Annotated in this window: 152 protein-coding genes and 1 pseudogene (1 of these 153 only partly in view); 85 read left to right on the plus strand and 68 right to left on the minus strand. The window is 69.0% G+C overall.

The features are described from left to right. The 4 genes and pseudogenes from F3H57_RS04880 to F3H57_RS04895 all read right to left on the minus strand — a co-directional run. On the minus strand, positions 1-989 hold the 5' portion of the coding sequence (locus F3H57_RS04880) for a carbohydrate-binding protein (protein ID WP_149754747.1). Its footprint begins 14,245 nt before the window's first position; the window shows 989 of its 15,234 coding nt (coding positions 1-989); it begins with the start codon at positions 987-989; its stop codon lies beyond the left edge, outside the window. A 574-nt stretch (positions 990-1,563) separates the two neighbouring features. After that, entirely contained in the window at positions 1,564-2,472 is a 909-nt protein-coding gene (gene ttcA / locus F3H57_RS04885; RefSeq protein WP_149754748.1) for a tRNA 2-thiocytidine(32) synthetase TtcA, read from the minus strand. Between the two features lie 292 nt (positions 2,473-2,764). Beyond that, a complete protein-coding gene (locus tag F3H57_RS22945; protein WP_394349815.1) occupies positions 2,765-3,241 on the minus strand; it encodes an IS5 family transposase in 477 nt (158 codons plus the stop codon). Between the two features lie 277 nt (positions 3,242-3,518). Beyond that, positions 3,519-3,680, minus strand: a pseudogene (locus tag F3H57_RS04895) (tRNA 2-thiocytidine(32) synthetase TtcA); the annotation flags it as partial. 96 nt (positions 3,681-3,776) lie between these two features. On the opposite strand from F3H57_RS04895, the gene F3H57_RS04900 reads away from it, so the two are divergent. Next, positions 3,777-4,301 (plus strand): superoxide dismutase family protein, encoded by a 525-nt coding sequence (locus F3H57_RS04900; RefSeq protein WP_223162955.1) that lies wholly within the window; start codon positions 3,777-3,779, stop codon positions 4,299-4,301. A 43-nt stretch (positions 4,302-4,344) separates the two neighbouring features. Here F3H57_RS04900 and F3H57_RS04905 read toward each other — a convergent pair whose 3' ends face one another. The 5 genes from F3H57_RS04905 to aspS all read right to left on the minus strand — a co-directional run bounded on the left by F3H57_RS04905 (position 4,345) and on the right by aspS (position 7,679). Then, positions 4,345-4,599, minus strand: coding sequence for a hypothetical protein (locus F3H57_RS04905; RefSeq protein ID WP_149754749.1), 255 nt, complete (start codon positions 4,597-4,599; stop codon positions 4,345-4,347). Between the two features lie 367 nt (positions 4,600-4,966). Then, entirely contained in the window at positions 4,967-5,188 is a 222-nt protein-coding gene (yidD, locus tag F3H57_RS04910; protein WP_149754750.1) for a membrane protein insertion efficiency factor YidD, read from the minus strand. A 1-nt stretch (position 5,189) separates the two neighbouring features. Then, a complete protein-coding gene (gene rnpA, locus F3H57_RS04915) occupies positions 5,190-5,591 on the minus strand; it encodes a ribonuclease P protein component (protein ID WP_223162956.1) in 402 nt (133 codons plus the stop codon). A gap of 17 nt (positions 5,592-5,608) precedes the next feature. Further along, positions 5,609-5,746 carry a 50S ribosomal protein L34 gene (gene rpmH, locus F3H57_RS04920; RefSeq protein WP_149754913.1) on the minus strand — a complete coding sequence of 46 codons (138 nt, stop codon included), beginning with the start codon at positions 5,744-5,746 and terminating at the stop codon, positions 5,609-5,611. A gap of 151 nt (positions 5,747-5,897) precedes the next feature. Further along, a complete protein-coding gene (gene aspS, locus F3H57_RS04925) occupies positions 5,898-7,679 on the minus strand; it encodes an aspartate--tRNA ligase (protein WP_149754751.1) in 1,782 nt (593 codons plus the stop codon). A gap of 167 nt (positions 7,680-7,846) precedes the next feature. On the opposite strand from aspS, the gene F3H57_RS04930 reads away from it, so the two are divergent. The 6 genes from F3H57_RS04930 to F3H57_RS04955 all read left to right on the plus strand — a co-directional run bounded on the left by F3H57_RS04930 (position 7,847) and on the right by F3H57_RS04955 (position 17,527). Continuing rightward, positions 7,847-9,085, plus strand: coding sequence for an SAM-dependent methyltransferase (locus tag F3H57_RS04930; RefSeq protein ID WP_149754752.1), 1,239 nt, complete (start codon positions 7,847-7,849; stop codon positions 9,083-9,085). A gap of 402 nt (positions 9,086-9,487) precedes the next feature. After that, complete coding sequence (carB, locus tag F3H57_RS04935; RefSeq protein WP_149754753.1) at positions 9,488-12,829, plus strand: carbamoyl-phosphate synthase large subunit; 3,342 nt, start codon at positions 9,488-9,490, stop codon at positions 12,827-12,829. A 131-nt stretch (positions 12,830-12,960) separates the two neighbouring features. Beyond that, positions 12,961-14,463: a 2,3-bisphosphoglycerate-independent phosphoglycerate mutase gene (gpmI, locus tag F3H57_RS04940; protein ID WP_149754754.1), complete on the plus strand. Its 1,503-nt coding sequence runs from the start codon at positions 12,961-12,963 to the stop codon at positions 14,461-14,463. Further along, entirely contained in the window at positions 14,460-15,563 is a 1,104-nt protein-coding gene (locus F3H57_RS04945) for a murein hydrolase activator EnvC family protein (protein WP_149754755.1), read from the plus strand. The genes gpmI and F3H57_RS04945 overlap by 4 nt, the downstream gene beginning before the upstream one ends. 7 nt (positions 15,564-15,570) lie before the next feature. Continuing rightward, on the plus strand, positions 15,571-16,989 hold the full coding sequence (locus tag F3H57_RS04950) for a S41 family peptidase (RefSeq protein WP_149754756.1): 1,419 nt from the start codon (positions 15,571-15,573) through the stop codon (positions 16,987-16,989). Positions 16,990-17,044: 55 nt separating this feature from the next. Beyond that, positions 17,045-17,527, plus strand: a complete 483-nt coding sequence (locus tag F3H57_RS04955) for an RNA pyrophosphohydrolase (protein WP_149754757.1) — start codon at positions 17,045-17,047, stop codon at positions 17,525-17,527. A gap of 102 nt (positions 17,528-17,629) precedes the next feature. Here the strand turns inward: F3H57_RS04955 and F3H57_RS04960 are convergent, their stop codons facing one another. Next, positions 17,630-18,448, minus strand: a complete 819-nt coding sequence (locus tag F3H57_RS04960) for an SDR family oxidoreductase (RefSeq protein ID WP_149754758.1) — start codon at positions 18,446-18,448, stop codon at positions 17,630-17,632. 97 nt (positions 18,449-18,545) lie between these two features. Between F3H57_RS04960 and F3H57_RS04965 the strand changes: the two genes are divergently transcribed. Next, positions 18,546-19,481: a LysR family transcriptional regulator gene (locus F3H57_RS04965; protein ID WP_149754759.1), complete on the plus strand. Its 936-nt coding sequence runs from the start codon at positions 18,546-18,548 to the stop codon at positions 19,479-19,481. Between the two features lie 78 nt (positions 19,482-19,559). Here F3H57_RS04965 and F3H57_RS04970 read toward each other — a convergent pair whose 3' ends face one another. Next, positions 19,560-20,495, minus strand: coding sequence for an NAD(P)-dependent oxidoreductase (locus tag F3H57_RS04970; protein WP_223162957.1), 936 nt, complete (start codon positions 20,493-20,495; stop codon positions 19,560-19,562). 210 nt (positions 20,496-20,705) lie between these two features. On the opposite strand from F3H57_RS04970, the gene F3H57_RS04975 reads away from it, so the two are divergent. After that, positions 20,706-21,314, plus strand: a complete 609-nt coding sequence (locus tag F3H57_RS04975; RefSeq protein WP_223162958.1) for a TetR/AcrR family transcriptional regulator — start codon at positions 20,706-20,708, stop codon at positions 21,312-21,314. 79 nt (positions 21,315-21,393) lie between these two features. Next, positions 21,394-22,428: a quinone oxidoreductase family protein gene (locus F3H57_RS04980; protein ID WP_223162959.1), complete on the plus strand. Its 1,035-nt coding sequence runs from the start codon at positions 21,394-21,396 to the stop codon at positions 22,426-22,428. 244 nt (positions 22,429-22,672) lie between these two features. Here the strand turns inward: F3H57_RS04980 and F3H57_RS04985 are convergent, their stop codons facing one another. Next, positions 22,673-23,086, minus strand: coding sequence for a winged helix-turn-helix transcriptional regulator (locus tag F3H57_RS04985; RefSeq protein WP_149754760.1), 414 nt, complete (start codon positions 23,084-23,086; stop codon positions 22,673-22,675). A gap of 97 nt (positions 23,087-23,183) precedes the next feature. On the opposite strand from F3H57_RS04985, the gene F3H57_RS04990 reads away from it, so the two are divergent. After that, positions 23,184-24,131: an NmrA/HSCARG family protein gene (locus F3H57_RS04990; RefSeq protein WP_223162960.1), complete on the plus strand. Its 948-nt coding sequence runs from the start codon at positions 23,184-23,186 to the stop codon at positions 24,129-24,131. 240 nt (positions 24,132-24,371) lie between these two features. Here the strand turns inward: F3H57_RS04990 and F3H57_RS04995 are convergent, their stop codons facing one another. The 9 genes from F3H57_RS04995 to dapD form a co-directional block, all read right to left on the minus strand. Beyond that, on the minus strand, positions 24,372-25,649 hold the full coding sequence (locus F3H57_RS04995) for a lytic murein transglycosylase (protein WP_149754761.1): 1,278 nt from the start codon (positions 25,647-25,649) through the stop codon (positions 24,372-24,374). A 125-nt stretch (positions 25,650-25,774) separates the two neighbouring features. Further along, positions 25,775-28,069 (minus strand): ribonuclease R, encoded by a 2,295-nt coding sequence (gene rnr / locus F3H57_RS05000; RefSeq protein WP_149754762.1) that lies wholly within the window; start codon positions 28,067-28,069, stop codon positions 25,775-25,777. Between the two features lie 32 nt (positions 28,070-28,101). Beyond that, positions 28,102-28,533: a GNAT family N-acetyltransferase gene (locus F3H57_RS05005; protein ID WP_149754763.1), complete on the minus strand. Its 432-nt coding sequence runs from the start codon at positions 28,531-28,533 to the stop codon at positions 28,102-28,104. Further along, positions 28,530-29,675, minus strand: coding sequence for a succinyl-diaminopimelate desuccinylase (gene dapE, locus F3H57_RS05010; protein WP_149754764.1), 1,146 nt, complete (start codon positions 29,673-29,675; stop codon positions 28,530-28,532). The genes F3H57_RS05005 and dapE overlap by 4 nt, the downstream gene beginning before the upstream one ends. Positions 29,676-29,786: 111 nt before the next feature. Further along, on the minus strand, positions 29,787-30,131 hold the full coding sequence (locus F3H57_RS05015; protein ID WP_223162961.1) for a hypothetical protein: 345 nt from the start codon (positions 30,129-30,131) through the stop codon (positions 29,787-29,789). Between the two features lie 95 nt (positions 30,132-30,226). Continuing rightward, complete coding sequence (locus F3H57_RS05020) at positions 30,227-30,469, minus strand: GlsB/YeaQ/YmgE family stress response membrane protein (protein ID WP_149754765.1); 243 nt, start codon at positions 30,467-30,469, stop codon at positions 30,227-30,229. Positions 30,470-30,547: 78 nt separating this feature from the next. Then, positions 30,548-31,576, minus strand: coding sequence for a sodium:calcium antiporter (locus F3H57_RS05025; RefSeq protein WP_149754766.1), 1,029 nt, complete (start codon positions 31,574-31,576; stop codon positions 30,548-30,550). 71 nt (positions 31,577-31,647) lie between these two features. Next, positions 31,648-32,514, minus strand: coding sequence for a hypothetical protein (locus F3H57_RS05030; protein WP_149754767.1), 867 nt, complete (start codon positions 32,512-32,514; stop codon positions 31,648-31,650). Between the two features lie 93 nt (positions 32,515-32,607). Further along, positions 32,608-33,435 carry a 2,3,4,5-tetrahydropyridine-2,6-dicarboxylate N-succinyltransferase gene (gene dapD, locus F3H57_RS05035; protein WP_149754768.1) on the minus strand — a complete coding sequence of 276 codons (828 nt, stop codon included), beginning with the start codon at positions 33,433-33,435 and terminating at the stop codon, positions 32,608-32,610. 121 nt (positions 33,436-33,556) lie between these two features. Here dapD and F3H57_RS05040 point away from each other — a divergent pair, with 121 nt between their 5' ends. Further along, positions 33,557-34,399: an LOG family protein gene (locus F3H57_RS05040; protein WP_149754769.1), complete on the plus strand. Its 843-nt coding sequence runs from the start codon at positions 33,557-33,559 to the stop codon at positions 34,397-34,399. 93 nt (positions 34,400-34,492) lie between these two features. Here the strand turns inward: F3H57_RS05040 and F3H57_RS05045 are convergent, their stop codons facing one another. After that, the gene (locus tag F3H57_RS05045) at positions 34,493-36,373 is read right to left on the minus strand and encodes a polysaccharide biosynthesis protein (protein WP_149754919.1); all 1,881 of its coding nucleotides are present in this window, start codon (positions 36,371-36,373) and stop codon (positions 34,493-34,495) included. A 385-nt stretch (positions 36,374-36,758) separates the two neighbouring features. Between F3H57_RS05045 and F3H57_RS05050 the strand changes: the two genes are divergently transcribed. Next, complete coding sequence (locus F3H57_RS05050; protein ID WP_149754770.1) at positions 36,759-37,781, plus strand: aspartate-semialdehyde dehydrogenase; 1,023 nt, start codon at positions 36,759-36,761, stop codon at positions 37,779-37,781. Between the two features lie 226 nt (positions 37,782-38,007). Further along, positions 38,008-38,169, plus strand: a complete 162-nt coding sequence (locus F3H57_RS22090) for a hypothetical protein (RefSeq protein ID WP_188129600.1) — start codon at positions 38,008-38,010, stop codon at positions 38,167-38,169. Position 38,170: 1 nt separating this feature from the next. Here the strand turns inward: F3H57_RS22090 and F3H57_RS05055 are convergent, their stop codons facing one another. Beyond that, positions 38,171-38,659 carry a hypothetical protein gene (locus tag F3H57_RS05055; RefSeq protein ID WP_188129601.1) on the minus strand — a complete coding sequence of 163 codons (489 nt, stop codon included), beginning with the start codon at positions 38,657-38,659 and terminating at the stop codon, positions 38,171-38,173. Between the two features lie 145 nt (positions 38,660-38,804). Between F3H57_RS05055 and F3H57_RS05060 the strand changes: the two genes are divergently transcribed. Next, positions 38,805-39,104, plus strand: a complete 300-nt coding sequence (locus tag F3H57_RS05060; protein WP_149754771.1) for a hypothetical protein — start codon at positions 38,805-38,807, stop codon at positions 39,102-39,104. A 10-nt stretch (positions 39,105-39,114) separates the two neighbouring features. Here the strand turns inward: F3H57_RS05060 and F3H57_RS05065 are convergent, their stop codons facing one another. Further along, positions 39,115-39,768, minus strand: coding sequence for a carbonic anhydrase (locus F3H57_RS05065; RefSeq protein ID WP_149754772.1), 654 nt, complete (start codon positions 39,766-39,768; stop codon positions 39,115-39,117). Positions 39,769-39,915: 147 nt separating this feature from the next. On the opposite strand from F3H57_RS05065, the gene F3H57_RS05070 reads away from it, so the two are divergent. The 3 genes from F3H57_RS05070 (at position 39,916) to F3H57_RS05080 (ending at position 42,614) form a co-directional block, all read left to right on the plus strand. Then, a complete protein-coding gene (locus F3H57_RS05070; RefSeq protein ID WP_149754773.1) occupies positions 39,916-40,296 on the plus strand; it encodes a hypothetical protein in 381 nt (126 codons plus the stop codon). Between the two features lie 90 nt (positions 40,297-40,386). Beyond that, the gene (locus tag F3H57_RS05075) at positions 40,387-41,769 is read left to right on the plus strand and encodes a leucyl aminopeptidase family protein (RefSeq protein WP_149754774.1); all 1,383 of its coding nucleotides are present in this window, start codon (positions 40,387-40,389) and stop codon (positions 41,767-41,769) included. Further along, the gene (locus tag F3H57_RS05080) at positions 41,766-42,614 is read left to right on the plus strand and encodes a C40 family peptidase (protein ID WP_149754775.1); all 849 of its coding nucleotides are present in this window, start codon (positions 41,766-41,768) and stop codon (positions 42,612-42,614) included. The genes F3H57_RS05075 and F3H57_RS05080 overlap by 4 nt, the downstream gene beginning before the upstream one ends. 213 nt (positions 42,615-42,827) lie before the next feature. Here the strand turns inward: F3H57_RS05080 and F3H57_RS05085 are convergent, their stop codons facing one another. Then, positions 42,828-44,207 carry an FAD-binding oxidoreductase gene (locus F3H57_RS05085; RefSeq protein WP_149754776.1) on the minus strand — a complete coding sequence of 460 codons (1,380 nt, stop codon included), beginning with the start codon at positions 44,205-44,207 and terminating at the stop codon, positions 42,828-42,830. 153 nt (positions 44,208-44,360) lie between these two features. On the opposite strand from F3H57_RS05085, the gene F3H57_RS05090 reads away from it, so the two are divergent. Together F3H57_RS05090 and F3H57_RS05095 are read left to right on the plus strand one after the other, a co-directional pair. Next, the gene (locus F3H57_RS05090; protein ID WP_149754777.1) at positions 44,361-47,387 is read left to right on the plus strand and encodes a calcium-binding protein; all 3,027 of its coding nucleotides are present in this window, start codon (positions 44,361-44,363) and stop codon (positions 47,385-47,387) included. Between the two features lie 307 nt (positions 47,388-47,694). After that, a complete protein-coding gene (locus F3H57_RS05095; RefSeq protein ID WP_149754778.1) occupies positions 47,695-48,366 on the plus strand; it encodes a ZinT family metal-binding protein in 672 nt (223 codons plus the stop codon). A gap of 124 nt (positions 48,367-48,490) precedes the next feature. Here the strand turns inward: F3H57_RS05095 and epsE are convergent, their stop codons facing one another. Further along, positions 48,491-49,705, minus strand: coding sequence for an exopolysaccharide biosynthesis GT4 family glycosyltransferase EpsE (gene epsE / locus F3H57_RS05100; RefSeq protein ID WP_223162962.1), 1,215 nt, complete (start codon positions 49,703-49,705; stop codon positions 48,491-48,493). Between the two features lie 132 nt (positions 49,706-49,837). Between epsE and F3H57_RS05105 the strand changes: the two genes are divergently transcribed. The 6 genes from F3H57_RS05105 to F3H57_RS05130 all read left to right on the plus strand — a co-directional run bounded on the left by F3H57_RS05105 (position 49,838) and on the right by F3H57_RS05130 (position 65,894). Next, positions 49,838-50,713, plus strand: coding sequence for a glycosyltransferase family 2 protein (locus F3H57_RS05105; protein WP_223162963.1), 876 nt, complete (start codon positions 49,838-49,840; stop codon positions 50,711-50,713). After that, positions 50,710-52,080, plus strand: a complete 1,371-nt coding sequence (locus tag F3H57_RS05110) for an oligosaccharide flippase family protein (protein ID WP_149754779.1) — start codon at positions 50,710-50,712, stop codon at positions 52,078-52,080. Before F3H57_RS05105 ends, F3H57_RS05110 begins: the two co-directional genes overlap by 4 nt. 191 nt (positions 52,081-52,271) lie before the next feature. Continuing rightward, positions 52,272-58,661: a type I polyketide synthase gene (locus F3H57_RS05115; RefSeq protein WP_149754780.1), complete on the plus strand. Its 6,390-nt coding sequence runs from the start codon at positions 52,272-52,274 to the stop codon at positions 58,659-58,661. Positions 58,662-58,666: 5 nt separating this feature from the next. Beyond that, positions 58,667-59,659 (plus strand): glycosyltransferase family 2 protein, encoded by a 993-nt coding sequence (locus F3H57_RS05120; RefSeq protein ID WP_149754922.1) that lies wholly within the window; start codon positions 58,667-58,669, stop codon positions 59,657-59,659. Between the two features lie 5 nt (positions 59,660-59,664). After that, positions 59,665-64,188 (plus strand): MupA/Atu3671 family FMN-dependent luciferase-like monooxygenase, encoded by a 4,524-nt coding sequence (locus F3H57_RS05125; protein WP_149754781.1) that lies wholly within the window; start codon positions 59,665-59,667, stop codon positions 64,186-64,188. Positions 64,189-64,580: 392 nt separating this feature from the next. Continuing rightward, positions 64,581-65,894 carry a GumC family protein gene (locus F3H57_RS05130; protein WP_149754782.1) on the plus strand — a complete coding sequence of 438 codons (1,314 nt, stop codon included), beginning with the start codon at positions 64,581-64,583 and terminating at the stop codon, positions 65,892-65,894. Between the two features lie 8 nt (positions 65,895-65,902). Here the strand turns inward: F3H57_RS05130 and F3H57_RS05135 are convergent, their stop codons facing one another. The 6 genes from F3H57_RS05135 to F3H57_RS05160 form a co-directional block, all read right to left on the minus strand. Further along, complete coding sequence (locus tag F3H57_RS05135) at positions 65,903-67,180, minus strand: CpsD/CapB family tyrosine-protein kinase (protein WP_149754783.1); 1,278 nt, start codon at positions 67,178-67,180, stop codon at positions 65,903-65,905. A 182-nt stretch (positions 67,181-67,362) separates the two neighbouring features. Further along, on the minus strand, positions 67,363-69,450 hold the full coding sequence (locus tag F3H57_RS05140; RefSeq protein WP_149754784.1) for an NAD-dependent epimerase/dehydratase family protein: 2,088 nt from the start codon (positions 69,448-69,450) through the stop codon (positions 67,363-67,365). 7 nt (positions 69,451-69,457) lie between these two features. Next, complete coding sequence (locus tag F3H57_RS05145) at positions 69,458-70,426, minus strand: glycosyltransferase (protein ID WP_149754785.1); 969 nt, start codon at positions 70,424-70,426, stop codon at positions 69,458-69,460. Continuing rightward, positions 70,423-71,670 (minus strand): glycosyltransferase family 4 protein, encoded by a 1,248-nt coding sequence (locus tag F3H57_RS05150; protein ID WP_149754786.1) that lies wholly within the window; start codon positions 71,668-71,670, stop codon positions 70,423-70,425. The genes F3H57_RS05145 and F3H57_RS05150 overlap by 4 nt, the downstream gene beginning before the upstream one ends. Next, positions 71,667-72,602: an NAD-dependent epimerase/dehydratase family protein gene (locus F3H57_RS05155; protein ID WP_223162964.1), complete on the minus strand. Its 936-nt coding sequence runs from the start codon at positions 72,600-72,602 to the stop codon at positions 71,667-71,669. Before F3H57_RS05155 ends, F3H57_RS05150 begins: the two co-directional genes overlap by 4 nt. Next, positions 72,590-73,720, minus strand: a complete 1,131-nt coding sequence (locus F3H57_RS05160) for a Gfo/Idh/MocA family protein (protein WP_149754788.1) — start codon at positions 73,718-73,720, stop codon at positions 72,590-72,592. Before F3H57_RS05160 ends, F3H57_RS05155 begins: the two co-directional genes overlap by 13 nt. 277 nt (positions 73,721-73,997) lie before the next feature. On the opposite strand from F3H57_RS05160, the gene F3H57_RS05165 reads away from it, so the two are divergent. Then, complete coding sequence (locus tag F3H57_RS05165; protein ID WP_149754789.1) at positions 73,998-74,762, plus strand: WecB/TagA/CpsF family glycosyltransferase; 765 nt, start codon at positions 73,998-74,000, stop codon at positions 74,760-74,762. Here F3H57_RS05165 and F3H57_RS05170 read toward each other — a convergent pair. Continuing rightward, complete coding sequence (locus F3H57_RS05170) at positions 74,759-75,724, minus strand: phosphotransferase (protein WP_223162965.1); 966 nt, start codon at positions 75,722-75,724, stop codon at positions 74,759-74,761. The two genes, F3H57_RS05165 and F3H57_RS05170, sit on opposite strands and share 4 nt — an antisense overlap. Before the next feature lie 106 nt (positions 75,725-75,830). On the opposite strand from F3H57_RS05170, the gene hslV reads away from it, so the two are divergent. Further along, positions 75,831-76,388, plus strand: coding sequence for an ATP-dependent protease subunit HslV (hslV, locus tag F3H57_RS05175; RefSeq protein WP_149754791.1), 558 nt, complete (start codon positions 75,831-75,833; stop codon positions 76,386-76,388). A gap of 81 nt (positions 76,389-76,469) precedes the next feature. Then, entirely contained in the window at positions 76,470-77,777 is a 1,308-nt protein-coding gene (hslU, locus tag F3H57_RS05180; protein WP_149754792.1) for an ATP-dependent protease ATPase subunit HslU, read from the plus strand. Between the two features lie 138 nt (positions 77,778-77,915). Here the strand turns inward: hslU and trhO are convergent, their stop codons facing one another. Further along, entirely contained in the window at positions 77,916-78,833 is a 918-nt protein-coding gene (trhO, locus tag F3H57_RS05185) for an oxygen-dependent tRNA uridine(34) hydroxylase TrhO (protein ID WP_149754793.1), read from the minus strand. A gap of 103 nt (positions 78,834-78,936) precedes the next feature. Here trhO and pncA point away from each other — a divergent pair, with 103 nt between their 5' ends. From pncA to mdoH, 3 genes are all read left to right on the plus strand, one after another. Beyond that, a complete protein-coding gene (gene pncA / locus F3H57_RS05190; RefSeq protein ID WP_149754794.1) occupies positions 78,937-79,533 on the plus strand; it encodes a bifunctional nicotinamidase/pyrazinamidase in 597 nt (198 codons plus the stop codon). Positions 79,534-79,593: 60 nt separating this feature from the next. Then, positions 79,594-80,883 (plus strand): nicotinate phosphoribosyltransferase, encoded by a 1,290-nt coding sequence (pncB, locus tag F3H57_RS05195; protein ID WP_149754795.1) that lies wholly within the window; start codon positions 79,594-79,596, stop codon positions 80,881-80,883. 100 nt (positions 80,884-80,983) lie between these two features. Continuing rightward, positions 80,984-82,753 carry a glucans biosynthesis glucosyltransferase MdoH gene (gene mdoH / locus F3H57_RS05200; RefSeq protein ID WP_223162966.1) on the plus strand — a complete coding sequence of 590 codons (1,770 nt, stop codon included), beginning with the start codon at positions 80,984-80,986 and terminating at the stop codon, positions 82,751-82,753. Position 82,754: 1 nt separating this feature from the next. On the opposite strand, the gene F3H57_RS05205 is transcribed toward mdoH, so the two are convergent. The 5 genes from F3H57_RS05205 to F3H57_RS05225 form a co-directional block, all read right to left on the minus strand. Further along, a complete protein-coding gene (locus tag F3H57_RS05205; protein WP_149754796.1) occupies positions 82,755-83,948 on the minus strand; it encodes a LysR family transcriptional regulator in 1,194 nt (397 codons plus the stop codon). Between the two features lie 170 nt (positions 83,949-84,118). Next, the gene (locus F3H57_RS05210) at positions 84,119-85,162 is read right to left on the minus strand and encodes a 4-oxalomesaconate tautomerase (RefSeq protein ID WP_149754797.1); all 1,044 of its coding nucleotides are present in this window, start codon (positions 85,160-85,162) and stop codon (positions 84,119-84,121) included. Further along, entirely contained in the window at positions 85,155-85,829 is a 675-nt protein-coding gene (locus F3H57_RS05215) for a 4-carboxy-4-hydroxy-2-oxoadipate aldolase/oxaloacetate decarboxylase (protein ID WP_149754798.1), read from the minus strand. Before F3H57_RS05215 ends, F3H57_RS05210 begins: the two co-directional genes overlap by 8 nt. Further along, on the minus strand, positions 85,829-86,560 hold the full coding sequence (locus tag F3H57_RS05220) for a PIG-L deacetylase family protein (RefSeq protein WP_149754799.1): 732 nt from the start codon (positions 86,558-86,560) through the stop codon (positions 85,829-85,831). The genes F3H57_RS05215 and F3H57_RS05220 overlap by 1 nt, the downstream gene beginning before the upstream one ends. A gap of 114 nt (positions 86,561-86,674) precedes the next feature. Next, positions 86,675-88,528 (minus strand): sigma 54-interacting transcriptional regulator, encoded by a 1,854-nt coding sequence (locus F3H57_RS05225; RefSeq protein ID WP_149754800.1) that lies wholly within the window; start codon positions 88,526-88,528, stop codon positions 86,675-86,677. 214 nt (positions 88,529-88,742) lie between these two features. Here F3H57_RS05225 and F3H57_RS05230 point away from each other — a divergent pair, with 214 nt between their 5' ends. The 5 genes from F3H57_RS05230 to F3H57_RS05250 are packed head-to-tail and all read left to right on the plus strand — an operon-like array spanning position 88,743 to position 92,894. Then, positions 88,743-90,128: a CmpA/NrtA family ABC transporter substrate-binding protein gene (locus F3H57_RS05230; RefSeq protein WP_149754801.1), complete on the plus strand. Its 1,386-nt coding sequence runs from the start codon at positions 88,743-88,745 to the stop codon at positions 90,126-90,128. Between the two features lie 4 nt (positions 90,129-90,132). Continuing rightward, the gene (gene ntrB, locus F3H57_RS05235; protein ID WP_149754802.1) at positions 90,133-90,969 is read left to right on the plus strand and encodes a nitrate ABC transporter permease; all 837 of its coding nucleotides are present in this window, start codon (positions 90,133-90,135) and stop codon (positions 90,967-90,969) included. A gap of 11 nt (positions 90,970-90,980) precedes the next feature. After that, entirely contained in the window at positions 90,981-91,892 is a 912-nt protein-coding gene (locus tag F3H57_RS05240; protein ID WP_149754803.1) for an ABC transporter ATP-binding protein, read from the plus strand. 17 nt (positions 91,893-91,909) lie between these two features. After that, positions 91,910-92,377 carry a cyanase gene (gene cynS, locus F3H57_RS05245; RefSeq protein ID WP_223162967.1) on the plus strand — a complete coding sequence of 156 codons (468 nt, stop codon included), beginning with the start codon at positions 91,910-91,912 and terminating at the stop codon, positions 92,375-92,377. Between the two features lie 52 nt (positions 92,378-92,429). Then, positions 92,430-92,894 carry a nuclear transport factor 2 family protein gene (locus F3H57_RS05250; RefSeq protein WP_149754804.1) on the plus strand — a complete coding sequence of 155 codons (465 nt, stop codon included), beginning with the start codon at positions 92,430-92,432 and terminating at the stop codon, positions 92,892-92,894. Positions 92,895-92,917: 23 nt separating this feature from the next. On the opposite strand, the gene F3H57_RS05255 is transcribed toward F3H57_RS05250, so the two are convergent. The 9 genes from F3H57_RS05255 to F3H57_RS05295 are packed head-to-tail and all read right to left on the minus strand — an operon-like array spanning position 92,918 to position 101,745. Next, positions 92,918-94,570 carry a hypothetical protein gene (locus F3H57_RS05255; protein WP_149754805.1) on the minus strand — a complete coding sequence of 551 codons (1,653 nt, stop codon included), beginning with the start codon at positions 94,568-94,570 and terminating at the stop codon, positions 92,918-92,920. Next, positions 94,567-95,676 (minus strand): protein-glutamate methylesterase/protein-glutamine glutaminase, encoded by a 1,110-nt coding sequence (locus tag F3H57_RS05260; protein ID WP_149754806.1) that lies wholly within the window; start codon positions 95,674-95,676, stop codon positions 94,567-94,569. The genes F3H57_RS05255 and F3H57_RS05260 overlap by 4 nt, the downstream gene beginning before the upstream one ends. Beyond that, complete coding sequence (locus F3H57_RS05265; protein WP_223162968.1) at positions 95,673-96,530, minus strand: CheR family methyltransferase; 858 nt, start codon at positions 96,528-96,530, stop codon at positions 95,673-95,675. Before F3H57_RS05265 ends, F3H57_RS05260 begins: the two co-directional genes overlap by 4 nt. After that, a complete protein-coding gene (locus tag F3H57_RS05270; RefSeq protein ID WP_149754807.1) occupies positions 96,527-97,012 on the minus strand; it encodes a chemotaxis protein CheW in 486 nt (161 codons plus the stop codon). Before F3H57_RS05270 ends, F3H57_RS05265 begins: the two co-directional genes overlap by 4 nt. Positions 97,013-97,049: 37 nt before the next feature. Continuing rightward, positions 97,050-98,690, minus strand: coding sequence for a methyl-accepting chemotaxis protein (locus tag F3H57_RS05275; protein ID WP_149754808.1), 1,641 nt, complete (start codon positions 98,688-98,690; stop codon positions 97,050-97,052). Then, positions 98,681-99,229, minus strand: a complete 549-nt coding sequence (locus F3H57_RS05280) for a chemotaxis protein CheW (RefSeq protein WP_149754809.1) — start codon at positions 99,227-99,229, stop codon at positions 98,681-98,683. Before F3H57_RS05280 ends, F3H57_RS05275 begins: the two co-directional genes overlap by 10 nt. Continuing rightward, entirely contained in the window at positions 99,226-101,124 is a 1,899-nt protein-coding gene (locus F3H57_RS05285; protein ID WP_149754810.1) for a chemotaxis protein CheA, read from the minus strand. The genes F3H57_RS05280 and F3H57_RS05285 overlap by 4 nt, the downstream gene beginning before the upstream one ends. Beyond that, positions 101,121-101,489 carry a response regulator gene (locus tag F3H57_RS05290; protein WP_149754811.1) on the minus strand — a complete coding sequence of 123 codons (369 nt, stop codon included), beginning with the start codon at positions 101,487-101,489 and terminating at the stop codon, positions 101,121-101,123. The genes F3H57_RS05285 and F3H57_RS05290 overlap by 4 nt, the downstream gene beginning before the upstream one ends. Positions 101,490-101,499: 10 nt before the next feature. After that, positions 101,500-101,745, minus strand: coding sequence for a hypothetical protein (locus F3H57_RS05295; RefSeq protein WP_149754812.1), 246 nt, complete (start codon positions 101,743-101,745; stop codon positions 101,500-101,502). Positions 101,746-101,993: 248 nt separating this feature from the next. On the opposite strand from F3H57_RS05295, the gene F3H57_RS05300 reads away from it, so the two are divergent. Genes F3H57_RS05300 through F3H57_RS05320 form a run of 5 tightly spaced genes read left to right on the plus strand, consistent with a single transcriptional unit; the run spans position 101,994 to position 109,989 of the window. After that, positions 101,994-103,211 carry an efflux RND transporter periplasmic adaptor subunit gene (locus F3H57_RS05300; protein ID WP_149754813.1) on the plus strand — a complete coding sequence of 406 codons (1,218 nt, stop codon included), beginning with the start codon at positions 101,994-101,996 and terminating at the stop codon, positions 103,209-103,211. Continuing rightward, positions 103,208-106,333 carry an efflux RND transporter permease subunit gene (locus F3H57_RS05305; protein ID WP_149754814.1) on the plus strand — a complete coding sequence of 1,042 codons (3,126 nt, stop codon included), beginning with the start codon at positions 103,208-103,210 and terminating at the stop codon, positions 106,331-106,333. Before F3H57_RS05300 ends, F3H57_RS05305 begins: the two co-directional genes overlap by 4 nt. 8 nt (positions 106,334-106,341) lie before the next feature. Next, positions 106,342-108,435, plus strand: coding sequence for an alpha-galactosidase (locus tag F3H57_RS05310; RefSeq protein ID WP_223162969.1), 2,094 nt, complete (start codon positions 106,342-106,344; stop codon positions 108,433-108,435). 37 nt (positions 108,436-108,472) lie between these two features. Continuing rightward, the gene (locus F3H57_RS05315; protein ID WP_149754815.1) at positions 108,473-109,387 is read left to right on the plus strand and encodes a 2-dehydro-3-deoxygalactonokinase; all 915 of its coding nucleotides are present in this window, start codon (positions 108,473-108,475) and stop codon (positions 109,385-109,387) included. Next, the gene (locus F3H57_RS05320) at positions 109,384-109,989 is read left to right on the plus strand and encodes a 2-dehydro-3-deoxy-6-phosphogalactonate aldolase (protein WP_149754816.1); all 606 of its coding nucleotides are present in this window, start codon (positions 109,384-109,386) and stop codon (positions 109,987-109,989) included. The genes F3H57_RS05315 and F3H57_RS05320 overlap by 4 nt, the downstream gene beginning before the upstream one ends. Positions 109,990-109,996: 7 nt before the next feature. On the opposite strand, the gene F3H57_RS05325 is transcribed toward F3H57_RS05320, so the two are convergent. The 5 genes from F3H57_RS05325 to rbfA all read right to left on the minus strand — a co-directional run bounded on the left by F3H57_RS05325 (position 109,997) and on the right by rbfA (position 114,769). Beyond that, entirely contained in the window at positions 109,997-110,749 is a 753-nt protein-coding gene (locus F3H57_RS05325; protein ID WP_149754817.1) for a metallophosphoesterase family protein, read from the minus strand. Between the two features lie 44 nt (positions 110,750-110,793). Next, positions 110,794-111,972 (minus strand): 23S rRNA (adenine(2503)-C(2))-methyltransferase RlmN, encoded by a 1,179-nt coding sequence (rlmN, locus tag F3H57_RS05330; protein ID WP_149754818.1) that lies wholly within the window; start codon positions 111,970-111,972, stop codon positions 110,794-110,796. A gap of 346 nt (positions 111,973-112,318) precedes the next feature. Next, positions 112,319-113,494, minus strand: a complete 1,176-nt coding sequence (locus tag F3H57_RS05335) for a hypothetical protein (protein ID WP_149754819.1) — start codon at positions 113,492-113,494, stop codon at positions 112,319-112,321. A 124-nt stretch (positions 113,495-113,618) separates the two neighbouring features. Continuing rightward, a complete protein-coding gene (locus F3H57_RS05340) occupies positions 113,619-114,368 on the minus strand; it encodes a phosphodiester glycosidase family protein (protein ID WP_149754820.1) in 750 nt (249 codons plus the stop codon). Between the two features lie 5 nt (positions 114,369-114,373). After that, positions 114,374-114,769 carry a 30S ribosome-binding factor RbfA gene (gene rbfA / locus F3H57_RS05345; RefSeq protein WP_149754821.1) on the minus strand — a complete coding sequence of 132 codons (396 nt, stop codon included), beginning with the start codon at positions 114,767-114,769 and terminating at the stop codon, positions 114,374-114,376. An 84-nt stretch (positions 114,770-114,853) separates the two neighbouring features. On the opposite strand from rbfA, the gene dapB reads away from it, so the two are divergent. After that, complete coding sequence (dapB, locus tag F3H57_RS05350) at positions 114,854-115,663, plus strand: 4-hydroxy-tetrahydrodipicolinate reductase (protein ID WP_149754822.1); 810 nt, start codon at positions 114,854-114,856, stop codon at positions 115,661-115,663. Between the two features lie 286 nt (positions 115,664-115,949). Further along, positions 115,950-116,306, plus strand: a complete 357-nt coding sequence (locus tag F3H57_RS05355) for a dihydrodipicolinate reductase (RefSeq protein ID WP_149754823.1) — start codon at positions 115,950-115,952, stop codon at positions 116,304-116,306. Between the two features lie 8 nt (positions 116,307-116,314). On the opposite strand, the gene F3H57_RS05360 is transcribed toward F3H57_RS05355, so the two are convergent. Beyond that, positions 116,315-116,500 (minus strand): DUF1674 domain-containing protein, encoded by a 186-nt coding sequence (locus tag F3H57_RS05360; protein WP_149754824.1) that lies wholly within the window; start codon positions 116,498-116,500, stop codon positions 116,315-116,317. Between the two features lie 88 nt (positions 116,501-116,588). Between F3H57_RS05360 and F3H57_RS05365 the strand changes: the two genes are divergently transcribed. After that, a complete protein-coding gene (locus F3H57_RS05365) occupies positions 116,589-117,854 on the plus strand; it encodes an RsmB/NOP family class I SAM-dependent RNA methyltransferase (protein ID WP_149754825.1) in 1,266 nt (421 codons plus the stop codon). Positions 117,855-117,919: 65 nt separating this feature from the next. Here the strand turns inward: F3H57_RS05365 and F3H57_RS05370 are convergent, their stop codons facing one another. Next, entirely contained in the window at positions 117,920-118,501 is a 582-nt protein-coding gene (locus F3H57_RS05370) for an FMN-dependent NADH-azoreductase (RefSeq protein ID WP_149754826.1), read from the minus strand. A 127-nt stretch (positions 118,502-118,628) separates the two neighbouring features. On the opposite strand from F3H57_RS05370, the gene F3H57_RS05375 reads away from it, so the two are divergent. Both F3H57_RS05375 and F3H57_RS05380 read left to right on the plus strand, forming a co-directional pair. After that, positions 118,629-119,510, plus strand: a complete 882-nt coding sequence (locus F3H57_RS05375; RefSeq protein ID WP_149754827.1) for a LysR family transcriptional regulator — start codon at positions 118,629-118,631, stop codon at positions 119,508-119,510. Further along, entirely contained in the window at positions 119,503-120,408 is a 906-nt protein-coding gene (locus F3H57_RS05380; RefSeq protein ID WP_223162970.1) for a DMT family transporter, read from the plus strand. Before F3H57_RS05375 ends, F3H57_RS05380 begins: the two co-directional genes overlap by 8 nt. Positions 120,409-120,453: 45 nt before the next feature. On the opposite strand, the gene F3H57_RS05385 is transcribed toward F3H57_RS05380, so the two are convergent. Beyond that, complete coding sequence (locus F3H57_RS05385) at positions 120,454-120,798, minus strand: ArsR/SmtB family transcription factor (protein WP_149754828.1); 345 nt, start codon at positions 120,796-120,798, stop codon at positions 120,454-120,456. A gap of 263 nt (positions 120,799-121,061) precedes the next feature. On the opposite strand from F3H57_RS05385, the gene F3H57_RS05390 reads away from it, so the two are divergent. The 12 genes from F3H57_RS05390 to thpR all read left to right on the plus strand — a co-directional run bounded on the left by F3H57_RS05390 (position 121,062) and on the right by thpR (position 129,387). Then, positions 121,062-121,595: an OmpA family protein gene (locus F3H57_RS05390; RefSeq protein WP_149754829.1), complete on the plus strand. Its 534-nt coding sequence runs from the start codon at positions 121,062-121,064 to the stop codon at positions 121,593-121,595. Positions 121,596-121,731: 136 nt separating this feature from the next. Continuing rightward, entirely contained in the window at positions 121,732-122,001 is a 270-nt protein-coding gene (locus tag F3H57_RS05395; RefSeq protein ID WP_149754830.1) for a hypothetical protein, read from the plus strand. Positions 122,002-122,292: 291 nt separating this feature from the next. Next, positions 122,293-122,643 (plus strand): AtpZ/AtpI family protein, encoded by a 351-nt coding sequence (locus F3H57_RS05400; protein ID WP_149754831.1) that lies wholly within the window; start codon positions 122,293-122,295, stop codon positions 122,641-122,643. Next, positions 122,636-123,424 carry a F0F1 ATP synthase subunit A gene (locus tag F3H57_RS05405; protein WP_149754832.1) on the plus strand — a complete coding sequence of 263 codons (789 nt, stop codon included), beginning with the start codon at positions 122,636-122,638 and terminating at the stop codon, positions 123,422-123,424. The genes F3H57_RS05400 and F3H57_RS05405 overlap by 8 nt, the downstream gene beginning before the upstream one ends. A 91-nt stretch (positions 123,425-123,515) precedes the next feature. Then, positions 123,516-123,740, plus strand: coding sequence for a F0F1 ATP synthase subunit C (locus F3H57_RS05410; RefSeq protein WP_072775827.1), 225 nt, complete (start codon positions 123,516-123,518; stop codon positions 123,738-123,740). Between the two features lie 80 nt (positions 123,741-123,820). Next, positions 123,821-124,372 (plus strand): F0F1 ATP synthase subunit B', encoded by a 552-nt coding sequence (locus F3H57_RS05415; RefSeq protein ID WP_149754833.1) that lies wholly within the window; start codon positions 123,821-123,823, stop codon positions 124,370-124,372. 5 nt (positions 124,373-124,377) lie between these two features. Next, on the plus strand, positions 124,378-124,935 hold the full coding sequence (locus F3H57_RS05420) for a F0F1 ATP synthase subunit B (RefSeq protein ID WP_149754834.1): 558 nt from the start codon (positions 124,378-124,380) through the stop codon (positions 124,933-124,935). Between the two features lie 206 nt (positions 124,936-125,141). Next, positions 125,142-126,086 (plus strand): ABC transporter ATP-binding protein, encoded by a 945-nt coding sequence (locus F3H57_RS05425; RefSeq protein ID WP_149754835.1) that lies wholly within the window; start codon positions 125,142-125,144, stop codon positions 126,084-126,086. Continuing rightward, positions 126,083-126,844, plus strand: a complete 762-nt coding sequence (locus F3H57_RS05430) for an ABC transporter permease (RefSeq protein WP_149754836.1) — start codon at positions 126,083-126,085, stop codon at positions 126,842-126,844. The genes F3H57_RS05425 and F3H57_RS05430 overlap by 4 nt, the downstream gene beginning before the upstream one ends. A gap of 137 nt (positions 126,845-126,981) precedes the next feature. Beyond that, positions 126,982-127,401, plus strand: a complete 420-nt coding sequence (locus F3H57_RS05435; RefSeq protein WP_223162971.1) for a cupin domain-containing protein — start codon at positions 126,982-126,984, stop codon at positions 127,399-127,401. Positions 127,402-127,507: 106 nt separating this feature from the next. Then, complete coding sequence (locus F3H57_RS05440; RefSeq protein WP_149754838.1) at positions 127,508-128,740, plus strand: MFS transporter; 1,233 nt, start codon at positions 127,508-127,510, stop codon at positions 128,738-128,740. A gap of 101 nt (positions 128,741-128,841) precedes the next feature. Beyond that, positions 128,842-129,387 carry an RNA 2',3'-cyclic phosphodiesterase gene (thpR, locus tag F3H57_RS05445; RefSeq protein WP_149754839.1) on the plus strand — a complete coding sequence of 182 codons (546 nt, stop codon included), beginning with the start codon at positions 128,842-128,844 and terminating at the stop codon, positions 129,385-129,387. 14 nt (positions 129,388-129,401) lie between these two features. On the opposite strand, the gene F3H57_RS05450 is transcribed toward thpR, so the two are convergent. Further along, positions 129,402-129,953 (minus strand): 2OG-Fe(II) oxygenase, encoded by a 552-nt coding sequence (locus tag F3H57_RS05450; protein ID WP_149754840.1) that lies wholly within the window; start codon positions 129,951-129,953, stop codon positions 129,402-129,404. A 105-nt stretch (positions 129,954-130,058) separates the two neighbouring features. After that, positions 130,059-130,652 (minus strand): NAD(P)H:quinone oxidoreductase, encoded by a 594-nt coding sequence (wrbA, locus tag F3H57_RS05455; RefSeq protein ID WP_149754841.1) that lies wholly within the window; start codon positions 130,650-130,652, stop codon positions 130,059-130,061. A 137-nt stretch (positions 130,653-130,789) separates the two neighbouring features. Here wrbA and F3H57_RS05460 point away from each other — a divergent pair, with 137 nt between their 5' ends. Beyond that, positions 130,790-131,179 carry a metallopeptidase family protein gene (locus F3H57_RS05460; RefSeq protein ID WP_149754842.1) on the plus strand — a complete coding sequence of 130 codons (390 nt, stop codon included), beginning with the start codon at positions 130,790-130,792 and terminating at the stop codon, positions 131,177-131,179. An 11-nt stretch (positions 131,180-131,190) separates the two neighbouring features. On the opposite strand, the gene F3H57_RS05465 is transcribed toward F3H57_RS05460, so the two are convergent. The 4 genes from F3H57_RS05465 to F3H57_RS05480 all read right to left on the minus strand — a co-directional run bounded on the left by F3H57_RS05465 (position 131,191) and on the right by F3H57_RS05480 (position 134,980). Then, positions 131,191-132,339, minus strand: a complete 1,149-nt coding sequence (locus F3H57_RS05465) for an alkane 1-monooxygenase (protein ID WP_149754843.1) — start codon at positions 132,337-132,339, stop codon at positions 131,191-131,193. A 143-nt stretch (positions 132,340-132,482) separates the two neighbouring features. Then, on the minus strand, positions 132,483-132,695 hold the full coding sequence (locus F3H57_RS05470) for a hypervirulence associated TUDOR domain-containing protein (protein WP_188129602.1): 213 nt from the start codon (positions 132,693-132,695) through the stop codon (positions 132,483-132,485). Between the two features lie 65 nt (positions 132,696-132,760). Next, entirely contained in the window at positions 132,761-133,459 is a 699-nt protein-coding gene (locus F3H57_RS05475) for a DUF4336 domain-containing protein (RefSeq protein ID WP_149754845.1), read from the minus strand. Between the two features lie 3 nt (positions 133,460-133,462). Then, complete coding sequence (locus F3H57_RS05480; protein ID WP_149754846.1) at positions 133,463-134,980, minus strand: MORN repeat-containing protein; 1,518 nt, start codon at positions 134,978-134,980, stop codon at positions 133,463-133,465. Between the two features lie 240 nt (positions 134,981-135,220). Here F3H57_RS05480 and F3H57_RS05485 point away from each other — a divergent pair, with 240 nt between their 5' ends. Next, positions 135,221-136,879 (plus strand): NAD+ synthase, encoded by a 1,659-nt coding sequence (locus F3H57_RS05485; RefSeq protein WP_149754847.1) that lies wholly within the window; start codon positions 135,221-135,223, stop codon positions 136,877-136,879. Positions 136,880-137,009: 130 nt separating this feature from the next. On the opposite strand, the gene F3H57_RS05490 is transcribed toward F3H57_RS05485, so the two are convergent. Further along, the gene (locus tag F3H57_RS05490) at positions 137,010-138,605 is read right to left on the minus strand and encodes a sodium:solute symporter (RefSeq protein WP_149754848.1); all 1,596 of its coding nucleotides are present in this window, start codon (positions 138,603-138,605) and stop codon (positions 137,010-137,012) included. Between the two features lie 172 nt (positions 138,606-138,777). On the opposite strand from F3H57_RS05490, the gene F3H57_RS05495 reads away from it, so the two are divergent. Continuing rightward, positions 138,778-139,650: a 50S ribosomal protein L11 methyltransferase gene (locus F3H57_RS05495; protein WP_149754849.1), complete on the plus strand. Its 873-nt coding sequence runs from the start codon at positions 138,778-138,780 to the stop codon at positions 139,648-139,650. A gap of 124 nt (positions 139,651-139,774) precedes the next feature. After that, positions 139,775-140,104: a hypothetical protein gene (locus F3H57_RS05500; RefSeq protein WP_149754850.1), complete on the plus strand. Its 330-nt coding sequence runs from the start codon at positions 139,775-139,777 to the stop codon at positions 140,102-140,104. Between the two features lie 93 nt (positions 140,105-140,197). Here the strand turns inward: F3H57_RS05500 and F3H57_RS05505 are convergent, their stop codons facing one another. Further along, on the minus strand, positions 140,198-140,398 hold the full coding sequence (locus F3H57_RS05505) for a DUF1127 domain-containing protein (protein ID WP_149754851.1): 201 nt from the start codon (positions 140,396-140,398) through the stop codon (positions 140,198-140,200). Positions 140,399-140,657: 259 nt separating this feature from the next. Between F3H57_RS05505 and ruvC the strand changes: the two genes are divergently transcribed. From ruvC to F3H57_RS05580, 15 genes are all read left to right on the plus strand, one after another. Next, the gene (gene ruvC / locus F3H57_RS05510; protein WP_149754852.1) at positions 140,658-141,203 is read left to right on the plus strand and encodes a crossover junction endodeoxyribonuclease RuvC; all 546 of its coding nucleotides are present in this window, start codon (positions 140,658-140,660) and stop codon (positions 141,201-141,203) included. After that, on the plus strand, positions 141,200-141,862 hold the full coding sequence (ruvA, locus tag F3H57_RS05515) for a Holliday junction branch migration protein RuvA (protein WP_149754853.1): 663 nt from the start codon (positions 141,200-141,202) through the stop codon (positions 141,860-141,862). The genes ruvC and ruvA overlap by 4 nt, the downstream gene beginning before the upstream one ends. Before the next feature lie 67 nt (positions 141,863-141,929). After that, positions 141,930-142,931 carry a Holliday junction branch migration DNA helicase RuvB gene (gene ruvB, locus F3H57_RS05520; protein WP_394349820.1) on the plus strand — a complete coding sequence of 334 codons (1,002 nt, stop codon included), beginning with the start codon at positions 141,930-141,932 and terminating at the stop codon, positions 142,929-142,931. Between the two features lie 159 nt (positions 142,932-143,090). Next, a complete protein-coding gene (locus tag F3H57_RS05525) occupies positions 143,091-143,735 on the plus strand; it encodes a hypothetical protein (protein WP_149754855.1) in 645 nt (214 codons plus the stop codon). Positions 143,736-143,851: 116 nt separating this feature from the next. After that, on the plus strand, positions 143,852-144,238 hold the full coding sequence (gene ybgC / locus F3H57_RS05530; RefSeq protein ID WP_149754856.1) for a tol-pal system-associated acyl-CoA thioesterase: 387 nt from the start codon (positions 143,852-143,854) through the stop codon (positions 144,236-144,238). A 118-nt stretch (positions 144,239-144,356) separates the two neighbouring features. Further along, entirely contained in the window at positions 144,357-145,052 is a 696-nt protein-coding gene (tolQ, locus tag F3H57_RS05535; protein ID WP_149754857.1) for a protein TolQ, read from the plus strand. Position 145,053: 1 nt separating this feature from the next. Beyond that, on the plus strand, positions 145,054-145,557 hold the full coding sequence (gene tolR, locus F3H57_RS05540; RefSeq protein ID WP_149754858.1) for a protein TolR: 504 nt from the start codon (positions 145,054-145,056) through the stop codon (positions 145,555-145,557). A gap of 10 nt (positions 145,558-145,567) precedes the next feature. Beyond that, on the plus strand, positions 145,568-146,740 hold the full coding sequence (locus tag F3H57_RS05545; protein WP_149754859.1) for a cell envelope biogenesis protein TolA: 1,173 nt from the start codon (positions 145,568-145,570) through the stop codon (positions 146,738-146,740). A 544-nt stretch (positions 146,741-147,284) separates the two neighbouring features. Continuing rightward, a complete protein-coding gene (gene tolB, locus F3H57_RS05550) occupies positions 147,285-148,607 on the plus strand; it encodes a Tol-Pal system beta propeller repeat protein TolB (protein WP_149754860.1) in 1,323 nt (440 codons plus the stop codon). A 327-nt stretch (positions 148,608-148,934) separates the two neighbouring features. Then, complete coding sequence (gene pal, locus F3H57_RS05555) at positions 148,935-149,474, plus strand: peptidoglycan-associated lipoprotein Pal (protein WP_149754861.1); 540 nt, start codon at positions 148,935-148,937, stop codon at positions 149,472-149,474. Positions 149,475-149,482: 8 nt separating this feature from the next. Further along, complete coding sequence (gene ybgF / locus F3H57_RS05560) at positions 149,483-150,400, plus strand: tol-pal system protein YbgF (RefSeq protein ID WP_149754862.1); 918 nt, start codon at positions 149,483-149,485, stop codon at positions 150,398-150,400. A gap of 38 nt (positions 150,401-150,438) precedes the next feature. After that, positions 150,439-151,734, plus strand: a complete 1,296-nt coding sequence (gene tilS / locus F3H57_RS05565; protein ID WP_149754928.1) for a tRNA lysidine(34) synthetase TilS — start codon at positions 150,439-150,441, stop codon at positions 151,732-151,734. 78 nt (positions 151,735-151,812) lie between these two features. Next, positions 151,813-153,738: an ATP-dependent zinc metalloprotease FtsH gene (gene ftsH / locus F3H57_RS05570; RefSeq protein WP_149754863.1), complete on the plus strand. Its 1,926-nt coding sequence runs from the start codon at positions 151,813-151,815 to the stop codon at positions 153,736-153,738. Beyond that, on the plus strand, positions 153,735-154,514 hold the full coding sequence (locus tag F3H57_RS05575; RefSeq protein WP_149754864.1) for a methyltransferase domain-containing protein: 780 nt from the start codon (positions 153,735-153,737) through the stop codon (positions 154,512-154,514). Before ftsH ends, F3H57_RS05575 begins: the two co-directional genes overlap by 4 nt. Positions 154,515-154,577: 63 nt before the next feature. Beyond that, complete coding sequence (locus tag F3H57_RS05580) at positions 154,578-155,180, plus strand: MOSC domain-containing protein (RefSeq protein WP_149754865.1); 603 nt, start codon at positions 154,578-154,580, stop codon at positions 155,178-155,180. Positions 155,181-155,272: 92 nt separating this feature from the next. Here the strand turns inward: F3H57_RS05580 and pdeM are convergent, their stop codons facing one another. After that, on the minus strand, positions 155,273-155,953 hold the full coding sequence (pdeM, locus tag F3H57_RS05585) for a ligase-associated DNA damage response endonuclease PdeM (protein ID WP_149754866.1): 681 nt from the start codon (positions 155,951-155,953) through the stop codon (positions 155,273-155,275). A gap of 41 nt (positions 155,954-155,994) precedes the next feature. Continuing rightward, positions 155,995-156,420, minus strand: coding sequence for a PACE efflux transporter (locus F3H57_RS05590; protein WP_149754867.1), 426 nt, complete (start codon positions 156,418-156,420; stop codon positions 155,995-155,997). Between the two features lie 346 nt (positions 156,421-156,766). On the opposite strand from F3H57_RS05590, the gene F3H57_RS05595 reads away from it, so the two are divergent. Then, the gene (locus F3H57_RS05595) at positions 156,767-157,237 is read left to right on the plus strand and encodes a hypothetical protein (RefSeq protein ID WP_149754868.1); all 471 of its coding nucleotides are present in this window, start codon (positions 156,767-156,769) and stop codon (positions 157,235-157,237) included. A 215-nt stretch (positions 157,238-157,452) separates the two neighbouring features. Here F3H57_RS05595 and F3H57_RS05600 read toward each other — a convergent pair whose 3' ends face one another. Further along, positions 157,453-159,897 carry a ligase-associated DNA damage response DEXH box helicase gene (locus tag F3H57_RS05600; RefSeq protein WP_149754869.1) on the minus strand — a complete coding sequence of 815 codons (2,445 nt, stop codon included), beginning with the start codon at positions 159,895-159,897 and terminating at the stop codon, positions 157,453-157,455. A 75-nt stretch (positions 159,898-159,972) separates the two neighbouring features. On the opposite strand from F3H57_RS05600, the gene F3H57_RS05605 reads away from it, so the two are divergent. The 5 genes from F3H57_RS05605 (at position 159,973) to pnp (ending at position 165,454) form a co-directional block, all read left to right on the plus strand. Then, positions 159,973-160,494 carry a DUF1643 domain-containing protein gene (locus F3H57_RS05605; RefSeq protein WP_149754870.1) on the plus strand — a complete coding sequence of 174 codons (522 nt, stop codon included), beginning with the start codon at positions 159,973-159,975 and terminating at the stop codon, positions 160,492-160,494. 90 nt (positions 160,495-160,584) lie between these two features. Beyond that, a complete protein-coding gene (locus F3H57_RS05610) occupies positions 160,585-161,745 on the plus strand; it encodes a calcium-binding protein (protein ID WP_149754871.1) in 1,161 nt (386 codons plus the stop codon). Positions 161,746-161,991: 246 nt separating this feature from the next. After that, positions 161,992-162,261 carry a 30S ribosomal protein S15 gene (gene rpsO, locus F3H57_RS05615; protein WP_149754872.1) on the plus strand — a complete coding sequence of 90 codons (270 nt, stop codon included), beginning with the start codon at positions 161,992-161,994 and terminating at the stop codon, positions 162,259-162,261. 164 nt (positions 162,262-162,425) lie between these two features. After that, positions 162,426-163,064, plus strand: coding sequence for a hypothetical protein (locus F3H57_RS05620; RefSeq protein WP_149754873.1), 639 nt, complete (start codon positions 162,426-162,428; stop codon positions 163,062-163,064). Between the two features lie 245 nt (positions 163,065-163,309). After that, complete coding sequence (gene pnp, locus F3H57_RS05625; protein WP_149754874.1) at positions 163,310-165,454, plus strand: polyribonucleotide nucleotidyltransferase; 2,145 nt, start codon at positions 163,310-163,312, stop codon at positions 165,452-165,454. Positions 165,455-165,697: 243 nt separating this feature from the next. Here pnp and F3H57_RS05630 read toward each other — a convergent pair whose 3' ends face one another. Then, positions 165,698-166,144: an Lrp/AsnC family transcriptional regulator gene (locus tag F3H57_RS05630; protein ID WP_149754875.1), complete on the minus strand. Its 447-nt coding sequence runs from the start codon at positions 166,142-166,144 to the stop codon at positions 165,698-165,700. Positions 166,145-166,335: 191 nt separating this feature from the next. Here F3H57_RS05630 and F3H57_RS05635 point away from each other — a divergent pair. Beyond that, a partial coding sequence (locus F3H57_RS05635; RefSeq protein WP_188129603.1) for a transposase occupies positions 166,336-166,601 on the plus strand: 266 nt, incomplete at its 3' end.

The following is a 166,601-nucleotide window of genomic DNA, read 5'->3' on the forward strand; positions in this document are numbered from 1 at the left end:
TATTCGTTTCCATCCTCCTGAGGACCGGTGTTGTCTCCCGCACCGCCCTCGACGGCGCCATCCTCGGCATTGGCCGTCGTGGTCCGCTTCAGCGAGAGGCCCCCGGTGTCGATGATCGTCAGATCGTCGATGGTCAGGTAGCTGGTGGCGAACGTGTCCGGTCCGTCGACCACGTCGACGGTCACGGACTGGGTCGTCAGGCTGCCCTCGGCGTCGGTCGCGCCGACGACCACCTCGTAGCTCTCCTGGGTCTCGAAATCCGCCGGCGACACGAGGCTCAGGACACCTGTTGCCGGATCGATGTCGAAAGCGGCGGCATCGGCGCCGCCTTCGATGGAATAGACGACCGCGGCGCGCGCCGGCGCGTCGGCCGACGTGTCATCGGCGATGTCGCTCGTCGATACCGTCCCGACGGCCGTGTCGTTCTCGTCGATCTCGAATGTGGCCGCGCTGGTGAAGATCGGCTGCGCGAAATCGGGCACGACACCGACATCGTGGATGGCGATCGCGTCGATGTTCGCCGCTCCGGCGGTGCCGGTCTGGTCGATGGTGAATGTATGCGGGCCGGCTCCGGTCACCGAAATGGTGATCGTCCGGGTTTCCCAGTCGTGAAACTCGCCGGTATTGGTATCGGAGATCGCGTAGCTCGTGCCGTCGATAGTGACCGCCATGGGCCGCGCGCCGCTGCCGTTGGCCAGGCGCAGGGTCAACTCGTAGGTGCCTTCCGGGGCATCGAAGGTTCCCTCTGCCTGTGCGCCGGTATCGCTGCCGTTGATGTCGAGATATCCCCAGCCGGAGGAGTCCCCGGTGCCGGTATAATCCGGGCGCAGACCGTATTCGTCGAAATCGGGCAGAACGTTTTCGGGATCTCCGATTTCATTTTCCTGATTCGAAGAGCGCGTTCTGGCGACATTCGGGGACGCGATCGTTTCGCCTTCGGTGTCGAGAATAAGGCTTTCACCCTGAATAAAGATTGTATCAATCGGCATATCAATCCCCTTTGGTCGCGGCGCACCGCACAATCAATTGCTCCGAGCGAAACAGCACTCGGATTCACCCCTATTAATTGAGGTGATAATTATTCTTCTCTTATCTGACCACTTGCCAGAATTTCAGCACTATGCTCGCGGCCACTCGCGTTGACCGGTCGGAAGCCAAGTAATGGCCAATATGTTCATGAGGCTCATCCTACTAAAAGCGAAGGATCACAGGATCTAAAATCACCCCTGATGCGGGATCATTGTTTTTATAATTTCACGCAAGACGGCCCAAGTGCTCCAGGCGCATCAATGCCATAGTTTGTATTACATTAACACTATTGCGCCTCATTTCTGACGCAACGATTCTGTGCTTACATTTATGCAACGGCGGCTTTTCAATTGTAAAAGTTTGGTGCCTTATCAACTTACGGCTGACTCTCAAAAGTTAGGCGCTTGCGATTTACTATGTTAACATACTGATTTATCAATATCATCTCGCTCGGCTCGCTTTGAACCAGACGAGGGCCGCGACGAGGGCGGCCTGGAGCAGGACATGTCACAGAGCGCGCCGTTCTCCGTAGTGTCAATCGACAACGGGTGGCGATGAGTTGGAGACACTGTGATCTGTGTTTCTGCTTGTCGATCGGCTTGGGCCACCCATCCCCTCATTCAGCGTGAGGCGCGCGAAGTCAAAGAGTTTGGGGTCGAGGAGATGCGAGGGCCGCGCGTTCATGAGCGCGCGGAACATCACCTGACGGCGGCCGGGGCTGTTCTTTTCCCAGCCGTCGAGGATCTGCTTGACCTGCTGGCGCTGAAGTCCGTCCTGCGATCCGCAGAGGTCGCAGGGGATGATCGGGTATTCCATCGCGCGAGCAAACCGCTCGCAATCGGCCTCGGCCACGTGGGCCAGTGGGCGGAAGACGAAGAGGTCTCCCTCCTCGTTCACGAGCTTCGGCGGCATCGTTGCCAGCCGCCCGCCGTGGAAGAGGTTCATGAAGAACGTCTCGAGGATGTCATCGCGATGATGGCCCAACACCACTGCCGAACAACCTTCCTCGCGCGCAATTCGGTAGAGATGCCCGCGCCGGAGTCGCGAGCATAGCGAGCAGAAGGTCCGGCCCGCGGGGATCTTGTCGACGACGACGGAATAGGTGTCCTGGTACTCGATCCTGTGCGGAACGCCGCGCTCCTCGAGGAACTGCGGCAGCACTGTCGCCGGGAAACCCGGCTGGCCCTGGTCGAGGTTGCAGGCCAGTAGGTCTACCGGCAAGAGGCCACGCCACTTCAACTCGATAAGCGCGGCCAAAAGCGTGTAGGAATCCTTGCCGCCGGACAAGCAAACGAGCCAGCGGGCATTGTTCCCCTCAACCATACCGTATTGCTCTACAGCTTCACGAACGTGTCGTATGATCCGTTTGCGTAGCTTGCGGAACTCTGTCGTTTGCGGAGCGCCTTGAAACATGGGGTGGATGTCAGACAGGTCATCGGTCATGTCCAACCGCATATGGCAAAGACTTCTCCACGGAAACCCGTTCAACAAAGGTTCAGGCTCAGGACTCATTGCCAATAGATGACGGTGGCGGGGAGCGCGATGGCCGGCAGGAAGACCTTCGGGCATCGGTCGAAGTGCATTGCGACACGGCGCCAGTCCTTGATTCGGCCAAACATGATCTCGATGCGGTGGCGGCGCTTGTCGTATTTGATCGGACCTGTGCGCGACTTGCGCGGCGGGATGCAGACCTGAATTTTGCTCTCTTACAAAGAGTTACGGAACCAGTCGGCGTCTAGCCGCGGTCGGCGATCAGCCAGTCCGCTTGCGGAAACCCGCTCTGGAGTGCGAGCGCGCCCCTGTAGCCGCTGACCTGGCCCGCGGTCACGAAGAGCCGGACAGGGCGGCCCTCCCGGTCGGTGACGGTATGAAGCTTGGTGTTCACACCGCCCCTGCTTCGGCCGATCAGGCGGCCACGCCCGCCTTTTGAAGGCGCAGGTTCGAGGCCGTGCGGTGCGCCTTGAGACAGGTCGCGTCCACTGCCCGGCAGTTGATTGCGAAGCAAGCAACGAGAGGGGATCATGATCGTCCGGCATTCGGCCTGCTCGGCGGCGAGCCCCTCCATGATCCGGGCGAACACGCCCATCCGGCTCCACCTGATCCACCGGTTGTAGAGTGTCTTGTGCGGACCGTATTCCCTCGGGGCATCACGCCACCACAAGCCGTTGTGATTGATGAAGATAATGCCACTGAGTACGCGCTTGTTGTCCACCCGCGGCTTGCCCGTTCGTCAGGAAATCGATCCCCCGGATCGATTTCTGATCTTCCTCACCTTCGGCAAGCAGGGCCGCAGCCGCTCCATCTGCGCGTCGCTCAGCCAGAAAAGATCGCTCATCTTCAGCCTCCTTCAAACGAGGGCTGAATCACGCGAAGCCGCGCTGATCAATCGGTCCTGAGCCTAATGACTAAGTTACGACGCGGACATCAACAATTACAATTATATCAGAGATTTACGGGCTATTCCCGTGCGTTTTCGCATCAGAGTAAGCATAACTGTCCTTGCCGCCCGACAGGCACACCAGCCAGCGGGCGCCGCGCTCGATCATGCCGTATTGCTCCACCGCGCGCGCTCTGCATGAGCGCTTGCGCAGCTTCTTGAATTCCGTGGTCTTGGGGACGCCGCGGACCAGCGAGTGGAACTCCTCGAGCATGGGCGGGGGATACGCGCGACACCGTGTTCGGGGAAGGGGGAACGGGGGGCCGGCGCGCCACGTTCCGGCCCTGTCCCACATGGAAGGAGACTTCAGATGTTCACCCGGACCCTTGCCGCATCGACCGCGGCGCTTTTTGTGGCCGGCGCGGCCTTTGCCCAGGACGGAGAGATGGAGCCCGCCGCGATGGCCACGCTGATGGATCAGAGCGGCACCGAGGTCGGCCAGGTCGAGATATTCGAGACCAACGACGGCCTGCTTTTCAGCCTCGAAGCCACCGGCATTCCCGAGGGCGGGCACGGCTTTCACGTCCACGAGACCGGGGAATGTTCCGGTGACTTCACCTCGGCGGGCGATCACTACGCCCCGGGCGGCAACAGTCACGGCCTGATGGCCGAGGGTGGTCCCCATGCGGGCGATCTGCCGAACGTCTATGCCGGAATGGAGGGCAACGTGCGTGCCGACGTGACGTCCTCGGTCCTCAGCCTCGAGGACGGCGACGCGCCGGTGATGGACGACGACGGGTCGGCCATCATCGTTCACGAAGGGCCGGACAGCTACGGCGCAGAGGCCGGCGCCGGCAGCCGGATTGCCTGCGGCGTGATCGAAACCGCGTCCTGATGACGTGCGCGGCCCCCGGAGACGCATCCGGGGGCCGGCGGTGTCAGAACCGCGGCGGCAAGGGCGGCAGCGCCTCCAGCCGCGCATGCGCCGCCTTGGGCGGCAGGCCGATATCGCGGCGCAGATGCGCCGGCAGATCGTCCGCAGCGGCGGGCGGCGGCCGCAATCGCGGCACGCGCATCAGCGCCCGGAGCGCGGCGATGAGTACTGCAGTCGCCCCGTGCCGCGCTATGGCGGCTTCGATGATTGCCTCGTGCGGTTCCGGACGAACGGGGCCGGTGTCTACGAGTCGGATCATTGGCTTTTCCCGGACGCGCGTCCGGGCCTCTGTCAGAAGTACGGAAAAAGACCGCAAAGCCGGGCGCATCGCGGAGACGCGCGTCGCAGACGGGCTCACGCGCTCAGGCGGTGTGCCGGGCTCTGACGGTCAGGGTTGCGGTACGGCGGGCGGCCGGCTTGGGCGGCGGCGAGCCGGACGATGCGAGATCCTAGCCTTGGCGGCGGGACGGTCGCATCCGGCGAAGCGCGCAGGGCGAGAGGACGGACAGATGGATCATGTATGCCCCTCCTTTTCGCTGCGATGGGCTTCCTGCGGATCGCTTACTTCAGGTCATCGCGAAAAGCGACGGAAATCTTGCGGACCGGCGTAATGCCGCCCGCAGGGGTCAGTCGGGGACGTTGTCGATGCCGCTGCCGCCGAGGGGATGGCACCGGCCGATCCGGCGTAGCGCCAGCCAGCTTCCGCGCAGGGCGCCGTGACGCTCCAGCGCCTCCAGCGCGTAGGCGGAACATGTGGGGGTGTAGCGGCAGTTGAACCCGACCCAGGGCGAGAACACCAGCCGGTAGGCGCGGACGGGGAGGGCGAAGAGGCGGGCCAGCGGCCCCATCTCAGGCGCGGGCGCGGCCATGGAGCCGCCGCAGCGCCTGCATCAGGTCCTGCATCAGCGCATCGAAGGGCCGGGCGGCGGTCGCGGCGGGCCGGCCGATGAGAACGTAATCGTAGCCGGGGCGCGCGTGATCGGGCAGCACGAGACGTGCCGCTTCGCGCAGGCGGCGCTTCGCCCGGTTGCGGGCGACGGCATTGCCGAGCTTCTTGGAACAGGTGAGCCCGACCCGCACCCGCGAATCGTCATCCCGCCGGGCCCGCGCCTGGACGAGCATCGAAGGCACGCCCTGCTTGTCGGCGCGCGCGGCGGCGAGGAAATCCGGCCGTTTGCGCAGCGTCTCGATTCGCGGCGTCGCGCTGTCCTGGCTCTCCGCTTTGCGGAGGCTGACCTCGGGCGGCGTCACGGTCGCGCGCGCTGCGATCAGGCGCTGAGCTTCTTGCGGCCGCGCAGGCGGCGGGCGTTCAGGATCTTGCGCCCGGCGCGGGTGGCCATGCGCGAGCGGAAGCCGTGGCGGGCTTTCCGCACGTAGTTCGAGGGCTGGTAGGTGCGCTTGGTCATGGCACTCTCTCCGTCTGGTAGGCCCCGGCACGCGGGCGGGCGTTCGGGGCGGAATCTCTCGTGAAGCCCGGCCTATAGGCAAAGCGGGGCGCTCTGTCAAACCTCGATGGCGGCGAATCGCGGCCCCTGCGGCGGCAGGGGCGCGCGCGGCTCACTCCTCGGGCATGACGCGCAGGCGCAGCTCCATCAGCTGGTCGGAGGCAGGCTCCGACGGGGCGCCCATCATCAGGTCCTCGGCGCGCTGGTTCATCGGGAACATGATGACCTGGCGGATGTTCTGCTCGTCCGCCAGCAGCATGACCATGCGGTCGATGCCCGCCGCGCAGCCGCCGTGCGGCGGGGCGCCGAAGCGGAACGCGTTGACCATCCCGCCGAAGCGCTTGCGCACCTCCTCCTCGCCGTAGCCGGCCAGTTCGAACGCCTTGAACATGGTGTCGAGCCGGTGATTCCGGATCGCGCCCGAGATCAGCTCGTAGCCATTGCAGGCCAGATCGTACTGGTAGCCCTTCACGGCCAGCGGATCGCCCGACAGCGCCTCATGCCCGCCCTGCGGCATCGAGAACGGGTTGTGCGAGAAATCGACGGTGCCGGTCTCCTCGTCCTTCTCGTACATCGGGAAATCGACGATCCAGGCGAAGGCGAAGCGGTCCTGATCGGTCAGACCCAGTTCGTCGCCGATGGTCGTGCGCGCCTTGGCGGCGACACGTTCGAACGACGCCGGCTTGCCGCCGAGGAAGAACGCCGCATCCCCGACGCCGAGGTTGAGCTGCTGGCGGATCGCCTCGGTGCGCTCGGGGCCGATGTTCTTGGCGAGCGGGCCCGCGGCCTCCGCCTCCCCGTCCTTGTCGCGCCAGAAGATATACCCCATCCCGGGCAGCCCTTCCTTCTGGGCGAAGGCGTTCATGCGGTCGCAGAACTTGCGCGACCCGCCGGTGGGGGCGGGAATGGCGCGGATCTCCGTGCCGTCCTGCTCCAGCAGCTTGGCGAAGATCGCGAAGCCCGAGCCGCGGAAATGCTCGGAGACGTCCTGCATCTCGATCGGGTTGCGCAGGTCCGGCTTGTCGGTGCCGTATTTCCGCAGCGCCTCGGCATAGGGGATCTGCGGCCAGCTTTCGGGCGCGTCGACCTTCCGGCCGCCGCCGAACTCCTCGAAGACGCCCGCCATCACCGGGGCGACGGCGTCGAAGACGTCCTGCTGCTCCACGAACGACATCTCCATGTCGAGCTGGTAGAAGTCCGTGGGCGAGCGGTCGGCGCGCGGATCCTCGTCGCGGAAGCAGGGCGCGATCTGGAAGTACTTGTCGAAGCCCGACACCATGATCAGCTGCTTGAACTGCTGCGGCGCCTGCGGCAGCGCGTAGAACTTGCCCGGATGCAGCCGCGACGGCACCAGGAAGTCGCGCGCGCCCTCGGGCGAGGACGCGGTGATGATCGGCGTCTGGTATTCGCGGAAATCCTGCGCCCACATCCGCTGCCGGATCGAGCGGACGACGTCCGAGCGCAGCGTCATGTTGCGCTGCATGACCTCGCGCCGCAGGTCGAGGTAGCGATAGCGCAGGCGCGTCTCCTCGGGATATTCCTGATCGCCGAAGACGATGAGCGGCAGCTCCTCGGCGGCGCCGAGCACCTCCACGTCGCGGATGTAGACCTCGATCTCGCCGGTGGGCAGCTTGGGGTTCACGAGGCTGTCGTCCCGCGCCTTCACCACGCCGTCGATTCGCACGCACCATTCGGAGCGCAGCTTCTCGACCTCCGCGAACACCCCGCTGTCGGGATCGCAGAGCACCTGCGTGATGCCGTAATGGTCGCGCAGGTCGACGAAGAGCACGCCGCCGTGGTCGCGGATGCGGTGAACCCAGCCCGCGAGCCGGACCTCCTGCCCGACATGATCGCGGCGGAGGTCGGCGCAGGTGTGGTCGCGATAGGCGTGCATGGCGTCAGAGCCCCTCGGAATTGCCGGAAATTCAGGCGCCGATACACAGGCGATGGCCGGCGAAGTCAAGCGAAGCCCTGCGCGATTTGTCGCACACGTCATCCTGCCCTAAGTAATCTGTCCGAACGGCGGGATTGACATTTGGCTTGAAAGCTACGGAGGCCAGGATGTGGGATAGTGTTGTTCATCGCATGTTGACGCGACTCGTCATAGACGGAGAGCTGCGGGTGGAATGGCCGGACGGGCACGTGACCGAGTATGGTCGGCCCGACGAATTCTCGGCCGAGGTGAAGTTCACCGATCGCGCGATCCTGCGCGAGCTATGCCTGCGCCCGGTGCTGGCGCTGGGCGAGGGATACATGGACCGGCGGATCGTCGTGGACGACGACAAGCTCTACGATCTGGTCGCGCTCCTGGTGCGCAACCGCGAACGGTCCGGCGACATGCCGGCCTGGGTCAACGCGATGCAATCCTTGCGCACCGCGGCGCGCAACCTCGTGTTGCGCAATTCGCCGGTGTCGGCGCGGCAGAACGTGGCGCATCACTACGATATCTCGGACGATCTCTACCGGCTCTTCCTCGATGACGACATGCAGTATTCCTGCGCCTATTTCGCCCGGCCCGACATGACGCTGGACGAGGCGCAGGCCGCCAAGAAGGCGCATATCGCCCGCAAGCTGCGGATCGAGCCGGGGATGCGCGTTCTGGACATCGGCTGCGGCTGGGGCGGCATGGCGCTGACGCTGGCGAAGGATTTCGGCGCGCATGTCACCGGCGTCACGCTCTCGTCGAACCAGCACCGCACGGCAGAGCAACGGGCGGCTGCCGCGGGGCTCTCGGGCAAGACGGAGTTCCGGCTGCAGGATTACCGCGACGTGACCGACCGCTTCGACCGGATCGTCAGCGTCGGCATGCTGGAGCATGTGGGCCCGCCGCAATTCGGCGTCTACTTCGAGAAGGTGGCGGAGCTGCTGGACCCGGAAGGCATCGCGCTCATCCACACGATCGGGCTGACGATGCCGCCGTCACCCACGTCGCCCTGGATCATGAAGTATATCTTCCCGGGCGGCTACGTGCCGGCCCTGTCCGAGGTGGCGCCGAGAATCGAGAAGGCCGGCCTCTGGACCGCCGACATCGAGGTGCTGCGCGGACATTACGGCCCGACGCTCAACCACTGGCGCGCACGCTTCGAGGCCAATCTCGACAAGGTGCGGCAGATGTACGACGAGCGCTTCGTGCGCATGTGGCGCTTCTACCTCGTCGCCTGCGAGACCGCCTTCGAAGAACAGCACCAGGGCGTCTACCAGTTCCAGCTGTCCAAGGCGCAATACGCCGTGCCGCGGACGCGTGACTACCTTTACGAGGACACGCAGCGGCCCGCGGTCTGGGCGCAGGCGGCGCAGTAGCCGCCGGGCGCCCGGCCGCGTGAAGAGTGGCCGGGCGGCATTCCGGCCGTTCGGTCCGCCGGGGGCCGGGGGCCGGGCGAGGAACGCCTTTGTCGCGCCCTCGGCGACAAGGTCCGTGAAACGCAAATCATCCCGGAGTCGCGACCTGTCCGGCACCGGCGCTGTTCGGAATCGAACGGAGCAGGTCGTGCGCTGCCGAATCCCGGAGGCACCCTCGGGACGCGCGGAAATCCTGTCCGGGAAAAGCCGCATTCAGGACTTTCATTCATTTTCGAGACCTTGTCGCCGGCCCGGCCGGACACATCGCATCTTGGGTCGTGAGGAGGGGTTGAACCGGCACCGGCCATCTCTATAACCCACGCCAATTTGCGCGGCCCCCAGGCGCGACAGAAAGGTCTTCCGATGCCCAAGAGAACCGACATCTCCTCCATCATGATCATCGGGGCGGGGCCGATCATCATCGGCCAGGCCTGCGAGTTCGACTATTCCGGCGCCCAGGCCTGCAAGGCCCTGCGCGAGGAAGGCTACCGGGTGATCCTGGTGAACTCCAACCCCGCGACGATCATGACCGATCCGGGTCTGGCCGACGCCACCTATATCGAGCCGATCACCCCCGACGTCGTCGCCCGCATCATCGAGACGGAGCGCCCGGACGCGCTTCTGCCGACGATGGGCGGCCAGACCGGCCTCAACACCGCGCTCAAGCTCGAGGAGATGGGCGTTCTCGACAAGCACGGCGTGGAGATGATCGGCGCCAACCGCGAGGCCATCGAGATGGCCGAGGACCGCGCGCTCTTCCGCGAGGCGATGGACCGGATCGGGCTGGAAAATCCCAAGGCGACCATCGTCACCGCGCCGAAGAAGCCCGAGGGCGGCGCCGACCTCAAGGCCGGGGTGCAGATCGCGCTGGCCGAGTTGGAGCATATCGGCCTGCCGGCGATCATCCGCCCGGCCTACACGCTCGGCGGCACCGGCGGCGGCGTCGCGTATAACCGCGAGGACTTCGAATATTACTGCCGGTCGGGCATGGACGCCTCGCCCACAGGGCAGATCCTGATCGACGAGTCGCTGCTCGGCTGGAAGGAATTCGAGATGGAGGTCGTGCGCGACCGCGCCGATAACGCCATCATCGTCTGCGCCATCGAGAACGTCGATCCGATGGGCGTGCACACCGGCGATTCGATCACCGTCGCGCCGGCGCTGACGCTGACCGACAAGGAATACCAGATCATGCGCAACGGCTCCATCGCCGTCCTGCGCGAGATCGGGGTGGAGACGGGCGGCTCGAATGTGCAGTGGGCGGTGAACCCCGACGACGGCCGCATGGTGGTGATCGAGATGAACCCGCGGGTGTCGCGCTCTTCCGCGCTGGCGTCCAAGGCGACGGGCTTTCCCATCGCCAAGATCGCCGCGAAGCTGGCGGTGGGCTACACGCTCGACGAGCTCGACAACGACATCACCAAGGTCACGCCGGCGTCGTTCGAGCCGACCATCGACTACGTCGTCACCAAGATCCCGCGCTTCGCCTTCGAGAAGTTTCCGGGCGCCGAGCCGGTCCTGACCACCGCGATGAAGTCGGTGGGCGAGGCGATGGCGATCGGCCGCACGATCCACGAATCGCTGCAGAAGGCTCTGGCCTCGATGGAGACGGGGCTCTGCGGCTTCGACGACATCGACATTCCCGGCATCGGCGAGGGCGCCGATCATGCCGCCGTGGTCAAGGCGCTGGCGACGCCGACCCCCGACCGGATGCGCCTGATCGCGCAGGCGATGCGGCACGGCCTGTCGGACGACGACATCTTCGGTGTGACCAAGTTCGACCCCTGGTTCCTCGCCCGCATCCGCGAGATCGTGGAGGCCGAGAATGCCGTCCGCACCGGCGGCCTGCCCGAGGACGAAGAAGGGATGCGCGCGCTCAAGGTCATGGGCTTCACCGACATGCGGCTCGCCGCGCTGACGGGCCTCGACGAACACGCGGTGCGCGACAAGCGCATCGCGGCGGGCGTCACCGCCGTCTTCAAGCGCATCGACACCTGCGCGGCGGAGTTTGAGGCGCAGACGCCCTACATGTATTCCACCTACGAGGCGCCCATGATGGGCGAGGTGGAATGCGAGGCGCGTCCCTCGGACGCCAAGAAGGTGGTGATCCTCGGCGGCGGTCCGAACCGGATCGGCCAGGGGATCGAGTTCGACTATTGCTGCTGCCACGCCTGTTTCGCGCTGACCGACGCGGGCTTCGAGACCATCATGGTCAACTGCAACCCCGAGACCGTCAGCACCGACTACGACACCTCCGACCGGCTCTATTTCGAGCCGCTGACCTTCGAGCACGTGATGGAGATCCTGCGCATCGAGCAGGAGCGCGGCACGCTGCACGGGGTGATCGTGCAGTTCGGCGGGCAGACGCCGCTGAAGCTGGCCAACGACCTCGAGGCAGCCGGCATCCCGATCCTCGGCACCACGCCCGACGCCATCGACCGGGCGGAGGACCGCGAGCGGTTCCAGGAGCTGGTGAACAAGCTGGGCCTCAAGCAGCCCAAGAACGGCATCGCCTCCTCCGAGGCGCAGGCCATCGCCATCGCCGAGGATATCGGCTTTCCGCTGGTGATCCGTCCGTCCTACGTCCTTGGCGGCCGCGCGATGGAGATCGTCCGCGACGCCGCGCATCTCGAACGCTACATCCGCGACGCGGTGGTGGTGTCGGGCAAGAATCCGGTCCTTCTCGACAGTTACCTGTCGGGGGCCGTGGAGCTCGACGTCGACGCGCTGTGCGACGGCACGTCCGTGCACGTCGCGGGGATCATGCAGCATATCGAGGAGGCGGGCGTGCATTCCGGCGACAGCGCCTGTTCGCTGCCACCCTATTCGCTGCCGCGCGAGATCGTCGAGGAGGTCAAGCGCCAGTCCGAGGCGCTGGCGCTGGAGCTTGGCGTCGTCGGGCTGATGAACGTGCAGTTCGCGGTCAAGGACGGCATCGTCTACCTGATCGAGGTGAACCCGCGCGCCTCGCGCACCGTGCCCTTCGTCGCCAAGGCCACCGACAGCGCCATCGCGTCGATCGCGGCGCGGGTGATGGCAGGCGACCGGCTGGCCTCCTTCCCGCTCCGCGCGGCCTACCCCCAGGACACCGATTACGACACCGTGCTGCCGCTGGCCGATCCGCTGACGCTGGCGGACCCCGACATGCCGTGGTTCTCGGTCAAGGAGGCGGTTCTGCCCTTCGCCCGCTTCCCCGGCGTCGACACCATCCTCGGCCCCGAGATGCGCTCGACCGGGGAGGTCATGGGCTGGGACCGCTCCTTCCCGCGCGCCTTCCTCAAGGCGCAGATGGGCGCGGGCACGCACCTGCCGGAGAAAGGGTCGGTCTTCCTGTCGATCAAGGACAGCGACAAGGGCCCGCTGCTGACCGAGGTGGCGGGGCTGCTGCACGAGCTTGGCTTCACCATCGTCGCCACCGCCGGCACCGCCGCCTTCGTGCAGGAGCAGGGCCTGCCCTGCGAGCTGGTCAAGAAGGTCTACGAGGGCCGGCCGAACATCGTCGACCTGATGAAGGACGGCGGCATCCAGCTGGTGCTCAACACCACCGAGGGCGCCGCGGCCCTGTCGGATTCGCGCGAGATCCGCTCCGTCGCGCTCTACGACAAGATCCCGTATTTCACCACGCTCGCCGGCGCCCACGCCGCGGCGCAGGCGATGAAGGCGCGCGGGGAAGGAGAACTGGTGGTGAAGGCGCTTCAGGGCTGAGGGCGCGCATCCCGGGGCTCCCGCCCCGGACCCCGGGAGTATTTGTGACGAGAAGAAGCAGGGGCCGGGTTCCTTTCCATGCCGCGCGCGACGCGTTAAGCCGAGGCGAAAGCTGAGGCGAGGCGCGTGACATGGCAAAACCCGTAGTTCTGACCATCCTCGACGGCTGGGGGCTTTCCGAGAACCGGGAGGCCAACGCCCCCGCGCTGGCGGACACGCCCAACATGGACCGGCTGATGCGGGACTGTCCGCACGCGACGCTGACCACGCACGGGCCGGATGTCGGGCTGCCGACCGGGCAGATGGGCAATTCCGAGGTGGGGCACACCAATATCGGCGCGGGCCGTGTGGTGGCGATGGATCTGGGGCAGATCGATCTGGCGATCGAGGAGGGCAGCTTCTTCGAGAACGAGGCGATCCTGCGCTTCGCGCGCGAGGTGACCGGGCGCGCGCATCTTTTCGGGGTGGTGTCGGATGGCGGGGTGCACGGGCATCTCGATCACATCGTCGCGGCGGCGCGGATGCTCGTCGATGCCGGGCGCGAGGTGATCGTGCACGCGATCACCGACGGGCGCGACGTGGCGCCGAAATCCGCCGATGGCTTCGTGACCGAATTGCAGGCCAAGCTGCCCGAGGGCGCGCGCATCGCAACGGTGATCGGACGCTACTTCGCCATGGACCGCGACAACCGCTGGGACCGGGTGAAGACCGCCTTCGACGCCATCGCGTGGGGCGAGGGGCAGAGGGCCGCCACGCCGAGCGAGGCGGTCGCGCAGGCCTGGGCGGCCGGGCAGACCGACGAGTTCATCCCGGCGACCGTAATCGGCGACTATGACGGCATCCAGGAGGGCGACGGGCTCTTCTGCCTCAACTTCCGGGCCGACCGCGCGCGCGAGATCCTCGCCGCGCTGGGCGCGCCCGATTTCGACGGCTTCGACCGGGAAAGGCCGCCGCTGTCGGCTCTGCTGGGGATGGTGGAATACTCGGAGGCGCACAACGACTACATGATCACCGCCTTCCCGAAGCGGAAGATCGTCAACACGCTCGGCGCCTGGGTGGCGCGGCACGGGCTGACGCAGTTCCGCCTCGCCGAGACCGAGAAGTATCCGCACGTGACCTTCTTCCTCAACGGCGGGCAGGAGACGCCTGAGGAGGGCGAGGACCGATTCATGCCGAAATCGCCCGACGTCGCCACCTACGATCTTCAGCCCGAGATGAGCGCGCCCGAGGTCACCGAGGCCTTCGTGGGCGCGATCCGCAAGGGCTACGATCTGATCGTGGTGAACTATGCCAACCCCGACATGGTCGGCCATACCGGCGATCTTGAGGCCGCAATCCGCGCCTGCGAGGCGGTGGACGCAGGCCTGGGACAGGCGCTCGCGGCGCTGGAAGAGGCGGGCGGCGCGATGATCGTCACCGCCGATCACGGCAATTGCGACGTGATGGTCGACCCCGAGACCGGCGGGCCGCATACCGCGCATACGCTGAACCCGGTGCCGGTGATCCTGTTCGGCGGTCCGCAGGGCGCGACGCTGGCGGATGGGCGGCTCGCGGACCTCGCGCCGACGCTCTTGGAGCTGATGGCACTGGAACAGCCCGCGGAGATGACGGGCGAGAGCCTCATCCGCCGATGATCCGGGCGGCGCTGATCCTGCTGTTCCTCGCGGTGCCGGCAGCGGCGCAGGATGCCGGCGCGTCGGCGCGCGCGGCGGGCGAACGGCTGGAGGCGGCGCAGCGCCGGCTCGACGCCGCCGAGGGCGGGCAGGACCGCGTGGAGGCGCTGACCGAGACGATCCGGGCGTTCGAGGCCGGGCTCGCGGCGATGCGGACCGGGCTGCGCGAGGCCTCGATCCGGGAGGCGGCGCTGTCGCGCCGATTGGATGCGCGACAGACCGAGGTGGCGCAGCTTCTCGGCGTCCTGCAGGCGCTGAGTACCGCCGAGGCGCCGCAGCAGCTTCTGCACCCGGAGGGCCCGCTCGGCGCGGCGCGGTCGGGGATGCTGGTGGCCGCGGTCACACCGGGCCTTGCGGCCGAGGCGGCGGAGCTGCGGCGCGATCTGGAGGAGGTCGCGACCGTCCGCGCGCTGCAGCAGGAAGCCGAAGAGACGCTGCAGGACGGCCTGACCGGCGTGCAGGAGGCGCGCGCGCGGCTGTCGCGGGCCATCGCCGACCGCACCGATCTGCCCAAGCGTTTCACCGCGGACCCGGTGCGCACGGCGATCCTGATCGCGGCGACCGAGACGCTGGACGCCTTCGCCAGCGGCCTTGCCGAGATCGCGGCCGGCGAAGAGGTCGCCAGCGACGGTGATATCGCGGATCGCAAGGGCGCGCTGCCGCTGCCGGTGCAGGGACAGGTCCTGCGGCAGGCGGGCGAAGCGGATGCCGCCGGGGTGGAGCGCCCCGGCATCGTCGTCGCCACCCGTCCGCAGGCGCTGGTGACCGCGCCGACGGCGGGGACGCTGCGCTATCGCGGGCCGCTTCTGGATTACGGGCAGGTGTCGATCCTGGAGCCGCAGCCGGACCTCCTGTTCGTCTTCGCCGGGCTCGGCACCGTCTACGGGGAGATCGGGGAGGTCCTGCCCGAGGGCGCCCCGGTCGGCCTCATGGGCGGGGCGCCGGCGTCACCATCCGGTGAAGGGGCTTTATCTCCGGCCTCCGAGACGCTTTACATGGAGGTCAGAGAAGGCCAAGGCCCCGTCGACCCGCTGACGTGGTTCGCAACCGACAAGGGATGACATCCGCATGAAACGTTTCCTCATGGCCGCGATCGGCGGCACGCTGGCCGGTGCGGTCGCGACGACGCAGTTCGTCGGACCCCTGCTGGCGCAGGAGAGCGCGAACAACAGTTCCGTGTACGAGCAGCTCGACCTCTTCGGGGACATCTTCGAGCGCATCCGCGCGCAATATGTCGAAGATGTCGACGAGAGCGAGCTGATCGAAGCGGCGATCAACGGGATGCTGACCTCTCTCGATCCGCATTCGTCGTATTTGTCGCCCGACGACGCGCAGGACATGCGGGTGCAGACGCGGGGCGAATTCGGCGGGCTCGGGATCGAGGTCACGCAGGAAGACGGCTTCGTGAAGGTCGTCTCGCCCATCGACGGCACCCCGGCGGCCGAGGCCGGGATCGAGGCGGGCGATTTCATCACCCACGTCGATGGCGAGTCGGTGCTGGGCCTCAACCTCGACGAGGCCGTGGACCTGATGCGCGGGCCGGTGGGGTCCGAGATCCTCATCACCGTGGTGCGCGAGGGCGAGGAAGAGCCGTTCGACGTCTCCATCGTGCGCGACACGATCACGCTCACCGCCGTGCGGGCGCGGACCGAGGGCGACACCGTGCTGCTGCGAGTGACCACCTTCAACGACCAGACCTTCCCCAACCTCGAGGAAGGGCTCGCCGAGCAGGTGGAGGCCGCCGGCGGCATGGACAGCATCAACGGCATCGTGCTCGACCTGCGTAACAACCCGGGCGGTCTGCTGACGCAGGCGATCAAGGTCGCCGACGCCTTCCTCGACGCCGGGGAGATCGTGTCGACGCGTTCGCGCGATCCCCAGGACGGGGAGCGGTTCAACGCCGAGGAGGGCGACCTGGCCGAGGGCAAGCCGATGGTCGTGCTGATCAACGGCGGCTCGGCCTCGGCGTCCGAGATCGTCGCCGGCGCGCTGCAGGACCACCGCCGCGCCATCGTGGTCGGCACCAAGAGCTTCGGCAAGGGATCGGTGCAGACCGTCATGCCGCTGCGCGGGGACGGCGCGATGCGGCTGACAACGGCGCGCTACTACACGCCGTCGGGCCGGTCGATCCAGGCGCTGGGCGTGTCGCCCGACATCATCGTCGCGCAGCCGCGCACGTCGCCCAACGACGAGGAGGAGGAAGAGGACGAGAACGCCAGCGGCCTGCCGACCCGCTCCGAGGCGGACCTGCGGGGCGCGCTCGACAACGATTCGCTGACCGAGGACGAGATCCGGCAGATCGAGGAAGACCGCGAGCGGGCCGAGCAATCCGCCGCGCTCCGCGAGCAGGACTATCAGCTGGCCTACGCGATCGACATCCTCAAGGGGCTGGCCGCCCTCGGCCCCGAAGCGGCCCGTGCCGCGATGGAGGCCCAGGCCGGCGATGAATCCGAGGCGGGCGAAGAGGCCGAGGCAGGCGGCAACTGAGACTGACTTGCGGCGGGACCATGCGTTCCGCCGCGCAGCCCGAAGAGGGATCCCCATGACCCCCGAAGAGATCGCGGCGCTGCCCTACCGCCCCTGCGTCGGCGTGATGCTCTGCAATGCCGGCGGCGAAGTCTTCGTCGGCCAGCGCAGCGACATGGCCGAGCATGCCTGGCAGATGCCGCAGGGGGGCATCGATCCCGGAGAGGCCCCGCGCGAGGCCGCTCTGCGCGAACTGCGCGAGGAAACCGGCGTCACGCCCGACCTTGTGACTGTGGAGGCGGAGACGGAGGGCTGGATCGCCTACGACCTGCCGCAGGACCTCGTTCCGCGAATCTGGAAGGGCCGTTTCCGCGGACAGGAGCAGAAGTGGTTCCTGATGCGGTTCCACGGCCGCGACGACCAGATCGATATCGCCGCCGAGCACGAGGAATTCTCTGCCTGGCGCTGGCTGCCGGTGGAGGAGCTCGAAGGCGCCATCGTGCCGTTCAAGCGCGCCGTCTACGCGGACGTGGTGGCCGCCTTCCGCGAACTGGTGTGAGCGCCGCCACCGGCACCGGGAAAGCACCACACGAGTCCGGCCTTCTCGGCCCGAGCGTTGCCTCTGCGCGGGCGGCTCGTGACGAAGCGCGCGTTGCCTTGCTCAGGCACGCGCGCTCGAGGCTTCGATATCCGCCGCGAGCTGCCTGCACTTGGCGCCGGCCCATTCGTGGGCATCGGCCCCGAACAACAGCCGTCGCGCCGGGTCGGTCGCCGCCGCTTCCGCGACGATCAGGGCCGCAAGGTCCTCGGGATCGTTCTGCTGTGCGCCGTTCGCCTGCGCGATGAAGCTTCGGAAACCCTCCACGGCCTTCGCATAATCGGCAATCTCGACGTTGCCCTGCCGCGCAGTGGACGGGTCGAGAAAGTTCGTCCGCATCATTCCCGGCTCCACGACGAGAGAGCGGATGCCGAGCGGCGCGATCTCTTCGGCGAGGCCCTCCATCCAGCCTTCCAGCGCGAACTTGGAGGCCGAATAGACCGAGCCGCCCTGGTTGGAGACGAGACCGTTGACCGACGAGATCGTCACCACGAGGCCCGAACGCTGCCGGCGCATCGTGGGCAGCACCGCCCGCGCCACGTTCATCGCGCCGAAGAGATTGATCTCGAACTGGCGGCGCACGTCATCGTCGGAGATCGTCTCGAACCATCCAAGCTGCGCGCGGCCCGCGTTGTTGACCAGAACGTCGATCCGGCCGAACGCGTCGATGGCGGCGTCATGCGCAGCCGATGTCGCCTCGGGATCGGTCACGTCGAGCGGCAGCACGAGCAGGCTGTCGTCGGAAGCCTCGAGGCTGTCCGCGATCCCGTCGACGGTCAGGCTGGTCGCGACGACCTTGTCGCCTGCCGCCAGCGCGTCGCGGGCGATCAGTTGCCCCAGGCCCCTGCCTGCACCGGTGATGAACCATACCTTGCCAGTCATCGTCAGCTCCTCTTGTTCGCTGACGATTGATTAATGCAGTCATGTTGTATTCGATTAGGCCGTTAAAGTTTGTAGAACCAAGTAGCAGGGCTACTGAATGGATCCGCGACGGTTCTCCGATCTCGTCATCTTCAACCGGGTTGCCGAACAGCGCAGTTTCACTGCCGCGGCGCGCAGCCTTGGCGTCACGCAGTCCGCCGTCAGCCAGACCGTCAAGCGTCTCGAGCGGGAGATGGGCATCAGGCTGTTGTCACGCTCGACGCGGAGCCTTGCGCCCACCGCCGCGGGCGAGCGTCTGCTCGCCACGCTCTCTCCGGTCATCGCGGAGCTCGGCGCGGAGATGGACGCTCTTGAACGGCTGCGCGAGGAACCGGGCGGGCGGTTGCGCGTGACCTGCGGAAAACATGCCGCCGAGACACTCGTCTGGCCAGCCTTCGCGCGGCTGTTGGCCGCTCATCCCGAGATCGAGGGCGAGCTGAGTGTGGAGAACGGCTATGTCGATATCGTCGCGGAGCGCTTCGACATCGGGATACGGATGCGCGACGATCTGGAGATGGACATGGTCGCCGTGCCAGTGGGGCCGCCCCTGAGGGCCGTCGTCGTGGCGGCGCCGGGGTATCTCGACACCCGCGACCGGCCGCGAGTGCCGCGCGAGCTGTCCGCGCATCGCTGCATCGGCTTCAGGAATGCCGGCGGCACCCTGTCGCCGTGGTCGTTCGAGAAGGACGGGCAGGCCGAGACGGTGAAGGTGTCCCCCTCCGTCACCGTCAACGACGGCGACGCGCTCGTGGGGGCGGCCCTTGCGGGGATGGGCCTGGCCTACATGCTCGAGGATCTTGCCGCGCCCTTCCTGGCCGACGGTCGGCTTGTCGAGGTCCTGTCCGACTGGTGTCCCCGGTTTCCGGGCTATCACGCCTTCTATTCCAGCCGGCGCCAACCGACCCGCGCCTTCACCCTGTTTCTGGAGAGCCTGCGGCAGGAGGCCAGAGAAAGAGCCGATGATCAGGCCGATGGTGCTCAATCGGGGCGCTGATGCCGTAGTCGCCCCCTCCAGAGATATCAAGCCTCGTGCAGAGCAACGGTCGGGAGGTCGCCTGCGCGGATTACGGTCTCATGCCGCGCGCCTCACATCGGTGACGATGTGCTCCATCGAAACCGTCTTGCTGCTCTTTTCCTCGGGTTCGAGGTCGACGATTGATCCGCCGATGTGCCGGAGCCGCGCAAAGTAGGTCCCGGCGTCCAGAAGCTGATAGGGAAAATAGAGACCCGCCTGTGTCGGTGCCTGACCACCAAGCCCTGTCAGGCTTTCGAGAACCATCGCCACCCCCAACCCGGTCAGCGGCATCTGGCCACCGGGATGCACGACGGCAAACCGCATGGCCAAGGGGCTTCCCTCCGGGTCCGTGCCGGAGAGTTCGATCAGGATCTCGGCAGAGAGCGGTTCGCCCGCACGGCGGCTGGAACTGACACCGATCGCCAGGTCGAACCGGACATTCGGCGCGCCCGTCGCCATGGACAGTCCGAGAAGATCGTTCGGCGAAAGGGCGGACGCCTGCATCTCGGTTCCATCCACGGCCCGGAAGCGGGAGGTCGTGGTGTCCCCGGTCCGCCAGGCAAAGGCACCCTCGCGGCGTTCCAACGCCGCCGCCATGGCTTGGGTCTGGCGCTCAAGGTCCGTCTCGGCGGCCGGGCCGAATGCATCTTCCGTGTCGAGCAGGGCGCCGATGCGGATATCCTCGACATGACTGAAGGCGGTCGCGGCGGCCATTGCCGGCACGCTGGTCGCGCCCACCAGCCATTCCGTCCCGAGGACCACTGCAGAGGCGTCGGGGCGCTGAATGTAGGCCGCAACCTCCGGCCCCAGCTCGATGATACCCGGCGAGATATTCACGTAAGGCATGCCGCGATCCTGGGCGAAGCTAAGGCCCGCGACCTTCTGGTCGGTGAACAGGACCGCGATGGCACCGACCGGGCGGTCGCCTATGCCCGGATCGCCGGCCGACAGGTCCATGGCGATGCCTTCCGCGTTTCCGATCTCGTCCGCCACGCGCTGCGCCCTGTCGAGGTCACGCCCTCCGATCAGGAGGGGCAGATCGGGGTGTGCGTCCCGAAGGTATCGGGCCGTGTGCCGGCCGACGACACCGGAGCCTCCCACCAGCAATATCGGGTTGATCGACATTGTCATGTCCTCCTTGTGCTACTACCTACTATTCGTAGGTATCACATAACCTACCAATGGTAGGTTGCAAGGGGGCGTATGGCAAAGATGTCGACGAAGCAGAAAACCGACGGACGACGGGCGGTAGCGCGGCTTTCCAAGGCGGAGCGCCGCGCTCAGCTGCTGACCACGGCTCTGGCGGTCGTCAGGGAGGAAGGCACTGACCGGCTCAGTCTCGGCCACCTCGCCGAACGTGCGGGCGTATCGAAGCCGGTTGCCTACGATCACTTCGGGGATCGATCCGGCCTGTTGATCGCGCTCTACAAGTGGATCGACACCGAGCGGATGAATACCTTCCGCAACGGCCTTCTCAGCCGGAACCCCGCCAGGGCAGACGCGATCGAAGAACTCGCCACCGCCTACATAGGCTGCGCCGTCGACACGTCCGGAGAGTTCCATGCGGTCGGCGCCGCGCTGGCGGGGAGCGATGAGAAGGCCGATGTCCTGCAGGAGCTTCTGGACCAGGCCGTCGCGATGTTCGTCGCCGTCCTGGGACCGCACAGCAAATTGCCCCCCGGGGAACTGGAGCGGCGATGCATCGGCCTCGTCGGCGCGGGCGAGGCGCTCTCGATGGCCGTCCTTCGCGGAACCCGCAGCAAGGCCGATGTTACAGGCACGTTCTCATCAATGATCGCGGGCTGCATCTAGGAAACGCCGGCCTCGGTTCCGTCGCGCGCGGCGTCGGGCATGACCGTCCGGTGGCGGGCAGGACTCCCCGGCCAGAACCATGAAGTCAGGACCGGCTTTTTTTTTGCATCGCCACCTGACTGCTCAAGCAAGAAGACCGATGAAAGGAAAGACCATGAAGGCTGCATATTACGATGTTCCAGGCGGACCGGAGGTCCTGAGCTACGCGGAGGTCGAGACACCGGCCTGTCCCGAGGATGGCGTGCTCCTCCGGGTCGAGGCGATTTCGATCGAGGGCGGCGACCTCATCAACCGTGCAACGGCGGCCCCTAGGGCGGCGGGCGACATTCTGGGTTACGCGGCTTCGGGCGAGATCGTCGAGGTTGGCGCGCAGGTTCATGACCGCTTCATCGGGCAGAAGGTGACGTCATTCGACATGGGCGGCTCCCATGCCGATTTGCGCGCCGTGAAGGCCACGCGGACATGGGTCGTGCCGGACGGTCTGGACATGGCGGCTGCGGCCGCCCTGCCCATCTCCTTCGGGACCGCCCATCACAGCCTGTTCGCGCGCGGAAAGCTAAACGAGGGCGAAACCCTGCTCGTGCAGGGCGGAGCCGGCAGCGTCGGGGTCGCGGCGATCCAGCTGGCCCATCGCGCCGGCGCGAAGGTGTTGGCGACCGTATCTGGCGCCGATCGCGCGGCCCGTTTGCGGGCGTATGGGCTGCACGCCGCAATCGACCATCGCACTGAGGATGTGACCGAGGCGGTCATGCGCCTGACCGACGGCCGCGGCGTGGATCTTGTCGTCGATCCCGTCGGCTCCACGCTCGCCGGATCGCTTGCCGCGCTGCGGCCCGAGGGCCGTCTGGTCTTCGTCGGCAATGCGGGGCGCGCATCGCTGGCGCTGGATCTCTGGCCCGCCTTGCAGGCCAACCAGACGCTTCTGGGGGTGTTCATGGGCAGCCAGCTCGAAAAACCCGAAGTTCACCGGACGGTTGACGACATGTTGCGCCTGGCCGCCACCGGAGAAATCGAGGTTCCCATCGAACGACGGTTTCCGCTTCGCGAGGCCGCGGCGGCACATGCCCATGCCGAGGAGAATTCCATCCTGGGACGGGTCGTCCTCGTCCCATGACCTGCGAGACCCGGGCCCGCCGCGATGGCATGGGCCCGGGTCGCTGCATCTGGGTTCGTGTCCGTGGATGAAACCTGCAACCCCGATCCGGCGCGGGCCATGCCCGCCCGTTCGCTGCCGTCTCCGGCGTTTCGGCAAGGGCCGTCATGCACGGGATCACGCGTCGAGAGGGCGGTGTTGCCCCCTGCAACGGTCAGCCCGCGGGCGACCCCGCCCCCGCGTTGCGCACCAATCTGCCCGAAGGTCAGGATTCTCCGCCCGACCTTGGCGGGTGGTTCCCGGCATCGGTGAACGGCCGGGCGGCATCCCCGTTCACGAAGGCGTCCCTCGCCTCTTCAACCTTCTGCCGATGATCAAGTGACCACTCCAGCAAGCCCTTCAGATGCGGCTCGAGGGATGCACCGAGATCGGACACCGCATAGACGACCGCAACCGGTGATGTGCTGACGACGGTGCGGGTGATCAGGCCATTCGCCTCGAGCCTGCGCAAGCACTCGGTGAGAGCTTTCTGGCTCACACCCTTGTTGATGCGCCTGAGCGCGTTGAAGCGCGCGGGTCCGTCGCACAAAGCGTTCAGAACCAGCAGGCTCCACTTGCCGGTCAAGACGTCGAGGACGGATCGGATGTGTTCCAGATCATCGGAGGACTGGACGGGCATGTGGGATACTCCGGGATACCTGGTCGCCTTCAGGTGCGGAATTGAGTTCAGGTATAGATTATATACCTTGAACTCTCCGCCACCAAGGAGAGTCAGGATGCGCAACGGGATGTACAGAGACGATCGGACACAGAGCAAGGGAACCGTGCTTGTATTCGGCGCAACCGGCAAACAGGGCGGAGCAGTCACGGCGGCCTTGCGAGCCAGGGGTTGGGCTGTTCGCGCCCTCGTCCGAAACACCGCGCGTGAAGAGGTCGGACGTCTCGCTGCAACCGGTGTCGAGATATTTGCGGGCGAGTTCGCGGACATGGCCTCGGTCGAGAACGCCATGGCCGGGGTCGACGGTGTCTTCAGCGTGCAGCCCAATTCGGGCAGCGCCGGATCGGGTATCGCCGATTCCGAAGAAGTGCGCATCGGAAAACGCGTTGCCGACATCGCAATGCAAAGCGGGGTCGGGCATCTCGTCTACAGCTCGGCCGGCATCATCAGCAGGGGCAAGACCGGCCTGCCCAACCTCGACACCAAGATCGAGATCGAAGAGCATATCCGCAGCCTGGACCTGGCGAGCACGATTCTGCGGCCCGCCACGTTCATGGACCTCTTCACGCTACCCGGTTTCGGGCTCGATCAGGGAACGTTCTCGTTCTTCGTGCATCCGGATCAGCCCTTTCAGGCCATAGCCGTCGAAGACATCGGCAAGATCGCTGCACAAGTCATCGAACATCCGGGCGTCCATGCCGGTCGAACCATCGAGATCGCAGGCGATGAACTGACCGGACTGCAGTTGGCAGAAGCCCTGAGCGATGCGGCAGACCGGTGTGTTGCCTACCACCGCTTCCCCGATGAGCTCCTGGAGGGGAATGAGTTCCTGCGTCGCAACGCAAAACTGTTCGAAGACGGCCGGGCGACCGGGAACGCGAACATCGCCGCTCTGGAAGACGAATTCGGGCTGCTTTGGCGCGTGTCGGATTGGCTGGCAGGTCCGGGAAAGCCTGCGCTCCAGGCCGCACTCACGAGCGATGAACGGCCTCTCGCGCTCAGATAACACCGGCGGCGATGTTCAGCGACAGGGTCGAAAGACGCGGGTGATCTTCGCTGCGCGCCGTTGGGACCGCGGTTTCGGGGCGGTGGAGAGCGCGACACGGCCCATGAGACGCAACGTTTCTGTACAAGAGGCAATCCCGGCTCTGCGCCGGGAGTTTCCGCTCAGTTGTGAGACAATGTTCATCGCAGCCGCGCGGCACGTCTTTGTGCCCCACGCCGGCTCCCGCCCCTGCCGCGGCGCTCAGCGCAGGCGCCGCAGAAGCTCCAGCGAGGCATACCCGTCCGGCGGCAGGCCCGCCGCCTTCTGGTAGTTGCGCAAAGCCGCCACCGTCATCGGACCGATGCGTCCGTCGACGCCTTGCGTGTCGAAGCCGCGCGCGGTCAGCCGCGATTGCAGCTCGCGCCGCTCGTCCGAGGTCAGGCCGCGCTCGTCGCCGGGCCACTCCGCCGCGATCGGGGCACCGCCCATGATCCTGTCGCCAAGATGCCCGACACCCATCGCGTAGGCATCCGAGGGGTTGTAGCGGCGGATCACGTCGAAGTTCTTGAAGGTCAGGAAGGCCGCGCCCCGCGCGCCCGCCGGGAGGAACAGCTTCGCTGCACCGTGATTGCGCACCGGGGCCCCGTCCGTACCGACGACGCCGAGCCGCGCCCAGTCCGACGGCATCCGCTTCGTTTCCCGGTCCGCGAGGCCGAAGTCGAAGCCGTCGGGCAGTTGCACCTCCACGCCCCAGGGCATGCCTTCGACCCAGCCGTGATGTGACAGGTATGCGGCGGTGGAGGCAAGCGCGTCGGTGGGATCGTCGGCCCAGATATCGCGTCGCCCGTCGCCGGTGAAATCCACCGCGAGCGCCTCGTAGGAGGTCGGCATGAACTGCGTGTGCCCCATCGCGCCGGCCCAGCTTCCGGTCATGTTATCGGGCGTCGTGTCGCCCGAGGCGAGGATGCGCAGCGCGGCGATCAGCTGATCCTCGAAGAAGGAGGCGCGGCGGCCGTCATGGGCGAGCGTGGCCAGCGCGCTGACGATCGGCGTGTCGCCGCGATAGCTGCCATAGGCCGTTTCCATACCCCAGACGGCGAGCACCGCGCGCGCATCGACGCCGTAATGCGCCTCGATCCGCTTGAGCGTGTCGCCATGCTCGGCCAGCGCCTGCCGGCCGTTGCGGATGCGCGCGTCAGAGACCGCCGTATCGAGGTACTGCCAGATCGTCTTGGTGAACTCCGCCTGGCTGCGGTCGCGTTTCACCACGTCGGGCAGGTAGTGCGCGGTGGCGAAGGCCGAATCAAAGGTGGCCGCCGGGATGCCCGCCGACAGCGCGCGCGGGCGGAACTCGCGCACCCAGCCGCGAAAGGCGGCCTGCGTCTCGGAGCCGGCCGGATCGACGAGCGAGACGGCGCTGCGCGTCACCGGCTCGTCCGGGCGGACCTGCGGGCGGAGCGAGCGCTCCACCGAGCCGGCGGATAGGGATGTGGCTAGGATTCCGGACGCCAGGGCGCCCGCTGCAAGTCGCGTCATCATGGGGTGGCCTGCTCTGCTCGTTTTGAGGCAGAGTAGCGCATTTCCCGCTATCCGGGAAGCATTCTCGGGCGTTGACAAGCAACCGCGCGAAAGGCGAACGCCCGAGTCTTGCGTTGGTTCCCGGATCAGCGCCGCGCGGTGCGCTGACGCTTGGTCGCGGTCTTGGCGTCCTTCTTCTTGGCGCGCACCAGCTTGCGTCGGGCTGGCGGTTTCCCCTTGGGCTTGCCGCCCGGCTTGCCCCGTCGCGGCCGATCAGAACCGCGCCCGGCGGGCATTTCCGCATCCTCGAGCGTGAGCAGCTCCAGCCCGATGCCGCCCGTGACCGGCGCGGCCTCCACCAGTTTCACCGTCGCGCGCTGGCCCGGCATGACGATGGTGCCGGTATCTGCGCCCATCAACGTGCCGGCGTCGCGGTCGAAGTGGAAGAACTCGTTGCCGAGATTGCGAATCGGGATGAGCCCGTCCGCCCCGGTCTCGTCGAGCTTCACGAAGACGCCGAACTTTGCCACGCCCGAGATCCGGCCGGTGAATTCCGCGCCGACGCGGTCCGACAGGTAGGCGGCGAGGTAGCGGTCGGTGGTGTCGCGCTCGGCCGTCATCGAGCGCCGCTCGGTGTCCGAGATGTGGGTGCCGGTGGCCTCGAGCTTCTCGATTTCCTCCTCGGTCAGCCCGTCGTCGCCCCAGCAATGCGCGGTGACCAGCGCGCGGTGCACGATGAGGTCCGCATAGCGCCGGATCGGGGAGGTGAAGTGCGCGTAGTTCTGCAGCGCAAGGCCGAAATGGCCGAAGTTCTTCGGGCTGTAATAGGCCTGCGTCATCGCGCGCAGGGTCGCGAGGTTGATGAGCTCGGATTCGTCGCGCCCCGCCGCCTCGTAGAGCAGGCGGTTGAGATGCTCGGTCTGCAGCACCCGGCCGCGCGCCAGCGTCAGGCCGGCGGCGTCGGCGGTGTCGCGCAGGCTCTCCAGCTTGTCCTCGGGCGGCTCTTCATGGACGCGGAACAGCAGAGGCATCTTCTTCTCGATCAGCTTCTCCGCCGCGGCGACGTTGGCGAGGATCATGAATTCCTCGATCAGCCGGTGCGCGTCGAGCCTGTCGGTGAAGTCGACGCTGGCGACCTCGCCCTTCTCGGACAGCACGATGCGCCGCTCGGGCAGGTCCAGATCGAGCGGCTGACGCGCCTCCCGCGCCTTTTTCAGCGCGGCATAGGCGGCGTAAAGCGGCGCGATGACCGTCTCGGCCAGCGGTTCGGTCTTGTCGTCCGGGCTGCCGTCCTGAGCCGCCTGCGCCTGCTGGTAGGTCAGCGAGGCCGGAGAGCGCATGAGCCCGCGCACGAAGCGCGCGCCGCGCTTGTTGCCGTTTGCGTCGATGATGATGCGCGCAGCGATGCAGGCGCGCGGCACGCCTTCGTGCAGCGAACAGAGGTCGCCCGACAGCCGATCCGGCAGCATCGGCACGACGCGGTCCGGGAAGTAGCTGGAATTGCCGCGCTTGCGCGCCTCGCGGTCGATGGCAGAGCCCGGCGTGACGTAGTGGGCGACGTCGGCGATGGCGATCCATATGACGTGCCCGCCTTCGTTCTTGGGGTCATCGTCGGGATGGGCGTATACGGCGTCGTCATGGTCGCGCGCGTCCGACGGGTCGATGGTGACGAGCGGCAGCTCGCGCAGATCCTCGCGGCCCTTGAGGCCGGCGGGCTTCATGTGATCGGCCTCGCGCAGCACGTCCTCGGGGAAATCGTCGGGTATGCCGTGCTGGTGGATCGCGATGAGCGACACCGCCCTCGGCTCGGACGGATCGCCGATGCGCGAGACGATGCGGGCGCGCGGGATGCCCATGCGGCCCTTGGGGCCGGCCTGCTCGGCCTCCACCAGCTCGCCTTCCTTCGCGCCGCCGGTGGCGTCGGGGGCCACCTGCCATTCGGTCGCCGCGCCCTTGTCGATGGGCACGATGCGCCCGCCCTCGGCGCCCTTGCGGAAGACGCCGACGACCTTGCGCGGGCTGGCGCCGATGCGGCGGATCACCCGCGCCTCGTAATTGTAGCCCTCTCCCGCGACGGCGGTCAGCCGTGCCAGCACCCGGTCGCCTTCGCCGAGCGCGGGGTCCGATGACCGGGTGACCATCAGCACCACGGGTTCGACCCCGTCGCCGTGCCATTCCAGCGGCTGCGCATAAAGATCGCCGTCGTCCGACGGCGCCTTGATCTGCAGCACCGACACCGGCGGCAGGCGGTCGGGGTCGCGGTAGGTCTTCTTGCGCTTCTCCAGATGGCCGTCTGCCTCGAGCTCCTTGAGGATGCGCTTGAGGTCGATCCGGTCCGCCCCCTTGACGTTGAACGCCTTCGCGATGTCGCGCTTGGCGGTCTGGGTGGGGTTCTCGGAGATCCAGTCGAGGATCTCGGACTTTGTGGGAAGCTGGCTCATGCGGGGCGAGGTAGCACGCGAATGCGGGGTCGTCACGGGGATTGCAGATCGAGCGTCATGGTGCGGTGCGGGATGCCGCCGTCGTCGTATCCCGGCCCCTCGGCGACGAAGCCGAAGCGGCCGTAGAATCCCAGCGCGTGGGTCTGCGCGCCGAGCGTCACGCGCGTCACGCCCGGCAGGGCGCGCAACCGCTCCAGCGCCTCGGCGATCAACCGCGCGCCAAGGCCTGTGCCGCGATAGGGGGAAAGCACGACGACGCGGCCGATCGCGGCAGTGGACCCGTTCAGCAGCAGCCGCGCGGTGCCGGCCGGAGCGCCGTCGACATAGGCGACGAGGTGGATGGCGCCCGCGTCGAGGTCGTCCCATTCCTCCGCCTCGGGGATGCGCTGCTCTTCGATGAAAACGGCGCGGCGCAGGGCGTGGGCGTCTGCGAGGTCCGATACCTCCTCGATCCGGACGCTCACGCGAAATAGTCCCGCAGGATCCGGCTGTAGACCGCTTTCAGCGCGTGGATATCCTCGACCGGCACGCGTTCGTCGACCTGGTGCATGGTGCGGCCGACGAGGCCGAACTCCACCACCGGGCAATGATCCTTCATGAAGCGCGCATCCGACGTGCCGCCCGTGGTGGACAGCGCCGGCGCGATGCCCGTCTCGGCCTCCACGGCGCGGGCGACAAGTTCGGACAGCGGGCCGGGGGGCGTCAGGAACGCCTCGCCCGAGATGCGGATATCGGCGGTCGTGGTGGTGCCGAAGACGGCGTCGACCTCGGCCGCGACCTCCTTGATCCACGCCGACAGAGAGGCGCCGGAATGGATGTCGTTGAAGCGGATGTTGACGGTGCCCCGTGTCGTCTCGGGGATCACGTTTGTTGCCGGATTGCCGGTGTCGATGGTCACCACGGCGAGCGTCGAGGGATCGAAATGATCCGTCCCGTCGTCCAGCCGGTAGGAGGAAAGCCGGTCCATCAGCCGCGCCATCGCCGGCAGCGGGTTCACCGCGCGGTGGGGATAGGCGGCATGTCCCTGCACCCCGGCCACGGTCAGGTGCGCGTTGAGCGACCCGCGCCGGCCGATCTTGATCATCTCGCCGAAGGTGTTGGGGCAGGTCGGCTCCCCCACCAGGCAGGCCGACAGGCGCTCGCCTTCCCGGACCATCCAGTCGAGCAGGGCGCGCGTGCCGTCGACCGACGGGCCTTCCTCGTCGCCGGTTATGGCGAGCACCACGGCGCCGTCCGGGGGCGTGTCCGCGACGAAGTCGATGGCGGCAGCGGCGAAGGCGGCGACGCCCGACTTCATGTCCGTCGCCCCGCGGCCCCAGATCCAGCCGCCCCGCAGCTCCGCCCCGAAGGGATCGGCGCTCCAGGCGGCGGGATCGCCAACCGGCACGACGTCGGTGTGACCGTTGAAGCCGAAGGTCTTGCCGTGCCCCTTGGCCCCCCAGCGGGCATAGAGGTTCGGCACGCCGGCGCGGTCGACGCGGGTGCAGGCAAAGCCTGCCTCCGTGAGACGCGCCTCCAGGAGTTGCAGCGCGCCGCCCTCCTCCGGCGTGACGGAGGGGCAGCGGATCAGCTCCCGCGTTAGCTCGACAGGGTCGGTCTGGGGCATGGCTCGCTCCGCTCCGCGTTCAACGGAATTGGCCTAGCCGGGCAGGCGCCCCAGTGCAAACGTCTCGGTGTATCCGGCGCGCCAGCGCGGCGCTCGGCGCGGTCCGTAGGGTCAGCCGTGCTTTTCGAAGAAGGGCGTGACCTGCGCCACGATCACCGAGTTCTCGTCGAGCGCGCGCGCCATGAGCGCGGCTTCCTCCTCGTCGATCTCGTGGCCCGCCTCGCGGCGCTCGTCCTCCGTGCCATAGCCGGTGACGTCGAGCGGGGCCATGTCCGCCTGCTTGAGGATCGCGACGGTTTCGCGCACCGCCTCCGCCTCGTCCACGCCGGAGGCGTAGCACATCAGCGCTGCGCCGGTGGCACCGTCGGGGAGGCCGTCGCCGTCCTTGCGGCCGACCTCGACCAGAAGCGTGAAGACCTGTTGTGTGCGCGGCGCTTTCGACATGCGGCGGGCCATGCCCGTCCGCGTGGCCCGTGTCAATCGCGCCGCGCGGGGCGGATGCCCGCGCGGCGCGTAGGTGTCGGCGGGCGCTTTGCCCGCCGGCAGGCGGATCAGCTCTTGATCGCGCGCCAGGCGCCGATCAGGCCGCAGGCGCCGATGATTGCCACGATGAGGTAGGCTATCCAGTTCGACGGCTCGTAGGCGCCGAACAGCACGCTGAGGATGAAGTTCAGGACGGCCGCGCCCAGAATCCCGAGGATGATGTTGGTCAGAAGACCGTGGTCGGCCCCCATGATCTTCTCGGCGATCCAGCCGGCGAGGCCGCCGAGAATGATGGTGATGATCCAGCCCATGAAAAGCTCCTGTTGGCTTTGAGAAATAGAGATCCGGTTGGCAACCCGTCGCAGGGCCCGGATGTTCCAGCGGCACCCTCAGCCGGTGACCTCCACCGTGAGCGCGGTGGCGTAGATGCCCATCATCAGCACGCTTTCGATGCCGATGCGGCCGGGTCCCTCGCGCTGGCGCAGGATCAGCCCGGCCAGCAGCACCGCCGTCATCAGTAGGCCGGTGCCCAGCCAGTAGACATCGTTCGCCTCGATCGCGTGGTAGATGGACCCGTCGCGGTAGGCGATGTCACCGGCCACGAGGAAGAGCGTGTCGAAAGTGTTGCCGCCGATGATCCCGCCGATGGCGAGCTGCAGCGCGCCGCGCCGCACCGCCACCAGCGTGGTGACGAATTCCGGCAGCGAGGTGACGATTGCGGTGATGAGCGAGCCGACGAGGCTCGAGCTCATCGAGAAGCGTTCGATGAACTGGCCGCCGGCAAGGCTGATGACGTAGCCGCCCGCGCCCATGATCGCCACGAGACCCGCGAATTGCAGCGCGGGCCCGCGCACGGACCGGTTGGGCTCCTCGTCGTCCTCGGGCGTGTCGTGCCGGGTCTCGGTGGTGCGGACCGGCCGCCACATCGGGTATTCTTTGACCGTGGAGGACAGGTGCACGCCGGCAAGATATGCCACGAAAAGCGCGATGGAGACCGGATGTACCCCCAGATAGGCTATATCCGGCCCCGATAGCGCGCAAAGGGGCAGGCTGAGAAGAATGATCAGCATCACCGCCTGGAAGAGGTTCGCAGGCTCCGCGGCGGCGTGTTCGAGGTTGGCGCGCCGGTGCAGAAGATCTGCAAGGGCGAGGAACAGCGTCTGCGCCGCGATCCCGCCCACGGCGTTGGAGAAGGCGTAGGAGGCATCGCCGCTCAGCGCCGCGCTGACAGACACGACGACCCCGGCGAGCGACGTGGCCCCGCCGAGGATAAGCCCGCCGGCCATCGCCTCGCCCAGCTTGGTGCGGTCGGCGATGACGTCGGCCAGAGCCGTGGCGCGAATGGAGGCGAGCACGACAGCCGCCGCGGCCAGGGCGAAGACGCCCAGTAGAACCGGTACCGAAAGATCTGAAAGCATGTCCCGCCTGCGCTTGTCCCATCTAGCCAACGGCCGGCCCGCGAATTGGTTTCACGCGGGCGTGACGGTTGTCAGTCAAGCGGCAGCGTCACCGCCCCTTCGGCCGTCCAGTCGGGATCGCTTTCGTAGAGCCATCGCAGGCCGCCGAGGATAGCCGCACGGTCGGACCGGTCCAGCGCCAGGATCGCCGCGGACCGGCCCGACCAGAGCTGCGCCGCGCCGGCCCGGGCGGCGGCGTTCACCGTCCCGCCCAGGATCAGCAATGCGACGCAGGGGGCGAACCCCGGCGCGTCCGGAGGCTCTGCCGACAGTCGGGCGGGATCGACCGGCAGATCCTCCCCGGGGTCCTCGAACCAGGCATCCGGCACGGCGAGCGCGGTTTCGATGGCTGCGCGCCCCGGGGCCGCGACCTCGTCTCGCAGGCCCGGCGGCATCCTCCGCGCGAGCGCGACGAGCGGCGGCATGACCGCGCTCCGCGGCCGGGTGAGGCGGTCTCGCGGGCCGGGGGCGCTGTCCAGGTCCAGCCCGCTTCCGGCCGCGAGTCTGTCGATCCCGTTGGCCAGCGCGGCGCGTTGCGCCGCCGGCGCGATGCGGTAATGGTCGGCCAGCGCGTCCCAGTACTCGGCGAGTTCGGGGCCCAAGCCGCTGCCGGCCAATGCGCCGCGGACAAGGATCGCGGAGGCCCAGATAAAGGCGCCGAAATCGTCGTCCGGCGTGGCGGCGGCAAGGCGCAGCGCGTCACCCGCCCCGGTCGGCACCGACACAGGATCGGCGCCGGTCCGGATGGCGTCGAGCGCGTCGGCAGCACCCGTCTCGACGGGGATGCGCGCGGCGATCCGGGCGGGCAGGTCGGGCCGGCCGGCGCGGATCAGCGCGTCCAGGTCGGCCATCGCCTGGCGGGTGCGGAATTCGGGGTGAGGCGTGCGTTCGGGTGACATGCCCCGGCCATGACGCCCGAATCGGGTTGTTTCAGGCCACGAATGCGGCGGTTCCTGCACGTGTCTGACGAGACACAGCCGACGGGCGCGGCCTCAGTCGCGCAGAAGCTCGTTGATGCCGACCTTGGACCGGGTCTGCGCATCCACCCGCTTCACGATCACCGCGCAATAGAGGTTGAGGCCCCCCTTCGTCGGCATGGAGCCCGACACCACGACCGAATAGGGCGGCACCTCGCCCATGAAGACCTCTCCGGTTTCGCGGTCGACGATCTTGGTGGACTTGCCGATATAGACCCCCATGCCGAGGACCGCGCCCTCGCGCACGATGCAGCCCTCGACCACCTCGGACCGGGCGCCGATGAAGCAGTTGTCCTCGATGATCGTCGGCTCGGCCTGCAGGGGCTCCAGCACGCCGCCGATGCCGACGCCGCCCGACAGGTGCACGCCCTTGCCGATCTGCGCGCAGGATCCGACGGTGGCCCAGGTGTCGACCATCGTGCCCTCGTCCACGTAGGCGCCGAGATTCACGAAGGAGGGCATCAGCACCACGCCCTTGGCGATGTGGGCCGAGCGGCGCACCACCGCGTTCGGCACCGCGCGGAAGCCGGCCTCGCGCCAGCGGTTCTCGCCCCAGCCGGCGAACTTGCTGTCGACCTTGTCGAACCAGCCGCCGCCCTGCGGGCCGCCCGGCTGCATCTCCATGTCCTTGATGCGAAAGCCCAGCAGCACGGCCTTCTTGGCCCACTGGTTCACCACCCAGTCGCCGCCCTCGGGCTTATCGGCAACGCGGATCTCGCCGCGGTCGAGCGCCTCGAGCGTGTCCTCGATGGCTTGCCGCGTCTCGCCCCCGGTGGCAGGCGTGATGTCGGCGCGCGCCTCCCAGGCGGTTTCGATGGCGGTCTCGAGGGCCTTGGTGTCCATGCTGTGTCTCTTTCGTGTCCCGGTGTCGCCGCGTCATAGCGAAGCCGCCGCGTCGAGGAAACCCCGCTGGCGCCGGCGGCGGTGACAGGCTAGCTCTGGTCGGATCCGAAGCGGAGTGACCATGACCAAAGACAACGACAGCCAGTTCCGCGATGCCGACCGCGACTGGGAAACCGCGCGACAGGTGCCCGACACGCCGCAGACCAGATCGCCGGCCTACCGGTTGGCCTTTGGCGACGAGGATTTCCTCCTCCGGCGGGAGCTGCGGCCGGTGCGGCTGCAGCTCGAGCTGATGAAGTTCGACCTGCTGCTCGACGAGGCCGGGGTGAAATCGACCGTCGTGCTGTTCGGCGGCGCGCGCATCAAACGCCCCGAGGAAAAGCACAGCGCCAAGACCCCCGCGCTGGCCGAGATGAGCCGCTTCTACGAGGAGGCGCGCATCTTCGCCCGCGCCATGACCGAGAAATCGCTGGAGACCGGCGGGCGCGAATTCGTGCTGGCGACCGGCGGCGGACCGGGCGTGATGGAGGCCGGCAACCGCGGCGCGCACGAGGCGGGCGGGCGGTCGCTTGGGCTCAATATCGTGCTGCCGCACGAACAGGCGCCGAACGAATACGTCACGCCGGACCTTGCCTTCAACTTCCACTACTTCGCGATCCGCAAGATGCATTTCCTGATGCGCGCGCGGGCGGTCTGCGCCTTCCCCGGCGGCTTCGGGACGATGGACGAGCTTTTCGAGACGCTGACGCTGATCCAGACTGGACGGATGAAGCAGATCCCGGTGCTGCTGTTCGGGCGGGAATTCTGGGAGAAGGTGGTGAACTGGCAGGCGCTGGTGGAGGCCGGTACGATCGCGGCGGCGGACCTCGACCTCTTCCGCTACGTGGAGAACGCGGACGAGGCGATCGACATCATCGAGAGCTGGGAGCCGAAGGGCGCTCGGGAGTCGATCCCCGACCGATGAGCGCGTGGCACCGGCGGGCGCGAGGGGCCGGCTCCTCGCGCTCTCCGGTGTATTTGAGACGGGAAGAAGGGGGGACGGCCCGCCGCTTCGGGCTCAGACGCTCGCGGACTCGCGCGGGTCATGTGCCTCGTCCTCGGCGCGTTCGACCCAACGCAGGATCACCTCGCGCGCGAGCTCTTCGTCAAGGGTGGAGATGGCGCGCCTGAGATCCTTCAGCGCGGTCGCCATCTCGATTTCCGAGAGGCAGCCTTCCTGTGCACGCAGGATCTTCGGGTGCGGCGTGGTCAGCATGTCCGAGGAGATCAGCAACTCCTCGTGCAGCTTTTCGCCGGGGCGCAGGCCGGTGATCCGGATCTCGATGTCGCCGTCGGGATTGGCATCGTCCTTGACGCTGTGGCCGGCTCCCTCGATCATCTGGCGGGCAAGCTTCTTGATCGGCACGGGCTTGCCCATGTCGAGCACGAAGACGTCCGAGCCGCGCGAGAACGATCCGGCGAGCAGCACCAGGCGCGCGGCCTCGGAAATGGTCATGAAGTAGCGCGTTACGTTTGGGTCGGTCAGGGTGACCGGGCCGCCGCGTTCGATCTGTTCCTCGAAGAGCGGGATGACCGAGCCCGAGGAGCCCAGAACGTTGCCGAAGCGCACCATCGAGAAGCGCGTATGTTCGCTGCGCGTCGCGAGATCCTGGATCACAAGTTCGGCCAGGCGCTTGGAGGCGCCCATGACGTTGGTCGGGCGCACCGCCTTGTCCGAGGAGACCAGAATGAAGCGTTCGACGCCGGCGTCGCGCGCAGCCTCCCCGATCATGCGGGTGCCGATGACGTTGTTCTTGAGGCCGGGCAGCGCGTTGCACTCGACCAGAGGGACGTGCTTGTAAGCCGCGGCGTGCAGGATCACGTCGATGCCGTTCTCGGCAATCACGCGGCGCACGGTCTCGTCGTCGAGGACGGAGCCAAGGACCGGCACGATTCCGAGGTCGCCGCCGATCTCGCGCAGCTCCTTTTCCACGGTGTAGAGCGCGTGTTCGGAATGGTCGAGCAGCACCACGCAATGTGGTTTGCAGGCGATGAGCTGGCGGCAGAGTTCGGAGCCGATCGAGCCGCCGGCGCCGGTCACCAGGATGCGGCGGCCGGAATAGGCGTGGGAGACGCCGGGCAGTTCGCTTTCGAGCCGGTTGCGGCCGAGGAGTTCGTCGAGCGAGACCGGCACCGCGCGCTTGCGCAGTTCGCCCTTGCCGACGAGTTCGGCGAAGGAGGGCAGGGCGTGCACTTCGCAGCCGACCTGGCGCAGGCCGTGGGCAATGCGCGCCAGTTTCGGCTGGCTGATCGACGGCATCGCGAGGATCACGCGGTCGATCTGCTTCTCGGCCACGAGGCCCTTGATCTTTGACGGCGCGTAGACCGGCAAGCCGGAGACGCGCAGCGATTGCAGCGTGGGATTGTCGTCGATGAAGGCGATCGGGTGGGCATCATAGTCGCTCTTCAGCGCGGCGACGAGTTGCTGGCCGGTGCGGCCGGCGCCGTAGATCAGCAGGCGGATGTGCTGGTGCCCCTTGCGGTAGATGTCGATCAGCCATTGGCGCAAGAGGATCCGCCAGGCGGCGCAGAACACCAGGAAGAGCGAGGAGAAGATCACGAAGACCTCGACCGGGACGGGCCGGCCGGCGACCATGTCGAGCGCCGCGCCGCTGGCGCCGACGAGGACGGCGAAGATCGCGGTCAGCACGATGCCGCGGGTCTCGTAGGCGTTCAGCTTGATCTTCGGCAGGCCCATCACCGTGGAGAGCCCGGCGCCGATCAGCAGGATCGCGCCGGCCAGCGGGGCGATGTCGAGGAGCGTATCGGCGTCGACGCGGGTCTGCCCATTGAGCGCCAGGGCGAGCAACAGCGCCACCGTGGCCACCGACAGATCGAGGAAAAGGAAGATCGCTTCCTTCTGGCGCCTCGTGAGGCTCGTGACGAACCGAAACAGCATGGGGTCGTTCACCGCCTTCAAAGCTTCGATATTCGCCATCAGATAAATTCGCACCCAAGTCTGTCCCAGGATCGCCGTTTTCCCGCCGATCCGGGCCGATCCACGCGAAAACCGGCGTGCAAGGACCCACATTTGTTGATCAAGCTATACGCCGGTGCCTAATTGGCGCACAAGTTCGTTGCGCTGCAACTGCGAAGATCGTGACATTTTGAGCAAAGACCCGCCGAGCAGGATGCGTCATTGTGCCTGTTTTTTGGGCGAGCGCAAGCCGGGCAGGGCGCCTATCCCCCCTTTTCCACGGGGATGCAGTGGGATACATGGCTCCGGATCGCGGAGATCGGCATCCCGCCGCGCTCCGCCGGATGCAGGACAGGAGAGACACGGCATGGGATACAAGGTCGTCGTCGCCGGCGCTACCGGCAATGTGGGCCGCGAGATGCTCAACATCCTCGCCGAACGCGAGTTTCCGATCGACGATATCGCCGCCCTGGCGTCGCGCCGGTCGCTCGGCACCGAGGTGAGCTTCGGCGACCGCACGCTCAAGACCCAGGACCTGGAAGCGTTCGACTTCACGGGCTGGGACATCGCGCTGTTTGCCATCGGGTCGGACGCGACCAAGGAATACGCGCCGAAGGCGGCGGCGGCGGGCTGCGTGGTGATCGACAACTCGTCGCTCTACCGCTACGACCCGGACGTGCCGCTGGTTGTCCCCGAGGTGAACGCCGCGGCGGTCGACGGGTATGCCAAGAAGAACATCATCGCCAACCCCAACTGCTCCACCGCGCAGATGGTGGTGGCGCTGAAGCCGCTGCACGACCGCGCGAAGATCAAGCGGGTGGTGGTGTCGACCTATCAGGCGACCTCGGGCGCCGGGAAAGAGGGCGTCGACGAGCTCTGGGACCAGACCAAGGCCATCTACAACCCCACCGACGAGGTGCCGCCGAAGAAGTTCCAGAAGCAGATCGCCTTCAATGTCATTCCGCATATCGACTCGTTCATGGAGGACGGGTCGACCAAGGAAGAGTGGAAAATGGTCGTGGAGACCAAGAAGATCGTGGATCCGGGCATCAAGGTCACGGCGACCTGCGTTCGAGTGCCGGTCTTCGTCGGGCACGCGGAATCGATCAACATCGAGTTCGAGGATCATCTCGACGAGGACGAGGCGCGCGACATCCTGCGCGAGGCGCCGGGGATCATGGTGATCGACAAGCGCGAGGACGGCGGCTACGTCACGCCGGTCGAATGCGTGGGCGATTTCGCCACCTTCATCAGCCGCATCCGGCAGGATTCGACGATCGACAACGGTCTGAACCTCTGGTGCGTGTCGGACAACCTGCGCAAGGGTGCGGCGCTGAACGCGGTGCAGATCGCGGAGACTCTCTGCAACCGGGTGCTCAAGAAGGGCTGAGGCCGGGACGCGATCCGGCCTAAACGATGTGACGGGGCGGACAATGGTCCGCCCCGTTCTGCATTGTTGCGCCGGAATGGCGCCCTGCCACGAAATCACCCGTCCAGTGCCGCTCCGCGGCGCGGCGCAGCCTGAATCCTGCCATCAGGCGGCATTAGGACGGTCGACGCGCCGCGAAGCGGCTGTCGCGGCCAGAAGGCGCCTCGCGGCACGAGAGGAGAGCGCCATGAACCACGATCTTGCCGACATCGCCCGCGCGCGACGCATGACCGCCGTTACGGCGGTCGAGCTTTCCCTGATCCCGCGGCGCCGGAGTCGGCCGCGGCGGGTGGTGCGCTGGTTCCGCGTCCTGCGACGGATCGCGTTGTGCTGGCGGCCTCGGCGCTAGCTCACTCCGGCTCGATCAGCACGATATCGTCCGGGTCGTCCCGGGGTCCGGGCCGCGGCGCGATATCCCGCACCGTGGACCGATGATGGCCGGCATGCCCGGGAAAGGGCGCGTGAAACCGGCGCATCAGGCTGCGGTAAGCGTGACCGAGCTCGGACGCCTTGCAGAGCCGTGCCCCGTCCGGCGCGGCGTGAAGCGCGAGGCCGCCGCCGGCCTCGCGCAGCGCGTAGCCCTTGGTGGCGAGGCGCGATTGCAGTTCGGACCAGGAGCGCGCTTCGCCGAAGTCCCGGGCGAGGAGGCTCCGCAAGGAGCCGAGGAGCTGCTCATCCGCCCTGACGGGCGTCTTCGCCGGCTCCGCGGCGCGGCGCAGTTCCGCGTCCAGCGCACTGCGGATCACCTGCCCGAGACTCACGTCGCGGCTGCGGGCGAGGGCCTCGGCCGCCTGCCGCATCGCGGCCGGCAGGCGGATCGTCAATTCGGTGCTTGCCATGTCCCGAACTTGCGGCGCCATCCCTAAGAACGCGTTAACCAAGCCACAATCGGGCAGAAAAACGGTCCGGTCCGGCCCTTGTTCTGTCCCGTTGCGCGGTCACGCTGCACACTGGATGGAAACAAATAAACGGTACGAGGCGAGCATGATCTTCGACCAGACACTTCCCGCCAAGCTCGACAGCGAAACGCGCGTGCAGCTCGTGCGCTTCCTGCGTCCCCTGCTCGACAGCGCCGCCGACTGGCCCGGCCTCGTGCGCAGCCTCGCGGCGCGCGGCTACGGGCTGGGCTTCCGCGACGGACGCCTGATCGTCGTCGACAAGATGACCGGGCAGGCGCTCTGTACCGGGCGCGACATCGACCGGCCGCTCGCGGCGCTCGCCCGCCGTCTCGGCCGACCGCGCCTGCGCGCGACCGCCGACGGCCACTCCGCCGCCCTGGCCTGAACCTGCCGGGTCAGACCGGCAGGAACCGGTTTTCCTCGGCGTCGTAATATTCGAGTCCGCCCTCTCCGATCTCGGTCCAGAGGCCGTGCAGACTGAGCGTGCGCGCCTCGACGGCGCTGCGCACGAAGGGGAAGGTCATCAGGTTCTCGAGGCTGACCAGCACGGCTTCCTGCTCCAGTGCGCGCGGCTGGTCTGCCGCCGGCAGATCGCGGGCCACCATCCGTTCGTAGCCCGGGCGCAGAAGGTCCATCCAGCGCCCCACGAAGCTCGTCTTCTCCTCGAGCTCGGGCGCCCGGCCCGCGCACATGTCGAGGCAGCCCTGCACGCCGCCGCAGCGCGAGTGCCCGACGATGATCAGGTGCGCCACCTTCAGGGCCGTGACCGCGAATTCCACCGCCGCCGAGGTGCCGTGCTGCGCGCCGTCCGGCTCGTAAGGCGGCACGAGGTTGGCGATGTTGCGGTGAATGAAGAACTCCCCGGTATCCGCTCCGAAGATCGACGTGACGTGCACGCGGCTGTCGCAGCACGAGATGACCATCGCCTTCGGGCGCTGGCCTTCGGTGGCGAGCCGGCGATACCATGCGGCGTTCTCCGCATGGGTCGTGGCCTTCCAGCCGTGGTAGCGCTGGGCGAGAAGCGCGGGCAGGGGCTTAGCGTGCTGCATGGCTGGTCTCCGCAGTGATCCGTCGGAGTGCGATACGACGGTTTTGCGTTGAATTCGAGAGGAAAGGCGCAACCCGGAAAACCAAACCGAAACCGTTCTCTGAGAAAAGGACCCCGGGGTGAACGGGGTTTGTGGAAGGAGAGCGAGATGAGCTGTCTCAACTTGCCTGTGACGCATGAAGCGGTCGCGCTCGACCTCGATCGGCTGACCGCCCTGTGTCAGGCGATGGAGCCGCAGCGGATCGAGGAATGCATCTCCCTCGCGCTCGAACGGATCGCGGTGGAACTGTCGGCGACCGAGCGCGCCTGGTGCGACCAGGACTGGGACCGGATGCTGGACGGGCTCGACCTCGTCGGCCGGACAGCCGGCCAGTTCGGCATGATCAAGCTCGCCGCCGTCGCCGGGACTGTGCGCGACGCCTGCGAGACGGGCGATCGCGTCGCCATCTCGGCGACGCTGGCGCGATTGCTGCGCGTGGGGGAGCGCTCGCTCATCGCGGTGTGGGACCGTCACGGCGTCGGCGGCTGACGCGGTGCCCCTTGCGGATCGCGGCGGCGGCAATAGGGTTGCGCCAACCGGCGTGCCCGCACGCCGAGGACCAGCAATCCGGAGATCCGCATGCCGCTTACCTTCGCCGCGCCCGGGGACTCATCGCGCCCGCTGCACGTGATCGAACAGGGGGAACTCGACGCCTGGCTCGAGGGCCAGCCCGACCATGTCCGCGCCTGGGTCGCGGGATCGTCCTTCACCGGCGCCCTCGGCTCCGTGCTGCGGATCCCGGGCAAGGACGGCGTGCCCGAGGCCGCGCTCGCCGGCTACGGCACCGCCGCCGCCCGCGCGCGTCAGCGCTTCCCGCTCGCCGCCGCCGCGACGCAGCTTGCCCCCGGCACCTATCACATCGCCTCCGGCCTGCCGGAGGGGGCGGCGGAGACCGAGGCGCTGGGCTGGCTGCTGGCCGGCTATGGCTTCTCGCGCTACCGCGACCAGACACCCAAGGTCGCGGGGCTCGTCGCGCCCGCCGGTGTCGACGCCGCGCGCATCGAGGTGCTCGCCGCGGCCGAGGCGTTGACCCGCGATCTGGTCAACACGCCTGCCGCCGACATGGGGCCCGTCGCGCTGGAGGCCGCCGCGCGGGATCTGGCGGATACCCACGGCGCGGAGATCGAGGTATTCACCGGGGGCGAGCTGCTGGAGCGGAATTTCCCGATGATCCACGCCGTCGGCCGCGCCGCGGCGGAGGCGCCGCGGCTCATCGACATGCGCTGGGGCACCGACGGCCCGGCGCTCACGCTCGTCGGCAAGGGCGTGTGTTTCGACACCGGGGGGCTCAACCTCAAGCCCGCGGGATCCATGGGCCTGATGAAGAAGGACATGGGCGGGTCGGCCAACGTTCTCGGTCTTGCGCACGCGATCATGGCGCTGGGGCTGAACGTGCGGCTGCGCGTGTTGATCCCGGCGGTCGAGAACTCCGTCGCGAGCGACGCCTTCCGCCCGCAGGACATCCTGAGCTCGCGCAAGGGCCTGACGGTGGAGATCAACAACACCGACGCCGAGGGGCGGCTGGTGCTGGCCGACGCGCTCGCCTATGCCGAGGAGGCCGCGCCGGACCTGATCGTATCGATGGCGACGCTGACCGGCGCGGCGCGGGTGGCGCTTGGCCCCGACCTCGCGCCGTTCTACGCCACCGAGGATCGCATCGCCGCCGCGCTCGAGGCCGCCGCCGGCCCGGCGGCCGATCCGGTCTGGCGGATGCCGTTCCACGCGCCCTACGAAGAGATGATCGAGCCCGGCATCGCCGATCTCGACAACGCGCCGAAGGGCGGCATGGCCGGGTCGATCACCGCCGCGCTGTTCCTGCGCCGCTTCGTGACCGAGACGCCCTATGCCCATTTCGACATCTATTCCTGGCAGCCCTCGGCGGCGCCGGGGCGCTCGAAGGGCGGGCTGGGGCAGGGACCGAGGGCGATCCTCGGCGCGCTCCCGGCGCTCCTGGACCTGTGATGGACCGCCGCCTGACACCTGCCAACGAGCGCATTGCCGCCGCGTACCTGCAAGGTCGGGTCACCGCGCCGCGCTTCGTCGAGGGGGAGCCGGCCCGCGTCGCGGTGCCGGTGGCGGACCTTCTGGACGCGCCCGGGGGGGCGCGCGACCGGCAGCTCCTCTACGGCGCCGAGGTCACGGTGTTCGAGCGGCTGCACGCCTTCGCCTTCGTGCAGTCTGTGGCGGACGGCTATGTCGGCTATGTCGCGGAGGCGAGGCTCGGCCCCACCGGACCAGCGGCGACGCATGTCGTCGCGGCGCGCGCGACGCATGCCTATCCGGAGCCCGATTTCAAGGCGCGCGAGATCATGGGGCTGAGCCTCGGGTCGCGGGTGGCGGTGACCGGCGGCGCCGAGGGCGCGCGCTTCGTGGAGACGGCGCTGGGCTTCGTGCCGGCGGTGCATCTCGCCCCGATCGGGGCGGCGCGCGATCCTGTCGCGGTCGCCGCACGCCTGATCGGCACGCCCTACCTCTGGGGCGGCAATTCGGCCTTCGGGATCGACTGTTCCGGCCTTGTTCAGATCGCGCTGGCGGCCTGCGGGATGAGCTGCCCCGGCGACAGTGACCTGCAGGAGGCCGCGCTGGGAGAGACGCTGGCCGAAGGGGCGGAGTTGCGGCGCGGCGATCTGCTGTTCTGGAAGGGCCATGTCGGCTGGGTCGCGGACCGCGAGACGCTGCTGCACGCCAACGCGCATCACATGTCCGTCGCCTACGAACCGCTTGGCGCCGCCATCGCGCGCATCGAGGCGCAGGGCGACGGGCCTGTGACACGCCGGGCGCGCTTGTCATTGCCGGAGACGCCCTGAGCAAAGCGCCACCCGCCCGAACAGCACCGAAGGTGCCGGGCGCGCGCCGGACCGGCCCGGCGGTCTGGCGCGATGTCACCCTAGTGCGACGTTCGTATTGCTGAGGGACTTGGCTGCCATAAAGCGCAGCCCTCGGGAATCGCCGCGCCAGACCCCGATCCGCCGCGCGCCCGGCCCCTTCGGCGGCTCCGTGGGGGAGCGCCGTGGCGCGTCTCAGTCCTGCGGCACGACCTTGCCGGGGTTAAGGATGCCCTTGGGGTCGAGCGCGTGCTTGATCGTGCCCATCACCGCCCAGGCGCTGCCGTGCTCCTCTTGCATGTAACCCAGCTTGCCCGTGCCGATGCCGTGCTCGCCCGTGACGGTACCCCCGAAGGACAGCGCGAGGCGATTGAGCCGGTGCGCCACGTCCTTGGCGCGTCCCAGCTCCTCGGAATCGTCCGGATCGATCAGAAGGAGCATGTGGAAGTTGCCGTCGCCGACATGCCCGACCAGCGGCGCGATCAGGCCGGCCGCGTCCGTCTCCGCCTTCGCCGCGGCGATGCAGTCGGCCAGCGCCGAGATCGGCACGCAGATATCCGTGACCAGCCCCGCGCAGCCCGGTTTCAGCGCCCGCGCGGCGTAATAGCCGTTGTGCCGTGCTTCCCAGAGGCGGGTGCGGTCTTCGGGCCGGTTTGCCCAGGCGAAGTCGCTCGCGCCGTACTCCTCGGCGATCTCCCTGAACTGGGCGACCTGCTCCGCGACGCCGGCGGGCGAGCCGTGGAATTCGAGGAAGAGGTGCGGCGCCTCCGGCAGGGAGAAATCGGGATTGTAGAGCGCCATGCCGCGCATCTGCACCTCGTCCAGAAGCTCCACCCGCGCCAGCGGGATGCCCGACTGGATCGCCAGGATCACCGTGTCGACCGCCGCCGCGACCGTGGGGAAGGCCGCCGTTGCCGCGGAAATCTCCTCGGGAATGCCGTGCAGGCGCACGGTCAGTTGGGTGATGATCCCCAGCGTGCCCTCGCTGCCCACGAACAGGTGGGTGAGATCGTAGCCCGAGGACGATTTCTTCGCCCGCGTGCCGGTCTCGATCACCGTGCCGTCGGCGAGAACGACCTCCAGCGCCAGCACCGTCTCGCGCATCGTGCCGTAGCGCACGGCGTTGGTGCCCGAGGCGCGCGTTGCCGCCATGCCGCCGAGCGTGGCATCCGCGCCGGGATCGACTGTGAACATCAGGCCCGAGGCGCGCAGGCTTTCGTTCAGCGCCTTGCGGGTCACGCCCGGCTGCACCACCGCGTCGAGGTCGGCCCCGTTGACCGCCAGCACCCGGTTCATCCGGCTCATGTCGAGGCTGACACCGCCCCGAACCGGGATCACGTGCCCCTCCAGCGAGGTGCCGACGCCGAAGGGGATCACCGGGCAGCCATCCTCGGCGCAGATCGCGACGATGCGCGACACCTCTTCGGTGCTTTCGGGGAAGGCGACGGCGTCGGGCAGGGCGGGCGCAGAATAGGCCTCGTCCCGGCCGTGTATGTCCCGGATCGACTCGCCCGTGGACAGCCGCTCGCCCAACAGATCGCGCAGGCGCTGGAGTGTGGCGGATCGGTCGGTCATGGCGGTCTTCCTTACCCGGTGAAACGTGCAAGCGGCGATAGCACCGGGGCACGCGGGGGGACAGGGGCCGCTCGCGCTTGCGTGAGCCGAAAAGGCGTTGATCGGCTCACGCGCCCCCCTATCCTGCGCGCGTCCGTGTGTTCGGGAGGTTTCATGCGCGCCGTCCTCGTCTGTCTGTTTCTGTTTCTTGCCGCGCCTGCCCTCGCGCAGGACCGGTCGGTCTATGTGTGGGGCAACAGCCTCGTGCATCACCCCGAGCAAGACCGCACCAACGTGCCCTACTGGCTCGGCCGGCTGGCGGCGGCGGAGGGGCGGGGCATCGCGCTCGACGGACAATGGACCTTCCTGCGCGAGGTCGCGGAGGCCGAGATGGCACCGCAATGGGGCTTCGACGGGGTGGAAAAGGTCGGCGCGGCCGATCCGGGCGCCTACGACGCCATTGTCATCACGCCGACGAACTTCATCCAGTACCAGTCGCCGGAGGCGGAGTACGACGGGGCGGAGGGCTCGCCGCTCTCCGTGACGCTGTCGCTTCTGGACCGGATGCGCGAGGTCGCGCCGGAGGCCGCCTACCTGATCTTCGAAGGCTGGGCGGACATGGGCGATTACGGCTACCCGCCCGGCTGGTGGGCGGAACGGCGCTATCACGGCTTCAACCGCGGGGATTACCACGACTGGTACGTGGATTACGTGGAAGCGCTGCGCGCCGCCCGGCCCGAGGCGCGCATCACGCTGATCCCCGTTGCGCCGATCCTGTCGGAGATCATCACCGGCCCCCTGTCGGACATGGAGGCCGAGGATTTCTACCTCGATGACGCGCCGCACGGCACGCAGGAGACCTATTTCCTCGCCGCGCTGGTGACCCATGCAGTCCTCAACGATGGGCCGCCGCCGGAGACGTTCGAGCTGCCCGAGACGCTCGCGCCCGAGCTGCGCGCGGCCTATCCGCAAATCCGTGCGCTGGTCTGGGACCGGGTGCAGGAGATGAGCGATCTCGCCGCGGCCGCCCGCAGCGCGGTGGTCGCCCCGGCCGGGTCAGCGACCGACACCGCCGCGGCGCCGATGCCGGACGGTGCGGCGGAAGCGCCGGGTGCAACCGATCCGGGGAGCGAGGCCGAAACGGCGGAGGCGGCCGAAACCGAAGGGCCGGACGTTCCCGAGGAGCGCACCGGCCCCGACCTCGCGGCCATCGCCCCCGACGACGCGCCCCTGCCGGAGCGGCGCGAAATCGACCTGCCCCCGCGCGGCGCCCGCCCCGCCGGGGCGCCGGCGCTGGCGATGGGCCTCAACGGGGTGACCGACTGGTCCTCGCAGCACCCGTTCGTGGACATCATGAAGACCTCCCGCGCATGGATCGGCCATCTGCCCGGCCAATGGGGCGGCGTCGGCGTGGAAGAGTTGCGCGCCGGCGGTCATCTTGACGATCACGGCTGGCCGGTGAGCATTCCCGCCAACGTGGAGCGGCTGGAGACCCTGATCCTCACCGACCAGCCCGAAGCGGCGGAGCATCTGCGCGGCCCCTACGTGCTGCGCTACGAGGGGCAGGGCAGCATCGAGCTCACCGGCCGGGCGCAGCGCGTGCACTACCGGGACGGCGAGATCCGTTTCCACTACCAGCCGGGCGAGGGGCCTGTGGGCATCTCCCTCTCCGCGCTCGATGAAGACGACCCGATCCGCGAAATCACCGTCGTGCAGGAGCAGCATCTGCCGCTCTTCGAGGTCGGCGCGCTGTTCAATCCAGACTGGATCGCGCGGGTGCAGGACATGCGCGTCCTGCGCTTCATGGACTGGATGATGACCAACGGCTCCACCGCGCAAGGCTGGGACGACCGGCCGCGCATGGAGGATGCGACATGGACCGAATGGGGCGTGCCGCTGCCGGCGATGATCGAGCTTGCCAACCACGTGGGCGCCGATCCGTGGTTCACCCTGCCGCACCGTGCGGACGACGCCTATGTCCGCGCCTTCGCCGAAGTGGTGCGGGACGGGCTCGCCCCCGATCTCAAGGCCTACGTCGAATATTCCAACGAAGTCTGGAATTTCATCTTCCCGCAGGCGCAATGGGCGCAGGCCCGCGCGGAGGAGCGCTGGGGCGAAAGCGGCACCGGCTGGATGCAGTTCTACGGGCTGCGCGCGGCGCAGATCATGGATATCTGGACAGAGGTCTTCGGCGGCGCGGCCAGCGACCGGCTGGTCCGGGTCGTGTCGGTGCATACCGGCTGGCCGGGCTTGGAGGAGCATGTCCTGACCGCACCGCTCGCGTTCCTCGAGCTTGGCCGCCCGCCGCAGGACAGTTTCGACGCCTACGCCGTGACCGGCTATTTCGGCCACGACGTGTCGGATGCCGCGACGCGGGCGCGCGTGCAGACCTGGCTCGACCGGTCCGAAGCCGCAGCTCGCGCCTCCGGCGAGGCTCAGGGCCTCAGCCGCGTCGCCTTGCGCGAGCACGTCAAGGCGCATCGCTTCGAGGGGGCCCTCGCGCCGATGGAGACGCTGCTGCGCCGGGGCGCCGTGGCGACGCTGACCGAGGATCTCTTTCCCTACCACGCCGCCGCGGCCGGGGCGGCGGGCCTCGACCTCATCATGTACGAGGGCGGATCGCACGTCACCGCGCGCGCCGAGGACGTGGAGGACGCGCGGCTCACCGCATTCTTCGAGGCGTTCAATTACACGCCCGAAATGGCCGGGCTCTACCGCGACGTGCTGGAGGGCTGGACCGCGGCGGGCGGGCGGCTCTTCAATGCCTTCGTCGACGTTTCGGTACCGTCGAAATGGGGCAGCTGGGGCGCGCTGCGGCATCTCGACGATGCCAATCCGCGCTGGGACATGCTGATGGCGCACAACGCCACCGCCCCGGTCGACTGGGAGTCGCGCGCCGCCGGCGCCTTCGACGGCGGGATGTACCGGCGGGGAACCGGCCGGATCGCGGGCGGCGGCGGGCCGGACGTCCTGATCGGCGGGCCGGGGGACGACGTTCTGGTGTCGAACGGCGGCTCGGACCGCCTCCACGGCGGCGCCGGCCGCGACCGGGCGGAGCTTCCGGGCGCGCGCGGCGACTACCGCTTCTCCAACGCGGGCGGACGGCTCGTCGCGGAGCGGGACGGCGCGGCGGTGATACTGGTCGCGGTGGAGGAGATGGTCTTTGCCGACGCGCCGGGCGAGGTCGTGCCGACGAACTGAAGGGGGCGGACGGGCTTGCTGCGCAGCCTTGCTGGTTGCGTCTGATCCAGCGGGCATCGGTGCGGTGGTGCGCCGAAGACGCAGCGCAACACCGGAAAGTTACCGAGACGCCCAGCGGTGGACGGGCCTGCGCTTGCATCCGTCCCTTCACGGGCAGCCCTTGCCAACAGGCACGCTTTCTCGACAGAGCCGGACCCGAGCCGCATGATCCGGTTGTCAAAGCAGACGGCGTCCGCTACCGGGTGAAGTGTGATGTAATCACATATTATATACCGGGTCGCAGACCACGCCAATACAGGAGTTCCTCATGCAACAGGCATTTGCCAAGCACGTCACCGCTCTCGCCGCCGGGGCAATGCTCGTTCTATCCGCACCGGCTTTCGCCCAAAGCGATAACGCGCACAGCCACGATCACGACCACTCCGAAGAGCATGACCACGGTTCCGACGATATCTACAACGGCTACTTCGACGACGATCAGATCGAGGCCCGAGACCTCTCGGACTGGGCGGGCGACTGGCAGTCGGTCTACCCGCTGTTGCAGGATGGAACGCTCGACCCGGTGATTGCGCATAAAGCCGAGAACGGAGAGAGGACCGAGGCGGAATACAAGGCGTATTACCAGACCGGCTACGCGACCGAGGTGGACCGTATCCTCATCGAGGGTGACAGCGTCACCTTTTTCGAGGACGGCACGCCGATCCAGGGCCGCTATGCCGACGACGGCCACGAGGTGTTGACCTACGAGGCCGGCAATCGCGGTGTCCGCTACATCTTCGAGAAGAGCGGTGGCGATGCCGAGGCGCCCGCATTCATCCAGTTCAGCGACCACGCCATCGCGCCAACCGATGCCGGCCACTACCACCTTTACTGGGGTGACGACCGGGCCGCTCTGCTCGAGGAAGTCACGAATTGGCCGACCTACTACCCCGCAGACCTCAGCGGCGAAGAGGTCGCTGAAGAAATGATGGCCCACTGACATTCGGGCACTGCGGGCGGCCAGGTGTGGCCGCCCGCACTTCCGGTCCATGTCGAAGGTGGAGGGCGGTCAACAGATCGGCGGCAGGATCGTCCGCAATGCCGCCCAAGCGGGGCGGCCCTTTCTATTCCGACTCCCGAACGCGGCAAATCTCCTCCGCGAGGAGTTCGGCGCCGAGGCTGGAGCGGAAATGCGCCTCCACGTGGGCGCGGGCGGCGGCGCTGAGCTGGCGCGCGTAGTCGGGTTTGCCGGCGAAATCGCGGATCGCGCGGGCGAGCACGCCGGGGTTCTGCGGCGGCACCAGGATGCCGGTATGGCCGTCGCGGATCAGCTCTCGCACGCCGCCCGAATCGGTGCCGAACACCGGCACGCCGCAGGCCATCGCCTCCATGTAGGCCACGCCGAGAGGTTCGTGCCAGCTTGCCAGCACGAAGGCGTCGGCGGCCATCAGCTTCGCCTTCACCTGGTCCGCGTCGATCGCCCCCAGCAGCTTCACGTGATCGCGCAGGTGCAGCTGCTTGAGATGCGCCTCGAGTTCCCTGCGGTAGCCGGTGCCGCCGGCGTCGTCCTCGCCGGCGATCTCGAGCCGGACGTCGACGCCCATGTCCAGAAGCTGGCGCATTGCGGTCATCAGGTCCTGGTGGCCCTTCACCACGTTGAGCCGCGCGCAGGAGAACAGACGCATCGGCCGGCCGTGGCTCACCGGCTCGTAGGGGGCGGCGCGCTTGAGAACCTCGGTGTCGACGCCCATCGGGCGGACGCGCACGCGCCCGGGCAGGTCGGGGCCGAGCGCCTCCGCGGCCTCGTCGCGCAGCTTCTCGGTGATCACCGTGGCGAAGGCCGCGCGCTGCCACTTGAAGCGCTGGCCGGATCCGTAATCGGACAAGGGCCCGTGCAGCGTCAGCGAATAGCTCGGCCCGCCCATGCGTTCGGCCAGCGCGGCGATGAGCGCGGCGCGCCCGCAGGAATGCACGTGAACATGCTCGATCCCGTCCTCCTGCGCGGTGCAGCGCAGTTGCCAGGCGGCGGCGAGCGTCAGCAGGACGTCCCGCGAGAAGGAAAAGCCGCCTTTGAGCATCCACATGTAGAGCCCGCGCGGCAGCAGCTCGCTCAGCGTGCCGATCGCGGCCACGGGATCGAGCCGGTCGAGATAGGTGGTGCGAGCCATCGCCGCATCCGACCAGCCATGCGCGATCAGCCCTTCGGGCGGCTTTCGGGTGGACAGAAGTCGCACCTCATGCCCCAGCCGCTCCAGCGCGTCGATCTCGCGCCAGAAAAAGATGTGGGTTTGCCCCGGAAACTGGGGCACTAGATATCCGATCCGCAAGGGTCGGGTCACGACAACCGCCTGTCTATGAGTGTTCTGGATGTGCAGCGTCCCAGGATGTGCCCGAGGGTCCCCGATTTTTCATCAATTGGCCACACTGGGCTGGCATGTCGCCGGGGCCGCTGTGGCTGAAAATCCGCGAGTGTGACCCGTTTGAACCACCTTCCCGAGTCCGTCCCGCCCGGGCGTCCCGCGCTTGCGGTGATCCTGCCCGCCTCGAACGAGGCGCGGCTGATCGGTGCCTGCCTCGATGCGCTGGTCGCCTCCTCCGCCGTGCCGGGCGGGGCGGAAATCGTGGTGATCGCCAATGGTTGCCGGGACGATACCGCCGGGCGCGCCCGGGCCTACGCGGGCGTCTTCGCGGCGCGGGGTTGGCGGCTCGAGGTGATCGAGCGGGCGGACGGCGGCAAGCTCGCGGCGCTCAACGCCGGCGATTCGGCGGCGACCGCGCCGATCCGGGTCTATCTCGATGCCGACGTGACGGTCGCGCCGGACCTTTTGCCGGCGCTGGCCGAGGCGCTGGACACGCCCGCGCCACGCTACGCGTCGGGCACGCTGGCCATCACTGCGCCGCGCAATTGGGCCAGCCGCGCCTATGCCCGCATCTGGGCGCAGGTGCCTTTCATGTCCACGGACGTGCCGGGATGTGGACTCTTTGCGGTGAACGCAGCGGGGCGGGCGCGCTGGGGCGCCTTTCCCGACATCATCTCCGACGACACCTTCGTGCGCCTCAACTTCGCCCCGGCCGAGCGCGAGGCGGTGCCGGCGCTCTATCGCTGGCCCATCGCGGAGGGGCTGGCGGCACTCGTCCGCGTGCGTCGGCGGCAGGATCGGGGCGTCACCGAGATCGCGGAGCGTTTTCCGGCACTTCTGGCCAACGACAACAAGCCGCCGTTCCCGCCGGCGCGCAAGTTGCGACTCGCGTTGCGGGACCCCGTGGGCTTCGCGATCTATTCCGGCGTGGCGCTCGCGGTTCGGCTGACGCCGTCGCGGGCACAGGGCTGGAGTCGCGGGCGATGATCGGCGCTGGACCCTTCGCGCGGCTGCGCGGCACGTCGCTGACCGCGCGGGCGGTCCGGTCCTCGCTATTATCGGTCGGCGGCTTCGGCACGGCGCAGATGCTGCGCCTTCTGTCCAACCTGGTGCTGACCCGGCTGCTCTTTCCCGAGGCGTTCGGCCTGATGGCGCTGGTCAGCGTGTTCATGACCGGGCTGCAGATGTTCTCGGACGTGGGCGTCACGCCCGCGATCATGCAGTCCAGGCGCGGCGACGACCGCGATTTCCTCGACACTGCGTGGACCATCCAGGTGATGCGCGGCGCGGCGCTGACGGCGGTGGCGGTCGGTCTCGCCTGGCCGATGGCCTGGGTCTACGACGAGCCGATGCTGGCGCAGCTTCTGCCGGTGGCGGGGCTCACGCTGCTGATCTCGGGCTTCAACCCGACGCGGCTCGACACCGCGGGACGGCATCTGCTGATCGGGCGGGTCACAGTGATCGAGGTGGTCTCGCAGGTCGCCGGGCTGATCGTGGCGATCGCGCTGGCCTGGGCGCTGCAATCGGTCTGGGCGCTGGTGATATCGGGCCTCGTGAGCGCGGCGGTCAAGCTGGTTCTGCTCGACCGGTTCCTGCCCGGTGCGCGCAACCGCTTCCGCTGGGAAGGCCCGGCGGCGACAGAACTCATCACCTTCGGAAAGTGGATCTTCCTGTCGACGGTCTGCGGGTTCCTGTCGCATCAGGGCGACAAGCTGATCATCGGGCGGTACCTGCCGCTGGACCTCTTCGGGGTCTACAATATCGGCTATTTCCTTGCCTCCTTCCCGATGCTGCTGGGCACGATGGCGGTGGCGAAGGTGCTGATCCCGATCTACCGCGAGGCGCCCCCGACCGAGAGCCGCGCGAACTTCCTCAAGCTGCGCAAGATGCGAGCGTCGGTAACCGTGTCGCTTCTGGGATTGCTGGCGGTAGCGGCGCTGCTGGGGGTGTGGGCGGTCGATCTGCTCTACGATCCGCGCTACGCGCAGGCCGGTGCGGTGGTGGTGATCCTCGCCCTTGCCGGTATCCCGCAGATCGTCGCGCTGACCTACGATCAGGCGGCGTTGGCGGTCGGGGATTCCCGGCGGTTCTTCGTGCTGGCGCTGGCCAAGGCGGTGATCACCATCGCCAGCCTCGTCATGGGTCTGGAACTCGCGGGGCTGCTGGGTGCGCTGGTGGCGCAGGGCGTCGCGCATCTGGCGGTCTATCCGGTCGTGACCTGGCTGGCGCGGCGGTCGGGCGCCTGGGATCCGCTGCACGACGTGCTGGGCTATGCCGCCGGGGTGGGAATCATCGCGCTGGCGCTCTGGCTGAACGGTCCGGAAATCCTGGCGCTCGCGGCCGATTCCGGCTGACTCGGGGCGCGTCGAGCGGGCGGCTTCGGAAACAATTCGCGCCGGGTTCGATATTGTGCGGGCGATGCGGACAGTCTCGCTGCGGTTCGGCTTGATTTCGTCCAGATCGGGATTTGATAACCAAAAATTGCCGCATTTCACGCGCATGTGCTGACGGCATTCGGACTCGAGCCGGTAGGATGATTTCGAGCATGAACGATCGACCTGAAGCCAGCGATACAGACATCGCCATCGTCGGCATGGCCGCGCATCTGCCGGGCGCCGAGAATATCGCCGCCTACTGGCGCAACCTGCGCGACGGCGTCTCCTCCATCCGCCGGATGTCCGAAGAAGAGCTGATCGCGGCCGGGGAGCAGCCGGGCCTGATCCGCCATCGCAACTACGTGCCCTATGCCGCGCCGCTGGACGGGTTCGAGATGTTCGATGCGGACTTCTTCGGCCTGTCGCCCAAGGACGCCGCGATCATGGACCCCCAGCACCGCCGGTTCCTCGAAACCGCGTGGGAGGCGCTGGAAACCGCCGGCCACGTGCCTGATGGCTTCGGCGGGCGCATCGGCGTCTTTGCCGGCTGCGGGATGGGGTCGTATTTCTACGTCAACGTCTGCTCCAACCCCGACCTGGTGGAGCAGACGGGCATGTTCCTGCTGCGCCATACCGGCAACGACAAGGACTTCATGACCACGCGGCTCAGCCACGTGCTGGACCTCACCGGGCCGTCGATCAACCTGCAGACGGCGTGCTCCACCTCTCTGGTGGCGACGCATTACGCGGCGCAGGCGCTGCTGAACGGCGAATGCGACATGGCGCTTGCCGGCGGTGTGACGATCGAGCTGCCGCAGGGCCGCGGCTACCTCTACAAGGAGAACGAGATCCTGTCGCCGGACGGCGCCTGTCACGCCTTCGACCACCGCGCACAAGGGACGGTGTTCGGCTCCGGCGCGGGGGTCGTGGTGCTGCGCCGGCTGGCGGACGCGATTGCCGACGGCGACTACGTCTGGGCGGTCATCAAGGGCAGCGCGGTCAACAACGACGGCGCGGCGAAGGCGGGGTACCTGGCCCCATCCGTGGACGGGCAGGCGGCGGCGGTGGCAGAGGCGCTCGCGGTCGCGAACGTCACCGCCGACACGGTGTCCTACGTCGAATGCCACGGCACAGGCACCTATCTGGGCGATCCGATCGAGGTGTCGGCCCTGACCCAGGCGTTCCGGGAGACGTCCGATGGCGTCGGCGCCACGCGGATCGGGTCGGTGAAGACCAATATCGGCCATCTCGACACCGCCGCCGGGGTCGCGTCGCTGATCAAGACGTCGCTGGCGCTGCACAACCGCCAGATGCCGCCGTCGCTCGGCTTCGAAAAACCGAACCCGGCCATCGACTTCACGTCCTCGCCGTTCCGCGTGAGCGACCGGCTGACCGACTGGCAAAGCGCCGGCCCCCGCCGTGCCGGCGTCAATTCGCTGGGCGTGGGCGGGACCAACGCGCACGTGGTGCTGGAAGAGGCGCCGGCGCGCGAGGCGTCGGCCGAGCCGGCGTTCCCGTTTCAGATCCTAACCCTGTCGGGTCGGTCGAAAGCCGCGCTGGATGCCAATGCCGCGCGGCTTGCCGGGCATCTTCGGGCCAGCCCCGAGCAGCCACTCGCGGACATCGCCTTCACGCTGAAAGAGGGCCGCCGGGCGTTCGAAAAGCGCCGCGTGATCGTCGCGGAGACCCACGAGGAGGCCGCGCGCCTGCTGGAGGCCGGCGATGCCCGCCGCGTCCACGACCACCAGGCGCTGGAGGCGCCCGACGTCGCCTTCCTCTTCCCCGGCGGCGGCGCGCAATATGCCGGCATGGCGCGCGATCTCTACGAGACCGAACCGGTCTTTGCCGAATGGATGGATCGCGGCCTCGATCGCCTCGCCACCCTGACCGGGGAGGACCCGCGGCCGGTGCTGTTTCCGGATGGTGACACGGACGCGGCGAACGCGCGCCTGCTGACGCCGTCGGTGCAATTGCCGCTGATCCTGATCGTGGAGGTCGCCCTCGCCGAGCTGTGGCAGAGCTGGGGGGTGATGCCCGCTGCGCTCGCCGGTCATTCGATGGGCGAGAACGCGGCGGCCTGCGTCGCGGGGGTGATGACCTTCGAGGATTGCATCGGCCTCGTGCACCTGCGCGGCACGCTCTTCGACAGCGTGCCAGAGGGCGGGATGCTGTCCGTCGCGCTGCCGGCCGACAAGCTGCGGGAGCGGCTGGGCGAGGATCTCGACCTCGGGGCCGAGAATGCGCCGGGTCTGTCGGTCGCGACCGGGCCGAAGGCGGCGCTGGACCGGCTGCAGGCGGAGCTTGACGCAGAGGACATCGAGAGCCGCCGCATCGCCATCGACATCGCCGCGCACAGCCGGATGCTCGATCCGATCCTCGATGAGTTTCGGGCGTATCTTCAAGGTATACAACTGAGCGCGCCGAAGATCCCGCTCACCTCCAACCGCACCGGCACATGGATGACCGAGGCGCAGGCGACCTCGCCCGATTATTGGGTCGAACACCTGCGCCATACCGTCCTATTCGCCGATTGCGTCGGCACGATCGCCGAGGAGGGCCGCATCCTTCTGGAGGTCGGGCCGGGCAAGGCGCTGTCCTCTCTCGCGCGCCAGCACGGGGAGGTCACCGCCAATGCCGTCCTGTCGAGCCTGCGCCACCCCGAGGAAGAGATCGCGGACGACCGCTATTTCCTCGAAGTGCTCGGCCGGCTCTGGGCGCTGGGATACGAGGCCGACTGGGCGCAGGTCTGGGGCGAGGGGCGGCGCAACCGCGTGCCGCTGCCGACCTATGCCTTCCAGCGCGCCGCCTATTTCATCGCGCCCGGAGAGGCGCGGGACGCGCCGCAGGAGACGTTCCTGACCCGCACCGACGACGTGGCGGGCTGGGGCTGGGCCCCGGTCTGGCGCCCCCGCGGCGCGGAGGTGGAGGTCGACGTCGAACACGCGCTGTCGGAGGCGGAGCCGCAGACCTGGCTGTTCTTCATGGACGAGGCGGGCGTCGCAGAGGCCGCCGCGACGCGCCTGCGCGGTGCCGGCCACACGGTGATCGAGCTGCGCGCCGGCGACATGTTCACGCGGATGAGTGACACCAGCTACCTCATCGCGCCGGAGCGGGGGCGCGAGGGCTATGACCTTCTGATTCAGGACCTCGTGCGGCAGGGCCACGTGCCCTCGCGCATCGGTCATTTCTGGCTGGTGACGGAGGGTGAGGGCCACCGCCCCGGATCGAGCTTCTTTCACCGCCTGCAGGAGCAGGGGTTCTACGCACTGATGTTCCTCGCGCAGGCCATCGCCGACGAGGCGCTGCCGCGTCCGCTGCAGGTCACCGCCTTCACCAACGGCGCCGCCCGCGTGCGCGACGAGGCGCTGCCCTATCCCGCGAAGGCGACGCTCGCCGGCCCCGCCCGCGTCATCCCGCGCGAGCTTCCGGGGGTCCATGTGACCACCTGCGACCTCGCGTTGCCCGCCCGGTCCCGCAAGCGGGGCATGGACGAGGCGCTCGTGACCGGCGTGCTGGAAGAACTGTTGTCGGAGCCCGGTGATCGGATCGCCGCCTTGCGCGCCGGGCGGCGCTTCGAACGCGCGGTGAAACCCCGCGCGCTGCCCGATGCGCCGCTGCCGGAGGCCAGGGTGGTCCTGCTTACGGGGGGCTTCGGCGGGATCGGCCTGACCCTCGCCCGGGCCTTCGCGGACCGGGGCGCGAAGATCGCGCTGATTGCGCGGGGCGGCCTGCCGGATCGCGCCGACTGGGATCTCTACCTCAAACGTCACGCGCCGCAGGACCGCACTGCGCGCCGGGTCCGCGCCGTGCAGGCGCTGGAAGAGGCCGGGGCGGAGGTGCTGTGCCTCGCCGCCGACGTCTGCAACGAGGACGAGATGCGCGCCGCCGTGGCCGAGGTGGAGGCCCGCTTCGGCCGGATCGACGGCGTGATCCACGGCGCTGGCGTGATCGCCGACGCCCCGCTTCTGGCCAAGACCCCTGCGAGCGTGGAGGACGTGTTCACGCCGAAGATCCACGGCACCGATGTGCTGGGCCGCATCTTCCCGGACGGCGCGCTCAAGTGGATGGCGCTGTTCTCGTCCTCCTCCACTGTCACCGCGCCGGCGGGGCAGGTCGATTACGTCGCCGCGAACGAATACCTCAACGCCTTCGCCCGCGCGTGGGCGGGCGGCGCAACGCGCGTCGTGGCGCTGAACTGGGGCATCTGGTCCGAGGTCGGCATGGCCGCCGAAGCGGTGGCCGAGCGCACCGGCGAGACGCGGGAGGCGCCGAGGACCGCGACGGGCCTGCCGCTGCTCGACACCGCCAGTTTCGATCGCGACGGGCGGCGGATCTTCGACACGCGCCTGTCCGAAGCCGACTGGATCATCGACGAGCATCGCACCGCCGCCGGGGAGGCGCTGCTTCCGGGCACCGGGTCGCTGACGCTCGCCGCGCATGCGCTGGCGGCGCAGGGCGAGGGCACGTCGTTCGAGATCCGCGACCTGACCTTCCTGCGCGCGGTCGCCGTGCCCGAAGGCGGTGCCCGCGACATCCGCGTGCGGCTGACGCGCGACGATGCGGGCTACGGGTTCGAGCTTCTCGCGGGCGCCGAGGCCAGCGGCAAGCGCGGCTACGCGCTCGCCGCGCAGGGCAGCCTCGCGCTGGCGCCGATGGCGCCGCCGCGTCCGCTGAACCTTGCGGCGCTCCGCGCCCGGCTCGGCGCGCCGCAGGAAAGCGCCGAGGGCCGCAAGCTGCGCACAGGGCAGGAGGTGCACTTGAACTTCGGCCCGCGCTGGCGCGTGCTCGACCGCCGCGCGCACAAGGACGGCGAAGGCCTGGCGGAGCTGTCGCTGCCGCTCGAGGCACAGGAAGACGGGTGCCTCCTGCATCCCGCGCTTCTCGACATCGCGACCGGCTGGGCGATGGAGCTGATCGAGGGCTACCGCCCGACGCATCTCTGGGTGCCGGTCTCCTACGGGCGCGTGCGCGTTCACGGCACGCTGCCGGCCCGGATCGTCAGCTGGGTGCGCAATGCCGGCGACAACCGCGGCGAGGGGGAAAGCGCCCGCTTCGACGTCACGGTCGCGGACCCGGACGGCACGGTGCTTATGGAGATCGAGGGCTTCACCCTCCGCAAGCTCGCCGATCCCGCGCGGCTCGCCGCGCCGCCGCGCCTGAGCGCGGCCGAGATCGAGACGGGTGCCGCCCCCGGCCCGCAGCCTCTGTCCCCGGCCGAGGAACGCCTCGCCCACAACCTCACGCAGGGTATCCGCCCCGAGGAAGGCGCGGGCGCCTTCGCGCGGGCCATGGCGCTCGGCGCGCCGCAGGTGGTGGTGTCGTCCATGGACCTCGCCGCGCTCACCCGGCAGGCCGCCGCGAGCACGGAGGCGAAGCCCGGCCAGAGCTTCGAGCGGCCCGAGCTCGACAGCGATTACGCCGCGCCGGAAACCGACGTGGAAAAAACGCTCGCCGGCTTCTGGGAAGAGCTTCTGGGCGTCTCCCGCGTCGGGGTGGAGGACAGCTTCTTCGATCTCGGGGGCCACAGCCTGATCGCGGTGCGGCTCTTTGCGATGATCCGCAAGGCCTACCGTGTCGACTTCCCGATCTCGATCCTCTTCGAGGCGCCCACCATCCGCGCCTGCGCCGCGCTCATCGCCGACCGCACCGGCGCCACCGACGCGCCCGCGCAAACGCGGCCCGAACGGCGGTTCAAACACCTCGTCGCCATGCATGACGGCGAGGGCGGGCCCAAGACGCCGTTCTTCCTTGTCGCCGGCATGTTCGGCAACGTGCTGAACCTGCGCCACCTCGCGCACCTTCTGGGCGCGGACCGGCCGTTCTACGGCCTCCAGGCCAAGGGGCTCTACGGGGACGAGGCGCCGCACGCCACGCTGGCCGAGGCTGCGAGCGACTACATCGCAGAGATGAAGCAGGTGCAGGCGCATGGCCCCTACCTCGTCGGCGGCTTTTCGGGCGGCGGCATCACCGCGTTCGAGATTGCGCGCCAACTCGAGGCGATGGGCGACGAGGTGGCGCAGGTCGTGCTGCTCGACACGCCCCTGCCGCAGCGCCGGCCGCTGTCGCGCCGCGACCGCGCGATCATCCAGTGGCACGAGTTGCGCCGGAAGGGTCCGGCCTACCCTGTCACCTGGGCGAAGAACCGCATCGCGTGGGAGATCGCCAAGCGCCGCGGCGGAGAGGCCGTGACCGAGGCGCCCGCCGCCTTCCACAATGCGGAGATCGAGGCCGCCTTCCTCTCTGCCGTCGCCGCCTACGAGGTCACGCCGTGGGACGGCCGGCTCGCGCTCTTCCGGCCGCCGCTGCGCGGGCACTGGAAGGTGTCGGGCGGCGCCTGGGTCGACAGCCAGCGCGCCTACCTCTTCGAGGACAACGACTGGGGCCAGTACGTGCCGGGGGTCGAGGTGCACGAGGTGCCGGGCGATCATGATTCCATGGTGCTGGAGCCCAACGTGCGCGTCCTCGCCCAGAAGCTGCGCGGCGCCATCGCACGGGCCGAAGCGGCGGCCGGGCAGAAGGGCGACGTCGTCTCCTTCCGCAAGGTGGAGGCGGCCGAGTGACCGCGATGACGCCGAAACTGATGACCGTCGTGCTGAACTGGCGCACGCCCGAGATGACGCTGAAGGCCGCGCGCGCGGCGGCGGCGGCGATGACCGGCCTCGACGGCGAGATTGTCATCGTCGACAACGCCTCGGGCGATGGCTCCGAAGAGGCGCTGAGGGCGGGCTCTGCCACCGGCGACTGGCCGGTGCCGGTGCGCGTGGTGCAGAGCGGGCACAACGGCGGCTTCGGCGCGGGCAACAATGTCGGCATCCGTGCCGGGCGCGCAGACGGGGCGGCGCCCGATTACGTCTACATCCTCAATTCCGACGCCTTCCCGGCCCCGGACGCGATCCGCACATTGATGGCGCACCTTGAGGCGCATCCCGAGGCGGGGTTCGCCGGAAGCTACATCCACGGGCCGGAGGGGGAGGCGCATGTCACCGCCTTCCGCTTCCCCTCCCTCCTCTCGGAATTCGAGGGCGCAGCGCGCACGGGGCCCGTGTCGCGCCTTCTGCGGCGCCACAGCATGCCGCTTGGTGTGCCGGAGGAGACGCGCTCCGTCGACTGGCTCGCGGGCGCGTCGATGATGATGCGGCGGCGCGTGCTCGACGAGATCGGCCTCTTCGACGAGGCGTTCTTCCTTTATTTCGAGGAAACCGACCTTTGCCGGCGTGCCGCGCGGGCCGGCCATCAGGTGCATTACGTGCGCGAAAGCCGTGTGGCGCATATCGGATCGGTCTCCACCGGTATGAAGGGCTGGCGCCGCGTGCCCGATTACTGGTTCGCGAGCCGCTGGCATTACTTCTCCAAGACCCACGGACGCGCCTATGCCGCCGCGGCGACGCTGGCGCATCTGGCCGGCGGGGCGCTGCACCGGCTGCGGCAGGCGATCCGTCGCCGCCCACCGGCGGACCCGCCGGGGTTCCTGCGCACGCTTGCCGCCCACGACCTGCGCCGCCTGACCGGGCGCCCGACCGATGCCCAGCGGGCTGCGCGCCCGCATCCAGCGGAGTGAAAGCCATGACCGCGTTTACCGCCCTCGTCTGGGGCCACGACACCCTGACCGCCGAATGCGGCCGCAAGCTTCTGGAGCGCGGCCACCGCATCGCCGCCGTGGTCACGCGGGCCGAGGCGGTCGCGGACTGGGCGCGCGGGGCCGGCCTGACGGTGCTGGCGCCGGGCGAAGCCGATGGCGCGCCGGATTGCGACTGGCTCTTCTCCATCGCCAATCTCGACATCATCCCCGAGGCCGTGCTGGCCCGGCCCGCGAAAGGCGCGATCAACTTCCACGACGGGCCGCTGCCGCGCCATGCCGGGCTTAACGCGCCGGTCTGGGCGCTGATCGCGGGCGAGGCGCGCCACGGCATCGCCTGGCACCTGATCGAGGGCGGCGTCGACGAGGGCGACATCCTCGCCGCCCGCGCGGTCGATATCGGTCCGCGCGACACCGCGCTCACGCTCAACATGAAGTGTTTCGAGGCGGCGCTGGCCTCCTTCGACGGGCTGGTCGCGGCGCTCGAACGCGGCGCGCCGGAGCGCGTGGCGCAGGACCTGTCGCGCCGGACGTGGCACGGCAAGGCCGAGCGGCCGGAGGGGCAGGGCGTGCTCGATCCCGCGCGCCTGGCGGCGGAACTGGAGCGGCTGGCGCGCGCGCTCGACTACGGCGGCTACTGGAACCCGCTCTGCGTGCCGAAACTGCGCGCGGGCGGGGAGGTCTACGCCGCCCCCTCGGCAGAGATCGCCGAAGGAACGGGCACGCCCGGCATCGTCCTGCGCCATGAGGGCGGTCGCGCGGTGATTGCCTGTGGCGAGGGGGCGCTTTCGGTGACGCTGACAACGCTGGAGGGCGGGGCGGTCGACCTCGCCGCCGCCCTGCCGGTGGGCGCGCAAGTGCAGCGACCGGAGGACGAGGCCGACGTCGCCCGCCACGACGGGTTCTGGCGAGAGGCGCTGACAACGATGCGGCCTGCGACGATCCCGGGGGCATCTGAAGGCGCCGGAGAGACGGTGGCCCTCCCCCTCCCCACGCTCGGGGCGGAGGCCGTCGCGGCGCTGGCGCTGCAGGTGACCGACGGCGAGAGCGTCGTGCTCGCATGGCGCGATGCAGCCATCGCCACGCTGGCCGAGGGCGGGCTGGTCGCCGGCTGGGTGCCTCTGACGGCGGAGCGGGGCGGCAGCCTATCCGACCTCGCGGGCCAAGTTGCGGGGGAGCGCGACAGGATCGCCAAACGCGGCGGCTTCGCCCGCGACCTGGTGCTGCGCGATCCGGCGCTGAACGGTCTGCGCGTGCCCGCGATCGCCCTGTCGGACGCCGCCGGCGCGGTCCCCGGCGCGGCCCTGACGGTGGAACTGCGGGACGGCGCGGCGCTCCTTCATGCCGATACCGGGCGTATCTCCCGAGACTACGCGCAGATCCTAGCGGACCGGCTGATCGCGCTCAACGCGGCCGAACGGGCCGCGCCGCTCGCCAGCCTGGCGGTGATGCCCGAGAGCGAACGCGCCTTCGTGCTCGACACCGTCAACGCTTCGGGCACCGATGTCGCGCCCGAAACCATGCACGCCCTCTTCGAGCGGCAGGTGCAGGCCACGCCGAACGTCCCCGCGCTGGTCTTCGAGAGCCAGGCGCTCACCTATGCGCAGCTCGACGCCCGCGCCAACGCCGCCGCGCACGTTCTGCGCGAGATGGGCGTCGGCCCCGGTACGGTCGTCGGCCTCTGCTGCCGCCGCTCGCCCGACCTCGTCGTCGCGGCCTACGCGATCCTGAAGGCGGGCGGGGCCTACCTGCCGCTCGATCCGGCCTATCCGGCGGACCGGCTGAGCCATTACCTGACCGACAGCGGCGCCGGCATCGTCGTCACGCAATCGGACTTGGCCGGCACGCTGCCCGGCACCGGCGCGGCGCTCTTGAACCTCGACACCGACCCGCGCCTCGCCGCCGCGCCGGTCACGGCGCCGGAGCCGCGCGCCACGCCCGAGGACCTCGCCTACCTCATCTACACCTCCGGCTCGACCGGCACGCCCAAGGGGGTGATGGTCGAACATCGCAACGTCGCGAATTTCTACGCCGGGATGGACGCGCATGTGCCCGAACCGGGCGGCACATGGCTGGCCGTGACCTCGCTCAGCTTCGATATCTCGGTGCTGGAGCTCTTCTATACGACCGCGCGCGGCTACAAGGTGGTGCTGAGCTCGGATTCCGACCGCGGCATGATCTCCAAGGGGCCGCTGGGGCGCGGCGGCATGGAGTTCTCGCTCTACTACTGGGGCAACGACGACGGCGTGGGGCCGGACAAGTACCGCACGCTCCTCGAAGGCGCACGCTTCGCCGACGAGAACGGCTTCGTCGCGGTCTGGACGCCGGAGCGGCACTTCCACGCCTTCGGCGGGCCCTATCCGAACCCCTCCGTCACCGGCGCGGCGGTGGCCGGCATGACGAAGAATATCGGCGTGCGCGCGGGGTCCTGCGTCGCGCCCTTGCACCATCCCGCGCGGATCGCGGAGGAATGGGCGGTCATCGACAACCTGACGAACGGGCGCGCGGGGCTGGCCATCGCCTCGGGCTGGCAGCCGGACGATTTCGTGCTGCGCCCGGAGAACACGCCGCCCGCCAACAAGCCGGCGATGATCGACACGATCCACACGCTGAGGAAGCTCTGGCGGGGGGAGCCGGTCGCCTTCCCTAAGCAGGACGGCACACCGCACGAGGTCGTCACCCAGCCGCGCCCGGTGTCGCAGGAATTGCCGGTCTGGGTGACCACCGCCGGGAACCCGGAGACCTGGAAGGAGGCGGGGCGCATCGGCGCGAACATCCTGACGCACCTGCTGGGCCAGTCGGTGGACGAGGTGCGCGAGAAAATCGGGCTCTATCACGCCGCCTTGCGCGAGGCGGGCCACGATCCGGCGGATTTCACCGTCACGCTGATGCTGCACACCTGCATCGCCGAGACGCGGGACGCCGCGCGGGAGGTCGCGCGGGAGCCGATGAAGGACTACCTGCGCTCCGCCGCCGGCCTCATCAAGCAATACGCCTGGGCCTTCCCGGCCTTCAAGAAGCCGCAAGGGGTGGAGACCCCGATGCAGCTCGACCTCGGCTCGCTCTCCGAGGAGGAGCTCGAGGGCATCCTCGACTTCGCGTTCGAGCGGTATTTCAACGATAGCGGCCTTTTCGGCACGGTCGAGGATGCCGTGGCCCGGACCGACCGGTTGCGCGAGATCGGCGTGACGGAAATCGCCTGCCTGATCGACTACGGCATCGCGCCGGACACCATCCTTGCGGGCCTGCGCCCGCTGGCCGAGGTCGTTGCGCGCGCCAATGCAGGGGCGGAGCCTGCGGAGGACGATTTCACCATCGCCGCGCAGGTCGTGCGGCACGGGGTGACACATCTGCAATGCACGCCGTCGATGGCGCGGATGATCGCGATGAACGACGAGGCGCGTTTCGCGCTGCGCGGCGTGAAGCACCTGTTTATCGGCGGGGAGCCCTTGCCGGGGGCGCTGGTGGACGATTTGGCCACGGCCACCGATGCGCGCGTGACCAATATGTACGGCCCGACGGAAACGACGATCTGGTCGTCGGTCGAACGCGCAACGGCCGGCGAAGGCGTGGTCAATATCGGCCGGCCCATCGCCAATACGCGGCTCTACGTCCTCGATGCGGCGCGCGCGCCGGTGCCGGTGGGCGTCTCGGGAGAGCTGTGGATCGGCGGCCACGGCGTGACGCGTGGCTACTGGAACCGGTCGGAACTGACGGCCGAGCGCTTCGTCGAGGATCCCTTCCATGGCGGGCGGATGTACCGCACCGGCGATCTGGTGCGGCGCCGCGCGGACGGGCGTATCGACTTCGTCGGCCGGGTGGACAACCAGGTGAAGATCCGCGGCCACCGTATCGAACTGGGCGAGATCGAGGCGGCGCTCGAGGCGCAGCCGGGGGTAAGACAGGCCGTCGTCGCTGCGCGCGAGGATCGACCCGGCGACGTGCGGCTCGTAGGTTACTACACCGGGTCCGAGACGGGCGAGGCGGCGCTGAAGGCCGCGCTGGCGGCGCGTTTGCCTGAGATCATGGTGCCGGGCCGCATTGTGCGGCTGGAGGCGTTTCCGCTCACCCCCAACAAGAAGGTCGATCGCGGCGCGCTGCCGGCGCCCTCCGCAGCCGCACCGGCGCAGGCGGCCCCGGCCCCGGTGCCGCGCGCCAAGGCGCGGCCGGCGGGAGGTGGTGCGGTGCAGACCCCCATCGCCGCGATCTGGAGCCGGATCCTCGGGGTCGCCGCGCCGGGCGGGCGCGACAATTTCTTCGACCTCGGGGGGCATTCGCTGCTGGCGGTGCAGGCCCATCGCGCGATACGCGAAGAGCTGTCGGTGCCAGATCTGTCGATCACCGACATCTTCCGCTTCCCCGTGCTGGGGCAACTGGCAGAGCGGGTGGCCGAATTGTCGGGCTCCCCGGCCGAACCGCAGACCTCCGGGCCAGCGAACGCCCGCGCACAATCACGCAGCGACGCGATGGCCCGCCGCGCCGCCATGCGCGCCCGCCGCAAGGCGGGGTAGCACGGGCGACCGCCTGCACCTTGCTCAAGCCGCGCAGCGCCGGTCCGGGGGCGGCCCGGCGATGCGCGCTCCTCGGGCTTACGCCGCGCCACTGGCGCGACGGTCCCTCGTCACCCTTCGGCCTTTGCTCCGCGCAGGGGCATTGCTCGGCCCATGCGAAAGAGACGCATCACTCGATCCGGCGTGCGCCGGCTGCGCGGCTGTCGCGGTTGCCCTTCTGAAACCGTGACCATCCGGACGCTTCCGGAAACGGGCTGTTTCCATCAAGAGCAGCTAAAAACATGGCCGAATTGGGGCTGATCCTGTAGCCAGGAGGCGAGATCGAGGCACATGGCCGCAAAATGCGGCGCTTCGGTTTCCGCATCGGGGGCACCTTTGCGGGAGTTTGTCGTATGAACCAGTTCCAGTCCGTGCAGGAGGTCGTGGCCGCCCTGCGTCGGCGTGCCTTCCTGATCGTCGTGTTGATCGCGCTGGGCTGTGCCGCGTCGGTCTACGTCGCGCAGCAGCAGGAAAAGATCTACGAGGCGACCGCCGTCGTCCAGATCGAGGATGCGCGCATCCCCGAGCAGATGACCGGGTCCGCCACTCTGCCGCCCAGCGACCCCGCCCGCCGGGTGCGGCTGATCGAACAGCGCCTCATGGCCCGAGACAACCTTCTCGGCGTGATGGACGAACATGCGCTGTTCGAAGACGAGCCGTCGGTGAACGAGCGTGTCTTCGCCCTGCGCCAGTCGATCACGCTGGAGGAGATCCGCGGCAACGCGCAGCCCTGGCAGACCGATGTCGTGCCCTCGGGCCTGCGCATCATCGTGCGGCTGGGCGATCCGCAGGTGGCCGCCGATGTCGCCAATCACCTGATGCATTCCGTCATCGCCGAATCCCGCAGCCGCAGCGAGGTCCGCGCGCAGGAAACCCTGTCCTTCTTCGACGAGGAAGCGGCCCGCGTGTCGGCCGAAATCGCGGAAGCCGAGGCCCGCATCGCCACCTTCAAAGAGGAAAACGCCGGATCGCTGCCCGAGGGGCTCGTTGCGCTGCGCGACCAGCTGGCCGGTTTCGAAGAGGCCCTGCTGACGCTCGACCGCGAGATCATCGCGCTGGAGAACAACTCGGTCCGGTTGCGGGCCGAGGATCTGCAGCGCCAGGTTTCCCAGCTTCAGGACCAGAAGTCGCTGCTGGAGGATCGGATCGCCGGGCTGCAGGCGGATCTAGACCGCGCGCCGGAGGTGGAGCGCAATCTCGGCGCGCTCGAGCGCGAGCTGACCCAGCTGCAGGAGCGCTACACGATCATCACCCGGCGCCGCGCCGATGCGGAGATGGCGCAGGTCCTGCAGGAGCGCGACGCCGCCGACCGGTTCGAGGTGCTGGAGACGGCGCTCCCGCCCGAGGTGTCGATCTCGCGCAGCAAGAGAAAGGTCGCGATGGCCGGCGGCGTGGTCAGCGTGATCTTCGCGCTCGGCGTCGCGGTCATCCTGGAGCTTCTGAACCCCGCGATCCGGACTGCCGCGCAGCTCGAGCGCCAGCTCGGCATCACCCCGGTCGTGGCGATCCCCAGGATCCGGTCGCGCCGCAGCGCAGGCCGGCGGCGGCTGCTGTGGCTGGGCGGGCTGGTGGCGCTGATCGCCGCGGGCGCCGCTGCGGCGCGGACGTTCGGCGGCGCGTTGCTGGATCTCGGCCTGTTCGGGCGCTTCCTGCGCGCCGGCGGCTGAGCCGCGGCTCAGTAGGCGTATTTTCGGCTATTGGTGCCCTCGGCCCGGTTGAGGATCACGCCGAGGAGCGGCGTATTCTCGCCCAGGCGCTGTTCGACCGCGCGGATCTCGCTCTGGTTCGTCAGGCCGCCGCCGACCACCAGAAGCACGGCGTCGAAGCAGGGGCGCAGCGCCAGCACGTCGTCCGAGACCAGCGCCGGCGGCAGGTCGAACAGCATCACGTCGGGGGCGAGGCGTTCCTCTATCGTGTCGAGCGCGCGCGCGGTGCGCGAATCCTGCAGCAATTCCGCCGCGTAGGGCTCGGGTGCATCGTTGAAACCGAAGGCGATGTCGCGCCCGGCATGGAAGCCGTTGGGGCCGAGCCGGCGCAGATGCGCTTCGGGCGGCGTCGTGCCGCGAAGCACCGCGCCAAGCGGGCCGGGATTGGACAAGCCGAAGACCTCGTGCAGCCCCGGGCGCCGCAGATCGAGGTCGAGCACCACGGTCCGAAGCCCGCTCTGCCGCGACAGCGAGATACCGAGGTTGGCCGTGGTGAAGGTCTTGCCGCAGCCCTGGGTCGGAGAGGTGACGGCGACGCGGCTCCATTGTCGCTCGCTCAGGGCCTGCATCAGCCGTGTGCGCAGCACGTCGAAGGAGGCATGCGCCGGATCGTGGCGGCTGGCCGTTATGATCCGGTTGCGGTCGAGTTCGCGCTCGTCGACCGGAAAGCTCGACATCGTGTCCCAGATCAGACCGGGGTCGTCCTCGACGGCCGGCGCGCGCGCGACGGCGCGGCCGGACGCGGGGACAGGGGCGCGTTCGATGTGCGGCCGCCGGTCAGTGCGCTGTTCGTCGGCTCCGTCCGGCCCCGCATCGCCATGCGCAACCTGATCGGCTCGCGCCCGCGCGCGTTGGCGGTCTTCCTCGGCTTGCTGGCGGGCCTCGGTCTCCTCCCGAAGGCGGACTTCCTCGGCCCTGCGCCGCGTTTCAGCCTCCACCCGGAGACGCTCTGCCTCGGCTTGCCGCTGCGCCTCCGCTTCGGCTCGCTGGCGATCTTGCTCGGCTTGGCGGCGGGCCTCCTCCTCTGCGCGCAGGCGGTCCTCTTGGGCCTGCCGGCGCGCGTCTTCTTCGGCCTGTTGCCGGGCCTCTTCGCGCTGACGTTCCGCCTCCGCCTCCGCCTCGCGGCGGGCGAGACGTTCCTGACGGGTGTCGAGCGGGGGGATCGGGCGCAGGTCGTCCTCGGCCGGCTCCTGCTCCGGCTGGGTCCGCCGGCGCCGGCGGAATTTCGGACGGTTCGTCATGTTCATCCCGGTCTGCCCCTCGATACGGGCACGATCACATCCGTGCCGGCATGCGGTCGGCACCCGATGCGACATGCGGCCAGCCGCATTGCATTAAGGTCTTTTGCTTCCACCTCATTCACCACGAAATGACGTCAAGAATAGGGCCGAAAGGCGGGGATTGTCGACGACCCGTGGCGTGCCGGCGATCAAAAGCCGAAGAGCCCGGCGCGATCGACGGCCTTCAGCAGGAAGGCCTCGCGGCTGGACTCGGGCCGCCAGCCGAGCACCTCTTTCGGCTTGTCGTTGGCAAAGCGCGAGAGGTGCGCGCGGCTGATCCAGTCCGCGCGCGTCGGCCGGATCACGTTCGCCCGCCCCAGCGCGTGCCGCTTCAGCATCGCCTTGATTGCGTCCGCCGCCCAGAACGCCGTGAGGTTGCCCGAGGAGACCCGGATCTTCGCGCCAAGACGGTCGTGGATGGCGCGGAAATAGCCGCGCGCGGACAGCATCGGCTCTCCGATCAGGTTGAAGTCCTCCCCGAGCGCGGCGTCGCTGCGGGCCATGAGGATGAGCCCGTCCGCCACGTCGTCGTTGAGCACGAAGGGCAGGATGTTGTCGCCCGATCCCCAGATGCGCACCGCGCCGGCGCCGTGCCAGCGCCCGATCCCCCAGTGCTGGAGTGGCCCGCCGGGACCGACCACGATGCCGGGCCGCGCGATGGTCAGAGGCAGGCCGCGGTCGCGGTGCATCGCCGTCAGCCGGCGCTCGCATTCCGCCTTGGACCGGGCGTAGAGGTTGCGGCCCGTCATGTCGCCCGGAAAGCCCGTCGTCTCGGTGATCGTCGCGGCGGGGTCCGACATGTCGTAGCTGGCGATCGTGCCGGTGTAGACGAGGCGCGACACCCCCGCCTCCAGCGCCGCCTCGGCGATGGTCACCGCCGGCTTCACGTCGTTCTCGAGGCAATCCTCCCACGAAGTGCCAAGCGCGCGGGCAAGGTTGTAGACCTCCGAGATCCCGTCCATCGCCTGCACCAGCTGCGCGCGATCCTTGAGCGACACGCCCACCGTCTCCACATTGTCCGGCAGGTCGGGGAAGGGGCCGTGGCGGCCGCGGGATAGGACGCGCACATCCGTGCCCCCGGCGACCAGCCCGCGGGTCAGCGCGCGGCCGATGAAGCCGGTGCCGCCGATCACCAAAGCCGTGGGACGCGGCGCACGGGTGGCGACCGCCGGCGCCTTGGGCGTGAGTTTCTCCGCCGGCACCAGCGCCAGTGCGTCGTCGAGCGCCTGCATGGCCTGTACGGCCGCCTCCGCGCTGTACCTGCCGTCCTCCGCCGCGCCGTAGATCGCCGCGCACATCCCCCGGAAGCTCTGCGCATAGGGGCCCCTGGTGTTGAGCGACCTGGTCTGGATCCAGCCATTCCGCAGCCCTTCGCGGGCGTGCTGGCGCGCGAGGTCGAGCTGCCGGCGCAGCGGGTTGACCACGAGGTCCGAGGCGTTCTCGCGCTCCACCACCAGCGTGTCGGCGGCGAAATCGAGCCGCGCGCGCCCGGAAGAGCCGCGCAGGGTGACGGAGCGGTCGTCGACCGTCTCCACCATGCTCAGCGTCAGTGTCACGTCGACATGGCCGGCACGGGCGAGGATGCGGATGGATTGCGGGCGCGGGTCATCCCCGGGCAGCATCACCGGCTTCGAGACGTCCGTGGCGATCACTTCCAGCGGGCCGAACAGGTCGACCGCGAAGGCCGCGAGGTGCGGGCCGAGTTCCAGCAGCAGATTCCTCGGCTCGCGCAGGAGCCAGATGTTGTAGGGTCCCGACCGAAGTGGCGCGAGCGGCAGCGCCCATGTGACCTCGATCCCCGAGACGCGGCCGAGATCGCCTTGTCCGATCATCCGCTTCAGCCGGTCGTAGGATGGCAGGCCGAGGAAGTTGTGTCCGGGCGAGAACCGCGCGCACGAGGCCGCCGCGGCGGCGGCGAGCTGGCGGGTTTCCTCGGCGTTCTCGGCGACCGGCTTCTCGATCAGCACGTCGAGCCCGGCCTCCAGCGCCTGCAGGCCCAGGGCCAGGTGCAGATGCGGCGGCGTCAGGATGTGCACCGCGTCGCAGGTGCGGCTGTCGATCAGTGCGTCCAGCGAGGCGAAGACCGGCACGCCGCTTGGCTCTGCCAGCGCCTGCGCGGCGCCATCCGAGGGGTCGCAGATCGCCGCGAGGGTGGCGCCTTGCGTGGCGCCGATCGCGTCCGCGTGCCAGCTCGCGATGTAGCCGGCGCCGACCAGGCCGATGCGTTTGGGACTCATGGCAGTCTCACTTGTATTCGATCAGGCGCATCGGCGCGCGGCGCGCGCGGCGCAGGTGGAACCGCGCCATGCCGATCAGGTTGGGAAACTTGGATAGCGTCAGGAGCAGGCCGAGGACGCGCGCCGAGCGCGGATTGAGGCCGTCCCGCCGCAGCCCCGCCGCGCTCTTCCACCAGTTCAGCGGATAGGCCAGCAGAACGACAAGCGCGAGCCAGGGCGACAGCGCCGCCGCGACCAGCGCGGCCACGGGCACAGCCAGCCCGTAGACCAGCGCGCGCCGCCGCTCGGTAGCGAAATACTCGGGATGCAGTTGTCCGACCTGCGCGAAACCGTGCCCCGTCCGCTCCGCCCGTCGCCACCACTGGCCGAACCGCGTCATCGCGGCGTCGTGGCGCGTCATCTCCGCCGGCAGCCGTTCCAGCCGCCAGCCGGCTTTCCTGAGGCGCGTGCAGAACTCGTCGTCCTCTGCCGCGATCACGGTCGGGTCGAACCCGCCGAGCGCCTGAAACGCGCCGCTCCGGACCATCATGTCGCCGCCGCAGGCCGCGATCTCTCCGGCCGGGCGGCGCCATTCCCAGTGGCACAGCCGGTTGTATGGGCTCGCCTCGGCATGAATTTCCGCCCGCCACCCGGTGACGAGCGCGGTCTCAAGGCGGGCGTCCAGATGCGCTGCGGCCTGCCGGGTCCAGCCGTCCACGATGGCGCAGTCGCCGTCGATGAACTGAATGTAATCGGGCGGGTCCACCGCCAGCACCCGCGCCGCGCCGGCGTTGCGGGCGCGGGCGGCGGTGAACGGCACCGACAGGTCCAGCGTCACGATCTCGGCGCCCGCCGTGTGCGCGGCATCCAGGCTGCCGTCGGTAGAGCCCGAATCGACATAGACGATGCGCCGCGCCTGGCCCTCGGCCGCCGCCAGCGCGGCGACGAGCCGCGCGCCTTCGTTGCGGCCGATCAGGACGAGGTCGACCACGCTCATGCTTCCGGCTCCGGCCGTTTCGGCGGCGCCTCGCCGCCCGCGTAGGCCCGGATAAGGGCCGACAGGCGCCGCGCCTCGCCCCCCGCGTCGTAGCTTTCCGCCACCTTCGCACGCCCGGCCGCACCCATGCGCGCCCGTGCCTCCGGATCGTCCAGCAGCGTGCCGATCGCGTCCTGTAGCGTCGCGCCGTCCCCTGGCGCGACGAGTCGGCCGTGCACGCCGTCCTCCACCAGTTCCGGCACTCCGGCGATGCGCGTGGTCACCACCGGCACCTGCGCCGCCATCGCCTCCATCAGGACCACCGGCACGCCCTCGGCGAAGCTCGGCAGGACCAGCATATCCGCCTCGCGCAGCGCCTCGGCCACCTCCGCCTGACCGCGAAAGCCGAGGAAGGCGCAACGCTTGGCGATGCCGAGCCGCGCCGCCTGCGCCTCCAGCGCCGCCCGCTCCGGCCCGTCGCCGATCAGGGTGAGCCGCAGCTCGGGCCGCTCCGGGGCCAGCGCCGCCAGTGCGTCGAGAAGGAGCGGCACGCCCTTGACCGCCGCGAGCCGCCCGACGAACAGGAGGTGCTGGCCGGGCGCGGGCCGGGCGCCGTCGTAGCGCGCCGGGTCGACGCCGCAATGCACGACGTGCAGCCTCGGCCAGCTCTCCTGCGGGGCAAAGCACATCAGCTGCGAGCGCGCGAAATCCGAGATGCAGGCGACGAAGCGCGCGCGCCGCGCCTTTTCGTCGATGCGCCAGTGCTCGGGGGCAAAGAAGATGTCCGGCCCGTGGATGGTGAAGCTGTAGGGCAGGCCCGACAGCGCCGAGGCCAGCATCGCCACCGTGCAGGAGGCCTTGGCAATGTGGTTGTGCAGGTGGGTGACGCCCCGGTCCGCCAGATGCGCCGCCAGCACCCCGGCCTCCGCGAAATAGATCAGGTTGTAAAGGTGCCCGCGCAGCCCCGCCGGCGCCGTGCGCCAGGCGAGGCGCAGCGCCGAGAGGTAGCGCCCCGGCGACCGCATCCAGCGCGCATGCGCCGCGATCAGCCGCCCCGGCCGCTTCGCCGCCTCCAGAACGTGAAAGGTCGCCGCCTGTTCCGCGCGCTGCTCGGGTCCGACGAGGTGTTCGCCCCCCGTGCGCCGGATGGAGCAGGTCAGGACCTCGTGCCCGCAGGCGCGCAGGCCCGCCACCTCGCGCTGGATGAACGTGTCCGAGGCGCGGGGGTATTCGCCGGTAAGGTAGGCGATCCTCGGCGGGCTCATCCGAACCGCTCCTCGAACGTGCCGCGGTCACGCTCCGGGAAGGCGGCACGCAGCCGGGCGTTGGACCAGTGGTACGGCGCCATCCGGGCGCGTAACGCGCGCTCCCGCAGGAGGCCCGGCCGCCCCGGCCAGCCTGCCAGCGCCTTCGCGGCGGGCAGGAGCAGCGGCCAGGGCAGGGGAGCCACCGCCGTCGGCCAGCCGGTGCGGCGGAGCGCGGCGAGGTAGCGCCCCCGGTCCGGCAGGTCGTCGTCGAGAAGGTTCAGCACCGTCACGCCGTCGCCCGCCGTGCCGGCCGCGTCCAGAAGCGCGCGCGCCGCCCGGTCACGGTGGACCAGCGGCAACGTTCCTCCGCGGCCGAGCCGCAACAGAACCGGTCCGGCCCTGACGCCCAGATGCGCGTTCCAAAGCCGCCCCGGCCCGTAGACCGCCCCGGCCCGCAGGATATGCGCCGACCGGCCGGGCGCCGCCGCCCAGTCCCGCACCAGCGCCTCTTGCGCGATCTTGGCACGGGCATAGGTGTCGGCTGCGGCGGCCTCCGTTGCGACGGGCGTGTCCTCGTCGACCGCGCTGCCGGGCGGCAGAGCCGCAACGTCGTAGACCGCGGCCGACCCGACCAGAACCAGTCGCGCGACCCCCGCGTCGGTCATCGCGCGCAGCAGGCGCTCCGTCGCGCGCAGCGTGTCGCGGGCATGCACTTCAGTGTCCCCGCCCATATGCGCCGCCGCGTGTATCACCGCGTCCGCGCCGCGCAGCGCATCCGCCAGTTCCGGTCCAGAATCGGCGAGGTCGCAGGCCACGACGTCCGCATCGAGCTCATCCGCCCGGCGCGCCAGCGCCGTCGCCGCGATCCCGCGCGCCCGCGCCTCGGCCAGCACCGCGCGGCCGAGGAAGCCGCCGGCGCCGGTCACCGCGATGCGGCCTAGCGCGCCCATGGCATCGGCTCCATCGGCGCGCAGCGCGTGGTCATCGCCTGCGCGCCCGAGGTCTCGCCCGCGTACTGGATCGCCAGCGTCACCTCGGTCAGATGCACGGCGTAGTCGCCGGCGATGCGCGACGGGCGGCCCGCGCCGATCGCCTCAAGCATTTCCACCGGGCCGAGCAGGAAGTTCATCGCCGCCGCGCCCCAGCGTTTCACCTTCGGATGCGTCCGCCCGGACAGGCGGTGGCGGCGCGGCCAGGGGCTTTCCATCAGCTTGCGGCGCAGGGTCAGGCGGCGACGGTACGTGACCTGTGCCGCGTTGTCCCATGCGGAGCGCGTCTCCAGCACGCCGCCATCGCCGATCACCCGGATGCGGTGGTCGTGCGGTGCGACGATGGAACATGTGAGCCGCGTGACCGGCCCGTCCTCGAAGAACAGCGTGGCGACCGAGAGGTCGGCGGCCATCGGGCCCGTGCCCTCCTTGCCCGGGATCGTCTCGGCCGAGGCGGCGACGACCGTGCGGACCGGCCCGAACCAGGCGATCAGCCAGGACAGGTAGTAGCCCGCATGCTCCAGCGTGCAGCCGGTGCGGAACTCGTCCTCGAACGGCCAGGGCGCGCCGCTTTCGGTGATCCACTTGCGGTAGGCTGCCTGCGGCACGAACCCGTCGTCGAGCTCCGCGTAAATCGCGCGCGGCGTGCCGGCGACGCCCGTCCGGATCGCGTGCCCGAGCGTCTGTGCCGCCTCGCCCAGCACCGAACAGGGGGCGGAGCCGAGCTGCAGCCCGGCGGCCTTCGCCCGCTCCGACAGATCGCGCGCGGCGGCGGTGTCGAGCGCGAGCGGCTTCTCGCAATAGACGTGGTGCCCGGCGTCGATGCAGGCGGCGTTGATCTCGTGATGCGCGGCCGGGTTGGTGAGGTTCAGTACCAGTCCGTCTGCCGGCGTGGCGGCCAGCGCGGCGTCGAGGCTCTCGGCCGCGGGCAGGTTCCAATGCGTGCAGAAGGCGCGCAGGCGGTCGGGATCGCGATCCCAGACCGCGGCAACCCGCAGATCGGGATAAAGCGGCAGGGCGCGCGCGTAGAGATCGGCGACGAACCCGGCGCCGATCAGGGTGATCGTGCCGTCGCTCATGGGACCTCGCGCGCGTTTCGTGCGGCCTGTCTCCGGCTCATCTGCCTGTTCCGATTCGAATCGTGCCGTCGCTGCGCGCAGCCAGACCACCGAATAATGGCTCAAATGCGACGTATGTTCATCCGCGTGCACAATCTGCGCCCGGACGGGGGCATCGTTTCGCGGATCTCCGGGTAATACGGAAAACTCGGGCGGGAATCGTCAAAACGTGTCACGCGCCGCCGTAATATGCTATCCGGCGGCGCGTTCATGCCACATTACGGGGTGCCTGACTGCGATGCAATTCACGATTCAAGGCCACCGATTGACTGTCAACATGACGGGCTGGGCGATCCTGACGGAAGAAGTCGGCCGCCGGCTCGATGCGCGTGAGGGGTTTGCGCTCGCGACGCTGAACCTCGATCACCTCGTAAAGCTGGCGCGTTCGGAGACGTTCCGCGCGGCCTATGCGGCGCAGGATCTGGTGACGGCGGACGGCAACCCGATCGTCTGGATGTCGCGCCTCGCGCGGCGGTCGGTCGACCTCATCCCCGGTTCGGACGCGATCGTGCCGCTCGCGCGTCTCGCGGCGGAACGGGGCGTGCCAGTGGCGTTCGTCGGCAGCACCAAGCCAGCGCTGGACGGCGCCGCGGCTTGTCTGGAGCGTCTCGTGCCCGGCCTGACGGTCGTCACGCGTCTCGCGCCGCCGATGGGGTTCGATCCGGACGGTGCCGGCGCCGAGGCCGTTCTTGCCGAACTGGAGGCCAGCGGCGCGGGCCTGACCTTCGTTGCGCTGGGTGCACCGAAGCAGGAACGCTTCGCGGCGGCGGGTCGTCAGAGGCTTCCGCAGATGGGCTTCGCCTCTATCGGGGCGGGGCTCGATTTCTTCGCCGGCACCCAGGAGCGCGCGCCGCGCTGGGTGCGGCGCATGGCGCTGGAATGGGTCTGGCGCATGGCATCGAGCCCGCGGCGCCTGGTGCCGCGCTACGCCGCCTGCGCCGCTGTCCTGCCGGGCCACGCGCTGCGCGCCCTGCGGCAGCGCTGGCGGATGCCGGCGGTCTAGACCCCGAAGGTCCGGTCCGCGAGCGATTGCAGTCTCTCGAAGCGCCGCGCCTGCGCCGGCGAGCGTGCGCCGGGATCGGCCGGCAGGCCCCACCAGTCCGCAAGCACCCTGTGGCGCAGCAGCAGGCCCACCGAGGGGTCGTTCGCGCCGACCACGCGGTAGCCCTCGAAGAATGCCGCTTCGGCGTCCTGCGGCAGCACGTCACCCGACGCGATCTGCGCGTGGTCCGCGTGCAACGTGGCGTAATCGACCAGGAGCCGTGCGAGATCGTGTCCCACCGGCGCCATGTCGCCGGGGGTGAAATCTATGCCCCAGACCGCCTCTCCGACGAGAATGTTGCGCAGGTGCAGATCGCCGTGGAGCCGCGCGGCGACCGTTTCCCGGCCCTCGAAACGGTCCGCGCCGGCGATCTGTGCGGCGGCGGCGGCGCGGAACCGGTCAGGCGCGGCGATGGCGCGGGTGCCGGCGTCGAGCTCGCCGAGGATCCGGTCGAGGTAGCGCAGGGTGAATTTCGGCTGGAAGATACGCCGCGTGCCGGGCCGCGCGCTATGGAAGGCGCCCACCCACGCGCCGGCGCGGGTCAGTAGTGGTCCATGCGGCGCGGTCTCGAACAGCGGGCCAATGGGGCGGGCGGCAGCGTGTTCCATCAGCAGGCTTTGGCGGTCGATATCGACGGCGAGCAGGGCGGGAATGCCGAGGCCGGGCGCGGTGGGAAACGCCGCTTGCGCCTCCATGTGCGCGCCGGCGGCGGCGGCGAACGCCTCTGGTCTGTGCGGCCGCGCCTCGTGCTTGAGGACGAGCGACATCCCCGGCCGGTCGAGGCGCAGGAGGATGCGGGCGACGCGGGCGTCGATACGTTCGGACAGGGGGCGCATCTGCCAGCCCTCCGCCGGCAGCCCGGCCTCTTCGGCCAAGGCGGGCAGCGCCGCGAGGGCGGCCTGGACGAGGGCGGGGTCGGGCACGGCGGGTCTTGTCCTCGGGCCGGGCGGGTGGCGGGGGTCAGCCAATCCGCTTGCCCCGCTGCTGTCCAGCCCCCATATGCGGCGCCAGACCGAAAGGAAGGACGCGATGGCAGACGAGACGTTTCCGGGCTGGCACGGCACCACGATCATCGGCGTGCGAAAGGGCGGCCGGGTGGTCGTCGCGGGCGACGGGCAGGTGAGCCTCGGCCAGACTGTGATCAAGGGCTCGGCCCGCAAGGTGCGGCGGCTCAGCCCCGGCGGGTCGGACGTGGTCGCGGGCTTCGCGGGATCCACCGCCGATGCCTTCGCGCTGCTGGAGCGGCTGGAATCGAAACTCGAGGCGACCCCTGGGCAGCTTCAGCGCGCCTGCGTGGAACTGGCCAAGGACTGGCGCACGGACAAATATCTGCAGAAGCTCGAGGCGATGCTGATCGTCACCGACGGCGCGCAGCTTTACGTCGTCACCGGCGCCGGCGACGTGCTGGAGCCCGAGGACGGCGTCGCCGCCATCGGCTCGGGCGGCAACTACGCGCTGGCGGCGGCGCGCGCGCTGGTCGACAGCGACATGGACGCCGAGGCCATCGCCCGCCGCGCCATGGCGATCGCGGCCGAGATCTGCGTCTACACCAACGGAAACCTCACGGTCGAGGCCCTGGACGCCTGAGAATTTTAGATAAAATTCTCAGGCATTTTCTTGGTTTAAGAAAATGCGCACCCGGCCCGATCGTCTGTGAAGGACCCTGACATGACCGACCTGACCCCGCGCGAGATCGTCTCCGAGCTCGATCGTTTCATCATCGGCCAGAAGGACGCCAAGCGCGCCGTCGCTGTGGCCTTGCGCAACCGCTGGCGGCGCAAGCAGCTCTCCGACGACATCCGCGACGAGGTGTATCCCAAGAACATCCTGATGATCGGCCCCACCGGCGTCGGCAAGACCGAGATCAGCCGGCGCCTCGCCAAGCTCGCGCATGCGCCCTTCACCAAGGTCGAGGCCACGAAGTTCACCGAAGTCGGCTATGTCGGCCGCGATGTCGAACAGATCGTGCGCGACCTGATGGACGCGGCCATGACCATGACCCGCGACAAGATGCGCGAGGACGTCAAGAACGCTGCGCACCAGGCGGCCGAGGACCGCGTGATCTCCGCCATCGCCGGGGAGGACGCGCGCGACGGCACGCGTGAGATGTTCCGCAAGAAGCTCAAAACCGGACAGCTCGACGACACGATGATCGACCTCGACCTGAAGGAGACCGGCCAGTCCTTCCCGATGATGGAGATCCCCGGCCAGCCCGGTCAGGGCATGGGCGGGATGAACCTCGGAGACATCTTCGGCAAGGCCTTCGGCGGACGCACCACGCGCAAGCGCATGTCCGTGGCCGAGAGCTACGAGGTGCTGATCCAGGAAGAGGCCGACAAGCTTCTCGACGACGAGGCGGTGAAGGCGTCCGCCCTGGAGTCGGTGGAGCAGAACGGCATCGTGTTCATCGACGAGATCGACAAGGTCTGCGCGAAATCCGACGCCCGTGGCGGCGATGTCAGCCGCGAGGGCGTGCAGCGCGATCTTCTCCCGCTGATCGAGGGCACGACCGTCAGCACCAAGCACGGGCCGGTGCGTACCGACCACATCCTCTTCATCGCCTCGGGGGCGTTTCACGTCGCCAAGCCCTCGGACCTTCTGCCCGAGCTGCAGGGCCGCCTGCCGATCCGCGTCAACCTGCGCGATCTGACCGAGGCGGATTTCGTGCGGATCCTGACCGAGACCGACAACGCGCTGACCCGGCAGTACAGCGCGCTGATGGAGACCGAGCAGGTGACCGTCGAGTTCACCGGGGGCGGCATCGCGGCGCTGGCGCGGATCGCGGCGGAGGTCAACGCCGCGGTCGAGAACATCGGCGCGCGGCGGCTCTATACCGTGATGGAGCGGGTCTTCGAGGAACTGTCCTTCGAGGCGCCGGACAAGGCCGGAGAGACGATCACAGTGGACGACGCGTTCGTCGAGCGGCACCTGGGCGATCTCAGCCGGTCGACGGATCTCAGCCGCTACGTCCTTTGAGGGCGGCGGGAGCGAGGGCGCTGCCCTCGCGCTCCCGGAGTATTTAGGGGCCCAAAGAAGCAGGGGCGCGGGGCGCGTGGGTGAAGGATGCGCCCGGTGCGGGATCGGTGCTGTCGGTTTGCGCGCAGCCAGGCGGCGTCACTCCGCCCGTGCGTCGGCAGTGAGGTGCGTTTCGCCGCGGGCCCGGGCAAGGGCGATCTGGCGCTGGCGTTCGCGGAAGCGGGCCTTGTCCTCCGCGCTCGTCTCGTGCGCGCAGTGGTGGCAGGCGACGCCCTCTTCGTAGTCGGGGTGAGCGCGGTCTTCCGGCAGGAGCGGGCTGCGGCAGGCGTGGCAGAGGATGTGCGGGCCTTCGCTGAGGCCGTGGCCGACCGACACGCGATTGTCGAAGACGAAGCAGTCGCCCTGCCAGGCGCTTTGCTCTTCGGGGACCTCTTCGAGGTATTTCAGGATGCCGCCCTTGAGGTGATAGACCTCCTCCACCCCCTGTCCGAGGAGCCAGTTGGTCGATTTCTCGCAACGGATGCCGCCGGTGCAGAACATTGCGATCTTCTTGTTGTGGAAGCGGTGGCGGTTCGCCTCCCACCAGGCGGGAAAGTCGCGGAAACTGGCGGTACCGGGATCGACGGCGCCCTCGAACGTGCCTATGGCGACCTCGTAATCGTTGCGGGTGTCGATCACGGCGACGTCGGGGGAGCGGATGAACTCGGTCCACTCGGCCGGCTCGACATAGTTGCCCGTGCGGGCGCGGGGATCGACGCCCGGCTGGCCGAGGGTGACGATCTCTTTCTTCAGGCGCACCTTGAGGCGGGCGAAGGGGCGCTCGGCGGCGGTGGAGAATTTCGGTTCGAGATCGGCGCAGCCGGGCAGGGTGCGCAAGTGGGCGAGAAGGCTCTCGATCCCGGCCTCCGGGCCCGCGACCGTGCCGTTGATCCCCTCGGGGGCAAGCAGGAGCGTGCCGGTCACGCCGCCGGTGCGGGCCGCCGCCTCGATCCCGGGGACAAGGTCCGCTGGGGCGTCGAACGGCGTGAAGCGGTAGAGGGCGGCGATCAGGTACATGCCCGCCAGATACGCAGCGCGCGGCGTGCGATCAAGCCGGCGGGTTGCAGCGGCGGCGCGCGGCGGTAGGCTCTGCGCGCGAAGATGGCAGAGGAGCGGGCCGATGCAGGCGCTGATCGTGATCGACGTGCAGAACGATTTCTGCGAGGGGGGCGCGCTGGCGGTGCCGGGCGGCGGCGAGGTCGTCGCGCCGATCAACGCGCTGATGGAAGAGGCCGGCGCCGTGGTGCTGACCCAGGACTGGCACCCGGAGGGGCATTCGTCCTTCGCATCGCAGCATCCCGGCAAGGCGCCGCTGGAGATGGTCGAGGCACCGTACGGGCCGCAGGTGCTCTGGCCGGATCACTGCGTGATCGGCAGCGCGGGCGCCGCGTTCCACCCCGATCTTCGCACGGACCGGGCGGAGCTGGTCGTGCGCAAGGGGTTCCGGCGCGGGATCGACAGCTACTCGGCCTTTTTCGAGAACAACCACGAAACGCCCACGGGTCTTGCGGGGTACCTGCGCGAGCGCGGGATCGAGGCGCTGACGTTCGTCGGGCTCGCCTTCGATTTCTGCGTCGCCTGGTCGGCGATGGACGCCGCGAAGCTGGGGTTCAGGGCCACCGTACGGGAAGACCTCTGCCGCGCCATCGACGCGAACGGATCACGCGCAGCGGCGACCGAGGCGATGACGGCGGCGGGCGTGCGGCTGACCGGCTGACGCTTGCCACCCCTCGCTTCGGTTGATTTAAGCTGAGCCGCGCCCCGGAGGAGAGCCGATTTGGACATCGCCACACGCGTCTGGAATCACAAGTGGAAGATCGACCCGATCGTCCGTTCGCTGATCGACACCGATTTCTACAAGCTGCTGATGTGCCAGTCGGTGTTCCGCAACCGTCCGGAGACGACTGTCACCTTCAGCCTGATCAACCGCTCGACGGACGTGCCGCTGGCCAAGCTGATCGACGAGGGCGAGCTGCGCGAACAGCTCGACCACATCCGGTCGCTGTCGCTGAGCCGCGGCGAGTCCACCTGGCTGCGCGGCAACACGTTCTACGGCAAGCGGCAGATGTTCCGGCCCGACTTCATGGAATGGTTCGAGAACCTGCGCCTGCCGCCCTACTACCTCGAACGCGTCGGCGATCAGTACGAGCTGACCTTCGAGGGCAAGTGGCCCGAGGTCATGCTGTGGGAGATCCCGGCGCTCGCTGTGCTGATGGAGCTGCGCGGCCGTGCCGTCCTGCACGACATGGGCCGGTTCGAATTGCAGGTGCTCTATGCCCAGGCGATGACCAAGCTGTGGGAGAAGATCCAGCGGCTGCGCGGGATCGAGGGGCTGAGGATCGCCGATTTCGGCACAAGGCGGCGCCATTCCTTCCTGTGGCAGGACTGGTGCGTGCAGGCGATGATCGAGGGGCTGGGGCCGGCCTTTACCGGCACGTCGAACTGCCTGATCGCCAAGAACCGCGATCTGGAGGCGATCGGCACCAACGCGCACGAGATGCCCATGGTCTATGCCGCGCTTGCCGAAGACGACGACGAACTGGCGCGCGCGCCCTACGACGTGCTGGCCGACTGGCACGAGGAGCATGACGGCAACCTGCGCATCATCCTGCCCGACACCTACGGGACCGAAGGCTTTCTCGAACGGGCGCCCGACTGGCTGGTGGGCTGGACCGGCATCCGGATCGATTCGGGCGATCCGGCCAAGGGCGCGGAGGCGGCGATCCGCTGGTGGCGCAAGCGCGGGGAGGATCCGCGCGAGAAGCTGGTGATCTTCTCGGACGGGCTCGACGTGCCGAAGATCGAGGCGCTGCAGAAGCAGTTCGCCGGCCGGGTGCGCACGTCGTTCGGCTGGGGCACGCTTCTGACCAACGACTTCAAGGGGCTGACCGCGGGCGATCGGCTCGCCCCGTTCAGCCTTGTGTGCAAGGCCGTCGCGGCCGACGGGCGGCCGACGGTGAAGCTGTCGGACAACCCCGAGAAGGCGATGGGCCCCGACAGCGAAATCGCCCGCTACAAGCGGGTGTTCGACGTCGGCCAGCAGGAGCGGCTGGCGGTCGAGGTCTGATCGCGCGGCCGGCGCCGATCCGCGTGCCAACGAAAATTTCACTGGATTTCGGCGCGTTGCGCCCCACACCCGTAGGGGAACGTCTTACGGGAGGCCCCTTTTGCAGGAACTCGACCGCCACAGCCTGGCCGGCAGCCGGCCGATCGCCCGGACCGATGCCCCCACGGTCTTCGACGAGACACGGCGCCTGCGAGGGCGACGGGCGCTGATCCTGGCGCTCAACCTCGTGACGGTCGCGGTGCTTTTCGCGGCGATGGCGGCGCTGCTGTCGGCGGGCGGGCTCCTGGGCCTCGAAATCGCGATGCTGGGCGCCTATGCCGTCACGCTGCCTTGGCTGTCCATCGGGCTGTGGAACAGCGTCATCGGCCTCTGGCTCGATCGTCGGCACGGGGCCGGGGCGGCCGAGGCGGTGACCCCGGCGCTCGGGCGGGTGCGCGGCGACGAGGCGGTGACCACGCGCACCGCCATCGTCATGCCGCTGCGCAACGAGGATCCCGACGCCTCCATCGCCCGGCTGGAGCGGCTGGAGGCGGAGCTTGCGGGCACGTCCTGGGCGGACCGCTTCGCCTTTCATGTTCTCAGCGACACCGACCGCGAGGACGTCGCGCGCCGCGAGGAGGCGCTGATCGCGCGCTGGCAGGCGGCGCGGCCGGGGGAGGAGATCGCCTATCACCGGCGCACCGACAACACCGGCTACAAGGCCGGCAACATCGCGGAGTTTCTGCACCGCGAGCGCGGGTTCGACTTCTTCCTGCCGCTCGACGCCGACAGCGAGATGGGCGCGGCGACGGTGCTGCGCATGGTCCGCGTGATGCAGGCCGCGCCCGAGATCGGCGTCCTGCAATCACTGGTGACGGGCCTTCCGTCGAAGACCTTCTTCACCCGCGCCTTCCAGTTCGGGATGCGGCACGGGATGCGGTCCTACACGCTGGGCTCGGCCTGGTGGCAGGGCGATTGCGGGCCGAACTGGGGGCACAACGTGCTGATCCGGGCCGAGCCCTTCCGCCGCCACTGCATGCTGCCGGTGCTGCCGGGCAAGGGGCCGCTGTCGGGCCACATCCTCAGCCACGACCAGGTCGAGGCGGTGCTGATGCGCCGCGCCGGCTACGAGGTGCGGGTGATGGCCGAGGAAAGTGACAGCCGCGAGGAAAACCCGCCGAGCCTGCCCGACTTCATCCGGCGCGAGCTGCGCTGGGCCAACGGCAACATGCAATACCTGCGGCTTCTGGGGATGCGGGGCCTCAAGCCGGTGTCGCGACTGCAACTCCTCCTGGCGATACAGATGTATGCCGCGGCACCGGCGTGGATGGCCTTCGTGATCGCCGGCGCGGCGCTGGCTGCGGTGCCGGGGCAGGTCTCGGCGGTGTCGATCTGGTGGGGCGTCGGCTTCTTCGCCTTCATCATGGCGCTGAACCTCTTTCCCAAGGTCATGGGCGTGGCGCAGGTGCTGGCGGACCACGCCCGCAGCGCCGCCTATGGCGGCCGGGCGCGCGTGGTGTCGGGGGCGTTCGTGGAGGTCGCTTTCTCCATGCTGATCGCGCCCATCGTCGCCGTGTCGATCACGCGGTTCCTCATCGGCCTCCTGTTCGGCCGCCGGGTCGGCTGGGACGCGCAGCAGCGCACGCGCGCGCGGCTGGAATGGCACGAGGCGGCGCGCGTGCTGTGGCCGCAGACACTGCTTGGCGCGGCGCTCGTGGCTTGGCTGGGCTGGTTCGCGCCGGGACTCGTCGTCTTCGCGGCGCCGATCCTGATCGCTTTCCTCGGGGCCATCCCGATCGCGGTTTGGTCGACGCGGCCGGCGCTGTCGGACTGGTCGCTGCGCACGGGGCTTTTCGACATCCCGGAGGATCGCGCCGCCGCGCTCCCCTGACTCAGCCCCGCGTTTCTGCCACCACCTCGCGCAGGAGCGCCACGAAACGCTGCTGCGGCACGCTCGGCGCCCAGTCGGCGCGGCTGGTGACGCCGATCGGTCGCGTGCCCGGCGGGAGGTCCGCATCGATCCGCACCAGCCGCCCGGCGGCGATATCGCTGCGCACCTGCGCCGCGGAGATCAGCGTCAGCCGATCCGACCGCACCAGGAGCTGCGTCATCACGCTCGGCGCGCCCGTCTCGATGGGACGCGGAAGACCGGCAGGCGCCGTCAGTCTGTCCTGCAGCCGGGTGAAATGCGTGCGGGCCGGCGCACCGGCGCGCGGCGCCACCCAGGCGAAGCGAGACAGCTGCGCCGTGTCGACGCCGCGGCGGCCTTCAAGCGGATGGCCGGGCCGCGCGACCACCCAGAGCGGATCGTCGAACAGCGCCTCCTGCCGCAACCCCTCGGGCAGATCGTCGGTCCGCAACGCGCCGACGATCAGGTCGAGCGCTCCGCGCAGCAGATCCTGCGCCAGGGCGCGGTAGAGCCCGTCGGTCACGCGCGGCGCGATGCCGGGAAACTCCGTGCCGAAGCGGCACAGCGCCTCGGGCAGGAGCGCGGTCTGCGCAAGCGGCAGGCACCCGATGTCGAGCCGGCCGCCGAACCGGCCCTCGCGGTCCGTCACGTCATGCTCCGCCTGCTCGAACTCCCGGAGCGCGAGTCGCGCGTGGCGGGCGACGCTTTCGGCCTGGCGGGTCGGTCGCAGCCCCTGCGAGGTCTGCTCGAAGAGGGGGATGCCGGCGATGCGCTCCACCTCCCGGCAGGTGCGGCTGATCGTCGACACCTGCCGGCCGAGCGCCACCGCCGCGGGGCGGAAGCCGCCATGGTCCACCGCCGCGATCACCGCGCGCAGCTGCCCGGCGCCGAGCGTGCGCCAGACATGCGGGCGCGCGAACCCGCGCGCGGCGCGGCGCAGGAAGCCGAAGCCACGCTCCAGGCGCGCGAGGTAGAGGTGCCCGGCCTCGGTCGGGACCATGCCGTCTGCGGTGCGCCGGAACAGCGGCGTGCCGAGCGCGCCCTCGATCCGCGCGAGACCCTGGGTCAGCGCGGGTTGCGAGAGGTTGATATGCGCGGCGGCCGCCGACAACGTGCCCTCGGCCGCGATTGCAGCAATCCCCGAGAGGTGGCGGAGGTTGGGGCCGGTGCCGGACATGCGGGATCCCTTGCCGGGTCGTGTTGCGCCGAATGAATACCGCCCGGGGGGGCGGGCGGCAATCGGGGAGCACGTGTCGGCCAGTGTGCGGACGGCGCCGGCGGGACGCCTCCGGCGGGAGTATTTTGGGCCCAAAGAAGCCCGAGGGGCGGGGCATAGACCGGGCGCGGTCAGGGAAAGATGTGACCGTCCATCAGCTTGCGCGCGGTGCGCAGGATGGCGGCGCGGGTGAACGTGCCGCCGGCGCGTGTCGCGAGGATTGTCATCTCGCCGGTGGGGTGTTCGATGGAGAGGGCTTTGTCGTCGCCCTCCGGCAGTGCGGCGACCTCGGCGGCGGGCCCTGCGGGCAGGAGTGCGGCGGTCGCCACGCTGACCGCGCCGAGAACCCCGATCGCCCTGTGGCAGCGATGCGGGATGAAGGTGCGCGTCGAGAGCGCGCCGCCCGCGCGCGGCGGGGCGACCATCTTCATCTTGGGAACGGACATTGCTGAGACGTCCCCGAGCCTCATCAGCGGTCCGGCCTGCAGCCGGATCGCCTCCAGCCGCGCACGGAGGGCGCGGTCGGCCTCCAGCGCCGCCGGATCCTCGTTGCCTGCAAGGCCGAGCGCGTCGGCGCGGATCACCACGCAGGGCATGCCGTTGTCGATCAGCGTGCAGGCGACCCCGTCGATCTCGTCCACCGCGCGGCCGGTGGGCAGGAGCGCGCCGCAGGTCGATCCGGCGGTGTCCTCGAAGGTGAGCGGCACCGGCGCGGCGGTGCCCGGCACACCGTCGATCCGTGCGGGTCCGTCGTAGCGCACGCGCCCGCCCGGGGTCTGAATGGCCGCCTCTGCCACCTGGCCGGTGTTCTGCATGAAGATGCGCACCGGCGTCGTGCCGTCCTGCGCGGGCACGAGCCCCCGCTCGATCGCGAAGGCGCCGACCCCGGCGAGGATGTTGCCGCAATTTTGCGCGTCCGAGACGATGGCCTCCTCGACGTGGACCTGCAGGAAGAGGTAATCGACGTCGATGCCGGGGCGCGCGGAGCGGCGCACCACCGCGACCTTGGAGGTCAGCGGATCGCCCCCGCCCATCCCGTCGATCTGCCGCGGATCCGGAGAGCCCATGACCCGCAGCAGAAAGGCGTCGCGATCCGGCGGCAGGTCGCGTTCGACGAAGTACCCGCCCTTCGAGGTGCCGCCGCGCATCCACATGACGCGCACGCCCTCAGACATATCTGAGCCCCTTCGCGGCCAGCCGGCCGCGCATGTCGTAAAGATCCAGGCCGAGCTCGCCGGCGGCGAGGCGCGCGCGCTTGTCCTCTTCCTTGGCCATGCGGTCCTCGGCGGCCGCCAGCACCTCCGTGGCACGGGCGCGGTGGACCACGCAGACGCCGTCGTCGTCCGCGACGATCACGTCGCCCGGGCGCACATAGGCGCCGGCGCAGACGATGGGCACGTTCACCGAGCCGATGGTTTCCTTCACCGTGCCTTGCGCGTGCACGACCTTGGACCAGACCGGAAAGCCCATGCGGGCAAGGTCGGCGACGTCGCGCGTGCCGGCGTCGATCACCATGCCGCGGCAGCCGCGGGCCTTGGCCGACGTCGCAAGCAGGTCGCCGAAATAGCCGTCGTCGCAGGGAGAGGTCGGCGCGAGGACGAGGATGTCGCCCTCCTGCACCTGTTCGATGGCGACGTGCAGCATCCAGTTGTCGCCCGGCGGCGCGCTGACAGTGACCGCCGAGGCGCCCACGGCCGCACCGGCATAGATCGGCGTCATGTAGGGCGCGAGCAGACCCGTACGCCCCTGCGCCTCGTGCACCGCCGCGACGCCGCATTGCCCGAGGCGGCGAACCACTTCCGCGTCCGCGCGCGCGATACTCTGCACCACGACGCCGCCCATCAAAGCGACTCCACGGTGCGGGGAAAGACGGACTGGAACCCCTCGGCATGGGTGGCGGGCCGCCCGCCGGACTGGCCGCCGGAATTGCGGCGGAAATGGTTGCCGCGGTTCTCGGCGAGGTTGGTGTAATAGGCCCAGAGGTGTTCCTGCCCGGACATGCATTCGATGGCGGCGCGCTTTGCGTCCCAGACCGAAGAGATGTCGAGGAAGACATCGGGCTTCCAGCCCATCTGCTCGGTCTGGTGTGGCTCGAACAGGTAGACCTGCGGCGCGCCGAGAACCGTCTCACCGGGATTGTGGCCCCAGGCCTGCGCGATCATCCGGCATTCCAGCGTGACCTCGCAGGTATGCATGTGATCCGTGTTGTACGGATCGTATTTCGAATGCGTCAGGATGAAGTCGGGCTGGACCTCGCGCATCGCTTCGACGAGCCGCTCCCTGGCGGCGCGGTCCATCTGGAGGGGGTAGTCGCCGAGGTCGAAGAACCGGATGTCGGAGACGCCGAGTGCGGCGGCGGCGGCCTCCGCTTCCGCGCGGCGGGCGGCCTTCACCTTGTCCAGCGTCATGCCGTCCTGTTTCCAGAGCTTGGCGCTTTCGCCGCGTTCGCCGTAGCTCAGGCAGACGACGGTGACGGCCGTTCCGGCGGCCTGGTGCAGCGCGATGGCGCCGCCGCAGCGCCAGACGAAATCGGCGGAATGCGCGCTGACGACGAGCGCGGTCCGGTCGCTCATGGGGCTCCTCCTCATCCGGGCGCGCGGCGGCGCCGGTCGCGAGGAGGGTGGAGCCAAAGCGGCACGCGCGCCAATGCAAAGCCACGCCCGGCCATTCGTTTCGCGCACATCCGGCTAGCCTGGCGCGTGCCACTCTTCCCGGTCGATGCCCAGCGCCCGCAGCCGCGAATAAAGCGTCGTCGGGCGCAGGCCGAGCCGCGCCGCCGCGCCGCCGGGGCCGGAGACCTTGCCGCCGGCCTCGCGCAGCGCGGCGACCACGTTGTCGCGCAGGGCCTGCTGCATCTCGGCCTCGGTGCGCACCTCGACCGGGCCGGGGGCCGACCCGCCCGCGCCGTGGCCAAGTTCGACCACCAGCTTGCCGCGGGTCGACAGGATCGCACCACGCTCGATCACGTTGCGGAGTTCTCGCACGTTGCCGGGCCAGTGATAGGCCGACAGCTGCTGCATCGTGCCTTCGGTGATGATGGGCGGGTCGCGGTTGATGCGCTTGCAGGCGAGCCGCAGCAGGTGGTCGCTCAGCGCCGGGATGTCTTCGGGCCGCGCGCGCAGGGGCGCGCAGGCGATGGGGAAGACATCGAGGAAGAAGTGCAGATCGGCGCGCAGCCGCCCGCGGCGCACCGCGTCGTCCAGCGGCGCCGACGACGAGGCGATCACCCTCAGGTCGACCTCGCGTGCGCGGGTGTCGCCGAGCCGGGTGACCGCGCCGTTTTGCAGCGCGTGCAGGAGGCGCCCCTGCGAGTCGAGCGGCAGCTCCTCGATGTCCTCGATGAAGAGCGTGCCGCCATGCGCCAGCTCGAGCTTGCCGGGCCGGTCGCGCAGGGCGCCAGGATAGGCGCCGCGCATCTGGCCGAAAAGCTCCGCATCCACGGCGTCGGGCGCGACGGAGCCGCATTTGAAATGGATCAGCGGCCGGCGGGAGCGGTGCGAGTCCTTGTGGATCGCGGTCGCCACCAGCGCCTTGCCGGTTCCCGGCTCGCCGGTGATCATCACGGTCGCGTCGGTGCGCGCGACAAGGTCGATCTTTTGCAGAAGCTGCCGGATCTGCGGCGACTGGCCCAGGATGTCGTGATGCGCCCGCTCGGAGCTGATCGCCTCCTGCAGGTAGGCGTTCTCCTGCTCCAGCCGGTCGCGCAGGTCGGCGACCTCCTGCATCGCGTCGTGCAGGCGCCGTTCGTTCTCCTTTCGCTCGGTGATGTCGCGGAAGATGATGACGGCGCCGGCGAGCACCTTGTGATCGTAGATCGGGGTGGAGACGTATTCGACGCGGATCGGCCGGCCGTCCTTGCGCCAGAACACCTCGTCCTCGATCCGGTGCACCTGTTCGAAGCGGAAGGCGCGGTAGATCGGGCAATCCTGCGCGTGGTAGACATCGCCGTTGAGGTGGTGGTGATGGATCAGCGCGTGCATGTCGCGGCCGAGCAGATCCTCGGAGGTCCAGCCCAGCATCTCCTGCGCGGCGCGGTTGACGAAGGTGGTCTTGCCGTCCGCGTTGACGCCGTAGATGCCTTCGCCGGCGGCGTTGAGGATCAGCTGGTTCTGCCGCTCGAGCTCGGCAAAGAAGTGCTGCGCGCGTTTCCATTCGCCGACGCCGGCGCGGTGCAGGTCGGCCGCCTCGGAAATTTGGGCGTGGCGGTCGATCTCGCGCAGGTCGTGAAGGACGATCAGGAACAGGCCCGGCGCGTCCGGCAGGGGACGGCCGCGGATCTCGCAGCGCGGGGCGCCCGGCAGCTCTATGTCGCGGGTCCAGGCGGCGCCGCGATGATCCACTTCCTCAAGGAACACGATGAAGTGCGGCAGCGCTGCGCCGAAATGGCCCGACACCGCGCGACCGCCGGTGCCCGACAGGTCGAGCAGCGCGTCGGCGGCATCGTTCCAGCCGATGGCGGCGTCGGCGGAGGCATCGAGGACCAGCGCCGCGTCCGGCAGCGCGGTCAGAAGGGAATCGAGCGAGAGCTGTCCGTCGAGCATGGCACGACGATACGGGCCGGCCGACCCGGCGCCAGCGAAATTTCGTAATTTACGATATTTCGTAACGGTCTGTCGAGGCGCCCGCTTCTCAATGCATTGATGAAAAAGGGTATTTCGATACTGCCTCAATTTCGGGCGCGGGCTTACGCGGCGATGCGGCAGGCGGTCATGATGATCGTCAGAAGGCACACAAAACCACGACAGGGGGAACGTCATGCCGATCAAGAGCCTCGGGGATCCGTACTCGGAAAAGACCGACCTGCGCCACGGCGCGGATTGTGGATGCCACGCCTGCACCACCGGCGAGGGCCACGCCCACGACCACGACGCGGCGCCGATGTCGTCCGACGCGATGATGGAACGCGCGGTCGAAAGCGCGATCGTGCGCTCGGTCTTCAGCCACAGCGACGTCAGCCGCCGGTCCTTCATGGGGATGATGGGCGGCGGCACGATGGCGGCGGCGCTCGCCTCCGCCCTGCCGCTCGACAAGGCCAAGGCGGCGATCCTCGACGAGCTGGGGCCGCCCGAGAAGACCGACCTCAACATCGGTTTCGTGCCGATCACCTGCGCGACGCCGATCATCATGGCGCAGCCCATGGGCTTCTACGAAAAGCACGGGCTGAGCGCGCAGGTCATCAAGACGGCTGGCTGGGCCGTGGCGCGCGACAAGTCGCTGTCGGGCGAATACGACGCGAGCCACATGCTCACCCCGATGCCGCTGGCGATGACGCTGGGCGCGGGATCGGTGGCCGAGCCCTACATCATGCCGGCGGTGGAGAACATCAACGGCCAGGCGATCGTGCTGTCGAACGAACACCAGGACAAGCGCGATCCGCAGCAATGGAAGGGCTTCACCTTCGGCGTGCCGTTCGAATATTCGATGCACAACTTCCTGCTGCGCTACTACGTGGCCGAACACGGGCTCGACCCCGATCAGGACATCCAGATCCGCGTGGTGCCGCCGCCCGAGATGGTCGCCAACCTGCGCGCCGGGAACCTCGACGGGTACCTGTCGCCCGACCCGTTCAACCAGCGCGCGGTGTGGGAGGAGATCGGCTTCATCCACATCCTGACGAAGGACATCTGGGAAGGGCATCCCTGCTGCGCCTTCGCCTGCCCGCAAAGCTTCGCGACCGAGCTGCCGAACACCTATGGCGCGCTGCTGAAGTCGATCATCGACGCGACGCAGTACGCCTCCGACCCCGAAAACCGCAAGGAAATCTCGGAGGCGATTGCGCCCACCAACTACCTCAACCAACCGGTCCCGGTGATCGAACAGGTGCTGACCGGCACCTATGCCGACGGGCTGGGAGAGGTGAAGCGCGTGCCCGACCGGATCGATTTCGACCCGTTCCCGTGGCATTCCATGGGGGTGTGGATCCTCACCCAGATGAAGCGCTGGGGCTATATCGAGGGCGACGTCGACTACAAGGGCGTGGCCGAGCAGGTCTACCTCGCCGCCGATTGCGCCAAGGTGATGAACGATCTGGGCTACGAGGCGCCCGACGTCACGTACAAGTCGCATACGATCATGGGCAAGACCTTCGACCCCGAAGCGCCGGCCGACTACGTGTCGAGCTTCGAGATCGGGCGGGGGTAAGGCGATGTTCGCCAATCTTTCCCTCAACCAGCGGGCGGCGATCCTGTCCCTCGTCCTGCTCGCCGTCGGCCTCCTGATCTGGGAGGCCGCGATCCCCGCCCAGAAGGCGGTCGGGGAGCTGACCGAATACGAACGCCTCACCGGCGGCGGCGCGCCCAAGGCGGGCATCCCGCCGCCGTCCGAGGTGCTCGGCAAGGCCTGGGACGAGTTGTCGAACCCGTTCTACGACGCGGGGCCGAACGACAAGGGCATCGGGATCCAGATCGGCTATTCGCTCTACCGGGTGCTGTCGGGCTACTTCCTTGCCGCGCTCGTGGCGATCCCGCTGGGTTTCCTGATCGGGATGTCGCCGGTGGCGTACCGCGCGCTCAACCCGTTCATCCAGGTGTTGCGGCCGATCTCTCCGCTCGCGTGGATGCCGCTGGCGCTGTTCGTCATCCAGGACAGCCAGCTCTCGGCGATCTTCGTGATCTTCATATGCTCGATCTGGCCGATGCTGCTCAACACCGCCTTCGGCGTCGCCGGGGTTCGTGACGACTGGGTAAATGTCGCCCGCACGCACGAGCTTGGCCATCTGCGCACCGCCTTCACGGTGATCCTGCCGGCCGCCGCGCCGACCATCGTCACCGGCATGCGCATCTCCATCGGCATCGCCTGGCTGGTGATCGTCGCGGCCGAGATGCTCGTCGGCGGGACCGGGATCGGCTACTACGTGTGGAACGAGTGGAACAATCTCGACCTCACCTCGGTCATCTTCTCCATCCTCATGATCGGCATTGTCGGCATGGCGCTCGACGCGGCCTTCGCGGCGCTCCAGCGCTCCGTCGCCTACGCCGAATAAGGAGTTCCCTCATGTCCAGACCATTTCTGTCGGTCGAGCAGCTGACCCAGCAATTCCCGGACGGGCAGGGCGGCATACAGACCGTGTTCGAGAATGCCAGCTTCGGCATCGAGCAGGGCGAATTCGTCGTCATCCTCGGCCATTCCGGCTGCGGCAAGTCGACTATCATGAACATCCTAGCGGGGCTGGCAGAGCCGACCTCGGGCGTGGTGAAGATGGACGGCTACGCGGTGTCGGGGCCCAGCCTCGACCGCGGCGTGGTGTTCCAGAACTACTCGCTGCTGCCGTGGCTGTCGGCGCTGTCGAACGTCACCTTCGGCGTCGGCGCACGGCACCGCGACTGGCCCAAGTCCAGGGTGACCGAGGAGGCCAAGCGCTTTTTGTCCATGGTCGGGCTGGAGGGCGACGTGATCCACCGCAAGCCTTCGCAGCTTTCGGGGGGCATGCGCCAGCGCGTGTCCATCGCGCGGGCCTTCGCCAACCAGCCCAAGCTCCTGCTGCTGGACGAGCCGTTCGGTGCGCTCGACGCGCTGACGCGGGGCACGATCCAGGACGAGCTTCTGAAGATCTGGGGCGGCACCGAGCAGACGGTGTTCATGATCACCCACGACATCGACGAGGCGATCCTTCTGGCCGACCGCATCCTGCTGATGACCAACGGTCCCTTCGCCCGCGTCGCGGAATCGGTGGAGATCACCATCCCCCGCCCGCGCACCCGCACCGGAATCGTCGAGCACCCGAACTACTACGCCATCCGCAACCATCTCGTGCACTTCCTCGGGGAGCGGTCGAAGGCGCTGTCCGGGCAGGTGCCGGGCGACGCCATGCAGCGGCCCGAGACGGTGCGCATCGACCATACGGCGCGTGAGCCCGCGCCGGACGCGGAGGATGCGCCGGCGCCCCTGCGCGCGGTCAACAGCTGACAAGAGAGGAGACCAAGATGAAGGACAGTTACGTGACCGAGACGATGACCAAGGAAGACGTCACCGCGATGATCCTGTCGGCCAAGAAGCAGGCCGGCCTGACCTGGGAAGGCATCGCAGAAAAGATCGACATGTCGCCGGTCTGGACCCATTCGGCCTGCATGGGCATGCAGGCCTTCCCGAAGGACAAGGCGGACGCGTTGGTCACGGCCCTCGGCCTGCCGCAGGAATCGGCGCAGGTGCTGGAGGAGAGCCCGACGAAGATCTGGGAACAGACGGTGCCGACCGATCCCTGCATCTACCGCCTCTACGAGATCGTCGGGGTGTACGGCCCCACGATCAAGGCGCTCATCCACGAGAAGTTCGGCGACGGCATCATGTCCGCCATCGACTTCGACATGCAGGTCGTGCGCGTGCCCCACGAAAAGGGCGACCGCGTGAAGATCGAGATGTCGGGCAAGTACCTCGGCTACAATTCCTGGTAAGGGCTCCGGGGCGCGCGCACCCCGTGCGCCCCGCTGCAATGCGGAGCGACAGATGACCCGACCCCCGGTGCCGCCCTTCGGTTACGACGACGCCGTGCGCAAGGTTCGCATGGCCGAGGATGCGTGGAACACCCGCGATCCGGCGAAGGTCGCTCTCGCCTACACGCCGGACACGCGCTGGCGCAACAGGTCTGAGTTCCTCTCGGGTCGCGCGGAGGTGGAGGCGTTCCTGACCCGCAAATGGGCGAAGGAGAACGGCTACCGCCTGATCAAGGAGATCTGGTGCCACGGCGAGGACCGCATCGCCGTGCGCTTCTGCTACGAATGGCACGACGCGGGCGGCCAGTGGTATCGCGCCCACGGCAACGAGAACTGGCTTTTCGACGCCGAGGGGTACATGGCCGTGCGCCACGCCTCGATCAACGACGTGCCCATCGCCGACAGGGAAAGGCTGTTCCTCTGGCCGCAGGGGCCCCGGCCCGAGGATCACCCGGGGCTGAGCGAGCTCGGACTCTGACATCCGGGCGGTGTGTCGGGCTGTCAGAAAAAGACATCCTCGAGCTCGCCCGAGGCCGCCGCAGGCTCCGGCAACGCCGGCCGGGTGTTAGGCGCCGGGCCGGTCTGCGCAAAGAGCGTATCGTGTAGCTCCCGTTCCGCCTGCATCGTGTAGGTCGCGCGGATATCTCCGAGCACGTGCAGCGTCTCCGGCGGCAGCCGGTCGGGGGGCGCCAGAGTGCATGGCGGCGCGCTGTCGCGTACCTCGCTTCGAAAAGCGGAGAGGCGCGTGCGCAAGGCCTCCAGTGGGGCCGTCGCCTTCTGACCCAGGCGCGCCCGGGTCTCCGCCACCGCCCGATCGAGTTGCCTTGCATGGTCCTGCACGCCGCGCAGCTCCGCATCGGTCGCCGAATCAGCGGTCTGCTCGGTCAGGATCGTGAAGACCATGGCATTGAGCTCCTGCAGCTTGGCGAGCGACACGATCTGCGCGCTATCCTCGCCGATGGCCTTGGTGCATTCGCGCAGCTGGTGCGACACCTCGGACATGGCGCGGCCCTCCTCGCCCGCCTTGCTCGCCATCAGCGTTGCGTTGATGCCGAGAAGGTGCATCTCGCTCTCGAGGTTCGAGATGCTCTCGGCGGTCTTGGCGCCATGGGCAAAGTCGCTTGCCAGCTGTTCCATGTGCGGCACTGTCTCCTCGCGGATAACCTCCAGCCGGGCGAGCCCGTCGGCCATGCGCCCCGCCAGGGTCGCCGTTTCGGCCAACGCGCGGGCGATCTCCGATCCGGCGAGGGCGTGGAGTTCCTGCCGCGCCGTCTGCAATTCCCGGCCGATCGCGTCGAGTTGCGGCAGGGCGGTCGCCACCGCGTCGTCCAGATCCCGTACAGTCGCCGCAAGCTGCGCCGTCGCCAGCGCCGTGATCGCCTGGTCGGTTGCCGACCCCGACTGCTCCGACCGCGCCAGCATCGCGCCGACATGGTCGAGCCTCTGCCGTGCGGCGTCTCCGGTCTGCAGCGCCGTGACTGTCGCGTTCAGTGCCGCCGTCAGCCTGCCGTGCGCGCTCGACATCCGGTCGAGCGTGGCCGCGAGGCCGGCACTCTCGATCAGGCCGGCCAGTATTCCCGGCAATTCCTCGCGGACCGCGCCGAGCGTCTGCGCGGTCGCGGTCATGTTCTGAATGCCGACGGCCACCTGTTGCAGATGCGAGTCCGCGACCGACAACTCGCGTCCGACCGTCGTCGCCGTGGAGCCCGCGGAGGCGAGGATCGACTTCACGTCGCCGGCGAAGGTGACCAGGGATTCGTCCCTGTTCGGCAGGCTGAGGCTGACCACGTGGGCGTTCGTCGCGACCATGCCGGCCAGCCGCATGCTGCGCGCCTGGCGGTCGAGCCGATCGCCGATCTCGCGGCCGGTGGAGGTAAGCTTCTGCAGCACCGTTTCGAGAAAGCCGGACACCCCCTGGACCTTGTCGAGGTGGGTCCCGGCTACGTGCGCCGATGCGCGCAGGCGGGCCTGGCCCTCGGGACCGATCACATCGGCGATGTCGCGGAGGAGGGCGGAGACCCCGCGCATCTCGTCGAGTTGCGCGAAAACCGTCGCGGAGGCGGATTCGAAGATCGTCTCGACCGTGCGCCCCAGGTGTTGTGCCTGGCGTTGCGTCTCGGCGATGTCGGGAACTGGATCGTCCGGTCGCGTCATGCCGCCACCTTTGCCGCGAAGCGCGCGATCTCCGCCGGGATCGTGTCCAACGGTACCGCCCGGTCCGCCGCTCCGAGTCGCATCGCCTCGCCCGGCATGCCCCAGACAACGGAGCTCTCCTCGTCCTGCACCAGCGTGTCGGCGCCGGCCTCTAGCATCTCCAGAAGGCCGCGCGCCCCGTCGTCGCCCATGCCGGTCATCAGAATACCGAGCCCCGCCGGACCGGCCGCGATCGCGGTAGACCGAAACAGCACGTCGACCGAGGGACGGTGCCGCGCCACGCAGGGGCCGTCCGCGATCTCCACCCGGTATCCGGCTCCCTGGCGGCGCAGCAGCATGTGCCGGTCCCCGGGCGCCAGGAGCGCGGTGCCCGGCCCGGGGCGATCGCCGTTCGCGGCTTCCTGTACGCGCAGCTTGCACGTCGCATCGAGGCGCCGCGCGTAAGTGGCCGTGAACTTCTCCGGCATGTGCAGCACGATGACCAGCGGCGGGATTGTCGGCGCCAGGCGCGGCAACAGCCGGGCCAGCGCTTCAGTCCCACCGGTGGAGGCGCCGAGGGCGATCACCGGCGGCAGGCCGCGCGGCGGTTTCGCGGCGCGCGGCGGCGGCAGGATCGCATCCGCGGTCAGCTTCGGCGCCGGGGAGAATGGCGCCGGCTGCGGCACCGGCCGGGCGCGCACCGGGTTGCCGAAACCGCGCGTGCGACTTGCCTCGGCCGCCGCACGCACCGCATCGGTCAGCCGTATCTGCGCCTCGTGGCGGTTTTCGGCAGAGCCGAGCCGCGGTTTGCCTATGACGTCGCAGGCGCCCATCTCGAGGGCGCGCAGCGCCGCGCGCGAGCCTGCTTCGCTGTGACTCGAACAGATCACGACCGGGACCGGGTGCTGCGCCATGATCTTGCCGAGGAAGGTCAGCCCGTCCATGCGCGGCAGTTCGAGATCCAGCAGGATCACGTCGGGCAGGGCCGTGCGCATCCGCGCGGCGGCATCGAACGGATCGGCGGCGGTGGCGGCGACCGCGATGCCGGGATCTTCGGAAAGAAGATCGGACAAAGCCCGCCGCGCCGCGGCGCTGTCATCGACGATCAGGACGCGGATCTGGTTCATCGGGTTCCTTTCGTCTGCCGGAACGCGCCTGGCGCGATCTGGCTGAGCGAGGCTTCGTTGACATTCATCGATTCGGTGTGCCCGACGATGAGGTGACCGCCGGGACGCAGGTGCCGAGAGACGGCAGCCACCACCCGCCGCTGCACGTCCGGTTCGAAGTAGATCAGCACGTTGCGCAGGAAGACGACGTCGAGCCCCGCCTCCACCTCGTAGGGCGCCTCCATCAGGTTGAGCGCGGCGAACCGCACACGCGCGCGCAGTTCCGGCACGATCCGGCCGCGCGCGACAGTGCCGGCACGGCCGGACATCACATAGGCGCAGCGAAGATCCTCGGGCACCGGGCGCAGCTCCTCCGCCGAGTAGATGGCCCGGCGGGCACCCTCCAGCACCCGGCGCGAGATGTCGGTGCCCAGGATCGCCCAGTCGAGCCGCGGGTCCGCCTCGGCGGCGCGCGCGAGCAGCATCGCCGCCGACCATGCCTCCGCGCCCGTGGAGGCGGCGGCGCTCCATACGCGGAAGCGGACCGTCCGGCCGGGCGGCGCGCGGCCCAGCGCTTGGGGGATGATACGGTCGCGCAAGAGCCGGAAATGCGCCTCCTCGCGAAAGAAATCGGTCTTGTTCGTGGTCAGAAGGTCGACGATTTCGGGAAGCTCGGCATCGAGCCGGCCGCCGTCGAACAGGCAGGACAGGTAGGTCTCCAGGTCGGGCAGCCCGAGGTACAGGACACGGCGTTGCAGACGGCTCTGGATCATCAGGTCCTTAGCTGGCGGCAGCCGGATGCCGGTCTCCGCGTGCACCGCGCAGCGCAGGCGATCCATCGGCGCCGGGCTGCCGGAGATGGTCCTGGCCCTCATGCATCCTCCGCAGGCCGCGCGGCATTGGCGGGCAGATCGGACAGCTCGGCTGCGAACAGGCCTGCGACGTCGAGCACCGTCACGAAGGAGCCGTTGCGCCGACCGATTCCCGCAATCATGTGCTCGCGCCAGCGCAGCAGGTCGGCTTCGGCGAGCGGCGCACTGCCGGCGTCATCGAGCGCGGTCACCTCGATCACCCGGTCGACCCGCAGGCCCACGCTGTGACCTGCATCGCCGGGGAGCGCCAGCACGACGATGCGGGTCTCCGGGGTGTCGGTGCGGTCTCCCCGCCCCATCAGGCGGCGCAAATCGACCACCGGTACCGAGGCGCCGCGCCGGTCGATCAGTCCCAGCAGGTGGCCGGGCGCCCGCGGCAGCGACGCGATCTCCCGGGTGTCGAGAATCTCGACAACGGCCGCTACCGGCAGCGCGAAAAGCGTATTGTCGAGGCCGAAGGTGACGCAGGTTTCAGGGCGGGCCATCGCGGCGGTCCTTTTCGTTGGCGGTCGGGCCGGGCGATCAAGCCGCCGAGCGGGACGCGCGGACGAATTCCGCGTCGAGCTCGTCCTCGCCGGCGCCCATGTCGAAATCGAAGCCGGCCTTCGGACCCGTTGCCTTGCGCGGTTGCGCCGGGGGTGATGCGGTCGCCGCCGGTTTCGGGACGTCACCGGCGCTCAGCCGGAAGAAGGCCATGGCGGTACGCAGGGTGTCGGCCTGGGCCGCCAGTTCCTCGGCGGTGGACGACAGCTCCTCGGAGGCGGCGGTATTCTCCTGCGTGACCTTGTCGAGTTGCTGGATGGCCAGATTCACCTGGGACGCGCCGGTCGCCAGTTCCTGGCTGGCGCCGCTGATCTGGCTGACCAGGCGCGCCGTCTCCTCGATGTCGGGCACCAGCCCTTCCAGCATGCGGCCGGCATCCTCGGCCGCCTTCACCGTGTCCGAGGAGAGCGCGCTGATCTCTCCAGCGGCTTCCTGGCTGCGTTCGGCGAGCTTGCGCACCTCCGAGGCGACGACGGCGAAGCCGCGGCCGTGTTCTCCGGCGCGCGCGGCTTCGACCGCGGCGTTGAGGGCCAGAAGGTCGGTCTGGCGCGCGATCTCCTGCACCACCATGATGCGCTCGGCAATCGTCTTCATGGCGCCCACGGCCTCTGCCACGGCCTTGCCGCTGGCGCGTGCGTCGGCGGCGGATTTCTTGGCCATCCGCTCCGTTCCGCCGGCATTCTCGGCGGTCTGCTGGATGTTGGCCGTCATCTCCTCCATGGAGCCCGAGGCTTCCTCGGTGGAGGAGGCCTGTTCCGTCGCCCCCTGGCTCAGTTGTTCGGAAGTGGAGGCCATCTGGCCCGCCCCGGACGCGACGTTGGCGGATCCGGCGCCGACCTCCCCGGCGACCTGGCGCAATCTCTCGACCATGTCGTTGAGCGCGCGGATCAGCTCGGTCACTTCGTCGTTGCCGCGCAGCGTGGCGGTCTGCGTCAGGTCGCCGTCGGCCACGGAACGGGCCAGCTTGATGCCGCGCGCCAGCCCGCGTGAGATCGTCAGGACGATCCAGGTGCCGGCCACGGCGCCGAAGACCAGCATGGCGACGATCAGGATCGTCATCATCCGGCGTGCCCCGGCGTAGTTTACGGCGGCGCGCGCCTCGGCGGCGGCAAGGCCGGCGCGGTTGGTCTCGACCACGCCGTCGATGCTGTCTTCCATCGATTCCCAAAGCGTCTGCCCCTCGCCGTTGACCAACCGGAAGGCCCGCAGGCCGTCACCCGCATCCGCGAGGCTGGCAGCCCGTTGATTGAGCGACCGGATCTGGGCGACGAGATCGGAATATGTCGAGAGCAATTCGCGGCCTTCGGGGCTGGCCAGCGCCAACGTTTCTTCGAGAACGGCGTCGTGGTAGGCGCGCGCGGCGGTCATTTCCTCCCGGATGTCGGCGCGCGCGGTGGGCGATTCCGCCAGGATGTATTCGCGCAGGTCGCGTTGCACGCGGAGCTGTTCGGCCAGCAGATCCTGGGACAGGCGCACCCTCTCCGCATCCTCGTTGACGATGCCCGAGAGGTTTGTCGACATGGTCCCGAGCGATGTGACGCCGGTTATCATCCCGAAGACGGCGAGGCCGATCAGTAGCACGAGGGTGGCCGCGAGTTTCAATTTCAGGGTCAGTCGCATCCGAAGGGCTCCGGTTCCGTGGGGTGGGCGGCACCGGAGGTGCCGGCGGGGGCGGGGCGACCGTTCTGGCCGGAGAGGAATTCGGCGAAGATCGCCGGCAGGTCGGGGATGGTCACGAACTCGCCGGCCCAGCGGCCGACGGCGGCGACGTGGCGCGGCGGCCAGCGGGTGCCGACGGGCGGGATCGCCTGCAGCGAGCCGCGGTCGAGGCGGGTGACCTCGTGCACGCTGTCGGCGACGATGCCGACGACGGCGACCTGCCCGGCGAGCGGCAGTTCGAGCACGAGGATGCGCGGATCGGCACGGTGCGCCGGGCGCGGCATCCGCAGCGGGACGCGTAGATCGGCCAGCGGCACCACCGCGCCGCGCACGTTCAGCAGGCCAGACACGAAATCGTCGGCGCCCGGCACGCGGGTGATCGCCACCGGTTCCAGCACCTCGCGCAGTTCGGCGGCCGGGACGGCCAGGACCTCGTCGCCGAGCCGGAATGTAACCACGTCCGATCCGGCTATGGCATCCAGTCGCGCGTTCCGGGTCATGCCGCCTCCTGGCCGGTGTCGGCGTCGGCCCGGCCGCGCGCCACGAGTTGCGGCACGTCGAGGATCAGAGCGACCGACCCATCGCCGAGGATCGTGGCGCCCGAGAACGCCTTGAGCGCGGCGTGCAGGGGCGAGAGCTGCTTGATGACGGTCTGGTTGGAGCCGATGATGCGGTCGACGACGAGGCCGACATGGCCGTCGCTGCTTGTGACCACGACCACCTTCTGGTGCGGTCCGGGCGTGCCGGGGCTCTGCAGCAGGTGGCGCAGGCGCAGGAACGGGACCAGGCTGTCGCGAATGTCTAGGAAGGCGTTGCCGGTCTCGCACTCCGCGATGGCGGCGGGCAGTTCCACGATCTCCTCGACCGCGGCGAGGGGGATGACGAAGCGTTCGCCGGCGACCTCGATCAGCAGCCCGTCGATGATCGCCAGGGTCAGGGGCAGGCGCAGGGTGACCGTGGTGCCATGGCCCGGCTCGCTGTCCACCTCGATACTGCCGCGGAGCGAATCGATCGTGCGGCGCACCACGTCCATGCCGACGCCGCGGCCGGAAAGTTCCGTCACCTCGGTCGCGGTGGAGAAACCGGGCTCGAAGATCAGGGTCGGAATCGCGTCGTCGGGCAGATCGGCGGTCCCGGGCAGGCCGCGTTCGCGCGCCCGGGCGCGGATCGCGTCACGATCGAGCCCGCGCCCGTCGTCCGAGAGCGAGATCAGCACCTCGGCGCCGGCATGGCGGGCCGACAGGCGGATATGGCCGACCTCCGGCTTGCCCATGGCGCGCCGCGTCTCGGTGGCCTCCAGCCCGTGGTCGGCGGCGTTGCGGATGATGTGCATGAGAGGTTCGGTCAGCCGCTCAACCACCGTCTTGTCGAGCTCCGTCTCCTCGCCCTCGGCGACGAAGGAGATGGGTTTGCCGGTGGCTTCGGTGAGGTCGTGCGCCAGCCGGCGGAAACGGCCGGTGATGGCGCGGATCGGGGTCATTCGGATCGACATCGTGGTATCGCGCATGGCGGTGGTCAGGCGCTGGATATCCTCGGCCACCGCGATCAGGCCCGGCTCGGCGAGGCGCGCGGCGAGTTCAACGAGACGCGCTTCGGCGATCACGAGCTCGCCCACGCGGTCCATGATGTCGTCGAGCCGTTCGGCGGGCACGCGCATCAGGGCGCCGGAGGACGATCCCGTGGGCGGCGCGGCCGCGGCGGCCACAGGTTCCGCCTCGGCAGGCTCGGGCGCGATCGGGGCGGACCCGGGCGTCCCGATCTCCAGCCGCAGGCCATCCTCGTGGAACAGGAAGGCCGCGCGGATCTGCTCCTCGGTCACGGCCGTGTCGATATCGGCTTCCCAGCCCAGGTGAAGCTGCAACGGATCGAGCTCCGGGAGCGGCGGCACCTCCCCGGTCAGCGCGCGGATGTTGCGGGCGCCGAGTCGACGCAACTCGTCGAGAACGAAGTCGGGCCGACCGCCGAGCGCGAGGGTGTCGGGCGGCATGAAGAAGCGAATGCGCCGGGAGGAGGTCCGCGCTCCGCCGGTCGCCGGGGCGCCGAGACGGGTGGCGAGCCGGTCGAGGATCGCCTGTCCGTCGCCGTCTGCGCCATCGAGCAGCGCCGCGACATGGTCGCGGGCCGCCAGGCTGATCGTCACGAGCTCCGTATCGACGGTGGCGCTGCCGTCGCGGACCGCCTCGAACGCGCTTTCGAAGTCGTGCAGGAACCCGGCAATGTCGGCACGCCCGAACATCGCCCCGGTGCCCTTCAGCGTGTGCAGGTCGCGAAAGACGCTGTCGATCAGCGCGCGGTCGCCGGGCGCGGCCTTCAGCGCCAGCAGGCGATCCTGCAGGCTGTCCACCAGCGCCTCCGCCTCCGCGCGGAACATGGTCATCGCGTCGGGATCGGTCATGCCCGCACCACGCGGCCGATGACGTCCAGCAGCTTCTGCTGGTCGAATGGCTTGATCATCCAGCCGATGGCCCCGGCCTGCCGGGCCTTTTCCTTCACGCTCGCCTCGCTTTCGGTGGACAGGAACACCACCGGCACGCCGCGGTTCTCCGGCCGCGCGCGGAAGGCGCGGCAGAAGCCGAGCCCGTCGAGCCGTGGCATGTTCTGATCGGTGATCACCGCGTGAACCGGTCGGCGGCGGCTGACCTCGAGTGCGTCCTCGCCGTCCACCGCGGTGTCGACCGCGTATCCCGCGGCTTTCAGCGTGTTGGCGATCATGTTCCGGACGGAGGGCGAATCGTCCACGACGAGGATGTTGCTGGGCATCGACTGGATCTCACCTGGTGGAACTGGAGGGGGTGTCCCCGAGGCCGAGGGACGTCCACAGATCGCGGACCGCCGGCGCCTCGAGAACGTGGTCCGGCGGCGCGATGCCGGCCTTCATGGCCGAGACGATGAGCTGGATCCCCGCGGTGTCGATCGCATCGACCTCGGGCCAGTCCGTGGGATCGCGCAGGAGGGCGGTATGGGCGTCCACCGCCTCGCCGATCAGGAGTTTCGGGGCTCTGGGTGCGCTGGGCATGATCGGGCCTGCTGATAAAATGCCTTCCGTCGTCTGGGACGCGGGTTTTTGGTACCGTCAGAATCTCAACAGCGCCCTAAGATCAGCCGCCCGGCGCGCGATTTTCGGCTCGTCTCCCGGACGACGCGTCCGTTACGGGATCGTGTCGGCCTGTGCGCCGTGATAGGCGACACTCGGGCTTGAAAGCGGCCGGTGCGCCCGTACGTGCGTGCGGGGCCGCCGCAGGGGCCGCCACGAAAGGGAACAGCATGGACGAGCGTTCGGAAGCCGGCGGCGCGGCGCCGGAAGGTCTCAGATTTGACACCGATCGCGGCGCGTCGCGCTCCTTCTGGATCGCCTCGCTGCTGCTTGTCGCCATCGTGGCCTGGATGGGCAGCGGTTTCGTCCTGCCCGGCGAGGACGCGGCGCCACAGCAGACCGAGGCCGCCGCGCCGGAGCTGCCCTCGGTCCTCGTGCGCCGCTCCACTGCCGAGCCGGTGACGCTGCGGTTCACCGCCGAGGGACAGGCGGAGCCGGACCGCGATACCGAGATCCCGGCAGAGGCCGCCGGTAACGTCGTCGAGCTGCCGGTGGCCAAGGGCGACGGGGTCGCGCGCGGCGACGTCATCGCGCGGCTGTCGTCGGATCAGGCAGAGGCGGCGCTGCGCCAGGCCGAGGAGGAACAGGCCCGGGCGCAGCGCGAATTCGACAATGCCAGCCAGCTGCTCGAGCGCGGCATCGCCACGGCCGACCGCGTGGCCGAGGCGCGCGCCACGCTTGCCGCCGCCGAGGCGCAGGTCAGCTCGGCCGGGCGGGCGCTGGAGGATCTCACCATCGAGGCGCCGTTCGACGGCCGGATCGAACGGCTCGACGTGAACGAGGGCGAATTCGTCGCCGCCGGAGAGACGGTCGCGCGGCTGGTCGATAACGACCCGCTGACCGTGGCGATTCAGGTGCCGCAGCAGGCGCTCAACCGCATCCAGGTTGGCCAGAGCGCCGAGGTCCGCTTCATCACCGGGCAGACGCGGTCGGGCGAGGTGGCCTTCGTCGGCACCGCCGCCGAGTCGGCGACGCGCACCTTCCTCGCCGAGATCGAGGTGGGCAATCCGGACGGAGAGATCCCCGCCGGCGTCTCGGCGGAAGTGACCATCCCCACCGGCGATGTGACCGCGCATCTGGTGCGCCCGTCGATCGTGTCGCTCGATCCCGACGGTCGGATCGGCGTGAAGACGGTCGAGGAAGGCCACGTGGTCTTTCACCCGATCGAGGTCGCCCGGGCGGAGATCGACGGCGTCTGGGTCCAGGGTCTGCCCGAGAGCGCGGAAATCATCACCGTGGGCCAGGGCTTCGTGCGGGACGGGGAGGCCGTGCGCGCCAGCGCCGAGGCAGAGGCCGACATGGCCGCAAGCCCCGCGACGACGGCGGAAGGCCCCGGCACCGCGGACGTTTCCGGCGGCGAAGGCGACGCCGAGGAGACGCAGCCTTGAACGCGATCATCGACGCCGCCTTCTCGCGCAGCCGCGCCGTCGTCATCCTGCTGCTGATGATCCTGACCGTCGGCGCCGTCGCCTACGTGGCGATCCCGAAAGAGGCCAACCCCGAGGTGCCGCTGCCGCTGGTCTACGTCTCGACCAGTGTCGACGGGATCAGCCCGTCCGACGCCGAGCGGCTGCTGCTTGAGCCGATGGAGGCGGAGTTCGGCGCCATCGAGGGGCTCGACCAGATGTCGAGCGAGGCCACCGAAGGCTTTGCCAGCGTTCAGCTCGAATTCGCCGCCGGCGGCGACATCGACGAGGCGCTCGACAAGGTGCGCGAGGCCGCTGACAGCGTGCAGGGAGACCTGCCCGAGGACGCCTCCGAGCTCAACGTGACGGAGATCAACACCGCGCTCTTCCCGATCATCACCGCCGTCCTGTCGGGGCCGGTGCCGGAACGGACGCTCAACGATCTTGCCGACGCGGTGCAGGACGAGGTGGAGGCGCTGCCCGGTGTGCTCGAGGTCGATATCGGCGGTGCGCGTGAGGAATTCCTCGAGGTGCTGATCGATTCGACGGTGTTCCAGACCTACAATCTCAGCTTCGACACGCTCATCAACCAGCTTCAGCGCAACAACCAGCTGATCGCCGCGGGCGCGATCGAGACCGGCGGCGGGCGCATCGTGCTGAAGGTCCCGGGCCTGATCCAGGACCTCGAGGACGTGTTGGCGATGCCGGTGAAGGTGGAGGGCGACACCGTCGTCACCTTCGGCGACGTCGCCACCGTGCGCCGCGCCTTCGAGGATCCGACCGGATTTGCCCGGATCGACGGCCAACCGGCACTGGCGCTCGAAGTGACGAAACGGTCGGGCGCGAACATTATCGACACTGTCGCTGCGACCAAGGCGGCGGTCGAGGAGCTGCGCGTCGACTGGCCCGACAGCGTGCGCGTGACCTACCTGCAGGACCAGTCCGAAGAGGTGAAGACGCTGCTGTCGGACCTCGAATCCAACGTTATCGCGGCGGTGATCCTGGTGATGATCGTCATCGTCTTCGCGCTGGGTCTGCGGTCGGCGGTGCTGGTGGGGCTCGCCATCCCCGGCGCGTTCCTGGCGGGCGTCGCGGCGATCTGGGCGATGGGCTACACGATGAACATCGTGGTCCTGTTCGCGCTGATCCTGGTGGTCGGCATGCTGGTGGACGGCGCCATTGTCACGGTGGAACTGGCCGACCGGCGCCTGCACGAAGGCGACACGCCGAAGGCGGCCTATGCCCATGCCGCCAAGCGCATGGCCTGGCCGATCATCGCGTCGACGGCGACGACGCTCAGCGTGTTCTTCCCGCTGCTGTTCTGGACCGGGCTGATCGGCCAGTTCATGAAATACCTGCCCATCACCGTGCTTTTGACGCTATCGGCGTCTCTCTTCATGGCGCTGATCTTCATTCCGGTGATGGGCGGCGTCATCGGCCGGGCGCAGCCGCAGACTGCGGTTTCCAAGCGGACGCTGCACGCCGCCGAACACGGCGACCCGCGCTGTATCCCGGGATTTACCGGCGCATATGTGCGGCTCCTGGAGCGGGCGATCCTCCGGCCGTGGACGACGGTGATCCTGGCGCTGGCGCTGCTGATGGGCGGCTTCGCGGTCTACGGGGAGTTCGGGCGCGGCATCTCGTTCTTTCCGTCCATCGAACCGGAGTTCATGCAGGTGCAGGTCCGCGCCCGCGACAACCTGTCGATCTACGAACGCGACGACCTCGTGCGGCAGGTGGAGAGCCGGCTTCTCGGAGCGGAGGGCGTCGCCAGCGTCTACGCCCGGTCGACCATGAGCGCGGGGCAGGGCGACGAGGACGTCATCGGCACCATCCAGCTCGACCTCGTCGACTGGCAGGTGCGCCGCCCGGCGGCCGAGATCGCCGCCGGCATCCGCCAGGACATGGCCGACATCGCCGGCATCGAGGTGCAGGTCGAGACCGAGAGCGGCGGACCGGCGAGCGGCAAGCCGGTGAACCTGCGCATATCCGCCCGCGACCCGATCGCGCAGGCCGAGGCGGTGGAGACCGCGCTCGCCACGATGGACCAGGTGGGCGGATTCACCGATGTCACCGACACAAGGCCGCTGCCGGGCGTCGAGGTCGCGATCAACGTCGACCGGGCGGAGGCGGCGCGCTTCGGCGCCGATGTGAGCCTTCTCGGCCAGGCGATCCAGCTTCTGACCCAGGGCATCACGGTGACCGACTACCGCCCCGCCGACGCCGACGGGGAGCTCGACGTGCGCGTGCGCTTCCCCAGCGACGACCGCTCGCTCGGCGAGCTCGGCAGCCTGCGGGTGCCGACCTCATCGGGGCTGGTGCCGATCTCCAACTTCGTGTCGTTCGAACCGGTGGAGCGCGTCGGCGTGATCCGCCGCATCGACGAACGCCGCGTGACCACGATCGAGGCGAACGTCGCGCAGGGCGAGCTGGTCAACGACCGCATCGTGGCGCTGCGCGGCGCGCTCGCCGCCGCCGACCTGCCCGAGGGGGCGGAGTACGAGTTCGCCGGCGAATCCGAGGACCAGCAGGAATCGATGGTCTTCCTCGCCAGCGCCTTCGTCGCGGCCATCGTGCTGATGGCGATGATCCTGGTGCTGCAGTTCAACAGTTTCTTCCAGGCCTTCGTGGTGATGAGCGCGATCGTCTTCTCGGTCGCCGGGGTGCTTCTGGGTCTTGTCGTCACAGGGCGGCCGTTCGGCATCGTCATGGGCGGCGTCGGGGTGATCGCGCTGGCCGGTATCGTGGTGAACAACAACATCGTGCTGATCGACACCTACAACGACCTCAAGCGGGCCGGCGCCTCGCCGCTGGAGGCGGCGCTGCGCACCGGCGCGCAACGTCTTCGGCCGGTGGTGCTGACCTCGGTGACGACGGCGCTGGGGCTCATGCCGATGGTGATCGGCCTCAACGTCAACTTCTTCACGCGGGAGATCGTCTACGGCGCGCCCTCCACGCAATACTGGACGGAGCTGTCGAGCGCGATCGCCGGGGGCCTGACGGTGGCGACGGTGCTGACGCTGGTGGTCACCCCCGCGATGCTGATGCTGCGCGAGAAGCGGGCGACCCGCGCGGCGCCCACGGCGCCGGTGCCGGCGGAGTGAGGCGGGCGGTGGCAACGCCGATCCGCACCTGGACACTGGGCGACAGCCGGCAGAGCCTCGTCCTTGCCGCTGAGGCAGACAGGCTGCCGGCCGTGGTCTACTGGGGCCCGCCGGTCCCGGAGGCAGAGGCCGAGGCGCTTGCCCGCGCGGCCGAGCGGGACGTGACCGGCGGCATGCTCGACCGCAACCCCGCGCTCAGCATCTGCCCCGAAGCCAGCGCGACCTTTCCCGGTCAGCCCGGCCTCTTCGCGCGCGACGGCGCGGGCACGCCGATCCTGCCGGTCTTCCGTATCGAGACGGTCGAGGAGACGCCGGGGACGCTGCACTTCGTTTGCCGCGACGCCGCCGCCGGGCTTACCTATCACGCGCGCATCGCGCTCGATCCTGTCACGGGGGTCGTGACGGCCTCGGCTGCGCTGGAGGCCGCCGCGCCGATCCTGCTCGACTGGCTCGCCGCGCCGGTCTTTCCTGCCTCCGAGGCGGGCGAGGAGATGATCGACTTCGCCGGCCGCTGGTGCGGCGAGATGCGGCCCCAGCGCATCCACTGGGCCGCCGGCATCCGCCTGCGCGAGAACCGGACGGGGCGCACCGGGCACGAGCACATGCCGCTCCTGTACCTGCCCGAGACGGGGGCGACGAACACCGCGGGGCGGGTCGCGGCGTTCCACTACGGCTGGTCCGGCGGGCACCGCATGGTGGCCGAGGAATTGCCCGACGGCCGCCGGCAGATCCAGTTCGGCCACGCCGCGCAGACCGAAAGCGCGCCGGGCACGCATTTCGAGACCGCGACGCTGTTCGCCTGCCGCTCGGACGCGGGCCTCAACGGCTGTGCCACTGCCTTCCAGCGCCACCTGCGCGACCGCGTCGTGCCATGGGTCGATCCCGCCGCGCCCCGGCGGGTGCACTACAATTGCTGGGAAGCCGTCTATTTCGACCATTCGCTGCCGGTGTTGTCCGAGATAGCCAGCCGCGCCGCCGACCTCGGCGCCGAACGGTTCGTGCTCGACGACGGCTGGTTCGGCCGGCGCGACGACGACACCGCGTCGCTCGGCGATTGGGAGGTCGATCCGCGCAAGTGGCCGGACGGGCTCCATCCGCTCATCGACCACGTGCAGGCCTGCGGAATGACCTTCGGCCTCTGGGTGGAGCCCGAGATGGTGAACCCCGGCAGCGCGCTTCTGGCGGCCCATCCGGACTGGGCGCTCGGGGCCGAGGACCAGGTGCTCGGCCGCCAGCAGAAGGCGCTCGACATGGCGCGCGCGGACGTGCGCGACCACCTTTTCGCGCGGCTTTCGGCGATCCTGTCGGCGCACGAGATCGACTACCTCAAGTGGGACCATAACCGGGTCCTGCCGCTGCCGGACGCGGCGCAGACGCGCGGCACCTACGACCTGATCGACCGGCTGCGCGCGGCGCATCCGCATGTGGAGATCGAAAGCTGCGCCTCGGGCGGCGGGCGGATCGACTTCGGCATCCTCGCGCGGACGCAGCGGGTCTGGCTGTCGGATTCCAACGACGCGGCCGAGCGGCTGCGGATCCAGCACGACGCCGCGCTCCTCTTGCCGCTCGCCGTGACCGGCAGCCATGTCGGCCCGCGCCGCTGCCACACCTCGGGCCGGGTGCACGACATCCGCTTCCGCGCCTGGGTTGCGGCGCAGCGGCAGATGGGGTTCGAAATGGACCCGCGCGAGCTGACGGACGAAGAGGCGGCGGTGCTGCGCGAGGTGACCGGCTGGTGGAAGGCGAACCGCGACTGGCTCGCGCGTGCCGACATCCTGCGTCTCGACAGTGCCGATCCGTCTGTGATCGCGGAGCAGCAACTGGCCGAGGACGGCGCCCGCTTCGTGGTTTTCGCCGGTATCGCCGCGACCTCCGCGCAGATCGCGCCGCGCCCCCTGCGGCTGACCGGGCTCGACCCGGCGGCGCGCTACCGGGTGGCGCTGGGCAACGCAGAGGACGCGCCTGTGGGGCTGTCGCGCGGGACGCCGGCGCTTAAGACCGGGGCGCTGGAGCTGTCCGGGCAGGCGCTGATGGCGCAGGGGCTGACCCTGCCGTGGAGCCTGCCGGACCGGATATGGGTGATCGAGGGAGAACGGCTATGACCGAACATGACGGACTTGGGCCGGCGCGGGGCGGCCGATGACGGTGCTGGACTGGATCGCGGTGGACTGGGGCACGTCGAACCAGCGCGCCTGGCTGATGGCGCCGGGCGGCGCGGTCATCGACAGCCGCTCTTCGGACCGGGGAATGAACACGCTCGGCCCCGAGGCCTACGAATCGGCGCTTCTCGATCTTGTCGGCGATGCGCTCCCCGAGGACCGGGCGGTGCCGGTGGTGATCTGCGGCATGGCCGGGGCGCGGCAGGGCTGGCGCGAGGCGCCGTATCGCGCCGTCCCCTGCGCCCCGCCCGGCATCGCGGAGGCGACGCGCGTAGAGACCGCCGATCCCCGCATCGACGTGCGCATCCTGCCCGGCATCCGGCAGGACCGCCCCGCCGACGTCATGCGCGGCGAGGAGACGCAGATCGCCGGCATCTTCGCAGCGCATCCCGGTTTCGACGGCACGATCTGCCTGCCCGGCACGCATACGAAGTGGGTGCAGGTCAGCGCCGGAGAGGTCGTGTCCTTCCGCACCTTCATTACCGGCGAGCTCTTCGCGCTGATCGAGGGGCAGTCGGTGCTACGGCACACGCTCTCCGGCGGCGGCTGGGACGAGGCCGCCTTCGCGGACGCGGTGTCCGAGGCCATCTCCCACCCCGCGCGCACCGCTGCGACGCTGTTTTCCCTGCGGGCGGAGGCGCTGCTTCACGACATGCCGGCGGATGCGGCGCGCGCGCGGCTGTCGGGCACGCTGATCGGGCTGGAGATCGGCGGCGCGCGGCCCTATTGGCTGGGACGGCCGGTGATCCTTGCCGGCGGGGGCGCGCTCGGCGCGGCCTACGCCGCAGCGCTGGGCGCGCAGGGCGCCGAGGTCACGACGCTAGATGTCCGGACGATCACGCTGGCCGGCCTGTCGGCCGCGCGGGCCGGCATGCAGGAGACAGGAGGCACATGAGCCGAGAGATCATCGCCATTCTCAGAGGCATCACCCCGGACGAGGCGGTGTCGGTGGCCGAGGCGCTCGTCGCCGCCGGGATCGACCGGATCGAGGTGCCGCTGAACTCTCCCGACCCGTTCGACAGCATCGAACGGATGATCCGCGCCGTGGGCACGCGGGCGACCATCGGCGCAGGAACGGTGCTGACCGCTGAAGAGGCCGACCGCCTCGCGAAGATCGGCGCGCGCATGGTCGTCTCGCCCGACTGCAATCCGGAGGTGATCCGCGCGGCAAAGGCGGCCGGTATGCTGTCCTATCCTGGCGTCTACACGGCGACCGAGTGCTTCACGGCGATCCGCGCGGGCGCCGACGGGCTGAAGTTCTTCCCGGCCTTCAAGCTCGGCACCGACGGCCTGGCGGCATTGAAGGCGGTGCTGCCGCCCGAGACCGCGACCTATGCCGTGGGCGGCGTCGACGGGCCGGACTTCGCGGCCTGGCGCGCGGCCGGCGTGACCGGCTTCGGCATCGGATCGAGTCTCTACGCCCCCGGCCGCAGCGCGGAGGAGGTCGGCCGCCGGGCGCGGAGCCTCGCGGAGGCCTGGGACGCGCTGCCAGGCTGAGCGTGGCTCAGGTGTGGACGTATTCGACGCTGCCGGGTTTCACCACCGCGCCGGTCAGCCGGCCGGTGGCATAGGCGCCGGTGTCGGTCGGGATGCGCCCGCCGGCGGCGCGGGGATCGGTGGTGATCGTGTGGCCATGCACAACCCAGACCCCGTCCTTGCGCCGGCGCGACTCGAAATCGGGATGCCCCCACAGCAACACATCCTCGGGCTGCGCCTCGATCGGAGCCAAGGGGTCGGCGCCGGCATGGACCACGGCGACATTCCCGGTGCGCCACATCGTCGGCAGGCCGCGCAGCCAGGTCTCCGCTTCGGAACCCAGCGCGGCGGCAAAGCGGTCGCGCGTCGTCTCCCAGCTTTCCGGAGAACTTTCGGTCGGGGCGGGGCAGCGGAAACTCGACAGCGTCTGAAGGCCGCCGTTGCGCACCCAGCGGGGGCCGAGCCCGACCGGATCGTCGAGAAACCCGAGCATCATTTCTTCGTGGTTGCCGCGCAGGCAGACGAAGCGGTCCTCTCCGAGGTCGGCCTGCAGCCCGCGCAGGCGGTCGAGCAGCGGCGCGCTGTCCTCCCCGCGGTCGACATAGTCGCCGACGCAGACCAGCGTGTCGGCCTCCGCCGCCGCGCTTTCCAGCTTCGTTAGAAGCCGCGCGAACAAGTGGTCGCAGCCGTGCAGGTCTCCGATGGCGACGAAGGGCGCATCGGGGGCGAGCGTGGACAGGTCGTCTGGCTTGGGGGACCGTCCCCATGAGAACAGGCGCATGACGCTCAGGTAGTCCGTTTGCGGTGTGTGGCCAAGATGCCGGTTCACGCGCCTCGCGCGTCGGCCTCGATCTCGCGCCGGGGCTTGCGGGCGCGTTCGGTGGCGGACTTTAGCTGGCCGCAGGCGGCCATGATATCCTCCCCGCGCGGGGTGCGGATGGGCGAGGCGTAGCCGGCCTTGTAGACGATGTCCGCGAAGGCTTCGATCCGGCTCCAGTCCGACCGTTCGTAGGGCGCGCCGGGCCATTCGTTGAACGGGATCAGGTTGATCTTGGCCGGGATGCCCTTGATGAGTTGAACGAGGCGCCGGGCGTCGGCGTCGCTGTCGTTCACGCCCTTCAGCATCACGTATTCGAAAGTGATGCGTTCGGAGTTCGACAGGCGCGGGTATTCTTTCAATGCCTGCAGCAGCGTCGCGATGTTCCACTTGCGATTGATCGGCACGAGCTTGTCGCGCACCTCGTCCGTGGTCGCGTGGAAGGACACGGCCATCATGCAGCCGATTTCCTCGGCGCAGCGGGCGATCTCGGGGACCACGCCGCTCGTCGACAGGGTGATGCGCCTGCGCGACAGGGCGATGCCCTCGCCGTCCATGGCGATCTTCATCCCGTCGCGAACATTGTCGAAATTGTAGAGCGGCTCGCCCATGCCCATCAGCACGATGTTGGACAGAAGCCGCGTTTCATCCTTCGGCGCGCCGCGCGTCGGCCATTCGCCAAGATCGTCGCGCGCCAGCATGATCTGTCCCACGATCTCGCCGGGCGTTAGGTTGCGCACCAGTTTCTGCGTGCCGGTGTGGCAGAACGTGCAGGTCAGCGTGCAGCCCACTTGGCTGGAGATGCAGAGCGTGCCGCGGTCGGCCTCGGGGATGTAGACGACTTCGACCTCGTGGCCGCCGGCGATGCGGACGAGGTACTTGCGCGTCCCGTCGGCCGACACGTTGCGCGACACCAGCTCCGGCAGGCTGATGGTGAAGTTCTCGGACAGAAGGTGGCGGTAATCCTTCGACAGGTTGGTCATGTCCGCGAAGTCCCGCACGCCCCAGTAGTAGATCCACTGCCAGACCTGGTTGACCCGCATCTTGACCTGTTTTTCGGGCGTGCCGGCGGCGAGGAACGCCTCGCGCATCGCGTCGCGCGTCAGCCCGACAAGGTTCAGAGGCCCCTCCGGCGCCTTCCGGGGGACGGTCACGAAATCCTGCGCGATGGGCGCGTTGGCGGTCATCTCTCGGCTCTCCTGCGTGCGAAACCGGATTTCTACACGATGTGGGGGCGAGAGGCAAAACCTAAAGGGGCAGGTGCGAATGAGTATGCCGGGGCGCTGAGCCGAGCAGCGCCAGGCCGCGGTCCGGCGATCCTGCCCGTCGAACGGTGCACTTTATGGCAGCCACCTCGGTAAGACCTCCGAGCGACCGCCCAGCGCCGCCAAATCGCCGGTTCGGGGGCGGCCCGACGATGCGCGGCTGCCTTCGGCCTCGAGTCCGCGCGGGGCGTGGAAAAGGCCTTGGCACCCGATGAGGCGAGCGCGCAGGCAAAGGGCTCCGGGCGGCCATGCGCCCGGAGCCGGTCGTTCAGCAATTGCTGGACAGGGTTACCGAGCGGCCTTCGATCGCTTCGACCGTGACGTTGCAATCCATGTCCGGCACTTCGGTGCTCTCGCCGGTGGCGACGACCTGGTTGGTCAGCGAGTTCACGGCGATGCGCGCGGCGCTGCCGTCCTCCGCCACGCCGGAGATGAACACGCGCACGTCGCCGTCCGCGAAACGGGCCACCGAGCCCGGGCGGATGGCGTCGGATCCGCCCGCGGCCGCTTCGTCGCTGCCTTCCGAGCCCTCCTCGGAGGAACCTGCTTCACCTTGTCCGTCGCTGCCGGCAGACTCGCCGCCTTCGCCGCCCGTATCGGGAACGGCATCGCCGCACGCCGCAGCGACCGTGGCGGTCCGGCCCGACACGCCGGCAAGGCCGACCATGCAGTCCTCGACCTGCCGGGTCTCCCCGGTCGAGAGGGTCATCGGCTCGGTGTTCACCGACAGGCGTGCCGCGCCGCCCTCTTCGTCGACGCGGCCGAGGAAGACCCGCATCGCGCCGTCGGAGAAGAGCGCCGTGGCGCCGATGGTCAACTCCTGCGAGCCGCCGGCCTCGGCCAGGGCCGCGGCATTGCCGGACGCTTCGGTTCCGCCCGCTTCCGATGCCTCTTCGCTTCCGCCGGTTTCATCTGTCGACACGTCCGACACGGCGCCTTCGTTGCCACCGGCACCGGTCTCGCCCTGATCGTTGACCGCGCCCGCCGTTGCCTGGCCCATCCCGGCCAGCGCGCCGGCCAGCGCCGTCAGGCCGTCGCTGAGGCCGGACAGGGATTCCTCGAGCCCGGACTGACCCTCTGCCGCGGCCGACAGGCCCTCGGCCACGGCTTCGCGCATCGCCGACAGCTCTGAACCCACGCTTTCCACCTGCGAGGTGACGGAGGCGACGTCGTTCTGGACCGCCGACAGGCCAGGCGGATCGGCCGGCGCCTCCTCCATGCGAGCCTCGATGGCGGAGAGCCGCTCGGAGAGCGTGGCGATATCCTCGTTCAGGGTGGAGACCGCTTCCCCGGCGCTGGCGGTGGCCTCGGTCGCAGGCGACACGCCTGCGTCGATCGCCGCCTCGATCTCTTCGATGGTCGGGCCGCCCTCGGCCCCGATAAAGCCGAATACGGCTCCGATCACGAGGCCGATGACCCCGGCACCAATCGTCTGATTGTTCAAAGCTGTTCCTCCCGTCAAATCACATGTCGCCAAGCCGCATCGACCCGCCGTCGCAAGGGGCCAAAGACGGTCGGCGCCACCATAATCAGGGTTCCTCCCCGAACGTAAGGGATTCCTTCGGCGGCTACTGCACCGGTGCCGCGACACCCACGATCGGGCCCATGGCACGCCCGAAATCCGAGCGCCCGAGTTCCGGGGCGTGCAGTTTGGAGACGTTGCCGTCGAGAAACAGAGCCTGCGGCGTGCGCAGCCCGTCGCGGAAGAGCCGGCCGAATTCGTGGAAGGTCACGGGCCGTTCGGAGATCGCGAAGATCGCCGTGCGGCCGTCATCGGTGGTGCCCACGCCGTTGCGCACGTAGCGCGAGGTGCTGTCCGCCAGGAAGCGCGGGTGCAACTCTCCGTCGATCACCAGCATCGGCCCCGATTGCGTGGCGAAGCGGCAGGACGGCGCCTGCTCGATGTAGTCGTGGGTCTCGATCACCCGGGCGCTGCCGCCGCCGAAGCAGAAGACGCCGTTGGGCAGCAGGCCGAAATTTCCGGGGCCGGGATTGGGCACGATGCCGGCGCTCTCTTCGCCGTTCTCCACGTACAGGCCTACGGGGGTGCGGTCGGGATGGTACATGCCGGCGTTCATCGCGAAGGCGAGCCGCTGGCCCGTCGCCTCCAGCGCCGCATCGAGCCGACCGAACTGCGACCAAGGCTGGCCGTCCGGCGCGTCGAGGAAGAGCCGCAGATCGTCCTCGCGCAAGTCGACGCGGCAGATCGTGTAGGGCAGCCCGTCGAAGCGGATCTCCTCACAGCCGAGCGCGGTGGCCGGGGAGGGGCCCAGGATCAGCGTGAGGGTGAGCGCGGCGAACGCGGACAGAAGGCGCATCTGGATCAGTCGTCGAGGTCGCGGCGGACCTCGTCCCGGTCGAACAGCCGCCGGGTCTCGTCGAGCCGGTCGAAGGTCTCGTCGATGCGGAAGCGCAGGTCCGGTGCGAATTTCAGCGTGAGCTGTTTCGACACCTGCCGCCGCAGCTCGGACTTGTTGCGGGCGAGGATCTTCACGAGGTCCTCCTGCCCCTCGCCGCCGAGCGGCAGCACGAAGGCGGTGGCGACCTTGAGGTCGGGTGACACCTGCACCTCGCCCACGGTGATCGACCGCCCGACAAGGTCGGGGTCGTGCACGTCGCCGCGCATCAGCACGTCCGACAGCGTGCGCCGGATCAGCTCGCCGACGCGAAGCTGCCGTTGGGAGGGGCCGTCGCCCGAATTCTGACGCTGCTTTGCCATGCCATCCCACCTAGGCGAGCCGGGGCGCTTTGCCAAGCAAGGAGGCAGGCGATAAGGGAAGGCGAACGCAAAGGAGAGGCCGAGATGAGCGAAATTCCGGGTGTCGTGGTGACGGGCGTGTCGGGCCGAATGGGGCAGATGCTGGTGCGCGAGATCGCGGCCAGCGATGCGCTGCGCCTCGTCGGCGCGGTGGAACGCGCGGGCCACGACTGGGCCGGGCGCGATGTCGGCGCGGCGATGGGCGGCGCGGACCTCGGCGTGAAAGTGGAGGACGACCCGCTGGGCGCCTTTGCGCGTGCGCAGGCAGTGATCGACTTCACCGCGCCCGAGGCGACGCTGCACTTCGCCGAGCTCGCCGCGCAGGCCCGCGCGGTCCACGTCATCGGCACCACCGGGTTCACCGACGACCAGATCGCCGCGCTGGAGCCCGCCTCACGCCATTCGGTGCAGGTGCGGGCCGGGAACATGTCGCTCGGCGTGAATCTGCTGAAGGCGCTGACGCGGCAGGTTGCGGCGGCGCTCGGCCCCGACTGGGACATCGAGGTCGTGGAGGCGCATCACAACCGCAAGGTCGACGCGCCGTCGGGCACAGCGCTGATGCTGGGCGAGGCGGCCGCGGAAGGGCGCGGCGTGTCGCTCGCGGATGTCGCGGATCGTGGCCGCGACGGAATGACCGGCGCGCGGCGGCGCGGCGACATCGGCTTTGCAGCGATTCGCGGCGGCGACATCGTCGGCGAACACGACGTGATCTTCGCCGGGCCCGGAGAGCGAATCGTGCTGCGGCATGCCGCCAGCGACCGGGCGCTCTTTGCCCGCGGGGCGCTGCGTGCGGCGCTCTGGGGGCAGGACAAGGCGCCGGGGCAGTACGACATGACGGACGTGCTGGGGCTCTGACGGTCGCCGTCGGTCGGGGTTGATGGTGCGGGAGCGGGGGCCAGCCCGCCGCCATTGTCCCTCGGACCAATGGCGCGACAATGGCGGCCCCCCGGAGTATTTGCCGGCCCAAAGAAGCAGGGGCGGGGCGCGTTCTGGGAAAGCCGGGGCTTTTTTGGTGGCGCGGAATTGGCGGCGCCTTCCCACGATCCGGCGGCGTCAGTGGATATCACGTGCCCGTGAGTCGCAGAACCGGACGGGCCCGGTCTCCGTATCTACTTGCGTTATCTGCGAACGGAGGCGCGAGATGATCCGAACCGTATCTCTTGGCGCGGCGATGGCCGCGATGCTGGCCGGTGCCGTGGGGGCGGAGCCCGCGAAGGTCGACGGACGCGGGGAGTTTCTGGACCTCGTGCAGGGCCGGACGCTGAGCCGGCCGCTGGTCAGCCTGCAGGTCGGAGCCGACGGCTCCATCACCGGCAGCGGTGCGGGCTGGGACGTCACCGGCTCCTGGACCTGGCAGGACGGCTATTTCTGCCGCGACATCAACTGGGGCGGCGACGACCTGGGCTACAATTGCCAGTTGGTGACCGTCGACGACGGCCGCATCACCTTCGTGGAGGATCGCGGGGCCGGTCGCTCGGCCGGGTTCTCCATCGACTGAGCCGGCGCTCAGAAATCGATGGCGAGGCCGCCCTTTTCCCAGTCGCCGTAGCGCACCGGCTCTGGCCCCTTGCGCCCGCCAAGCTCGACCGGGCGCTGTGCCTCTTCGGCCTCGGCCGCGCGGCGGCGTTCCTCGGCCTCGGCCAGCGCGCGCTGCGCGGCGGGGGGCAGATCGGTCTGGCGGTCCTCTGACATGGTCGCGTCTCCGGCTCCGTGCGGGCGCTTTCCCCGCGGGCACACCGTTGATATACGCGCCGCTCATTGCATGACAAGGGAGCCGGGCATGCCGGATGCCAGCCGTTCGCCGCGCGCCGCGGCCGCCGATCTTCTGGGCCAGGTGCTGGGCGAGGGGCGGCTTCTGAGCGAGGCCCTGCCGGCCCTGCGCCCGCTGCCGCCGGAGGCGCGCGCCGAGGCGCAACGCCTCGCCACCGGCGTCTTGCGGGAGCTTCCGCGCATGGACGCGCTCTTGGCGCCGCATCTGCGCAAGGCGCCGCCGCTCAGGGCGCGCAATGTGCTGCGCGTCGCGGCGTGGGAGCTGGCGCGGGGCGGCGCCGCCCATGGCGTCGTCAGCGGCGCGGTCGACGTGCTAGCCGGGGGCAAGCGCACGCAAGGCTTCAAGGGGCTCGCCAACGCCGTCCTGCGCAAGGTCGCGGCTGAGGCAGAGGCGCGCCGCGCGGAACTGCCGGTGCCGAAGCTGCCGGCATGGCTGCGCGGCCCGCTTGCGGAGGCGTGGGGCAAGCCGGCCGTGGCGGCGATGGAGCGCGCACATCTCGCGGGAGCGCCGCTCGACCTGAGCGCGAAGGGCGATGCGGCGGCGCTGGCCGAGGCCGTGGGCGGAGAGGTCCTGCCCACCGGCTCCGTGCGCCTCCCCGCGCGGGTGCAGGTGTCTGCATTGCCGGGCTACGACGACGGCGCCTTCTGGGTGCAGGACGCAGCGGCCGCACTGCCGGTGCGGCTCCTGGGGGACGTGGCGGGGCTGCGTGTGCTCGATCTCTGCGCGGCACCGGGCGGTAAGACGCTGCAGCTTGCTGCCGCCGGGGCAGAGGTGACGGCGGTCGATCTGTCCGAAACGCGGCTGGGCCGCCTGCGGGAGAACCTGGCGCGCTGCGGGCTTGAGGCCGAGGTCGTTGCCGCGGACGCGCTGGACTACGAGGGTGGGCCGTTCGACGCGGTGCTGCTCGACGCGCCATGTTCGGCCACGGGCACGATCCGGCGCCATCCGGACCTGCCGCACGCGCGGGCCGGCGAGGGGATCGCCGAACTGATCGCGATGCAGGCCAGGATGCTGGATCGGGCTCTGACGCTGGTGCGCCCGGGCGGACGGCTGGTGTTCTGCACCTGCTCGCTGTTGCCGGACGAAGGGGAATGCCAGGTCGAGGATGCGCTGGAGCGGCATCCGGGCCTACGCGTGCTGCCGCCGGAGGCGCCGGGGATCGACCCGGTGTGGCGCTCCGGCGAGGGCGGGCTGCGGCTGCGACCCGACCTTTGGGAGGCGCGCGGTGGCATGGACGGGTTCTACATGGCGGTGCTGGAGCGGCCGGTCGGGTGAGGCCGCATAGGGGGCGGGCCCAAGCCCGCCCGACCATGGTCATCGACCGCCGGCGCGGGCGCCGCTCAGGCGGCGAGGCGGTCGACCTCGGCCTCGGCGGCCGCGAGCGTCGCCTCGGCATCGAGCGCGAGCCGGTCGGCGGAGACGAAGGTCACGTCGGTGATGCCGATGAAACCCAGCATGTGCCGCACGTAACCGGTCGCGAAGTCGATCTCGGAGCCGGTCTGCGTGCCGCCCGAGGCGACCGCGACCACCGCGCGTTTACCGGGCAACAGACCTTCGGGGCCGTCCTCGGTGTACCGGAAAGTGACGCCGGCGCGGGCGACCATGTCGATCCAGGCCTTGAACGCCGCCGGCACGCCGAAATTGTAGATCGGCAGACCGATGACCAGCGTATCCGCCGCCTTGAGCTCTGAAACCAGCGTGTCGGACAGCGCGAGCGTGGCGCGCTGGGAGTCGTCCCGCTGGTCGGCGGGGGTGAAGTTGGCACCGATCCAGGCCTCGTCGAGCAGCGGCAGCGGTGTGGCGAGATCGCGGTGGGTCACCGTCTCGGGCGCCAGGCGCGCGACGATCCGGTCGGTCAGGCGGCGCGAGACGGAGCCGTCGCGACGGACGGAAGCGTCGATGCGCAGAACGTGGGTGGTCATGGAAGGTCTCCTGTCGGAAAGGCGCGGCGGCGCCGGGATGCTCCCCAGATGCGCCATTGCATTTCCACACACAATTGCGGAAAAAGAACAGCGTGTGTGACCTTGCGCACATAAGCGGGAGAGGCCGATGGAGAACTGGGACGAGATCCGCACCGCCTTCCAGGTCGCGCGCCGCGGCACCGTGTCGGGCGCGGCGGAGGAACTGGGCGTGCACCATGCCACCGTGATCCGCCATATCGACTCGCTCGAGGGGCGGCTCGGCGTCAAGCTGTTCCAGCGCCATGCCCGCGGCTACACGCCGACCGAGGCCGGCGAGGATCTGATGCGCGTGGCGCAGACCACCGACGAGCAGTTCCACCAGCTTTCGGGCCGGATCAAGGGGCGCGGATCGGACGTCTCGGGCGACCTGCTGGTGACCTCGCTGGTGTCGTTCTCCACACTCATGGTCCCGGCGTTGGCGACCTTTCGGGCGAAGTATCCGGACGTTCGCGTGCGCTACATGACCGACGAACGGGTGTTCCGGCTGGAATACGGCGAGGCGCACGTGGCTCTGCGCGCGGGCAGCGCCCCGCAGGAGCCTGACAACGTTGCGCAGCGCTTCGCCAGCGAACCTGTGGCACTCTATGCCTCGCAGGACTATCTCAAGCGGCGTGGCACGCCGAAGACCGTCGAGGACCTCGCCGAGCACGATTTCGTCGGACCGGAGAACCTCGAGAGCCGCGCGCCGTTCATTCAGTGGCAGCGCCGGCACGTCCCCGACGAACGGGTGGTGTTCCGATCGACGGACCCCAGGGTCACCGAACAGGCGGTGCTGGTCGGCGCCGGAATCGGCTTCTATGTGCAGCGGGAGGCCAGACGCCACACGTCGCTGGTGGAGATCATGCCGCCGCAGGACGAGTGGACGACGCCGCTCTGGCTTGTCACCCATGTCGATCTGCACCGCACGGCGAAGGTGCAGGCGTTCCTCAAGCATCTGAAGGATTTCGCCCAGACCGCGGCCGATGTCTGAGGCGCTCGCCCCGGGGCGCGACACGGGGCTGCGCGGGCACCTCGCCATGCTCGCCTTTTCCGCGCTTGTGGCGGGATCCTTCTCACTCGGTGGGTTGGCGGCGCCGCATATCGCGCCAGAGGCGTTCAACGCGGTGAGATTCGCCATCGCCGCCGCCTGCGTCTGGGCGCTGCTGCGCGCGCAGGGGCCGGTGGGCTGGGCGGCCTTCGCCGCGCCCTGGCGCTATGTCGTGCTGGCCGCGCTCTTCGCGGGCTATTTCGTGACGATGTTCGAGGGGCTGCGCACCGCGGTGCCGGTATCGCTGTCGGCGGTGTTCACGCTGACCCCGGCGATGTCGGCGCTGTTCGGCTGGTGGCTCTTGCGCCAGCGCACGACGCCGCGGATGGCGCTGGCGCTGGCCATCGGCGGCGCCGGGGCGCTGTGGGTGGTGTTCCGCGGCGATCCCGCGCGGCTTCTCGCGCTCGAAATCGGCCGGGGCGAGGCGATCTACTTCGTCGGCTGCGCGGCGCACGCGCTCTATACCCCGCTCCTGCGGCGGTGGAGCCGGGGCGAGCCGGCATTGGCTGTCAATGCCGGCGTGCTGAGCGCGGGTACGGTTCTGCTGTGGCTCTGGGGCTGGCAGGCGATTGCGGCGACCGACTGGGCGGCGCTGCCCGGGATCGTCTGGGCGACGCTGCTCTACACCGCGCTGGTGGCGACGGCCCTGACCTTCGCGCTGCTGCGTTACGGGGCGCTGCGGCTGCCCTCGGCCAAGGTCATGGCCTATACCTACCTCGTGCCGAGCTGGGTGCTCCTGTGGGACCACGGGCTCGGCCAGGCCGTGCCGGGCTTTCAGGCGATCGCCGGCGGCGGGCTGACGGTGGTGGCACTGCTGCTGCTTCTGCGCGACGACGGCTAGGGCAACGGTGGGCGGATTGGCCACCTTTCGGAAGCCGCCGCGCGCTCAGTCGGCGTCCGAGTCCGAAAGCTCGCCCGCGAGGAATCGCTCGAATGCCTCGAGATTCACGGGCTCGAACTGCCCGAATCCCTGCATCCAGACCGAGGCCGGGCGCAGCGCGTCGGGTTCGAGCTGGCACCAGCGCAGCCGCCCGCGGCGATCCTGGCTGATCAGCCCGGCCTGGGCGAGGATCGACAGGTGCCTGGACACCGCCGCAAGCGAGATGTCGAAGGCCGCCGCGACATCCGAGACCGCCATGTCGTCCTCCAGCAGCAGCGACAGGATCCGCCGCCGCGTCGGATCCGCCAGCGCCGCGAAGACGAGGTCGAGCGACGCGCCCCGCTCAGCCATGCGCTGATTCGCTCCGGATAGCCGGGTTGGCCGGGCCGGAGGAGGGATTTGCGCGGAAAAACGCCCAAAAAACCGACATTGGCGGGTGCGGGGTCAAGATTTCTCCTCGGCGTGGCTAGGCTGGGAATGCATACTATACTGGTGCGGGTGTCGCGACGGCAAAGCCGGGTGCGCCCCGGGCCGGTGCCGTGCCCAGACCCTTGCGACGCCCGGAGCGGTCTTCCGGGCGCCGACGATGACATCAGGACGACGAGGATTTCCCCATGACCTATCTTTCCCGACTTCTGGCCGCCGGGGCCGTGGCCATGGCGGCCCTGCCGGCCGCCGCGCAGGACGCCGAAGGCACCCGCGCTTGCGGCGTCTACGTGTTCTTCAACAGCGGTCAGGCCGAGGTCGATCCCGCGGGCCGGGACGTTCTGATCGAATACGCCCGCACCAACCCGGGCGCGCGCCTGACGGTGACGGGTTATTCCGACGCGGCCGGCAATGCCGCAGCCAATCAGGCCCTCTCGCTTCGCCGCGCCCAGAGCGTCGCCTCCGCGTTGAGCGGCACGACGATCCTGGCGGTCACCGGCGCCGGCGAGGCGGTGCGCCCGGGCACCTCCGGACCGAACGATCCCTCCAACCGCCGCGTCGAGGCGCTGCGCGAGGATTGCGGCGGCGTGCCTGGCCCAGCCACTGCCAATGCAGGTGTGGTCGCGGGTGTCGGCATCGGCGCGATCGCCGTCGGTGCAGCGCTGGCCGGTGATGACGACGATGGCGTTTCGAGCCCCGGTACCACCACCGGAACGCAGTAGACGGGTTGACTCAATCGCGCAAAAAGGCAACAGCGGAAGAGGAACTTGCGAATTTCTTGTGGCGTCTGGCGGGCGATTCCGTCTATGGCTGCGGGTAGTGAGTGAGGAACTCCAACTCAGAAGAGAGAGATACGGAATGAAGACTTCGATCAAGGCACTGGTCGCGTCCGTCGCGGCTCTCGCCGCAGTTTCGCCGGCCTTCGCCGGTGGCAAGGGCGATATCGTTCTCGAGCCGCAGGTGGTTGCCGAGGAAGAGGAAATCGTCCCCGCAGTTCCCTCGCTGCCGATCGTGGCTATCGCGGCCGGTGCTGGCGTGCTGGGATGCGCCGTCGCTGACTGCTTCGGCGACGACGACGATGACGGCTCGGAGTCCCCGACGCCTCCGACCACGACCACGACCAATTGATTCTGGTACGTCTGTAGGGGCTGAAGTAATTCGCCCGAGCAAGAAAAGCGCGTCCATCGTTGGGCGCGCTTTTTTGTTGTGAGGTCGAGACCGGTGGATATTCAACGAAACGGTTGAATATGGCCGTGCGTGCGCCCGGCCGCGACTCTGCGCGAAACGCTGCTGGGTGAAGACTCATTTCCCGTTTTTATTTCAGGGCGTTACGATCCAACGCGAAGACGTCCGCGATGACTTGACTTGCGCCGGGGCGCGGCATAGCACTCCCGCGACGCTCAGACCGGGGGACGACAGGTGACCGAACCCGACCCGAAAGCCCGCATGGCCGCGCTCGAGGCGCGGATCCGCAAGGCCAAGGGGGAGGCGGCGCCGCAGAAGCGCCACCAGGACGAGCATCACAGTCAGGCGCAGCTCGCCTGGCGCATGGTGATAGAGCTGGTGGCGGGACTCGGCATCGGCTTCGGCATCGGGTACGGGCTGGATGTCCTGTTCGGGACGCTGCCCTTCCTGATGGTGATATTCACGCTGTTGGGCTTCGTGGCCGGCGTAAAGACGATGATACGCTCCGCGAACGAAATACAGCGCAAGGGTTTGTTGGACGCAGGCGGAGACGCCGCCGAGAACGGGGAAGACGGGCATGGCTGAGACAACGGGCGCGGCAAACGGGGCCGAAGCGGCGCATGGCGAAGGCGGCGGGCTGGTGTTCCACCCGATGGACCAGTTCATCGTCAAACCGCTCTTCGGATCGGCTGGCGATCCGGTCGGCTGGCTGACCGTGACCAACGTCACGCTGTGGATCGCGCTTGCCGTGCTGTGCGTCATCGCGCTGATGGTGCTGGGCACCTCGGGCCGCGGCATCGTGCCGGGCCGGGTGCAGTCGGTGGCCGAACTGGCCTACGGCTTCGTCTACAAGATGGTCGAGGACGTGTCGGGCCGCGACGGTGTGAAGTACTTCCCCTACATCATGACCCTGTTCATGTTCATCGTCTTCGCCAATTTCCTCGGGCTGATCCCGATGGCGTTCACCACGACGTCCCACTTCGCGGTGACGGTGGTGCTGGCGCTGGCGGTGTTCCTGACTGTGACGGCGCTCGGCTTCATCAAGCACGGGACGAAATTCCTTCAGCTTTTCTGGGTCTCTTCGGCGCCGCTGGCGCTGCGGCCGGTCCTCGCGGTGATCGAGGTGATCTCGTACTTCGTGCGGCCGGTGAGCCACTCCATCCGTCTTGCCGGTAACCTCATGGCCGGCCACGCGGTGATCAAGGTCTTCGCCGGCTTCGCGGCGATCGCGGCGGTCTCGCCGCTGTCGGTTGTGGCGATCACGGCGATGTACGGGCTGGAGATCCTCGTGGCCTTCATCCAGGCCTACGTCTTCACCATCCTGACCTGCGTCTACCTCAAGGACGCGCTGCATCCGCATCATTGAGACAGCGGTGGGCGGATCGCCCACCCTACGGCGCTGACGCGCCGATACGACCACGCACGCCAACTTCCAATTCTTGCAAGGAGACATCATCATGGAAGGCGATCTCGCACATATCGGCGCAGGCCTCGCGGCAATCGGTTCCGGCGCTGCCGCCATCGGGGTGGGCAACGTCGCGGGCAACTATCTCGCCGGCGCACTGCGTAACCCCTCGGCCGCGGCGTCGCAGACCGCGACCCTCTTCATCGGCATCGCATTCGCGGAAGCGCTGGGCATCTTCGCGTTCCTCGTGTCGCTCCTGCTGATGTTCGCGGTGTAATCACGCCACGATCCGATCGTGCGGGCGGCGGCGCATGGCGGCGCCGCCCCGCGGGACGCAACGATTGACCGGAGGGCGCCATGGCGACCGAACCGATTGACGCCGAAATGGCCGGTGCCTGCGTCGGGCCGAACGGCTCTGCCATCGGCATGCCGCAACTCTGCGCCGACTGGGTGGGGAACCAGGTTGTCTGGCTCGTCCTCGCGCTGGTCGCCATCTACTTCGTGCTGGACCGCGTGGCGCTGCCCCGCATCCAGGCGATCCTGGCCGAGCGCCAGGGCACGATCACCAGCGACCTGGCCAAGGCCGAGGAGCTGAAGGCCGAGGCCGACGAGGCCGAGAAGGCCTACGAGAAGGCGCTGGCCGATGCCCGCGTCGAGGCCCAGAAGATCGCCGACGAGACCCGGGCGGAAATCCGCGGCCAGGTCGAAGAGGCGCAGGCCAAGGCGGACGCGGAGATCGCCGCGAAGACTGCCGAATCGGAAAAGCAGATCGCCGAGATCCGCGCCTCGGCGCTGTCGAACGTGGAGGTCGTCGCCAAGGACACGGCGGAGGCGCTGGTCGCCGCGCTGGGTCTCAGCGCCGACAAGGCCGCGCTCGACGCGGCGGTCGACAAGCGGATCGAGGGGTGAGCACGATGCGGTATCTGACCATTGCAGCGGCCGCGCTGGCGGCTTCGCCCGCGGCGGCGGCGGGAGACGTGTTCTTCTCGCTCAACAACACCGACTTCATCGTGCTTCTGGCCTTCGTGCTGTTCATCGCGGTGCTGATGTACTTCAACGTGCCCGCGATGGTCGGCAAGATGCTCGATCAGCGTGCGGAAGGCATCCAGGGCGAACTCGACGAGGCGCGCACCATCCGCGAGGAAGCGCAGAGCCTCCTGGCCTCCTACGAGCGCAAGCAGCGCGACGTGCAGGAGCAGGCCGACCGCATCGTCGCGCAGGCGCGCGAAGATGCGCGCGCGGCGGCCGAGCAGGCGAAGGTGGACATCGACAAGTCGATCGAACGCCGGCTGGCAGCCGCGGAAGAGCAGATCGCCTCGGCCGAGGCATCGGCGGTCGCCGAAGTGCGCAACCGCGCGGTGAACATCGCCGTTGCTGCGGCGCGCGAGGTGGTGGCCGAGCAGATGACCGCCGAGAAGCAGGCGGAGCTGATCGACGGCTCGATCTCCACGGTGGACCAGCGCCTGAACTGAGGCCGGGTCCTGCGAAGAGTTTTTTCACCCGGCGGTGACGCCGGGTGTTTTCGTTTGCGGGGTGGGCAGATTGCCCACCCTACGGACGGCGCTGGGTGTCGGGGCAGGGCGCCCGCCGCCCGCGCACAGACGGCAGGGCCGGATCGCACATTGGCGCGAGGCCGCGCAGTCGCTACCTGTAGCGCGCAACGAATAAGGAGCCCCGCATGGCGCCGATGGTGGAGATACGCGACGCCCGAAAGGTCTATGACGGCGGGTTCGAGGCGCTGAAAGGCGTGACCCTCGACATCGAGGACGGCGAGATCCTGGCGCTGCTGGGGCCGAACGGCGCCGGCAAGACCACGTTGATCTCTTGTATCTGCGGCATCGCGCTGCCCTCGTCCGGCGCGATCCGGGTCGGTGGAAACGACGTGGTGACGGAGTACCGTGCCGCGCGCGACCTGATCGGCCTGGTGCCACAGGAGGTCAATCTCGAGCCGTTCGAGACGGTGTGGAGCACGGTCCGCTTCACCCGCGGCGTCTTTGGCAAGCGGCGCGACGATGCGCTGCTCGAAGACCTGCTCAAGCAACTCTCGCTCTGGGACAAGCGCAACGCCAAGATCAAGGAACTGTCGGGCGGCATGAAGCGCCGGGTGCTGATCGCCAAGGCGCTGAGCCACGAGCCGAAGGTGTTATTCCTCGACGAGCCCACCGCCGGTGTCGACGTGGAATTGCGCCGCGACATGTGGCGCATCGTTGACGGGCTGCGTGCCTCTGGCGTGACGATCATCCTGACCACCCATTACATCGAGGAAGCCGAAGCCATCGCCGACCGCATCGGCGTGATCTCGGGCGGGCAGCTCCTGCTGGTGGAGGAGAAGGCGGCGTTGATGACGCGCCTCGGGCGCAAGGAGCTGCGCATCGACCTGCAGGAGCCGCTGGGCGCGGTACCGGACGCGCTGGCCGAGTTCGACCTCGCGCTCGCGGACGACGGTCACACGCTGGTCTACAGCTACGACACCGGGGCGGAGCGCACGGGCATCGCCCGGCTGATGACCGAAATGAATGCGGCGGGCGTGATCCTGAAGGATCTGCGCACCAGCCAGAACACGCTCGAGGACATCTTCGTCAACCTCGTGCACGACGACAGTACCGAGGAGACGGGCGCATGAACTGGATGGCCGTGGGCGCGATCTACCGATTCGAGATGGCGCGCTTCTTCCGCACCATCGTGCAGAGCTTCGTGGCGCCGGTGATCACCACCTCGCTCTACTTCGTCGTGTTCGGCGCCGCCATCGGCAGCCGCATCGACGAGGTCGAGGGCGTCAGCTACGGCGCCTTCATCGTGCCCGGGCTGGTGATGCTGTCGGTGATGACGCAGGCGATTTCCAACGCCTCCTTCGGCATCTACTTCCCGAAATTCATCGGCACGATCTACGAGCTGCTGTCGGCACCGATCAACTTCCTTGAAATCGTCACCGGCTATGTCGGCGCGGCGGCGACCAAGGCGTTGTTCATCGGCGTGGTGATCCTGGTAACCGCGTCGATGTTCGTGCCGCTTCGGGTGGAGCATCCGGTGGCAATGGTCGCGTTCCTGATGCTGACCTGCCTGAGCTTCGCGCTCATGGGGTTCATCATCGGCATCTGGGCGTCGAACTTCGAACAATTGCAGCTGGTGCCGCTTCTGGTGGTCACGCCGCTGATCTTCCTCGGGGGCGCGTTCTACTCGATCTCCATGCTGCCTGAGTTCTGGCAGAAGGTCGCGCTGCTCAATCCGGTCGTCTATCTGATCTCGGGCTTCCGCTGGGCGTTCTACGGGCTGGCGGACGTCCCGGTGCTGGTGAGCCTCCTGGCCATCGCGGGGTTCACCGCGCTCTGCCTCGCGGCGATATGGCGGATCTTCCAGACCGGCTGGCGCCTGCGCGCCTGACCCGTCCGTTTGCGACGATCCTGTCGGTTCCGGGCCGCCCGGAACCGACGCCGCCTCGTCGCGCATGAGCGCGACCGCCTGTCGCCGGTGTGTCATCTTTTCGGGACAAGGAACGACGCGCGACGGAGGACATGCGGATGGCGCTTGCGGATCTGGAGATGGCGGCCTGGGCCGCGGCCCTGCCGGTGGTGGCGAACGCGGATCACGCCCCGCTTGAGGGCGGCGAGGACCCGGCCTTCGGCACTGTCCGCTGGCGCACCCTGTTCTCGGCCGACCGGACCGACACGGCGGCCATGACGCTCGGCGTGGCGGAGTTCGGCGCGGAGGGCACGCTGCGCCCGCACCGGCACACGCCGGCGGAGTTCTATTTCGGTCTCGCCGGATCGGGCGTCGTCACCATCGACGGGGTGGCGCACGCCATCGGGTCAGGCGTGGCGCTCTTCATCCCCGGCGACGCGGAGCATGACGTGGTGGCGGGGCCGGACGGGCTGCGCTTCCTCTACGGCTTCCCGCGCGACCGGTTCTCGGACGTGGAATACCGGTTCACCGGCAGCTGAGGGCGGGGCGCGGCGCTGCGCTCCGAAGGACGCTTGCGACCGCACCGGCCCGAGGCGGGCGCGTTTTGCGCTCGCCAAGCAACGGCGGTTTGCCTAATCCTCGGCCATGACCCGGATCGTCCCGCTTGGCGATGCCCGCCACTTGCCGTTCTGGCAGCGTCCCGTGACGCTGCTCTTCCTGATGGCCATCGCCATGCCGCTGTCCTTCGCGACATGGTCGGCGCTTCTGAACAACTTCGTGGTGGAGGCGGCGGATTTCGACGGCGCCGATATCGGCTGGCTGCACACGGTTCGCGAGATCCCCGGTTTTCTCGCCATCGGCGTGATCGCCCTCATCGTCTTCATGCGCGAACAGACGCTGGCGCTGGTGTCGCTGGCGCTGCTCGGCGCGGCGACAGCGGTGACGGCCTGGTTCCCGTCGCTGGGCGGAATCCTGACGATCACCATGCTCAGCTCCATCGGCTTTCACTACTACGAGACGGTGAACCAGTCGCTGCAGCTGCAATGGCTGCCGAAGGACCGCGCGCCGCAGATGCTGGGCCTGATCCTCGCCGCGGCGTCGGCGGCCACGCTCGTCGCCTATGTCGCCATCGTGCTGACCTGGGAGACGTTCGATCTGTCGTACAACTTCGTCTACCTCGTCTCGGGCGGGCTGACGCTGGCGATTACCGCCTATTGCGCGCTGGCGATGCCGCGGATCGAGGCGCCGAATCCGCAGCTCAAGAGCTTCGTGCTGCGCCGGCGCTACTGGCTCTACTACGCGCTGCAGTTCATGTCGGGCGCGCGGCGGCAGATCTTCATTGTCTTCGCCGGCTTCATGATGGTGGAACGGTTCGGATTCGAGGTGCATGAGGTTACAGCGCTGTTTCTGATCAACCTCGTGGCCAACATGGTGCTCGCGCCGATGATGGGCCTGGCCGTGCACCGGTTCGGGGAACGCAACGCGCTGGCCTTCGAATATGTCGGGCTGGTGGGCGTGTTCCTCGCCTATGGCGGGGTCTACTGGTTCGGCTGGGGCGTGGCGCTGGCGGCGGCGCTCTACGTGATCGATCACCTGTTCTTCGCGCTGGCGCTGGCGCTGAAGACCTATTTCCAGAAGATCGCCGATCCCGGTGACATCGCGCCGACGGCGGCGGTCGCCTTCACCATCAACCACATAGCGGCGGTCTTTCTGCCGGCGCTCTTGGGCTATCTGTGGCTCGTCTCGCCGCAGGCCGTATTCCTGCTGGCGGCCGCCATGGCAGGCACCTCGCTGCTGCTCGCGCTGCTGATCCCCCGGCACCCCGAACCGGGGCACGAGACGGTCTTCGCCGGCGCGCTCGCGACACCGGCGGAGTAGGGCGACCGCGCCCGTAGGCCGGGCGATCTGACCACCCCTGTAAACCGCCGGCGCCGCGCGCTACGAACCGGCCATGACCCATCCCGGAGGAGCCCGAGACCATGCGCGCCTTCATCGCCCTGCCGCTGCCGCCGTCCGACGCCGAGGTGCTGGAGGCGATGGGAGATCGACTCGACGTCGGTCGCACGCTCGAGCCCGAGACCATGCATCTGACGCTCGCCTTTATTGGCGAAGTGCCCGAAGCCGACCTGCGCGAGGCCGCTGACGGTCTTGAGACGCTGGCCCCGCCCGCCTTCACCTACCGCCTGTCCGGGGTGCAGAGCTTCGGAAACGCACAGACCGGGTACGCGCTGGCGCTCGCCGCCGAGGGCGGTGCGCCCCTCCGCGATCTGCACGACCGCATCCGCTCGCGCCTCCACGGTGCCGGTATCACGCTGGAGCGGCGGCGCTTCCGCCCGCACGTCACATTCGCGCGCCTGCCCGGGCGGCTCGACCCGGAGGAGGAGCGCAAGCTCGCCGACTTCCTCAAGCACGAAGCGAACATGACGGTAGAGGATATCCCGGCGGATCGCTTCGTCCTCTACGAATCTTTCCTGACCAAGGCCGGTGCGGTCTACGAAGAGTTGGCGGAGTTCCCGCTCGACTGAGGCGCGTTCGGCGGTCAGCGAAAGGCCGGCCCGTGCGCCCAGATCGTCAGCGACTGGCGCGCACCCTCGGTCACCGGCGTCACCCGGTGCAGCAGGAAGGAGGGGAACAGCGTCGCAGTCCCCTGGTCGCGCGGCGCCTTGATCACACCGGCGCTCGGCATGATCTCCAGCGTTCCTCCCGCGTAATCCGAGAGGGGCGAGAGCTGCACGACCATGGTCAGTTTGCGCCGCCGCGCGTGCGGGCCGTCGCCGATATCGGCGTGCCAGTCGAAATGGCCTTCGCGCTCGGCGCCGTAGCGGGCGACCTGCGCGCTCTCGGCGAACTCGGTGAGGTCGAAGCCGAAGACCGCACGGTTGGCGGCGCGCACCACGTCGACGATCCGGTCCATCACCCAGTCCGCGCCCTCCACCGAGTCGAGCCAGACAAGCTCCGCCCGGCGCTGGTTGTGGTCGCGCCGCGTACCGACCAGCCGCGCATCGGCCGCGGGCGCGACGTCCGCGAGCGCGCGGATGCGGTCGCATTCGGTCGGAGAAAAGGCGTCGGACAGGCTGTGGGTGGCGATCATCGGTCGGCCCGTGGGCAATCAGGGATCGCCCGCGATGCCACGAAAGACGTCGGCGGGCGCGCCGGAAAGCGACGCGCCCGCCCGTTTGCGCCATTGTCCGCCGTATCAGGCGATGAGCTTCTCGGTCTTCTGGACGAGTCGCGTGGCCTGGTGTGCCAGCGCTGCCTTGTCGGTGTCCGACAGCTCGCCCGCGGCCTTGGAGAAACCGTAGGGGTTGCCGCCCGCGTCGAAGATCGACTGGTCGGTATAGCCCGGCGCGACGAGGATGCAGCCCCAGTGCATGAAGGTCACGTGCAGCGACCAGAGCGTGGTTTCGTGCCCGCCGTGCACCGTGTTCGCCGACGTCGCCGCGGTCACCGTCTTGTCGGCGAGCTTGCCCTCCATCCAGAGCGGGCCGAGCGTGTCGATGAAGGCGCGCATCTGGCTGGTGGCGTTGCCGTAGCGCGTTGGCGTGAGGAAGAAGTAGCCGTCGGCCCAGGTCATGTCGTCGTGGCTGACCTCGGGGATATCCGACATCTTCTCGAGCTGCTCTTTCCAGGCGTCCTGGCCCTCCACGACCTCTTTCGGGGCGGTTTCGGGCACGCGGCGCAGGCGGACCTCGGCGCCGGCGGCGGTGGCGGCCTTCTGGACCTCCTGAGCCATCGCGTGATTGGTGCCATAGGTGGAATAGAAAACGATGGTGATCTTCGGTTGGGCCATGATGCTGTTCCCTGTCATTTCAATCTGTCTATGCCTGAAACCCACGGTATAGACGCTGCGTTCCGCGGTGCAGCGCAAAGCATCTGTGCGTCATTGCAGGGCTTTTCCTGTTGCCCCGCGCGGGGCATATCCGGTGGATGACCCGGACCGATCCCGACAGTTTCGAAGCAATGGCCCGCGACGCGCTGGCCGCTTTGCCCTCGCCTTTCGCCGAACGCTCGCGCGACGTGCTCCTGCGGGTGGAGGACTGGCCGGACGCCGACATGCTGGCCGATCTGGGGATGACGGAGCCGCTGGAGCTCACCGGGCTCTACGACGGGATCCCGCTGACCGAGAAGTCGGTGAGCGATCCCGCGCCCTTTCCCGACATCGTGTGGCTCTTCCGCGAGCCGATCCTGGCGGAGTGGCGCGACCGGGGCGACGTTACCTTGCAGGACCTCGTCGCGCACGTGGTGGTGCACGAGATCGCGCATCATTTCGGCTGGTCCGACGACGACATCGCCGAGATCGACCGCTGGTGGGAGTGACCCCGGCCGGTTTAGCGGGGAAGCGGGGTGGCGTGGCGGTTGTAGGGGCGCCAATCCTCGATCTCGGGGTAGAACGTGCGCCGCCAGGCGCGCACGCGCGGGTTCATCACCCGGCGCCAGAGCGGCGGGATCATCGCCGCCATCGTCATCAGGGGGTAGCCGTAAGGGAGCTGCGGCGCCTCCTCCTCGGAATAGTTCTGCAGAAGCGGGAAGCGCCGGTCGGGCTTGTAGTGGTGATCCGAATGGCGCTGCAGGTTGATCAGCAGCCAGTTCGACGCGGTGTAGGCTGCGTTCCAGGAATGGCGCGGTTTGACGTGTTCGTACTTGCCGTCGCCGAGATGTTTCCGCGTCAGCCCGTAATGTTCGATGTAGTTCACCAGTTCGAGCTGCCAGATCGCGACACCGGCCTGCACCAGGAACAACCCCAGCCCGGCCCAGCCACCGAGCGCTGCCGCCGCCAGCAGGCAGCCGCCCTGCAGCGTCCAGTAGACCCAGAACGGGTTGCGGCGATGCGTCCAGGGCAGGCCGCGCCGCGCCAGCATGTCGCGTTCGGCCTTGAAGGCGGAGGTCAGCGATTGCCGCAGCACGCGCGGATAGAAGCGGTGGAAGCCTTCGTTGTAGCGCGCCGTGACCGGATCGCGCGGCGTGCCGACATAGCGGTGGTGGACCAGCAGGTGCTCGGACCGGAAATGCGAGTAGAGCACCATGGCGAGCAAGAGGTCGCCCAGCCGGCGTTCCCACGCATTGCGCTGGTGCATCAGCTCGTGCGCGTAGTTGATGCCGATCGTGCCGGACAGAACGCCCATGCCGAAAAAGACGCCGATCGCCTCGGCGGTGTCCAGATGCCCGGCCCGGGGCACGTACCACAGGAGCGCGAAGAGGCTGGCCGCCTGCGCGGGGACCCAAACGAGCGTGACCAGGCGGTACCAGAAGAGTTGCGACTCCTCGATGGAGGGGTCCGCGTTGTCGGTGTTCAGCCCCAGCGCCGCGTCGAGCGCGGAGAACAGGTACCAGGCCATCAGCGGCGGCAGCAGCACCCAGAGCCCGCCAAGGGCCGCCCCGAGCCAGAGCGCCGGGAGCAGCAGAAGCGACATCCAGAAGGGCAGCGCGGCGGAGAGCCTGCGCACCCGGTCGGCGGGGATAAGGGGGGTATCGGACATGGGCCACCTGGAACTGCACCTGCCGGGACGCTAACGCCGCGGCAGGCCCGTCGCCAAGCGGGTGCGGTGACGCAGCCGCAACGTCACGAGGTCACTGAGGCGCCAGTGCCGCGCCGCGGAACGGCGAGGCGGAGCCGGAGGCCCTACCGCTTGCGCAGTTCGGTGATGGATTTCAGCACTGGCGTACCGTCGCCCTGCCGGATCAGGAAGGCGGGTTCGTTCACGCTCGCCGTCCGCTTCACCTGGTGGCCCTTGATGGTGCGGGTCACGTCCTGCGTGAACCGCTCCTCGATCTCTCCCGAGGCTGTGCCGTTGCCCCAGTCCCATTCCACCCGGTCGCCTTTCGCGTAACCCATCGCCTTCTCCCGCATGTCGCCTGCGGGCCGAAAACCGCGCCGTGGCGCGGGCGGTTCCCGCCGGCTCAGGCGAGCCAGCAGAAGCGCCGTTGCAGGATGCGGGCTGCGTTCCGCTCCACCGGGGTGCCGTGCGCGACGACGAGCCGTTCGGCCGGCCAGGCCAGCAGGCGGCGCACACCGTCCCGCGCGGCAGAGGGGCGGAGGAAGGCGGCGCGGAACTTGCGGGGCATTGCCGGCGCCGGCCCGGTCATGCGGTCGAGCCGCGCAACAAGGCGCCGCCAGCCGGTGAAGCGGCTCTCCTCCATGTTCTGCAGGAGGTCGCAGACCAGCACCGTCGCGCTCTGGCGGTGGAAGAAGACGATCTCGGTCGCGATGAGGTTGCCGCCGATCAGCGCCTGGTCGATGTCGCCGTCCCAGCCCGGGGCCGGCTCAGCGCCGAGCTCGGCGTCGAAGGCCAGGTCGGGCCGTTTCGCGGCGAGCCCGGGGGCCGCGTAGAGGACGGCGTCTGGATAGGCCGCGCGCCACTCGGAGAGGAACGCGTGGTGGAGGCGGTTCGGTGCCACGAGGTGCCGCACCGGGCCGAGCGCATCGACCGCGTGGCGCAGGCCGTCCGTGAGCGCCACCGGGGACCAGACGAAGAGCCCGCCGTCCGAGAGCCGGGCGACAGCCATTCGGGTGGGAAAGCGGAAGCCGGCGGCGCCCTCGACCTGGGGCCCCGCGGCCAGGTGCAGGCCGGGCGCGAAGGGCACGAGCCCCCGGTGCATCCGTCAGCCGTCCTCGGACCCGGCGTCCGGCTCGTCCGTTTCGGGTGTCTGCGGCGCCTCCGCCTCGGGGCCGTCGGGTGCCTGCGGCGTGTCGGCGGGGACCTCCTCGGCCTCTGCCGAGGCCTCCTCGGCAAGGGCCCCGTTGATCCAGTCGCCGGTGCGTTCCTCGCCGCTGGCGTATTGCATCGTGCCTTCGCCCTGGCGTTTGCCGTCCGCGAACATGCCGCGGTAGACGTCGCCATTGGAATAGGTGGCGACGCCCTCACCGCTGATCTCGCCGTTTTCCCAGGCGCCGTCGTAGCGGAAGCCGTCGGCCATCTCGATCCGGCCCTGGCCGTGGCGCTGGCCGCCCTCGAACTGTCCGACATAGACGGTGCCGTCGGGATAGGTCGCGGTGCCTTCGCCCTCGCGCTGGCCGTCGACCCAGCCTCCCTCGTAGCGATAGCCGTCGGGGTAGGTCATCACCCCCTGGCCGTGATTTCGCGCGTTCTCGAACCCGCCCTCGTAGACCAGTCCGTTGGCGTATTCCGCACGGCCTTCGCCCTCGATCACGCCGTCCACCCAGTCGCCTTCGTAGGTCGAGCCGTCGGGATAGGTGATCCGCCCGGTGCCGTGGGCGAGCCCGTCCGACAGCTCCCCGACATAGACAGACCCGTCGGGGTAGGTGACCTGGCCCTGGCCCTCGATCTCTCCCTCGACCCAGGTGCCGGTGTATTCGTACCCGTCGGCGCCGCGGAAAGTGCCCTGTCCGTGGCGCTGGTCGTCCTCGAACTCGCCCTCGTAGACGTCGCCGTTTTCATAGGTGACGGTGCCGGTGCCGTCGCGGCGGCCGGCCACGAGCTCGCCCTCGTAGATGTCGCCGCCGGGCTGCGTGAGCTTGCCCTGGCCATCGATCTGGCCGTCGTCCCAGGTGCCCTCGTAGACCAGCCCGTCGGGCATGGTCAGCGTGCCCTGGCCCTCGCGCGCGCCGCCCGAGACGCGCCCCTCGTAGACCGAGCCGTCGGGATAGGTGATGGTGCCGTTGCCTTCCTTGACGCCGTTCACCCAGTCGCCTTCGTAGGTGTAGCCCGACGGCGCGGTCATGGTGCCGCGGCCGTGGTGCAGCGCATTGCGGAAGTTGCCTTCGTAGCGCACGCCGTTCGCGTAGATCGCGACACCCTGTCCGGTGATCTTGCCGTCCTTCCAGGTGCCCTCGTAGGTGCCGCCGTCGGCAAAGGTGATCTTGCCCACGCCCTCGGGCTTGCCCTTGGCGAACTGGCCTTCGTAGATCGAGCCGTTGGGGAACTTGGCGGTGCCTTCGCCGCGGATCTCGCCCTCGGCCCATTCGCCGGTATATTCGTAGCCGTTGGGCAGGCGGTAGGTGCCTTCCCCGTGCTGCAGCCCGTCCTGGAACGTGCCCTCGTAGACGCCGCCGTCGTCGTATTGCTTGGTGATGACCTCGCCGTCCGACTGCGCCGTGCCGAAGCCCGGCACCAGCCACAGAAGGCTTGCGAGTGCGATAAGACGCGCCTGACCGCTCATGCGTCCGCCGATGCTCCTCGTGGTTGCGCTGCCCGTGCGGGAAAGTGCCTGAAACCTAGAGAAGCCACGGGCGGTTCACAATGTTTTTCGGGTGGCGGTCACGGGGCTGTTGGATGGGAGGAAGGCTGGGGCTGGCGTTTTCGCGGCGGCGGCGGTGGCGCTCCATTTTCCCGCATCCGCTTCCCCTCGCGGCCGCATCTGCTATGTCGGCGTCGGACCGAAGGATGACAGGGGCAAGGCATGGCCGACCGCTTCCGCCTGACACTGGCACAGCTCAACGCGACCGTGGGCGACCTCGCCGGCAACGCCGCGCTCGCCCGGGATGCGTGGGAGGCCGGCCGCGCCGCGGGCGCCGATCTGGTCGCGCTGCCCGAGATGTTCGTGACCGGCTACAACCCCCAGGACCTCGTCGCCAAGCCGTCCTTCCACGCCGCCGCGATCGAGACGATCCGCCGGCTCGCCGCCGATTGCGCCGACGGCCCCGCGCTCGCCATCGGCGGGCCGTGGCTCGAGGGGACGGAGCTGCACAACGCCTATTTCATCCTGAAGGGCGGGAACGTCGCTTCCACGCTGCTCAAGCACCACCTGCCGAACTACGCGGTGTTCGACGAGATGCGCGTCTTCGATGCCGGCCCTGTCGGCGGGCCGTATTCGGTGGGCAACACCCGCATCGGCTCCCCGATCTGCGAGGACGCCTGGCACGAGGACGTGGCCGAGACCCAGGCCGAGACCGGGGCGGAGTTCCTGCTGGTGCCGAACGGGTCGCCCTATCACCGCGGAAAGTACGAGGTGCGGCTCAACCACATGATCGCCCGCACGGTGGAGACCGGGCTGCCGCTGGTCTTCGTGAACCTCGTCGGCGGACAGGACGACCAGGTCTTCGACGGCGGGTCCTTCGTGCTCAACCCCGGCGGCGAGATGGCGCTGCAGCTTCCGGTCTTCGAGCAATGCGTGGAGCATGTGGACCTCGAGCGCACCGATGCCGGCTGGCGGGCGGTGCCTGGCCGGTTCGACCGGCACCCGGACACGCTGGAGCAGGATTATCACGCGATGGTCGTCGGTCTTGGCGATTACCTGCGCAAGGCGGGGTTCCCGAAGGTGCTGCTGGGCCTCTCGGGCGGGGTCGACTCGGCGCTCGTCGCGACCATCGCCGCCGACGCGATCGGGCCCGAGAACGTGCGCTGCGTGATGCTGCCGTCGGAATACACGTCCGAGCATTCGCTGGAGGACGCCAAGGCGCTGGCCGAGCTTCTGGGCTGCCCCTACGACTTCGTGCCCATCGACCGCGGGCGCGACGCGGTGACCGAGACGCTCGCGCCGCTTTTCGCGGGGCGTGATGCGGATCTCACCGAAGAGAACATCCAGTCCCGCCTGCGCGGCCTTCTGCTGATGGCGCTGTCCAACAAGTTCGGAGAGATGCTGCTGACCACGGGCAACAAGTCCGAGGTCGCGGTGGGCTACGCCACGATCTACGGCGACATGGCCGGCGGCTACAACCCGATCAAGGATCTCTACAAGACGCGGGTCTTCGACATCTGCCGCTGGCGCAACGCGGAACACCGGCCCTGGATGAAGGCGCCGGGTGGCGAGGTGATCCCGCCGCGCATCATCTCGAAGCCGCCCTCGGCAGAGCTGCGCACGGACCAGAAGGACAGCGATTCGCTGCCCGACTACCCGGTGCTGGACGGCATCCTGAAGATCCTCGTGGACCGCGACGGGTCGATCGAGGATTGCGTCGCCGAAGGCTACGCGCGCGAGGACGCCGCGAAGGTCGAGCACCTGATCTACGTCAGCGAATACAAGCGCTTCCAGTCGGCGCCGGGGACACGCCTGTCGGAGAGGGCGTTCTGGCTCGACCGGCGCTATCCGATCGTCAACCGCTGGCGCGAGGGGCGCTAGCGGCGGCGCGGGCGGAGAGGCCGGGGGCGCTGCCCCCGGACCCCCGGAGTATTTGTCGGCCCAAAGAAACAGGGAAGGGGCGCCGGGCCGGCGTTTTTAGGCAGGTCTCTTGCTGCGCTGCCAAGGTGGATCACCAGAAGAGGACCAGGATCGCCAGCATCGCTGCGCCGAGCAGCGCGGCCCAGATCTTCACGTTGGCATAGACCGGCGCGTCGTCGCGCAGCGCCTCGGTGGCGAGCTCGGGCGTCCATGTGGCGCCTTCGTATTCCTCCTGTGCGCCGTGGGATCCGGCGAGGCTGACCGCCGCGTATATGACGCAGGACACCAGCGTCATCAGGCCGACATTGGCGGTGAAGTGGATCGGCCAATAATCGAGCTGCGTGGCGATGAAGACGGCGATGGCGATGGCGTGCCCGGCCCAGAGCGTCGTGAACGCCGCGGTGTCGGTGCCGCGCTTCCACAGCGCGCCGAGGATGAAGATCGCCACGACCGGCGGCACGAGGACCGAGAACGCCTGCTGCAGGTAATCCCAGAGCCCGCCCATGTCGTCGATGAACGGCGCCCAGAGGATCGCGATGACCATCAGCACCAGCGTGGTGATCTGGCCGATGCGGCGCTGCTCGGACGGGTCGCGGTCGGCGATGTTCATGAAGTCGTGGCCGATCAGCGTCGACGACGAATTGAGCGTGGAATCGACGCTCGACATGATCGCGGCGACGAGACCGGCGAGGACGAGGCCCGTCAGGCCGGCGGGCAGCACCGTGGTGGTGATGGTGGGGAACACCATGTCGGCGTTCGACAGGTCCGGGACGACCGTGATCGCCATCGCGCCCGGCAGGACCATGATGAACATCGGGATGATCTTGAGGAAGCCGCCGAGGATCGCGCCGCGCTGCGCCTCGCGCAGGTCGCGCGCGCCGAGGACGCGTTGCACGATGTACTGGTTCGTCACCCAGTACCAGAAGCCCAGCAGCGGCACGCCGAAGAACAGGCCCGTCCACGGCAGCGTTTCGTTGTCGCGCGGCAGGACGAGGCTGAGCTGATCCTCGTTCGGCATGCTGTCCTTGACGTTCTGCCAGGAGAAGTCGTTACCCTGGAACAGGATGTAGGTCATCGTCGCGCAGCCGAAGATGAGCACGACCGCCTGCAGAACGTCGGTGTAGACCACCGCCTTGAGCCCGCCCGACGCGGTGTAGATGCCCGCGAAGATGCCGAGGCCCACGCAGGTCTGCCAGATCGGGATGTCGGGAAAGAAGGTCTTGACCACGACTCCACCCGCGTAGAGCCCCCCGGCGGTGTCCACGATCACCGTCAGCACGATGGTCACCGCCGAGAAGTAGAGCCGCGCACGCCGGTCGTAGCGCCGTTCCAGCCACTCGGGGATCGTCGTGACCCGCGCCTTGAAGAACAGGGGCGCGAAGATGAAGGCGAGGATGATGAGCGGCAGGCCCGACATCCATTCGTAGGCGGATGTGGCGATGCCGGTGGTGTAGGCGGCGCCCGTCAGGCCGATCAGCGTGGTCGAGGAGATGTTGGAGGCGAACAGAGAGAAGCCGACGACCGTCCAGGTCAGCGTTCGGCCGGCCAGGAACAGATCGTCCCCCGACTCGGTGCGGCGGGACACCCAGACGCCGATGCCGATGACGATCAGGAAGTAGATCGCGAGAACCGTGATATCGAGTCCCGTGATCGCGTTCGACACATCCTGTCGGGCGCTTTGTTCCATTGGACGTCCCTCCCGCACAACCGTTGCGGGCCTAACCTGCCCGCCGCTGCGCGAGTTCCCGCCGGTTTTCGAATGGCGGTGGCGCAAAGCCCCCGGGACGGAATTTGCGGGTAGGGTAGGCACGCCGATTTTCCGCTGGCGGTGATGCGGGCAATGCGGATATGGCGACGCCATGGCGACGTATACAGCACTGACCACCCTGAAGGGGCGCGAGCCGGCCGAAGCGCTGGGCGAGGCGCTCGAGGATCTCGATCCCGCGCCCACCGGCGTTGGCGTGTTCGAGGTCGAGGACGACAGCGGCCTCTGGGAGGTCGGCGGCTATTTCGACGAGCTGCCCGACGATGTCGGCCTCGCGCTGCTGGCGGCCGCTTACGGCGCCGCCGGGTTCGCGGTCTCCGAAGTGCCGGATACCGACTGGGTCGACAAGGTCCGGCGGGAGCTGACGCCGGTCGAGGCCGGGCGCTTCTTCGTCTACGGCAGCCACGATGCCGACAAGATCCCCGAGGGGGCCGAACCCCTGCTGATCGAGGCGGCGATGGCCTTCGGCACCGGGCATCACGGCACGACGCTTGGATGCCTGCGCGCCCTCGACCGCCTGATCGACGCGGGCGTCACGGCGCGGAACGTGGCCGATATCGGCTGCGGCACTGCGGTCCTGGCGATGGCGGCGGCGCGGGTCTGGCCGAACCCGGTGCTGGCCTCGGATATCGACGCCGTTGCGGTCGAGGTGGCCGAGGCCAATGTGCGCGCCAATGCGCTCGAAGGCCGGGTGCGCTGCATTGAGGCGACTGGCTTCGACCACCCGGATCTCGCCGAGGCGGCGCCCTTCGACCTGATCTTCGCGAACATCCTGATGGCGCCGCTGATCGAGCTGGCCCCTGCGGTGGGCCGCAGTGTCAAGTCGGGCGGCCACGCGATCCTGTCCGGCATCCTGACACGGCAGGCGGAAGAGACGCTGGCCGCCTATGACGCCGCCGGATTCGCCGAGGTGGAGCGCGACGTGATCGGCGATTGGGTCACACTTACGCTGCAGCGCGCGGGCTGACGCCACAGATTTGCGGAAAAGCCTCCGCATTTGCCCGAATCATGCCGCAATTTATGGTTACCATAGCATCTGTCGTGATTGTCCGGTGGGGGCCGGGTGTTCCGAGGTTGCCATGGATCAGGGTATGAAGGACTTCGCCAAACGGTACCAGCAGGTGCAGCGCAAGCACCAGCGGCTGGCGCATGGCTACGTGACGCGCGTGGGGCGCAACGGAGTGATCGAACATCGTCCGCGCCGCGACGTTCGCGGCTTGATGGTCACGCCGCTGGTCATTGTCGTTGCCGCATTCTTCGGGTTCAAGACCTTGCTGCTGTCGCAACTGGGCACGGAGAGCTACGCCGCCCATCTGGCCGCCCTGGCGCAGGGCAACCTGGCGGAACGTATCGGCGCGATTCTCATGGCGCAGGATCCGCTGACGGTGCATGCCAGCGCGCTTCTTTCGGTATTCATCTGACAGTTCCGGCCCGCGGGTCGGGCTGACGAGAAAACGCCGCGCGTGGGTCACGCGCGGCGTTCGTCGCGTTCCGGCTGCTGCGCCCGTTCGGGCTCAGCGGCGGGCGATCCGGCTGATGTCGGCGCGGGTCAGGCCGATATCGTCAAGCTCGCGGTCGGTGAGCTTCGACAGCGCCTTCTGCGTGCGGCGCGCGTCGCGGAAGCTGACGGCGGAGTTCACGGCGGAGACGAACAGCGAGCCGATCTGGCCGGCAACGTCGAGCGAGGCGGGGCGGGCGGTGTGGACGGTGGACATGTGCGGAATCCTTGAAATGACGAAATGGTGGGCGCCTGTGGCAGCTGTATGCGCAGATAGAGAGCGGAATATGCACGGACAAGCCGTGAAAACCGCATGGGTCCCCTGCAGAAACTGCATGACGATCTTCGCGATATCTTCATGATTTTAATGGTGGAAATTAATTCTGCACCGCAGCACCGGCCGCTGTGTCGCAGCCGGAGGGCGATGTGTCGCAAACGGACCGTGTCGCCGCTCTTCGTCCGCGGCCTCTTGGCGGATGTTCGCGCTTCGTGCTAGGCGTAACGGCAAAACCACAAAAGGCGGGGCGGCAGTGGTCCGAGTGCTGGGCATAGATCCGGGATTGGTCAATCTCGGTTGGGGCGTGATCGAGGCCGATCGCGGCCGCCTGCGGCATGTCGCCAACGGGACATGTCATTCCGGCAAGGGATCCCTGGCCGAGCGATTGCTGACGTTGCACGCGCGGCTGTCCGAGGTCATCGCGGCGCAGGCGCCCGAGGCTGCGGCGGTGGAGCAGACCTTCGTGAACAAGGACGCGGTGGCGACCCTCAAGCTCGGCCAGGCGCGCGCGGTGGCGCTGCTGGTGCCGGCGCAGTTCGGGTTGACCGTGGGCGAGTACGCGCCGAACAAGGTCAAGAAATGCGTGGTCGGCGTCGGCCACGCGGACAAGGCGCAGGTGCAGCACATGGTGAAGATGCAGCTTCCGGGCGCGGTGCTCTCGGGGCCCGACGCGGCCGACGCGCTGGCGGTGGCGATCTGCCACGCGTTCTACATGGATGCGCCCACGGCGCCGGTGCGCGCATGATCGGGCGGGTCGCGGGGCGCGTCGCCTACAAGGGCGACGATCACGTGCTGATCGACGTCGGCGGCATCGGCTACGTGGTGTTCTGCTCGGACCGGGTGCTCGCGGGCCTGCCGCCCGCCGGGGAGGCGGCGGCACTCTTCACCGATCTGCTGGTGCGCGAGGATATCCTGCAGCTCTACGGCTTTCCGACGCTGGCGGAGAAGGAATGGCATCGCCTCCTGATGAGCGTGCAGGGCGTCGGCGCGAAGGCGTCGCTGGCGATCCTCGGGGCGCTCGGGTCCGACGGGGTGAGCCGGGCGATCGCGCTCGGCGATGTCGCGGCGATCCGCGCGGCCAAGGGCATCGGCCCCAAGACGGCGCAGCGCGTCGTGCACGAACTCAAGGACAAGGCGCCTGCGGTGATGGCGATGGGCGCGGGGCCGGTGGCGGCGCCGGGCGCCTCGGTCCCGGCCGACGAGGCGCCCGCGGCGTCGGCCGTGGCGGCACCGGCGCCCGCAACGGGCGGGGCCGCGCAGTCCGAGGCTCTCTCGGCGCTGACCAATCTCGGCTACGGACCGGGAGAGGCCGCGGGCGCGGTGGCGCAGGCCGCCGGCGAGGCGCCGGAGGCGGACACCGCCGCGCTCATCCGCGCGGCGCTGAAACTGCTGGCGCCGGCATGAGGGGCGGGGCGCTCATCCGCCCGGCCGGGCGTCTTCGCGGGGGCGTGACTTGACCGGCTCGGACCCGATGATGCGGCCCGAGCCGCTGGCCGAGGACGAGGGCCGCGCGCTGCGCCCGCAGAGCCTGGGCGAATTCGTCGGCCAGGCCGAGGCGCGTGCCAACCTGCGGGTCTTCGTCCAGTCCGCCCGCCAGCGCGGCGAGGCGATGGACCACACGCTGTTCCACGGCCCCCCCGGGCTCGGCAAGACGACGCTGGCGCAGATCATGGCCAAGGAGCTGGGCGTCAACTTCCGGATGACCTCCGGTCCGGTGCTCGCCAAGGCGGGCGACCTCGCCGCGATCCTGACCAACCTCGAGGCGCGCGACGTTCTCTTCATCGACGAGATCCACCGCCTGAACCCGGCGGTGGAGGAAGTGCTCTATCCCGCGATGGAGGATTTCGAGCTCGACCTCGTCATCGGCGAGGGACCGGCCGCGCGCACCGTGCGGATCGAGCTTCAGCCCTTCACGCTGGTCGGGGCGACGACGCGCCTCGGACTCTTGACCACACCCCTCCGCGACCGCTTCGGCATCCCGACGCGGCTGCAATTCTACACCGTCGAGGAACTGGAGGTGATCGTCGCCCGAAACGCCGTGAAACTCGGCGTCGCCGCGGAGGCCGACGGCGCGCGCGAGATCGCCCGCCGCGCCCGCGGCACGCCGCGGATCGCCGGGCGGCTGCTGCGCCGGGTCGTCGATTTCGCGTTGGTCGAGGGCGACGGGGTGGTCACCCGCGCGCTCGCCGACGGCGCGCTCACGCGGCTCGGGGTCGACGGGCTCGGTCTCGACGGCGCGGACCGGCGCTATCTGAGCCTCATCGCGGAGAACTACGCCGGCGGGCCCGTGGGGATCGAGACGATCTCGGCCGCGCTGTCGGAAAGCCGCGACGCGATCGAGGAGGTGATCGAGCCGTTCCTCCTGCAGCAGGGCCTGATCCAGCGCACGCCGCGCGGCCGCATGCTGGCGCAGAAGGGCTGGTCGCATCTCGGCCTGCCCGCCCCGCGCGCGCCCGGCGTTCTCTTCGACTGAGAGGCCGGGGACGACGCGAGCCGCTCCCCCAAGAACACCCTGCCGGGCCTTCATCTGCCCGGAAATATCCCGGGGTGTGGGGGCTGGCCCCACTCCCGCGATTGGACTTCCGCCCGGCCCTGTGGCAGGGGACCGCCGTTCCGCCGAGAAGGGCCGCCCATGTCCGACAGCCTCACCCCCGACGAGATCGCCGCGCTCTTCACGCGCGCCGACGGCAGCTATCTCTGCGCCCGCTGGGGGCGACCGCTGGCGCCTGTCGTCTTCGGTGTCGACGACGCGACGCTCGCCACCGTCAAGGGCGCGTTCCAGGCGGTCGCCGACCTCGCCGGCCACGAGATCGCCGAGACCGATCCCGAACTCGGCGCCAACACCATGGTCTTCTTCTTCCGCGACTGGGACGAGTTGCCCCAGGTGCCCAATCTCGACCGGCTGATCGAGGGGCTGGGTCCGCTGGTGGACCGGCTCAAGGCCGCCGGCGCGAACCAGTACCGGGTCTTCCGCTTCGACGCGGACGGCGCGATCAATGCCTGTTTCGTCTTCCTGCGGATGGACGCGGAACTGGACGCGGTGCCGGCGGAGACGCTGGCGCTGAGCCAGGTGGTGCAGTCGATGCTGCTGTGGTCGGACCTTGCGTTCACCGACCGCTCGCCGCTGGGGCAACTCGCGGACGGGCGCGTGGTGCTGCGGCCCGGGATCGCCGGCGTGCTGCGCGCCGCCTACGACCCGGTCATGCCCGCGGTGGCGCAGGATGCCAGCCATGCGCTGCGGCTCCACGCGCGGCTGAACTCGGATCGGCTGGCCTGAGGCGCCCGCCCGGGGATTTCGGGCGATCACGTGCGCGGCACCGATGCGGCGCCCCTCTTTCGTTTGCGGCACAGGGCGGGCAAACGGAGCGGGCCGGGAATCGGGAGCCATCGAGGATGCCACACGAATTTGCCGTCACCGTCTACTACGAAGATACCGACATGGGCGGGATCGTCTATCACGCCAACTACCTGAAATACATCGAGCGGGCGCGGTCCGCCTGGGTGCGCGAGCTGGGCATCGATCAGAACGCGATGCGCGAGGCCGGAACCGCTTTCGTCGTCCGCAGGGTCGAGGCGGACTACCTTGGCGCGGCGCGGCTCGACGACGAGCTGACCGTGCGCACGCGGACGGAGTCGGTGACCGGCGCGCGGCTTGTGATGGCGCAGGAGATCCTGCGCGAGGGCAAGGTGATCTTCCGCGCCGAGGTGACGGCGGTCTGCGCCACCCTCGATGGTCAGCCCGTGCGCCTGCCGGCGGAGATCCGCCAAAAGGTCAACTGAGGCAACGACACCGCGGCACCATGACGGCAATGTGTTGGCCGGCGGCGCGCAATTGTTGTAGAACCGCCCGCAAAGGCGACCCGGCAGAGGCGCCGGGCAGATCAAGAAGAGCAGGCAGATGGAAACCGAAGCACTCCAGGCGGCCGCACAGGTCGATTTCTCGATGTGGGGCCTGTTCGCGCGCGCCACGCTGACCGTGAAGCTGGTGATGCTGGCGCTGATCCTGGCCTCGTTCTGGTCGTGGTCGATCATCGTGCAGAAGATCATCAGCTACCGCGCCGCGCGGCGCGAGGCGGCGCGGTTCGACCGCGCGTTCTGGTCGGGCGAGCCGCTGGACGAGCTGTTCGACGAGATCGGGCCGGATCCGCGCGGGCGCTCGCAGCGGGTCTTTGCCGCCGGCATGTCGGAATGGCGCCGGTCGCACCGCGACGACGGCGCGCTGATCGCCGGGGCGCAGGCGCGCATCGACCGCTCCATGGACGTCGCCATCCAGAAGGAGGCCGAGGATCTGCAGGGCGGCCTCGGCGTGCTGGCGACGGTAGGCTCGGTGTCGCCTTTCGTGGGGCTTTTCGGCACCGTCTTCGGCATCATGAACGCTTTCATCGAGATCGCCGAGCAGCAGAACACCAACCTTGCCGTGGTCGCGCCGGGCATCGCCGAGGCGCTGCTGGCCACCGGCCTCGGCCTTCTGGCAGCAATCCCGGCGGTGATCTTCTACAACAAGCTCTCGGCGGACGCGGACCGGGTGATCGGCGGTTACGAAGCCTTCGCCGACGAGTTCTCCACCATCCTGTCGCGCCAGCTGGACGGCTGACATGGGCGCGGGTGTCATCAAGAAGGGATCGGCGGCGGGCGCCCGGCGGCGGCGCACCCGCCGCGGCGGCGCGCAACCCATGGCCGAGATCAACGTCACGCCCTTCGTGGACGTGATGCTGGTGCTGCTGATCATCTTCATGGTCGCGGCGCCGCTGCTGACCGTGGGCGTGCCGGTGGAACTGCCGAAAACCGCCGCGACCTCGCTGCCCTCGGACAACGAGGAGCCGCTGACGGTGACGGTGGAGGCGGACGGCACGGTCACGATCATGACCACCGAGGTCGCGCGGGACGATCTGGTCGGCCGGCTGCGCGCCATCGCGGCCGAACGGTCGGACGACCGCGTCTACCTGCGCGCGGACGGGAACGTGCCGTACAACAGCGTGGCCGAGGTGATGGGCGCGCTCAATGCCGGCGGCTTCGCGTCCATCGGGCTGGTGACCGATATCGGCGGGCCGACCCTGGACGGCCCGACGCTCTCGGCGCCGGCCGGGGACGGCAACTGAGGGGCGGCCTTTGCACACGGGCCATTACATCTCGGGCGCGGGCCATCTGGCCCTGGTCTTCTGGGTCCTGTTCGGCGGCGTGTTCCGTTCCGAGCCGGACAGCGTCGAGGTGCGCGAGGTGTCGGTAATCTCCGAAGAGGAGTTCGCGGCGCTGAGCGAGCGGACGCAGCCGCCCGAGAGTACGCAGGACATCGACGCGCCGCCCGCACCGGACTCCGATCCCGACCCGGCACCGGCGCCCCCAGCGGCCGAACCCCCGCCGGAGCCGCAACCGGAGCCCGAGCCGGCGCCGGAACCGGCGCAGGAAACCCCGCCCGAGGCGGTGCCGCAGGCGCCCCCGGCCGAGGCGCAGGACGAGGTGCAACAGCCCGAGCCGCCGGCGCCGGACCCGGAGATAGAGGCACCGCAGATATCCGAACGCCCTGTGCCGCGTCCGGCGCCCCGCGTCGCGCCCGACCCGGTGCCGGAGCCGGAACCCGAGGCAGAGCCCGCTCCCGACGTCGCCGAGGCGGTGGAGCCCGAGCCCTCCGAGGAGACCGTCCCGGAAGAGCCGCAGGAGCCCGAAGCCCCAGAGGCGGCGACCTCCGAGATCGTCACCGAGGCCGAGGAGCCGTCGCGCGCGCCGACCTCGTCGCCGCGGCCCCGCACGCGGCCGAACCGGCCGGCGCCGACGCAGACGGCGGAGCCCGAACCCGAAGCGGAGCCCGAGACCGAGACCGCAGCGGCGCCCGAGCCCGAAGCCGAACCCGAACCTCAGGAGCCGGCGCAAGAGGAGAGCCTCGGTACCGGGGTCGAGGACGCGCTGGCCGAGGCGCTGGGCGGTGGCGGCACCACCGATCCGCAGCCGGACGTGCCGACCGGTCCGCCGATGACGTCGGGAGAGCGCGACGCTTTCCGCGTCGCGGTGCAGCGATGCTGGGTGGTCGACGTGGGTTCCCAGGCGGCGAATGTGACGGTCGTGGTCGGCATGGACATGGCCGAGAACGGTCAGGTGGTGGCGAACTCCATCGAGCGGCTTAGCGCCTCGGGCGGCGACGGAGCGGCGGTGGAGACCGCCTTCCAGGCCGCGCGCCGCGCCATCCTGCGCTGCCAGGGCAACGGCTACGACCTGCCGCCCGAGAAGTACGGTCAATGGGACCGGATCGAGATCACCTTCGATCCCTCCGGGATGCGGATCCGGTGAGGTGGTTTTCCGCGGCTTTCGGAAAGGGCGTGTACATGCCTGGCGTTGAGGAGTTCTTGGGTCCTAAGTGCCGGTGCACCGAGATGTCTGTAAACGGTACAGTTCGGTCGCCGCGGCGCAGTATCAGGCGTTTCAATCGCGGTCATGGGCAAGAAGACGGCGGGCCAGCGCCGGCCCGTGGGGCCGCGCTCAAGACCTCGGAGGTCCGAGCTTTATGCCAGCCACGCCCCTGTTCCATCCAAACGACGCACAAGGGTGACAAAGCGCCGACCCGCCGGGACGGGTCATGCCGAAGGCATGCTTTCAGCATGACGCTGGCCCGGCGCCTTCGGCTTGATTCCGGGCCGAGTTGCGCGGGGCTCCGCTGTTCACGTTTGGGCCTTCGCTCGGCCCTTTCGCCGCGCAAGGCATCCAGCGGGACGGGGCGCAAACGCACTCCGCCCTACCCGCACATACCGCAACCGCGTTTCCCCTTCGGCCGCGCCGGGCTATGGTCCGCACGACCGCCGCTCCCCTCTATCGACCCATTCGGAAAGGGTGACAGATGAGACTTCTCCGGATCTTCCTCGGCGCGCTCGCCGTCGCTGCCGCGAGCATCGCTGCCCCGGCTTTTGCGCAGGACGGCCCCTTGCGCATCGACATCACCGAGGGCGTGATCGAGCCCATCCCGATCGCGCTGCCGGTCTTCGTGGACGAGGGTGGCGGCGGTGACATGGCGCAGCGCCTGACGCAGGTGGTCGCCGACGACCTCACCGGCACCGGCCTCTTCCGGCGGATCCCGCAGGACGCCTTCATCAGTTCGGTGACCAGTTTCTCCAGCCCGGTGCAATACGCCGACTGGAAGGCGATCAACGCGCAGGCGCTGGTCACCGGCGCGGTCAGCGTCTCGGGCGACCGGGTCAGCGTGAAGTTCCGGCTCTACGACGTGTTCTCGGGCACCGAGATGGGCGAAGGCATGCAGCTTGCCGCACCCACCGACGGCTGGCGGCGCCTGGCGCACAAGGTGGCCGACCAGGTCTATTCGCGCATCACCGGCGAGTCGGGCTATTTCGACAGCCGCGTCGTCTTCGTCTCCGAGAGCGGGCCGAAGGATCAGCGCGCCAAGCGGCTGGCGATCATGGATTACGACGGGGCCAACGTGCAGTACCTGACCGGGTCGGGCTCCATCGTGCTGGCGCCGCGCTTCTCGCCCTCGGGCGATCGGGTGATCTACACCAGCTACGAGAGCGGCAGCCCGCGCATTCACCTGCTGAACGTGGGCGACACGCAGTCGCGTGTCCTGCCCGCCCAGCAGGGCGAGATGAGCTTCGCGCCCCGCTTCACCCCGAACGGGCAGGGGCTTCTCTATTCCGCGATCAGCGGGTCGAACACAGACATCTACCGGATGGACATCGCCACCGGCCAGGCGTCGCCGCTGACCTCGGGCCCGGCGATCGAGACGGCGCCGTCGTTCTCTCCGGACGGCTCGCAGATCGTGTTCGAGAGCGACCGCTCGGGCACCCAGCAGCTTTACGTCATGCCCGCCGGCGGGGGGGAGCCGACGCGGATCAGCTTCGGGCCGGGGCGCTACGGCACGCCGGTCTGGTCGCCGCGCGGGGATCTCATCGCCTTCACCAAGCAGAACGGCGGGCGCTTCCATATCGGCGTGATGCGCACCGACGGCTCCGAAGAGCGGCTGCTCACCGCGTCCTTCCTGGACGAAGGCCCGACCTGGGCGCCGAACGGCCGCGTCATCATGTTCGCGCGCGAGACTCAGGGGGCAAGCGGGGCGTCGTCGCTCTACACGGTCGACGTGTCGGGGCGGAACCTCAAGCCGGTGCCAACACCGGCCGGCGCCTCGGACCCGAGCTGGGGTCCGCTCCAGTAAGGGGGCAGGGAGCGCCAGTCGCGCATCGACGGGCCGCGGATCGGCGATCCGGACCGCCGATCAGGGCGCTTTATGCCAGCCGCGTCCGGACGACCTCCGAGCGGCGCGCCAAGCGTCAACCAATCGCCGGTCCGGGGGGCGGCCCGGCGATGCGCGGCGGCCTTCGGCCTTTGCTCCGCGCTGGGCGTTGTTCGGGCGGGGCTGTCCCGATCGCCTTTCCCATTCACGAGAAAGTTCGCCCACCCCCGTCGCCGTTGTCGCGCCCCGCATTCCCTTGGGACTCGCGCCGTGGTAGGCTCGCGGCAAAACCCGAGCAGGACAGTGACCATGACCCATCTGACCAAGGCCCTCATCGTGGCATCGGCGCTTCTCGCCGCTGCCTGCACCAACCCCGACCGCTTCGGCGCGGGCGGGGCGGACGGCATGGCCGGTGCCAATGCGGGCGCGGGCGCCAATGGCGGCGTCGTACCGGGCAGCGCCAACGACCCGACCTCCGCCGCCTATTTCAACCAGGCCGTCGGCGACCGCGTGCTCTTTGCCGTCGACCAGTCGACACTGTCGCCCGAGGCGCAGGCGACGCTCGACGGTCAGGCGCAATGGCTGCAGACCAACTCCGACTACCTCGCGGTGATCGAAGGGCACGCCGACGAGCAGGGTACCCGCGAATACAACATCGCCCTCGGCGCCCGCCGCGCCAGCGCGGTACAGGAATACCTGATCTCTCGCGGGGTCGCGCCGAACCGGCTGCGCACCGTCAGCTACGGCAAGGAGCGCCCGATCGAGATCTGTTCGGAAGAGAGCTGCTATGCCAAGAACCGCCGCGCCGTGACGGTGATCTCCTTCGGCACCGCCGGCGCCACCAGCTGAGGATCGACATGACCCGGATCGCCGCGCTTCTCGTCTCCGCGAGCCTTTTCGCTATGCCCGCCGCCGCGCAGGACGGCCAGACGCTGGCCGATATCCGCCAAGAGGTCTCTGCGCTCGCCTACGAGCTTCAGTCGCTCAAGCGCGAGCTGTCGACCACGGGAGGGGCAAACGTGAACGTCGCCGGCTCGACGCTCGACCGGGTCAACCAGATCGAACAGGCGCTCCAGGGCCTGACCTCGCGCACGGAAGAGCTGGAGAACCGCATCGACCGGGTGGTGTCGGACGGATCGAACCGCATCGGCGACATCAAGTTCCGGCTCTGCGAGCTGGAAGAGGGCTGCGATATCGGCCAGCTCGACACCGAGAATCCGCTCGGTGGCAGCGCGCCCGCGACGTCGGGCAGCGGGCCGAGCCTCGGCGGGCTCGAAGGGCAGGGCGAGGTGAGCCCGTCGGACATCGAGGTCGGCGATGACGTCGAGGGCGAGGGCGACGCGCAAACCGGCGCCGCGCCCCTGCCGCTGAGCGATCCGTCCGTGCAACTCGCCGCCGCGGAAGAGCAGGATTACCGCCGCGCGCAAGAGGCGCTGGACGCCGGTGAATACCAGAGCGCCGCCGACCGTTTCGCGCAGTTCCGCACGACCTATCCGGGCGGCCCGCTCGATGCCGCGGCGCTTCTGGGCCGGGGCAAGGCGCTCGCCGGGCTTGGCGACACGCGCGAGGCGGCGCGCGCCTATCTCGACGTCTACTCGGGCTATCCTGACGCGCCGGTCGCGCCCGAGGCGCTGTGGCGGCTCGGCGCCGCGCTGGGGGAGCTTGGCTCCACCCGCGAGGCCTGCGTGACGCTGGCCGAGGTTCCGAACCGCTATCCGGGCACCGAGGCCGTGGGACAGGCCGAACAGGCGCGGGCCTCCCTCGCCTGCCAGTGACGGGAGCGCCGTCGCTCGACGACCGCTTCGCAGCCGACATGGGCCGGCTTCTGGGCCCGGACTTTCCGACGGACATCGCGCTGGCCGTCTCGGGCGGCGGCGATTCGATGGCGATGCTGGCGCTCGCCCATAACTGGACGCGCGCCTGGGGCGTGCGGCTCTGGGTGGTTACCGTGGACCATGGCCTGCGGCCCGAAAGCGCGGTCGAGGCGGAGATGGTCGCGGCGGAATGCGCGCTCCTCGGCCATCCGCATGCGGCGCTGCGCTGGCACTGGGACGGGCAGGGCAACGTGATGGACGCCGCGCGGCGCGCGCGGCTGGCGCTGATCGACCGCTGGCGCGGCGGGCTGCGCCATGTCCTCATGGCCCATACCGAGGACGACGTGGCCGAAACCTTCCTGATGCGGCTGGCGCGCGGCGCCGGGGTCGACGGGCTGTCCGCGATGGCCCCGCTGCGGCGGGTGGTGCCGCACGCCGAGGTGCCTCCAGCGGTGCAGGACGTGTGTGGCGTGACGCCGCCGGGGCCTTGGACACCCGGCTACGACATCGTGCGCCCGCTGCTCACCGTGCGGCGCGAGGAGTTGCGGCACTACGCGCGGGTACTGCTTGTGCCTTGGGTCGAGGACCCCACGAACGACGATCCGGCTTACGTCCGGGCGCGGATGCGCCATCTGCTCGGCGCGCTGTCGGCCGAGGGGCTGGACGCAGGCACGCTGGCCGCCACGGCGCGGCGGATGCGGCGGGCGCGGAGTGCGCTTGTCGCCCGCACGGCGGACCTTGCCCGTGCCGCCTTGCGGGCGCCCGGGGGCCTGCCGCCAGGGGTGCTGGTCTTCGACCGCGTGGCGCTGGCCGCCTCCGACGCGGAGACCCGTTTGCGCCTTCTGTCCGCCGCGCTGCGATGGGTTGCCGGCGCCGAGTACGGCCCCCGCGCCGCGCCGCTGGAGGCGCTCGCCGAGCGTCTGGACGCCGGCGGGCGCGGCACGCTTCACGGGTGCGAGGCCGAGGCGATGCGCGAGTCGCTCTGGGTCTGGCGCGACGGTGCAGCCCTCCGGGGGACGGCGATCCCGGCAGGCGCGGGCCTCTGGGACGGCCGCTACCGCATCGAGGGCGAGGACCTCGCGGGACTGGAGATTCGTGCCCTGGGGGAGGACGGCTGGGCGCAGATCCCCCGCCCCGCGCGCGACGGCGCCACCGTCCCGATGCGCGTGGCGCGGGCCGCGCCGGCGCTCTGGGACGGCACGCGCCTTCGCGCCTTTGCGCCGCTGGACGTGGGGCCGCGACATGTCGTCGTCGACACCCGTCCGACGTTCATGCAGCTGTTGCTTTCCGATTGAACGTGGCCCCTCAGGCCTTATGTTGCATGGGTGCGCGGCCGCCCTCGGCGGCCCGCTCCCTGTGGAAGGAGGTCCCTCGTGGGCAACGCGCGTAATATCGCTTTCTGGGTCGTTCTGTTCCTGCTCGTCCTGGCGCTCTTCAACCTGTTCTCGGGCGGCGGCAACACGCTGCAAAGCCGGGAGGTGAGCTATACCGAATTCGTCCAGCGGGTCCAGGACGATGCCGTGCAATCGGCGACCATCGACGGCGAGCGCGTGCGCTTCCGGTCCTCCGATGGCCAGGACTACATCACCGTGAAGCCCGAGGATGCGCAGGTGACCGACCTGCTGGTCGACAACGGCGTGACCGTCCGGGCCGAACAGCAGGAGCAATCGGGCTTCCAGTCCTTCCTGATCTCGCTGCTGCCGTTCCTGCTGCTGATCGGCGTGTGGATCTACTTCATGAACCGCATGCAGGGGGGCGGCAAAGGCGGCGCCATGGGCTTCGGCAAGTCCAAGGCCAAGATGCTGACCGAGAAGCACGGTAGAGTCACGTTCGACGACGTCGCCGGCATCGACGAGGCCAAGGAAGAGCTCGAGGAGATCGTCGAATTCCTGCGCAACCCGCAGAAATTCTCGCGCCTCGGCGGCAAGATCCCCAAGGGCGCGCTTCTGGTCGGCCCTCCGGGCACCGGTAAGACCTTGCTCGCGCGCGCCATCGCCGGCGAAGCGGGCGTGCCGTTCTTCACCATCTCGGGGTCCGACTTCGTCGAGATGTTCGTGGGTGTCGGCGCGTCGCGCGTGCGCGACATGTTCGAGCAGGCCAAGAAGAACGCGCCCTGCATCGTCTTCATCGACGAGATCGACGCCGTCGGCCGCAATCGCGGATCCGGCTATGGCGGCGGCAACGACGAGCGCGAGCAGACGCTGAACCAGCTTCTGGTCGAGATGGACGGTTTCGAATCGAACGAGGGCGTCATCATCGTCGCCGCGACCAACCGGCGCGACGTGCTCGACCCCGCGCTGCTGCGTCCCGGCCGTTTCGACCGCCAGATCACCGTGCCCAACCCCGACATCAAGGGCCGTGAGAAGATCCTCGGCGTGCATGCCCGCAAGACCCCGCTCGGCCCCGACGTCGACCTGCGCATCATCGCGCGCGGCACGCCCGGCTTCTCGGGTGCGGATCTTGCCAACCTGGTGAACGAGGCGGCCCTGATGGCCGCGCGCGTCGGCCGGCGCTTCGTGACCATGGTCGATTTCGAGAACGCCAAGGACAAGGTGATGATGGGCTCGGAGCGGCGCTCCATGGTGCTGACGCCCGAGCAGAAGGAAAAGACCGCCTATCACGAGGCGGGTCACGCCGTCGTCGGCCTGTCGCTGCCGCAATGCGATCCGGTCTACAAGGCGACGATCATCCCCCGCGGCGGCGCCCTCGGCATGGTCGTGTCGCTGCCCGAGATCGACCGGCTCAACTGGCACAAGTCGGAGTGCGAGGAAAAGCTCGCCATGACCATGGCGGGCAAGGCGGCCGAGATCATCAAGTACGGCGACGACATGGTGTCGAACGGTCCCGCCGGCGACATCCAGCAGGCCAGTGCACTGGCCCGCGCCATGGTGCTGCGCTGGGGTATGTCCGACAAGATCGGCAACATCGACTATGCCGAGGCGCACGAAGGCTACCAGGGCAACACCGCGGGCCTGTCGGTGTCCGCCAATACCAAGGAGCTGATCGAGGAAGAGGTGCGCCGCTTCATCGCCGAGGCCTACGAGCGCGCCCACTCGATCCTGACCGAGCGCAAGGTGGAGTGGGAACGTCTGGCCGAGGGCCTTCTCGAATACGAGACCCTGACCGGTGAAGAGATCGCGCGCGTGATGCGGGGCGATCCGCCGCATTCGGGTGACGACGACGAGGGCGCGGGCGAGATCAAGGACGACAAGCCCAGCGTCACCGCCATTCCCAAGACCAAGCCGAAATCGAAGCCTGCGGGCGGCGACGGCGGACTGGAGCCCGAACCGAGCGCATGACAGCCACGGACGATCCCGATTGGGACCCCGGAACCTACTACCGGTTCCGGGGTCTTCGACTGCGACCCGCCCTCGACCTGCTGCGCAGCGTCGGGCCGCTGCCCGATGGCGACGTCGTCGATCTGGGCTGCGGCGCCGGTGCGGCCGGGCCGGCGCTCAAGACGCTGCGCCGCCCGCTTGTCGGCGTGGATTCGAGCCCGGCGATGCTGGAACAGGCGCGGGTGATCGGTGTTTATGACCGCCTGTCCGAGGAGAGCATCGGTGATTGGGCGCCGGCGACGCCGCCGGCGCTGATCTTCGCCAACGCGTCGCTGCACTGGCTCGGCAATCACGAGACGCTGATTCCCCGGCTGGCCCGGTCGCTCGCCCCGGGTGGGGTGCTGGCCGTGCAGCTGCCGCACCAGAACAACGCGCCGTCCCACCGGCTCTGGGCGCAGATCGTGGATGAGCTCTATCCCGGCCGGACGGACCGGTCGACGCGCCCCGGCATCCTGCTGCCGGCGGAGTATTTCCGCATGCTCGCCCCGCTCGGCCGGGTGACGCTGTGGGAAACGGAATATTACCAGGAACTCGCCCCGGACGGCGAGGGCCACCCGGTCCGCCGCTTCACCGAGGCGACCTATGCGCGCCCGATCCTCGCCTCGCTGACCCCCGAGGAACGCGCCCGCCTGGTCACCGCCTACGAGGCGTCCATCGGCAAGGCCTATCCCAAGGATGAACGCGGCACGGTGCTGTTTCCCTTCCGGCGCCTGTTCTTCACGTTGCACGCCCCGTAGCGCACCCTTGGCTGCGGCCCCGGCATGGGGCACCCTCGCGTCCGTCGAGATGGAGAGACGATCATGCCGGCACTGAAGCCGACGGAGTATCGCGCGCGCATCACGTGGCTGGGGCGCGTGTCCGAGACCGGGTTGCGCTCCAGCCTGCTGGAGCGTGCCGATCTGGATTGGACCGGCATCGTCGGGGAGCGGCACGGCGGGCTGACGCGGCCCTCTTGCTCTCGCGTGGTGGCACAGCACCCCAAGGGCACGGAGATCCGCAACGTGCGCCAGCTCTCCATCGTCTCGGCGGAGGATCTGGCGGAGATCGCGCGGCAGATGGAGCTTGGCGCGGTGGATCCGTCGTGGCTCGGCGCCTCGATGGTGGTGTCGGGGTTGCCGGACCTGACCAACGTCCCGCCGTCGTCGCGCCTGCAGGCCGAGGGCGGCGCGACACTGGTCGTGGACATGGCCAACCGCCCCTGCCACCTGCCGGGCAGGGAGATCGAGCGCGAACATCCCGGCATCGGAGCACGCTTCAAGGCCGCGGCCGCCGGACGCCGCGGCGTCACCGCCTGGGTCGAGCGGCCGGGGATGCTGTCACTCGGGAGCGTCCTGCGGCTGCACGTCCCGGATCAGCCGGCCTGGACCCCGCAGCCGGAATTGCCGTTGGAAGGCGGCGCCTGAACGCTGGCAATCGCCTTCGGTATCGGAGGTTCGAGGGCCGCGCAGGCACGTCCGACGCCGCGCCCGGCCAGTGCCAGAGGCCGTGGCGGCGTTCAGGCCCGCCGCGCCTCGGTCCGGGGCATCGGCAGGCGCATCTGCGTGGCGCCGCAGAGGATCGCCTCCGCCTCCGCCCCCATGAGCCGCGAGAGCGTCGGCGCATGGGTGAAGAGACCGCCGGTATAGGCGCCGTAGGCGGGAAGGATCAGGCGCACGGTGTCGAACAGGAAACAGGGACGAGAGATCGCCCGGCCGCGCAGCAGCAGACGGGCCTTGGGATGGTAGTGGCCCGAGACCTCGCCCGCCGCGTCCGCCCGCGCGATATGTCGGAAAGTTAGCGGCCCGAGCATCAGCTCCGCCCGGTGTGTGCCGCCGAGATCCGCGGGACCGGGATCGTGGTTGCCCTCGATCCAGATCCACTCGCGGCCCGCCTGCACGTCCGTGATCCTGTCGCGATCCTCTGCCGGCAGGGCCGCGCGGATCGCGCCACTGTCGAAACTGTCGCCAAGGCAGATCACGCGCGCCGGGGCTGTGGCGGCGATGTCGCGCTCGAGCCGCGCCAGCGTTTCGCGCGTGTCGTAGGGCGGCAGCGCGGCGCCGCCGCCGGCTGACATCCGCGCAGATTTGCCAAGGTGAAGGTCGGATACAACGAGAGTCCGGGCCGCCGGCCAGTGGAGCGCGCCGGACGGCAGCGGGGCGAGCGCGGCACCGTGGAAATCGAAGGCGAGGCGGTTCATGCTTTGTTTCTTGCCCACCGCGCGGGGCGGTGCAAGGGGGCTCAGCCCTCGCGCCATTCCGGCAGCGGAAACAGCCGGTCGTAGCCCCAGTTGAAGGCAAGCGCGTAGCCCGTGTAGAACGCCGAAAGGCCAAGGTTCATCACGATCGCCTCGGCCGCGCCGATTCCCAGCCAGAGCTTGAAGAACGGCACGAGCGCGAGGATCAGCCCGCATTCGAACAGGATCGCGTGACCGATGCGCAGCGGCAGTGTCTTGTAAAGCGGCAGACCGAGGCGCACGAGGGCATGGTCGAAGGCGAGGTTGTAGACGTAGTTCCACACCATCGCGACGGTCGCGCCGACGGCGATCACGACGAAGCTGTCGTGCATGGCAATCCCGAAGATCCAGGCGGTCGCCGGGGTCACGAGAGTAAGCGCGATGGCCTCGAAGAGGATCGCGTGGCGGATACGGTCGAGCGGACGGCGCATGGCGGCCTCCTTGGCTGTCTGCGCCGGGTCGTCCCGGCCATAGGCCCTTATCGGGGGAGGTCGTCCTCGCTTGCCCCCGATATGCGCCCGCCGCCTCATCGGGTCAAGCCGCGTGGACGCGCGATTCGCACGCCGCCGGATTGCACGTTCCGCCCGCTCTGGCCAGCCCCTAACGTTAAATGTTGACAGCCGTCGCTCTACCGGCGGGTCTGCGACCAACATTGCCGTTGACATAGCGCTTCGATGTTATCTGGATAATGAGCAGAAGCGCCAAACAGGTCGAAGAAATCTTCGAGATCGTTGGTCCCCATCCGGAAGAGCCGTGTGACATGCAGAAGGAGGCGAAGTGAGGCGAGCTACAGCTACAGCATTTGCCCTGTGCATCGCGACAGCCGCGTTCGCCGACGGAACGACCACGATCCGGCACGTCGAATGCGCCGCCTACGCCGAACTTAGCCGACTTCCGTTGGCGCGCATAGAGGGCGCTGATCGCGCGAACGCTGATGCCGAACGGTTACGTGACGCGCACATGTCCGAGGCATTGAAGCTTGGAGCGCCGCTGGTCGAGGAAGACTCCGGCTTTCCCGGAATCCTAAAGCCAAATTCTATCGGAGGGTCGGCCGAGGCAGGCATCGGCTTCTTCTTAGGGTCTGTTGTGGCGACACAGAACGATCTCTTCGAGCTACGGCACGCTGCCCCGCCGACCAACGATCAGTCCCTCGAAGACCGCTTCGAAGAACTCGCCGACTGGTATCGCCTGCGCGCGAGGGAAATGATGAGTCGCTACGAAGTATCACGCTGCACCGACCTTTTCTGAGACGAAGATCACGAATCGTGGTTCTGGCAGGCCACGTGGCGAATGGCGGGTATGAGTTAGCTTGGCTGGACCTCGACGGCAGAAGATCAACATTTACCGTAAGGGGCTGGACCGCTCTGGGCCCCTTTTCTGCTTCTTTGGGCTTGAAAATACTCCGGGGGTCCGGGGGCTGGCCCCGGTCCCTCAGGCGCCGCAGCGCCACCGGCTGGAACATCTCACCATGGCACCCGCCAGACCGGCCGCGCCGGCGCATCCACCGCCGCGAGGCCCGATGCGTCGAGGAGCCGCGTCACCTCCTCCTCGAGCAGCCTTTCGTCGGCGCTCCCCGCGATCGGGACCCGTCCCGGCTCCAGAAAAAGCGGCGCCGCAAGTGGCGTGACGCGGGTAAGGTGGAGAAGGTCGATGCGGTCCCCGACGCGTTCGGTCATCTCGCGGATGCGGTCGAAATCGACGAGGCCGCGCATCGCTTCTTCGCGGGTGATCTGCATCAGCAGGTGGTCGGGGTCGTATTTCAGCAACGTGTCGTAGAGGATGTCCGACGACATCGTCGCCTGCTTGCCGGTCTTGCGGGTCCCCCCGACCTGCCGCTCCAGGAGCCCCGCGATATGGGCCGAGGCACGGAAGGTGCGCTTCATAACCGCGTTCCCGGCAAGCCATGTGTCGAGCCCCGCCTCCAGCCGCGCGATATCGAAGAGCGGGCGCGGATCTGTCACCGCGTCGAGCCCCCAGATCAGCGTGGCGTAATCGGTGGAGACGAACCCCATGGGCGCCAGACCCTCCTCCTCCATCCGCTTGGTCAGGAGGAGGCCCAGCGTCTGCTGCGCGTTCCGCCCGGCAAAGCCGTAGACGACGAGCTGTTCGCGCCCGTCATGGGGAAAGCTTTCGATCAGGAGGCGCCCGGGCTGGGGCAGGCGCGACACCTCGCGCTGAAGCCGCAGCCAGTCGGCGGTGTGTTCGGGCAGATCGGGCCAGTCGTCCTGCTGGCACATCCGCACGATGCGGTGCGACAGTTGCGTGGATGTCGAGAACTTGGTGCCCATGAAGGTGGCGATCTTCGGCTTCTGCGCGCTGTCGCGCGACACCTCCACCACCGTCTCGCGCAGGCCCTCGTAGCGCACGATGCGCCCGCCGATCAGGAACGTGTCGCCCTTGGTGAGCGAGGCCGCGAAGCCTTCCTCCACCTCGCCGAGGGGGGCGCCGCCGCGGCCGCGCATCCGCACCTTGAGCGTGTCGGTGTCCTGGATCGTGCCGATGTTCTGGCGGATGCGCAGCGCGCTGCGCGGATCGCGCAATTGCCAGAGCCCGTCCGGCCGTTGCAGGATCCGCCGCCACTGGTCGTAGGCGCGCAGCGCGTAGCCGCCGGTGGCGCAGAAATCGAGGCAGGCGTCGAATTCCGCCCGCGTGAGGCCCGCATAGGCCCCGGCCGAGATCATCTCCGCATAAAGCATTTCGGCGTCGAACGGCCCGGCGCAGGCGGCGATCAGGATGTGCTGGCACAGCACGTCGCGCGGACCCGGCCCGCGCGGCTCGCCGTCGAGGTCGCGCTCCTTCACCGCTTGCAGGGCGGCGACGCATTCGACCACCTCGAAGCGGTTGGCGGGCACCAGCAGCGCCTTCGACGGCGCGTTGTAGCGGTGGTTCGCGCGGCCGATGCGCTGCACCAGCCGCTTGACGTTCTTCGGCGCGCCGACCTGGATCACGAGGTCAACGTCGCCCCAGTCGATCCCCAGATCGAGGCTGCCGGTACAGACGATGGCGCGCAGATCACCCGCGACCATCGCCGCCTCCACCCGCTCGCGCTGTCCCCGGTCGAGCGATCCGTGGTGGATGCCGATGGGCAGCCCCTCTTCGTTGGCGAGCCAGAGGTGGTGAAAGAAGATCTCCGCCTGCGCGCGGGTGTTGTGGAAGATCAGCGTGGTGCGGTGCTTTCGGACCTCCTCCAGCACCGCCGGGATCGCATATTTCGCGCCGCCGCCGGACCAGGGCGGGGGCGTGTCGGTCACCAGCATCTCGATGTCCGGCTCGGGGCCGGGATCGGCCTCCAGGATCTCGCAGGGGTCCGGATGGCGGGCGAGCAATTTCGCGATCTGCGCCGGATCGTCGACGGTGGCCGACAGGCCCACGCGGCGCAGGTCGGGGCAGAGCGTCTGCAGCCGCGCGAGCGCCAGCATGAGCTGATCGCCGCGCTTGGATTCGGCGAGCGCGTGGATCTCGTCCACGACGACGCGCTTGAGGCCCGCGAACATGCGCGGCGCGTCCTCGTAGGAGGTCAGGAGCGCGAGGCTTTCCGGCGTGGTCAGCAGGATGTGCGGCGGATCGGCGCGCTGGCGCTTTTTCTGCGTGGCGGTGGTGTCGCCGGTGCGGTCCTCCACGCGGATCGGCAGGCCGGCCTCCTCGATCGGCGTGCGCAGGTTGCGCTTGATGTCGGCGGCGAGCGCTTTCAGCGGCGAGACATAGAGCGTGTGCAGCCCCGGCTCGGGCGCTTCGGCCAGTTCCGATAGCGTCGGCAGGAAACCGGCGAGCGTCTTGCCGCCGCCGGTCGGGGCGATCAGCAGGAGCGCGGGCGCGCCGGCGCGGTCCAGCATCGTTTCCTGGTGCGGGTGCATCTGCCAGCCACGGGCGTCGAACCAGTCCTGCAGGGCGGGGGGAAGCGCGGTCATGCCCCGCAATCTATGTGCGCCGCGGCGAAGGCAAGGCGGGTTGCGCCCGGCGCCGTCGCGCGGCAGAGCCGGGCCATGATCACGCGGCGGCACGAAGCGGGCGGAACGCGGTCCGAGGCGCTCTATTCGCCCTGCGGGCGGTATCGCTATGGCCTCGCCCGGACGTGGGATGCGCAGGCGGCGCCGGTGCTCTTCGTCATGCTCAACCCGTCGACCGCGACGGAGATGGCGAACGATCCGACGATTCACCGCTGCGAGACGCGGGCGCGCACGATGGGCGCCGGCGGCGTGAAGATCGCCAACCTTTTCGCGTGGCGGGCGACGCGGCCCGCCGATCTGCGCTGCGCGGAGGACCCCGAGGGGCCGGAGAACGCGGCGCTGCTGGCCGACTGGGCCGGGGGCGCGGCGATGACGGTGGCGGCTTGGGGCGTGCACGGCGCCTGGCGCGGGGCCGGGCCGGCGCTGGCGCGGCGGCTCGGGCCGCTGTGGCATCTCGGCCTGACGCGGGACGGGCATCCGCGACATCCGCTCTACGTCGCCTACCGGGTAACGCCGGAGCCGTGGCCGGCGGCGGAGCGCTACCCGGTCGGCGGTTAACCTTGCGCTGCGATTGAGATTGATCGGATCGGCGATTGGGCGGACATTCGGCTCGCTTTCCGGCTGGGAAAGCCTTTCGGGAATTGCGCGATGCTTTGGCTGACCGGTCTGGTGGGCATCATGATGTTGGGATCGGTGGCGATCATCGGCACGACCCCCGTCACCGATGATAGTGACGACGAGGCCGAAGCCGGCGGGCAGGGCGAGACGGCCGACAGCTTCGATGTGCCGCCGCAGGTCGGCGGCTCCCCGGGGCCAGGACACGCGGAGGCGCCCGGTGCCCCTTCCGGGGAGAGCGCCGGCGACGACGAGGCCGGCCCCGACACCCCTGTCCCGGCATCGGACGAATACCTTTCCACCGATCTGCTTCCCGCAGCGGCGCCCGAAGCGGTAGCGGAGAGCACGACGCGCGAGGGCGGGCGGATCGCTTTGGGCACCTCCGCGGCCGACATGCTGACCGGATCGGACTTCACCGACCATCTTGACGGCGGCGCCGGCGACGACCTCTTGCGCGCCTCGGACGGTGACGACGCGATGACGGGCGGCGCAGGGGCCGATACGCTCTTTGGCGGGGCGGGGGCCGACACGCTGCATGGCGAGGGCGGGACCGACCTTCTGGACGGAGAGGGTGGCGGCGATCTGCTGGACGGCGGGGCCGAGGATGACGCGCTTTTTGGCCATGGCGGTCACGACACGATGCATGGCGCGGGCGGGAACGACATTCTGCAAGGCGGTCTCGGCGACGACGTGTTGCGCGGCGGGGCCGGCACCGACGCACTGCACGGCCGCGAGGGCGCCGACACGATTGCGGGCGGGGCCGGTGCCGATACGCTGATGGGCGGCGCCGGTGACGACCTGCTGGAGGATCGCGGACCCGGGTCGGGAGAGGGGGATTTCCTCAACGGTCACGGCGGTAACGACACGCTGATGCCCGGCGCCGGCGACATCGCCTCGGGCGGGACCGGCGCGGACACCTTCGCGCTCGGCTCCCGGGCGGTGGGCGACCCGGCGGAGCTGACCGATTTCGACCCCGCCGAGGACAAGCTCGTCGTTCTTTACGAAGAAACCGGGGCGCCGCCTGACGTGGCGCTGGCGCCCGATCCGGACAATCCGGCGATGGTCCGGCTGCTGCTCGACGGTGCGGCCGTGGCCACCCTTGCGGCGGCGGACGCCCCCCCGCTCGATGCGATCGCCCTGGTGCCGCAGGGGGCCGCGCCGGTCTTCGGTTCGGGGCCGGTTGCGGGAACCTGATCGCATGCCGTCCCTACGCGCCTTCCTTCATGCGGCCGGCTGGACGCCGGGAAGCGCGAGGACCCTCGTTTGCCGGGCGCCGCGACGTGCCACCGCAAGGCACCCGTACTTTCCGCTTTTCACGCCGGGCGATTCGCCCTATAGGCGCGCATCCGGACGGCCGCGCCGCCGGACTTCTCCACGGGCCATGCTGGACGACATCCCGGCTTGCGCCATGACCGAAACACCTGATGACAGGAGATCCCGATGTCGATCACGGCTGAAACCAAGCAGCAGATAATGAAGGACTACGCGACCAAGGACGGCGACACCGGTTCGCCCGAGGTGCAGGTCGCGATCCTGACCACGCGCATCACCGCGCTGACCGAACATTTCAAGACCCACAAGAAGGACAACCACTCCCGTCGTGGCCTTCTGAAGCTCGTGGCCCAGCGCCGCAAGCTGCTCGACTACCTCAAGTCGCGCGACGAAGAGCGGTATCGCACGCTCATCGGCAAGCTCGGCATCCGCCGCTGAGCCGATCCCGCCGCACGTTACGGATGCAAGGGCCGCCCGAGGGGCGGCCCTTCTGCGTTCTGGCGCCCGGGGCCAGCGGACGATCTTTTCTGGAACAGTTGAGCGGATCCCCTGTTCTGCCCCTGCCGGCGGGACACGACGACCGAATGCGGAGGAGACCCGACATGACCACCAGAGCGATCCTTGCCCTTGCGGCCAGCACCACACTCGCCCTTTCCGGCGGCGCATATGCCCAAAGCTCCGACAGCGGCTCCGAGGCAACCGCTGGGGGCGGCACGGGGGCTGACCAGGCGTCCGCCGATATCACCTGCGCCGAGTTCCTCGTGCTCGACACGCCGCAACAGGGCGAGATCCTGATGCCGATCATGCCCTCGATGCGCGAAGCCGGCACGCAATCGGGCGACGCGATGTCCGGCGACACCGCCAGCGGCGAGAGCACGGAGTCCGGCGACGGCATGAACGCGGCCGAGATGGAGCAAGGCTCGGACGCCGAGATGGCGTCCGGCGGCATGAGCGACACCGACCCGGCGCCGACGGGGGCGGACGGTGACGTCACGGCCTCGGACGGCGGTGCGCTTCAAAACGATTCCGAGACGACCGGCACCGAGACGGCAGACAGCGGCGAGGATGACATGAGGTCCGGCTCTGCCACGGCCGGCGCCGCGGAGCGCAACGACATGCACATGGCGGCGATGGTGACCGGCGTCTTCGAAGTCTGCGGCGAGGACGGCGAGAACTCCGTCCAGGAGGCGATGAACACCGCCGCCGAAACCGTGGGCAACGGCGCAACCGATAGCAACTGAACCACCGGGCATGCCGGTGCCACAGGGGCGGTCCGGTCCGGTCCGCCCTTTTTCGTGCAACCGACCGGTGACGCCGCTCCGCGCTTCCCAAGGAGCATGTTTTCCTATAGACGCCCGGCATCTGAGACGCGGCGCCCGGGCCCCGGCGCTCGAGGACATGATGATGGGGCCGGCGGCAATGGGGCCGCCATTCAAACGGGAGACCCGGCATCCGGCCGGGAGTGCTCCCAGCTAGGATACGCTGAATGTTCAACGTGACGAAGAAATCCATGCAGTGGGGCGAGGATACGCTCACACTGGAGACGGGCAAGGTCGCCCGTCAGGCCGACGGATCGGTCATCGCCACCCTGGGCGAGACCTCCGTGATGGCCAACGTGACCTTCGCGAAGCAGCAGAAGGAAGGCCAGGACTTCTTTCCCCTGACCGTCCACTACCAGGAAAAATACTATGCCGCGGGCAAGGTGCCCGGCGGCTTCTTCAAGCGCGAGGCGCCTCCCACCGAGAAGGAGACGCTGACCGCACGCCTGATCGACCGCCCGATCCGCCCGCTGTTCGTCCCCGGCTTCAAGAACGAAGTGCTGGTGATGTGCACCGTGCTGAGCCACGACCTCGTCAACGATCCCGACATGGTGGCGATGATCGCCGCGTCGGCGGCACTGACGATCTCGGGCGCGCCGTTCATGGGGCCGATCGCTGGCTGCCGTGTCGGCTACTCGGACGGTGAATACGTGCTGAACCCCGATGTCGAGGACATGCACAACCTGCGCGCCAATCCCGAGCAGCGGCTCGATCTTGTCGTCGCGGGCACCAAGAACGCCGTGATGATGGTCGAATCCGAGGCCTACGAGCTGACCGAGGAAGAGATGCTGGGCGCCGTGAACTTTGCGCACCAGCAGATCCAGCCGGTGATCGACCTGATCGTCAGCCTCGCCGAAGAAGCCGCGAAAGAGCCGTTCGAGTTCACCCCGCCGGACTACTCGCAGCTCTACGAGCGCGTGAAGTCGCTGGGCGAGAGCAATATGCGCGATGCGTACTCGATCCTCGACAAGCTGGAGCGCCAGCAGGCGGTCGCCGCCGCCAAGGAGGCGATCAAGGCCGAGCTGAGCGAGGAGGAGCTCGAGGACAAGAACCTCGGCGCCGCGCTCAAGAAGCTGGAATCGACCGTGCTGCGGGCCGACGTGGTGAAGAACAAGCGCCGCATCGACGGCCGCGCGCTCGACGAGATCCGCAACATCGAGGCCGAGACCGGCTTCCTGCCGCGCACCCACGGCTCCGCGCTTTTCACCCGCGGTGAGACGCAGGGCCTTGTCGTCACGACGCTGGGCACCGGCGACGACGAGCAGATCATCGACGCGCTGCACGGCAACTTCCGCTCGAACTTCCTGCTGCACTACAACTTCCCGCCCTACTCGGTCGGTGAAGCTGGGCGCGTCGGCCCTCCGGGACGGCGCGAGATCGGCCACGGCAAGCTCGCTTGGCGCGCGCTGCAGGCGGTGCTGCCGGCTCCGACGGACTTCCCCTACACGATCCGTGTGGTGTCGGAGATCACCGAATCGAACGGCTCCTCCTCCATGGCGTCGGTCTGTGGCGGGTCGCTGTCGATGATGGATGCGGGCGTGCCGCTGACCGCGCCGGTGGCCGGCGTGGCGATGGGCCTGGTGCTGGAAGAGGACGGCGAATGGGCCGTTCTGTCCGACATCCTCGGGGATGAGGACCACCTCGGCGACATGGACTTCAAGGTCGCAGGGACCGAGAAGGGCATCACCTCGCTGCAGATGGACATCAAGGTCGCGGGCATCACGTCCGAGATCATGTCCCAGGCGCTGGACCAGGCGAAGTCCGGCCGGATGCATATCCTCGGCGAGATGAACAAGGCCCTGTCCGAGGTCGGCGCGTTCTCCGAACACGCCCCGCGGATCGAGACGATGAATGTGCCGCAGGACAAGATCCGCGAAGTCATCGGGTCGGGCGGCAAGGTCATCCGCGAGATCGTGGAAACGAGCGGAGCCAAGGTCGACATCAACGACGACGGCGTCATCAAGATCGCGTCCCCCAACGGCGAGGCGATCCAGAAGGCCTACGACATGATCTACTCGATCGTGGCGGAGCCCGAAGAGGGCAAGGTCTACAAGGGCCGCGTCGTGAAGATCGTCGATTTCGGCGCCTTCGTGAACTTCTTCGGCAAGCGCGACGGGCTGGTGCATGTCAGCCAGATCATGCCGAAGCGCCTGAACCATCCGTCCGACGTGCTGAAGGAAGGCCAGGACGTGTGGGTCAAGCTTCTGGGCTTCGACGACCGCGGCAAGGTGCGCCTGTCGATGAAGGTCGTGGACCAGGAGACCGGCGAAGAGGTTTCCGAGGAAAAGAAGGAAGAGCCGGCGGACGAGTGATCCGCCGCCGCTCCTGACGGAATGACGAACGCCCCGGGCCGGTGCCCGGGGCGTTTTCTTATGTGGACAATCGTCAAGGGCGACGGTCAACGAAGCGGGGCTCAATTCGCCCCCAAAAGGCAGAATTGAGCCCGTCAGCGGCCGCTTGGGCAACGGGCAGCGAAAGCCCGGATCGAGCCCTTCCACGACATTCGGCGGCACTTGGATTCAGGACAACGACCCAGCCCGTCTCGTTTGTTCAGTTTAAGTGGCCCGCTCGTCTTTGGGTGATCCCATGACGATATATGACGTGATTGCATGGACATGGGATTGAGTGCCCAAGACCTCCGTATGGAAGCGCTTGTATTCCGAGAGGTCGGCGCTCTCGACGCGGAGGAGATACTCGAAAGCCCCTGCTATGTTATGGCACTCTACGACCTCTGGCGCGACTGACATGGCGCGCTCGAAGCCCTCCTGTGCTGCCTTGGTATGGGAGGAAAGGCCGACCAGGACGTAGGCGGCAAAACCGCGACCCATGCGCTCAGGGCTGGTCACGACCCTGTATCCCCGGATCACTCCTGTTCGCTCGAGTTCCTGAACCCGCCTCAGGCACGCCGAGGGAGACAGGCTGACCCGTTCAGCCAGAGCGACATTGCTGATCCGGCCGTCACACTGTAGCTCGCGCAATATTTTCTGATCCAATGCGTCCATCGGGCGTCAATCATTGTGCATATGAGTCTCATGATAGACTATTAGACGACATGTTGCGACCTTCTCCCGCTATTGTTGCATCCAGGCAATATAGGGGGCACGCCCCATGAGTTTCGCTATCCTGACGGCTTTGTTGGGCAAAGGCGGGGTGAGGGATTCATCTCGTGAATCCAGCGTGGTAGCTGGTCTGCATGAGCAGACCTACGCCGCCGAGCTACAAGACCAGGAACTGGCCGGCCTACAACGAAGCGCTGAAGCAGCGTGGCTCCCTGACGATCTGGTTCGATCCCGACATGGTCTGGGTGCCGCCACCGACCGGCAAGCAAGGCAGGCAGCCGCAGTATAGCGATGCCGCGATCCAGACGTGCCTGACGATGAAAGTCCTCTTCGGTATGGCCCTCCGGCAGACGACCGGGTTCGTGGAGAGCCTGCTCCGCCTGGTCGGCCTCGACTGGAC

It is taken from the genome of Roseivivax sediminis (assembly GCF_900112685.1).
Classification (GTDB): Bacteria; Pseudomonadota; Alphaproteobacteria; order Rhodobacterales; family Rhodobacteraceae; genus Roseivivax; species Roseivivax sediminis.

Bases quoted from the DNA above. Each gene is read 5' to 3' on its own strand.
- tolB (WP_149754860.1), top strand. From the start codon at position 147,285: ATGAGACTTCTCCGGATCTTCCTCGGCGCGCTCGCCGTCGCTGCCGCG.
- F3H57_RS05240 (WP_149754803.1), top strand. From the start codon at position 90,981: ATGTCCAGACCATTTCTGTCGGTCGAGCAGCTGACCCAGCAATTCCCG.
- F3H57_RS04955 (WP_149754757.1), top strand. From the start codon at position 17,045: ATGACCCCCGAAGAGATCGCGGCGCTGCCCTACCGCCCCTGCGTCGGC.
- F3H57_RS05155 (WP_223162964.1), bottom strand. From the start codon at position 72,602: ATGGGCGCGCTAGGCCGCATCGCGGTGACCGGCGCCGGCGGCTTCCTC.
- F3H57_RS05425 (WP_149754835.1), top strand. From the start codon at position 125,142: ATGGCGCCGATGGTGGAGATACGCGACGCCCGAAAGGTCTATGACGGC.
- F3H57_RS04965 (WP_149754759.1), top strand. From the start codon at position 18,546: ATGGATCCGCGACGGTTCTCCGATCTCGTCATCTTCAACCGGGTTGCC.
- F3H57_RS05500 (WP_149754850.1), top strand. From the start codon at position 139,775: ATGAAGGACTTCGCCAAACGGTACCAGCAGGTGCAGCGCAAGCACCAG.
- ttcA (WP_149754748.1), bottom strand. From the start codon at position 2,472: ATGACCGATGACCTGTCTGACATCCACCCCATGTTTCAAGGCGCTCCG.
- F3H57_RS05505 (WP_149754851.1), bottom strand. From the start codon at position 140,398: ATGTCCACCGTCCACACCGCCCGCCCCGCCTCGCTCGACGTTGCCGGC.
- F3H57_RS05485 (WP_149754847.1), top strand. From the start codon at position 135,221: ATGGCCGACCGCTTCCGCCTGACACTGGCACAGCTCAACGCGACCGTG.
- F3H57_RS04905 (WP_149754749.1), bottom strand. From the start codon at position 4,599: ATGATCCGACTCGTAGACACCGGCCCCGTTCGTCCGGAACCGCACGAG.
- ruvB (WP_394349820.1), top strand. From the start codon at position 141,930: ATGATGCGGCCCGAGCCGCTGGCCGAGGACGAGGGCCGCGCGCTGCGC.
- F3H57_RS05470 (WP_188129602.1), bottom strand. From the start codon at position 132,695: ATGGGTTACGCGAAAGGCGACCGGGTGGAATGGGACTGGGGCAACGGC.
- F3H57_RS05030 (WP_149754767.1), bottom strand. From the start codon at position 32,514: ATGTCACCCGAACGCACGCCTCACCCCGAATTCCGCACCCGCCAGGCG.
- F3H57_RS04985 (WP_149754760.1), bottom strand. From the start codon at position 23,086: ATGCCCGTCCAGTCCTCCGATGATCTGGAACACATCCGATCCGTCCTC.
- rlmN (WP_149754818.1), bottom strand. From the start codon at position 111,972: ATGACCGCCAACGCGCCCATCGCGCAGGATTTCGTGACCGTCCCCCGG.
- ybgC (WP_149754856.1), top strand. From the start codon at position 143,852: ATGCCACACGAATTTGCCGTCACCGTCTACTACGAAGATACCGACATG.
- F3H57_RS05495 (WP_149754849.1), top strand. From the start codon at position 138,778: ATGGCGACGTATACAGCACTGACCACCCTGAAGGGGCGCGAGCCGGCC.
- F3H57_RS05205 (WP_149754796.1), bottom strand. From the start codon at position 83,948: ATGTCCGGCACCGGCCCCAACCTCCGCCACCTCTCGGGGATTGCTGCA.
- F3H57_RS05135 (WP_149754783.1), bottom strand. From the start codon at position 67,180: ATGAACATGACGAACCGTCCGAAATTCCGCCGGCGCCGGCGGACCCAG.
- F3H57_RS05380 (WP_223162970.1), top strand. From the start codon at position 119,503: ATGTCTGAGGCGCTCGCCCCGGGGCGCGACACGGGGCTGCGCGGGCAC.
- F3H57_RS05260 (WP_149754806.1), bottom strand. From the start codon at position 95,676: ATGAACCAGATCCGCGTCCTGATCGTCGATGACAGCGCCGCGGCGCGG.
- F3H57_RS05415 (WP_149754833.1), top strand. From the start codon at position 123,821: ATGGCGACCGAACCGATTGACGCCGAAATGGCCGGTGCCTGCGTCGGG.
- F3H57_RS05390 (WP_149754829.1), top strand. From the start codon at position 121,062: ATGACCTATCTTTCCCGACTTCTGGCCGCCGGGGCCGTGGCCATGGCG.
- F3H57_RS05250 (WP_149754804.1), top strand. From the start codon at position 92,430: ATGACCCGACCCCCGGTGCCGCCCTTCGGTTACGACGACGCCGTGCGC.
- F3H57_RS05125 (WP_149754781.1), top strand. From the start codon at position 59,665: ATGACCGCGTTTACCGCCCTCGTCTGGGGCCACGACACCCTGACCGCC.
- F3H57_RS05020 (WP_149754765.1), bottom strand. From the start codon at position 30,469: ATGGGCTGGATCATCACCATCATTCTCGGCGGCCTCGCCGGCTGGATC.
- F3H57_RS05040 (WP_149754769.1), top strand. From the start codon at position 33,557: ATGACCAAAGACAACGACAGCCAGTTCCGCGATGCCGACCGCGACTGG.
- F3H57_RS05230 (WP_149754801.1), top strand. From the start codon at position 88,743: ATGCCGATCAAGAGCCTCGGGGATCCGTACTCGGAAAAGACCGACCTG.
- F3H57_RS05360 (WP_149754824.1), bottom strand. From the start codon at position 116,500: ATGTCAGAGGACCGCCAGACCGATCTGCCCCCCGCCGCGCAGCGCGCG.
- F3H57_RS05590 (WP_149754867.1), bottom strand. From the start codon at position 156,420: ATGCGCCGTCCGCTCGACCGTATCCGCCACGCGATCCTCTTCGAGGCC.
- F3H57_RS05395 (WP_149754830.1), top strand. From the start codon at position 121,732: ATGAAGACTTCGATCAAGGCACTGGTCGCGTCCGTCGCGGCTCTCGCC.
- F3H57_RS05055 (WP_188129601.1), bottom strand. From the start codon at position 38,659: ATGGCAAGCACCGAATTGACGATCCGCCTGCCGGCCGCGATGCGGCAG.
- F3H57_RS04975 (WP_223162958.1), top strand. From the start codon at position 20,706: ATGGCAAAGATGTCGACGAAGCAGAAAACCGACGGACGACGGGCGGTA.
- F3H57_RS05340 (WP_149754820.1), bottom strand. From the start codon at position 114,368: ATGCGCCTTCTGTCCGCGTTCGCCGCGCTCACCCTCACGCTGATCCTG.
- F3H57_RS05365 (WP_149754825.1), top strand. From the start codon at position 116,589: ATGCCGGATGCCAGCCGTTCGCCGCGCGCCGCGGCCGCCGATCTTCTG.
- F3H57_RS05215 (WP_149754798.1), bottom strand. From the start codon at position 85,829: ATGGGCGGCGTCGTGGTGCAGAGTATCGCGCGCGCGGACGCGGAAGTG.
- F3H57_RS05275 (WP_149754808.1), bottom strand. From the start codon at position 98,690: ATGCGACTGACCCTGAAATTGAAACTCGCGGCCACCCTCGTGCTACTG.
- pnp (WP_149754874.1), top strand. From the start codon at position 163,310: ATGTTCAACGTGACGAAGAAATCCATGCAGTGGGGCGAGGATACGCTC.
- thpR (WP_149754839.1), top strand. From the start codon at position 128,842: ATGCGCGCCTTCATCGCCCTGCCGCTGCCGCCGTCCGACGCCGAGGTG.
- F3H57_RS05070 (WP_149754773.1), top strand. From the start codon at position 39,916: ATGAGCTGTCTCAACTTGCCTGTGACGCATGAAGCGGTCGCGCTCGAC.
- F3H57_RS05110 (WP_149754779.1), top strand. From the start codon at position 50,710: ATGATCGGCGCTGGACCCTTCGCGCGGCTGCGCGGCACGTCGCTGACC.
- F3H57_RS05450 (WP_149754840.1), bottom strand. From the start codon at position 129,953: ATGATCGCCACCCACAGCCTGTCCGACGCCTTTTCTCCGACCGAATGC.
- F3H57_RS04950 (WP_149754756.1), top strand. From the start codon at position 15,571: ATGAAACGTTTCCTCATGGCCGCGATCGGCGGCACGCTGGCCGGTGCG.
- F3H57_RS04945 (WP_149754755.1), top strand. From the start codon at position 14,460: ATGATCCGGGCGGCGCTGATCCTGCTGTTCCTCGCGGTGCCGGCAGCG.
- tolR (WP_149754858.1), top strand. From the start codon at position 145,054: ATGGGCGCGGGTGTCATCAAGAAGGGATCGGCGGCGGGCGCCCGGCGG.
- rnr (WP_149754762.1), bottom strand. From the start codon at position 28,069: ATGAGCCAGCTTCCCACAAAGTCCGAGATCCTCGACTGGATCTCCGAG.
- F3H57_RS05320 (WP_149754816.1), top strand. From the start codon at position 109,384: ATGAGCCGAGAGATCATCGCCATTCTCAGAGGCATCACCCCGGACGAG.
- F3H57_RS05095 (WP_149754778.1), top strand. From the start codon at position 47,695: ATGCAACAGGCATTTGCCAAGCACGTCACCGCTCTCGCCGCCGGGGCA.
- F3H57_RS05480 (WP_149754846.1), bottom strand. From the start codon at position 134,980: ATGAGCGGTCAGGCGCGTCTTATCGCACTCGCAAGCCTTCTGTGGCTG.
- gpmI (WP_149754754.1), top strand. From the start codon at position 12,961: ATGGCAAAACCCGTAGTTCTGACCATCCTCGACGGCTGGGGGCTTTCC.
- F3H57_RS05065 (WP_149754772.1), bottom strand. From the start codon at position 39,768: ATGCAGCACGCTAAGCCCCTGCCCGCGCTTCTCGCCCAGCGCTACCAC.
- F3H57_RS05385 (WP_149754828.1), bottom strand. From the start codon at position 120,798: ATGGCTGAGCGGGGCGCGTCGCTCGACCTCGTCTTCGCGGCGCTGGCG.
- tolQ (WP_149754857.1), top strand. From the start codon at position 144,357: ATGGAAACCGAAGCACTCCAGGCGGCCGCACAGGTCGATTTCTCGATG.
- F3H57_RS05050 (WP_149754770.1), top strand. From the start codon at position 36,759: ATGGGATACAAGGTCGTCGTCGCCGGCGCTACCGGCAATGTGGGCCGC.
- F3H57_RS05600 (WP_149754869.1), bottom strand. From the start codon at position 159,897: ATGACCGCGCTTCCCCCCGCCCTGCAGGACTGGTTCGACGCCCGTGGC.
- F3H57_RS04990 (WP_223162960.1), top strand. From the start codon at position 23,184: ATGCGCAACGGGATGTACAGAGACGATCGGACACAGAGCAAGGGAACC.
- cynS (WP_223162967.1), top strand. From the start codon at position 91,910: ATGAAGGACAGTTACGTGACCGAGACGATGACCAAGGAAGACGTCACC.
- dapE (WP_149754764.1), bottom strand. From the start codon at position 29,675: ATGCCCCAGACCGACCCTGTCGAGCTAACGCGGGAGCTGATCCGCTGC.
- F3H57_RS05140 (WP_149754784.1), bottom strand. From the start codon at position 69,450: ATGAGTCCCAAACGCATCGGCCTGGTCGGCGCCGGCTACATCGCGAGC.
- F3H57_RS05405 (WP_149754832.1), top strand. From the start codon at position 122,636: ATGGCTGAGACAACGGGCGCGGCAAACGGGGCCGAAGCGGCGCATGGC.
- F3H57_RS05220 (WP_149754799.1), bottom strand. From the start codon at position 86,560: ATGAGCGACCGGACCGCGCTCGTCGTCAGCGCGCATTCCGCCGATTTC.
- F3H57_RS05430 (WP_149754836.1), top strand. From the start codon at position 126,083: ATGAACTGGATGGCCGTGGGCGCGATCTACCGATTCGAGATGGCGCGC.
- F3H57_RS05355 (WP_149754823.1), top strand. From the start codon at position 115,950: ATGATCCGAACCGTATCTCTTGGCGCGGCGATGGCCGCGATGCTGGCC.
- F3H57_RS05315 (WP_149754815.1), top strand. From the start codon at position 108,473: ATGACGGTGCTGGACTGGATCGCGGTGGACTGGGGCACGTCGAACCAG.
- pncA (WP_149754794.1), top strand. From the start codon at position 78,937: ATGCAGGCGCTGATCGTGATCGACGTGCAGAACGATTTCTGCGAGGGG.
- F3H57_RS05210 (WP_149754797.1), bottom strand. From the start codon at position 85,162: ATGTCTGAGGGCGTGCGCGTCATGTGGATGCGCGGCGGCACCTCGAAG.
- F3H57_RS05410 (WP_072775827.1), top strand. From the start codon at position 123,516: ATGGAAGGCGATCTCGCACATATCGGCGCAGGCCTCGCGGCAATCGGT.
- F3H57_RS05325 (WP_149754817.1), bottom strand. From the start codon at position 110,749: ATGCGCCTGTTCTCATGGGGACGGTCCCCCAAGCCAGACGACCTGTCC.
- F3H57_RS05295 (WP_149754812.1), bottom strand. From the start codon at position 101,745: ATGCCCAGCGCACCCAGAGCCCCGAAACTCCTGATCGGCGAGGCGGTG.
- F3H57_RS05045 (WP_149754919.1), bottom strand. From the start codon at position 36,373: ATGCTGTTTCGGTTCGTCACGAGCCTCACGAGGCGCCAGAAGGAAGCG.
- F3H57_RS05280 (WP_149754809.1), bottom strand. From the start codon at position 99,229: ATGACCCGGAACGCGCGACTGGATGCCATAGCCGGATCGGACGTGGTT.
- F3H57_RS05075 (WP_149754774.1), top strand. From the start codon at position 40,387: ATGCCGCTTACCTTCGCCGCGCCCGGGGACTCATCGCGCCCGCTGCAC.
- F3H57_RS05025 (WP_149754766.1), bottom strand. From the start codon at position 31,576: ATGCTTTCAGATCTTTCGGTACCGGTTCTACTGGGCGTCTTCGCCCTG.
- F3H57_RS05420 (WP_149754834.1), top strand. From the start codon at position 124,378: ATGCGGTATCTGACCATTGCAGCGGCCGCGCTGGCGGCTTCGCCCGCG.
- F3H57_RS05435 (WP_223162971.1), top strand. From the start codon at position 126,982: ATGGCGCTTGCGGATCTGGAGATGGCGGCCTGGGCCGCGGCCCTGCCG.
- F3H57_RS05460 (WP_149754842.1), top strand. From the start codon at position 130,790: ATGACCCGGACCGATCCCGACAGTTTCGAAGCAATGGCCCGCGACGCG.
- F3H57_RS05290 (WP_149754811.1), bottom strand. From the start codon at position 101,489: ATGCCCAGCAACATCCTCGTCGTGGACGATTCGCCCTCCGTCCGGAAC.
- F3H57_RS22090 (WP_188129600.1), top strand. From the start codon at position 38,008: ATGAACCACGATCTTGCCGACATCGCCCGCGCGCGACGCATGACCGCC.
- F3H57_RS05370 (WP_149754826.1), bottom strand. From the start codon at position 118,501: ATGACCACCCACGTTCTGCGCATCGACGCTTCCGTCCGTCGCGACGGC.
- F3H57_RS05605 (WP_149754870.1), top strand. From the start codon at position 159,973: ATGATCACGCGGCGGCACGAAGCGGGCGGAACGCGGTCCGAGGCGCTC.
- F3H57_RS05490 (WP_149754848.1), bottom strand. From the start codon at position 138,605: ATGGAACAAAGCGCCCGACAGGATGTGTCGAACGCGATCACGGGACTC.
- F3H57_RS05285 (WP_149754810.1), bottom strand. From the start codon at position 101,124: ATGACCGATCCCGACGCGATGACCATGTTCCGCGCGGAGGCGGAGGCG.
- F3H57_RS05270 (WP_149754807.1), bottom strand. From the start codon at position 97,012: ATGGCCCGCCCTGAAACCTGCGTCACCTTCGGCCTCGACAATACGCTT.
- aspS (WP_149754751.1), bottom strand. From the start codon at position 7,679: ATGCACGCCTATCGCGACCACACCTGCGCCGACCTCCGCCGCGATCAT.
- F3H57_RS05060 (WP_149754771.1), top strand. From the start codon at position 38,805: ATGATCTTCGACCAGACACTTCCCGCCAAGCTCGACAGCGAAACGCGC.
- rpmH (WP_149754913.1), bottom strand. From the start codon at position 5,746: ATGACCAAGCGCACCTACCAGCCCTCGAACTACGTGCGGAAAGCCCGC.
- carB (WP_149754753.1), top strand. From the start codon at position 9,488: ATGCCCAAGAGAACCGACATCTCCTCCATCATGATCATCGGGGCGGGG.
- F3H57_RS05580 (WP_149754865.1), top strand. From the start codon at position 154,578: ATGCCGGCACTGAAGCCGACGGAGTATCGCGCGCGCATCACGTGGCTG.
- pdeM (WP_149754866.1), bottom strand. From the start codon at position 155,953: ATGAACCGCCTCGCCTTCGATTTCCACGGTGCCGCGCTCGCCCCGCTG.
- F3H57_RS04960 (WP_149754758.1), bottom strand. From the start codon at position 18,448: ATGACTGGCAAGGTATGGTTCATCACCGGTGCAGGCAGGGGCCTGGGG.
- rpsO (WP_149754872.1), top strand. From the start codon at position 161,992: ATGTCGATCACGGCTGAAACCAAGCAGCAGATAATGAAGGACTACGCG.
- F3H57_RS05160 (WP_149754788.1), bottom strand. From the start codon at position 73,720: ATGAGCGACGGCACGATCACCCTGATCGGCGCCGGGTTCGTCGCCGAT.
- F3H57_RS04900 (WP_223162955.1), top strand. From the start codon at position 3,777: ATGTTCACCCGGACCCTTGCCGCATCGACCGCGGCGCTTTTTGTGGCC.
- F3H57_RS05575 (WP_149754864.1), top strand. From the start codon at position 153,735: ATGACAGCCACGGACGATCCCGATTGGGACCCCGGAACCTACTACCGG.
- F3H57_RS05440 (WP_149754838.1), top strand. From the start codon at position 127,508: ATGACCCGGATCGTCCCGCTTGGCGATGCCCGCCACTTGCCGTTCTGG.
- F3H57_RS05265 (WP_223162968.1), bottom strand. From the start codon at position 96,530: ATGAGGGCCAGGACCATCTCCGGCAGCCCGGCGCCGATGGATCGCCTG.
- hslV (WP_149754791.1), top strand. From the start codon at position 75,831: ATGGCAGACGAGACGTTTCCGGGCTGGCACGGCACCACGATCATCGGC.
- F3H57_RS05130 (WP_149754782.1), top strand. From the start codon at position 64,581: ATGAACCAGTTCCAGTCCGTGCAGGAGGTCGTGGCCGCCCTGCGTCGG.
- ruvA (WP_149754853.1), top strand. From the start codon at position 141,200: ATGATCGGGCGGGTCGCGGGGCGCGTCGCCTACAAGGGCGACGATCAC.
- F3H57_RS04980 (WP_223162959.1), top strand. From the start codon at position 21,394: ATGAAGTCAGGACCGGCTTTTTTTTTGCATCGCCACCTGACTGCTCAA.
- F3H57_RS05085 (WP_149754776.1), bottom strand. From the start codon at position 44,207: ATGACCGACCGATCCGCCACACTCCAGCGCCTGCGCGATCTGTTGGGC.
- ybgF (WP_149754862.1), top strand. From the start codon at position 149,483: ATGACCCGGATCGCCGCGCTTCTCGTCTCCGCGAGCCTTTTCGCTATG.
- F3H57_RS05225 (WP_149754800.1), bottom strand. From the start codon at position 88,528: ATGCTCGACGGACAGCTCTCGCTCGATTCCCTTCTGACCGCGCTGCCG.
- F3H57_RS05300 (WP_149754813.1), top strand. From the start codon at position 101,994: ATGGACGAGCGTTCGGAAGCCGGCGGCGCGGCGCCGGAAGGTCTCAGA.
- F3H57_RS05475 (WP_149754845.1), bottom strand. From the start codon at position 133,459: ATGCACCGGGGGCTCGTGCCCTTCGCGCCCGGCCTGCACCTGGCCGCG.
- wrbA (WP_149754841.1), bottom strand. From the start codon at position 130,652: ATGGCCCAACCGAAGATCACCATCGTTTTCTATTCCACCTATGGCACC.
- F3H57_RS05115 (WP_149754780.1), top strand. From the start codon at position 52,272: ATGAACGATCGACCTGAAGCCAGCGATACAGACATCGCCATCGTCGGC.
- F3H57_RS05525 (WP_149754855.1), top strand. From the start codon at position 143,091: ATGTCCGACAGCCTCACCCCCGACGAGATCGCCGCGCTCTTCACGCGC.
- F3H57_RS05165 (WP_149754789.1), top strand. From the start codon at position 73,998: ATGCAATTCACGATTCAAGGCCACCGATTGACTGTCAACATGACGGGC.
- F3H57_RS05610 (WP_149754871.1), top strand. From the start codon at position 160,585: ATGCTTTGGCTGACCGGTCTGGTGGGCATCATGATGTTGGGATCGGTG.
- F3H57_RS05620 (WP_149754873.1), top strand. From the start codon at position 162,426: ATGACCACCAGAGCGATCCTTGCCCTTGCGGCCAGCACCACACTCGCC.
- F3H57_RS05255 (WP_149754805.1), bottom strand. From the start codon at position 94,570: ATGACGCGACCGGACGATCCAGTTCCCGACATCGCCGAGACGCAACGC.
- F3H57_RS04930 (WP_149754752.1), top strand. From the start codon at position 7,847: ATGTGGGATAGTGTTGTTCATCGCATGTTGACGCGACTCGTCATAGAC.
- F3H57_RS05465 (WP_149754843.1), bottom strand. From the start codon at position 132,339: ATGTCCGATACCCCCCTTATCCCCGCCGACCGGGTGCGCAGGCTCTCC.
- F3H57_RS05375 (WP_149754827.1), top strand. From the start codon at position 118,629: ATGGAGAACTGGGACGAGATCCGCACCGCCTTCCAGGTCGCGCGCCGC.
- F3H57_RS05090 (WP_149754777.1), top strand. From the start codon at position 44,361: ATGCGCGCCGTCCTCGTCTGTCTGTTTCTGTTTCTTGCCGCGCCTGCC.
- F3H57_RS05150 (WP_149754786.1), bottom strand. From the start codon at position 71,670: ATGAGCCCGCCGAGGATCGCCTACCTTACCGGCGAATACCCCCGCGCC.
- ntrB (WP_149754802.1), top strand. From the start codon at position 90,133: ATGTTCGCCAATCTTTCCCTCAACCAGCGGGCGGCGATCCTGTCCCTC.
- dapB (WP_149754822.1), top strand. From the start codon at position 114,854: ATGAGCGAAATTCCGGGTGTCGTGGTGACGGGCGTGTCGGGCCGAATG.
- yidD (WP_149754750.1), bottom strand. From the start codon at position 5,188: ATGGGGCCGCTGGCCCGCCTCTTCGCCCTCCCCGTCCGCGCCTACCGG.
- rbfA (WP_149754821.1), bottom strand. From the start codon at position 114,769: ATGGCAAAGCAGCGTCAGAATTCGGGCGACGGCCCCTCCCAACGGCAG.
- F3H57_RS05145 (WP_149754785.1), bottom strand. From the start codon at position 70,426: ATGAGCGTGGTCGACCTCGTCCTGATCGGCCGCAACGAAGGCGCGCGG.
- F3H57_RS04995 (WP_149754761.1), bottom strand. From the start codon at position 25,649: ATGATGACGCGACTTGCAGCGGGCGCCCTGGCGTCCGGAATCCTAGCC.
- tilS (WP_149754928.1), top strand. From the start codon at position 150,439: ATGGGCCGGCTTCTGGGCCCGGACTTTCCGACGGACATCGCGCTGGCC.
- pal (WP_149754861.1), top strand. From the start codon at position 148,935: ATGACCCATCTGACCAAGGCCCTCATCGTGGCATCGGCGCTTCTCGCC.
- ruvC (WP_149754852.1), top strand. From the start codon at position 140,658: ATGTTCGCGCTTCGTGCTAGGCGTAACGGCAAAACCACAAAAGGCGGG.
- dapD (WP_149754768.1), bottom strand. From the start codon at position 33,435: ATGGACACCAAGGCCCTCGAGACCGCCATCGAAACCGCCTGGGAGGCG.
- trhO (WP_149754793.1), bottom strand. From the start codon at position 78,833: ATGTACCTGATCGCCGCCCTCTACCGCTTCACGCCGTTCGACGCCCCA.
- F3H57_RS05630 (WP_149754875.1), bottom strand. From the start codon at position 166,144: ATGGACGCATTGGATCAGAAAATATTGCGCGAGCTACAGTGTGACGGC.
- hslU (WP_149754792.1), top strand. From the start codon at position 76,470: ATGACCGACCTGACCCCGCGCGAGATCGTCTCCGAGCTCGATCGTTTC.
- F3H57_RS05120 (WP_149754922.1), top strand. From the start codon at position 58,667: ATGACGCCGAAACTGATGACCGTCGTGCTGAACTGGCGCACGCCCGAG.
- F3H57_RS05015 (WP_223162961.1), bottom strand. From the start codon at position 30,131: ATGGCCCGCCGCATGTCGAAAGCGCCGCGCACACAACAGGTCTTCACG.